This window comes from Nocardia nova NBRC 15556, assembly GCF_001613005.1.
Lineage (GTDB): Bacteria > Actinomycetota > Actinomycetes > Mycobacteriales > Mycobacteriaceae > Nocardia > Nocardia nova.
Map to the genome: position 1 here is coordinate 1 of NZ_BDBN01000007.1, position 218,752 is coordinate 218,752.

General features: G+C 64.4%; 164 protein-coding genes and 5 pseudogenes. 83 read left to right on the forward strand and 86 right to left on the reverse strand.

What is annotated here, in order from left to right; all coding sequences use genetic code 11:
• Positions 1-217: 217 nt before the first annotated feature.
• The gene (locus NN2_RS36920; protein WP_156511199.1) at positions 218-583 is read right to left on the reverse strand and encodes a hypothetical protein; all 366 of its coding nucleotides are present in this window, start codon (positions 581-583) and stop codon (positions 218-220) included.
• Positions 570-1,058, reverse strand: coding sequence for a Zn-ribbon domain-containing OB-fold protein (locus NN2_RS04090; RefSeq protein ID WP_245658538.1), 489 nt, complete (start codon positions 1,056-1,058; stop codon positions 570-572). The genes NN2_RS36920 and NN2_RS04090 overlap by 14 nt, the downstream gene beginning before the upstream one ends.
• Positions 1,059-1,263: 205 nt before the next feature.
• Between NN2_RS04090 and NN2_RS39160 the strand changes: the two are divergent.
• Positions 1,264-1,443, forward strand: a pseudogene (locus NN2_RS39160) (hypothetical protein); the annotation flags it as partial.
• Positions 1,444-1,596: 153 nt separating this feature from the next.
• On the opposite strand, the gene NN2_RS04095 reads toward NN2_RS39160, so the two are convergent.
• Positions 1,597-2,742, reverse strand: coding sequence for a thiolase family protein (locus NN2_RS04095; RefSeq protein WP_063010498.1), 1,146 nt, complete (start codon positions 2,740-2,742; stop codon positions 1,597-1,599).
• Positions 2,743-2,964: 222 nt separating this feature from the next.
• On the opposite strand from NN2_RS04095, the gene NN2_RS36025 reads away from it, so the two are divergent.
• The 5 genes from NN2_RS36025 (at position 2,965) to NN2_RS04115 (ending at position 10,518) form a co-directional block, all read left to right on the forward strand.
• A complete protein-coding gene (locus tag NN2_RS36025; protein ID WP_082856711.1) occupies positions 2,965-4,038 on the forward strand; it encodes an SDR family NAD(P)-dependent oxidoreductase in 1,074 nt (357 codons plus the stop codon).
• 98 nt (positions 4,039-4,136) lie between these two features.
• Positions 4,137-4,775, forward strand: coding sequence for a TetR family transcriptional regulator (locus tag NN2_RS04100; protein ID WP_063010500.1), 639 nt, complete (start codon positions 4,137-4,139; stop codon positions 4,773-4,775).
• Positions 4,776-5,323: 548 nt separating this feature from the next.
• The gene (locus NN2_RS04105; RefSeq protein WP_063010502.1) at positions 5,324-5,746 is read left to right on the forward strand and encodes a MaoC/PaaZ C-terminal domain-containing protein; all 423 of its coding nucleotides are present in this window, start codon (positions 5,324-5,326) and stop codon (positions 5,744-5,746) included.
• A 53-nt stretch (positions 5,747-5,799) separates the two neighbouring features.
• On the forward strand, positions 5,800-7,059 hold the full coding sequence (locus NN2_RS04110; protein ID WP_245658540.1) for an epoxide hydrolase family protein: 1,260 nt from the start codon (positions 5,800-5,802) through the stop codon (positions 7,057-7,059).
• A gap of 228 nt (positions 7,060-7,287) precedes the next feature.
• Positions 7,288-10,518 carry a protein kinase domain-containing protein gene (locus tag NN2_RS04115; protein ID WP_063010506.1) on the forward strand — a complete coding sequence of 1,077 codons (3,231 nt, stop codon included), beginning with the start codon at positions 7,288-7,290 and terminating at the stop codon, positions 10,516-10,518.
• A gap of 1,024 nt (positions 10,519-11,542) precedes the next feature.
• Here NN2_RS04115 and NN2_RS04125 read toward each other — a convergent pair.
• The 4 genes from NN2_RS04125 to NN2_RS04135 form a co-directional block, all read right to left on the reverse strand.
• Positions 11,543-12,238 (reverse strand): DUF8020 domain-containing protein, encoded by a 696-nt coding sequence (locus NN2_RS04125; RefSeq protein WP_063010510.1) that lies wholly within the window; start codon positions 12,236-12,238, stop codon positions 11,543-11,545.
• Positions 12,239-12,524: 286 nt separating this feature from the next.
• Positions 12,525-13,634, reverse strand: a complete 1,110-nt coding sequence (locus tag NN2_RS36030; RefSeq protein ID WP_082856713.1) for a lactonase family protein — start codon at positions 13,632-13,634, stop codon at positions 12,525-12,527.
• A gap of 8 nt (positions 13,635-13,642) precedes the next feature.
• A complete protein-coding gene (locus NN2_RS36035; protein ID WP_082856714.1) occupies positions 13,643-14,524 on the reverse strand; it encodes an LLM class flavin-dependent oxidoreductase in 882 nt (293 codons plus the stop codon).
• A gap of 72 nt (positions 14,525-14,596) precedes the next feature.
• On the reverse strand, positions 14,597-16,318 hold the full coding sequence (locus NN2_RS04135; RefSeq protein ID WP_063910658.1) for an N-acyl-D-amino-acid deacylase family protein: 1,722 nt from the start codon (positions 16,316-16,318) through the stop codon (positions 14,597-14,599).
• A 95-nt stretch (positions 16,319-16,413) separates the two neighbouring features.
• Here NN2_RS04135 and NN2_RS04140 point away from each other — a divergent pair, with 95 nt between their 5' ends.
• Positions 16,414-16,731, forward strand: coding sequence for a 2Fe-2S iron-sulfur cluster-binding protein (locus tag NN2_RS04140; RefSeq protein ID WP_063010516.1), 318 nt, complete (start codon positions 16,414-16,416; stop codon positions 16,729-16,731).
• Positions 16,732-17,505: 774 nt separating this feature from the next.
• Here NN2_RS04140 and NN2_RS04145 read toward each other — a convergent pair.
• From NN2_RS04145 to NN2_RS04200, 13 genes are all read right to left on the reverse strand, one after another.
• A complete protein-coding gene (locus tag NN2_RS04145) occupies positions 17,506-18,549 on the reverse strand; it encodes a phosphotransferase family protein (protein WP_396925510.1) in 1,044 nt (347 codons plus the stop codon).
• 187 nt (positions 18,550-18,736) lie between these two features.
• Positions 18,737-20,035: an MFS transporter gene (locus NN2_RS04150; RefSeq protein WP_245658542.1), complete on the reverse strand. Its 1,299-nt coding sequence runs from the start codon at positions 20,033-20,035 to the stop codon at positions 18,737-18,739.
• 151 nt (positions 20,036-20,186) lie between these two features.
• On the reverse strand, positions 20,187-21,746 hold the full coding sequence (locus NN2_RS04155; RefSeq protein WP_063010520.1) for a class I adenylate-forming enzyme family protein: 1,560 nt from the start codon (positions 21,744-21,746) through the stop codon (positions 20,187-20,189).
• 90 nt (positions 21,747-21,836) lie between these two features.
• Positions 21,837-23,030: an acyl-CoA dehydrogenase family protein gene (locus NN2_RS04160; RefSeq protein WP_063010522.1), complete on the reverse strand. Its 1,194-nt coding sequence runs from the start codon at positions 23,028-23,030 to the stop codon at positions 21,837-21,839.
• 2 nt (positions 23,031-23,032) lie between these two features.
• Positions 23,033-24,067: a Rieske 2Fe-2S domain-containing protein gene (locus tag NN2_RS04165; RefSeq protein ID WP_082856715.1), complete on the reverse strand. Its 1,035-nt coding sequence runs from the start codon at positions 24,065-24,067 to the stop codon at positions 23,033-23,035.
• Between the two features lie 811 nt (positions 24,068-24,878).
• Positions 24,879-26,675, reverse strand: a complete 1,797-nt coding sequence (locus NN2_RS04170; protein WP_063010527.1) for an acyl-CoA dehydrogenase — start codon at positions 26,673-26,675, stop codon at positions 24,879-24,881.
• Between the two features lie 25 nt (positions 26,676-26,700).
• The gene (locus NN2_RS04175; protein WP_063010529.1) at positions 26,701-27,432 is read right to left on the reverse strand and encodes an SDR family oxidoreductase; all 732 of its coding nucleotides are present in this window, start codon (positions 27,430-27,432) and stop codon (positions 26,701-26,703) included.
• A gap of 78 nt (positions 27,433-27,510) precedes the next feature.
• Positions 27,511-28,206 (reverse strand): SDR family NAD(P)-dependent oxidoreductase, encoded by a 696-nt coding sequence (locus NN2_RS04180; protein WP_063010531.1) that lies wholly within the window; start codon positions 28,204-28,206, stop codon positions 27,511-27,513.
• Positions 28,207-28,258: 52 nt separating this feature from the next.
• A complete protein-coding gene (locus tag NN2_RS36040) occupies positions 28,259-29,020 on the reverse strand; it encodes an SDR family NAD(P)-dependent oxidoreductase (RefSeq protein WP_082856716.1) in 762 nt (253 codons plus the stop codon).
• 336 nt (positions 29,021-29,356) lie between these two features.
• The gene (locus NN2_RS04185) at positions 29,357-30,133 is read right to left on the reverse strand and encodes an SDR family NAD(P)-dependent oxidoreductase (protein ID WP_063010533.1); all 777 of its coding nucleotides are present in this window, start codon (positions 30,131-30,133) and stop codon (positions 29,357-29,359) included.
• Positions 30,134-30,194: 61 nt separating this feature from the next.
• Positions 30,195-31,079, reverse strand: coding sequence for a TIGR03620 family F420-dependent LLM class oxidoreductase (locus tag NN2_RS04190; RefSeq protein WP_063010535.1), 885 nt, complete (start codon positions 31,077-31,079; stop codon positions 30,195-30,197).
• The gene (locus tag NN2_RS04195) at positions 31,079-31,564 is read right to left on the reverse strand and encodes a hotdog family protein (protein ID WP_156511200.1); all 486 of its coding nucleotides are present in this window, start codon (positions 31,562-31,564) and stop codon (positions 31,079-31,081) included. The genes NN2_RS04190 and NN2_RS04195 overlap by 1 nt, the downstream gene beginning before the upstream one ends.
• Before the next feature lie 9 nt (positions 31,565-31,573).
• Complete coding sequence (locus NN2_RS04200) at positions 31,574-32,059, reverse strand: FAS1-like dehydratase domain-containing protein (protein ID WP_063010538.1); 486 nt, start codon at positions 32,057-32,059, stop codon at positions 31,574-31,576.
• Between the two features lie 204 nt (positions 32,060-32,263).
• Between NN2_RS04200 and NN2_RS04205 the strand changes: the two genes are divergently transcribed.
• A complete protein-coding gene (locus tag NN2_RS04205; RefSeq protein WP_063010540.1) occupies positions 32,264-32,878 on the forward strand; it encodes a carboxymuconolactone decarboxylase family protein in 615 nt (204 codons plus the stop codon).
• A gap of 31 nt (positions 32,879-32,909) precedes the next feature.
• Positions 32,910-33,254, forward strand: coding sequence for a hypothetical protein (locus tag NN2_RS04210; RefSeq protein WP_063010542.1), 345 nt, complete (start codon positions 32,910-32,912; stop codon positions 33,252-33,254).
• Between the two features lie 77 nt (positions 33,255-33,331).
• On the opposite strand, the gene NN2_RS04215 is transcribed toward NN2_RS04210, so the two are convergent.
• Positions 33,332-34,168: an enoyl-CoA hydratase-related protein gene (locus tag NN2_RS04215; RefSeq protein WP_063010544.1), complete on the reverse strand. Its 837-nt coding sequence runs from the start codon at positions 34,166-34,168 to the stop codon at positions 33,332-33,334.
• A gap of 125 nt (positions 34,169-34,293) precedes the next feature.
• Between NN2_RS04215 and NN2_RS04220 the strand changes: the two genes are divergently transcribed.
• From NN2_RS04220 to hxlA, 3 genes are all read left to right on the forward strand, one after another.
• A complete protein-coding gene (locus NN2_RS04220; protein WP_082856717.1) occupies positions 34,294-35,625 on the forward strand; it encodes an NAD(P)/FAD-dependent oxidoreductase in 1,332 nt (443 codons plus the stop codon).
• An 80-nt stretch (positions 35,626-35,705) separates the two neighbouring features.
• Positions 35,706-36,287: a 6-phospho-3-hexuloisomerase gene (hxlB, locus tag NN2_RS04225; protein WP_063010546.1), complete on the forward strand. Its 582-nt coding sequence runs from the start codon at positions 35,706-35,708 to the stop codon at positions 36,285-36,287.
• Between the two features lie 50 nt (positions 36,288-36,337).
• Positions 36,338-36,967 carry a 3-hexulose-6-phosphate synthase gene (hxlA, locus tag NN2_RS04230; protein ID WP_063010548.1) on the forward strand — a complete coding sequence of 210 codons (630 nt, stop codon included), beginning with the start codon at positions 36,338-36,340 and terminating at the stop codon, positions 36,965-36,967.
• A 247-nt stretch (positions 36,968-37,214) separates the two neighbouring features.
• On the opposite strand, the gene NN2_RS36045 is transcribed toward hxlA, so the two are convergent.
• Both NN2_RS36045 and NN2_RS04235 read right to left on the reverse strand, forming a co-directional pair.
• Positions 37,215-37,766 carry a flavin reductase family protein gene (locus NN2_RS36045; RefSeq protein ID WP_082856718.1) on the reverse strand — a complete coding sequence of 184 codons (552 nt, stop codon included), beginning with the start codon at positions 37,764-37,766 and terminating at the stop codon, positions 37,215-37,217.
• The gene (locus tag NN2_RS04235; RefSeq protein ID WP_063910661.1) at positions 37,766-38,296 is read right to left on the reverse strand and encodes an NAD(P)H-dependent oxidoreductase; all 531 of its coding nucleotides are present in this window, start codon (positions 38,294-38,296) and stop codon (positions 37,766-37,768) included. The genes NN2_RS36045 and NN2_RS04235 overlap by 1 nt, the downstream gene beginning before the upstream one ends.
• Before the next feature lie 475 nt (positions 38,297-38,771).
• Here NN2_RS04235 and NN2_RS39045 point away from each other — a divergent pair, with 475 nt between their 5' ends.
• Both NN2_RS39045 and gap read left to right on the forward strand, forming a co-directional pair.
• Positions 38,772-39,326 carry a TetR/AcrR family transcriptional regulator gene (locus tag NN2_RS39045; RefSeq protein WP_369689953.1) on the forward strand — a complete coding sequence of 185 codons (555 nt, stop codon included), beginning with the start codon at positions 38,772-38,774 and terminating at the stop codon, positions 39,324-39,326.
• Positions 39,327-39,377: 51 nt separating this feature from the next.
• Entirely contained in the window at positions 39,378-40,373 is a 996-nt protein-coding gene (gap, locus tag NN2_RS04245; RefSeq protein WP_063010554.1) for a type I glyceraldehyde-3-phosphate dehydrogenase, read from the forward strand.
• A gap of 241 nt (positions 40,374-40,614) precedes the next feature.
• Here gap and NN2_RS04250 read toward each other — a convergent pair whose 3' ends face one another.
• Positions 40,615-41,250 (reverse strand): TetR/AcrR family transcriptional regulator, encoded by a 636-nt coding sequence (locus tag NN2_RS04250; protein ID WP_063910662.1) that lies wholly within the window; start codon positions 41,248-41,250, stop codon positions 40,615-40,617.
• A gap of 457 nt (positions 41,251-41,707) precedes the next feature.
• On the opposite strand from NN2_RS04250, the gene NN2_RS04255 reads away from it, so the two are divergent.
• From NN2_RS04255 to NN2_RS36055, 3 genes are read left to right on the forward strand one after another with little or no spacing between them, the layout of a single operon-like run.
• Positions 41,708-42,937, forward strand: coding sequence for an LLM class flavin-dependent oxidoreductase (locus tag NN2_RS04255; protein ID WP_082856721.1), 1,230 nt, complete (start codon positions 41,708-41,710; stop codon positions 42,935-42,937).
• A gap of 33 nt (positions 42,938-42,970) precedes the next feature.
• Positions 42,971-44,014: an aldo/keto reductase gene (locus NN2_RS04260; protein ID WP_063010560.1), complete on the forward strand. Its 1,044-nt coding sequence runs from the start codon at positions 42,971-42,973 to the stop codon at positions 44,012-44,014.
• Positions 43,953-45,098, forward strand: a complete 1,146-nt coding sequence (locus NN2_RS36055) for a lactonase family protein (protein WP_156511201.1) — start codon at positions 43,953-43,955, stop codon at positions 45,096-45,098. The genes NN2_RS04260 and NN2_RS36055 overlap by 62 nt, the downstream gene beginning before the upstream one ends.
• A gap of 888 nt (positions 45,099-45,986) precedes the next feature.
• Here NN2_RS36055 and NN2_RS04265 read toward each other — a convergent pair.
• The 3 genes from NN2_RS04265 to NN2_RS04275 all read right to left on the reverse strand — a co-directional run bounded on the left by NN2_RS04265 (position 45,987) and on the right by NN2_RS04275 (position 48,513).
• Entirely contained in the window at positions 45,987-46,544 is a 558-nt protein-coding gene (locus tag NN2_RS04265) for an isochorismatase family protein (protein WP_063010562.1), read from the reverse strand.
• Between the two features lie 51 nt (positions 46,545-46,595).
• The gene (locus NN2_RS04270) at positions 46,596-48,002 is read right to left on the reverse strand and encodes an MFS transporter (RefSeq protein ID WP_218021988.1); all 1,407 of its coding nucleotides are present in this window, start codon (positions 48,000-48,002) and stop codon (positions 46,596-46,598) included.
• A 76-nt stretch (positions 48,003-48,078) separates the two neighbouring features.
• A complete protein-coding gene (locus NN2_RS04275) occupies positions 48,079-48,513 on the reverse strand; it encodes a MarR family winged helix-turn-helix transcriptional regulator (protein ID WP_063010782.1) in 435 nt (144 codons plus the stop codon).
• Between the two features lie 1,626 nt (positions 48,514-50,139).
• Between NN2_RS04275 and NN2_RS04280 the strand changes: the two genes are divergently transcribed.
• The 4 genes from NN2_RS04280 to NN2_RS04295 all read left to right on the forward strand — a co-directional run bounded on the left by NN2_RS04280 (position 50,140) and on the right by NN2_RS04295 (position 55,465).
• Positions 50,140-52,104: a potassium transporter Kup gene (locus NN2_RS04280; protein ID WP_082856723.1), complete on the forward strand. Its 1,965-nt coding sequence runs from the start codon at positions 50,140-50,142 to the stop codon at positions 52,102-52,104.
• Between the two features lie 291 nt (positions 52,105-52,395).
• Positions 52,396-53,079: an MspA family porin gene (locus NN2_RS04285; RefSeq protein ID WP_063010566.1), complete on the forward strand. Its 684-nt coding sequence runs from the start codon at positions 52,396-52,398 to the stop codon at positions 53,077-53,079.
• Positions 53,080-53,230: 151 nt separating this feature from the next.
• Positions 53,231-54,475, forward strand: coding sequence for a COG4705 family protein (locus NN2_RS04290; protein WP_063010568.1), 1,245 nt, complete (start codon positions 53,231-53,233; stop codon positions 54,473-54,475).
• Positions 54,476-54,601: 126 nt separating this feature from the next.
• Positions 54,602-55,465 (forward strand): isocitrate lyase/PEP mutase family protein, encoded by an 864-nt coding sequence (locus tag NN2_RS04295; protein WP_063010570.1) that lies wholly within the window; start codon positions 54,602-54,604, stop codon positions 55,463-55,465.
• A gap of 143 nt (positions 55,466-55,608) precedes the next feature.
• Here NN2_RS04295 and NN2_RS04300 read toward each other — a convergent pair whose 3' ends face one another.
• A complete protein-coding gene (locus NN2_RS04300) occupies positions 55,609-56,991 on the reverse strand; it encodes a sensor histidine kinase (RefSeq protein WP_063010572.1) in 1,383 nt (460 codons plus the stop codon).
• 202 nt (positions 56,992-57,193) lie between these two features.
• Between NN2_RS04300 and NN2_RS04305 the strand changes: the two genes are divergently transcribed.
• The 3 genes from NN2_RS04305 to NN2_RS04315 all read left to right on the forward strand — a co-directional run bounded on the left by NN2_RS04305 (position 57,194) and on the right by NN2_RS04315 (position 59,478).
• Positions 57,194-57,841: a DedA family protein gene (locus NN2_RS04305; RefSeq protein ID WP_063010574.1), complete on the forward strand. Its 648-nt coding sequence runs from the start codon at positions 57,194-57,196 to the stop codon at positions 57,839-57,841.
• Between the two features lie 59 nt (positions 57,842-57,900).
• Positions 57,901-58,512, forward strand: coding sequence for a GPP34 family phosphoprotein (locus NN2_RS04310; RefSeq protein ID WP_063010575.1), 612 nt, complete (start codon positions 57,901-57,903; stop codon positions 58,510-58,512).
• Between the two features lie 81 nt (positions 58,513-58,593).
• Positions 58,594-59,478, forward strand: a complete 885-nt coding sequence (locus NN2_RS04315; protein ID WP_082856741.1) for a COG4705 family protein — start codon at positions 58,594-58,596, stop codon at positions 59,476-59,478.
• A 56-nt stretch (positions 59,479-59,534) separates the two neighbouring features.
• Here NN2_RS04315 and NN2_RS04320 read toward each other — a convergent pair whose 3' ends face one another.
• Positions 59,535-60,206: a response regulator transcription factor gene (locus tag NN2_RS04320; protein ID WP_063010577.1), complete on the reverse strand. Its 672-nt coding sequence runs from the start codon at positions 60,204-60,206 to the stop codon at positions 59,535-59,537.
• Between the two features lie 3 nt (positions 60,207-60,209).
• The gene (locus NN2_RS04325) at positions 60,210-61,139 is read right to left on the reverse strand and encodes a phosphatase PAP2 family protein (RefSeq protein WP_156511202.1); all 930 of its coding nucleotides are present in this window, start codon (positions 61,137-61,139) and stop codon (positions 60,210-60,212) included.
• A gap of 258 nt (positions 61,140-61,397) precedes the next feature.
• On the opposite strand from NN2_RS04325, the gene NN2_RS04330 reads away from it, so the two are divergent.
• Positions 61,398-62,147: an ABC transporter permease gene (locus tag NN2_RS04330; RefSeq protein ID WP_063010786.1), complete on the forward strand. Its 750-nt coding sequence runs from the start codon at positions 61,398-61,400 to the stop codon at positions 62,145-62,147.
• Positions 62,148-62,415: 268 nt separating this feature from the next.
• On the opposite strand, the gene NN2_RS04335 is transcribed toward NN2_RS04330, so the two are convergent.
• Complete coding sequence (locus tag NN2_RS04335; RefSeq protein WP_245658548.1) at positions 62,416-63,381, reverse strand: NADP-dependent oxidoreductase; 966 nt, start codon at positions 63,379-63,381, stop codon at positions 62,416-62,418.
• A 99-nt stretch (positions 63,382-63,480) separates the two neighbouring features.
• Here NN2_RS04335 and NN2_RS04340 point away from each other — a divergent pair, with 99 nt between their 5' ends.
• Positions 63,481-64,050 carry a TetR/AcrR family transcriptional regulator gene (locus NN2_RS04340; RefSeq protein ID WP_063010583.1) on the forward strand — a complete coding sequence of 190 codons (570 nt, stop codon included), beginning with the start codon at positions 63,481-63,483 and terminating at the stop codon, positions 64,048-64,050.
• A 117-nt stretch (positions 64,051-64,167) separates the two neighbouring features.
• Entirely contained in the window at positions 64,168-64,686 is a 519-nt protein-coding gene (locus NN2_RS04345; protein ID WP_169812371.1) for a DUF3558 family protein, read from the forward strand.
• Positions 64,687-64,781: 95 nt separating this feature from the next.
• On the opposite strand, the gene NN2_RS04350 is transcribed toward NN2_RS04345, so the two are convergent.
• The 20 genes and pseudogenes from NN2_RS04350 to NN2_RS04440 form a co-directional block, all read right to left on the reverse strand.
• Positions 64,782-65,303 (reverse strand): nucleotidyltransferase domain-containing protein, encoded by a 522-nt coding sequence (locus NN2_RS04350; RefSeq protein ID WP_156511203.1) that lies wholly within the window; start codon positions 65,301-65,303, stop codon positions 64,782-64,784.
• 498 nt (positions 65,304-65,801) lie between these two features.
• Positions 65,802-66,185, reverse strand: a complete 384-nt coding sequence (locus NN2_RS04355) for a hypothetical protein (protein ID WP_156511204.1) — start codon at positions 66,183-66,185, stop codon at positions 65,802-65,804.
• An 83-nt stretch (positions 66,186-66,268) separates the two neighbouring features.
• Positions 66,269-67,492, reverse strand: coding sequence for a cytochrome P450 family protein (locus NN2_RS04360; RefSeq protein WP_063010591.1), 1,224 nt, complete (start codon positions 67,490-67,492; stop codon positions 66,269-66,271).
• A 45-nt stretch (positions 67,493-67,537) separates the two neighbouring features.
• On the reverse strand, positions 67,538-68,542 hold the full coding sequence (locus NN2_RS04365) for a ParB/RepB/Spo0J family partition protein (RefSeq protein ID WP_218021989.1): 1,005 nt from the start codon (positions 68,540-68,542) through the stop codon (positions 67,538-67,540).
• A gap of 457 nt (positions 68,543-68,999) precedes the next feature.
• Positions 69,000-69,758: a TauD/TfdA dioxygenase family protein gene (locus NN2_RS04370; RefSeq protein ID WP_082856726.1), complete on the reverse strand. Its 759-nt coding sequence runs from the start codon at positions 69,756-69,758 to the stop codon at positions 69,000-69,002.
• 40 nt (positions 69,759-69,798) lie between these two features.
• Positions 69,799-70,920 carry an acyl-CoA dehydrogenase family protein gene (locus NN2_RS04375; protein ID WP_063010597.1) on the reverse strand — a complete coding sequence of 374 codons (1,122 nt, stop codon included), beginning with the start codon at positions 70,918-70,920 and terminating at the stop codon, positions 69,799-69,801.
• On the reverse strand, positions 70,917-72,044 hold the full coding sequence (locus NN2_RS04380) for a zinc-binding dehydrogenase (protein WP_063010788.1): 1,128 nt from the start codon (positions 72,042-72,044) through the stop codon (positions 70,917-70,919). Before NN2_RS04380 ends, NN2_RS04375 begins: the two co-directional genes overlap by 4 nt.
• A complete protein-coding gene (locus tag NN2_RS04385) occupies positions 72,044-72,904 on the reverse strand; it encodes a phytanoyl-CoA dioxygenase family protein (protein ID WP_156511205.1) in 861 nt (286 codons plus the stop codon). Before NN2_RS04385 ends, NN2_RS04380 begins: the two co-directional genes overlap by 1 nt.
• Positions 72,864-73,103, reverse strand: coding sequence for an acyl carrier protein (locus tag NN2_RS04390; RefSeq protein WP_063010605.1), 240 nt, complete (start codon positions 73,101-73,103; stop codon positions 72,864-72,866). Before NN2_RS04390 ends, NN2_RS04385 begins: the two co-directional genes overlap by 41 nt.
• Positions 73,100-76,906 carry a non-ribosomal peptide synthetase gene (locus NN2_RS04395; protein ID WP_169812372.1) on the reverse strand — a complete coding sequence of 1,269 codons (3,807 nt, stop codon included), beginning with the start codon at positions 76,904-76,906 and terminating at the stop codon, positions 73,100-73,102. Before NN2_RS04395 ends, NN2_RS04390 begins: the two co-directional genes overlap by 4 nt.
• 5 nt (positions 76,907-76,911) lie before the next feature.
• Entirely contained in the window at positions 76,912-78,972 is a 2,061-nt protein-coding gene (locus tag NN2_RS04400; protein WP_396925606.1) for a condensation domain-containing protein, read from the reverse strand.
• A 12-nt stretch (positions 78,973-78,984) separates the two neighbouring features.
• A pseudogene (locus NN2_RS39165) lies at positions 78,985-79,962 on the reverse strand (AMP-binding protein); the annotation flags it as partial.
• 26 nt (positions 79,963-79,988) lie between these two features.
• The gene (locus NN2_RS04405) at positions 79,989-81,473 is read right to left on the reverse strand and encodes a class I adenylate-forming enzyme family protein (RefSeq protein WP_063010611.1); all 1,485 of its coding nucleotides are present in this window, start codon (positions 81,471-81,473) and stop codon (positions 79,989-79,991) included.
• 17 nt (positions 81,474-81,490) lie between these two features.
• On the reverse strand, positions 81,491-82,273 hold the full coding sequence (locus NN2_RS04410) for an enoyl-CoA hydratase/isomerase family protein (RefSeq protein ID WP_063910665.1): 783 nt from the start codon (positions 82,271-82,273) through the stop codon (positions 81,491-81,493).
• A gap of 155 nt (positions 82,274-82,428) precedes the next feature.
• Positions 82,429-83,823, reverse strand: coding sequence for an asparagine synthase-related protein (locus NN2_RS04415; RefSeq protein ID WP_063010615.1), 1,395 nt, complete (start codon positions 83,821-83,823; stop codon positions 82,429-82,431).
• A 43-nt stretch (positions 83,824-83,866) separates the two neighbouring features.
• Complete coding sequence (locus NN2_RS04420) at positions 83,867-84,631, reverse strand: TauD/TfdA family dioxygenase (protein WP_169812373.1); 765 nt, start codon at positions 84,629-84,631, stop codon at positions 83,867-83,869.
• A 52-nt stretch (positions 84,632-84,683) separates the two neighbouring features.
• The gene (locus tag NN2_RS04425) at positions 84,684-86,807 is read right to left on the reverse strand and encodes an acetate--CoA ligase family protein (protein WP_063010619.1); all 2,124 of its coding nucleotides are present in this window, start codon (positions 86,805-86,807) and stop codon (positions 84,684-84,686) included.
• The gene (locus NN2_RS04430) at positions 86,804-87,583 is read right to left on the reverse strand and encodes an arylamine N-acetyltransferase family protein (RefSeq protein ID WP_063010621.1); all 780 of its coding nucleotides are present in this window, start codon (positions 87,581-87,583) and stop codon (positions 86,804-86,806) included. Before NN2_RS04430 ends, NN2_RS04425 begins: the two co-directional genes overlap by 4 nt.
• A 45-nt stretch (positions 87,584-87,628) precedes the next feature.
• Positions 87,629-88,483 carry an acyl-CoA thioesterase domain-containing protein gene (locus NN2_RS04435; protein WP_063010623.1) on the reverse strand — a complete coding sequence of 285 codons (855 nt, stop codon included), beginning with the start codon at positions 88,481-88,483 and terminating at the stop codon, positions 87,629-87,631.
• Positions 88,484-88,682: 199 nt separating this feature from the next.
• Positions 88,683-89,546, reverse strand: a complete 864-nt coding sequence (locus NN2_RS04440; RefSeq protein WP_063010625.1) for an alpha/beta fold hydrolase — start codon at positions 89,544-89,546, stop codon at positions 88,683-88,685.
• Between the two features lie 404 nt (positions 89,547-89,950).
• On the opposite strand from NN2_RS04440, the gene NN2_RS04445 reads away from it, so the two are divergent.
• Both NN2_RS04445 and NN2_RS36060 read left to right on the forward strand, forming a co-directional pair.
• A complete protein-coding gene (locus NN2_RS04445; protein WP_063010627.1) occupies positions 89,951-90,646 on the forward strand; it encodes an SGNH/GDSL hydrolase family protein in 696 nt (231 codons plus the stop codon).
• Positions 90,647-90,838: 192 nt separating this feature from the next.
• Positions 90,839-91,597: a helix-turn-helix transcriptional regulator gene (locus NN2_RS36060; protein WP_169812374.1), complete on the forward strand. Its 759-nt coding sequence runs from the start codon at positions 90,839-90,841 to the stop codon at positions 91,595-91,597.
• On the opposite strand, the gene NN2_RS04455 is transcribed toward NN2_RS36060, so the two are convergent.
• Both NN2_RS04455 and NN2_RS04460 read right to left on the reverse strand, forming a co-directional pair.
• On the reverse strand, positions 91,591-92,379 hold the full coding sequence (locus NN2_RS04455) for an alpha/beta fold hydrolase (protein WP_063910671.1): 789 nt from the start codon (positions 92,377-92,379) through the stop codon (positions 91,591-91,593). The genes NN2_RS36060 and NN2_RS04455 overlap by 7 nt on opposite strands.
• Positions 92,380-92,510: 131 nt before the next feature.
• Positions 92,511-92,753, reverse strand: a complete 243-nt coding sequence (locus NN2_RS04460; protein WP_369689952.1) for a YkvA family protein — start codon at positions 92,751-92,753, stop codon at positions 92,511-92,513.
• A gap of 1,105 nt (positions 92,754-93,858) precedes the next feature.
• Between NN2_RS04460 and NN2_RS04465 the strand changes: the two genes are divergently transcribed.
• The 4 genes from NN2_RS04465 (at position 93,859) to mobF (ending at position 100,784) form a co-directional block, all read left to right on the forward strand.
• On the forward strand, positions 93,859-94,284 hold the full coding sequence (locus NN2_RS04465) for a hypothetical protein (protein WP_156511207.1): 426 nt from the start codon (positions 93,859-93,861) through the stop codon (positions 94,282-94,284).
• A 5-nt stretch (positions 94,285-94,289) separates the two neighbouring features.
• The gene (locus NN2_RS04470; protein ID WP_063010635.1) at positions 94,290-95,327 is read left to right on the forward strand and encodes a tyrosine-type recombinase/integrase; all 1,038 of its coding nucleotides are present in this window, start codon (positions 94,290-94,292) and stop codon (positions 95,325-95,327) included.
• A 50-nt stretch (positions 95,328-95,377) separates the two neighbouring features.
• Positions 95,378-96,172 carry a DUF2637 domain-containing protein gene (locus NN2_RS04475; protein WP_063010637.1) on the forward strand — a complete coding sequence of 265 codons (795 nt, stop codon included), beginning with the start codon at positions 95,378-95,380 and terminating at the stop codon, positions 96,170-96,172.
• A gap of 475 nt (positions 96,173-96,647) precedes the next feature.
• Positions 96,648-100,784 carry a MobF family relaxase gene (gene mobF, locus NN2_RS38905; protein ID WP_063010639.1) on the forward strand — a complete coding sequence of 1,379 codons (4,137 nt, stop codon included), beginning with the start codon at positions 96,648-96,650 and terminating at the stop codon, positions 100,782-100,784.
• Positions 100,785-101,168: 384 nt separating this feature from the next.
• On the opposite strand, the gene NN2_RS04485 is transcribed toward mobF, so the two are convergent.
• The 7 genes from NN2_RS04485 to NN2_RS04515 all read right to left on the reverse strand — a co-directional run bounded on the left by NN2_RS04485 (position 101,169) and on the right by NN2_RS04515 (position 108,506).
• Positions 101,169-104,918, reverse strand: a complete 3,750-nt coding sequence (locus tag NN2_RS04485; RefSeq protein WP_063010642.1) for a P-loop domain-containing protein — start codon at positions 104,916-104,918, stop codon at positions 101,169-101,171.
• The gene (locus NN2_RS04490; RefSeq protein WP_063010643.1) at positions 104,905-105,393 is read right to left on the reverse strand and encodes a hypothetical protein; all 489 of its coding nucleotides are present in this window, start codon (positions 105,391-105,393) and stop codon (positions 104,905-104,907) included. The genes NN2_RS04485 and NN2_RS04490 overlap by 14 nt, the downstream gene beginning before the upstream one ends.
• Positions 105,394-105,450: 57 nt before the next feature.
• Complete coding sequence (locus NN2_RS04495) at positions 105,451-105,999, reverse strand: hypothetical protein (RefSeq protein WP_063010645.1); 549 nt, start codon at positions 105,997-105,999, stop codon at positions 105,451-105,453.
• A gap of 116 nt (positions 106,000-106,115) precedes the next feature.
• On the reverse strand, positions 106,116-106,712 hold the full coding sequence (locus NN2_RS04500) for a hypothetical protein (protein ID WP_063010647.1): 597 nt from the start codon (positions 106,710-106,712) through the stop codon (positions 106,116-106,118).
• A 582-nt stretch (positions 106,713-107,294) separates the two neighbouring features.
• Complete coding sequence (locus NN2_RS04505) at positions 107,295-107,726, reverse strand: DoxX family protein (RefSeq protein ID WP_063010649.1); 432 nt, start codon at positions 107,724-107,726, stop codon at positions 107,295-107,297.
• Between the two features lie 381 nt (positions 107,727-108,107).
• Positions 108,108-108,314, reverse strand: coding sequence for a hypothetical protein (locus NN2_RS04510; RefSeq protein ID WP_063010651.1), 207 nt, complete (start codon positions 108,312-108,314; stop codon positions 108,108-108,110).
• Between the two features lie 3 nt (positions 108,315-108,317).
• A complete protein-coding gene (locus tag NN2_RS04515; RefSeq protein WP_063010653.1) occupies positions 108,318-108,506 on the reverse strand; it encodes a hypothetical protein in 189 nt (62 codons plus the stop codon).
• Positions 108,507-108,710: 204 nt separating this feature from the next.
• On the opposite strand from NN2_RS04515, the gene NN2_RS04520 reads away from it, so the two are divergent.
• A complete protein-coding gene (locus NN2_RS04520) occupies positions 108,711-109,178 on the forward strand; it encodes an NUDIX hydrolase (protein ID WP_063010655.1) in 468 nt (155 codons plus the stop codon).
• Positions 109,179-109,219: 41 nt separating this feature from the next.
• Positions 109,220-110,110, forward strand: a complete 891-nt coding sequence (locus tag NN2_RS04525; RefSeq protein WP_063010657.1) for a carbohydrate kinase family protein — start codon at positions 109,220-109,222, stop codon at positions 110,108-110,110.
• A gap of 58 nt (positions 110,111-110,168) precedes the next feature.
• Here NN2_RS04525 and NN2_RS04530 read toward each other — a convergent pair whose 3' ends face one another.
• Genes NN2_RS04530 through NN2_RS04540 form a run of 3 tightly spaced genes read right to left on the reverse strand, consistent with a single transcriptional unit; the run spans position 110,169 to position 112,643 of the window.
• Positions 110,169-110,813 (reverse strand): hypothetical protein, encoded by a 645-nt coding sequence (locus NN2_RS04530; RefSeq protein ID WP_063010659.1) that lies wholly within the window; start codon positions 110,811-110,813, stop codon positions 110,169-110,171.
• A gap of 4 nt (positions 110,814-110,817) precedes the next feature.
• Positions 110,818-111,963, reverse strand: a complete 1,146-nt coding sequence (locus NN2_RS04535; protein ID WP_063010661.1) for a radical SAM protein — start codon at positions 111,961-111,963, stop codon at positions 110,818-110,820.
• A complete protein-coding gene (locus tag NN2_RS04540) occupies positions 111,960-112,643 on the reverse strand; it encodes a hypothetical protein (protein WP_082856734.1) in 684 nt (227 codons plus the stop codon). Before NN2_RS04540 ends, NN2_RS04535 begins: the two co-directional genes overlap by 4 nt.
• 348 nt (positions 112,644-112,991) lie before the next feature.
• On the opposite strand from NN2_RS04540, the gene NN2_RS04545 reads away from it, so the two are divergent.
• Entirely contained in the window at positions 112,992-114,272 is a 1,281-nt protein-coding gene (locus tag NN2_RS04545) for a helix-turn-helix domain-containing protein (protein WP_063010665.1), read from the forward strand.
• On the opposite strand, the gene NN2_RS04550 is transcribed toward NN2_RS04545, so the two are convergent.
• On the reverse strand, positions 114,261-115,193 hold the full coding sequence (locus NN2_RS04550) for an alpha/beta hydrolase (RefSeq protein ID WP_245658550.1): 933 nt from the start codon (positions 115,191-115,193) through the stop codon (positions 114,261-114,263). The genes NN2_RS04545 and NN2_RS04550 overlap by 12 nt on opposite strands.
• 813 nt (positions 115,194-116,006) lie before the next feature.
• On the opposite strand from NN2_RS04550, the gene NN2_RS04555 reads away from it, so the two are divergent.
• The 11 genes and pseudogenes from NN2_RS04555 (at position 116,007) to NN2_RS04605 (ending at position 153,965) form a co-directional block, all read left to right on the forward strand.
• Positions 116,007-116,999 carry a tyrosine-type recombinase/integrase gene (locus NN2_RS04555; protein WP_245658552.1) on the forward strand — a complete coding sequence of 331 codons (993 nt, stop codon included), beginning with the start codon at positions 116,007-116,009 and terminating at the stop codon, positions 116,997-116,999.
• 347 nt (positions 117,000-117,346) lie between these two features.
• Complete coding sequence (gene mads2, locus NN2_RS04560) at positions 117,347-119,677, forward strand: methylation-associated defense system DNA methyltransferase MAD2 (RefSeq protein ID WP_218021990.1); 2,331 nt, start codon at positions 117,347-117,349, stop codon at positions 119,675-119,677.
• Positions 119,674-121,074, forward strand: coding sequence for a methylation-associated defense system restriction endonuclease subunit S MAD5 (gene mads5 / locus NN2_RS04565; protein ID WP_063910666.1), 1,401 nt, complete (start codon positions 119,674-119,676; stop codon positions 121,072-121,074). The genes mads2 and mads5 overlap by 4 nt, the downstream gene beginning before the upstream one ends.
• Positions 121,075-121,076: 2 nt before the next feature.
• Complete coding sequence (gene mads6 / locus NN2_RS04570) at positions 121,077-125,195, forward strand: methylation-associated defense system protein kinase MAD6 (RefSeq protein WP_063010673.1); 4,119 nt, start codon at positions 121,077-121,079, stop codon at positions 125,193-125,195.
• Positions 125,150-126,739 (forward strand): methylation-associated defense system protein MAD7, encoded by a 1,590-nt coding sequence (mads7, locus tag NN2_RS04575; RefSeq protein ID WP_063010675.1) that lies wholly within the window; start codon positions 125,150-125,152, stop codon positions 126,737-126,739. Before mads6 ends, mads7 begins: the two co-directional genes overlap by 46 nt.
• Positions 126,736-132,117: a methylation-associated defense system ATP-binding protein MAD8 gene (gene mads8, locus NN2_RS04580; RefSeq protein WP_063910667.1), complete on the forward strand. Its 5,382-nt coding sequence runs from the start codon at positions 126,736-126,738 to the stop codon at positions 132,115-132,117. The genes mads7 and mads8 overlap by 4 nt, the downstream gene beginning before the upstream one ends.
• Positions 132,118-132,200: 83 nt before the next feature.
• Entirely contained in the window at positions 132,201-133,796 is a 1,596-nt protein-coding gene (locus NN2_RS04585; RefSeq protein WP_063010679.1) for a hypothetical protein, read from the forward strand.
• A gap of 855 nt (positions 133,797-134,651) precedes the next feature.
• Positions 134,652-134,894 (forward strand): annotated as a pseudogene (locus tag NN2_RS04590) (amphi-Trp domain-containing protein); the annotation flags it as partial.
• Positions 134,895-136,389: 1,495 nt separating this feature from the next.
• Positions 136,390-137,151 (forward strand): class I SAM-dependent methyltransferase, encoded by a 762-nt coding sequence (locus NN2_RS36070; RefSeq protein ID WP_082856743.1) that lies wholly within the window; start codon positions 136,390-136,392, stop codon positions 137,149-137,151.
• A 97-nt stretch (positions 137,152-137,248) separates the two neighbouring features.
• Entirely contained in the window at positions 137,249-153,142 is a 15,894-nt protein-coding gene (locus NN2_RS04600) for a non-ribosomal peptide synthetase (RefSeq protein ID WP_156511208.1), read from the forward strand.
• 31 nt (positions 153,143-153,173) lie between these two features.
• The gene (locus NN2_RS04605) at positions 153,174-153,965 is read left to right on the forward strand and encodes an alpha/beta hydrolase family protein (protein ID WP_063010687.1); all 792 of its coding nucleotides are present in this window, start codon (positions 153,174-153,176) and stop codon (positions 153,963-153,965) included.
• Between the two features lie 78 nt (positions 153,966-154,043).
• Here the strand turns inward: NN2_RS04605 and NN2_RS04610 are convergent, their stop codons facing one another.
• Both NN2_RS04610 and NN2_RS04615 read right to left on the reverse strand, forming a co-directional pair.
• The gene (locus tag NN2_RS04610; protein ID WP_245658554.1) at positions 154,044-155,135 is read right to left on the reverse strand and encodes an NAD(P)H-dependent amine dehydrogenase family protein; all 1,092 of its coding nucleotides are present in this window, start codon (positions 155,133-155,135) and stop codon (positions 154,044-154,046) included.
• 768 nt (positions 155,136-155,903) lie between these two features.
• Positions 155,904-156,860, reverse strand: coding sequence for an alpha/beta hydrolase (locus tag NN2_RS04615; RefSeq protein WP_063010689.1), 957 nt, complete (start codon positions 156,858-156,860; stop codon positions 155,904-155,906).
• Positions 156,861-157,008: 148 nt separating this feature from the next.
• Here NN2_RS04615 and NN2_RS04620 point away from each other — a divergent pair, with 148 nt between their 5' ends.
• The 7 genes from NN2_RS04620 to NN2_RS04650 all read left to right on the forward strand — a co-directional run bounded on the left by NN2_RS04620 (position 157,009) and on the right by NN2_RS04650 (position 165,444).
• Positions 157,009-157,620, forward strand: a complete 612-nt coding sequence (locus NN2_RS04620) for a hypothetical protein (protein WP_063010691.1) — start codon at positions 157,009-157,011, stop codon at positions 157,618-157,620.
• The gene (locus NN2_RS04625; protein ID WP_063010693.1) at positions 157,610-158,977 is read left to right on the forward strand and encodes a type I glutamate--ammonia ligase; all 1,368 of its coding nucleotides are present in this window, start codon (positions 157,610-157,612) and stop codon (positions 158,975-158,977) included. Before NN2_RS04620 ends, NN2_RS04625 begins: the two co-directional genes overlap by 11 nt.
• On the forward strand, positions 158,974-160,458 hold the full coding sequence (locus NN2_RS04630; protein ID WP_063010695.1) for an aldehyde dehydrogenase family protein: 1,485 nt from the start codon (positions 158,974-158,976) through the stop codon (positions 160,456-160,458). The genes NN2_RS04625 and NN2_RS04630 overlap by 4 nt, the downstream gene beginning before the upstream one ends.
• An 82-nt stretch (positions 160,459-160,540) precedes the next feature.
• Positions 160,541-161,647, forward strand: a complete 1,107-nt coding sequence (locus NN2_RS04635; RefSeq protein ID WP_063010697.1) for a Zn-dependent alcohol dehydrogenase — start codon at positions 160,541-160,543, stop codon at positions 161,645-161,647.
• A complete protein-coding gene (locus NN2_RS04640; RefSeq protein WP_063010699.1) occupies positions 161,644-162,399 on the forward strand; it encodes a gamma-glutamyl-gamma-aminobutyrate hydrolase family protein in 756 nt (251 codons plus the stop codon). The genes NN2_RS04635 and NN2_RS04640 overlap by 4 nt, the downstream gene beginning before the upstream one ends.
• Positions 162,396-163,844 carry a flavin-containing monooxygenase gene (locus NN2_RS04645; RefSeq protein WP_063010701.1) on the forward strand — a complete coding sequence of 483 codons (1,449 nt, stop codon included), beginning with the start codon at positions 162,396-162,398 and terminating at the stop codon, positions 163,842-163,844. Before NN2_RS04640 ends, NN2_RS04645 begins: the two co-directional genes overlap by 4 nt.
• The gene (locus tag NN2_RS04650; protein WP_063010703.1) at positions 163,837-165,444 is read left to right on the forward strand and encodes an AMP-binding protein; all 1,608 of its coding nucleotides are present in this window, start codon (positions 163,837-163,839) and stop codon (positions 165,442-165,444) included. The genes NN2_RS04645 and NN2_RS04650 overlap by 8 nt, the downstream gene beginning before the upstream one ends.
• 254 nt (positions 165,445-165,698) lie before the next feature.
• Here NN2_RS04650 and NN2_RS04655 read toward each other — a convergent pair whose 3' ends face one another.
• Positions 165,699-166,274, reverse strand: coding sequence for a TetR/AcrR family transcriptional regulator (locus NN2_RS04655; RefSeq protein WP_063010705.1), 576 nt, complete (start codon positions 166,272-166,274; stop codon positions 165,699-165,701).
• A gap of 247 nt (positions 166,275-166,521) precedes the next feature.
• Between NN2_RS04655 and NN2_RS04660 the strand changes: the two genes are divergently transcribed.
• The 7 genes and pseudogenes from NN2_RS04660 to NN2_RS39170 all read left to right on the forward strand — a co-directional run bounded on the left by NN2_RS04660 (position 166,522) and on the right by NN2_RS39170 (position 177,038).
• Positions 166,522-167,385, forward strand: a complete 864-nt coding sequence (locus NN2_RS04660) for a phytanoyl-CoA dioxygenase family protein (RefSeq protein ID WP_063010707.1) — start codon at positions 166,522-166,524, stop codon at positions 167,383-167,385.
• Between the two features lie 96 nt (positions 167,386-167,481).
• Positions 167,482-168,753 carry an aspartate aminotransferase family protein gene (locus NN2_RS04665; RefSeq protein ID WP_063010709.1) on the forward strand — a complete coding sequence of 424 codons (1,272 nt, stop codon included), beginning with the start codon at positions 167,482-167,484 and terminating at the stop codon, positions 168,751-168,753.
• A 120-nt stretch (positions 168,754-168,873) separates the two neighbouring features.
• Positions 168,874-169,632 carry a hypothetical protein gene (locus tag NN2_RS04670; RefSeq protein ID WP_245658555.1) on the forward strand — a complete coding sequence of 253 codons (759 nt, stop codon included), beginning with the start codon at positions 168,874-168,876 and terminating at the stop codon, positions 169,630-169,632.
• An 89-nt stretch (positions 169,633-169,721) separates the two neighbouring features.
• The gene (locus NN2_RS04675; protein ID WP_063010713.1) at positions 169,722-171,026 is read left to right on the forward strand and encodes an MFS transporter; all 1,305 of its coding nucleotides are present in this window, start codon (positions 169,722-169,724) and stop codon (positions 171,024-171,026) included.
• Positions 171,027-171,074: 48 nt separating this feature from the next.
• Positions 171,075-171,797, forward strand: coding sequence for a DUF8020 domain-containing protein (locus NN2_RS04680; RefSeq protein WP_063010715.1), 723 nt, complete (start codon positions 171,075-171,077; stop codon positions 171,795-171,797).
• A 103-nt stretch (positions 171,798-171,900) separates the two neighbouring features.
• Positions 171,901-173,727 (forward strand): acyl-CoA dehydrogenase, encoded by a 1,827-nt coding sequence (locus NN2_RS04685; protein WP_063010717.1) that lies wholly within the window; start codon positions 171,901-171,903, stop codon positions 173,725-173,727.
• A 78-nt stretch (positions 173,728-173,805) separates the two neighbouring features.
• Positions 173,806-177,038 (forward strand): annotated as a pseudogene (locus NN2_RS39170) (protein kinase domain-containing protein).
• A gap of 32 nt (positions 177,039-177,070) precedes the next feature.
• Here the strand turns inward: NN2_RS39170 and NN2_RS04695 are convergent.
• A complete protein-coding gene (locus NN2_RS04695) occupies positions 177,071-178,306 on the reverse strand; it encodes a PucR family transcriptional regulator (protein WP_063010719.1) in 1,236 nt (411 codons plus the stop codon).
• Positions 178,307-178,423: 117 nt separating this feature from the next.
• Between NN2_RS04695 and NN2_RS04700 the strand changes: the two genes are divergently transcribed.
• Complete coding sequence (locus NN2_RS04700; protein ID WP_063010794.1) at positions 178,424-179,911, forward strand: long-chain-fatty-acid--CoA ligase; 1,488 nt, start codon at positions 178,424-178,426, stop codon at positions 179,909-179,911.
• A 51-nt stretch (positions 179,912-179,962) separates the two neighbouring features.
• Here the strand turns inward: NN2_RS04700 and NN2_RS04705 are convergent, their stop codons facing one another.
• Positions 179,963-181,090 carry an NADH:flavin oxidoreductase gene (locus NN2_RS04705; protein ID WP_063010721.1) on the reverse strand — a complete coding sequence of 376 codons (1,128 nt, stop codon included), beginning with the start codon at positions 181,088-181,090 and terminating at the stop codon, positions 179,963-179,965.
• 112 nt (positions 181,091-181,202) lie between these two features.
• On the opposite strand from NN2_RS04705, the gene NN2_RS04710 reads away from it, so the two are divergent.
• Positions 181,203-181,628 (forward strand): MarR family winged helix-turn-helix transcriptional regulator, encoded by a 426-nt coding sequence (locus NN2_RS04710; protein WP_063010723.1) that lies wholly within the window; start codon positions 181,203-181,205, stop codon positions 181,626-181,628.
• 219 nt (positions 181,629-181,847) lie between these two features.
• Here the strand turns inward: NN2_RS04710 and NN2_RS04715 are convergent, their stop codons facing one another.
• Positions 181,848-182,564 (reverse strand): DUF8020 domain-containing protein, encoded by a 717-nt coding sequence (locus NN2_RS04715; protein WP_146098629.1) that lies wholly within the window; start codon positions 182,562-182,564, stop codon positions 181,848-181,850.
• A 360-nt stretch (positions 182,565-182,924) separates the two neighbouring features.
• Positions 182,925-183,170 carry a hypothetical protein gene (locus NN2_RS36925; RefSeq protein ID WP_156511209.1) on the reverse strand — a complete coding sequence of 82 codons (246 nt, stop codon included), beginning with the start codon at positions 183,168-183,170 and terminating at the stop codon, positions 182,925-182,927.
• Between the two features lie 75 nt (positions 183,171-183,245).
• Here NN2_RS36925 and NN2_RS04725 point away from each other — a divergent pair, with 75 nt between their 5' ends.
• The 3 genes from NN2_RS04725 to tsaA all read left to right on the forward strand — a co-directional run bounded on the left by NN2_RS04725 (position 183,246) and on the right by tsaA (position 185,450).
• Positions 183,246-183,725 carry a hypothetical protein gene (locus tag NN2_RS04725; protein ID WP_146098631.1) on the forward strand — a complete coding sequence of 160 codons (480 nt, stop codon included), beginning with the start codon at positions 183,246-183,248 and terminating at the stop codon, positions 183,723-183,725.
• Positions 183,726-183,999: 274 nt separating this feature from the next.
• Positions 184,000-184,959 carry an AraC family transcriptional regulator gene (locus NN2_RS04730; protein ID WP_063010731.1) on the forward strand — a complete coding sequence of 320 codons (960 nt, stop codon included), beginning with the start codon at positions 184,000-184,002 and terminating at the stop codon, positions 184,957-184,959.
• 77 nt (positions 184,960-185,036) lie between these two features.
• On the forward strand, positions 185,037-185,450 hold the full coding sequence (gene tsaA / locus NN2_RS04735) for a tRNA (N6-threonylcarbamoyladenosine(37)-N6)-methyltransferase TrmO (protein WP_063010733.1): 414 nt from the start codon (positions 185,037-185,039) through the stop codon (positions 185,448-185,450).
• Between the two features lie 19 nt (positions 185,451-185,469).
• Here the strand turns inward: tsaA and NN2_RS04740 are convergent, their stop codons facing one another.
• Positions 185,470-186,831: an NAD(P)/FAD-dependent oxidoreductase gene (locus tag NN2_RS04740; protein WP_063010735.1), complete on the reverse strand. Its 1,362-nt coding sequence runs from the start codon at positions 186,829-186,831 to the stop codon at positions 185,470-185,472.
• A gap of 130 nt (positions 186,832-186,961) precedes the next feature.
• A complete protein-coding gene (locus tag NN2_RS04745; protein ID WP_156511210.1) occupies positions 186,962-187,612 on the reverse strand; it encodes a TetR/AcrR family transcriptional regulator in 651 nt (216 codons plus the stop codon).
• Between the two features lie 203 nt (positions 187,613-187,815).
• On the opposite strand from NN2_RS04745, the gene NN2_RS39175 reads away from it, so the two are divergent.
• Positions 187,816-187,890 carry a 50S ribosomal protein bL37 gene (locus NN2_RS39175; protein WP_369801531.1) on the forward strand — a complete coding sequence of 25 codons (75 nt, stop codon included), beginning with the start codon at positions 187,816-187,818 and terminating at the stop codon, positions 187,888-187,890.
• A gap of 105 nt (positions 187,891-187,995) precedes the next feature.
• On the opposite strand, the gene rsrA is transcribed toward NN2_RS39175, so the two are convergent.
• Positions 187,996-188,262, reverse strand: a complete 267-nt coding sequence (gene rsrA / locus NN2_RS04750) for a mycothiol system anti-sigma-R factor (RefSeq protein WP_030515050.1) — start codon at positions 188,260-188,262, stop codon at positions 187,996-187,998.
• 44 nt (positions 188,263-188,306) lie between these two features.
• Positions 188,307-188,921 (reverse strand): sigma-70 family RNA polymerase sigma factor, encoded by a 615-nt coding sequence (locus NN2_RS04755; protein ID WP_036504644.1) that lies wholly within the window; start codon positions 188,919-188,921, stop codon positions 188,307-188,309.
• Between the two features lie 471 nt (positions 188,922-189,392).
• On the opposite strand from NN2_RS04755, the gene ybaK reads away from it, so the two are divergent.
• The 4 genes and pseudogenes from ybaK to NN2_RS04775 all read left to right on the forward strand — a co-directional run bounded on the left by ybaK (position 189,393) and on the right by NN2_RS04775 (position 192,748).
• Positions 189,393-189,890 (forward strand): Cys-tRNA(Pro) deacylase, encoded by a 498-nt coding sequence (ybaK, locus tag NN2_RS04760; RefSeq protein WP_082856737.1) that lies wholly within the window; start codon positions 189,393-189,395, stop codon positions 189,888-189,890.
• A 140-nt stretch (positions 189,891-190,030) separates the two neighbouring features.
• The gene (locus NN2_RS04765) at positions 190,031-190,531 is read left to right on the forward strand and encodes a MarR family winged helix-turn-helix transcriptional regulator (RefSeq protein ID WP_063010740.1); all 501 of its coding nucleotides are present in this window, start codon (positions 190,031-190,033) and stop codon (positions 190,529-190,531) included.
• A 77-nt stretch (positions 190,532-190,608) separates the two neighbouring features.
• A pseudogene (locus NN2_RS04770) lies at positions 190,609-192,302 on the forward strand (MDR family MFS transporter).
• A gap of 140 nt (positions 192,303-192,442) precedes the next feature.
• Positions 192,443-192,748, forward strand: a complete 306-nt coding sequence (locus tag NN2_RS04775) for a hypothetical protein (RefSeq protein WP_063010742.1) — start codon at positions 192,443-192,445, stop codon at positions 192,746-192,748.
• 28 nt (positions 192,749-192,776) lie between these two features.
• Here NN2_RS04775 and NN2_RS04780 read toward each other — a convergent pair whose 3' ends face one another.
• Positions 192,777-193,628 carry an SOS response-associated peptidase gene (locus NN2_RS04780; RefSeq protein WP_063010744.1) on the reverse strand — a complete coding sequence of 284 codons (852 nt, stop codon included), beginning with the start codon at positions 193,626-193,628 and terminating at the stop codon, positions 192,777-192,779.
• A 146-nt stretch (positions 193,629-193,774) separates the two neighbouring features.
• Between NN2_RS04780 and NN2_RS04785 the strand changes: the two genes are divergently transcribed.
• From NN2_RS04785 to NN2_RS04800, 4 genes are all read left to right on the forward strand, one after another.
• Positions 193,775-195,310: an aldehyde dehydrogenase family protein gene (locus NN2_RS04785; protein WP_063010746.1), complete on the forward strand. Its 1,536-nt coding sequence runs from the start codon at positions 193,775-193,777 to the stop codon at positions 195,308-195,310.
• 183 nt (positions 195,311-195,493) lie between these two features.
• A complete protein-coding gene (gene aroA / locus NN2_RS04790) occupies positions 195,494-196,813 on the forward strand; it encodes a 3-phosphoshikimate 1-carboxyvinyltransferase (RefSeq protein ID WP_063010748.1) in 1,320 nt (439 codons plus the stop codon).
• Positions 196,810-197,811, forward strand: coding sequence for a ribosome small subunit-dependent GTPase A (gene rsgA / locus NN2_RS04795; RefSeq protein WP_063010750.1), 1,002 nt, complete (start codon positions 196,810-196,812; stop codon positions 197,809-197,811). The genes aroA and rsgA overlap by 4 nt, the downstream gene beginning before the upstream one ends.
• Before the next feature lie 87 nt (positions 197,812-197,898).
• Positions 197,899-198,477 (forward strand): Uma2 family endonuclease, encoded by a 579-nt coding sequence (locus tag NN2_RS04800; protein WP_063010752.1) that lies wholly within the window; start codon positions 197,899-197,901, stop codon positions 198,475-198,477.
• Here the strand turns inward: NN2_RS04800 and NN2_RS04805 are convergent, their stop codons facing one another.
• Complete coding sequence (locus NN2_RS04805) at positions 198,478-199,164, reverse strand: winged helix-turn-helix transcriptional regulator (RefSeq protein WP_063010754.1); 687 nt, start codon at positions 199,162-199,164, stop codon at positions 198,478-198,480.
• 81 nt (positions 199,165-199,245) lie between these two features.
• Between NN2_RS04805 and NN2_RS04810 the strand changes: the two genes are divergently transcribed.
• Positions 199,246-200,076: a class I SAM-dependent methyltransferase gene (locus tag NN2_RS04810; RefSeq protein ID WP_063010756.1), complete on the forward strand. Its 831-nt coding sequence runs from the start codon at positions 199,246-199,248 to the stop codon at positions 200,074-200,076.
• 77 nt (positions 200,077-200,153) lie between these two features.
• Here NN2_RS04810 and NN2_RS04815 read toward each other — a convergent pair whose 3' ends face one another.
• Positions 200,154-200,669: a DUF4254 domain-containing protein gene (locus tag NN2_RS04815; protein WP_156511211.1), complete on the reverse strand. Its 516-nt coding sequence runs from the start codon at positions 200,667-200,669 to the stop codon at positions 200,154-200,156.
• 251 nt (positions 200,670-200,920) lie between these two features.
• Positions 200,921-201,865, reverse strand: a complete 945-nt coding sequence (locus NN2_RS04820) for an NADP-dependent oxidoreductase (protein ID WP_245658556.1) — start codon at positions 201,863-201,865, stop codon at positions 200,921-200,923.
• A gap of 77 nt (positions 201,866-201,942) precedes the next feature.
• Here NN2_RS04820 and NN2_RS04825 point away from each other — a divergent pair, with 77 nt between their 5' ends.
• Positions 201,943-202,350 carry a winged helix-turn-helix transcriptional regulator gene (locus NN2_RS04825; RefSeq protein WP_063010762.1) on the forward strand — a complete coding sequence of 136 codons (408 nt, stop codon included), beginning with the start codon at positions 201,943-201,945 and terminating at the stop codon, positions 202,348-202,350.
• A 30-nt stretch (positions 202,351-202,380) separates the two neighbouring features.
• Here NN2_RS04825 and secA read toward each other — a convergent pair whose 3' ends face one another.
• Both secA and NN2_RS04835 read right to left on the reverse strand, forming a co-directional pair.
• Positions 202,381-205,218 (reverse strand): preprotein translocase subunit SecA, encoded by a 2,838-nt coding sequence (gene secA, locus NN2_RS04830; RefSeq protein ID WP_063010764.1) that lies wholly within the window; start codon positions 205,216-205,218, stop codon positions 202,381-202,383.
• Between the two features lie 252 nt (positions 205,219-205,470).
• Entirely contained in the window at positions 205,471-206,031 is a 561-nt protein-coding gene (locus NN2_RS04835) for an Rv3235 family protein (RefSeq protein ID WP_156511212.1), read from the reverse strand.
• A 171-nt stretch (positions 206,032-206,202) separates the two neighbouring features.
• On the opposite strand from NN2_RS04835, the gene NN2_RS04840 reads away from it, so the two are divergent.
• The 6 genes from NN2_RS04840 to bluB all read left to right on the forward strand — a co-directional run bounded on the left by NN2_RS04840 (position 206,203) and on the right by bluB (position 213,185).
• A complete protein-coding gene (locus NN2_RS04840; protein ID WP_063010768.1) occupies positions 206,203-207,621 on the forward strand; it encodes a WS/DGAT/MGAT family O-acyltransferase in 1,419 nt (472 codons plus the stop codon).
• Positions 207,608-208,216 (forward strand): DUF6912 family protein, encoded by a 609-nt coding sequence (locus NN2_RS04845; protein ID WP_393533227.1) that lies wholly within the window; start codon positions 207,608-207,610, stop codon positions 208,214-208,216. Before NN2_RS04840 ends, NN2_RS04845 begins: the two co-directional genes overlap by 14 nt.
• 84 nt (positions 208,217-208,300) lie before the next feature.
• Entirely contained in the window at positions 208,301-209,470 is a 1,170-nt protein-coding gene (locus tag NN2_RS04850) for a ferredoxin reductase (protein WP_063010796.1), read from the forward strand.
• Between the two features lie 244 nt (positions 209,471-209,714).
• Complete coding sequence (locus NN2_RS04855) at positions 209,715-211,115, forward strand: fatty acid desaturase family protein (RefSeq protein ID WP_063010770.1); 1,401 nt, start codon at positions 209,715-209,717, stop codon at positions 211,113-211,115.
• A gap of 96 nt (positions 211,116-211,211) precedes the next feature.
• Positions 211,212-212,468, forward strand: coding sequence for a fatty acid desaturase family protein (locus NN2_RS04860; RefSeq protein ID WP_063010772.1), 1,257 nt, complete (start codon positions 211,212-211,214; stop codon positions 212,466-212,468).
• A gap of 87 nt (positions 212,469-212,555) precedes the next feature.
• On the forward strand, positions 212,556-213,185 hold the full coding sequence (gene bluB, locus NN2_RS04865; RefSeq protein WP_030515028.1) for a 5,6-dimethylbenzimidazole synthase: 630 nt from the start codon (positions 212,556-212,558) through the stop codon (positions 213,183-213,185).
• Between the two features lie 8 nt (positions 213,186-213,193).
• On the opposite strand, the gene NN2_RS04870 is transcribed toward bluB, so the two are convergent.
• The 5 genes from NN2_RS04870 to NN2_RS37635 form a co-directional block, all read right to left on the reverse strand.
• Entirely contained in the window at positions 213,194-214,486 is a 1,293-nt protein-coding gene (locus NN2_RS04870) for an acetyl-CoA C-acyltransferase (RefSeq protein WP_063010774.1), read from the reverse strand.
• A gap of 117 nt (positions 214,487-214,603) precedes the next feature.
• Positions 214,604-215,263 carry a ribosome hibernation-promoting factor, HPF/YfiA family gene (gene hpf, locus NN2_RS04875; protein WP_369829573.1) on the reverse strand — a complete coding sequence of 220 codons (660 nt, stop codon included), beginning with the start codon at positions 215,261-215,263 and terminating at the stop codon, positions 214,604-214,606.
• Between the two features lie 334 nt (positions 215,264-215,597).
• On the reverse strand, positions 215,598-216,242 hold the full coding sequence (locus NN2_RS04880; protein ID WP_104364032.1) for a ComF family protein: 645 nt from the start codon (positions 216,240-216,242) through the stop codon (positions 215,598-215,600).
• A 504-nt stretch (positions 216,243-216,746) separates the two neighbouring features.
• Positions 216,747-218,558, reverse strand: a complete 1,812-nt coding sequence (gene lpqB, locus NN2_RS04890) for an MtrAB system accessory lipoprotein LpqB (protein WP_063010778.1) — start codon at positions 218,556-218,558, stop codon at positions 216,747-216,749.
• Positions 218,555-218,752 (reverse strand): hypothetical protein (locus NN2_RS37635; protein ID WP_439955842.1); only part of this gene is annotated, 198 nt, incomplete at its 5' end. The genes NN2_RS37635 and lpqB, both read right to left, overlap by 4 nt.

Below are 218,752 nucleotides of genomic sequence, written 5' to 3' on the forward strand. Positions count from 1 at the left end.
TGCCCTGTCCCGCCGGTTCGGCGAACTGATCATCCACGCCGAAGCAGCTACCTTTCCCGCCCTTCCAGCTCCAAGCAGCCGCCGAAACGAGGGTTCCCAACGGATCCTTTCCGGCTGCGACGACTGAGTGGTATGGATGACGTACGCGATCACACAGGCGGCGCCCACTGCCCTACCACGAAACAAGCGGGTCCGTATCGTCCCCCGGGACCGGGCGCTACGAGATTCCGTCGATATCCGCAGAGCAGGGAAAAGAGCCGCTACCACGACTGGGATTCCATGCATGGTCCAATGTTGCCAGGAGATGACGCTTCAGTCCTCTCACGTCACTGTTGTCCGTGCGGCGCGGAGTCAACGCCGCGTTCAACACCTGCAGAAACCGCCGTTTGGTGACGCCGAAACGCACGAGCAACTCACCTGAGTCTGCACCGCCGAACGGCGCCCATTGAATGGCGAACATGATCACCGACCTCGCATCAGGATCGATCCATCCTCCTCGCTCCAGAAGTCGACATTGCTGCAGCGAAATCCGGACCCATGCATGGCCATATCGCTCCGCTATATGCGGTTCACCGCCGCGCATGATCTCCCCATTCAGAGCCGGCGGGAGTCACCGGTTCCCGCTGACACCGCCTGTGTTGGGGATCGATACACACCACAAACACCGGATAGCTGTCGTCCGGGGGATATGGCTGGAAGTGCACACGCACCGGACGATCCGGAACCAGCGGCACGTCGCCCTCCAGGGAGGTGTAGACCCACGGCCCCTCGTCGAGTTCCACGATCGCGATCGTGGACGGCGCCAATACCCCGTGCGCGTCGGCTCGATCCACTACCCGCCACGAAACGACCGAACCGTTTCCCGACGACGGCACCCATTCGAGGTCGTCGGACGCACACGAGGAACACCCGGCGGTCAGCGGCGCGAACAACTTGTCACATTTCGCGCATCGCCGGATCAACAAAATACGCTCCGCGACCACTGTGCTGCCATGAGACTTGTAGTGAAGGTTGGGTATAGACATCGAGCCCTCCGCGCAATGTTGCAGATAGAACACACGACAGCGTCATCACGGGCGAGCACCACCACGACGGTCGAACTACCCCCCGACATACCTATTTCTCGTACGCCTACTTCTGGCTGAGCCATACCCCACCCGCGACACAGCCTTGCCGACTGCGAAACCAGTCGCATTGACTGGGCACACCTTCTGACTTGGGCCACTCGAATCTCGACCTCACACGTCATTGCTCCCTACGTCCGCCGCGCTCGTCAGCCGTTTCGGCGGGATCATCGAGGTCGGGGCGCTGGGTACCTTGGCCGGCCAGCTGCTGGTCACCGCTCCGGCTGCAATCCTGGCGGCTATTCAGTATCTGAGGACCGTCAACCAGCCTTCCCGACGCCGAAGTAAGGTTCGCCGACGAGCCGCTGCGTCGAGTTGATTCTCTCGCCGCACAACATATCCGGGGCCACGAAACCAACCCACGCAGCGGTCCAACACCACACCGACCGCTCGCCGCTCGACCCGTGGGTGAAGACTCGACTCCCAGCGCGATGATCCAAACGTCACAGCACGCGTGTACCGCTACTTACCGTCAGAGAAGTTCGAGGATAGTGGCGTTTGCTTGTCCCCCACCTTCACACATGGTCTGCAATCCGTATCGAATTCCGTTGTCACGCATGTGATGTAGGAGCGTTGTCATCAGTCGCGCGCCGGAGCCACCGAGGGGATGGCCCAGCGCTATTGCACCGCCGTTCGGATTGAGTATCTTATGGTCGGCGCCGAGTTCGGCAAGCCAGGCGAGCGGAACGGGAGCGAATGCCTCGTTGACCTCGTATGCGCCGATTTCGTCAAGCTTCAGCCCAGACTTTTCCAGAGCTTTGCGCGTCGCTGGAATCGGCGCGGTCAGCATGACAACCGGATCGGCGCCTGCGAGGACCGCCGTGTGCACCCGGGCGATCGGGCTCAAACCGAGCTCTGCTGCCTTTTCCGACGTAGTCATCAGCAGCGCAGCCGAACCGTCGGAAATCTGCGACGAATTGCCCGCGTGAACGACACCATCATCCTTGAACACCGGCTTCAGAGTGGCAAGTTTCTCCACCGTCCCGCCGACGCGGATACCCTCGTCGCGTTCCACGACCTTTCCGGCGATTGTGGCGACGGCAGCGATTTGAGCGTCGAATCGACCGTCAGCGCGTGCGACGGCAGCCTTCTCGTGGCTACTCAGTGAAAACTCGTCCAGCTGAGTGCGCGAGAACCCCCACCGCTCGGCGATCATCTCCGCTCCCAAGCCCTGGCTCGGGAAGTCCTCACCGTAGCGATTCCTGTACTGCGCGCCGAGTGGATCGCCGGCGCCGACGGCCGATCCCATCGGTACTCGCGACATGGACTCGACACCACCAGCGACGGCAATGTCATATTGTCCCGCGATCAAGCCTGCAGCGGCGAAGTGCACCGACTGCTGCGACGAACCACATTGCCGGTCGACGGTCACGCCAGTGACGGTCTCCGGCCAGCCGGCTGCCAGGACAGCGCTACGGCCGATGTCGAAGGTTTGATCGCCGACTTGGCTGACACATCCCCAGATAACATCGTCGACCAACCCTGGATCGATCCCGCTGCGATCTGCCAACGCCCGCAACACATGTGCCGACAAATCGACGGGGTGGATATCCGCGAGTGCACCTCCCCTCCTTCCGAGCGGTGTCCGGACTGCTTCCACTATCACTGCGTCGCGCACAGGGCTATCTCCTTCATGGGTCGATGAGGCTTCTCGGTTCGGATACCAAAGTGACGGAGCAACACCCAGCCGAGCTGCACCAACGCGTGCCTGAGCGCGGCGCGCCCCCGGGCCGTTTCCAATCACTGTTTGATTATAGTCGATGCCAGCGCCCAAGCACCGCCTGGGAGAATTCAGCCGGTCGACCACGAGCAGGAGAGTCGTCAACTTCCGCGTTGCCACATGTTCGGCACGCAGGCCGATCCATCCACCTCCGATAGCCCTACCGGCCGATATGCCCCACCGCGTAGCCGTATCCAGAACGAACGCAATACGATTCGCACGCACAGCCAGCCTGCATGGCTGCGATCTGACACACACCGAGAGAAAAACCAACCACTGTTCTATTACACTTGCGGGCATGGGAGTCAGACACACATCGAACTCTTGGCTCGGAAACTGGCAGGCGGCGCGGTGACCGTGCTACACACCGCAGCCTCTGCGCTCGTCACAGGCGGCGGAACGGGGATCGGCCGTCACATCGCCGAACGGCTCGTTCGAGATGGATATCAGGTCACGATCGTGGGCCGACGCGAGGGTCCTCTGCGCTCGACTCAAGCCGCGTTGGGCGACAGCGTGTCGATTGCCATCGCAAACGTGACAAGCGAGTCCGAAGTGGCGCTCGCGGTCCAGCAAGCCGATGCCCGCGCACCGCTGAAAGTTGCGATCCTCGCGGCGGGCACCGGCAGCGCCTACTCCGAAGTCACATCCACGCCGCTTCGCGCATGGCGACGTGTACTTGCGACCAATCTCGATGGCGCGTTCATCACACTACGGAGCAGCGCCATCACGATCGCCAAGAACGGCGGGGGGTCGATTGTAGCTGTGTCATCGATAGCAGCCGTGAAACCCCACCCAGGGATGTCGCCCTATGCGGTCAGCAAAGCCGGGCTCGAGGCGCTGATCACCAACGGGGCGAACGAACTTGGACGAGACGGCGTGCGAGTCAATGCCATACGGGCCGGCGTTGTCGAATCGGACATGACATCAGGGCTCTACCGTGATGACGCCTTCGCGGTGAGACAACTCGACGAAACGCCACTAGGGCGTTTAGGTAGCGCAGTGGACCTTGCCGAAGCGGTCTCGTTCCTCGTCAGTCCGCAGGCTTCTTGGGTCACAGGGGTGTGCTTGCCTGTAGACGGAGGAAATCACCTGCGCGGTATGATCGCGACTGGGCAACCGGGATTGGCCAGAGGAATTGAGGACGCTGCCGCTCGCTTGACCAGAGATACGGACGGAGGGTCATTGCTTGCCTGATGCCCCCTGGTCGGCAGCCGATGCAGCCATTCCATTCTAAAGTCGTCACTGTCGTGCCAAGCCGCCGTAAGAAGGAGACCCCAGCGGGACGCCCCAAAGTGCCCCTCATCTCGAAGCGCGCCACACTCGAGGCCGCGCTTCGAATCATCGATGAGGAAGGCCTCGAGGAGTTGAGCATTCGTCGACTCGGACGCGAACTCGACATCAACTCAGCGTCGCTGTATCACCATTTCCGCAACAAGGAAGATATTCTCCTCGGATCCGCTCAGTTAGCGCTCAAAGAAGCACGCCTTCTCGACTCTCCCGATGCCAGCTGGAGGGAGTGGTTCATCGATCAGGCCCGCCTCTACCGTCAAGCGCTTCTCGACCACCCGGCCCTGGTGACCGTAATCTTGAAGCAGCATCCCCATCGAATTGCGCTGGAATTCTACGACAAGGCTGTACGCATCCTCGTTCAGAGCGGAGTGCCTCGACCCGCGATCATCCCACTCATTGAAAGCATGGAATCGTTCACCTTCGGCTCGGTGCTCTATACCACCGCCGCGCAAAACGACACCGAAGAACTCGACGAATCGTTCACGGCACTCAAGGAGGCACGTCGCGCCGCCGCGGCGCATGTCGATGACGAGCAGTTGTGGGAATGCGTGGCCCGCTCGATTACGGATGCAGTGCTCGCGGCCGGCTGGACACGAATCGCGAACAAGGAAGACGTCCAGCTCCCCAGCCGAAGACCGTAGTCGGCCATGCTTCCACCGGCCCTGTCGATTGTCGAACCGGATAGGCTCCAGGACAACATCCCACCAGTAGTTCTACACGTGGAACCCGATCAGCGACGGGTTGAACACACGCTCGAATGCGCGGAGACCCGCTCAGAATTTCTACCTCGCAGGCCGACAACAAGTCGGCAATTTGGGTCGAACTTCCGTTACAGGGGCTTTCGAGGTCATAGAACCCGCTCGTAGCGTCTCGAGCAACGAGCGGCTGCGTCCAGCATCGGGCGCTGCGCCATGCTGCCTTCCGAATGCCAACTCCCTCGCTGGCAATCGAATTAAGCGGTCCCCCTCGTCGCATGAACGGCTGTGCGCACGGCTGCCGCCTCCCGGCTCCGGCGTCGATTCGACACACTTGCCAAACCAAACTATGATTGATTAATCTCGGTTCGAGCGTTCGGCGTTGTCATCGTCGTCCAGCCGACCAGCATGAGTTATACGCGGCAACGCGGTAGGCACCATCACGCACTGCGCCTACAACGTCTCGGAAAGCCCGCCTCACCACAGGGAGTTCGATGCCCGACTACACGACATTCGAGGTCGGCAGCAGCCGCACCCTGGAAGTCATCACGGACCTGCCCCGCAGTCAGATCGTGATGTACGCTGGAGCGTCCGGCGACTTCAACCCGGTTCACACGGATGAGGTATACGTCACCCGAGTAGCTGGCCATCCAACTGTATTCGCACACGGAATGCTCACTATGGGCGCTACCGGCAAGGTCCTTACCGACTGGGTCGGTAACGGTCGCCTCACAAGCTTCGGTGTCCGATTTGTCAACCTCGTTCGCCCTGGAGACACCTTGACAGCGACTGCGACTGTCGAGAAGTTGCGCGTGAACGAGACAGGCCGACACGTAGCCGACTTCACAGTGGTAACAACCAATCAAGACGGCCTTACGGTCGTGACTGGTCAAGCAACGGCCGAGATCCACACGTAGTTCCGAACGGATGGCCGACGGCGGTGAGACAGGCCGAGGGTTCAGTCACATGGATGCATATTCGCCGCCTCGAACACCCTTTTCTCATCGTAGATTGTGGTGGGTGTGGGCGAAATATCCGGCTGAAGGGCAGAAAGGCGCTGATTATGCGAGACAACGAGTTTCGCCCTGAGCCGTATGTGTCGCGCACAACGCAGGCGGACCTCACCGATCTTCGCCGCCGCTTACGTGCTACCCGGTGGCCACCGGTCGGGGATGACGCCGGCTGGGCGCTGGGTACGGACCCCGCCTATCTGCGCGAACTCGTCGATTACTGGGCAGAAGATTTCGACTGGACCGCCCAGGAGTCGAAATTCGCGGCCCTGCCCAGGTTTCGAGTCGAACTGTCCGGAGTACGTATCCACTTTGTACATCTGCGAGCCGCCGTGTCCTCGGCTCCTGCTCTGCCGATCATTCTGACTCACGGTTGGCCGGATTCGTTCTGGCGGTACATGAAAGCGCTTCCTCTGCTGGTAGATCCGCGCTCGCATGGCGCCGCATTGACGGATGCTTTCGATGTTGTTGTTCCCGACCTACCAGGTTTCGGTTACTCGGATCGGCCCGTGGGTCCTGCGCTCAGTTCACTCGAAGTCGCCGGCCTTTGGGCGCAGCTCATGACTTGCCTAGGTTACGAGCAGTTCGGTGCGGTAGGTGGGGACGTTGGCTCGCAAGTCAGCCGTTACCTGGCGCTCGACTATCCGGACCGGGTCGTCGCCGTCCACCGCATGGATGCCGGCCTACCAGTCCACGTCTCCGACCCCGCTTCTCTGACGAGTGAGGAACGGCAATGGCTCGACGAGGTCGCAGCTTGGGAAAAGTCCGAAGGAGCCTACGGTGCGGTGCACCGCACAAAACCCAATACAGTAGCGGTCGCTCTAGAAGATTCACCCGCCGGTCTCGCTTCGTGGATGGTTGAGAAGTTCCGAGCCTGGAGCGACTGCGGCGGCGATGTCGAACGGTCCTTCACCAAGGACGAGCTGCTTACCAACATCACGCTCTACTGGCTGACCCGAACGATCGGCTCATCGATGCGCATGTACCGGGCCAACGCCGACATACCGCTCACGCAGAAACAGCGCCGGGTCGATGTGCCAAGCGGGTTTTCCCTTTTTCGTGGAGACATTCTTCGACCACCCAGATCGTGGCTCGACCGTACAGCAAACGTCGTAAGCGTGAGCGAACCTGCCCGCGGCGGCCATTTCGCACCGTTCGAGGAGCCCGAACTCTACGTCCAGGAACTCCGCGAGTTCTTCCGCCCGTACCGGGTCGGTTGAGGGCAAGCGCAGACGCGAGCATGCGGGCCAGCCGTGGACAAGCCAGGCCTATGCCGCGATATGGCCGAATCCGGGTCCGGCAGTGCCATCTCATAGGGCATCGGCTCCGGCGCTGGAGAGCGCTCGCGTCTCGCGCGTGACATCCGCAATCGCGGGCAACATGGTCTCGGAAAGACGGTGCTCGGGATATTCTGGCTCTCATGAGCTCAGTAGGTCGACGAGTAGGCAATGGTCGAGACCAATCCGTCTGAAACCCAACCTGATGGCGACCTCGCCGTGGTCGCTGAGTTGAAGGCTGCCGGTTTCGCTAACGCGGAGGAGATCGGACGCGGCGGTTTCGGCAAGGTATATCGCTGTACTCAACTTGCAGTGGATCGCACTGTGGCAGTCAAGGTGCTGACCGGCGAACTCGAGCACAATCGGGAGCGTTTCGTTCGCGAGCAGCAGGCGATGGGACGCCTGACGGGGCATCCGAACATCGTCGACGTGCTCGGTGTTGGTACCACATCAAACAACCGTCCATACCTGGTTATGCCGTACTTGCACCGGGGGTCCCTCGATGAGCTCATACGCCGCGAAGGGCCGCTGGCGCTTCCAGATGTGCTGCGATTGGGCATCAAGATAGCCGGTGCCCTGGAAACCGCACATCGCGCCAACATCCTGCACCGCGACATCAAGCCGGGAAATATCCTTATCACCGACTACGGCGATCCGGCGCTGACCGACTTCGGCATCGCGCACATTGCCGGTGGCTTCGAAACGACGACCGGCACAATCCTCGGATCGCCGGCATTCACTGCACCGGAGCTACTCGGAGGGGCTTCCCCTAGTCGAGCTTCCGACGTGTATGGGCTCGGGGCAACGTTGTTCTGTGCACTCACCGGTCATGCGGCCTTCGAGCGCCGCAGCGGCGAACAATTGATCGCACAATTCGTGCGAATCAGCGAACAATCTCTACCTGACCTCCGCGAGCGCGGGCTCCCAAATGACCTCACCGTAGTCATCGAATCGGCGATGTCGCGCGACCCAGAGAATCGTCCCTCTGCCGAACAGTTGGGCGAGCGGCTTCGGCAGGTCGAACGCAATCATGGCATCCATGTGGAAGACATGGCGTTACAGGAACGGCCAGGAACACGACGCCCAGTGATCGACGCGTCGATTCCTCCGGAAAAGGCCGGCAATCTTCCCCTCGAGCTGACCAGCTTCGTCGACAGGCGCATCCACCTCGCGGAGGTCAAGAACCTGCTGGTAGCGTCCCGCCTGGTGACGTTGACCGGAGTCGGCGGCGTGGGCAAGTCTCGGCTCGCGCTGAGAGTCGCTCAAAAGGTCAGCAGTGATTTCACCGACGGCGCTTGGTTTGTCGAGCTGGGTAATCTAGCGGATCCGGAGTTGGTACCTGATGTTGTCGCAGCCACCCTCGGTATCCGAAGTCAAGGCAACAGAACGGTTCCCGAGCAGCTGGCCGAACTACTGTCCTCGCGTGAAATGCTGCTGCTCTTGGACAATTGTGAGCATCTCCTGGGATCTATCACAACGTTGACCAGCTTGCTGCTCAGAACCTGTCCGCGGCTACGAATCGTGGCGACCAGCCGCGAGACACTCGGCGTCGGCGGCGAATCGGTGTTCTCTGTTCCGCCGTTGGGGATTCCAGATTCGAACAGCGCACCGTCGCAGCGTGCAACCTCCCGCTCCGACGCGGTGGCATTGTTCGCCGAACGAGCTGCCGCAGTCGTGCCAGGCTTTTCTATCAGCGATGCCACCGGCGCCAGCGTAGCTCAGATATGCATCCGCCTGGATGGGTTGCCGCTTGCCATCGAGTTGGCCGCTGTTCGCTTACGAACGATGTCACCCGAGCAAATTCTGTCTCGACTGGATGATCGCTACGCGTTGCTGACACGTGGCAGTCGTAGCTCTCCGAGAAGACAGCAGACCCTGCAATGGTGTATAGGCTGGAGCTACGATTTGTGCACCGAGAACGAGCAACAGCTGTGGAGACAGCTGTCGGTGTTCTCGGGTGGTCTCGAACTCGATGCTGCGGAGTACTTTTGTAATACAACCGTCCCGGAAACGGAATTGTTGGACACTTTGTCGGCACTGGTCGACAAGTCGATTTTGATCCGCCAGGACGTCGCCTCGACCGTTCGTTTCCGGATGCTCGAGACCGTCCAGCAGTATGGAAGGGAGCAAGCCGAAGAACGTGGCGAGTATCCAAACCTCGCACGGCGACATCGAGATTGGTGCGCACAGCTGGCGCGACGAGCAGAGGCGGAGTGGGTTGGGCCCCGCCAACTGGAGTGGGCCGATCGACTCGATCGGGAAATGCCGAATATCCGCGAGGCGCTCGAATTCGACCTGTCTGAGCCCGGCAGCCACGTGTTGCCATTTGTCAACGCTCTCTACCTCTTCTGGACATTACGTGGACGGCTCGGCGAAGCCCGTCGATGGTGCGAGCGCGCGCTCGCCCACACCGATGACATCCAGACCGTCGACCGGGCGAAGACGCTGTACGGAGCCAGCGTCATAGCGGCAGAGCGGGGCGAGCTCGTATCCAGTCCATATATCGCGCAACTGCGAGGGATGACCGAACATGCGACCGACATGCGTATTCGGGCGCTGCTCCAACATAGCGAGGGCATCAAGGCACTGGGCGAGGAGAACAGCGATCTGGCCTGGGCCGCCGGCGCATTGGCCGACGCGGTCGACGTGTATAAAACATACGACGAAGTGAAGTTTCTCCTGGATGCGCAGATCGTGCTCGGATGGGCTCACGCACTTCAGGGCGACACCTCCCGAGCCGTCGTGTCCCTCGAGAAGGCACTCACTATTACCGAAACTCTCGGAGAATCTTCGCAGCGATCGTGGGCGATATGGGCAATGGGATTCGCTACATGGCAAGAAGGCGATGCAATTCGGGCAGAGCAACTTCTGATGGAAGGCCTCCGCATAGCTCGAGTGGTCAACGACCCCCTCGTCGGTGCCCGCTGCCTCGAAACGCTGGCCTGGATCGGTGACGAAGGGAACCGGCGCCGCCGCGCGGCTGTTTTGATGGGTGGCGCGGCTTCACTCTGTCGTGTTGCCGGCAGCACGACCTTCATGTTTCGTCGACTGCAGCGATATCACGAAAGGTGCGAGAAATCGTGCCGACGCGCCCTCGGAGACAGGAACTTCGAAGCTGCCCACCAGGAGGGGGCGACGAGGAGTTTCGAGTCGCTGGTGGCCTTGGCATTAGGCGAGGCACGTTCCAACGCACCGCTCCCCCACCCTATAGCACGCTTGACAAAAAGGGAGCGCCAAATTGCCGAGCTGGTCGCTCGTGGGCTGACCAATAGAGCCATCGCCGCACGGTTGGTGATCTCCCCACGTACCGCCGAGGGACACGTGGAGCATATTCTCACCAAGCTTGGATTCACATCGCGCGCACAGGTCGCGGCGTGGATCTCCGAACAGACCAGCCCCTGAGATTCAGTCGCTCGGCATCGGTTTCCCATTGCCGTCAGGGGCCGAGAAACAGCCGCTCGTTCGGCAAACGAGCTGCCGGCATCCTGTCCCCTTCCGCGTGTTGAATGAATTCGATTGTGCACCAACGCCTACGCTCCCAGTCACGGACCACGTAGTGTGCAGCAACAGCGGTGGCCCGATAGTCGAAAGCCATACCGCGCAACCAGATTCGTAGGTGTACATCGGCGCAAGCCGGAGAACCCCTCTCTCCAAAGGGGGTCAGCAGTGGACTGCCGACGCCGCCGCCCCCTTCACGCCCTATCCCGATGCCAGAGTCTCCGCCTTCGCACCCGGCGCGCAGCACTGGGGTGCTATCGGACATCACAGCTGGAATTCTCCCGGGCAGCTTATCAACGTTCATCTCATTCCTCAGGCTGCAGGCTTTTGCACTTGTTGCTCACCAGCCTGCTTTTCGCCAGCAGGATCAGCGACCGGCGAACTACCTACTTACCTACCTATGTCATCCATAGGTGACGGAAGACTCGTCTCCAGAAGCAGCCGCCACCCACCGTGCCGGACAACATGTGCAGGAGTCACACCACTGTTCTCGCCGGCCGCCAACCGCCCCGCCGACAACCCCATCGGGCGAGCGTCTCGCTTCGCCTGTTTAGGGTTGGTTACGTGTCGGAATCGGCCGTCATCTTCGTGATAGCGGTCGTGCCCGACCAACCGCAGGTCAACCCGCAGAGCCCCTCTGTGGTCACGAGTGCTCTGCCATCGGTGTAGAAAGTCGTCACCAGGAATGCGTGCGCCATATAGCCACATCGAGGGCAGCTCCCGAAGTGATTGAGCACCTCCCTCCGTCGCGTCTCCACGACGAGCGAAGTTCCCATCGTCAGATCACTCGAGCAATGCTGTGTCAACTGTTTCATGGTCACACTCATGTTGGGCACGGTGTTGGGCCGCTGCATGGGTTGGTTTCGTGGCCGCAGATATGTTGTGCGGCGAGAGAATTCAACCCGGTGCAGCGGCTCGTGGGCGAACGTTACTTCGGCGCCGGGAAGGGCTGGTTGACGGTCGTCAGATACTGAATAGCCGCCAGGATCGCGACCGGAGCGGTGACCAGCAGCTGGCCGGCCAAAGTCCCCAGAGCGCCGACCGCGACGATCCCGCCGAGACATCCGACGACCGCGGCGGGTACGAACGCACCGAACAAGCCCACGATCGCCGCCGCCGCAACGGTCGCACCGGCAATTCCGCCCAGCACACACCCAACTGCGCCACCGGCAACGCCGCCCACCAGCGTGCCGATGGTCGCACCCGCGCCGATGGTCGAGGTCATACGGTTCCAAGCAGCCACCTCACGGTCATAAGGTGTCTTGAACGGCGCCTGATCCTCGAACGGCAAAGCGGCGGGCCGATACACCGCATGAGCGATGTCGAACCGCGGCGTCAAAGTCGCCCGACGATCCACGATGTCAGCAGTGATCGGGAAAACGAAATCGTCTACCCGAAACGACAGATCGGCACCCGCCACGACCGTGCCATCAGCGGCCTTGATTTTGAACACACCATTTTCGACATCCATCGAACCGGCATCAGTGGATATCACAGTCGATTCCCGATTCGTCGACGCGGTGTAATTCACTACACCACTTCCAGCAGGCTCCGCCCCAGCCACCCCGGTAACAACTCCCACACTCGCAACCACAAGCGCAGAGACAGCGACGATGCTCCTCATTTCCTTACCTTTCTGATACCAACCGGGCGGGCTGCGGGCGCAGCTCACCAACTCGGAAACTCGAACGAGAACCGAGACGATAAATAGACAGACTTCATCCAGAGCCGATGCAGACCTCGACGTCATGGTCCGCTACGGGCAGAAGTTCTGACGTTATTTATGAACTTGAAGTCGAAACAATTTTGAGTTACTCCGAAAATTTCGGATTACCTATTACAGCTATCCGAGCTCTTCAGCGCGGGGCAAATAGCGCGACCACTTTCGACAAATTGCGAAGAGTGCACCGCTACTCCGGGACAAAGACGAAAGAGCTTGGTGAGGGCACTTCCACTGGCTGACCGACAGGTTTGAGGCGACGTTTGTCATCGACAGAAAAGACCGCAACATTGTTGGAGGCCCAATTTCCAACGAACAGGTGGCGCCCTGTTGGACTGGCCCTTACCGCGCGCGGATCCCTGCCTCCGCACGCCTCATAATGAAGAAGTTTCACCCGACCGGTAGCGTCGACATCCAGAACCGCAATGCGATCCGCTCTGCGAAGGCCCACGAACAACGTGCGCCGGTCGGGATGGAGATGCAGTTCGGAAGGAAGACATTTATCTTTTTCGCCTGACGGCGGTGCGAGCACGCAGCTGCTCAAGATCCTCAGTGGGACGCCTCGGCGAGCTTCGAGTACGTACAGCGTTGCATCACCTTCGCCGACCACGTATGCGATGTTCCCCCGCGGGTGAAACTCGATATGGCGTGGCGCAGCACCCTCAGGAAAGTGAACCCTGGAGATCACCTCTCCGATCGAGCCGTCCCGTGGATCAACTGCGTAGGAGACAACCGCGTCGGAGGCGACGTCCGTGACGACAAGGGCACGACCGTCTGCTGTAATTCGAACTTGATGATGCTTAGGGCCCGCACCGCGGTAGTTGAACCGCTCGCCCTTGTCTATCCTTGCTCCTGCCGCGCCAGGGACGGCAACTTTCATGTCGAGAATTCCACCCTCGGCGTCGAGTGTGCATGAGGTCAGCACGCCGTCACCCAAGTGCCCGACATAAACCGCAGCGCCGCTAGGGTGCACGCTCGTCGCCACTGCCAGTGTCCCCAGCGAGTTCTGTGCCGTCCGCCGTTTCAGCCGGCCGTCCGCGCAGATCTCGAACGTCACAAGTTTTCCCGGTCGGGAGAACTCCGCGGCGTAGAGGACCGGCAGCCTGGGGTGTAGAGCCAGATACTGTGGGCTTGCCAGGTTGTCACTGGCAAGGCCAACATCCCGAAGTGCGCCTGTGTCATCGTCGAAAATGAGGTGTTCGATTCCCCGAGACGAAATCGTCGTATCTGATTCTGGCCGCGGAAAATGCAACCAGAGGTCCTCGGTGAAGCAGCCTATGTATAGATGCCAGTTCGTCATCTGTTCACCTAGTCCTCGAAAGCGGCAGTTGATGGCGCCGTGAAATGCGGTACCACGGATTCCGCGAAGAGCGCGAGGTCGTCGAGCCGGAACGGGGCCAGCATCCGGAGGATCACTCTGTCTGCACCGGCTTCTGCGTAACGGCCGATGGTGTCGATGACCTGCTCGACGGAACCGGCCAAAACGGGTCCCTCAGCGTTGCGACCAAGCTCGAATCCGACATTGACGGCAGTGACAATCGCCGCCGGATCTTCGGCCATTTCCATCACCAGCGCGAATTTGCGTCTGAACTCCTCGGGAGTGACCGATGAGCAGTTCCACCCGTCGTTCACCGCGGCCACCAGCGGCAAGCCGTGCTTCTCCCCTGAGGCGCCGACCCAGATTCGTGGCCTCGGCTGTATCGGCCGGGTTCCGCAACGGGCATCTTTCAGGCGATAGAACTCGCCGTCGTAGTCGACCGCGTTCTCCGTCCACAATAATCGGACAATTTCGATAGCTTCTCGAAGCCGTCTCAGGCGGACGGCAGGAGCTTCGAATGAAAAACCGAAGGCATCGTACTCATCTCGGTTCCAGCCGGCGCCCAACCCTAATTCCACCCGTCCCCCGCTCAGCTGGTCAATAGTCGCAGCAGCCCTGGCGAGTAGTCCTGGATGGCGAAAGCCCACTGAGTAGACGAGAGAGCCCACCCGCACGTTATCTGTTGTGAGCGCAAGAGCAGTATGACAAGCGATGGAATCGAGGGAGCCGGCGTCGACCGGATGGACCGCGGGATGCAGATGATCCCAGATACTCACCCAGTCGAAGCCCAGATCCTCAGCGGACCTCCAGGCGTTCTGGAGGTCCGCTACCGTGCATTTCTCCAAGGCAGTGTGGACCCCGAAGCTAGTCATGGCTTTTCCTACCGACGTCCAGGCGCCTCGACGCGGCCAATACGGCAAGCGCCCCGTACGGAAATGCAGGGTTTAGATTCGGCATGGCTTCTTCCCCGGCAGCCAGTCGCCCGGAAGGTTGCCCGTCGCTTTACCGTCGATCTGGGTGAGAATCCCGTTGACCGCGGTGACGCGATAACCACCCGCCGGCCTGCGGTACCGCTTGGCCCCACCGGGGAAGTCCAATACTGCCTCGGGCCTCCCGAATGTGAGCGCATCGAGTTCGAACACCGTCAGATCACCACGTTTGCCGACTTCGAGGCGGCCGATGTCTGAAAACCCGTACAAATCGGCGGGACGGGAAGTCATCTCCGCAACCGCCCGTTCCAATTCGAGATCATGCCTTTCCCGTACATAGCGGGTCAGCAGGAGAGTGGTGTCACCAGTGTTGCAGTGTGAAATAATATGTGCGCCAGCGTCACTCGCGGAAACGACTGTAGCGGGATCGTTCAGGAATGCCCCGATCCTCTGATGATTGGCGTTTCCTGTGGTGTAAGCAAGGCCGGGGTGCAAGTCGTTGAGTTGGAGCCAATCTGCCAGCGCGTCCGAAGGATGGCCGCCATGATTCTGGGCCCAGGACCCGAGTGACTCGCCGAGGAACTTTTCCAGCTCGGGCCGCTCAACCGTTTCGATGCGGACTCGATCCAGGTCGTGATGAGGGAACGTAGTCTTCGGAATACGGTCCCAGTCTTCGGCGGCGCGCTTCCGCCATACCGGGTCCGCCAGCATACGGCTTTGCGTCGCTTCGTCAGGCGCCTGCAAGAGTTCATTCCAAGCCGGAACGCTGATGAATCCCATTCCCCCCTGCCAATTCGCCATGAACTCCTGCGGATGCGGCGAAATCGTTGGATAGGCCCGCAGGCCGTCGGCTTGGAGTCGATGCGCCAGATCGAGATAGCCCTCGATGATCGACGGATCTTTATCCCAGTCGATGAAGCCGTTCCAGGTCATAGCCACATCTGCGGCTCCACACAACCGCGCGAGTCGCTCCAGCTGGTCCATGGAAACAGGGTGATCCATCATCTGCGAGAGGACCTCGAAGTGTCCGCGATGGGCACCTGTCACGTTCAGCAACGCGGCCAGTTCGGCGTCGTCGGCCATAGCGCTGGGCACGAGCCGACCGTCGGCACCGCGGTCGAAATAGGACGTGGAGAAGCCCGAAGCTCCCGCGCGAAGTGCGTCATCGAGCAGAACAGCCATGCGCCGCGTCTCGTCTGGTGTCGACGGGCGTTCCCAAGCCTCGTCGCCGATCACGAAGAGCCGCAATGCCGACAGTCCGACGAGCCCGGCAACATTCACACCGAAGCCACGCGACCCCATCGAAGCGATGTACTCGGGGTAGGACTCCCAATCCCACGGGATGTGATCGGAGAAGCCGAGCTCTGGAATTTCCTCGATCACCGCAAATGTCTCGCTCAGCGATGCCCGATCGCTCTGACGGACCGGCGCCAAGGAGAGGGAACAGTTACCGAACAGAACGGTCGTCACGCCGTGCTGTGGCATCGGATCGCAGCTCGGGTCCCAGAACAATGACGGGTCATAGTGGGTATGGCCGTCAATGAACCCTGGGGTTACCAACGCTCCACTGGCATCCACCTCCTGCTCGCCGTCATGAGCTAGACCGAGGCCGATTTCAGCCACGATCCCGTTCTTGACGCGCACGTCCGCACGACGCTGCGGAGCGCCGGTGCCGTCGATAAGGGTGCCTCCGCGGACGAGCAGATTGCCCCGGTTGTCCGGCTTGTCAGCTTGCATTGCTTTCACCTCGCGCTTTACGTACCTTGCTGTCACGGCCACGATAATCCAACACTGATAGAATATCTACAGTCTCGAGCGCTAGGAGCACAAACATGCCAAAACTCCACATAACGACGCGTGACGGCGACGTCCGGATCGTGGACGGCCAGTCGGGTATGTCCACCATGGAGGTGATCCGCGATGCGGGTGTCGGCGAACTGATGGCGCTTTGCGGAGGTGAGCTCTGCTGCGCCACGTGCCATGTGTACGTCGATACTGCGTTTGCAGCCCAGCTACCACCCATGAGTGAGGAGGAGGACGAGCTGCTGGAGACTTCGGACAACCGCCGAATCACCTCACGGTTGTCGTGCCAACTGCCGTTCACCGATGACCTGGACGATCTGCGAGTGACGATCGCACCTGAGGACTGAAGAGCCGCGCCCCGAGCTGAATAGCGACCTTGAGCCCAGAGATACGTCGCTCGCACGGAACGCCATCAGTCGAAGACGCCACATCAATCCGGGCGACTCCGCCGGGGTGAAGCACGACCGTTCGTAAGTCGACCGCCAGCACAAAAGTTCTTCGGCCGTAGCTACGGTGCTTCAACAGTTGCTACTTATTCGGCGCCCTTCAGGGAACCTCTTGAGGTCTCGTCGCCTGTCATCGCTTATGCACCATGATGGCGGGCGGCGAGGACCTTCTTCGCCACGAGCGGGAATAGCCTAGGCCGAGGCCGGCAGCGGCAACCAACTACCGGCACATTGAGTCCTATTTCGGCCCAACGCATCTTGGTCGTTTGAAGCTCCCCTCGACAGTCATGCCGACTCGATTCTGGCCCGAATTCTGAGCCATGCCTGCCGTCCAATCGGCGCTTGGTTGAGGTGGCCGATCCAGCCCTCAGACGGAGGCCGCCGAATGGCTGGTGCTTGCACAGTCGGTGACGATCGCCTCGCGCGGCTGCGGGCCGGTTCGGCCGCGAGCGCGCTGCTGTCGGCCACGGCGGTGGACCTCTCATCGAGCTGCAGTCCGAACCGCCGGCCACGCCCGATCTGCACGTCAAAATCCGGCATACAGCGCTGTGCGATTGCACCTATCCACAGACTGCGGGTCGGCCGGCTACTGGCCGGCGCCGACCCGCTTCCATATACCCCCGTCGACCTGCGGCCAATGTGAGCAGGCTCGGCCGGGCGACGTCCTAGGTGTGGCTAAATCCCTGCCGAAGTGGCGATTTCCCGAGCCTTGGCGACGATCGCATCGATCCGCGCGACGGTCGGGGTTCCGGCCGCCGCCTTGTTCTGCGGAGTGTCGGCGGCTCGTCGCATCACCCCCTCGGCGATGACGGCGACCTTCCACAATCCCAGCACGTGCCAGAAGCTCAACGCCTGGGCATCGCGTCCGGTTGCGTCGAGATAGATGCGCGCCATCTCGGTCCGGTCCGGGAAGCCGGACAGCGCCGAAGCCGGGAAATCGCCACCGGTCTCCTCACCGGGCTCGTGCCAGTAGGCAAGCAGGCTTCCCATGTCGGCGAGCGGATCGCCCAGGGTAGACAATTCCCAGTCCAGTGCCGCAACTACCTGTCCGGATTCCCGGGAGGTGATGACGTTGCGCAGATGGAAGTCGCCGTGCACCAGCGTCGTCTCGTACTGTGGCGGAATCGCTGCGGTCAGTCGCCGGGTCAGATCGTCCAGTTCGGGCAGATCTCGCGTCCTGGACTGCTCCCACTGCCGCGACCAGCGGTTCAGCTGACGCTGCGCATACGGTTTGCGGCTTGCCAGATCCGCCAGCCCCACCGCGTCCAGATCTACCGCGTGTATTCGGGCCAGGGTGCGGGGCAGTGATTCGGCGATCGCGCGACGCCGCTGTGGCGAGAGCGCCTCCGCCACGGCCATTGTGTCCACCACCTCACCGTCGACGAACTCCATCAGCACCAGCGGCGCTTCGCAGATCGCGGTGTCGGTGCTCACGGCCACGACGGCGGGGACCGGAACGCCGGTGCCGGCGAGTGCGGACATGATCCGCGCCTCGCGCACGACGTCGTGCGCCGATGCCAGCAGCTGACCCAGCGGCGGTCGGCGCAGCACCCAGCGATGCCCGGCATCATCGCGCACCAGATAGGTCAGATTGGACTGGCCGAGACCGATTCTGCTGAAAGACAGCGGTCCGTTGAGGCCGAGATCCAGGCCCGCAAGCCAGAAGCCGACCGCCGCCGTATCGATTCCGGTAATCTCGGTCCCGCCGGGCGCAATCACAGGGACCTCCGCAGCGTGCCAGGGCGGCCCAGCCGCTGACCAGCTCCAGTCACCACGAGTTCAACGCCGATCCAGCGCGCGGTATTTTCGAAGGCATCATCCGAGGTCCGCTCCGCGCGCGGTGGGGCCTCCCTGTGCCGGTCGCCGGAATCGCGACCGGCACGGGATACAAAGCGTTGTTCGGTGATCACAGCTTGCTGTGCCTTCCCGCGGCGAGCGAGCGAGGCAAGGAGACGATAGCCGCCAATCCTACAACGGAGCCCGCGATAACCCAGTAGGCCGGAGCCAGTCTCGAACCTGTCAAGAGAACTAGTTGGGCAGCAATGTACGGGCCGAATCCGCCCGCGAGTGTTACCCCGACGTTGTATCCCAGCGCCATCCCACTGGTTCGCACGTTCGTCGGAAACAGGTCCGCGAAAATCGCCCAGGCCGGCGCGGTCTGCGCGCCCGCGATCTGCATAAAGAGGCTGTACAGGATCGCCACGCCTACAATGCTATCCACACGCGCCAGTCCAAACATTAACGGATAGGCCAGAACGATGTAGGCGATCGTCGATACCAGCAGCATTCGCCGCCCACCGACCCTGTCGGCCAAGATACCGTAAAGGGGGATTGTGAGTGCTTCCAGCGCAATCGCGATGGCGGTCACCCAGTAGACGTCGTTACGCGGGAAACTGCGCTCACTGATCAGAAATACCGACAGGTAGATAAGCCCGACGTAGCCGGGAGCGGACAGTCCGATCTGGATACCTATCACACGGATAACGGATTTCGGATGACGCTGCAGCACGTCACGGAACGGGCGTGAGGTGAGCTGAGCCTTCTCCTTCTCACGGACGAATTCGGGAGAATCGTGCATCGATTGACGCAACCACAAGCACACCAACGCCAGCGGAAAGCAGAGCAGAAACGGAATTCGCCAACCCCACGATGCCATGCTGTCAGGGCTCACGATCACACTGAGAATCCCCGTGACGACGGCCGAAAGGACGTAACCCCAGCTACCGCCGCTCCCGATGAAGGAACTGAAGAAGGTCCGGCGTGCAGAGGGCGAGGATTCGACCGCGTAAGCAGTTGCACCCATTGCTTGGCCAGCCGCGGACAATCCCTGAACGAAACGTACGAGCACAAGAAGGACTGGAGCTAAGATGCCGACAGTCCCGTACCCTGGAAGCACGCCGATCGCCGCAGACGCGAGCCCCATCACCACGACGGTGAGGACCAGCATTGTGCGTCGTCCTCGGCGGTCGGCGAAACGGCCGATTAGAATCCCACCGAGTGGGCGTGCTAAATTCGAAACACCAAGTGCGCCAAGAGCAGCGACCGTAGACACCGCAGGATCGTGAGATGGGAAGAACACCGGCGCCAGGAACACCGCGAGGAGCCCGTACAGGCTGAACTCGTAATACTCGATGACGGTTCCGAGGCCACCGGCTATGGCCGCTCGGCGCCCCGAAGCTGTTGTAGCGATCGGAACGTTGTCCATGCTGTCATCTGAAATGGGCGTTTGTAGAGGTTCTGAAGTTGACATATCCATGCCTTGAGTAGTACGTAAATAGTGGTTGAGGCGATTGTCGCCTCGTCAGTCGCTAGGCGCGCCCGATAATGGAAGGAAAGGCGCGCCTAGCGATACTGTTTCAGCGCAACGGAGCACCTAGTGAAGCCGGCTCCGAATACTCCTCCGCAAGGTGCCACTTCAGAATTTTTCCGGACATGTTTCTAGGTAGAGGAGACGGCCGGAATACCACGTAACGAGGCAGCTTGTAATCCGCGAGTTGAGACTTGCAATAGCTGCGGATCTCTATTGGCTCGAGATGCGCATCCTCCGATAGGTGAATAATTGCAGCCGCAGTTTCCCCCCATTTCTCGTCGTCGACGCCGATGACGGCGCACTCGACGACGCCTGGGATTCGAGCGAGCACTTCTTCGATCTCGGCCGGGTAAACGTTCAATCCACCCGAGATGAACATATCCTTGCTCCGTCCAGCTATATAGAGATATCCATCTCGATCCAAGTACCCGAGATCGCCGGTCTTCAGCCACCCGTCGATGAGAGTTGCTGTTGTTGCACTCGGGTCCGCCCAGTAGCCGAGCATCACTTCCGGCCCTTTGACCATGACCTCACCCACCTCACCGGTCGGCATATCGACCAACGGCTCGGCGACAGGGTCGACGACACGAATACGATTGTGAATCCCCGCACGGCCCACCGATTGTGGATGCTCGCGGGCATCGTCAAAACTCTGCCATGTCGTGGAACTCGCACCTTCAGTCAGGCCATACGCGTTCCGGACCGGAATTCCGGCTGCCCACATCCTCTGTAGGAAGGCCTCGCTGACCGCCGCGCCGCCGGTAAGACAGGTACGCAGTGATGACAGGTCGAATCGCGCGAAGTCGGGGTCGCTGAGCATTCCTTCCCATATCACTGGCACAGCGGTGAAATGGGAAATTTTGTGACGCTGAATGGCTTCCAGCGAACGCCGTGCATCACTCACTGTATCGAGGACGGTAAGGCCCCCACCCACATAAGCGACCGCCCACAGCATCACCAGCGTTCCTGTGAATGCGAGCGGCGCAGGCAAATAGAGCCGGTCGTTTTGCCCGAGGTCGTCGGCCAGGTTTCGATAATGAGCCGTCGCGAGCACGTTGCCGTGCGTAAGCATCGCGCCCTTGGGATTTCCAGTGGTACCGCTCGTATAGCAAATGAACGCTACGTCATCCGAGGCAATCGGCGTGTCCAGATCGGTCACGTCCTCGGAATAGAGTGAACTGAGCACCTCACCGAAGCCCGGTTCAAACCCGACCCGCCGGATGTCGGCTCCCTCCGGCTCGCCGGCCACCGCTTCCGCGGCAACAGCGACGTGGGCGGGGGCGGAGATAACCAGGCTGCATCCCGAATTCCGGATGATGTAGTCCAGTTCCTTGGCTGTCAACCGGAAGTTCAGCGGCACGGTGATGGCACCGAGCTTGAAACCCGCGATAACAATCTCGAGGTACTCACGACAATTCGGTGCGAGCAGACCGATACGGTCGCCCTTGGCAATCCCGCGAGCCCTCAACCCGTTGGCGAGCCGCGAGGTGCGCTCATCCAACTCGGCCCACGTCGTGGCATTATCTCCCTCGATGATCGCATCGCTCGTTGGGATCGCACGACCCCAGAACCGGACGAAATCCGCAAGACTTTCACGGCTACTCATGTGCTCAATCCATCATCACGCCGACCCGCACCAGTGCGGGCTCACCAACAAAGGCCAATCGTCGCTGCCAGACATTTGTCCGACCTGGGCTCACGCCACAAACGGACGCGGAACATTCCCCGCATCTTCTTTGAGGAGTTCGCGAGCCAGGAAGGCCCGGTGAACCTCGTTCGCCCCTTCGGTGATGCGGAAAAGGCGAATCGTGCGCATCATTCGTTCGATCGGGTACTTGTCCGTGTAACCGATCCCACCGAGGATCTGCAGGGCACGGTCCAGGACTTCCCAGGCCATCTCGGTACCCATGATCTTCACCATCGCAGACTCCATGCGACACCGGTCGCCGGCGTCAAGCTTGCGAGCAGTATCATGCGTCAGTGCTCGAACAGCGCTGACCTGCATCGCCGAGTCAGCCAGCATAAATTGCACTGCCTGCCGAGATGCGAGCGGCTCGCCGAACGTGTGCCGTTCGTTCGCGTATGCTGTGGCGATCTCCAGGGCACGTGCCGCTGGCCCCAGCATCCCGGCGCCGTAGTACAGTGTCCGAATCCGACCGAACCACTTCTGCCCCAGGATGAAGCCCTCGCCGACGTTTCCGAGCTGATCATCGTCGGGAACGAAACAGTCGGTCAGCCGGATCCAGGTGGCTACCTTTCCAGACATTGTCTGGGTGTCTCCCTCGATGGTGAGACCAGGGTTGTCTACGTTCACAATGAACGCAGTGATGCCTCCGCGGGATCGCTTTTCCGGGTCGGTGACGGCGAAGACAATTCCGAAACGTGCCAGGAAGAACTCGCTCATCATTCCCTTGACGCCATTCAGGACCCAACCACCGTCCACCCGCTTCGCTGTGGTGGTCATCATCCCACCCGGGTCGGATCCGGCGGTGGGTTCGCTCATGGCAATGAAGTATCCACAGCCTTCCTCCGTCACTGCGCGCGCATACAGGTCGCGCTGACGTTCGGTCCCGTGCGAGAGGATCGGTGCTGGCGGGTTGCCGCCGAAGATGCCCGCGCCGTAGTAGCCACCACTGACGCCACTGACGGTGGTGCGCATGATCTCTTCGAGGAGCACGGCGTTCTCGAGCACGCCGAGGCCCTGGCCGCCGTACTCCTGTGGCGCGGAAAGACCCCAGAATCCCCCGGATCGAGCTTCTCCCTGCAACTCCTTGAGAAGTGGCTCGTCGGGCAGACCCTCAACAGGGAGGGTGCGCTCGAGCGGAATCAACCGATGCTCGACGAAGTCGTGCAGTGCCTTCCGGCGCTCTTCAAGTTCGCCTGGATTCACGATCAGTTCTCACTTCCCGAGCGCACCGGGCGCTCTACGTTTGCCCCGGCCGAGGACAACTCGGGGTAAAATTGCCTCTTCCACTTCATGAACGTTTTGAACGGCGCTATCTCTTCGGCGACCAGATGCGCCTGCGCGCCCGCTCGGCGGTGCGTCCAAATCACCATGTCGTTTTCAACCTGACGGCATGCCATCTTGAACCTGGCAAGCTGTTCGCCGGTGGGTTTATCGGAACCCGACGAATTGCGCGGCAGGATCATCGTCATCATGACGTCGCACGTGTCGGCATCAACAGGTGTTTGCGCCTGAATCAGCGAGGCGCCGTCGGAGAACCGGGCAAGTATCAACCCGAGACCCCAATTCGTAACCTCGGTCACCGCGTCCACAACCTCGCCGCCGCCCTCCGGACTGTAAATCTTCATCGGCATCGAGAACCGGACGTGGAAGCGATGATCCACTGGTTCCAGTTTCAGGATGGAACCGATCTCGGGCGTCTCGTGCACGAACTTGAAATGACTCATGTCGACCGTATTCTCGGTAACGAAGTCAATGTGCATCGAAAGGTCCGCGTAGCGGCGGGAAGTATCCTCGCCGACCGGGCAGTATGTCGATTCCCCCATACCCGGCAACTCGGCAACGCCGGGAGGGTCGAATGTCGGATCGCTGCCATCGGGACTGTGCCACGCCAGGATGATCGAACCCCCCAGCTCGACGACGTGCCACATCCGCAGCCCCTTCGACTGGCTGATTCGGGAGCTGTAGGGAATGTGAACGTTGCAGCCCGAGCGGTCGAATTGCCATCCGTGATAGGGACAGGCCAATCTCTCTCCCACGGCACGGCCGCCGTGTCCGATGTGCGCGTTCATATGTGAGCAATACGCACCGAAGAGGCCGACCTCGCCGGACTCATATCGACACAAGACGAGATCCTCGCCGAAGAAGCGAAGCGGTCGCACATCGCCATGGGCGAGTTCGTACGACCATCCGATCTGGAACCATCCGGCAGGAAAAGCTCTTTCAGTTCCTTGAAGTTGCATGGTCTCCCTTTACTGGAGTTATGTCATCGCTCCCACAGTGAGGGACCTGGGCCCTTGGGATCTGACGTCCGGATCCTTGCCTCGCGGTCGGGGTAGCGCTTAGCCGACTATAATCCAACAGTGATTGGAAAGCTATATCCGATTCGAACCGATCTTGCTCCGCGCCGAGGCCCCCGAGCCGCTGAGTGGGAACACCCGCTACTGGGTGCCGCCACCCCGGAGCGCACTGATTGCGTCCCGCGCCCGCATCCGGCAAGCTGCGTGTTTCCTGTCGACGCGCCAGGCCGACAACTGGATAAGAGGCGCACTCAGCTCAGCCGAGACGTTCGGCAAGACTCAGTAGAAAAGCGCCATGGAGCCGATCTCGACCAGGCGGGACACCGCGGGCAAGGCCCAGACAACCCTCGCAAGTCGTTGTGAAAGAGCCGTCGTCCAAGCGCATAGCCTCGCACCGTTCGGTGACAACACCGTTGCCGGCGTTCGGCGGGATCGCCCTGCCCGGACGACGCGGTATCCGTGACCGGATGCCGTTTAGGCCGTAACGCTGCCGGCGGTCGGCCTGCGAGTGATCACCTGACCCGGGCAAGACGCCGCACCCGGACACTAGGAGTGGAGCGCGAAGATTTGACCAGCCTCGACCACATCGGCGCAAACTGCCATGTAACTCGCATCGGTGTCGACCGCCAGGCCATCGCTATCAGCACCGGACGGCTCCACGACGCAGAGCGCGACGAGTCAGGTGGCGCCGCGATATCGACTCCGGCATCAACCGCGGCCCACCCTCCGTTGCACATCGATATCCGGCGGCAGGTCAGAACCAATCGGGCTTCATGTCGAGAGTGGTCCGGTCGAGATTTGCCAGCAAATCCAATTGCGGCGCTACTCTTGGTAGTTCACAGCGGAAGAAATAGCGAGCCGCATAACGCTTCCCATCGTAGAAGTCTCCCACTTTGGCTTCGACTGCGGTCAGCTGTTCGAGCCACATCCACGCAATTACCGAGTGCCCTACCACTTCCAAGTACACCGACGAGTTCGCCAGCGCTGTAGCCGCGTCGCCCGACGACCACAAGGTTGCCGTGACGTCGATGATGCGATCCCACACCTGCTCCAACTCGGCTGCATACCCGGCCGTGTCACCACCGATCGCTCGGGCCTTTTCGGTCGTCGCATCAACTTTGGATTTGAGGAGCGCGAGCGCCGCACCACCTTGCATAGTTACCTTACGGCCCAGCAGGTCGAGTCCTTGAATTCCGTTCGTGCCCTCATGGATTCGATTCAGTCGGTTGTCCCGATAGTGCTGCTCCACATCGTAATCCCGGGTGTATCCATAACCTCCGTGGACCTGGATCGCGAGGTCGTTGGCTTCGAGACACCATTGGGATGGCCAACTTTTCACTATCGGTGTCAGAATGTCCAGAAGCAGCGTCGCCTCCGCTGCCGCGCGCGTGTCGGAAGTCGTATCCTGTTCGTCCACCAGGCGACAGCAGTAAAGGCCGAGCGCGAAAGCTCCCTCCACATAAGCCTTTTGAGCCAGCAGCATCCGTCGGACATCGACGTGCTCGATCAAGGCCACAGATGGTGAGGACGGGTCCTTCACACCGACCGGCCGACCCTGCGTACGCACCTTCGCATACTCGAGCGACTTCAAATAGCCTACGTAACCGAGCGAGGTCGCGAGAAAACCGACGCCGATCCTCGCTTCGTTCATCATATGAAACATGTACGACAAACCGGCGTTTTCCTGCCCGACGAGGAAGCCGACCGCGCCTGCTTGACCGCCTGGAGAACGCGTGCCGTCGCCGAATGCCAGCAGGGTATTCGTGGTGCCGCGGTTACCCATTTTGTGGTTTAGCCCCACTAGGGTGACGTCGTTTCGTTCGCCGAGGGTACCGTCGGCAGCCAGAAGATATTTCGGCACGATGAACAACGAGATACCTTTGACACCGGGGCCGGCCCCCGGCGTCTTCGCCAGGACCAGATGCACGATATTCTCGCTGAGTTCGTGGTCGCCACCGGAAATCCACATCTTGGTCCCGGTGATGCGATAAGTCTCATCCTGTTGTGGCGCAGCACGGGTGCTGATGTCTGCCAACGAAGATCCTGCTTGCGGTTCCGACAGGCACATCGTGCCGAAGAATCGCCCCTCCAACATGGGACGCAGATAGTCGTCGATTTGTTTCGGAGTGCCGAACTTCGAGATCAGGTTGGCGTTGGCGACGGTCAAGAACGGATACGCGGCAGTTCCGGCGTTCGCAGCTTGAAACCAGGCCATCGCGGCACGCGCCACAGTAGTCGGCAATTGTGCGCCACCGAGACTCTCGTCGAACTGTCCGGCAATCAACCCCGCAGATGAGTACACCTCCAAGGCCCGCTTTACCTCCGGAATCAGCTCCACACTCCCGTCCGAACGCATGACGGGCTCGGCCGCGTCGGCCATCTTGTTGTGTGTGGCGAAGTATTCGTGGGCGATGTCGGCACTGAGAGCCAGTACTGCGTCGAAGGTGTCGCGCCCGTGTTCGGCGAAACGCTTGCGGGAGGTCAGCGACACGACATCGAGCCACTCGTAGAGCAGGAACTCGATATCGCGTCTGGAGAGCACATCGGTCATGAAGGTATCCGTTCTCGAAATAGCGTCAGATGGAGAGTCCGCCATCAACCGGGAGGACGACACCAGTGATGTAGCCCGCCTCTTCGGAAGCGAGGAAGCAGATCGCGTCCGCCATCTCCGCCGGGTCCGCGAACCGCGGGATCGGGCCAGTGAGATCGGTGACACTCTCCGTGGGTATCGACGCGGTCATCCGGGTTGCCGCGTTCGGCGAGATCGCATTGACGGTGACGCCGAAGGCCGCCAGCTCCTTTGCCGCCGTCTTCGTGAAGCCGATGATCCCGGCTTTCGCAGTGCCGTAGTTCGCTTGGCCGCGGTTGCCATGCAATCCGGTGTAGGAGGTGACATTGACGACGCGTCCGAACTTCTGCTTCCGAAAGACCGGAACGCAGGCCCTGGTGAAGCGGAAGGTACCGCCGGCGTGCACATTCAGCACGCTGTTCCAGTCCTCGTCGGTCAGCTTCCACAGCACTCTGTCCCGCAGGATGCCGGCGTTGTTGACCAGGACGTCCACGCGCCCGCTTCGGTCGATGACGCTAGCAACGACTCGCTCGACATCAGCGCTGTCTCCGACGTCTGCGGGGATGCCGATCCCGCCGACTTCGAGGGCGGACTTGTCGAGTTCGGACTTATCGAAGTCGACCATGAACACCGTCGCCCCGGCCTCGACGAAGCGGCGTGCGAGAGCCAGGCCTATCCCGCGGGCGGCGCCAGTGACGATGACACTACGGCCGGTGAAGTCGAAAGTAATATTACCCATCAGAATTCCTTGTCTTGGGGGGCGGTGTGCCGGACCTTTTCCAGCTTCGACCGTCACGCGGGCTGGGCCATACGTTCTTCATCGACTTACGCCCGGCACCGGGACCTTGGCTCCGGTTATTGCCGAGGAGTCATCGCCGAGCAGGAATGCGATCACATCGGCGATGTCGGAAGGCGAAATCCACCCCGCGCGGGACGAATCGGGCTGACTTTCTCGGTTTCCCGGCGTATCGATCATTGTGGGCTGCACAGCATTGACGCGGATTCCCGCATCTGCGTATTCCACCGCCATCGCGCTGACCATTGCCCATACTGCCGCTTTCGACGTGACATATCCGATTGCACCGGGAAAAGGGTCGAATGCGGCTTTCGACGAGACCGCGACAACAGACCCGCCGCCCGCATCGATCAGGTACGGAATGGTTGCCTGCATCGTGAGGTAGAGGGGGCGCAGATTGAGCCGCATCAGATTGTCGAAGGAGTCGATGGATGTCTCATGCATCCGGCCACCCATGTCGAACCCGCCGACCAGGTTCGCTACCGCGGTAAGGGGAGCATCCGCGCGACCAGCCGCCGAACGGGCGACTTCGGCCACACTGTCGGGGTCGAAGAGATCAGCTCGAATGAGTTCGAGACCATCATGCTTCCCGAGTCGCTCAAGTTCGTCTTTGACGATCCAGGGAACGACTACTCGCCACCCATCGGCCAGTAGCTTCGTGGCGACCACTGAGCCGAGACCGCCTGTCCCGCCGGTTACCAGTGCGGTACGATTCATTCTTCATCCTATCGTCGGCGTTGCCGTTCACGTGGCGGGAAGCCAGATCTGCTCAAGTAATGGAAATGCCGCCGTCGACGATAATGATTTGTCCGGTGACATACGCTCCCGCGTCGGAAACAAGCCATACAAGCGTAGCCGCCAGTTCAGCAGGTTCCCCAGTACGACCGAGAATCATTCTCGATGTCATTTTTTCGCGACCATGGTCATCATATTGATCAGTCATTTCCGTCGCGAACAATCCTGGTGCAATCGCGTTTACGCGAATTCCTTTACGCGTCCCCCATTGCTGCGCCAGATCTCGTGTGAGTCCGAACAGGCCAGCTTTACTGGCGCTATAGGCAGCCTGGGGAAGCCCTGCGGTGGTGAGTCCGAGAATGCTGGAAATATTGACGATCGAGCTTCCCGGGCGCATCACACGGCCGCACGCCTGGGCTGCCCAGTACGAGCCGTTCAAATTGATGTCGATCACAGAACGGAATTCGAGTGGCGTCTCGCGAGTAGCCGGTACTGCGGCGCCGACGCCAGCGTTATTGACCAGTATGTCGACTCTGCCGAACTCTGCCATTGTCAACTCGACCAGGTCGGAACACTGGTCTGGATCGGATATGTCGGTTTCCACGGTCAGGGCACGGCGGCCGGCAGCACGGACCAGGGCCGCCGTCTTTGCGAGCTTATCGGGGCGACGGGCAGCGAGCACCAGGTCTGCGCCTGCCTCGGCGAGCGCTATGGCAAATGACACGCCCAGCCCCGATGAGGCTCCGGTCACGATCGCCGTTCGGCCTTCCAGTCGAAAGGACTCGAGCACACTCATGAGATAACTCCTGAAGGTTCAGAACCAGGGGGGTTTCGCCGACCTTTGCCGGCGCCGGCCTGAAGACGCGGACACGGCCGACCGCATACCGGTCAAGGCCGACGAGCGATAAGCCGACCGCACGCCACCCCTTCTACCGCTAACGCCCAATACGCCTGGCCGATAAGCGGCCAGACGGCGCAGCGGCACGACGCAACTATAATCTAACACCGATTGGATAGCTACCTCGACACACGTTCCACATAAGACGCCCAAGGCTGGGCGCCCTGCCGGGTCGGCCGACTCGGCCGACCCGGTTCGAACCGAGATGCGCGCACCGGAAACTACATGCTTACCTCACTTCGGCGGCATCCGGATACCGCCGTCAACGCGGACGACCTCTCCGTTCATGTATGAGTTGGTCAGCAGCTCTACCACCATGGACGCCAACTCGCCCGGGTCCCCGAGACGGCGAGGGTAGAGCACACTTTCACCGAGCTTGGCCTTGAACGCCTCGGCTTCCGGTCCGGAGCCGTAAATCGGCGTCTCCACCAAACCTGGCGCAACCGTATTGTTCCGAATACCTGCAGCTGCCAGATCACGGGCGACAGTCAGCGTCATGCCGACGATCCCGCCTTTGGACGCCGAATAGGCGGCCTGCCCGATCTGACCGTCGAACGCGGCCACGCTGGCCATGGAGACGATCGCGCCCCGCTCGCCGGACGCGGTCGGTTCCGCGCGGCTCATGGCTGTCGCCGCCAGCCGAATAGCATCGAAACTACCGACCAGATTGATTGCAACGACTCTCTTGAACAATTCGAGATCATGGGCCGAGGCAAACTCTCCGTCGCGGCCGATAGTCCGCTGGGCAGAGCCGATTCCGGCCGAGTTCACCAGAACCCGAAGCGGCCCGAATTCGACGGCCTTTTCGACGGCCGCCGCGATCTCTTCCGTCCTCGTCACGTCGGTGCGGATGAAGGCTCCGCCGATCTCCTTTGCCAGCGCTTCACCGCTGTCAGCCTGGAGATCTGCGACAACGACTCTGGCTCCCAGAGCCGCGACCTTCCTCGCCGTCGCAGCCCCGATGCCCGATGCCCCACCCGTGATAATTGCACTTGCTCCATTGATATCCACACTCGCACTGTACAATCAATCACCGTTGGATTAAACCCCGGATTGGAAGGATCGGTATCGACTAGAGCAACACCGGCGCCAGCTTCCGCCACTCGGTCATCGGAATCTGTCTGTCGCCGCGCAGCACCTGCACAGCTACATGATCGGCGCCAGCGTCGAAGTGCTGCTGCACGCGCTCCGCAATCTTGTCGACATCGCCCCACGCAACGAGTGCGTCAACCAAACGGTCCGACGCAGCTTTCGGGTCCGCCCAGTCATCGTCTGCGAACCCGAGACGGCGGAGATTCTCCAAGTACCCTGGCGCCCTCAGGTAGTAGCTGATCGCAGATCGGCCGATAGCCCTGGCAACCACTGGATCCGATTCGATGAGCACCATCTGTTCCGGCGCCAACAAAGCCTCAGTGCCGAGGATTTCCCGACTGCGCCGCGTGTGCTCGGGGGTCGTCAAATAGGGATGAGCCCCATCCGCGCTATCGGCCGATAGTTGAACCATCTTGGGCCCCAGCGCCCCCAACACCCTCGGCGGCACACGTTCGGGACCGACCGCGTGAAAGGGTGCCCGGTCCATCGCATCCAAATAGGACCGCATGTAACTCAGCGGTCGGCTGTGATCGTGTCCCCGAAGATTCGCGACCAATGCCGGGCTACTCACACCCAGGCCGAGCAAGAACCTGTCGGGATATGCTTCGGCGAGGGTCTTTTGCGCAGCCGCCGTTGTCATGGCATCTCGGGCGTAGATATTGGCGATCCCGGTAGCCACGGTGAGATGCGAAGTTGCCGCCAGCAACAGCCCTGCCATCACGAACGGGTCGCGACCAACCGCCTCGTTGAGCCACAATGTGCGGTAGCCCAGTCCCTCGAGTTCACGCGCGGCCACCTGCGCGTCCGCCGTTGGATGACCGTCGAACGCCACCGTCCAAATCCCCACACGTCCAAGCTGTTTCATCAATTCATGTCCTTATCGTTGTCGGCCGACGATGTCGTTTCGGTCGAATTCGAATCATCGGGATCGCGCACTGATCCGAACTCCGCCGTTGCCTTCCCGATGACCACGGGCAGGCCTTGCTGGTTCGAAGTCATCAGGGAAAACTCAACGAGCGGCCCACCGATACGTCCGATGCGCACCGCCGCTACCGCCGCCGTCGTCGTCAGAATCTCGCCGCGCTGGGCAGGACTTACGAACCTGACACCGAACTCGGTCAGGCGCCCGCCCCCAATCCAGTCCGTCAGCACCCGGCCCGGCGCCCCGATATTCACAAGCCGGTGCGCCGGCATCTTCGGTGCACCAGCACTTTCCGCCACGCGGATCTCGCCGGGTTCGCTTGTATCCTGCACTCCCAACTTTTCCGCAGACGTAGGGGCCTGCGCGCATGAACCGTCGTAGACGAATGTCTCTGTGCGCCTGTCGCCTACACGGAATCGCATGCCCATCGGAGGCACCTACTCCGCCGCTGCCGAATCCGGCGGGACCGGCAGGACATGGACGGTGCGGGCGACAGTGACGAGCTCGCCGGTGCCAGCCGAGCGATACTCCACCAACCGCTCTTGAAATCTGAGGATGCCGCCGCGTCCCGACCTCTTCTCCCACGAACGGCCTTCGCGCTCGAAGACGTCCAATGTCTCGCCGGCCAACAGCGAACGGTGATACTCGAAGTGCTGTTCGGCATGCAACCAGCCGGTGTCGGGCGGTTCGGCACCACTGGGCTCCCCCGAGGAGCCGAACCACACCTCTCCTTTGCGCGGACGCAGCGCGAACTCGGGATCGAACTGAGCGGAAGCCATACAGAACGTCGGCGGAGCCAGGACTCCCCCCAACTCGACTACTGCTTGCGATCCAGGGTCCGAGTACACGGGATTGTCGTCCCCGATCGCGCGCGCGAACAACAGGATCTGTGATGCGTCCACCGGAAACCTGTAACTAGGCATCTTCCCTCCATAGTGAGCGGGTCGTAGCCTCAACGACTGCTGAGCACTTTGCGGCACGAACCCTTGCCTGTCGCAGCCCTTCGGGAATATCCGATCGAGTGTTGAGACCCAGGGGCGCCGTGTGCTAAACCTTAATCAACCAATGTTTGGTTTGACAACAGTCGGCCGTCGAGAGACCCGGCACAGACGATCGGGAGGTCAGGTATGTCCGGCGACCAGGGTCTCGAGCCGGGGACACGTAGGTTCGGCGATCTCCCCGCGGTGGCGATGGACTCGGTACAGCGCAACGTCAACGATCGGCTGGTCGAGTATCTGCACCCCGAAAAGGCTGGAACGGGTGCAACAATCGGCGGACCGATGTCGGCCTTGTTGCGCAGCCCGAACCTCGCAGAAGCCGTCGGCAAGATGGTGCCAATCATGTTCGACGGCCTTTCGATTCCTCGGACGGCGATGGAGCTCGCCGTTCTGCTGACAGCAAGGCACTGGAACTGTCATTTCGAGTTCGACGTCCACCGCCGCCATGCGGTAACAGCCGGACTGAGCCCGGAGACCATCGAATACATCGCACACGGTCACTACCCGCGACTGTCGGACGAGCTCGAAGCCACGTACACATTTGTCATGCAACTTCTTCGCGATGGCGACGTCGAAGACGATGCCTTCGCCTCCGTTACGCGTCTATGGGAAGAGCAAGGAGCGGTAGAGCTGATCGCCACCGTGGGCTTCTATTCGATGCTGGCCATGGTCCTGAACGTGGACCGCTACCCGCCGGCCGGACTTTCCCTGCCCCACCTTGCGTCTGGGCCGGGAAGCCACTGAATGAAAAGCTGGAAGCAAGGAAGTGATACCGATGGCCGAACTCGCCGTATCGGGCGCCACCAAGCCTGAGAAGGGATCGTACGTACGAGCCACCCTGACCGATGTGTTTCGGTGCCCGGCGCGGTCGGATTTCATCGAACTGTGTTTCGCCACTGAAGCCGGACGATGGAAATGGTGCTTTCCCGACCCTGGTGAACGCAAGAAGCAAGCTGGAAACGACACCATGGTTCTCGTGGTGGGACCCTACGGAACGCAGGCTCACCTGGTCGTGGACGGCGGAATCGGGCCCGCGCTACCCAGTTCCGAGGCGATGCCACTGATCCTGGGTGGTTGCCGAGCTTTCGTCTCCCGCAAGCTGGTCGAAGGTGAGCGCTGAACCGGCACCTGGCGCCAAACAGGGCGGCCGCTCGGCTCGGCTCGCAATGCAGGAACCGAGCCGAGCGGCCGGAACAGCTAGAAGATCGACGAGATATCGGTTGGGGTGTCTTCGAATCGAGGGGCACGTTTCTCGAGGAATGCGACGATCCCCTCGCGACCATCGTTGGACGCACCACGATCGAACAACGCCTTGGACTCGACCAGATGGGCCACCTCTGGATCATGCTCCCCCAGCATCCGCCATAACATCTGCCTGGTCATAGCGACCGATACCGCCGATGTACCCTCGACCAACTTTTCTGCCACAGAGATAGCACGCTCCACTACCTGCGCTGCTGGTACCACCTCACTCACCAGCCCGCGATCCAACGCCTCGGCGGCAGCGACCATCCTGCCGCCTATCATCCATTCGAGAGCGGTTGAGATCCCGACTGTCCGAGGAAGAAACCATGTCGAACACCCTTCCGGCACCAGACCGCGGCGGGTGAACACGAAACCGAATACTGCTGTCTCCGATGCGATTCTGACATCCGCGGGAAGAATCATTGTCGCACCGATGCCGACTGCCGGACCGTTCACTGCCACGACGACCGGCTTCCTCGACCGATAGATTCGCAGGCTAACTCGTCCCCCCTCGTCCACAGGCGTGGCGTCGGCAGCATTGCGGTCGACCACAAATGTGTCACGACCGGCTTCGAGATCGGCACCCGCACAGAACATTCGGCCCGCACCGGTGAGCACGATCGCCGACACAGCATCGTCGGCGTCGCATTCATCCAATGCCGCCAAAAGCCTTTCACACATCTCGGCGGTAAAGGCGTTGAGCCGGTCCGCCCTGTTCAGGCATACGACAGCGACCACCCCTCGCCGTTCCACCCGGACAACTTCCCCAATTTCGTTCGCGGCCAACATGACCCACCTTCGTCCGATCGATTCGAGTGCGCAGATCCGCCGCAGCAGCCGTGGCTCTTTACGAATCCGCCTTCGACCGCTAGATTAATCCAACAGTGATTGGATATCTAGGGAGAGAACGACTCATGCCGAAGGCAGAGGACCGCGTGAGCACGCACCCAACAGCACCGTCGATCCGATACGACGTGGTAGTCGTCGGCGGCGGCCACGGCGGAGCCAACATAGCCGCCACACTCCGTCAGCACGCCTTCGTCGGTTCAATCGCCTTGATCGGTGACGAACCCGAACTGCCCTACGAACGCCCGCCCCTCTCCAAGGATTATCTGTCCGGGGACCTTCCCCTGGAACGAATGCTCATTCGCCCGAAAGCCTTCTGGCACGAACACGACATCGATGTCATCACTGGTACCCGGGTGCTTACCGTGGAGGCCGACGAACATCGACTGCAATGCGACGATGGCTCGAAAATCGGCTATCGCCACATGGTCTGGGCCGGAGGAGGCAGACCTCGGACTCTGAGCTGTCCCGGCCACGATCTGGCAGGAATCCATACCATCCGGACAACCGCGGACATCGATCGCATACGCGCGGAATTGCAATCGACTACCAGGGTCGTCGTCGTCGGCGGCGGTTATATCGGACTCGAAACGGCAGCAGTGCTGAGCCGGGCCGGGAAATATGTGACCGTTGTCGAAGCACAGAACCGCGTACTCGCCCGCGTTGCCGGCGAACCGCTCGCCCACTTCTACGAGGTCGCGCATCAGGCCCACGGTGTCGACCTCCGGCTCAGCGCGAGCGTCGACCGCATCGAGGGCGACGGGCGAGTGAACGGGGTTCGCCTGTCCAGCGGTGAACTACTGCCTTGTGACCTTCTCATTGTCGGGATCGGAATCATCCCCGCAGTCGAGCCGTTGCTGGCCGCAGGCGCCGAAGGAGACAACGGTGTCATCGTGGACGAGAAGTGCCGTACTTCGCTCCCGGACGTATTCGCGATCGGTGATTGCGCGGCCCATCACAACCGCTACGCCGAAGGCGCGCTGATTCGGCTGGAGTCGGTACAGAATGCCGTCGACCAGGCAACAACCGTCGCGAAGGTCCTAACTGGCAAGAACGTCGTCTACGACGCAGTGCCTTGGTTCTGGTCCAAACAGTACGACCTTCGCCTTCAAACGGTCGGCCTGTCCCGCGGACACGACGAGACTGTGGTGCGTGGGGACCCGGCTACGAGAAAATTCTCCGTGGTCTATCGACGGCACGGTCGTGTCATAGCGCTCGATTGCGTGAACTCGGTAAAGGATTTCGTCGAAGGCAAGCGGTTGGTCCAAGAGGGCTCCATGGCAGACGTGGCATTGCTCGCTGATCCAACCAAATCTCTCAAGTTAGTACCCAGACGATCGGATGGTCCGCCGCAGGCAGGCCCGGCCGGCCATCCTCAACCGGTGCAGCCACGACGGTGACGATGACCCACTTTCCCGCTGATCGTCGCCTGTGGGCGACAACCAGCCACGGTCTCCCGACTAATCATTGAAGGACAAACATGACCGTCATCGCTGACAACACTCACTCACAGTTCGACGAGGCGCGCCGCATTGTTCTCGATGAGAACGCGCGACTTCTCAATTCAGTAGCATCCGAACGATGGGACCGGGCCGGTTCTCTCATTACGTCCGCACGGCGCGTCTTCGTAATTGGCAACGGACGCAGCGGGCTCGCCGCACGGATGGCCGCCATGCGGCTAATGCACCTCGGGCTGCGCGTCCACGTTGTCGGGGAGGTCACCGCGCCCGCGATCGGTCCGGGAGACGTCTTGGTCGCGGTCTCCGGGTCTGGCACCACCGCCTCCGTTGTGGACGCCGCCAACACCGCCAACGATGTAGGTGCGATCGTCATCGCCGTTACCACCTCCGCCGGATCGCCTCTTGGCGAGCGCGCCGACGAAACTCTCATTCTCGCTGCCGCCGACAAGCAGGACCATAGCGGTGCCGTCACCGCTCAATATTCAGGAAGCCTGTTCGAACAGTCCGTGCTTCTTGCCTTCGATGCCCTGTTTCAGTCGCTGTGGGCACACACGAATCAGAGCGCCCAGCTGCTGTGGGAGCGCCACGCCAACATCGGCTGACCCAGTAACCAACCAAAACCGAAAACCCAAAGAGAAGATCCAGGAGAACAATGACGAAGCTACAGGTAGCCGTCGATCTGCTCACCACCGCCGATGCACTGGCACTGACCAACAAAGTCGCGCCACACGTCGACATCATCGAGCTCGGAACTCCGCTGATCAAGAGTGCCGGTCTCGGCGTGATCAGCGCGATCAAGGCCGCGCATCCCGACAAGGAGGTGCTCGCTGATCTCAAAACCGCAGACGCGGGCTTCCTGGAGGCCGACCTGGCCTTCGCCGCGGGCGCTGATCTGGTCACCGTCCTCGGAACCGCTGGTGACGCCACCATCAAAGGTGCGGTCGAGGCTGGGCAGAAGCACGGCAAGAAAGTCGTCGCGGATCTGATCGGCGTGGACAACCGCATCGAGCGTGCCCGCGAAGTCGCCGAACTCGGAGTGGCGTTCGTCGAGCTCCACGCAGGCCTCGACGAGCAAGCTCAGCCCGGCTACACCATTCAAACCCTCCTCGACGACGGCAAAGTCGCTGGCGTCCCGTTCTCAATCGCGGGCGGCGTCAAGATCGACACTGTGGCTGCTGTCCGTGACGCCGGCGCCGACGTCGCTGTCGCCGGTGGCGCCATTTACGGCGCCGCCGATCCAGCCGCGGCAGCGAAGGAACTGAAGGAGATGATCGCCGGGTAATAGAAAGTCATTTACACCAGAATTTGCGCAGGAGTTGCCTGACCACCGATGTTGGTCAGGCAACTCGCGCTTCCGTCCACCGTCCGTCCGATGGGCATCATGCGTGCGCTCATTGTCGATGGCTACTGCCTAATCGCCTACACCGAAGCGATGAGAGCCGGAGGGCTTCCAAGCAAATCGCATGATTCGACAGCATACGAGTGATCTGTACATCCAAATCGCTCTCCAAGAAAGTTCGTTCACGTGCTCATTTTCCGCCTGTACGGTTATTCAGGCGAGGAAATGACCCATTCTGGAATATCAGTGGTGGAGCGCCTCGAACGTGCCCGACGGAGTGAATTTTGAACACGACGACCGTATGGTCGCCGGTTGGCCACTCATAGACGATTTCACAATCCATCCACGTGGTGGCCCCTCCAAGGAACAGAGACCCATATTCGGTCGTTGTTGTCAGCACATCGGCGAATCTATTTCCCGTCTTCGAACTCATCTGCCGGCACAATTGGCTCTGTTCCTCGGCGAGCACCGAGATCCCAACTCGTTTCGCGGAACGCAGGGCCGGCCAGGTCGAAGAGTCGTTCTTGACGGAGAAGAGCGTCATCGGAGGCTCGTAGGATGTGCCAATGGACAGTGAGCTGGCGACAAGGCCACGTGGGTGTCCGTCAACCAGCGCACAGATAGCCACAACAGCAGCCGGGAATCCGCTGAATACTGTACGTACCTCATCCGAATTGGCAAGGGCCGGCTCCATCGCGTGGACATGGATGCCGAATCGGATCTGAGGGTCGAGGTTTGTCATCAGACGGCCTCTTCGGAAGACCTGATACCGGAGGCGCTGTGTCGGATCATTTTCAGCGAAATCAAGTTATCTTGAACCCATTGATCAATGATATCACGCATGCGATCCATTCGGGCGGTCTCGAAATAGAATGCGCGGGTCGGAACGATCGCCCCAAGCTCGATGAGCAACGTCCGCAAATGCGCGTCCGGCGCCATGGCGTGGCTTTTGTCGCCGCCGGTCATAACCGGGATCGCAGGAATATTTCGCAGCCCAAGCGCAGGATATCGATCCAGAAAACTTTTCAGGAGTCCGGTGTATGTCGCCTTGTACGTTGGCGACCCAACGATCAAAAGATCACTACGAGCCACCCGCTCGGTGAGCCGCGCCATACGATCGGAAGGCCAGTCGAAAATATGCGCTGTATGCTCGGCGAGATCGAAACATGCGATGTCGTCATATTCTCCCGCAATCGTCGTGGCGAGGGCACGACACAAGGCTAGAGTTCGAGATTTAGCTTTCGGGTTCCCGACGAGCACATGAATCTTCATATTGACCTCCCGAGCTACGGTGGGATCGACTCAGGAACACCGAAGCGCCGGACATACGCCCACACATCGCCTGCAGAATGCTCGCGGCCTGATCGACTCGACTTTTCGCCGAGTTCTTGTGTCTCGGACGGGAATGCGCCGTCTCACGAACGCCTTGGAACATGATGCCTCGGATTTGCGGGGTGGTCAAGATCTCACCGTGTAGCCAGGCTGCCGACGCGGTGGCCTCGAACGCGCTTCTGCGAGTTGGTCGATGAAGAGCGAGAGGCGGCCGATTGCTCTGTCCCGCAGAGATTTCGAGTCTTCACCACCACGGCCGAATCTCCGTGAACGGGAGGTGGCTGCAGCTGTGAAGCCGCATGCCGCAGCCGACCCGCCTCGGTCCCCGCGAGTTCGCGAAGGAGCGCGCGAGATCGCTGTACATACTAGTTGTTACACTCTCTCTATGAGTTCCCGAGACCGGTTAACAGAAGCAATGGCCGACCTACTGTGGGAGCGTGGCTACGCGGCGACAAGTCCACGAGACGTATTAGCCCGAGCCGACGTCGGCCAAGGCAGCATGTATCACCACTTCACCGGAAAGCGCGATCTGGCCGTACACGCATTGCAGGCCGTAACAGCTGAGGTCACAGCAGAATCCGAGTTGCTCGATGGCGAAGGAACGCCCCTCGAGCGAATGGTGCGCTACCTGACCCGACCGAGGGAAGCCACTCGTGGCTGCCGGGTCGGCCGCATGACACAGGACCCAGACGTCGTCGAAGATGCCGAACTCATATCTCTCGTTGCCGGCGCGTTCGACATCATCATCGAACGTTGGCGGCGTGTAATCGTAGAGGCCATCGCCGCCCACGAACTTCCCGAGTCCCTCGTCCCTGGCGATCTGGCACACGCCTTGGTCGCGGTCATTCAAGGCGGTTACGTACTCTCTCGCGCCCAGGGCACCAAAGAGCCGATGGACAGTGCAATTCGAGGTGCGCTCGCCCTTCTTGACGCCAGGCACAGGGGCAGGTCCAAGGACGAAGCTCAATAACACCCACCGTATTTCTCAAGCCCTCGATCGAAACCCGAGAGGAATCCCGTCATGACCGTTCGTGTTGGTATAAATGGCTTCGGCCGGATAGGCCGCAGCTTTCTTCGTGCGGCGTTGCGCAGTGACGCCGATATCGAGGTTGTCGCCGTGAACGATATCACCGCGCCCACCACTCTCGCCGCGCTCCTGGAATGGGACTCGGTGTCGGGGCATCTCGACGGGGTACGTGTCGACGGAGACAGAATCGGCATCGGCGATCGGACCTTCAGAGTCTCGGCGGAGCGCGACCCGGCCCTCATCCCATGGGCAGCCGCGGGAGTGGATGTGGTCATCGAATCCACAGGTCTGTTCACCGATATCGACAGCGCCCGTCTGCATTTGACCGCAGGAGCGCGCAAAGTCATCATCTCCGCACCCGCGAAGGGGGATATCCAAGCGATCGTCCTCGGTGTGAACAACGACGCTCTCGACACGAGTGCTGATATATTCTCGAACGGATCGTGCACTACTAATTGCCTCGCGCCGATGGCAAAGGTGCTCCACGAAAACTTCGGCATCGAATCCGGACTGATGACCACAGTTCATGCTTACACAAGTGACCAAAGGCTCCTCGACGCTCCGCACAGCGATCTCAGGCGCGCACGAGCCGCCAACCTTTCCACCATTCCCACGTCCTCAGGCGCTGCACGAACAATCGGCAAGATCATTCCCGAACTCGACGGCAAACTGACCGGACTTTCCCTGCGTGTTCCAGTCCCAGTGGGATCGGTCACAGACCTTACCGCAGTGTTGTCGCGACGAGTGAGCATCGAAGAGGTCAACGCGTCATTCCGTAGTGCCGCCGCGGATCCGGCACTTTCGCGCTATCTCCAGTACTCCGAAGCCCCGCTGGTCTCCTCAGACATTATCGGGAACCCCCACTCCGCGGTCTTCGATGCGCCCCTCACGGAGGCCATTGGCAATCAGGTGAAAATCTTCGCCTGGTACGACAATGAGTGGGGCTTCTCCAACCGCCTTGTCGAACTGTCACAACTCATCGCGCCATAACGGGACAGTGAGGGCCACTCGCCGGCCGTCTACCTCGCCAACAAGAGACCCAGTGGACAGGCGAAGATCCTGGGTATCGGTCTGACCCTCATCACATCTGAGCTTTCACGCAGCGGCACTGAAGCGAGGTGCCGGTCGTAACCCCCGACGAGCCACTGCACCGAGCACTCATCGCTGCAGTGGCTCGTCGGCTATCCTCCATCGCCCCTCTCGTGCTCGACTTACTGGCAACGAGCACACGCTACGCCGGGCGGCATCGTGAACCGAATGACCTCATTCCAGCCTCGGCGAAACTGAACACCTCGTCAATCATCGGCTCCAAGGGGTCACCCCGCTGAATCGAATCGGCTGCAAAGTAGTGTATCTCACGCAATCCGCCCATTATCGAAATTGCAGCCAGCTTAGGAGCCAGCGCACCCGGCGGCAGCGAATAGCTCCGGCCCAAGTGGGACGAAATCAATTCTTCGAAGTCCGCGAAGCTGGCAGTAGCATACCCCTGCAAATCCGCGCTGTTTCTGATAACTTGCGCCCGCAAACGACGGCGGTTCCAAAATTGTTCCTCCCCTTCGTTTGCGATCGCCGCCACAGTGCTTTCAAAATACCAGGAACGAACAATCTCAAAGACAGTCTTACGGCCAACATAACTTTCGAGATCACTTTTTAGCGACTCCAACGTCCACAGATCCATCGCGAAAAGCAAATCATGCTTTGCGGGAAAATGGTGCGTGAGGGTACGTGGCGCTACATCGGCGAGCTCAGCGATTTCCTTCAACGTCGTATTGCCATAACCATGTTCTACGAATAGTTCCAGGGCGGCTTCTTGGATCGCCATCGTCGTCGCACGACGTTTCCTAGCCTGTCGGGAACGGTCTGCCATTGAGCAACCATATCTTGGGCATCCCTCGGTAGACGTGGCATGGCGAGTGCGTCGCACATCCACGCGAAAGGGGCTCATGCCCGACTAGGGCGGACGCCCGCGTTCTCCCACGCGCAGCCCGGCCATCGGCCATGGGGGGTGGCGCGCGTGCCACAGGCACCGCCGACGGCCAGCGCGCGCCCCGCCCGCTCGATCAACCAGGTATGTCAAGGTTTCCGATCGAAACTATTGACTAACGTTGCATATTTGCTAACGTAGCAACATCTCGGCGCGGCGAGCCTCTGATGACGCCGACAGAGCCCAGTCGGCGAAACAACCGACGTCACACTGACGAAGCGCCCGAGTACGTGATCCGCTGCAGAAACAGCAAGGCCGAACGAATCCGAGCTCCAATGCCCTGTGTCCGGAGCATGAAGGCAGAACAGGTAGTTGCGCCTCCCCCGACGGAAAGAAGAGCATGACCACACCACTAGTTTTTACACTCCTCCCGTCACCTCCGATCGACTACGGAACCGGAACCCGCGATTCCATCACGGATATCGTCGCACTCGCGAAACGGGCAGAGGAATCCGGATTTGATGGGTTCTTCCTGGCGGATTCACTCGACTACGAACCCGGATTTTCGACTCGCACGAAGTTCGAACCCGTATCTTTGGCGGCAGCAATACTCTCGGCGGTCGAGCGCATAAGCGCTATTATCACCATCTCCACCACCTTCAACCACCCATACCATGTTGCGAGGTCCCTTACTTCTCTCGCTCATATCGGGGCGGGCAGAATCGGTGTCAACCTCGTGACTTCTTTCGGCGGCGAGCAGAACTTCGGTCTGACCCAGCTACCCGCGCCCGACGAACGTTACTCTCGAGCGGAGGAATTTATTGAAGTTGTCCGTCAGCTCTGGTGGAGCTGGGGGCCGACGGGCGAGAGTCCGGCGCCGATCGATTACGCCAGCGAGCACCTGCGAGTCAAAGGGCCGTTGAGCATCAGACCTTACCTCGACGAACTGCTGATTGCCCAGTCGGGACAATCGCCCGCAGGAATAGAACTGGCCGCGAAGGCTGCAAAATTTGTTTTCACGGCGGCGCAAGCCGATCATCTCCAGGAACGATATTTCAAGATGCTGACCGAACAAGCATCCAGAATACGTAACGACGGCATGCGCCCCGCGGTCCTCATGGGACTGGCGCCGATTATCGGCGAAACTCGTGAGCAGGCTTGGGAGTATGTGCAGTCTATGTGGGGGGCACAGACCTACGAGTCACAGCTGGCAAAGATCGAGGCCGTGTTGGGGATCGACCTGTCGCGTGTCGATCCCCAAGCCCCCTTTCCAAGACATCGGTTGTTACCAATCGAGGAGGTCGTAAGACGCCCGGGTCGCGCCGCTTCGATTTACGAAGTCGTCGAAAAGAATGACCTCACGCTTGCCGAATTGGTCCGCATAGAAACGAGGCACAATGGACACCGCACGGTCGTTGGCACCGCACAGCAGGTCGCCGATGAGATCACGCGAATCGCTGGCCTGGGTACGCTCGACGGGTTCATCATCCTGCTGCCCAAACGCTCAGATTTGATAGACCCGATCTTTGAAGAACTCGTCCCTCGGCTGAAAGATCGCGGAATTTTCGTCCCGGCAACAGATGCGAAAACTACGCTTGGAAGATTTGATCGCCGTGCCACTCGGCTGTGACGACCACGAACAACTGGAGGGCGACAAACCATCATGGTCAATAATTATCGGGTGCTAGGCCGAACCGGTGTACGAGTAAGTCGATTGACTCTAGGAACGATGAACTTTGGATCCTACGGCCGAGTATCACCGGCTGAGGGTACGGAGTTGATACTTCGCGCCATCGACGCCGGCATCAACGTAATCGACACTGCGGATATTTATTCACATACCGAGGCAGAGGAAATCATCGGGCATGCACTGAAAGCCAGTGGGAAGCGGGATGACATAGTTCTAGCCACCAAGTTCAATCGCCCCTTGGACAAAGATCCAAACCATGGCGGCAACTCACGCCGTTGGATAAAGCTTGCGGTTGAGGCCAGCTTGCGACGTCTACAGACCGACTACTTGGACATCTACTACGCACACCGGCCCGATGAAGACACCGCACTGGAAGAGACAGTCGATACACTGGTTGACTTGGTACGAGAAGGAAAAATTCGCTATTACGGCACCAGCACTTTTCCACCCAGTCAAATTGTAGAAGCGCAGTGGCTTGGGAGCTCGCGCGGCATTCGGGCAGCCGTAGAACAGCCACCGTACTCGATTCTAGTCCGGCACTGCGAAAGGGACCTCCTGCCAACTGCCCTACGCCACGGCCTCGGCACTTTCGTTTGGAGCCCACTTGCCGGCGGATGGCTTTCCGGAAACTACCGCCAAGCGAGGAAGGATTCCCAGTGGCAGCGGTGGCAAAATCCTCTACGTCACGATCCTGAATTGGAGGTCAACAAAGCCAAAGCCGAAGCCGTCGCGCGACTGCAGGCAGTGGCTGACGACGCGGGGCTGACGCTACTGCAGATGGCCATCGGATTCGCACTGGAACATCCTGCTGTGACGTCGGCAATCATCGGCCCTCGGACCGCCGATCACCTGCAGTCCTATCTCGACGCCGCAGACATCGTACTCGGCGACGATGTACTCGACGCCATCGATCGGATTGTGCCTCCGGGAACAACCTTGAGCCCTGGGGATCTCGGTGACATCCCGTCTGCCGTTCTGCATCAAACCGCCCGTCGCCGTCGAGATCGAAAGGGTTGATCTGATGTCACTGTGGAATCTCTACGTCGGAGGCCTGACAGAAGATGTCTGGCACTATCACCCCCGGCCACCGGAGGACGCCACGATACCCGCCAGGGGAATCGAGACTTTTATTTACGATGATTCTGTCGGCTCCGTGGTCCATCAAGAGACGACAGCAGGAGATCTATTCAGCCCTCAGCATCTAATTGAACACCCGAACCTCCCGGTGATCTACGCTGCAGAGTTCGCACGGCCCGGACGACTGATCTCCTTCATGATTCATCCGAATGGCCATTTGGAGCGACAATCAACGACACAGACTAACGGAAATCTTGCAATATGCGCGGCAATCCACCCGAATGGCACTCGTGCCTACGTCGGGCATTTGGGCGATGGTGCGATCGCAACGATCCCTCTCGACCGTTCCGGGCGAATCGACGAAGACGCGGCATTCAGCACTATTAGGAATGGTAGTGGCACAAAGATCCATCACCTGGTCGTTACACCCTCCGGCGATGCGTTGATCGCCACGGACTTCGGCCGTGACGAGATTACCTGTTATTCGCTGGATAGCGCGGGCGAAATTAGAACGAGCTTCAAGACAAAGGTTCGGTTTCCGGACGATTGCTCTCCCCGGCAGATCGATCTCCACCCTTCCGGAAAATACGCGTACGTTGTCGGCATCGGCGACTCTCACCTGTACGTTCTGGAGTGCACAAACTTCCATCCGCGTCGAATAGTCGGCAAACATTCCGTTACCGCGCCAGCGCTGATGGATTCAAGTTCGGTCGCCGAGACGAGTTTACACGCCGACGGCAGGCGCCTATTTGTGGGAATACGCGGCGCAGACAGGATTGCCGTATTCCACCTCAGCGCATCAGGATTCGTGGAAAATAAGTATGAAGTATCGAGCTTCGGGAAATCGCCGCGTTCGGTCAAGGTAGACCCATCGGGCAAGTTCTTGTTCGTAGCTAATTGGCATTCAAACCAAGTCAGAATCTTCGACGGCGCCGGCGGAGGCGCGGTTTTGACATCGAAACAGGCAGTTGAAATCCCTTCCCCAAGTTCGTTCGCGTTCTCGAAGAGAAGGCTCCACAACTGACGGCGCATGCGCAATAACCGCTCCTCTGCTCTCAGTGCGCCGTTGTCGTCCGTGCTTCCCCGCGTGGATCGCAACGGTCCGGACAACATCGCCGGCCTTGCTCGTTGGGACCAGGTGACCCCCACAGACGATGGGGCGGCGGTCGCCGCGCTCGAGTCGCGGGGGTGGTTCATCGAGCGGCGCCCGGACCCGGACGATGGTTGCCGATTTGTCCTATCGCTGACTCCGGCCGGCGTTGGCAGCTGCCGGAATCCCGCACACATCGGCGGCGAACGCGATATCGCCAGGAGCAGACCAGAAATCGGGTGGGCCCCTCCATAGCCGGAACTGCATGTGTGACGCTAGAACGCTCAGTCGGGGCCACCACGATGATCGGTGCCGAACTGCTTGCTCGCATGGCCCACTCGAGGGTGCCGGCGAAGCGGCCGATCCGGATACTAAAAGCCGCGATGAACTTCAGCGCGGCCACGTACAGCCAGTAGTCCCGGCCTCGCCTATTGCTGCCGCGTGTCGTCAGCACGAATTCAGCCAGTCCTAGCCAGCTGACCACGGCCTTGGGTTTCGGTGGAAAGCGCCGCCCGGTGGGCATGAGTCAATGCGGTTGGGCCACCCGCCAGATCTACGACCTGCGGCTCGAGCGCTAGTTCGATCTTGATGACGCTAGCCCGAGCTCGCTGAACTGCTTGTATCGGTTCAGCACTTTGAGGGCGGTGGCGCGTGAGACGCGCGTCTCCGCCGCGTGACGTGCGCGATCGGACGGGTGCGGCAGTGCTCGACGAGCCGTTTTCGCCCTTCCGGAGTCAGGGGCGCGTTGCGGCGGTGGGTCGTGTTGCGGAGAGAATCTCGATCGCGGTCCCGGTCCCGCGAGCGCTGTCATGCGATCTTCAGTCAGGCGCCCAGCGCGGTGACGATGTCGGCGATCGTGCCTGTCTCGGCGATGCGGGGAAAGGTGTGAGCGAGGGCGTGATCGTGGGCGGTTTTGTCGAGGTCGGTGATGCCGTCGGTGGCGATGGCGACGTGGAGTCCGTGGTCGTAAGCGGCGCGGGCGGTGGATTCGACGGCTTGGCTGGTTGAGACGCCGGTCAGCACGATCTGGGTGATCCCGCGTTCTTCCATGTCGCCGATCAGGCCGGTTCGGCCGAGGGCTCCCCAGCTGCTCTTCGTGACGATGTGGTCGCTCGCGTCGGCGCGTAGCTCGGGCAGGAGCTGCGTGTACTCGTCGGGCAGGGTGATGCCGGCGGGGTCGCCGGCATCGGTGCGCCCGGGTGCGGTGCCGGTGACCCGGACGAGGATGACGGGGCGCGAGTGGGCGCGGAACGCGTCGGCGAGGTCGGCTACACGGGCAGCGACGGCCGGCACCGGCTCGATGGTCGGGGCCGCGGCCGCGGCGGTCTGAAGGTCGAGGACGACGAGGGCGGCGGTGTCGTCGATGGTGGTGATGGGCATGGCTCTCTCCTTGCTTGCGGTGTGCGGGGTCAGGACTTCGATAGTGGCGGTTCAGATTGTGGGGGCGGCGGTGCGGCCGAGGGCGCGGTCGAGGATCGAGATGCCGAGGAGTACGAGGCTGCAGCCGACCATGATCCACGCGATGGTCACGACCCCGGTGTCGGTCACGGAGGTGCGGTAGACGATCCCGGTGACGGCGGAGGAGGCGATGGACCCGAGGTAGCCGAAAGAGCGCATCAGCCCCGACGCCGTGCCGAGCTGCTCGGCCGTCACCTGGCTGTAGAGGGCGAGCTGGTTGTTGCTGGCTGCGCCTTGGGCGAAGCCGAGCAGGCCCGTAACGACCAGTGTGACCGCCAGCCACGCGGGCGTCGGCAGGAAGAGGGCGCTGATCGCGGCGGCGATGCAGGCGACGGCCGCAGCGATGATCGGCCCGCGCACGAGATTGCGGCGCGAAAACGGCACGATGACGACGCCCGAGACCACGGTCATCGGAATGAGGAGCAGCCCTGCTCCGACGGCCGTCATCCCCTGCGACGCCTCGAGCCACTGCGTGACGCCGTAGAGGACCACGTAGCCGCACAGCATGACGAGCCCGAAGCGGATGAGGGTGCGGGTGAGGGCGGCGTTGCGCCCGAGGAGCCGCACGTCAAAAAACGGGGACTTGGCGCGCAGCTCCCACCAGATCTCGAGCGCCCAGGCCACGGCCGTGGCGGCCAGCAGCGCCCAGTTCGGCGTGGGCAGGCCGGAGAGGCAGAGCAGCAGGCTCGTCATCGCCAGCGCGAATCCGACGATCCCGGTCAGGTCCAGATCGGAGGCGATCCGGCGGGCGGTTCGCCGTTCGGTGGCGTGGTCGCGGGGCACCCACATCCCAGTGGCGATGAGCGCGATGAGCGCGACCGGCACGTTGATGAGGAACACGGACCGCCAGGCGAGAAACTGCACGAGCACGCCACCGATCGGGAGCCCGAGCGAGGCGGTGGCGACGCCGGCGATCATGAGACCGCCCAGCACTGCGCCCGGCGGCTTGGCGAGCCCCGCCGCGCGAGCGCGTCGGCGGATCAGGACCATCGCGGTCGGGTAGGCGCACGAGGTGCCGAGGCCGATCAGCACCCGGCTGATGATCAACGCCGGCAGCCCCGGCGCGAGACCGCCGACCATCCCACCGGCCAGGACCAAGAGGATGCCGGCGAGGAAGACGCGCCGCGGCCCGAACACCTCGGCCGCCTTTCCCGCGGTGGGCTGCGCGATCGCGCTGGCGAGATAGAGGGCGGACACCAACGCGGCCGTCTGGCCGATCGAGACATGCACACCGGCCGCGATCGGCACCAACGCCGTGGCGATCAGCGAGCTATTGATCGGGTTCAGAGCCGAACCGATGTACAGGGGTGTGGTAAACCGCCAGTTGAACGGCTTGCTCGGCGCCTCGGCCGAGGCCGTCATGGAATCGGAATCAGACATAGATACTCCCGGGCGCCCGGCGGGCGTGCGCGGAACGGGCCGGTGAGGCGCCCCCGCTATGAAGGAAAGAAGTGGGTCAGAGGTACTGCGCGACGCGCTCGATCAACGACGCCGCGTCGTGGATGAGCCGGATCTCCTCCGGACTGAGGTGCTCGCGCAGAGCAGCTGCGATGTTTTTGGTCGCGGCGTCGCGGATGTCGTGCAGCCGGCTCACACCGGCCGGAGTCAGCGAGAGCAGAAACCGGCGACCGTCGCCAGGGTCCGGGCGCCGCTCGATGCATCCCCGCGCCTCGAGCGCGGCGACCGTCGACCCCATCGTCTGCGGAGTCACCTGATCCCACCGGGCAAGACCCGCGATGCTGTCCGGACCGTTGCGCTCCAGGCGGGAAAGTACCGACGACTCCGGCGCGCTGAGATCATCGGTGCGGCTATTACGCATGCGCCGTTTCACCTGGCTCACGGCCCGACGCAACTCAGCCGCAGTCGCCTCCACGTCGATCTCATCCGCCATCTTCAGAAGGCTATACTTGCAAGATAAATCTTGCAAGTATAGCCTTCCTAAATGTGTCCAATGGTCGAAGCGCAGGCGTTAAGACGATGCAGAGCGTCAACAACCTCCTGGCCAGCAACGGCTAGCTGAACGCGACCGGGCGGCGCAAGGTCTTCGACGATGCCCCAACCGGGTTAGTGCCCACGAGATGGCGCGGCTACCTCGACCAGGCCCGAAAGACGCAGCGCCACCGGCATCAGCCGCCCGTGCACTTGTGACGCAAGGGGCGTAGATCTTCTGCGCCATGTCTCCGGCATCAGACCGAGAAGCTGTCAGCGTTCGAGCCCCGGATGGCATGCCCGCAGTCGGGTTGATTCCCTCCATCTCAGGCTCCGGGGAGTACGTCTCAACTGTCGTACCATGGTTTGCATTTCGTTGGGTCCAGACCTAGATTCTGCATCGACTCGCCGGGATCCACAGGCCCAAATTTCGGCGAGGCTCAAGAACCCAATGCGCATAGTTGGCCACACGGAAGCGTGAGCCGTCGAGAAAAACACCCCAGGTGATAAATCTCCAAGCGGAGAATTCGCCTACCCAGCTGACCAGTACGAGCCGTCGTTCACGACAGTAGACCGTGCTGGGCTACCTGCTTGAGGAATCACCAGATCTCAATCAGCGCGGCAAATTTCAGCGCAGCCGTATAAGATGACTAGACTTCAATCTATTGCAGCGGCATCCCGCAGTCAGCATTGAAACGGAAACGGGAATTACCTATATTAGATGTCATCGAACACATGGTTTAGGTAAATCTGCCGCAGCAAGGAATACGAGTCCCCCCTCGCGCACCGCTCAACCACTCATTCAAGGCAAGTTTGCCGGAAGAGTGTGTCTCGGAGACCTCTCGCACACAGATCTCCGGCAAATCTGCCTGGCGTGCGTGCCTCGGGGTTCGAGCCCCACTCGAACACCGGAGCGACCTCAAGCACAGCTTCCGGACCGCTCGAATTTCGAGCGTATGCCGGAATCGACTTCCGACTACGACACCCCTCGAATGCCCCTGCTCCGTAGACGATCCCGCCTCCATGATCGCCCGCACAGGCCGCCCGAGCAGCTGATCCGTGGTCCGCTGAACCGCCCCGCTCCGAGCGGGCTGCCTCGGTTGATAACGCGGTGGTGGCAGTTACCTGGCAGGTTTGGCGCCGCGGTGCCGGGTGGGCGGTCGAGTTCGGCATGAAAGGTCTTCATCAGGGCGTGAGTGGCAGCGAGGCGGGCATTGGCTTGGGCGAGTTTGTGGTTGGCGGCTGCGAGGCGTGCCCAGAACCTCATGCATGCACTCGCCCAGCCGATCGCGATGGGAGCACTGGCCGCCACTCAGATCGGTGTACCCGTCGCAGCCGTCACGGTCGGACCCAACTGCGCGTGCTGCAGCCCGGCGAAGGCGCGGCGATGATGCTGGGCGCGCTCGTGACGATCGCCGCGAACAGTCCGACTGAGTCGCTCAGCAACCGGCCCCGCCCTGCACCCGTCTCGCTTGCCCGACCGTCTTGTCTTGACCGGCAACCGTGCAAGTGCGCGCTCTTCTCCTGCGGAGGAGGCGGTGCGTTGTATCGTCCGACTGGCGTGGCACCCACGACGTGGAGGAGCAGCATGGCAGGGGCGAAGGGCACCATCGGAGGCGGCCCCGCGTTCGAGGTGGAGCCGGGCCAGCCGCCGCACCAGCGCGATTCGGTGCGCTGGGCTGTGGTGGTCGGCGCGCTGGGGGTGGTGTTCGGCGATATCGGGACGAGCCCGATCTACACCCTGCAAACCGTATTCGATCCGGGCGACCCCCATCCTGTTCCGGTGAACGCCGACAACGTGTTCGGTGTGGTGTCGCTGGTGTTCTGGTCGGTGATGATCATCGTCACCGTCACCTATGTCCTGCTCGCGATGCGCGCCGACAACGACGGCGAGGGGGGCATCATGGCACTGATCACTCTGCTTCGCCGGTGGAGTTCACCGCGCGGCCGAAAGACGGCCATAGGCCTGGCCGCGCTCGGAATCTTCGGCGCCTCACTGTTTTTCGGTGACAGCATGATCACCCCGGCGATCTCGGTGCTGTCGTCGGTCGAGGGCATCAAGGTCGTCGAGCCGGCCTTGAAAGACCTTGTCATCCCGGTGACGGTCGTGATCATCGTGGCGCTGTTCGTGGTGCAACGTCGCGGCACCGCCACGGTCGGACGAATGTTCGGCCCCATCATGGTGCTGTGGTTCCTCACCATCGGCACCTGCGGCATCGGCGGCATCGCGCACAATCCCCGCATCCTGCAGGCGCTGTCGCCCACGTACGCGCTGGGCTTTCTGGCCGGACACTTCGGCACCGCGTTCTTCGCGCTCGCCGCGATCGTGCTCGCGGTGACCGGCGCCGAGGCGCTCTACGCGGACATGGGACACTTCGGCCGCCGCTCCATCACCCGCGCTTGGCTGATCCTCGTCTTTCCCGCCTGCACACTCAGCTACCTCGGCCAAGGCGCACTCATCCTCGACAACGCCCGCAACATCAGCAGCCCCTTCTTCCTGTTGGCACCGGGCTGGGCACGACTGCCACTGGTGCTGCTGGCCACCGCCGCCACGGTCATCGCCTCACAAGCGGTGATCACCGGCGCGTATTCCGTCGCCTCCCAGGCCGCGCAACTGGGCTACCTGCCGCGGCTGCGCATCGCCCACACCTCCGAATCCACGATCGGCCAGATCTACGTCCCATGGATCAACTGGTTGCTGATGGTCTCGGTACTCACCCTCGTCTTCGCCTTCCGCAGCTCGACGGCACTGGCCTTCGCCTTCGGCATGGCCGTGACCGGAACCATCACCATCACCACCCTGCTGTTCTTCTACGTCGCGCGAACCCGCTGGCACATCCCCCGCTGGATCCTCGCCGCCGGCGCCCTGCCACTGCTGACCGTCGATCTGCTGTTCGTCGCAGCCAATCTCACCAAGTTCGCGCACGGCGCCTGGCTGCCGCTGCTGATCGGCCTCACCGCATTCACAGTCATGACAACCTGGCAACGCGGCCGCCGGATCGTGACCGCCGAACGAATCCGGCGGGAAGGATCGCTGCGGAAATTCGTCGACGAACTCGCCGAAGGCACACCCGCCACGACGCACGTTCCCGGCACCGCCATCTTCCTCAACCGCGGCAAGGAAACAGCACCACTGGCCTTGCGCGCCAACGTCGAACACAACCACGTGCGCCACCACCACATCGTGATCCTGTCCATCCACACCGAACCCGTCCCCCGCATCCCCGACACCGAGCGCATCGCAACCGACCCGCTGGGACCACCCGACGACGGCATCACCCACGTCACCGCCCGCTACGGCTACATGGAAACCCCCGACGTTCCTCGCGCACTCACCCTCGTCGACGAACGAGACACCGAGGGCCCTCTCGACCTCGACCGCGCCTCCTACTTCCTGTCCACCATCGAACTCCGCCGCGGCACCGCCCCCACCATGGCCTCGTGGCGCAAACGCCTGTTCATCGCCACCTCCTACATCACCGCCGACGCCGCCGACTACTTCGGCCTCCCCCGCGATCGCACCATCATCATGGGCTCGCAAATCGAGGTGTAGACCGACGCGAATCCACAAGTCGCATAAGCAATCTGATATTGTTCGCGGCCGCGGCTCAGAATATCGTCGGTCGTCAGCGTCGAAGTCCGAATCTCCCACCGAAGCATGCAAGATGGACACGATGCGTGGGACGTCGGAGGCGCTTTCAGCGTTTGCAGTACAGCGTCGATACCCGCGGCGCGGCGGTGCTGCCCGAAACGGTCTCATCGCTAAGCTCATCGGCGGGTAACTGCTTTTCGGATCTGCTGCCTATACGCACCTGGTGCATGTCGTCGAGAACAGGATCTCGGTATGCGACTACCTCTGCTCGTCGCGGTCGGCACGGTCGCGGTCAGCGTGGCCGTGCTGGCTTTGGGGCCGGGCCGGGCTGAACTCGGCCGCGCCCAGCAACCTGGAGCGGGCATCTCCGGTGGAGGAGTCCAGTTGACGGCCTCGGTCGACCACATCGGGGTCAATCCACCCGGCAACCGGACTCCGAACTATCTGATGACCTTCTCGCACGCGACCCAGGTGTCCGGCGATTACTCGATCTCTGTCGACGGTGGCTCGATCACATCCGGCCAAGCCGTGGCGGGATTTCTACTCGGGTGCGGAATCAGCGTGGCCGGCGGTGTCAGCGTCGGCATCTCACCGAACCAGGGACTCAACCTCAGCATTTCCCCGTCGGCGAACGCTCCGAGTATGTCGGGTAGCGCGCCGAGCTTCAGCCTGGGGCCCAGTTTCGCTGGATCGCTGGGTTTGTCTGAGAGCCTGTCGGGTGCCTTGTCACCTGGAGAGGTGGCCACAGTGAACACGACGACCGCCACCCTGGACAACACAACGACCTTCCCCTACCACATCACATTCAACAACGCAGCACTGAACGTCTCACAGTGTGCCTCCGCGGTGTCGGCCGTACCGTTCGTCACCACATCGGCATCGACCCCCCAGGGATTGGCCCAGACCACCGCATACGGCGCCGAGTTCACCTTCTGAAGTACATCCACGGGCGATAGCCGTATCGGCCATCGGTACACATAAGCGCCTGGGCGCGTTCTGGTCGAGGGCTCCTCGACTGCTGAGCGGCGGGAGTCGCCCGACAGCGGCTTTCAGCGTCGTCACAGGATGCCGACACTACGGTCGCCGCATGACCGGTACACAACCGCATGACCGCGGGGCGCGTTCGATATTGAGCAAGGTTCCAGAAGTCACGGTGTGGTTCTGGATCATCAAGATCTTGTGCACCACGGTCGGTGAAAGCTTCGCCGACTGGATCAACATGACACTCGGCGTGGGTCTTTCAGCGACTGCAGTGCTGTTCACTGGGGTGCTGACGGTAGTGCTGACATGGCAGCTACGGCTGAATCGTTATGTGCCGCTTGCGTATTGGTTGACCGTGGTCGTGGTGAGCGTGGCCGGAACTCTATACACCGATATTCTCACCGACAGCCTGCCCGTGCCGCTGGCGGTGAGCACAACCGTGATGGCGGTTGTCCTGGCGGTGGTGTTCGGGATCTGGTTCGTGCGTGAACGTACGCTGTCGATCCACAGCATCGTCACGCTGCCGCGTGAGCTGTTCTACTGGCTGGCGGTGCTGGTCACCTTCGCTTTGGGTACGGCCGCCGGAGACTGGACCCTCGAGGCGACCGGGTGGGGGCCGGGCACCTCGGTGTTGCTGCCCGCAATCCTGATCGCAGCGGTCGCGCTGGGCTGGCGGCTCGGCGCGAACGCTGTCCTGTCGTTCTGGCTGGCCTACATTCTGACCCGCCCGCTGGGCGCCAACCTCGGTGACTGGCTCGCCTCCCCGACCGACCAGCACGGTCTCGGCGTCGGGACGGCGTGGACCAGCATCATCTTCCTGGCCGCAATCATGGCCACCATCGTCTACCTCACCATCACCCGAAGCGATGTGATCGACGCCGGTCCGTCCCCAGCGCCGGCCACCACGGCGCGACGCGAGCGGATCATGCTCGGTTTCTACCTGGTCGTGGCAGTTCTCGCCGGTGCGGTGGTCACATGGGCGAGCGCACAGCCCCACACCGCCCAAGCGGCCGCCTCCGACGAGGACGCCGCACCACCAGCAGCCGCACCAGCCGACCCCGCCCAGGTGCGCCGGCATTTCCCACCCGCTGACATCGACAAATTCGGAGTCATCGCCCACGACACACTGAACCTGGTACAGGCCGGCAGGCAGACCGATGCGAAGGCGCGCGTGAAAGACCTCGAAACAGCGTGGGATCAAGACCAGGACGTATTGCAGCCGATGGATGCGTCATCCTGGAAGAATCTCGACACCCGCATCGACGCGGTCCTCTCGGCGATACGCGCACCGCACCCAGACAGCGCAGCCGAGGTGCAGGCGCTGAATTCACTCATCACTGCACTGGAGTGACATCCCAGCGATTCCGGTGAAGCCCGGTAGCTCAGCGAAATCACAGCGACACGCGCGCAGGCTGGTGGGGCATCTGAAGGTATCGGACGTCGGGGACGATCTTCCTGACAGATAAGAGATGACACGATGAACTACGGAACGGCCCTTCGCCGGGAGGTACGGGAATCGGGGGTGACGCCGCTGATCGGCGTCTACGACATGTATTCGGCATCGCTTGCGGCACAACAGTTCAGCGGGATGTTCGTCTCGGGTTTCGGTTTCGCCGCCTCCTATTACGGGATGCCCGATATCGGGCTGATCGCCTGGTCGGACATGGTCGCATTCGTTCAACGACTACGACTGGCGTTTCCGGACCAGCATCTGCTCGTCGATATCGATGACGGCTACGGCGACCCCGAGGTGGCCGCCCAAGTCGCGGCAAACCTGGAACGAGTCGGGGCCTCGGGCGTGATTCTGGAGGATCAGAAGCGGCCGCGCCGCTGCGGCCACGCCGCCGGAAAACAAGTACTGCCGCTCGATGAGTACCTCACCAAACTCGACGCAGTACTTCAGGTGCGCACCGACCTGCTGGTGGTGGCGCGAACCGATGCGGTCGAGGAATGCGAGATGCTGCACCGAGCAGAGGCCCTGGCCGACACCGATGCCGACGTCGTGCTGGTCGACGGCGTCCGCTCAGCAGACCTCATCAGCAAGGCGCGTGCGCGGGTGGGCGCAAAACCGTTGCTGTTCAACCAAATAGCAGGCGGCGTGTCACCCCGGCTGTCGCTGTCCGAACTCGGCGAACTCGGCGTGAACGTCGCCATCTACTCCACGCCGTGCCTGTTCGCCGCCCACACCGCCATAGCGCAGACACTGCGCAATCTGCACGCCAACGACGGCCGACTCGACGACGACGGTGTCGGTGTCGCCGCATCCACCCGATTATTGGAACGCAATATGATCGCTCACCAACACGGCGACCAATTGATGCTGCTGGGCAACCAGAACTGAACCGGCCGCCTCATCTGCCACCGGGCCAGCCCGGTACGGACCTGAGCCCATCGGTCAACGATGACCCGCATTGCGGTGGTGATCTGGGTGCTCGTCATGGATGTGACTTTCGGGCAGTTGCCGAAATGGTGCTGTTCGCGCGATCAGTCATCGGGGGCCAGGGGGAGGCTGACGACGACGCGTGCCCCGCCATGGGGTGACCCACCGATGGTGACTGTGCCGTGGTGGGCGGCAACGATTTCGGCGACGATCGCCAACCCGAGCCCGGTGCCGCCGCTGTCCCGGCCACGATCGTCCTGCAGGCGGACGAACCGCTCGAAGACACGTTCACGTTCCGCGACCGGGATACCCGGTCCGTCGTCGTCGACAACCAGTTCCGCGCGCGTGGCTGTCTGCCTAGTGTGCAATTCGACGACCGAGCGGGAGTGAATAAATGCATTGCCGAGAAGGTTTCGCGCTACCCGCGTCAGCGACCGCGCGTCGCCGCGGAGTCTGACCGGGCGCAGGTCCGTGGTCACTCTCAGGTCATCGCGGCCCCGCACCGCCCCGAGTGCGATGGCGGCGACATCGTCCAGGTCGACGTCGGTGGCGTGGACGGTGAGACCGTTTTCGTCGGCCGCGGCCAGCGTCAGCAGGTCGTCGATGAGGTAGCGCATGCGTTCGGCCTCCGGGAGGAGCGTGTCGGCGGCGAGATCGGTGTCGAACGCGTGGGGATGGTCGCGGGCCAACTCCAGCCCCCCCAGCACGGTAGCCAGTGGGCTGCGCAGTTCGTGGGAGGCATCGGAGAGGAACCGGCGCTGGGCGCGGTGGCCGGCTTCGATGCGGCCGAGCATTTCGTTCATGGTGACAGCCAGCCGGGCGACCTCGTCGCGCGCGGCCGGCACGGGCACCCGTTCGGCCAGTTCGGTGCTGCCGATCCCCGCGACCCGGGACCGGATCGCCTCCACCGACCGCAGCGACCGACCAACCAGCGCATAGGTTGCCCCGGCAGCGACCACCACCACGACCGGGGCGCCGACGGCCAATGCGATCGCCACCTCCGCCATCGTGTCTTCCACCGATTCGATGTCGGCCGCCACCACCACCGTGACCGGCCCGGCCGGGGACTCGACCGGGCGTGCCGATAGCCGTAGATCGGAATCTCCACCCACCGACTGTCCGACAACGGTCTGCGCGTTCGGCGCCAGAGGCGCAGAGTCGCCGCCGGAGGATCGAAGGATCCGCCCGGACGGGTCGGTGATTTCGACGATCTCGACGTATCCGTTCGGTGCGAGCAGCGCCGGGTTCAGCGCCGCGGGTGCCGTAGTGCGCAGTTGCGCACTGATGTCATCGAGCCGAGCGGTGGCAGCAGCGTCCACGGTGCCGATCAGCGATCGATACAGCAGCCACAACATGATCCCGGCACCGAACCCGAGCACCACGGTGATGACCGCGGTGGTGACCAATGCCGAGCGAAGCCGCAAACCCCACCGCGACGGCGGCCACAACGGTTCCAAGCGCTCGCTGACCCCCAGTGGCCGCCGCATACCGACTCCGTCCGTCTTCGCTACACCGTGACCACATTGTGGGCGATCGACGCCCATGCTCGGCCATCGCTCTCAGCGTCATCACAGCCGGGCTCTGCCACTGTGGCCTCGACACCGCACCCGGTGTCGTCGATCGCCACGCCCGGTTCGTCCGTGATGGCGCGCCTCGACCGAACAGTCCCCGCAGAAAGCCCACCGTCGAATGCAACATGTGATCCTCACCTACGGACTTGTCGCCATCGTGGTGCTGATGGCGGCCGAATCGGCGTGTATCCCGATCCCATCGGAGGTGACGATGCTGCTCGGCGGTGCGCTGGCCGCCGGGGCGGTCGGGGATGCGCACCCCAATCTCGTCGCTGTGATCGTGGCCGGCACGCTCGGCAACGTGGCGGGCAGCTACCTCGCCTGGCTGGTCGGCCGCTGGGGTGGCCGCCCTGCCCTGCATCGGTGGGGCCGATACGTGCTGCTACGCACCGAAGAGGTCGATCGCGCGCAGGAGTGGTTCGACCGGCACGGGGGCGCGGCCGTATTCTGGGCCCGACTGCTACCCGGGATTCGCACATTCATCTCGCTGCCCGCCGGGATCGCCGAGATGCCCGGAACGCGGTTCGGGATCTACACCGTGGCCGGCTGCCTGCCGTGGACCGCGGCCCTCGCGATCGGCGGCTACTTCGCAGGCGCGAACTGGCAACATGTCGAAGACGTACTGCGCGGCCCGAGCTATGCCGTCGCGGCAGTCGTCGGTCTCGCGATCGTGACGACCGCGGTGTTGTATCTGCGACGGCGCTCACGCCGGCAAGCCGGTTCTGCCAGCTCCGTCGACGCCCAGCCGGACAGAACCAGCCGATGAGATCATCGGCGCCACGGCCTCTCAGCGATTCCACAGCCGCCTCGCGCCAGGGTGACGGCATGACCCCGATTACCCACGACCTGTTGTGGCTGCTACTCGACGACGACACCGGTCGGCTCGTGATCGACAGGCGTACCACCGGCCACGCATTAGCCGTCGCCGCTTCCGCCGAGAACCTTTGGCGCGCAACACAACCGCACCCGCGGACCGCGTCACCGCGGAGACTTCGCGAGAAGACACTGCTCGCACTCCACGCCACCCACCGAGTGCTCCCCCGCCGCACCAGATTCGGCGGCGTGATCTCCCGAACGACCTGGCCCACTACGGATCTGCTCGGCAAGCAGGAGCTGCGCCGCCCACTGCAGCGCGCACTGTTCGACACCCAACCCGCCGATGACGCGACCCGTGCGTTGATCGCGATCCTGCACGGCGTCGACGCCCTGGCCATCCAATGCCCGCGATGGTCACACCGCGAAACCAACTATTGGGCACGGCGATTCATCGCACAGCACGCCGACTGCACCCACCTCGCCGAATCGCTGGCACACGTCGAACGCGAGGCACTCGCCGACGCCCTCAGCTTCGGAACTCGCCCGTTGTTCGCCAACCCGCCGTTCGGGTCCGCGACTGGCATATCTGCGCAGAGACCTTCCGCTCCGACACCGGAGTGAGGGTTTCACAGCGTCCTCTCAGCAGCTGTGGTGCAGAATGCGCGACCGTATGCCCGCCTCGACGAAGGAAACGCCACGTCCATGACAGCGCAGACCGACAACGCGTTCACCCACTACAAACTGCCGCAGATCACGGTCATGTTCTGGGTCCTCAAGATCGCTGCTACCACCCTGGGCGAAACCGGTGGCGACATGATCTCGCAGACCTTGAAGCTCGGATACGTCGCGGCCACGGTGTTGTTCCTGGCGATCTTCGTGGTCAGCCTGCTCGCGCAACTGCGGGCCCGCCGCTTCCATCCCGCCCTGTATTGGACCGTGATCGCCGCGACCAGCACCGCGGGCACCACCATGTCGGACCTGATCAACCGCGGACCGGGTCACGACACCTCCACCGACGGCGGGCTCGGCTACGGCGCCGGCGCGGCCATACTCATCGCCGGACTCGCGATCGTGTTCATCATCTGGAAATTCAGCGGCCAAACCTACGACGTCACCAACATCACCACCTTCCGCGGTGAACTGCTGTACTGGGCGGCGATTCTGCTGTCGAACACCCTCGGAACCTCGACCGGCGATTTCCTGTCCGACAGCTCCGGCCTGGGCTACTGGGGCAGCGCCCTGCTGATCGGCGCGGTCATGGCCGCCATCCTGGCCGCGCACTACTTCACGAAAATCCCCGGCCCACTGCTGTTCTGGATCGCGTTCATCCTCACCCGCCCCCTCGGCGCCACCGGTGGCGACCTGTTGTCCAAACCCCGCACCTCCGGCGGGCTGGGCCTGGGGACCTACGGCACCTCCGCGGTCCTGCTCGCGATCCTGGTCCTGGGTATCGCCTTCACCCACTGGCAGCAACGCCGCGACCGGTCGGTCAACGAATTCGAACCGGTCCTCACCGCGGACGGTATACACACCCCGACAACCGGCCCGGAGCCGGTCGCCGAGCCGACAACGCACCAGCACCGATGATTGCGTTCGAGGTGGCGGGAGGCGGTTTCCGCGGGCTCGAGGACGGGCCCGCGGGGCTACTCTTCCCGAATGCGGTAGCCGACACCGCGGACGGTTTCGATGCTGCTGCGGCCGAACGGTGTGTCGATTTTGCGGCGTAGGTAACCGATGTAGATTTCGACGACGTTGGTGTCGCCGTCGTAGTGGGTGTCCCACACCGAACGCAGGATGTCGGTCTTGCTGACGACATGACCGGGATGGCGCATCAGATATTCGAGAACGGCGAATTCGCGTGGCGTGAGCTCGATGTGCTGCTCCCCACGATGCACACGGTGGCGGCCGGGATCCAACGACAGATCGCCGACGGTGATCACCGGCGGCCGTTCGGTGTTGCCCCGCCGTTGCAGCGCGCGCAGCCGGGCGGTCAACACGATGTGGGAGAACGGTTTGGTCAGGTAATCGTCGGCCCCCATGTCGAAGGCATCGACCATGTCGTAGTCGCCGTCCTTGGCCGACAGCATCAACACCGGTGTCCAGATGCGACGTCTCCGCAGTTCCCGCACGACCTCGTAGCCGTTGAGACCGGGCAGCATGATGTCGAGCACGATCACATCGAACCCCTCGTTCACGGCGAGATCGAGGCCCTCCACACCGTCATGGGCGACTGCCACGACGAACCCCTCCGCCCGCAATCTCCGACGTAAGGTTTCGGCCAGCGATATCTCGTCGTCGACCACGAGAACACGCACGACTCAGTTCCTTCCCTCGGCCCCTGCGCTTCCGGCGGACAGAGAAAGCTCACCCTGAACGGACTTCCGTTCAGCAGGGGCACCGTCGCGTTGCCGATCCGGCGCCGCGGTGGCCACGGTGCCTGCCGGCCGCCGCCACTGCCCACCAGCGGTCGTGGGAGACAACCAGACCAGCACTGTCGTCGCCGCCAGTGTGACACCCGTGCCGAGGACCGCGCCTCCGACCACATCGGTGAGCCAATGAACGCCCAGATACAACCGTGTGGCCGCGACCACGGCCACGATCACCGCGGCCGCGACACTCGCAAGCGCCGTGCGGCCACGCCCGGGCCGGGCCAGCACATAGAGGACCAGAACGGCACCGGCCAACGCCGTGGTGGCGGTGGTGTGACCGGACGGGAACGAGAAATCCGATTCGGCGGTCAAGTGCAGAACAGCCGGCGGTCGGGCCCGACCGACCACATCCTTGGTCACCGTGCTCACCACAGCCGCGAAACCGACTGTGCCGACGATGAATACAGCCGGAACAGCACTGCGTCTGCGCCAGGCGAATACCCCGGAAACAACGACCGCCACCGCAGCCACACCGACCGGACTACCGAGATCGGTGATCGCGCGCGCCAGCGCCGTCGCGGTGCCATTGCGGTGCTCGACGAACCACCGCAACGTACCCGCATCGGCACCGGTCACCCAACCAGACGCCGCGACCTGCACTCCCAGGACCACGAACAGCGCCGCAACCACCAACGCCCGCAAGGCCGACCACCCCACTCCTCCCCCCGACACCGACGAATCACCGCCCCGGCCGAACAGGATCGATACAACAAAGACCACCGTTCCAACAGCGGCCGCACCGATCGCGACTTCCATGCTCGACGATTCGGTGCTGATTTCCTCCACCACCCCGTGGACGACATCGATAATCGCAGACACATGCCCAGTGTCGCGAAACAACGCTGTGGAAACGCTGAGCGCCGCACAACCTGCCCCAGGCCTGCTGTATCGGGCTTTCGCCCGCCGCGCGGCTGAACGTACCCCGACAGCCTGGGCCCTCTACCCGGAGATACAGCGGGTACCGCCCAAGTTCCCGCTTCTGCAGGTAGCTGTCGGCCAGAGATGCTCTCGCCACCCCGACGACAAGCGACACCGCCCGTTGCGAGGCGAGCTCGACATCACACCGGCGGCAGAATGATCACGGTGAGCGTCGCGTCGCCCGGTGTGGGTTTGGCAGTGTTGTGCCTGGTGCTGGTTACGACGTCGGCAGCGGTGTACCGGCTCGCATATCTCGGCTCGACGCTGATTGTGCCCGGTGCAGCGGTTCGCGCGATCGTGCAACTGAGTGTGGTCGCGCTGGTGCTCGCCGCAGCCCTGCGCCATCTGTGGTCCTCGTTTCTGGTTCTGGGCGTGATGTTCGCGGCCGCGGTGTTCACCTCCGCTCGCCGAGCACGAGCCGGGCGCTCCGGAGCATGGCTGGCCGCAGCCCTGGCGACCGGATGGGCTGCCGTCCTCCCGGTGATGATCCTCAGCGGTGTCGTCCCCGTCGTAGGGCCCGCGGTCGTCCCTGTCGGTGGCATCATCCTCGGCGGCGCCATGACCGCGACCTCGCTGGCGGCACGCCGCGCGCTGGACGCCGTTCACGACCGGCGCGGGGAGATCGAGGCGGCCATGAGCCTGGGTTTCACCGACCGCCACGCCCGTCTGGAAATCATCCGATCCACCGCGGCCGACGCGCTGCTGCCCGGCGTCGACCAAACCCGCACCGTCGGACTGGTCACGCTGCCCGGCGCGTTCGTCGGGGTCCTCATCGCCAGCGGATCCGCGGCCCGCGCGGCCGCGGTTCAGATCCTCGTGCTCCTCGGCCTGCTCCTCGCACAATCCTGCGCGGTCGCGGTCACCATCGAACTGGTCGCCCACGGCCGAATCCGACGACCCTCACGCTGAGTTGCGTCAACCTCTCGGCAGGATCCAGCCCGGTACACGGTAAACGCCCGACAGGCGACATCTCAGCCACCAGTGACGTTCGCGGACACCGGACCGTCGCGTGCCGCGCAACAGTTTCACGACACCCCACGCTGAAGGGTCCGAGCGTCAATGGCTGTAGATCGTGCCGATGGCCGCGGTGGTGGGCTCCTGACTGCCGATAGTGCCGAAGGTCGAATCCAACCGCTCCGGATCGCAGTCGGTCGGCAGACCCGCAGCCGCGCGCGATCTAGAGGTCGATGACCACCTTGCCCCGAACGTGCCCTCCGGCCTGTAGTTCGGCCGCGCGGCGGATCTGCTCGATCGGGAAGCTCGCCGCGATCGGCACCCGCAGTCGCCCGGCCGCGACCAAGCCGACCAACTCCTCCACCGCACCGGCGGCGGCGTTGGCGCCGTTGGCTGAGGTGACGCCGTCGACTTGCGCGGCGATAAGGCTGATTCGGCTGTCGGGGACGCCGAGTTCCCTTGCGGCGTGCACGGTTTCAGTTCCGTGGAGATCGATCGCGGCGGTGACACCGCCGGGTGCGAGGGCGCGGACCCGGTCGGCCAGGCCGTCGCCGTAGGTGACCGGTTCGGCTCCGAGATCCCTCAGGAAATCGGCCGATGTCGCCGATCCAGTCCCGATCACCCGCGCTCCCGCCAGCCGGGCCAGCTGGACGGCGAACACCCCGACCCCGCCTCCCGCGCCGCCGATCAGCACCGTGTCTCCCGGGCCGGGCGCGACCACGGCGAGAGCCGCCGACGCCGTGCGGCCGGCGATCAACAGGGTGGCGGCGATGCGGTCGTCGACCTCGTCCGGGGTGTGGTGGGCCTCGTTCGCCGCGGTCGCTCCGGTCGCGTCGACCACCACGAAGCCGGCGACCGCGCGCGAGAGGGCACCCCCGAACACCCGGTCGCCGGGCGCGAAGCCGCTCACCCCCTCGCCGACCTGGTCGACCACTCCCGCGTAATCGGTCCCGAATCCCGCCGGAAGCCTCAAACCGAACCGGGCGGCAGTGTCCGCGTCGACGATCATCTTCCAATCCATCGGGTTCAGGCCGGCCGCGGTGACCCGCACGCGAACCTGCCCCGGACCGGTCGGCGGAGCCGGAATCTCACGGACTTCCAGGACTTCGGGGCCGCCGAACGACTCGAGCTGGACCGCCCTGCCCGTCAGCCGTCGATCGCTGTGTTCGTGCATGTATGCCTCTCTCATCGGGCCGAGGGAAGGTCTCGTCCGGACCGAAGAACGCACTGAAACGGACTATGCTCCGCTTACATGAACGACCGTACCATAAACGGAGCGTGATCCGCTTTGAGTGAATCGGAGACGCGCACGCCCCGCGCGGACGCAACCCGTAACCGTGACCAGTTGCTCGCGGTGGCGACCCGCATGTTCGCCTCGGGTGAGTCCGACGCGTCGCTCCGTGCGATCGCGCGCGAGGCCGGCGTCGGCATCGGCACGCTCTACCGGCACTTCCCGACCCGCGAGTCGCTGGTCGACGCGGTCTACCGCGGTCAGGTCGTGCGGCTGACGACCGGAGCCCGCGAACTGCTCGGTTACCGGCCCCCGGCCGCGGCGATGCGGCAGTGGATGGACTTGTTCGGGGACTGGGTCGCGACCAAGAACGGGATGCTCGACACATTGCTGGCGATGATCGAGTCGGGTGAGATCGCCCACGCGCAGACCCGAACCGAGCTGCTGGAGGCCATCACCATCATCCTCGACGCCGGGCACGCGGCGGGTGATCTTCGCCGCGACGTCACCGCCGAAGACATCGCCGCCTTCCTCGTCGGCATCTTCACCGTCGCTCCTCGACCCGACCATGAACCCACCGCCGATCGCCTACTCGACATCCTGATGGACGGCCTCCGGCCGACCTGAGCCCCGGACCTAGACAACCGACGCGGAGTGCCCGACACCCATCACGGCGCTAAGGATCTGTATGGATCCTTACCCGCACCTTGCGGCGGCGCCACAGATGGCGGCATGGTGCGCCGTATGCGAAGGATCGGGCCGTTCGCCGCCGCACTGATTGCCATGATGATCTGCGTGACGGCCGGATGCTCGAGCCACACACAGCAGAATGCCGCCGTGCGGCCCTCGGTCGATCCCAACCTGCTGGCCGGATGCGGCCCGCTGTCGGATCCGGTCATCGCCGCCACACTGCGCGTGCCCGCCGTGGAACCCGAGGGCGGCTCCACCATATGCGGGTGGCGCGCCGCCTACCCCGGCGCCGGCACGGCCGAGCTCACCTACGCGTGGCTGCGCGACGACACCCTCGCCCGCGACGTCGAGGTGGCCAACCAGCAGGGGTATCAGGTCGAGAAGGTGGTGATCAAACGCTTCGGCGGTATGTACTGGCGCACTCCCCGTGACCCCGGCAGCTGCGCGGTCACCGCCGCCGACACCGGCACTGTCACGTGGTGGGTCAACAATCGTGACCACACCGCCCGGCCCGATCCCTGCGCCGCGGCGATGAACCTGATGCAGGCCACCCTCTCGATCGACGGTGTCTGACAGGTCGACATGTCGATCGGATTTGTGACTCGCAGCGATAGGTGGCGGTGTCCTCGTGCGGTTGGATCGCGTTGGTGGTCGGCGTGCCTGGGTGATCAGCTGGGACCCTCGGCCCTGAATCCGTCGAAGAGGCGGCCGCCGAATGCGTTGAGTGCCTGCGTGACGATGTCAGCCATCGGTTCGATGGCACCGAGCGCAACTGACCGCACCCCGTGCGCCAGCGTCTGCGAGTAGTCCGTGCTGGTCTCTCGATCGAGGGAGCACAGCTCGCGGTGCAGCCATTTGCCACTGCCTGTCCAATGGCCGTGCCCGGTGAGTAGCAGGTCGGCGGTGGCTCGCCACAGGTTGACCGCGATCAGCAGGCGTTCGTTGTCGTCGTGGGAACCCGCGAGATCATCGAGTAGATCGGTGATTCCGTAACGAGCGGCTTGCATTTCCGCAGCGGTGAGCGGTTCCGGACCAGCGGCCAGTTGTGCTGCGCATCTTGCCCGCAGAGGTTCACCGCTGCCGTCGTTGTCGAGCAGGATGTGGCTCTGACCGATCAGCCGCAGGGTTGCCGGCCGCCTCGCCTTTCGCTCTATGGCGAGGAAATGCTCCATCGACGTTTCGGTTTGCACGAACAGCACTACCGGCCACTGGTGATAGATCAGCGACTCCCGGTAGGGCGCTGGTGGGCCCGCAAGCAGTACGGTGATGTCCAGATCCGATGTCGCCGTGGCGATCCCGAGCGCGGTGCTGCCACCCAGCCAAGCCGCCCGTGCCTGAGGGAACCACTCAACTCCATCGAACGCGTTAGTACACGCTCACCGGGGCCTCGGGTACAACTCGCGAGCCTGCTGGGTAACGCCACTGTTCCCCTGGTGTCCGGGCCCGTGTGGGCCACGAGACCCGAAAGGCAACACACCAGATATGCTCGTTCACAACGGCTTTCGACGCCGCAATCGCGGAGACGTGATCGGACCTACCGGTGCCGGTACTCTGCTGGTTTCCCTCCTGACAGTGGGAACAGCGTCTAGGACCCATAAGGCATCTCCGGCGGCATCACCGTGACCAGTCAGTGCCTCGCTGATCGGGCCGCAGAGGCACAACGCCTGACCGAATTCGAGAGTGCATCACTATCGACGCGCATTCTCTGCCATGGATGTGGACCAGAAGTCGATGATCTTGGCCGCTTGCTCCTGTGTGATAAGGCCTTGCTCGACCGCCGTGGCAGCGACACGCACGACCATCGACTGCTCGGGCCAGTTCCTGGCATCGAAGCCTGGCGTCTCGACCGGTTCGATTCCGACGTGACCATATTCCAAGACTTCGCCGGGCACTGAGGCGATGAGCGGCTCGCCCGACGACGATTCCACCGACAGCACGCTCACATCCACGTAATCCGTACGCACCTCCAATACCAGTGCATGACGTCCATGCAAGCAATGCGCATTTACACACGGGCCGCCGATGGTTACGCGGTCGCCGATTTCCAGCGGCCAACCGTGTCGATCCAGCACGATGTCTCCTTCTGCAATGAGAGTGAGCGGGCGGGTCGGCCGAACTCAGCCGACACTCGTCCGTCAGTCAAGGGGTTCGGCGCCTAGCGCCCATCGATGTAGCGGCCCGGCCGAACCGGCAGTTCGACAAGCGCACGGGTGATTACGCTGGATTGCCAGCACAGGTCGCCAGCCGGAACCGCCAGGTCCAGTTCCGGGAAGACAGCCAGCAGGCGGGCCACAGCGATGGACACCTCGGTTCTGGCCAGAGCCGCACCGACACATCGGTGGACTCCGTACCCGAAGGCGATGTGCCGGTTGTCCATTCGAGACACATCGAACCGATGCGGCCGGTCGAACTGTTCCGCATCGCGATCGGCTGCCGCCAACGACACGAGCACGATCTGGCCGCTGTCGATACGCTGGGACCCCAGAATCACTTGCGCTGTCGTGAAGCGGTAGGTCGCCATATGGACCGATCCCTCGAACCGCAATACCTCGTCGATGAACGGTCTGATCAGATAGTCGTCACGACGAAGATCCTCGAACAGCCCACGATCCCCGAGCAGGATACGAACGGCGTTGCCGATCATCCCGGCCGTCGTTTCCTGACTGCCGAGCAGCAGCGCGTTGACCATCGCGACGAGTTCGGACTCACTCAGGTGCCCCCCGTCGTCGGTCGCGGCGATCAGCTCGGCCAGCAGATCGGTGGCTTGTGCCCCGCTGCGGCGATTCTCCACCAGATCAGCCACATAACGCTGAAACTCCGCTGCCGCGGCGTACTTTTCGTCCACGCCAGCTGTTGACAGCTGGACGGTGAGCCAGGTCTGGAAGATCGTCCTGTCAGCGACCGGAACGCCGAGCAGTTGGCTGATCACCGAGATTGCCAGCGGTAGCGCGTAGGCCTCGATGAGATCGACTTCCGGCCGGCCCGCCATATCGGCGAGCAGTGCGTCCGCGATTTCGGCGACGCGGGGCGCGAGGTCTCGCACGGCGTTGCCGGACAATGCCTTCATTACAATGTTGCGCAGCCGTGTGTGCCTGGGCGGGTCTGCGTAGAGCATGTGGTCATTCACACGAGGGTCCAAGCGCAGGACCACGTTGCCGTTTCGCTGCGCCGTCTCTCCCGCCGGACCGTAAAGGTCCTTGCTCATCGTCGGATCCAACAGGACCTGCTTGGCCAGGTCGTAGTCGGTTATGAGCCACACGCGCATTCCGCTGGGAAACTCAACATGCTGTACCGGACCACGCCGATTCAGCTCGGCGTAGGTCGGGTAGGGGTTCTGAAAGAAGTCTTCGCCCAGTTTGTAGGGCGCATCGACCGTCACGATATTGCCTTTCGTCGCCTCGACCGTAGTTGGCGAGGCGGTCAGTTACGCCACTGTCGACTGATCGCGATCGGCCAGCTCGTCTGCGAATTTGTGCCAGCTCGAGGCACATTCACGCGCCACCTTGGAGACAAGATCGACACAGTGCGGTGGCACACTTGTCACCAGCTGCTCGCGGGCTTGAGCCTCCATCAACGGCCAGCTCAGCAATCGCAGCAGAACGCGTCCCGACTCGGTGAGCCGCAGGGACGGATCCTTCTGCAGTGTTCTGAGCAGGTCTCCCGCCGGCTCGGCGCCTGGACCGACGGCGCCCGAGGACTTGCGCGCGGTGCGTTTCACCTTGGCGGGGATCGGATCTTCGCCGCGTTCGATGCGAGCGCGGACGTCACGAACCGTCGCAGGGGAAACACCTGCTGCGGATGCGATCTCACGAAGTGAAGCGTCCGGTCGTTCCGCGAGAAGCCGACTCGCGGCGCGACGCCCCTCGCCGCTGTCGATCGGACGGACCTTACCATCTCGGCCGATTCGGCCCTGCTCCTGCGGCAGCGCGTCGTTCGTACATCGGCGCAGTGCCGCAATGGCTTTCGCCGACAAACCGGTACACACCGCCAACGCCCGATCCGACCAGTTCGGATGCGATTCGAGCAGCCGCCGCGCGGCCGCCGATCGATCGGCCACCGACAGCGGAAGGCCGTGAGACACGTTGGCTCGCACCGCGATTGCGAACGCATCCGAAACGGAGCCGTCGAAAAACGTGACTTCGATCCGGTGGTCACCGCGGAGTTCCGCAGCACGTAGGCGATGCATCCCATCGATCACACGCATCGTCTGACGGTGAACGATGATCGGAGGGAGCGGCACGTCCAGCGCGGCCAGCATTTTGATGTGTTCCGAATCCTCACCGCCAAGTCGAGGGGTATCCGCATGGCGGAGCTGTGCGATGTCAACTTCGATGGCATGCGCGAGCGTCACCCCCTCGCCCTCTCGCATGTCATCGCTATTACTAAATCTATCGATTTGACTCGCGATTCTGCGACCGATTTCACTCATAGCTCTAATTGTCCCCAATCCCCTTCATTCGACAATGAGCATGCAAGCCCAGGGAACAACCGACACCGTCGGGCAATGACCAGAAAATAAGTTAGCGTCAATGCAATCTCGAAATATCACCGAGCGAAACAATCGATTTCTTTCACCTTCTACTGTGAAGAAGACTGCTCCGTCGGCGATCCATTTCCTTCCCACCCCTACCACCCGGTCATGCGTTCGACTGCGTCGGTCGCGAACAAAGTCTAGAACATGTTCTACTAGTCCGTCCACATCGAGTGACACGATGCGGATTTCGGAGACTTCCCGTTACAGACACAAAGTACGTTGCACTGCAGGAAGTTTGGCGGATGGCCCGACATCAGCAGCCGCCGGCGCGGGCCCGTCACGCCACAACGAGTGAAACATGTTAACCAGAACTTCACCCGGCGGTGCCGTCGATTTGTCCGAAATGCGTTAGTCATGCCACCGATATGCGTTCCAGTTTTCTGGGCTCCTGCTCTGAATACGCTGCACGCGCGTGCAGCACCCGCCTGTTGTCGAGCACCAGGACCTGACCGACCTGCCATCGGTGGCGGTACACCACCTCCGGCCGGTTCAGCAGATCTGCCATTCTGGCGAATAGGGCAGTACTCTCCGCCGCGGTGTATCCGACCACGGCCGCGCCGAAATTCCGGTCTGGGTCCTCGGGGTAGCTAACACCGACGTACAGCGTGTCAGCACCGGTCACCGGATCGACCCGGATCGGGCACTCCACGGGGTTACCGGCCCCATCGGCAACGTAGAAGCCGGACACGTTCGACCAGTACTCGATCTCGATACTTCGCAGCTCGTCGACGAGTGCGGCCGGCGCCACATCGAAGAACGCCTCGCTCCGCGCGATCAGGGTCTCGCCGCCCCGGATAGGCGCCTCGAGGCATTCCATCCCGATGAAGCTCACGTCGGTCGCGTTCAAGATGGCGTCGGCATGCATCGGGATCGCGCCGGTGCGGAACTGCGAGTTCTCGGTACCGGCGCGTTCCTGCATGGTGAGTCTCGTCCCGAACTGGTACGGCACCGGTTCTCCGAGTGGAGCCATGATCTGTTCGAGCGAGAGCTGGTCACCGGAAACAGGTTCCATGATCGCGAACCCGAACCGCCGCAAGCATTCTCGATACGCATCGGGATCCCGCCTGGTGCAGCGGGCTTGCGCCGCGAGCTGTCCACCCCCGACTGTCATGTTCACTTGTCCTTCCTGTCCGCCGAACGGCACGCCGGGCTCACGCCGGCGATGTCAGATGGTGAGTTGTGTAGGCCACTGCGGCGGGTCCGAACTGGAGCGCGGCATGCGCGCCTGCCGTGTGGATGTCGCGCCACAGGCGCTGCAGCGGCTGAGATGTGCTGTGCCCGTTCGAACCCGATGTTCGCATGAGACGGTCCACGGCGTCGACGAGTAACTCTGCGGCGAACGCACAGTCACGGGTGTTCCGGACAACCTCGGTATCCGTCACGACCGGCGCGGTGTCGACGACCTCGATGATCCGATCCAGAATCAGCTCCGCCGCGTCGATCTCACTGGAACTGCGGCCGTAGACACCACTCAGATGTGCGCGTGCCGAGCCATCCGACGTGTGCAGTTTCGCTGCCGCGAAGCGCTCCCAATGCGCCAGCGCACCCCGCGCCGCGCCCAGCATGGGCAGGCAGAACACCAGGACGTTCACGGCGAGCATCGGCACAGCCCGTCCGTCGGAACCGACCGGAGGTTGCCGGACTTCGGTGATATCGGTGAACGGGAAACTCATCCACACCGGTACGAAGACCTGATCGATGCGGACCGTGTGGCTGCCGGTTGCCCGCATGCCGATGTCGTCCCAGGTGGATTCGACAGTCATCGCCGTGCGCGAGACGACGAAGATCCGCGTGACGGCGTCCCCGGCGACGCGCGCGGCAAGCAACGCCCAGTCGGCATATTCGGCCGTTGTGACCAACGGCCATGTTCCCGACAGCAGCCAGCCTCCGGTCACGGGCTCGGCCGTGCCCCGGGGCGCGAACCCGCCCACCACGAACGCATCCGGCCCGGTACTCCACACCTGGCGTTGTCCTTCGGGTGGAAGGTATCCAGCGGTACGTGCCATCAGCCCGGCCAGTACCGAACACCAGGCCGTAGCTGGACATTCGGCTCCGATGATCGACACCGCGGCCTTCAGGTCCGCGAACCCGCCCTCGGCCCCACCGAACCGGCGGGGCACGAAGTGGCGCGTGAAGCCGCTGGCCACCAGAGAACCGAGCACCTCGGGATGAGGACTTCTCCGCGCCTCCGCCGTGACCGCGTGGCGACCCGCGAGGGCAGCGACATGTTGGGCATTGTCCAGCAACGAGCTGCCGCCCACGACGGTCGTCACCGGCGCTCCCTGATCGGATCCTGTTCGGCGACACCGCAATCGAGCACGGCCTTCATCACCGATCCCGTCGTCTGGGCTGTTAATGCCTCGTCGATCTGACCGAGTCCGAACAGCGTGACCAGAGACGTCAGATCGAAACGCTCGGTGAGCATCGGCAGCAGCCGGAGGTACTCGACCAGGTGCGCTCCAGAGAAGGCCCACGAACCGAAGATGTCGAGCTGGCGATACACGATCTGATGCGGATTGAACGCGGCATCACCGGCATCGGTGTACTGGCCGACGATCAGCATCGCCCCTCCGCGCCTGGCATAGTCGATCCCTTCGCGGACGGCCGTGGGCACACCGGTGCACTCGATCACGAGATCCGCTCCCCCACCGCACAACCTCCGGACCTCGTCGGCGGCCGCGGCGCGGTCACCGGCATCGACGACATCGACATGGTGGTCGCCGATGCCCGCACGGGCCGCGAGTTCGAGGCGCCGTGCGGGCCCACCGGCGAGCACTACCGTCTCGGCACCCGAACACTGGGCGATTGCCGCCGCGGCAAGCCCCACCGGGCCGCTGCCTTGCACGACGACAACCTCACCCACACGGACCGGACGACGATCGAACAGGGCATGGACCATGGTGGGCCCCGCGCACGCGAACGCCATGGCGGCCAACGGGTCCACGGTATCCGGGACCTTGACGATCGTGGTCCCGTCCCGCAAGACGATGTGGTCGGCCCAGGATCCGAACAAGCCGGGAGCCACGCTGACCGGGCGATTGACACCGCAGGTCTGCCGTTGCGCGCACAGTGTCGGCTCGCGCAGGTCCCGGCAGGCCCGGCATCGCCCACACGAGATCGACGACGCCCACATCACGATGTCGCCGACGGTGAGTGCCGCGCCGTCGGAATCCGTTCCGGCGTGTGAACCCAGCTCGTGAATCCGGCCGAGTCCCTCGTGTCCGAGCACCAGCGGTGTCGGTATCGGCAGATGTCCGCGCTGCAGGTGGACGTCGGTGCCACAGATTCCCCCGTAGTCGCACGCGACGACGATGTCGGTCGGTCCGGCCTGCGGACGCGGGAACTCACGGACTACCGGGAGCGTCCCGAACTCTTCGAGCACAACGGCTTTCGACATCACCGTGCCACCTCCATTGTGTCGGCCGCCAGGGCACCGGTATCGCGCCCGACAATGTATTCAGGGCGCTGCGTCGTCGGCAGGTTGAGCCTGTGGTTGTAGGTGATGATCAGCAATCTCCGATCCAAGGGAGACATGTTCGTCGGCGAGGAGTGCACGATCTCCGGATGGAAGAAGACGACCGAGCCCGCCGGCGCCTGAACGCTGCGGATCCCGCGCTCGGCGATCAGCCCGGTCAGTTCGCGGGGTCCGAGTGCGATGTCCGCCGGGTCGAAATGCTGCCCGGGTGCTTCGCCGTCGCGGCGGAGTCCCGGTGTCAGTCCAGCTCGATGCGAGCCCGGGATGAAGTAGAGCGGGCCATTGTATTCGGTCGAATCATCCAGCAGGACAGCCGCATTCACCAATGTGGGCGCCGGTAGCCGATCCGCGATCTTCCAGGCCGGATAGTCCTGATGCCAATCCACCTTGTTGTTGCCGAGGCCCGACTTGACGTTGATTTTGAATTGGTAGACATAGACCTCGTCGCACTTCAACAACTGGTGTACCGGGCCCAGTAGCGTTGCCGAGCGCACCAGTGTGGCGAACGTGCGGTGGCGCAGGTGAGCCGCGTATACGGCGCCGCCTGTCACGGCCCCTTCCTCGGCTACCACGTGAGGTCCGTCGATGCGTAGATCCTCGGAGTATCCGCCGTTCAATTCCGCCACCTCAGCGGCGTCGAACACATCGGACAACACCAGGAATCCGTTGTCCTCGTACTGTTTCAGCTGTTCTCTGGTGAGTTCCATCATTCCCCTCATGATCGCGGCGCGGCGAAAATGTTCATCCGACACGGCTGGTGATTTCTGCCTCGAGCCGGGCAATGGTCACCGGCCGGGTAAAGAATCCTGAGGAATCGAATTCGATATCGAAGCGATTCTCGAGCGAGGACAGTACGCGAACCAAATTCACGGAATTCATTCCTGCGCCGATGAGATCGGATTCGAGATCAGCTCCCGAGAGGTGACATCCCCGGGCACCGAGTTCCTCGATGATGACCGCCACTACATCTGTCTTGTTCATTGAAGTCCGCTTTCGATGTGCCTCTGGATATGTCGCGAGTTGTCGTCGGTGAATACGTCGAAATGGTCACCGGTGAGATCTACACTCGTCACCGCGTCCGCCCACGCGCGCCAGGCGCCGCGGGCCGGCTCCGCCGGTCGCACACTCGCCCGGCACTCGACGACGGCAGCGGTCGTGCGACGCGGCTCCCACCGGCGCAGCAGCCGCATGTTCTGGCGATATACCGCGAACCTGTCGGCCAGCACGGGCTCGTCGGCCACCGTCTCCTCCGCGATGTCGATTCCACCCGCTTGGCGGATGTCCTCGGTGAACCCCGCGAGCAGCGTCGAATCGTCGTCGGAGGCGCTCCGGGCGGTATCGGTGGCAGGGGTGTCGATCAGCACGACGCGACTCACCGTCCCTGGCGGCAGTTGCGCCGCTGCCTCGAATGCCAGCGCGCCGCCGAACGACCAGCCGACCAGGACACAAGGGATTTCCTGCCGCCCGAGATCTACCGGTAAGGCGCGTGTGCACGCGGTAGCCAGATCGGCCAGCGTGAGTGCGCCCGAGGAGCCGAGCGGCCGGTCCATGCCGATGATGTGGATATCGATGTCTCGTGGCAGCCTCCGCACCAGGTCGGAGTAGCAGGACACTCCGCCGCCGACAGGGGGGAAGAAGATCACCCGGCCGCGTGGATCGGCGACCACACGAGGCGTGAGCACCCAGACCTCGCGCGCACCGCTACCGTTCTGCGCCTCGCGGCACATCCGCCCCAGGCCATGCACTGTGGGATCGGTAAGAAACTTCCCGAAAGCCACCTCATAGCCCAGAGCGCTGCGCAGCAGCGACAGCAACCGGATCGCTTCGAAAGAGTTGCCGCCCGCGTCGAAGAAGTTCTCGCCACCTGCGGGTTTCCCCAGGACGCGGGTCCAGCAACCCGCTACCTCTTGCGTGTGGACATCCGCCGGGCCCGGCTCGGCGTCAGCGATGGCCTTTGCCGCCGGCGCCAGCGCGACCAGACGCGCGCGATCGACTTTTCCGTTGCCGGTCAGCGGGATCCGATCCAATGCCACCACGCTGCGCGGAACCATATAGGAAGGCAAATCATTACGCAGTTCCGACACCAGTTGTTCGGCCCATTGCGCGGGTGCGGTGGCGGACAAGGTCACGAAAGCGAGCACGCCCTGCCCGTCACCTGAGACGGCCGTGGCGACATCGTGCACGTAATCCTTCGCCGCGACCAGCGATTCGATCTCCCCGAGTTCCACCCGGTGTCCGCCGATTTTCACCTGACTGTCGGTACGCCCCAGGAACTCGACCACGCCGTCGCCGTCGCGCCGGCCACGATCGCCAGTGCGATACATCCAGCCATAGCGGGGATGATCGACGAAGGCTCGCGATGTCTTCTCGTCGTCGTTCACATAACCGTCGGCAACTCCGGCGCCGGCGATGTGGATCTCACCGATGTGCCACGGTTCGCATTCGTCACCGTGCTCGTCCAGAACGAGAACGTGCTGGCGCGGCAACGCCTTTCCGTACGGGATCGACCTGCCCCGGCAGTCGTCTGGAACGACTCGATGACCGATCGACCAGATCGATCCTTCGGTCGCGCCGCCCAGGCTGATCACCTCGGCCTCGGGCGCAAGCTCGGTGAGCGCGTTCGGCAGCGTCAGCGGAATCCAGTCGCCACTGAGCAGGAACGCGCGGAGGCAGGCATGGCTACCGCCCTCTTCGGCCAGCAGGGTGGCCAGGGCCGGGGCGGAATTCCATACTGTCACTCCATGTTCCACGATGATGTCGACCCAGGCCGCGGGATCCTTCGCGGTCTTCTCCGACAACAGAACCAGGGTGGCGCCGGTCAGAAGTGGGCCGAATATGTCGTAGACCGAGAGATCGAATCCGATGGACGACACCCCCAGCACGGCGTCGTTCGGCGACATTCCCAGCATGTCGTTGACCGCGTCCACGGTGTTGAGCACCGCGTCATGCCGGATAACCACGCCCTTGGGTTCACCGGTCGATCCCGATGTGAAGATCACGTAGGCGACCGGGCCGCAGTCACGGCGGACGATCGGTGTGCTGCAGCCCTGCGGCGCGACCTGTATCGGAGTGACCCCTCGATCACGCCACCGGCCGTCGACTGCGTGGTCACCGGCAGTGACGGCGAACCCAATCTCGGCCTGTGTGGTGATCCGGCTCAACCGTCCGTCCGGCACCGCGACATCGAGTGGAACATAGACACACCCCGCCAGCAGAGCACCCAAAATCGCGATCACCTGTCCCCGACCGCGCGGCACATGAATCGCGACCCGGTCGCCAACGCTCGCGCCACAGTTGATCAACTGCGACGCAACCTCCGATGCCGCCAGCGCCAGCATTCGATAGCTGAGGACACCCGCCTCGTCTCGAAGTGCGGGGGCATCGGGTGTCCGCGCTACGGTGTCCAACACGCGATCGGCCAGCGACGAGGCTGCCCCGATCGGATGTGCTGCCTCGCAGGTGCCTGCCGATACCTGCTCGCGGACAGCGTCCCAGGACGCAGAACCCGCGGACAGGTCCTCGACCAGCCGTTCGTACCGATCGACGAACGACTCGACGAATCCGGTATCGAATGCGTCAGTGCGCCAATCGAATCCCAGCCGGATGGTGCCATCGGAGTCCAGGATGACCTGGTGATCCAGCAGAACCTGCGGAACCCGCAATTGAACGCTGTCCCAGTCCCGGCGAAGACCACGTCCGGCCTCAGCGGCGCTGTCGACCTCGACCGCGGTGAACGCAAACGGATAGGCCAGACGCCGCTGCGCGGTCCCGGAATCGGCAAGCCGGGCGATCTCAGGGCCACTGAGCGAACTGTGCAAAGACTGCTCGAGAAAGCCGCTCTGGATCTCCTTGGCGAACGCGACAAATGATCGCCCAGCCCGCGACGGGACGGGAAGGGGCATCGTGGCACCGAAATTTCCCAGCGCATCGTCCGCGTCGAACCGATGCCGTTGCGACTGCAGAACGGTGATCGTATGTGCGGCACCGCCTCCCACCGCTGAGAGAAGTCCGCAGTACACCGACAGGTAGACCATCGGCACCGTGAGCCCGTGGTGTCGCGCCCGCACGGCGACAGCGTTCGCCTCGTCCGGCCGTATCCGAACCAGACGGTGGCTCATTCGGCGCGTAGATTGCCGCCAGCCCGGGCGAAGCGGCACCTCGGCAGCCGGGGGCAGATCCGACACCCGGCGATGCCAGTACCGCACATCGCGCCGCGTCGGTTCCTCCGCGCCGTATGCGGCCGACCGCGGGTCCGTGCCAGCGGAGTCCGGGGAAACCAGGCCTTCGAGAAAGCGGCTCAACGACGCACCATCCATCAGCCACATGGCATATACGACGTGCAGTCGCGCGCGGCCCGGCCCGTTCACCACGGCAACACGGATCTGGGGCCAAGAATCGAAATCGAAGCCATCGGAACGAAATTCGTCCGCGATCGCCGCATCGACGGAGTCGAAGCCGTCCGCCGGCGTGTTCCGGATCTCCACGCCGATTCGCGCATCCGGCTCGGCGGGCGTGGGGGTGAGGTCGGTTCCGATCCGGGTCCGTAACGCCGGGTCTGCGGCGACCATGGCGTCGAGCCCCGCCTGGATGTGTTCGACGCGGGCGGGCTCGATGTCGCAGGCCAGGTAGTACCGCGCCGGACTGCGGAGCTCCAATCCTTCCTGGTCGCCCACGAGATAGGCCCGTTGCATCGGACCGAGCCGGATATTCGGTGACAGCTCGGGGGTGAATACGCCGCGAGGGAATGCGACCGAGCCTCTGCTCGCGCCGGACACGGTGGTCACCGGCATCAACTCCTTGAAAGGTTATGGAAGTGCGACGCCGCCGGTGCTTGCGTGGCGGCCGATGTCACGTCGGCCCAGCCGCTCCGAACGGTTCGCAATAGGAGGGAATGGATTCGATCCACCAAGTCGGCCCCCTGTCCGGCGAGACCCAGGCGGTAGTAGTAGCTGAGGACCATCTCCGGTCCGGAGGTCTGCAGCTCTCCCTGGAGTTGGTAGCGCAGCGACCTTCCCAGAGCTCTCGGAGTCCAGGCGCCGAGGTCGCGAGGCCGCAGGCCGCGACCGGCGGGGCGCTGGTTGAACAGAACGGTTGACAGGGGGTAGCCATCGGACTCGCCCAGGCCCAGTTCGGTGACTCGTTGGTCGAATTCCCATTCACTGTTGGCCGTGCCCGAGGCGATCTGCTCGGCGAAGGCGACGGCGTTGCCGGGTAGGGAACCGGTGCCAGCCCCCCGGACGACCAGTTGGGTCATGAACATCCCAACCGCGGCGGAGCCCGCCGTCCCCCGAATTTGGCTGGGAACGACCATCGTCAGCCGATCCAGATCGAAAGTCCGGGCAACGGCGATCTCAAAGGCAGCCATCACCACGGCGAACGAGGAGATTCCCAGCGTGTGTGCGAGATCGTGCACCACACGCGAGCAGACAGCGCCCAGAGGCAGCGAGTGCAATAGCCCTTGGTTCGCGTCGGCGTTCGCGCTTTCGGGGAGCCGGACCTCTCGCACGCCGCGCAGCAGCGTCCGCCAATATTCCGCCGCTCGCGGCGGGTCGTCGGGCCGCACGGTCGCGAGACAGTACTCGCGGTAACTGCCAGGGTGCCGAGCCAGGTCGCCGGCGCGATCCGACAGCAGGGCATGCAACTCCGTGGCGAGCACATCCATGCCGAGGCCGTCCACGAAAAGGTGATGGGCGACCAGCACGATCGAACAGTCCCTGGCAGCGCTCACGAGGCCGATGCGCAACGGCGGCGGAGCTGTGGGGTCGATCAGAGCCGATACGAGTTCCGTTCGCAGAGCCTGAACGCCAGCGGCGAACGCGTTCGTACCCGCAGTGTCCGCGATGTCGGCGACCACCGTGATGGGCAGAAGATCGCCTGCGTCAGTGAAGGTCTGCTCCTGCCAATCCTCGGTCAAGGCGAGTCCGAGCGCATCGTGTCGCGCGAGCAGCCGCCCGACAGCCCGGTCGAGTTCCCGTCGTGTGATGCTCCGCTCCAGCTTGATTTCGCGGGAAAGGTTGCACCAGTTGGCGTTACCTTCGCGCATACACACCCACATGAACGCCCGCTGGCGCGTCGACAGCGGAAAGGCGGCACGTAAATCCGTGTACGCCTCAGCACTTTCCGCGCCGGTGTCATCGCCGGTGTTGGCCGCCAAAACTTCGACCGCGCCGATGAGCGTGGCAGCGTCGCGAAAACCGAAACACTGTTGAACCGACAGCGCTGTACCGTAGACCCGGTTGAGGGCGGTGACGGCGTCGAGCATTTCCAGCGAGGAGATGCCCGCGTCCGCGAATCCGGCCGTCACGGAGTCGAGATGAAGCAGTTCGAGCACGGTCTGCGGTACCCCCGCGGAAGTCGCTTCCCCGCACTGTGATTCGTCGACCTCATTGCTCAGTGACTCCAGCAGTGCCCGCCGGTCGACTTTGCCGCTGCGCAGCAACGGAAGCACGGTGCGGAAGTGAAGTACCGGCCGCGGAAGCCGCAGCGTGGCGATCAGCGAATGCGCGTTGCCAGTGACCCGATGGCGTTCGTGCTCCGGCGAGGCCAGTTCGATGAACGCTTGCGGGCCGCCCCTGTCCACCACCACACATCGACGTACAGCGGGCATCGCCTCGAGCGCATCGGCGAACCCACGATAGGAGACTCGCTTGCCGCCGAATTTGATGTCGTCCCGGGTCCGCCCTGTGATCACCCAGTCACCTGTGCCGATGCGGAAGCCGGAATCTCCTGTCCGCAACGGGTTGTCGACCGCGACAACGGTGTGCACGCCCGGACGAGCGGCTACCGGGGCGGCCAGCACTCCCAGCGCGGGCGATTGCGACCACAACAGTATTTCCCCCTCACCGGACATCGATACCTCGACACCAGGGCGCGGAATGCCCACAGGAATGGCGGAATCGCCTGCGCGGATGAATGTTTGCACATTGCGCCGGTACAGCTGCGCCAGCGTCGCCTCCGTCTGCCCGTACAGGTTCACGATTTCGGCATGGGGCGCGATGTCCGACCAACGACCGGCCACCTGCCGGCCGAGTACTTCTCCGGCGAAGAAGATCAGCCGGACCCGATCGAGTGTCCCGGCCGCGAGTGCGGGCTCGGCAGCCAGCCGCGCGGCGATCGAGGGCACCAGGAACAGGACGGTAGGACGAGTTGCACTCACGTGCCGCGCCAGGGCCGGCATGTCCAGCTGGACGTCGACCGGCGGCAGAATCACGGTCCCGGCGCTGCGGAGGATGCTCAGGATTTCGCGCAGGGACGGATCGAAATTCACGCGGGTGAGGGCGGCACATCGGTCGCTGGCCACGAGTGCAAACTCCCGCTGGAACCAGTCCAGGAAACTCGACAGCCCCGCACGGCTGCCCACGATCGCCTTCGGCTCACCGGTCGATCCCGAGGTCGGGATCACATAGCCGGTGTCGGGATCATCGAATTTCCGGCGCTGCCTCGTGGACCCGTCACCGGCCGAGGCCACCACCACCGTACCGAGGGCCGCATCGAGTACGAATTCCGCTACGCCCGAGTCGATTCCACGCAGGTGCTCCACCGGGGTAGCGTCGTTGCTGATCACCACGTCGGGACGGATTCGCGAGGCCATCCAATGGGATTGCCCCGCCGACAATCCCGCATCGACCGGGACGGGTACCGCACCAGCTCGCCACACGGCCAAGAGCGCAACCACGTAGCCCGGACTCGCAGGCCCGACCACGAACGCGGGCGAACCGGTTTCGCACACCGCCGACAGACTTTCCGCCAGTGCCGCCACGGCCTCGTCGAGCTGCGCGTAGGTCAGGTGGAGCCCGCACCATTCCAGGGCCACGTCACCACCTTGGCGCGAACCGCCCATCGCATCCCATGCCGTCTGCACCGTGGTCACCGCGCACCCCGTCCCGCGGCCGCGGTTCCGTCGGTGAGCAGTCTCTTCACGGCGTCGTAGTCGATTTTGCCGATCGGAGTTCGTGGAATCGATTCCACGACTCGGTAAAGCTGCGGTGCCTGATACGGCAGCAACGCCGACGACGTATTCCGCCGGATGTCGGCGATATCCCACCGAGACTCGGTCACCACAAGCGCGGCGACCTGCTCATCGTCACCGTCCGGGATTCCCGCGACGGCACAATCGACGACACCGGGGCAACGGCGCAATACAGATTCCACATCGACCGGCGCGACCTTGTTACCGGAGACGTTGATGAAGCTCGACAATCGCCCCCGCACGAACCAGCCGCCGGGCCGGGCCTCGACCAGATCGCGGGTCCGCAGCCAGCCGTTCACGAACATGGCCGCCGTGGCCGGCTCGTCGCGGTAGTAGCCACGCGCCAGTGACGGTGCGCGCACGTACAACTCGCACAGTTCCACCTCGCCGGCACGGACCGCCGACGGCTCCAGGCGCCACTCGATCCCCTTCATCGGTGTACCAACGGTTCCGCCCCCGGCGCACGCGGAGTCGTAGGTGATCGCGCCGATCTCCGACAGTCCGTACACCTGACGCAAAGACAGCCCGAACCGGGAACGTACAAGGTCCTGTGTCTCCGCACTGATCGGCGCACTTCCGGTGATTGCGATCCTCAGCGTCGCGAGTTGGGCGGGTTCGACTCCTCGAGTAGCCGCGAGCATGTGATACATCACCGGCAACCCGCTGATGAACGTCACCGAGTGCTCCTCGATCATCCGCGCCAGGCCGCGTCCGGTGAGGTGTGCGCCGCGCGCGAAGACCACCGTGGCCCCGCTCAACAATGCCGGCAAAGTGAGGATGTCGATTCCGTGGCAGTGCCACAAAGGCAGGGCACACAACACGACATCTGTCTGTCCCAGCGCCATCTCCGCGGACCACGATCGAACCCGGGCTGCGATGGCCCGCTGGCTCAGGACGATGCCCTTCGGCTCACCGGTCGATCCCGAGGTGCAATGGATCACGAAGTCGTCCGCGGCGTAATCCGACACCCGGCCCGTGGCCTCCGTCCGGTTCCCGGGCTCGACTACGATCGAACCCGGACGGCTCGCCCGATCCGACACCAGCGCGTCGATGTCGAATTTCGTTACCCTGTGCGCTTTTTCACTCTCGCTGAGCCTGGAGTCGAGCAAGACGACAATCTTCTTCAGTTTCGCGGCCGCGAAATAGACCGACACGAGGGTGAAGGGATCGTCCACGGCGAGACCGAGCACGCGAGCACCCGCCGCGTCGATTCGAAGTTGTTCGGCGACGGTGTCCGCGGCAGTTACCAGCTGTGCGTACGACGACCGCGCACCGTCGTAGCCGACCACCGCCACGGCCGCCGGCGACTTTGCGGCGAGCTCCCGCACTGCGGAGTACAGACAGTCGTGCTCGGTGACTTCGCTTTCGGTGACTTCGACCATCGCGATGATGCCCGCTCCTATGAAGTGGCGCTGATCGTCTCGTCGGCAGCCAGGCCGAGCACATTGTTGAAGTGTTTGTGCATTGCCTTGGCCCGGAACGCATGCCGGTGCACTGCCTTCGAGGCCTCACGGGTGTCTTCGAGTGCGGAACGCAGGCGGTCGGTGAGGACCTGCTTCGTCGCCGAGAAGCCCTCGCGCGGGTATCGGCCGAGCCGGACTGCCCGCTCCACCGCACGATCGACCAGGAAGTCCGGTTCGCAGATCTCGTCCACCATCCGCAGACTCAGGGCCGTGTCCGCCGCGATCGGCCGGCACGACATGACGATGTGCCGCGACACGTCGTAGCCCACCGTCGTTGCGAAGATCGTGGCGCCGACCGACGCCCCGATTCCGTGTTCGAGCTCCGGCATGAACATGTCGGCGCGCGTCGACATGATCCGCCAGTCGAACATCATGGCCAGCTGGAATCCGAGGCCGACGGCGTGGTGGTCGATGGCGGCGACCGTCGGCTTCGCCACGTCGAGGGTCGCCAAATACAGATTCGTGCACCAGTCGATCAAGTCGTCGACCGCGTCATCGGTAGCCACCTCTCGGACCTCGTTGAAGTCACCTCCGGCGCTGAAACAGCGGTTCCGGCCACCGGTGACGACGATGGCCGACACGGTGTCGTCCGCGTCGGCTTCCCGCAGGGCCGCCTTGATGGTCTCCGCGAACTCACGACCGACCGGATTTGTCGGCTTCTCATGGTCCAGCGTGACGATTCGCACACCGTCGACGTCGTCGATCATCACTTTCGACATGGTCGTATTCCCTTCATCACAAGAAAAATGGCCGCATCCGAGGAATTCGGATATTCGGAGATTTGAAAGTCGGGCCCGCACCGAGACCGCAGTGGAATCGATTTCGCATGGCAACAACCCGCTCGGCATCCAGTCTGTCAAATCCGGACCAGATGTCAATGGGTCCTATTTGCTTGCAGCACAACAGGATTGAACGAGTTACGATAGTCTTCGACCGCCGCATCCAGACACTTGTCATAGTCGACGTGCCCTCCTGGTGAATCGATGAGGGCATTCACCATTTCGACCTCCAATTGGGCGTAGAAGTGCTCCACGTCAACGGAATCGACACCGATGCGTCGGGCGATGACATCGTCGAGATTGCGCTCCACACCGCTGCCGTGATGCAGCGCCCGCTTGGGACGCCAGGCGATCCCCTGTGGCAGAAGATCTTCCGCGGCGGCGCGCACGTGCCCCTTTTCCCGGTTCCCGTACCGCATCGACTCCGGCGCGGTATCCAGGGCCGCCTGCACCACATCGGTTGTCCAGAACATATGAGTCTGCGAATAGCCGTGTGCGGCGGCCGCGATGCCGGAGAACTCCCCCGCGCACGCCGCATCCGCCAGTCGGCCCGCGACTGCGGCAGCGATGTCGTCCACTTCGTGAGAGTCCACGCGCAGACCCGAATTGATCAGATCGGCTCCGTAACCGGTCAGCACGACTCCCGGGGCGATACGTCCCTGCCGGTAGACACTGACCAAACCGACAGCGCCGGCGGCGGTTTCGCGGGACGGCCGGCCAAGCATTCGAATCGTCTCCGGCAGCGCCGCGAACAGCTCGTCCTCCGACAGTTCGATCCGCTCGAGCGCAACGCCGAGGAACTCCGCCAGTTCGCCCGCTTCGTTGTACTCGTTCCCGAATCGGGTGCCCAAGGTCGCGAGCCCGCCGAGCACTCCTTCCTGTTTCGCCAGTGCGGCAACCAGACCCGAGTCGACCCCGCCGGACACGACGACGGTTGCCGGTTCACCGACGGCGGCCACCGCGGCGCGCAGCACCCGGATCTGCCGTCGTCCCGCCTCAACGGGGCTCTCGCGGAGCCGAGCGGCGGGTTGCCACGTGTGGCGGGTCCGCGACGAGAGACCGAACACGGTCTCGCCGGGCCGGCGGCCGAAGACCACATCCAGGCCGCCTCCGATCTGGCGAATCTCACGCCGAACATCCCCGACCTGTGCTCGGCGATCGGATCGTCGGCCTGCCTCGGAGATCACACGCGCGATGATCGCCAGAGGGTCGGTGCCGACCAGGAAGCGTTGTCCGCCCGGCTCTTCCCAGTAGTAGACGGCGGTCGAGTTCTGCCTGCTGGTCCGCACGACCAGCTGCTCCCTGGTCCATTCGATCGAGTTGCATCCGCCGGGGTCGACGCGTGCCAGTCCCGATTCGTGGCCGAATGCCTCCACGACAACCCGGCCGGCCGTCGGTGATTCCGGAACGCCGTCGACATCGACCGTGATTCCTTCGTGCCCGGATCCGATCCCGATCAGTATCGAAGGGTGGTAACCCGTGAGTGTCATATCTTCTCCGCTCCCGTCTTCTCCGCTCCCGCCGATCCCGGCATCATCCGACCGACAGGCGAATCAGCTTGCGCGCCTGCCCCGGGAAGGGCGCGCGCCCGTGGACGACGCGCCGATTGTCGAGCACCATCACCTCGCCGACGGTCCACCGATGTGCGTAGAGGACCTCAGGAAGGCGCAGCGCCGCGTCCAGCCTGCAAAGCAGGTCAGCGTTCTGCGCCTGCGAATAGCCCGGAACCACGACATCGTGTGTGCGCATGGGATCCTCGGGATCGGACAGACCGACGACGATCGTCGTCTCACCGGTTTCGGGGTCTATGCGAAGCGGCGCCTCGCGCGGATGATCGCCCTCCGGCCGGTCCCGGTAATAGTCGGCGACACGGTTCCGGTACTCGAAAACGATGTCGCGCATCTCCTCGAGGAGATCGCGCGGCGCGTGCTCGAGGAACATCGCGGAGCTGGCGATCAGGGTTTCGCCGCCGACCGCGGGAGCGATGGCACATTTCATTCCGATGTAGCGAACGGGCGGGCCGGCGTTGAGCAGCGCATCGGTGTGCAGCGGCATACCAGCCGTACTGAACTGCAGATTCTTCGAATTCTCCTGAGGTTCGATGGCGAGTTTGGTGCCGTAGTTGTACTCGACCGGTTCCCCCAAGGGGGCCATGACGGTCTCCAGATCGAGGTCGTCGCCGCCCGGCGTCAGAACCGCGAAGCCGTAGCTGTCGATCCTGTCTCGAAGTTGATCGTGCTCGGCTGGGGCGCACACCGCTCGGCGAGCGATGAGCTGCATTTTTGTTTCGCTATCCATTTCCATCCATAGTCGAGTCGAAAAGAATTGCGGTGTGTGTCGGAGCGGGGGCTCAGCTTCGCGGTTCGAGCACCGCGAAACCGTCCGCCGCGCAGATATCTTTCGGATGCACGATCAGCGGATTGAGGTCGAGCGCACCGATCTCCGGGTAGTGCGTGCCGATGGCCCCGAGCGCCAGCAGGATGCCGGCCAGCAGTTCGCGGTGCGTATCGGTCAATCCCCGACTGCCACCGACCAATCGGCCGCCCGCCAACGATCGGATCGCATGATCCGCAGCGTCGCGGGAGAACGGAACGCGCAGCAGTTCGGTCGTGGCGATGACCTCTGCCGAGACCCCGCCGAGTCCGATGGAGACCACCGCGCCGAACGTCGGATCTCGGTGGAACCCGGCAATGAGTTCGTGGCTTCCCCCGGTGAGCATTTCCTGCACCAGCACACCACCAAATTCCGTGTTCGGCGCGTGCTGTCGTAGCGAGTCGTGTATCTCGTCGAAGGCCGCCGATACGGCCGCTGCGTCGGGCAGCGCCAATCGGACACCGTCGATATCGGATTTGTGGGCGATGCCATCCGCGACCAGCTTGAGCACCACTGGATATCCGAGCTGTTGTGCGGCGGCCAGGGCCTCGGATCGGGTGCGCGCGAGCAGATCGTGAGTCGTCGCGATTCCATAACGGCGGACGAGCTGCTTGGTCCTGTCTTCGCCGAGGGTGCCCGCCTGCCGGTCTGCGGGCGTGATCTCGAAGCTGTCGCGGGTGATCGGTTCGGCAGCAACCTTTTCCGCCGAATCCGGCCGCACCCGGTTACGGTCGGCGAGAGCAGCCAGGGCGAGACCGATCTGCGCCGCGTCGGTGTAGGCCGGCACATCGGCCTGCCCGAGCTCGCCGGGTATCAGGGTCGACAGTACGGCCACAGGTTTGGGGCTCCGGCCCGCTGTGTCGATCAGCCAGTCCAGGTCGGCACCGGGCCAGGCGACCGTCACGGCCATGTCGACGTCGTCGGAATCCATCAACGTGCGGAACGCGTCCACGTAGCAGGACGGATCGGCGGCCATATTCGCCGTTGTATCAATCGGATTCGATGTTGCCCCGTAGAACGGGAGGGGCATTCGATTCCGGATCCGGGCCTGCACCCCGGGTGAGAGTTCAGGCAGGGTCAGCCCCGCGCTCTCGATCGCATCCGCGAGCAGGACTCCTGTCCCCCCGGAGGGGGTGAGAACGCCGACCCTCCGGCCGTTACTCCGCTTGCCGGTCTGAAACATCCGACCGATATCGAGGAGCTCCGTCACAGAGCTGACGCACCGCACCCCGAACTGGGTGCACACGGCCTCCAGCACCCGGGCGGATCCGCTGATCGACGCTGTGTGACTCAGCACCGCCCGGGTGGCTCCGGCCGTCCGGCCGCCGTGCAGAAGAACGATCGGTTTATCGAGTTCGGCGGCCACGCGAGCCGCCTCGAGAAACCTCTCCGGAGCCCGGATGGACTCGCAGAAGACGAGAATCGTGCGCACTTCCGCGCGGCCCGCCAGGTACAGGATCGTATCCGAAACGTCCACATCGGCCTCGTTCCCGGTGCTGGCCAACCAGCCGAATCGGACACCGGCGCCCGCCGCCTGCGCGGCGATGTGCGACAGCAGGCCACCGCTCTGCGAGACGATGGCTACCGGGCCCGGTTCCGCCGGAAGTAGCCGGGTGTCGAAGGCGAAAGTGGCGTGCACGCGATCGAATGGGTTGACGAACCCGATGCAATTGGGGCCGAGCACTCTGATGCCGAAATCTGCTGCCACCGTGAGGAGTTGATTCTGCCACTCTCGGCCTTGCGGCCCTGCTTCGGCGAATCCGGACGAAACGATCAATGCGGCTCGGGCACCGCCGGCGGCGGCCTCGGCGAGGGCGGGCACCACACTGTCGGCGCCTACGGCGATCACGGCCAGATCGACGTCGGCGGGGACGGCGCCCATGCTCCCGTAGGCCGGGACGCCGCCGAGTTCGGGGGCACTCGGATGAATGGGGAAAACCGGCGAAACACGTTCCGCGCGAAGGAGATTGTGCAGTATCTGCGATCCGGCGTTTCCCCGACGCAGGGCACGGCCATGGTTGCTGGACGCCCCGATCACCGCCACGTTGCGCGGACAGAACAGGGCGGTCAGATCGGATTCCTCGAAGTACTCCCGGGTCATGACAGTGCGGCAGTGGGCAGCGGAAGTTCGTCGAACGGCAGGCCGAACGCGTCCTTGTAGAGCGCCAGCACCTGCCAGGCCTCGGTGAGCTCCGTGCGACGGACACCGGAGGCATCGGATTCGATCAGCGTGTGCTGGTCGAGCATGGTGATGCGACCCGATTCGGTGAGGATCGAGCACATCAGTTTCTGCGAAGCAGGCACATCCGGAGCACTGGTGGCCCACCATCCCGCTGGGAACGCGGAGAAACGCAGGCGGCGCTTCTCCAGCCGGTACTGCGGGTAGCCGTTGCGAAGCAGATCGATCGTGCCGTCCGGATTGTCGCAGATCTGGAACTCACCCTCGGGATCTGTCTGTGGTGTGCGAACGTCGAAACGAAGCGGGAAACGACTGCCACGCAGAAATCCCAGGTCCACCAGATAGGGCTCGGGCGTGCGCACGACCAGTACGAAATGCGCGAGGGATGGCAGGACCGTATCCCGGTCGAAGGCACGGCCTGCCATCACGTGAATATCGTCGAACCCGATGTGACGCAGCAGTACTTCGAAAGCGCTGTTCAGCTCGGCGCAGGCACCACCGCGACCGCGGTCGACGATCTTGGGGAATACGTCGGCACCGAGATCGATAGGCGTTTTCAGATGAAAGTCGATGTTCTCGAAGGGAATTGCGATCAGGTGTCGCTCGTGCAGATATCTCAGCGTGTCGACGTCGGGCCGCAGGGGGCCGTCGGCGCCGATTCTTCGCAGGTACGCGCGAAGGTAGTCGTCGCGGTGCATTGCTCTTCCTCTCGGGACAGTGGGCGGACGCGCGAGTTCGCCGGATCACGTGCCGGAATTACCGACCAGCTTCGCGTTGTGCGCGTCCAGACCACCGGTGGTGACACGATGCGACGAGTTCGCGAGGGCCGTGACCACGCAGGTGCCGAAGGTGCCAATAGAGTCGAACAGCGTCGCCGTGCCGACTCCGATGCCCTCCGAGCTGACATGGTTGTCGGCTTCGATGCCCATCGCTGTTCCCTCAGGCATCCGCGAGAGCGCGATCGTCAGGTCGGCATTGATGAATGCGATGCCGTCGCTGCTCCAGTTCGTCACGAAGCTGGCGGCCTCCCCGACAATAGCCGCCGCGACGAACGGTGTCAGCTCATCGCCCCGCACAGCAGACATCCCGTTGGCCCACATACGCTTTCGTGTCACTCCGGCGTGCTGACGAATGTCCCGCGACCAGCCGGTCGGATGTCCGTCGCTACCGAAAATCGGTCCTCGGGCACCGGCCCGATCGCCCGGGATCACGGGCGGCGGGACGTCAGGGCGACGATTCGGCGACCAGACCGCCGGCGTGGTGTCCTCGGAGCGCCTCAGGAAGACACAACTCGCTCGCGCCACAGTTACTTCGTCGCAGCGGACTTCCGCGTCGGCAACTCGGATCCGGCGGCCTTCTCGGACCGACCGGGTGGGAACTGTGAGTGGCTTCATCGGAATCGGCTTGAGCAAATCGACAGTGAGCCTCGCGGGACGAAATTCCGGAGCTCCGCAATTTACTTCCAGCTGCCTAGCAACAAGGGCTGCCAGGGCTTGACCGGCAACCGTGTCCGCACTCCAGGGACTTTGCGCCATTACTGTAGGGGTAAATTCCGATTCACCAGCCACGGAGAAATATGCAGGAGCATTCGACGACATGGATCGAATAATAGGAGCGGTTATCCGATTTTTCTATAAAGACCATCGATCGACGGCCACCCACGACATCGGAAGTGTTCAACTGCCCCACGGAGGCAGTTGAACACCGATCCTGTCAGCGATAACGTCGCTCATGAAGGCGCGCCGAATACGTTTCGTCCACCCGCCCAGCACCTGCAGCCACAGACGCCACCCCCACTTACGAGCCAGTTCTCTGAAGAAATTCCAGAGTGACACCTTCGAAGTCGTTCTTAGCTTCAACCATCACCCAATGGCCGCACCGTGGGAAAACATGTACTTCCGCTTTGGGAATAAGCCGCATGGGCACCAACATCATGTCCGGAGGACTTTGCCGATCATCGATTCCCCAGGTCAGCAATGTCGGGCAAGCCACTTTGTGCATCATCGACCAGTACGGAGGATACTGCGACTTTTCTTGCATCTGCCGCTGAGCCTCGAATGCCTTCGACCCGTACATTGCGGCCAACGAAGCGTGGGAATCGGGGTCAGCGGCAGTCTGCCAGCGGTCCTCGATGAGATCGTCGGTCACCAGGGACGGGTCGTATGCCATGCACTTCAGCCATCGAATCAGCCGATCCTTACTCGGCGAGTCGGCGAAGTCTTGCAGCAATCGTGTCCCTTCGCTGGGGCTAGCGCTGAAAATATTCGGACCGACACCGCCTATCGATACCAGATTCCGCACTCGCTGCGGAGCGCTGATGGCGAGATTTACCGCCACTACCCCGCCCATCGAGTTGCCGATGAACGACGCCGACTCGATCCCCAAGGCGTCCATGAACCCCTGCAGCGCAGCGCCGGCCGCCAAGACCGGATGCTTCCCCTCAACAGGATCACTGATGCCGAAGCCGGGAAACTCCAAAATGTAGCAGTGGTAGTGCTTCGCGAAGAAGTCCAGATTTCCGCTGAAGTTCTTCCATCCACTCACGCCGATCCCTGACCCATGCAGCAGGATCAGCGGCTCGCCGGCACCAGCCTCGTGGTAGTACAGCGCGCCTTGCCCCGTGTCGAGTTGCTTCAGCGTTTCATCGTACGTGTAGTCCATACCCCAAGACTAGAACACGTTCCACCTCGACCCCAGCCTCGCAACCAAGAATCACCGCCGGCGCCGCGCAACGAAACCGGTTGCGCCCCTGCCGGTTCGCCTGTGAACCAACCTCGCATCACAGTCATCCGACGTGCAACTGAGCTCCATCCGCAGTTGCACATTCGAGGCCAGCCGAGGAAGCACCACAACCGACATCTCGGTTGATCAGTCTGCGCCAGTCCTTATTTGCAACCTTATTGAGCTCATCTACTATCGCCCCCGACGCTCACAACTGAATACCTTCCGAAATACCAGCCAGCAGAATTCGGGTACTGATGCCGACCACAAAACGCCGATACTCCGAGTACTCAGCTACAGTTCATGAATATAAAAATTCGAAGCACAACCCCGCCACGAACACAATGAGCCGTCTCCTCAGCTCAGAATCCGCCTATACCGAAACAACCGATCCTCTCTGCCTCCCCATCGAACAATCCTCGGCCTTTTTGGCCGGTGCACCCTGGCGTCGCTTCGCAGTGATCGGCGACTCGCTTGCACTGGGAACCGGCGATTCCGTGGCGGGCTACCTGCCGATGACATGGGCCGACCGCGTGGTCACCGCACTCGAGCCGGTGGTCCCCCACCTTGCCTGTCTCAATACTGGGACAGAGGGCGCAACCAGCCGCGATGTGCGCGACCATCAACTGCAGACCGTCGCGGCGTTCGACCCTGATCTCGTCCACATCGTGTGCGGCGGAAACGACATGTGGAGTGAGCGCGTCGATTTCACGGAGGTCGAATGGAACCTCGGAATCATATTCGGGAAGTTTCGGTTGGCGGGCGCACAATTGCTAACCTTCGCCGTACACGATTGTGTCACCGAAAACGGCGATCGCAAGCTCCGGGCTCGCTTCCATCGCTATAACCAGATCCTTCGAAGGGTTGCCTCCCGCCAGGGAGCGTCCGTGATCGACTTGTGGCAGCACCCGCTACAGAGCCGGCCGAATTGGTTGAGCACGGATCGGATTCATCCGACGCACAGCAGTCAGGCGATTATCGCCGCCGAGGTCGTCCGCACATTACAACGGTTGATCGCCGCGGGCCCGCCGGTGAAATGAGGGCGTTCGACCGAGCTCTCCCCTCCGAAGTGGGCTCGGTCGGACGCCTCTGCTGCTATGCCACCAGCCCTGCGGACATCACGGCAATGCACAGCTCGCCCCTCGTTCATGTCACCCCCTGGCCAGTAGTACTACTCGGCAGTGGTACTACTGGGACAGCAAGCCAGACATGTGGACGGTACGGAGGGGCGCGTGAACGACCTGGAGCTTCCCAGCCTGGGCGGATTCCTGCGAGCCCTCCGCAAGCGGCCCACCGCAGCGGCGCCGACGGGGCTGACCCGACAGCAACTAGCCACTGCGGTACACACCAGCGTCGGTTACATCGCCAAGATCGAACAGGGCGACGCGGTGAGCCCAAGCACTGGCGTTCTGGACGCGCTCAGCGCCGCTCTAGAACTGGGAGCCGATGACCGCGTCCACCTGTATCGACTTGCGGGACACCAAATGCCGTCGCCGACCCACGATCCAACTACGAATCCCGCGCCGCAGAGAACCATCGACGCGCTCGCGCCACATCCGGTAGTGGTGGTGAACGATCTGTTCGACATCCTGGCATGGAACAGCGCGTTCGAGCCCGTCTTTCCTGGGGCGCGCGCCTCCGGAAACATCCTACGTTGGATATTCACCGATCCTTATGCGCGCCTTGTACTCGAGGAGTGGGAGCACGAAGCGGGCTCGGCTGCCGGCACTCTTCGACATTACGCGGCGCATCCGCGCGATCCCCGTGCACTACGGATCCTGGTGGAGGAATTGATCGAGCAGCCGGACTTTCGCCGGCTGTGGAGTTCTGGCCGGATCACCGTCCGCCGATCGGATCCCACTGTGCGCCTGCGGAACCCGTGTACCGGCGCTGTGCATTCTGTAATACTTCAGCAACTCCGGTCCGTCGACAGCGATCCCGCACCGCGGATATTGGTGGGCTTACTGACCGACGTCGCCGCGGCTCAGTAGATTTCGTCGAGGAAGCTGAGGAGTATCGCGTTCACTTCGTCTGGGTGGGTGATATTCGCGGCATGAGTAGCACCGGCGATGCTGTGCAGCGTCGCAGGGCCACCGAGTGCCTCGGCGAGCGCTGACATCTCCTCCTCGCTGAATGCCTGGTCGCTCACTCCGCGAATAAGGGTTGCCGGACATCCTATGCTGCCCAGCATTTCGGTGATCGTTTCACGGTTGATCAGACAATCGGCAGCGAGACGAAGCCGGGTTCGATCGGCGCTCAGCCACTTATCGAGCCACGGTTGCTGGTCGTCTCGCGTGCCGCCGATCATCACCGACGCCATCGTCCTGGCCAGGGGGCCCAGTGCAGTCGTTCCCATCCAGGTATCCATGACCTCGCGGTAGCCGGCCTGCTGTTTCGGAGTGTAAGCCTGAGCGGAAGTACCTATCAGGATCAACCCGTCGACTCTTCTGGGCTGCAACAAACTCATCCGCAGTGCCGTGAAGCCGCCCTGCGACATACCTCCAACAACGGCACGGTCCAGACCGAGTTCATCAAGCACGACCCACGCATCCCGCGCGAGATCCCAATAGCTGAACGGTGTTCCGTCGTCCTGAGTCAGGCCATGACCCCGCGCATCGATCGCTACGACTCGATACCTCGGAGCAAGAGCGGCGGCCTGCGCATCGAACATCTGCCGATCCAGAAAGAAGCCATGTCCGAGCAGCACAACCGGCTTCGCGCCGCCCGTGTCGCTGTAATGGATCTTCGTTCCTGCCGAGGTTACGTATGGCACAACAACAACGCCTTCCTCCCGCGAATCCGCACCCCAACCTAGCAGTAACACGTTCTAACGCGGTCAGCGTCGGTCGCCGCCCTCATCCAACGTGGACTGTGCACAGTATCCGCTCAAAGGGGCAATGATTTTCAGATGACCAACCAGGAACTGGCGACAGCCGCCATCGGACACGTCCCCATCAAGTCCCGGTGCGCCGGGCGAGTGCCTCGAATCCGTCGTCCGCGCCCGGGCCAGTGCGCACGGACTGTGGCGCTAACGGCGCGCCGGACGACGCTACGCAGCACTGCCGTGGTGATGATCGCATCGTCGGCGTAGCCGATGATCGGGATGAAGTCCGGTATCAGGTCCAGTGGTAAGGCGAGGTTGGCCAAGGCCAGCCACAGTCGGATCCGGACGCCGCGGGGCAGAGAGTTGTCGGCGGCGACCTGCGTATGTTGTGCCGCCAGTCATCACCGGTACGCTCGTTGACTCCGACCTCGCGAGCCGCGGCCGCCATCGACCATCCCGAAGCGCTCGGTTCGTCGAAACGCCGCTCGGCATCTGGTTTGCCTCGAACCATGCGTTCTGCACTGACCAGGCCGAGCACGACCAGCACTCGGCGGGCCGTCGAGTGCGTCCCCAACGACTCAGCGGCTTGTTTCACCACCATCCCGGCATCGACCAGCCCGAGCAGCTGCTTACCGAACTGGTCCAGATCCTCCGAAACGACACGGTCGCCGCAACCTCTCAATCGAGAGTGTTGCGATGACCGTTGGCGGCGTTTCGACTTGTCCCCGCAGGACAGGACCCAGAAGACCGCGACACCGGCGCGGCCGCAGTACCGGTTCGACCGGCCGCACGCCCATCTCAAGCACCGGGAGTAAATGCCGCAACTGCCGTACCATGGTTTGCATTTCGTTTAGTCTGGGCCTAAATTCCGAATCGCCTCGCCGGGATCCACATGCCCAAGTCTCGGCGGGGCTCAAGCACCGAATGCGCATAGTTGGCCACACGGAAGCAGTGATCCGTCGAGCAAAAACCCCCAGGTAAACCGCCAGCGGAGAGTTCGCCTACCAGGCTCGCCAGTACGAGCCGTCGTTCACGAGAAAAGACCGGGTGGGCCACCTGCTTGAGGAATCACCCGATCTCACTCAGCATGGAGAATTTCAGCGCAGCCCAATAAGACGACTAGACTTCAACCTATTGCAGCGGTATCACACGGTTAGCATTGAAACGGAAACGGGAATTATCTATATTAGATGTCATCGAACACATGGTTTAGGTAAATCTGCCGCAGCGAGGAATACGAGTCCCCCCTCGCGCACGATTTCGTGTCACTGGTGACACATTCGGCGTCCGCGTGTGTGAGCGCACTCAACCACGCGAAGGACGACCAGTGACAACAGTCTGTGACCTGATCACTTCGGTAGCACGAATGCGATATTTGCGTGCGTTCGTGCGACCCTCATCGCCCCGCGGCGTGCGGGGGTGGCGCGCGTGATCGCACCGGTGATCCCACCGCAGACGCCCTTGCAGCAACTGATCCACGGCGCCCACACGCTCCCGGCGCTCCCTGCTCCCGCGCCGGATGCCGACCTCGTCGCCGGAATGTCCACGCTCGGGCGAGGCGGGCGGATCGTGGATCGCAAGGTCTTCGCCGCGCTCGGATGGGACACCCGCGACCGGCTGGCTCTGCGCCGCGCCGAGCACGGAATCCTCGTCGCCTCCGCCGACCCCGAGGGCCCGATCCTGATGCGCGACGGGACCATTCATATCCCCCTACGGCAACGGCGCCGGGTGCAGCTGGTCATCGGCGACCGCGTCCTCCTTCTCGGCAGACGCACCGGCGGGCGATTGGCGATCGTCGCGCCCGCCGCGATGGAGACGTTGTTCGCTCCCGGCCTGGCACTGCTGGAGCGCTGACACCGATGACCACCAACACACCACCCGCGGCATCGGCGGAGGCGGTCGCGGCCGCGCGAGTCCTGCTGGCGCAGATGGGGATCAGCCCCGCCGATCTCGTCGGCACCACCGCGCTGGTGCCGACCTTCGCCGAGGTGGTCCCGCAGGTGCGGGCCACGCTGCACCCCGGCACGATGCGCACCTACGACGCGCATCTGCGGCGGCTGGAAACACAATGGGCGACACGGCGCCTGGACGAGCCGACCCAAGCCGACCTCGAGCACATGGCCCGAGCCGTCCAACAGCGCGCCCGCGCCAACCGCGCCTCACGCGGCGGAGGCAGCGCGGTCGAGCATTTCGTCAGCGCGGTGCGCTGCGTGTACCGCTACGCCGAGAGCACAGGCTGGATCCGCCCCAGCGACAACCCGGCCCGCAAGGTCGCCAAGCCCACACGAAAACCCTCGCAGCGCTACGCGATTCCGTCGGGGCAGCTGGCCGAGATCTGCGCGGTGGCCGCCGAGACCGGCAACGACGGGGAACTGGACTCACTGATCCTGCGCCTGCACATCGAGACCGCGTGCCGGCGCAGCGGCGCATTAGCTCTGCGACCGCACGACCTCGACGCCGACCAATGCCTGGTGTGGCTGCGAGAGAAAGACGGCCCCGACCGCTGGCAACCGGTCTCCCCCACCCTCATGCACCACCTGCGCGCGCACGCCGTCGCTCGCAACGCGCCAGTGTCGGGGCAGCTGCTGCGCTACCGCACCGGCCAACCCATCACCTCGCGGCGCTACGACCACATCTGGGCGCGCATCGGCGAAGAACTGCCGTGGGTGGCCGTGCAGGGCGTGACCATGCACTGGCTTCGGCACACGACCCTGACATGGGTGGAGCGCACCTTCGGCTACGCCGTGGCCCGCGCTTACGCCGGTCACCACGGCAAGACCGCTGGCACGACGGCCACCTACGTCAAAGCCAACCTGCTCGAAGTCTCCGCCGCCCTCGCCGTACTCACCGGCGAGCCCCACCCGTTGGCCACGGCCGAAGGACCCACGGCCACATGAACACTGCCGCGTGCACACCGGATCCCCGCTCGCCGCAAGGACCACACCACATGCCCGCCCCCGGCACCGTCGTGCGCACGCCCACCTCGCCGAGCGGTCCGGACCGTGCGCACGGTCACGACCGTGCGCACGCCTTCTTCTGGTGCGTGCTCGTCGCATCGGCGACGGTGAGCGTGACCGGCAACGCCGTGCACGCCGTTCTTCACGCCTCTGCTCCGTCGATCGCCGGTGCGGTCGCGGTCGTGCCGCCGATCGCGTTGCTGACCGCTGTGCACGGTGTCACCGTGCTGCAGCGAAAGCAGGTGCGCAGCACCGCCGCTCACCGGCTCGCGGTCGTGCTGACCGTCCTCATCGCGGCCGGAGCGTTCTGGCTGTCGTTCACCGCGTTGCGCTCCCTCGCCGAACTGGCCGGCATCCCGCACAATCAGGCATGGCTGTGGCCGCTGATCATCGAAGGCTCGATGACCCAAGCCACCGTCGCCCTCATCTCGATCACACAACCACCCCACGACACCAGCACCACCACAGAAGCCACAGCGTCCACCGGGCCGACGACAGTTCTTGACACATTGCCGGAATCGTCGGGCACCCCGGTCGACGAGGACGCCGTGCGCACGACGGACGGGACCATTGCGGGCACAACTTCATGGAGCGAAATCGCGGCGGTCATCTGCGCACGCGACCCGTCCCGCCGCCGAGACCCAGACGACGTCGCACACATCCTGGCGTTGCACTACGCCGAAGGACTCACAGCCACCGAGATCGCCGAGCGAACCCATCGCAGCCGATCGACCGTCAGCAGAATCCTCACCCGAGCCCAGGCGATCGACTCATCCACGCCATGATCTTCGATCCGCGACAAACAAACCCGCCGACAGTGAATACAGGACGCCGTTGTCGATGCGCCGTCGTCGTGGGGCCGGGTAAGAGAGGCCAGACAACGCCGAGCCTGGCGCTACGGCGCGCGACACTCGACGCGACGACCAACGCCCGCGCTTATCCACGCCTCGACGCCGGGCCGCTTGCGGCAACGAGAGGCCCGTGGCAATTCATCCGCAATCCCCACCATCACTCTCCCCATCACCCCCTTCACCACATCATCACACCCCCATACATTCACACCCACATTCCACTCACACACATAACCCCCAACCTCCCTCTCCCTCATAACCCCTCACCCCATAATCCACACACCACACGCAGACCTCCTGCACTCCGGCTGAGAGTTTCCTTACGACGTGGCGAAACGGCGAGAATTGATACAAACTACCTCCCTTCCAGCCCTCGCGATCCGAATGTCGTTGGGTGTCTGATGGATACGTGACAGCGACGCTGCACAAGATCCTCGCCGGCACCAGCTACCTGTACTACCAGCGCCAGGTAGCCGCCGCCGATGCCACCGACCTCGGCACATCCAGCCTCGCCGACTACTACTCCACCCGCGGCGAAGCACCCGGAACCTGGCGCGGCACCGCCCTTACCGCCCTCGACATCTCACCCGGCGAACAGGTCACCGAAGACCAGATGCGATGCCTGTTCGGGGACGGCCGACACCCCAACGCCACCGCCATCGAATACCAGATCCTCACCGAAGCGATCGAAAAGGGCGCCAAACCCAAAGACGCTCTCCATGCGGCCAGACAAGCCAGCCGCCTCGGCAAAGCCTTCCCGGCCCGCCACGGCGACAACACCTTCCGCACCCGCTGCGCCCAGGCCTACCGGCAACACAACCTCGCCCACGGACTCGACGCCAACGCCGCCATCGACGAAGACACCCGCGCCCGCATCCGGACCGACATCGCGACAGCGATGTTCGTCGACAACTACGACCGCGTACCCCTCGACGATCGCGAACTGTCCGGGTTCGTCGCCCGCATCTCCCGCCCCCAATCGGCAGCGGTCGCCGGGTTCGACATCACCTTCTCCCCCGTCAAAAGCGTCTCCACACTGTGGGCCATCGCCCCCAAACCCATCGCCGACGCCATCCAGGCCGCCCACGATGCCGCGGTCGATGACGCCATCTCGTGGCTGGAAGACAACGCCACCTACACCCGTTTGGGTACCCGCGGTGTGCGGCAAGTCGACGTCGAAGGCCTCATCGCCGCACGCTTCACCCACCGCGAATCACGCTCCGGCGACCCCGACCTGCACACCCACATGCTCATCGCCAACCGAGTACGCACCCTCGACGGCAAATGGCGGACTCTTGATGCCACCCACATCTATCGGAACCTGGTGGTCGTCAGCGAGATCTACAACACCCGCCTTGAGCACCACCTCGAAACCAGCCTCGGCATCCAATTCACCGAACGACCCGCACCCACCCCGAACAAGCGACCCATCCGCGAAATCGTCGGCATCCCAATCGAGTTGATCCGCCACTGGTCACGCCGCGACGCCGCCATCACCCACCGGCTCGGCTCCCTCGCGGTGTCGTTTCAACAGCAGCTCGGGCGCGAACCGACCCCTAAAGAACTATTCGCCCTCGCCGAGCGCGCCACCCTCGAAACCCGCCCCGCCAAACACCTCTCGCGCTCCTACGCTCAGCAACGCCACGACTGGCACCACGACGCAGCAACACTTCTCGGCGGCACGAATGCGGTCGAGGACACCGTCTCCTCGGTGCTCAAGCGCCCCGAATACTCTCGTCCGACGATCGATGAGGCGTGGATTTCCTGCACCGCAGACCACGTCGTCGACGTCGTTTCCGGCCAGCGTTCGGTGTGGCAACACCACCACATTCGCGCGGAAGCCGAACGCCAAGCGCGCGGTTGTATCCATCCGAAGCAGTGGCCGAACGTGGTGGACACCGTAGTCCGCGAAGCACTATCGCCCACACGATCGCTCGCCCGCGGCGACCCGGACATCACCGCCGAACCCGTTCTCCAGCATCCACCGACAATCTTTCAGCGTCGCGACGGAACCAGTGTCTACACCGTTCCCGGCAGCCAGACCTACACCTCCGCGCGCCGCCTCGGCACCGAACAACGCCTCCTCGACCTCTCCATACAACCCGGCGCACGCACCCTCCCCGCCGATGTGGTCGCCTCGGCCATCGACTCCTACAACATCAATCCCGCCAATCGCGGCAAGCCGTTGAATCCCGGGCAGGTCGCAGTCGTCACCGAATTCGCGTCCTCACCCCTGCGCATCGCGGTCGCGAACGCGCCCGCCGGCACCGGCAAAACAACCGCCATGCGCGTGCTCGTCAACGCCTGGCACGCCTCCGGCGGCACGGTTCTCGGCCTCGCCCCCACCGCCGCCGCAGCCGCGGTACTCGCCGAAAACACCGGCGTCCGGGTCGAAACCGTCGACCGGGTTCTGCACATTCTCGACCGGCACACCCTTGCCCGGCAGACGCTGGCCGACTCTCCATATCCGCCGCAGTTGCCGGAATGGCTGCAGGAGATCGACGCCCGCACGTTGGTCGTCGTCGACGAGCACGTCAAACTCGGCGACGACAAACGACTACGCCTGTTCGAATTCCTCACCACCCGCGACGCCACCATCCGCTGCCTCGGCGACACCGCACAACTACCCTCCATCGAACCCTGTGGCACCGCCACAGACCTCACCGCCAGCAACTCGGTCACCATGACCGACGTGGTCCGCTTCGCCGACCCCCACGAAGCCGCCGCCAGCCTCGCCCTGCGCGAGGGCGACCCCACCGGTCTGGGCTACTACCTCGACCACCAGCGCATCCACTCCGGCACCCCGGCCGCCATCGCGGACAAGACTTATATGGCATGGTTCGCCGACCGCCACGCCGGACGAGACACCCTCATGCTCGCCCCCACCCACGACCTCGTCACCGAACTCAACACCCGCGCCCGCACCGACCGCCTCACCCGCACCCTCGCACCGGACGGACCGGAAGTCGTTGTCGCTGAGGGGCAGTGCGCATCGGTCGGGGACATCATCTGCACCCGACGCAACAATCCGCGCCTGGGTCTCGGCGACAGCGACTGGGTGCGCAACGGCTACCGATGGACGATCACCGCCGTCCACCCTGACGGCGGTCTCACCGCCACACACCTGCGCACCGGTCGACAACCCGGCGCCACGGCCCATTTGCCCGCCGATTATGTCGCCGAACATGTGCGGCTCGGCTACGCGATGACCATCGACTCCGCCCAAGGCATGACCGTCGACACCTGCCACGTCGCGCTCACCGGCAACGAATCCCGCAACCAGCTCTACGTCGCCATGACCCGCGGCATCCACACCAACCACGCCTACATCCCCACCACCACCGACGGCAACGAACACTCTCACTGGACCGAACCCGCCATCCTTCCCCGCACCAGCACCGAGACCCTGCAACGCATCCTCGCCCGCGACGCCACCCACACCAGCGCCCACGCCGACCTCCGCGACCCCCTCAATCCCCACAGACGGCTCGGCCGCGCCATCGACACCTACCACGACGCCATCGGCCTGGCCGTCGAAAACACCCTCGGCCAAGACGCTCTCGACCGCCTCGATCGAGCCGCCGAAAAGCTGCTGCCGGGCCTCACCGACGCGCCCGCCTACCCAGTCCTGCGCCAGCATCTCACCACCCTCGCCATCACCGGACACAACCCGGTCCGCGCCCTCCAACAGGCCGCCAGCGAACGAGAACTGTGCACCGCCCATGACGCTGCCGCTGTCCTCGACTGGCGCCTCGACACCACCGGCATCCACTCCATCGGCACTGGGCCACTGCCCTGGTCCCGTGCAATCCCTGCCGAGCTCCCCGACGACGAGGCAACTCAACAGCTCCACGCTCGGAGCCGAGTTATCACCACACTTGCTGCTCAAATCAATGTGGATGCCCAGGTGTGGACACCTGTGACGGCACCCCAATGGGCGCGGCCACTGCTCGAAAACCGCGATCTCACAGCACAACTCGCGATGTGGCGAGCCGCCCATCACGTCCCCGACACCGACCTCCGCCCCACCGGGCCCCGCCGCTACCCGTCAGCAGAACGCCACCACCAACAGCATCTCGACACCCGCATCGTCGACACCCTCGGCGACCTGCACACCGCCACCCACACCTGGTCCGCGCTCGCCAAACGCATCGACACCCGGCTCACCACCGACCCCTGGTGGCCCGTCCTCGCCCAGCACCTCGACACCGCCGCCCACGCCGGCCACGACATCGAAACCCTCCTCACCACCGCCGCCAACCAACGCCCGCTGCCCGACGACATGCCCGCCGCCGCGCTCTGGTACCGGCTCAACCTCCCGTCACACAGCCCCACTACTAACGATGCGCAGCTCTCAGTCGGCAGCGGACCCGACAACGGCGACCTGTCCGCAGGATCCGCCATCGACGCGGCAGTGAACTCCGCCCTGCCATACGACACCGTCGACCTCGACTACGGAACCGCGCTCAACGGTGACGATCGAGGCCATGAGTCCTCACTGGTCGCCGAGTCGGCTCCTCTGCCAACCACCGACCTCGGCCTGTAGCGCGCGCTCCCTCGCACATTTCGGCATCGGCATGTTGCCTTGCCTCGACCTCAGACAGGATCCAACTGACCGCAGGATCAACGCCGTAGACGCTGCGGCCGCGCACGACCGCACGCTAATGCCGATTCGCCCCGGTCATAGGATAAAACACGTTGGCGCGTCCAATGCGATCGGCAAGGTCGAATAGAGAGCGCTCTGGAGAAGAACCGGCCAACGAGCCGGCAGGATTAGAAACCGTCCGAGATTTTTCAAGTCCGCAATGCGGTCGCAACTGTCTGCACGCTGGGCAGACGCGAGTAAGCAGTCTGCGGAGAGAACGTGTTCCGGATTGCGCGGGTCCGTGGTGCCATGCAGGCCTTTGCGTGGATCGCTTTGTCGACCAGCTTAGTACGGCGGACTAGCGCGCTCTCGCGCCTCGGTAATTAGATCGGACACAAGAGACTTCAGGACAGATTGATCAACAACTGGCAATGCCGTTATTGGGTGCTGCCATCCGGACATCGACCAGGCAAGAGCGAGGCGGCGCTTGTTTGATCGCCTCACCCCGTCACCTCCATCATCCCTACCCGCCGTCTGCGCGACACTGATCAGCGCTTTAGCCTGCAGATAGGAATTGGTGATGGTGAGGGCGATGATCTCGGCCCGGTCGGGGCAGATAGTCGCCACCGTTTGAGCGGCTCTTCTGAGTGTTTTATCTCGCACGTCCTGGTTGGTGATAGTGCGGGCGAGGGCCTCGGCCTGGTCGATAAGTCGAGCAGCGCGGCCGACGTCGGTAGCAGCAACGGCATGGGCAATTTTAATAAGCGCTCCGGCTTGCCTGCTCTGGTTCGTGATAGTGCAGGCGATGGTCTGCGCGCGTTCCGGGGCGGCGTCAGCCAATACTTTGGCTATCTCGGTGAGCACTTCGGCCCGCCGGTCGAGGTTGGTAAGGGTACGGGCGATCACCACGGCGTGGTCTATGAGTCGGGCGGCTCGATCGGGTTCGGAGTCGACCACGACCTCGGCGATTTTGGTGAGCGCTTCGGCTCTCCGGTGCTGGTTGGTGATGGTATAGGCGATGGTCTCGGCTCGGTCAGGGTCTGTTCCAGCGACGACCTCGGCGATTCGTGCGAGCGCCTCGGCCCGCCGATTCGTCTTAGTGATGGTGTAGGCGATGGTCTCGGCTCGGTCAGGGTCTGTTCCAGCGACGACCTCGGCGATTCCTGCGAGCGCCTCGGCCCGCCGGAGCGGGTCCGTGACGGCGTTGGCTAGGGTTTCGGCGCGGTCGGGTTCAGCCCTGGCTACCGTGCGGGCGATTTTGGTGAGCGCTTCGGCTCTCCGGTGCTGGTTAGTGATGGTCTGGGCGATGGCCTCGGCTCGGTCGGGGTCTGTGCTAGCGACCACGTGGACGATTCCGGTGAGGGCCTCGGCTACCTGGCGTGGATTGGTGATGGTGCGGGCGAGGGTCTGGGCGCGGTCGATGAGTCGGGTCGCTCGGTCGGCATCAGTACGCGCCACGGCGGCGGCGATCCTGGTGAGCGCTACGGTCTGCCTGATTGGGTTGGCGATGGTGTAGGCGAGGGCCTCGGCACGGTCAGGGTCACAGCTAGCCACGACCTCGACGATCCGGACAAGCGACTCGGCCTGCCGATCCGTGTCGGTGATGGCGCGAGCGAGGGTCTCGGCGCGGTCGATGAGTCGGGTCGCTCGGTCGGCATCAGTACGCGCCACAGCGGCGGCGATCCTGGTGAGCGCTACGGTCTGCCTGATTGGGTTGGCGATGGTGTAGGCGAGGGCCTCGGCACGGTCAGGGTCACAGCTAGCCACGACCTCGACGATCCGGACAAGCGCTACAGCCCGCAGGTCCGGCTTGGTGATGGCGCGGGCAACGGTCTCGCCGCGGTCGGGGTCTGCAACGGCAACGACCGCGGCAATCGGGGGGAGCGTTTCGGCCTGCCGATCTGTGTTGGTAATGGTGTGCGCAAGGGTCTCAGCGCGGTCGATAAGCTGGATGGCTCGGTCGGGATCGATGTTCGCTACTGCCTGGGCGATTCTAGTGAGCGCCACAGTGCGTTGGTACAGCTTAGTGATTGTGTGGGCGATGGTCTCCGCACGTTCGAGGTCGGTGCACGCCACCGTCTGAGCGACCCTGGTGAGCGCCGCCGCTTGCCGTTCCGGGTCAGTGATGGTGCGGGCGATAGCCTCGGCACGGTCAGGGCCGGTGAGGGCCGCCACCTCGGCGATCCGGGTAAAAGTATCGGCCTTCACACGCAGGTTAGAGATGGTGTGGGCGATGGTCTCGGCGCGGTCGATGAGCCGAGCGGCTCGGTCGGCCTCGGTAGCAGCTACCGCCTTGCTGATGCTGGCGAGCGTTTCGGCCTGGAGGCGCGGGTTGATGATGGTGCGGGCGATGGTCTCGGCGAGATCGATGAGCCGAGCCGCGCTCGCGACGTCGGAACCAGCTACAACTTCGGCGATTCTGATCAGCGCTACGGTCCGCTGGTATGGGTCGGTGATGGTCCGGGCGAGGTTCTCCGCACGTTCCAGATTGGTCGCGGCTAAAACCTCGGCGATGCTAGTGAGTTTCTCGGCCTGGGTGTTTGGGTTGGTGATGGTGCGGGCGATGGTCTCGGCAAGGTCGATAAGCCGAGCCGCGCTCGCGACGTCGGAACCAGCCACAACTTCGGCGATCCTAGCGAGTGCTTCTGCCTGACGGCTGGGTGACGGGAGGCAATGGGCGAGGGCTTCCGCGCGATCGCCTTGACCAAGAAATGCCAACACCGTTAGTAATTCGAGAGGGACGTTGTTGTTGCGGTTATGGATGCTGTCGCGGTGGCGGGCCAGACGTGCGGTGCTCAGCAGGTCAGGGGTTTGTTGGTCACAGATGCGTTGTTGAATAGTCCGAATCTCAGCGAGCGCAGTCTCGTCGCCTCCGGTGTGCGCGCGCATCCGGTCGTGTCGGGTGGTGTCGAGCGCCGAAGCAATCATCAACGGCAAGTCGTGGTGTTTGTCCAGAACCGGGAAATACCGACGCAACAGGAAATCCGGTGTACAGGCAGGCCAGCCGAGGTCACGATACCGGTCGGCCCATGAACGCAGCCGGTCCAGGCATCCACCGATGTAGGCGGTACCGAGTTGCTCCTCCGCTGCGCGTTGCAGGGTCTCGTGAGCCAGCACATACACCGGATCCGCTGCAGCATCGGAACCACGCTGAGTTCGGCCGGTGGCGCGCAAGCTGCGCCCGGCTACCGCATGCAGCGGCTCCTGGATTTGGAACGGCGCCATGCCGGTGAGGTCGGTGAGCTCGGAAGCGGTCAGACCATTGGCGGTGGTGATCATCGCGAGCAGATCACGGTGCTCGTCTGGTCCAAGCAGCAGCGCACTCAGCTCGGCAACGGCCCTTGTCCGGATATCGGCAGCGAACGGCGACGAGGTCAGCAGGTACGGCGCGGTGTGTGCCAGGGCATGGCCGTGCGGGATCGGCAGGGTGGGACCGTGGCGGCTGGCGACCACGATCCGCAGGTTCGGATCCGGGCGTGCCGGCAGCAAGGTCACGATCGGTGGTTTGCCAGTGTCCTCGTCCAATCCGTCCACCACCAGCACCAACTGGCGCCCCGCTGCGGCTTCACGGTGGGCGGCGAGGGTGAGCAGTTCATTGCGCAACCCGTCACGGTTGCTAGTGGCAGCTGCGATCAAGGCGCGATGATCCGGCAACAGCATCGCCAGTTGATCCAAGATCGCGGCGGTGAACGCATCGTGATTGTTCTGATCGGCGAGGCGGTCAGTGATGAAAAACCCGACCACCGTTACCCGCGGCGGCGGGAAGAGCATGAACGACGACAGCAACGCCGACTTTCCCGCCCACGGCTCGGCCTTGATCCACATATACGGCCGTTCACCACCGCAGAACCTGGCGATTTCCTCAAGCTCCCGCTCCCGGTCCCGCAATCCGTCTATCGGGGCGAGAAACTCACGAACCTGCGACAGATACAACGATTTGCCGGTGAGCAGTCCTGCATTGGGCACCACACCAATTTGGAAATTGTTTACAGTGTTCCGGATCGACAGATCACGGCCAGCTTTAACGCGGTCGAGGTCGTAGACCGGCGCACCGCGCCAGCGCTCCTGCTCGCCACGGATGTCAGGCACCGCCATGGCCAGTGTCGATGTCCTCGAAGGACATGTCGCCACCAGAACGCACCCTGCGCGCCCTGACTCCCGCACCCGACCCACGCACACCCTTGACCCGCAGCGCCTTTCCTGCCCTCACGTTCTGCAGATCCACCCCGACCAGCGGCTCCTGAGCAGCTCCAGGGACGGACTGCCCACGCTGCAACCACAACGACGCAGCGAACACACCCCCAGTCAGCGCTGCGACAGCCACCCACGTCCACACCGAATGGTCACCTCCGGTCGCATAGTTCACCGCGACCGCCAGAGCTGTAGTCATCACAGCCGTCACCGCGGTAGGTGCCACCACGCGCGACAATGTCTGCCTTGATGCCACACCGACCTCCCACCAGAAACCAGCCGACACCAGATCCTCCCAGACCCACGTCCGAAAAACCAGGCAACACCACCCGGCCACCCAACCGGCGTAGTCGATTTCGAGCGTTGCAAAATACGACATCCGCTCATGCCGCGTGGCGCGCGGCAGGTCAAAAGGACCATTTCTAATGCGCAGTCATCACGTAGCGGCGACCAGCGCGCTGACTCCACTCCATGACGGCGGCCTGGTCGAGGCATGGTACCGCCAGCACTGCCGCCCGTCCGGCGTGGCGGTGGCCGAATCGAATGCGCCACTTGCGATTCCGCCGACAACCCGCTGCTGGCGGGCTACTGGGCCGAGGAGTTGGCCGCGACCGGCACGGTACCGGAGTTGACGCAGCGCCAAGCGATGCAGCTCAGTCAGCAACGTCAGCACATCACGGCTGGACATTCGTTCCAGACGGAACTCTTCAATCACGAGGTCCGCGAACAGATTCACGAACTCCGTGGTCGAGATATCGGCGAGGTCGAGTTGCTTCTTGCTCAAGTGAGCGACGACCAGCTCCGACAAATCCCGGTCGAACAACTCGTACACCTGGGACAGTTCGACCCGATCGAACCGGTCCTGCATCCAGGAGGCGGCAGCGGCGGGCGTCAGGTTGTCGGGTTCGACCGGGCTGGACAGTTCTGCGCACGCGTCCAGCTCACCCCCTGGCGGGGTGCGGGATTCGGGGACCGCGAGTCGCATGACGCCATGTCAACCTGACGAATTCGCCGGGGTGGTGGTAATACTCGGTACGCTTCCGATTCGTCCCGCACGAGCTACAGGGTCGAGGCCGGCGCCCCGATGTGGGCGCCGGGCTTCTAGAAGCGGGTCCAGGCCGCGGAATCGACTGCGCGCACGATGTCGCCCAGATCGTCGAGGATCTGAGTCACCGTCGCGGGCGAAAGTTCGGCCTGATGACTTGGGAAGCGGGGGAACGCCGGGTCCGTGCCGTACTTCTCGCGCAGCTCTTTGGTCCGGAGCTCGCCGCGCTGGTGAGCCAGGATATGCCGGAGCCTGCGTATTTCCTTCGTTCGCTCCGTCTCGATCGTGAGCCCGAACTCGGTCGCGAAATACTTGGTCATCGAATCCCAGAACGGCGACTTGCCGTCCTTCATCTTCCAATCGTGGCCCAGCTCGGACCCGACTTTCTCCAGGTAGACCTCGAAAGCTGTGACCGCGTCGCGCACGACCGCCGCTTCGAGCATCCAGTGATAGTCGATGGGCTGAATCTTCACTTCGCGGTCGAAGATGTCGATAACTTCGTCGTACCCGTCGGGATCGCCCGGGCGCTCACCGATCTCCTTCCACAGCGCATCGAACCGCTCGTTCATCACCGTCGTAGTCAGCTCAAGAAAGACCCGCGAATCGTGGTCGATCGCCCGCCACTCGCCGAAGGCACGGGTGGTGTCCCACATCGACTTCTCGTTCCAAGGACTTCTCTTTGTCACTGCCGAAGCGTAGGGCCCGTCAGCTTGCGGCGCGACCAGTTTTCGCTACCTCCGAACGGCATTGAGGAGCGCCCCGCGGCGCGCCGTTCGCTGGTGTGCGTCCAAACCTGGGATCCCTGCGCTATGCCTCGCTCGCCCGGCTGCCCCTCCCGCATGCCCGCTGCTCAGCGAGGACTTTCTGGTTCGCATTTATCCGCGCTGACTTGAGTCAGGACAAGTGAGCGCTCATGCCGCATATCGGTCGAACAGGGAGCGAGATCGACTGAACATCCTTTATCGGCTCCCGTGACGGTGCCGGACGGGCGATAAGAGGACTTGCCCGTGCACGGCACGGGCTCGCGCGTCGGGCTGGGACACCATACCGCCCGCCGCGAAACCAAAACTGTCATCACATTATTCGGAGAGTCGCGGGGTGGGCGGCCCGATCCGGGGACGCCCGCCCCGCGACTCTGATGCGACAGCCCGACCAACCCGAGCGGACCGTCCCCGTAACGCACAACGCGGCTACCGGCGGCTGGGTGCCGCCGGTAGCCGAGCGTTATGCGCGGGTCATCGCTTGATCAGCGCGCCCAAAGCGGTGATCGAGGCCCGGCGTTCGTAGGCGATCCAGGCGAAGATCGCGGTGAGCGCCAGTGGGAAGGGGGCCAATTCCGGGGTGTCGGCCAGGAAGGCGTTGAAGCCGGCGGCGAGGAAGGTGACGATCGCCAGGCCGATCGCGGCGGCCGCGGTCAGCCGGGGCACCATGAGTCCGATGCCGCCCGCGACCTCGGCGAGACCGATGAAGACCAGCAGCGCCAACGGGATCGAGAAGGCGGTGGCGTTGTTTTCCATCAGGGTCTGCGGGATGACGAGCTTCGGGCCGCCGGAGGCGATGATGAAGAACAGGCCGAGCACGATCTGCAGGGTCCACAGGACGCGGTTACGGATCTTGCCGGGGTGGACGGTGGTGGTGGTGGTCTGGGTGGCGGTGAGGGCGGTCATTTCTGTTCCTTCTGGGTCGGTCGCGCCGGGTTGGTGGCGCGTTCACCAGTACGGACGGGGGCGATCCGGAAAACTCATCGCCACGGTGGAGAGAATCTTCACCCCGCCGTCGCGATCGGATGTGCGCTGCGTTTCCGGCCAGAGCCGCCCTCGGATCCAAACTGATCCCGATCAGGCCGCACGGAAATACCGCTTATCGGGCAGGTCCCGGCTTCAGCGCCTGGAGATCGTTGCTGTACTCAATCCTGCCCCATGACGTGCCTTTCACAGTGGGGTCCCCAGGACCGCGCGTCGGCCCGCGCGGCGGCCAAGCTCTCAGAATCCCTCAGTGCGAACGTATTCGGATTCCACCTGCATCCGGAAGTAAGCAACGGAAGCCGTCTACAGATCATCGTCGTCCAACAGCAACAGGTAGGCCGCCTCGGAGTGCACGAGGCATTCGTCCGGGTGATGGAAGCGGTGGATATGCCGAAGCTCGCGGGCGCGCTCGACCGTCAACTCCATCAAGTGCACCTGGCACATGAACTCCGCCAGCCTTCCGTCGGCATGGACAAAGGTCCTGTAGCGCAGCGGTTCTGACATCGACATGGTTCAGTCCCACAATCGCGCGCACGGCAGTACCGGAAGGTCTGCGGTCACGTAGTCGTCGACTGTGACGACGACACCGGCGGATCCCTGAGCGAGGTTGCAGGCGACGCTCTGCGCCTGCTCCGCGGATGCCTGGTAATCCAGCGTCAACGCGCCGGATTCGATGCGAATATGCCGAATCCGCCGTCCCATCGTGCCTGCCTCCCTTGCGATTCGGGTGGTGTGAACCTGGCGAAAGCTTGAAATCGGCAATGGCCGACGACTATGCCGCGCCCGGCCGGGCGGCTATGCGTTCGGCGCATATTCCGTCGCCACCGCCCGCGTTAGGCTGCGTGCGCACAGCAGTCATTCCGCACGAAAAGCCCAGCTCAACGAGCATGAATAGGAAACCAATTCATGACAGACGTAGTCGCCCGGGCCGCACACGGCTCAGGTTTCCATCGGCACAAGGTCACCGGGGACGTTCACCTGGTGCTGCGCCGCAACAACGAAATCCTGTTCGGCCGGCGCACGAACACCGGCTTCGAGGACGGAGCCTGGCACCTGCCCTCCGGTCACCTCGAAGCAGACGAATCGGTGATCGAAGCGCTGATCCGTGAGGCACAGGAAGAAGTCGGGCTCACCGTCAAGGCCGAGGACGTCCATTTCGCCCACGTCATGCACAACTCCTCATCCGGTGGTCGAATGGCGTTCTTCTTCTCGGTGCGGTCATGGGAGCGGCAGCCGGAGAACATGGAGCCAGATAAATGCGCTGAGCTGCAATGGTTCTCAGCAACCGAGCTACCCGAGTACATGATCGACTACTGCCGAGTGGCCATGGGCCACATCGCCAGCGGGCGTTCGTTCTCGACCTACGGTTGGTAGCGGTGCGCAATCCGTCCGGCCCGGTTGTATGCGTGAGTTGTGTGGCGCTCACCGAACTGTGGACAGTGCCGCGGTTTCCGCGCGTCAACTACGGCACGGCTATCAGCAGCATCGAATGGTCCATCGCAGCGGACGGACCGATGGTAGCGGCGGCGCTTGTCGGCATGGGAGCGCCAGTTCGCCTGCTTACCAACGATATCGGCGATGACGAGCACGGTCGCTTCGTGCGGCGGTGGCTGGCGGAGCGCGATATCAGGACCTTGACCGTGCGACCGGACGCAACGACGCCTCGGATCGTGGTGGCTGCCGATGACGCTCACACGCGGACGTGGTTCGCGCATCTGCCCAACGTCGTATCCGGCCTCGAGCAGATCGACCTCACGCCGGTCACGGCGGCCTCGTTCCTGTACGTGGACAGCTACGAAATAATCGAGGGTGCTGTCCTTCGCGCGATCCCCGCCGCTCGGAGAGCCGAACTCCCGATATTGCTGAACCTCGGTGGCTCACCGCTTGCCGAGCCCACCGCCGCGGCCATTGCCGGCTATCCGCACCTCCTGGTGCAGACCAACGTCGACGACTCGGACCATCTCGAAGCCGTAGCCGTCGCGACGGCGTTACTCGAGAGAACCAGCGCGAAGTGGGCAGTCGTTACAGCCGGTGCGTTCGGTGCCGTCGCTGTCAGCCGATCGAAAGAACTTGCCGTGCCGTCGTTTCCGGTGAACGTGCGGCATACACACTGCGCGGGGGCGGCCTTCTCAGCCGGGTTGCTCTACGGTCTACGAGAAAGGTGGTCGATGCTGCACAGCCTCAGACTGGGATGTGCCAGTGGGGCGCTGCGATGTGCACGACACCACAGCGCACCACTGCCGAGCCTCACGGAGTTGCTGGCGGTCATCGACCGAACCGAACCACCCGCATCGGAAGATTCCTAGCCGCCGATGAAGCGGGCGGTCCTTGCTGCGGTCGCGGGGTGGCGGCATCTGCCCGCGACTAGATCAGATTCCACTCTCTGAGCCATCCGCTCACCTCTGCGAACCGCGTTCGGCTCATCTGCTTCGCCTTGGCCTGTTCCTCGGGTTCGTCCTTGGCGCCGAACTGCCACCACGCTTGGTCGGTGTGCCGGTCCATGACCAGGAATTTGTCTTTTACCGCGGGCCCGCGCACCACCAAACTGACGGTGAACGGCTCAGCGAGCACCGCATGCACCATCGAGTGGTGCAGCGCGTAGCTGGTGCCTACCGGCTCCTCGCGGACGTGCAGCACCGGCAGCTTTCTCGGTTCCACCTGCTCGTCCAACTCGGCGTTGCCGAACAGATAGTGCCGGTAATGTCCGCGCAGGATCTTGCTGGCGTAGCTCCAGCGGTGGTTGTGCGGCCGGTCGAAATAGCCCGGCAGAAACACGTGCAGCCGCACCCGCACCCCGGGATCGTCGGCGCTGGCCAGCACGATTTTGTCCAGGATGTCGTAGTGCTCGCACAGCTGCATCAGCTCAGGCCGATTCGGCAGATCGAGCAGCCGGTCCCTCAGCAGGCTAGGCTGTCCCGCCAGCTCGTCCAGCGCGGCGCGGCATGCCCGCTCCACTTCGTCGATGTCGTTCCAGTCGATCCGGCACAGTTCTGCGATCACGCGGTCCATCGGTCTACTCCTCGGGCTTGGCGCTGGATTTCCACAGTCGGCACACCGGCACGATGTCTTCGTAAGCCGCGCACGACGACTGGCCCATAACCACCTTTTCCGCAGGACAGCCGCCCATACAGCCGCTGACTTTGCAGCCCTCACAGGAACTGTCGGCGAGCACGCCTGTGAACAGATCGAATTCGTTCGCCCCGGAATTGAGCTCGACTCGACCGTTCACCATTCGAGCGAAGTAGAGATCGGTGTCGAACAGGTACGAACAGACGTAGCACCGGCCGTCCGGAAAGATCGAAATTCGATCCAACGTCCGACCGATGCAGCCCTGGTAGCCTTCGTCGGCGTACCGCTGCATCTGATCCCGTCGGGCATACGTCGGCTGGTACCAGACGCGCGTGTTGTACTGCGGGGCAATCACATTGAGGCTGTCGCAGAAGTCCACCCATTCCGGTGGCAACATCGCTAGCTCCGGGTTGCCGTGCCCGGTGCCTATTGTGGAAAACACGTGGAACTTCACCAGGCTGACGCCCAGCACGTCAGCAATGTTCAACAGCTGCAAGACATCTCGCTCATTGGCTTTGTTGACGGTACAGATGATCCGGGTGTCGAAGCTCCGCTCACACAGCTCCCGCGTGGTCTCCATCGCCTCATCGAAAGTGCCCTCGCCCCGCACCGCATCGTGGGTCTCCCGGCTGCCACCATCCAGGCTGACCTGCACATAAGCGAAGTCATTCGAAGTCAGCTGACGAAAGCGCCGAAGCGCCGGTTTCTGGGCGTTGGTCGTGGTGATGACGTGCTCGTAGCCGAGTTGGCGGCTGAGCCGGATCACCTCGCAGTAATGCGGGTGCAGCGTCGGCTCTCCACCGAGAATGGTCAGTTTGCTCCCGCCGAGCCGGCGCCGTGTGGTGAGCGTGTCGACGATTCTGGGCAGCGGCATCTTCAGCGCCCGATCCAGCCGATCACCCATATAGCAGTGCTCGCAACGCAGCTGGCACGCCTCGGTGATGTAGAGGTAGACGTTCCGGAAACGTCCATAGGCCACCCGATCGATCTTCTGCGATTGGGGAACATGTCCGCCCCGCGGCATCCGGGCGTGGCCGTAACCGTCGAGGCTCGTCCGCCGTGACGGCATGGGCAGATCTGTGCTTGTCATGACACTCGGCTCCGTGAAATAAGCAGGGGAGCAATCAGATCGGCTGCCCCATGGATGGTGTTCGTTGTCTCGCACTCGGTGACAGCGATGCCCGAGGCCGTAAAGCCGACGCGGATGCCCTCAACTGCCTGCTGGTAGCGCTTCAGGCGCGATCTGAAAAGCCCCGGCGAGTCGCCCCTCCGCGGATGAAGGAGACCCCCACAGCGGCCGCACCGCCAGGGGTCTTCGCCACTGGGGACTGCGGGTAATCGCGGATCGTGGATCGGATCGCGCTCACACCGGTGACACACCTTCCGGCTACGCGCCCGCTGCCGAAGGGTCCGAACATCTGCCAGCACCTCGATCGGCTCGATATGCGGAGGCGGTTCCAACATCCACAGCGTGGCCAGCAATTGCCGCACCTGAGTGCCGGAGCCGGGGAAGTTGTCCAGCAACACCGTGTGAACATCCGGATCCGCATCCACCGCAGCGAAATAATCATCGAGTGCCTCCGCCACCGTAGCCCCATCGATCCAACCGAGACGCCGACTATCCGACGCGGTGGCGGCCAGCACCTGCTGTGGCACGTGTTCTCGAAGGCGAAATACTCGGCGTCCGGGCGATCGTCCCAGCTGTAATGTCAGCGTGGTTTTACCCGCGGCCGGTGGGCCGAAGAGCGGAACTACCAGGGATAACGTCACGCCAACCCCTCTCCTGGCGGCCAGTTTCAAAGACGACTCAAGAGTTGGCTGCGCCGCACGAGATGACCACACCACTGGGGTATACGCGGTATGCGCCGAACGTATGGCGGGTAGGTGTTGGCCCTGTTACAGTCGCGCGACCAGGGCAAACGGGTGGGGTCACGGCACCCAGAACAATCCGGAGTAGCCATGAATCGGGGATCTGACCAACGGCGCTACTGCGCTCGTTGCGGCGGCAGGCTCAACAGCTACAACGCGCAGATGCTCTGTGGCGCTTGCGAACTCGTTGCCCGCGACGAGCTACACCGGCCACCTGCCGTGCCACCCGGGTTTTGGCAGACCGATCAGATGCGCGATGCACTGAGCACCTGGCACATGGGCCGAGTGATCTTTGCCTACAGGACTCATCCGTACCACGGTCGGCAATTGCCGCAGGAATTGGTCGCCGGATGGCTCGGACTCACACAGGCCCAGCTCAGCCGGATCGAAAAGGGCGACGCACCGGAACAGCTTTCCAAATTGATCCGCTGGTCGCAGTGCCTCGGTATACCGAGCGAGCTCCTGTGGTTCAAGGTGCCGCAGATCGACGATATCGATGCCAGCGATGCATCCGAAACATACACTGCTGCAAGCCATGACACTGTCGACCTGGCTCGATGGCTGGCGTCGAATGGTGCGAGTGCTCCTCCTTCGAAGCATGCCGACGAACTCGAGCGCGTCGGCCGAGCTCTCGAAGACGCACGCCGCTACTTCGACGGGACCATCGTCGACTTCTTTCGTGCCCAACTCGAGCGCTGCAAGCGTGACGACGGCGCTCTCGGGCCGGCAGCCGCCCTGCCGCTGGTGCTCGGTGTGATCGGCGCCATCCAGCGGCACGGTAAAGACGTTCCCTCGGACATTCGCCGACGACTCCTCGCGGTTGGCGCTGACGGAGCCGAATTCGCCGGCTGGCTGTACCGCGACCTCCACGACCCGTTGACCGCGCAGCTACTGTACGACCGCGCGATGGAGTGGGCGCAGGCCGCGGGCAGCTTGCCCATGCAGGGCTACATATTGCTCAAGAAATCCCAGATGGCGTATGAAACCCGCGACACTGCAACGCTTCTGACGCTGGCCCAAGCGGCAAAAGAAGGCCCATGGCAGCTGCCGGCATACGTCCAGGCAGAAGTAGTGCAGCAAGAGGCCCTGGGGTTGGCAATGACCGGCGAGCCAGCGAGAGTCGTGCAAATCAACCTCGGCCGAGCCCAGGAACTGCTGAGCGGTGCAGGTGATCGGCGAGACCACGAACTCGTGAGTTACTTCAGCCAGGACACACTGCTCCTACGCTCGGCTTGCTGCTACACCGAAGCCGGCAAACCGCAGACTGCGAGCCAACTCTTCGGCCAGGTGCTTTTGAATAGCTCCCTTTCCCGGCGCGATGTCGGCTTCTTCGGCGCTCGCCGAGCCAAGGCTCTGGCGCTCTCCGGCGAGCCCGACGAAGCCGCGACAGTGGCCGCGCAATCGGTTGCTGTGGCACGCGAAACGCACTCGGAGCGAACAATGAATGTCATCGTCGATGTCGTACGCACGCTCGACCCGTGGAGACACCGCCCCCAGGTTCGACAACTTCGCGAACTGTTACTGCCGTGATGCGGAATTTGTTGTGAGCCAACGCGTAACGACGTCGATGACCTCGGCTTGGTATTCCTGGCTCTTCGGGTTCAGGTACTGCGGATCATCATGAACCGCGAACCCGTGCTGCGATCCTTCGATCTCGACCAACTCGACGGGCGCAGTGAATTTGGAGGCGGCCTCGCGGGAGCCGCTGATCGGCACCAGGGTGTCGGCGTTTCCGTGAACGATCAAAGTCGGCGTCTTGATTTCGCCCAGGACTTCGTTCGGCTTGAGCCAGAAGACTTCGTTCAGCAGCGGCCTACCGTGCTTCAGGGTCGGCGTGAATTGAACGGCGCCAGTCTCATTCAGCTCTGCAGCTCGTTCATCGCTGATGACGTCGTTCGTCCAGTAATCACGGCTGTCGATCGTCCGCCACTTGTAGTCGAACTGCGGATTCAGCAGCACCAACCGATCGATATCCTCTGGCCGCTTCGCCGCGTAGTAGGCGCAGACTCCGCCACCGAAGCTGGCACCCAATAGACCAACCTCCCTCGCGCCCACAACGTCGCGCAGATACGCAAGATTCACCCTGATGTCGTTGAGAATGGTTGCAAGGGTCAGCTCTTCCTGTCGTCCTTGGCTTTCGCCGTGACCACGGAGATCGAACCGTAGCGACGTCACCCCGCCTTCTGCGAGACCGTCAGCGAGGCGAGTGAAGAATCCGCCCTCGTCCCGTGTGACACCGCCGCCGTGCACCATCACGACGGCACGCCCAGTCGTGTGGTCGGGGGCGACGAGGGTGCCCGCCAGGTGTAGGCCGTCGAGACTACGGACCTTGATGGTGGTGCTCGTCAGTGCCACGAAGCCAGTCAACCAGAGCCTCGCCATCCCTGCAGTACGGCGCAACCACGTCGCCACACACCAGATCGAACTGCTTTCGTACCCGGCCTCGGTCACCTCTGCGGCCGGTACCGCCCGAGCACGCAGCCGCACGTCCACGCCCTTGGTCGCCGACAGGCCTGCGGCGTTGCGACGTAGTCATCCCGACCGACGACGCCGGTAGCGGAGCACCTCCCCCGACCGGAAGATGAGCTGACTTTGGTCGCGTCGGCTGTGAGGGCGCTGGCACGACGTACGCACTACCTCATCCGAAGATCAAGATTCGGCGTACTACTTTCATTGCCAACGCAAAGGTGTCACTCTTGATTAGAAGCTGGCGCCCGCGAGGACTCGATCACTGGAACCTGAATCGAGGCTTATCGTGGCGCATACTGCAAGTTCTGGCCGCGGGCACCGACTGGCCGGTCTCGACATTTCGGCCACCCAAACGGATAACGCCACCCGCCAAGCTCAAGGGTTACCTCTCCCGTCCTTGAGGCAATCACCCGCCGCTCATCGGCTGGGGCCGTATATCGCGGTGTCGAAAGTCAGCCCCGGCGGAAGGCTGGCCATTGCGGGCCCCGTTCGTCATCTGAAATGGGCACCAGGGCAGCGGCTCTCGACACGACTGAATGACGATTGCATCGAGATTCGAACGGCAAGCGATGAAGAAGGCGCCCTTCGAATAGATCGAAACCTCCACCTCTACCTGCCCGCGTCACTACGACACGCGGCCGACATCCGGTCCGGCGACACAGTGCTCGCCGCCGTGCTCACCCCTGCCCGCCTCAGGATCTACCCATCGATAAAGCTCCGAGCGTTGCTGTTTCCATCTACAGAGCACAAACGAGCGCAGCGATGAAGGAAACCGATGTCGAGGCGGCTCGAATCGTGCTGCAACGCCTGGGCGTTCGACCCGAGGACCTCATCAACGGCGACGCAACTTCGACTGCCACGCCCACCTTCGGCGAGTACATTCCGCGACTCCGCACCGCTGTACCGGCCGGAACCTCCCGGGCCTACGCGAGTTACTGGAGGCGCATCGAAACCCTATGGCACGACCGACGGCTCGATGAGCCGACCTCCTCGGAACTCAAACAACTGGTCGAGACCGCCAGGACCCAGGCGATCGTGCGCCGCAACTCCCGAGGCGGCCGCTCCGCTGCCGAGCACATGGTCGCCGCCATCCGCTGCCTGTACCGCCACGCCCACGACGATGGCTACCTCGCCTTCACCAACAGTCCAGCAACAACATTGACCAAACCGCGACGGGGACCGAGTCCTCGCGGTGCCCTCACCGACGAACAACTCTCACAAATTGTCCGGATCGCCGAAACCACCGGCAACGACCCCGAACTCGACGCCCTCATCCTGCGTCTGCACATCGAAACAGCATGCCGCCGCGGAGGCGCACTCGCCCTGCGCCCTAAAGACGTCGACCGCGACCAATGCCTGCTCTGGCTGCGCGAAAAGGACCAATCCGACCGCTGGCAACCCATCTCCCCCACCCTCACCAACGCACTACTCGCCCACGCCACCCGCGGAATCGATCCCGACGGCCAACTACTGCGCTACCGCAACGGCAAACCAATCACCGGCCGACGCTACGACCACCTCTGGAACCGCATCGGACGCCACCTCCCTTGGGTGCGCACACAACAGATCACCGCCCACTGGCTGCGCCACACCACCCTCACATGGGTCGAACGCAACTCCGGCTACGCCATCGCCCGCGCCTACGCCGGCCACTCAAGGGAAGCCGGGAAAGTCGGTACAACAATGACCTACGTGCGCGCGACACTCTCCGAAACTGCTTCGGCTCTATCAGCATTGACCGGCGAACCACACCCGCTCGTCTCCAATGGACAGACGTCCGAAAGTTGAGGGTTGCTCAAGCGTGGTTAAGCTCTCAACGGATTGCGCCGGAGCCAAACGAGTGCTATAGCGACGTTTGAGCATGTCCTCGATCACAGCGGTGTTGACCAGACTGATCTCCCGCGTCCGTACGCTGTCCACACGGTGTCGCGTATCGCTGGGTTCGTACAATGCCCTCCGGGGCACCGCTCCCTCCGAACACGGTCAGCTCGACCTCTCTGACACCGCGGAGTAAACGCGGGCGCACGGCTTTGATTCGCCACCGTGCAACCCGGCGGATACAACCATGCCATCGCTCTGCTCGATGACCTATGCCAACGGGCCCGGCGGGACCGGCTCGGCGCCCGACGCTACGAGTGGAGCCACGGGATCCGGGCACGCCTCGCCCACAAGGCATCGCTCCTGGAACGTATGACGACGGCCGAACTCTGATCACAGAACTGAATCCCCGGGATGTTCTGCTACCGGCAACCTCCGACCCTGTGACTCGGCGGTTTGTCGGCTCGACCGACTATCGTCATGGGGATCTCGATGCGCGGCGCCGTCCGCTAGTCGAGGCCGATTCGAACGAGAGGGAGATCGACACCGTGAGGATGGGACAGACCAGCTTGGAGTTCGACGAGCTCGCCGAGACCGAGAACCCGAGCGTTTCCCCTGACTCGCTGGGCGAAGACGACATCATCGACTACATCAGCAACCGCGTGGTGAAGCTGCGCGGCAACGAAGAGGTCCGGCAGCGGATCGCCCGCGCGCTGTTCCACGAGTACGGGATCGCGGTCGAGGATATGGAGCGTGACTTCAAGATTCCGGTGCAGATCCAGGGTGCCCGGAAGGTGTCCAAGAAGGCCGATATCGCGATCTTCAAGCCCGGCTCCGTCCATTCGCTGGAGAACTTGCAGCGGGTGGTGATCTGCAAGCCCCTGCCCAAACCAAGCAAGACGGTCACCAAGATCCGCACCCACGAACAGGCCAAACAGGATATTCAGGACCTCGAGGTGCTGCTGGGAACCGAGGCCAACGCCCCGAACCTGGAATACGGGATGTGGACCAACGGACTCGACTTCTTCTTCCTCCGCAAGGAGACGGGGCGTTTCGGGGCGACGTTCGAGCCACGCGCCGACTGGCCAGTCGCCCCCGAGTCGCTGGGGAGCCGGTCGGTCGGATCGGCTGCCCGGCTGCGCCGCGGCGAACACGCCATGCTCAAGACCGCCTTCCAGCGCTGTCACAACTACGTGCACGGCAATGAGGGCATGTCGAAGGAGACGGCGTTCTGGCAGTTCCTGTATCTGATGTTCGCCAAGATCCATGACGAACGGACCAGCCAGCGGACCGGTCGACCACGCAAGTTCTATGCCATGCCCAACGAACCGTTCACCGCCGACGGACGCAAGGCGATCGCACAGCGGATCAAGGAGTTGTTCACCGAGGTCAAGGGCTACGCCCATTTCGACAATCGCGACGAGATCACCTTGTCTCCAGCCGCGTTGGCGTTCATCGTGGGCGAACTGTCCTCCTACGACCTGACCTCGACCGACCTGGACGTGAAAGGCCTTGCATACCAGGAGTTGGTGGGCAAGAACCTGCGCGGTGACCGCGGGCAGTACTTCACTCCGTCGGGCGCAGTGGACCTCATGGTAGAGATTCTCAATCCGCAGGAGCATCAGCGAGTCCTGGATCCGGCGTGCGGCACCGGCGGATTCCTCCGCGGTACGATGCGCCATCTGCTGCACCAGTGGAAGGTGGAGGACGGCACGCTGGGCTTGCCCGATACGCCGGAGCAGATCGCGCGGCTCGCGAAGTTCGCCCGCACGAACCTGTTCGGCGCGGACTTCGATCAGAGTTTGGTGCGCGCCACCGTCATGAGCATCATGATGCTGACCGACGAGTCGGCCGGCGATTTCTTCGACAACGTCTTCTTCATGGATTCGCTGATGTTCCCCGACGGGGATAAACCGGGCAATCACAAGGCTCTGGAGCGGATCGAGCCAAACAGCATCGATGTCCTGATGACCAATCCGCCGTTCGGAACGGAGATCAAGGTCGAGGAGGCGAAGACGCTGGACCGCTACCGCGACGGCGTCGCGCAATCCTGGACTCGCGACCGCGAGACCGGTGCGCTGGTGCCCGGCCGCGGTCCGGTCACCGCGATGGCACCGGAGCAACTGTTCATCGAGCAGGCCGTCAAATGGGTATGCCCCGGCGGCAAGATTGGTATCGTCCTGCCGAACGGCATCCTGTCCAATCCTGGTCCCGCCGATGAGGCGACCCGGCGCTGGATCCTCGACAACTGCTGGGTCCTGGCCAGTATCGAACTGCCCGTCGAAACGTTTATCGTCGAAGCGGACGTCAACATCCAGACCTCACTGCTGTTCCTCAAGAAGAAGACCGATCAGGAACGGATGAATTCCACGCTGGGTGGTCCGGCGAACGACTATCCGGTGTTCATGGCCATCGCGGAGCGGATCGGCAAGGATCGCCGCGGAAATGACATATACAAGCGCGGACCGGACGGCAAAGATATCCTGGTCGTTCACGAGGAATTCGATCGGGTCCGCATCAACGGCGAGGATAAGATTCGCCGACTGGTCCGAAAAATCAAGGAACCGGACAATGATCTTCCCGTAATAGCCAGGAAGTATCGGGAATTTCGGGACAAGTACCCCGAGCCGGGAATGGCAACGCGATGAAACTCGTCGATTTCGATAATCCCGTCCGTTCAGATTGGCTCACCGAGCAGGGTTCACGACTGGATTGCAAGCCGTACATTTCTGAAACGTATGCCGCGCAGATGACAATGAAGCGACTGCCACATACCATGCGGCTCAGCGAGTTGACGGACAGAATATTTCGGCCAGGAATATTTAGGCGAGAGTGGACGAACGACCCACAGCAGGGTATGCGATTCCTCTCCAGCGTCGATATTCTCGAGGCCGATATCTCGAATCTCCCAATGCTCACCAGCAGCTCTAGCCGCAAGGTCGCCGACCTCACCCTGCAACCGGGATGGATCCTCATTACCCGCTCCGGAATGAATGCAGGACGGGTTACCCAATCCAGGCCGGAAATGGCAGGAGCCGCATGTAGCGAACATGTCCTGCGTGTAATTCCGTCCGCAAATATTCCCGCAGGATATCTGTACATTTTCCTCTCCAGCCGCTACGGCACAGCGATGATCAGGGGAGGGGTGCACGGAACCAGTATCAAGCACATCGAGCCGCCGCATCTGGTCGATATTCCCGTGCCCAGGCTGGGCGACGAGATCGAGGAACGGATTAACCTCCTGATACAGGAGGCAGCGAGCCAACGATCGCAGTACCAGACACTGATCTCAGCCGCCACCAACGAGTTGTTCGCCAGCCTCGGCATGACCGACATGGCCGATCACGAATGGCATAGGGCACGCGACACAGGCTTCGTTGTTTCCGGATTGAGTCCCGCATCGTTGCGTGCGCTCAACTTCGCCCCCAGAGCGCTTAGCATGATAGATCGACTGCGAGAACAGCCACACCGCACCCTCGGGGATATCTGCACTGGCGGAAGGTTGCGAACCGGCGCTCGGTTCAAACGATTCGAAGCCGACCCCGCCAACGGTGTGCGACTGGTCGGGCAGCGGCAGGCCTTTTGGATGAGGCCTGAAGGCCGATGGATCGACCCAAAGCTGGCACCCAGCGACATCCTCCAAGAGGAAGAGACCGTCCTCGTCGCCGCTCACGGAACGCTCGGAGAAAACGAGGTCTATGGCAGGGCGATATTTGTCACTGGCCGCTCCGCGAAGGACGCCTATAGTCAGGACTTCTTGCGCATTCACCCAGGCCCCTCCGGCCCGGCAGGCGCCTACCTCTTCGCCTTCCTCCGCTCGAACACCGCCTTCCGCATCCTGCGCTCCATGAGCGTCGGCGGCAAGCAGCAGGAGTACCACCCGACGCTCCTGCGCAATTTGCCAATCCCCCTGTGCTCCAACGAAGATCAATATAGGATCACCGAGATCGTCCGGCGCGCGTACCGGCATCGGGATGAGGCGGGCGCGCTGGAAGATCAGGCGATGGCATTGCTGGAGCACGCGATTCGAGAGGCAGCGGGATAGCAGTGGCGGAGATCGTCGGCGGGGGGCCGCCGGTCAACGACGCGGAACGCGCCGTCATCGGCCATCTGCGCGACCATGGCCCGGCCGACTGGTGGGTCCTGCACAATGTCGAGATCCCGGTACACGGCGGCCGGTACGAGATCGATGTGATCGTGGTGACTGGTCACGCAGTGTGTCTGATCGATGTCAAGGGCACCGCCGGCCGGATCGAGGTCGTCGGCACCGACTGGTATCCGCAGGGCCGGGACAAGTTCGGCTCACCTGTGTCGAAGCTGAACGGGCATGCCCGGGCCTTCAAAGGGCATCTGGAACGGTTGAATTCCGGCTTGAGCCGGGTCTATGTGGATGCCATGGTGGTACTTTCCGCACCCAGTGCAGTGCTGGTGGATCGCAATCCCGCACCGAATGCCGATGCCGCCAGCGTGGCGTCACTGAGCACTCTGATCCCGATGCTGCAGGATGTTTCGAGGGTCCGCCGGGGGAGGCTCCGCGATCTCACCGCGGTGAGATCGGATCTCGTTGCGGCCCTGACAGGTAGTGTCCAGCGTCCGACCGGGCCACGGCGGTTCCGTCACTGGGTGGCACAGGAGCGACTCGGCGGCACCGACGAAGTCACCGAATACCGTGCCGTCAACGCCACACTGGCCAGGTCGACCAGCACCGTGCTGCTGCGTGTCTACCGGGTAGATCCATTCCAGCCCACGGATCGGCGTGAAGCCGAGAAACTGGCAATCTCCAACGCCTACAGCATGCTGACCCGGATGCCGCCGCACGAATGCATCGTCGGCCGGCACGACTTCTTCCCTACCGATGATGAGGACGAGTATGTGCTGGTCCTCGACGACCCGCGCGGCAAGGTTCTGCAGTTGTGCCTCAACGACATCCGCGAACCGCTCGCTGCGGACGTCAAGGTGCGAGTGTTCGCGGATATCCTGGCCGGGTTGGCGTGGGCGCACCAGCATCGGGTGCTGCATCGTGCCCTGTCGCCCACCTCGGTCCTGGTGAAGAGTAACGGCCGCGCCACTATCACCGGGTTCGACTATGCGCGGCCAGAGGAGCCCCGCCCCTTCACCGTCCTACCCCGGCTACAGAATGTGCTCGACGCGGCCTATGTCGCACCGGAATGCCAGGGTCGGGCACAACAGATGAGCCGCGCGTCAGATGTATACGCGGCGGGTGTCATCGCCTACCAGTTGTTCACCGCTGAACTACCTTTCACGACAACGGTCGAGCAGTTCGAGAAAGGCAGCGTGCTGCCGACACGGGTCCTGGCGAATGCCGGAGTTTCCGCGGACCTCGCGGATTTGATGCAGCGCCTCTGTGCGCTGGCGCCCTCGAACCGACCGACCGCTGCGCAGGCCCTGGACGAACTCGGGCGGATACTGGGCGGGCGCAAACGGGGGCGACGGCAGATCCCGCCGGTGGCCGAGCGCTCCGATAGCACCTCGGATTTCCGGAACCTGACAGAGGGAGATCAGCTCACCACCCAGCACACGATCCGCCGCAAGCTGGGTGCCGGCACATTCGGCGTGGTGTATCAGGCCTATGACAACCTGGCCGGTACCGATCGAGTCGTCAAGATCATCGACAGAGACCCTGAGTCCGCCGCGGAACGATTGCGGCAGGAGTACCAGATACTGCTTCGGCTGCCCTCGCATCCGAACGTCGTGAAGGTCGACAGCGCCGGATATCTCGACAACGGCACCGTTCCCTACCTGGTGTTCGAATATCTCGACGGCCGCGATCTGCGTGATCTTCTCGGCGACGGGCCGTTGAACCCTGCCGACGCGCTACGGGTGGGCCGTGACCTCGCCGCAGGGCTGGCCTTCCTGCACGACAGCGGCGTGTACCACTGCGATATCAAGCCCAGCAATGTGCTTCGCACCGATCACGGCTGCAAGATCCTCGACTTCAACGTTGCGGTCACATCCGAATCCAGCATGTCCCGCACCGGCGGCAATCATCGGTATCGGCCCCCGGACAACGCCGATGGCGCACAGTTGGACGCCACCCGGCTGATAGACCGGGATGTCTACGGCGCGGGCCTCATCCTGTACGAAACTCTCACCGGTCATTGGCCTTTCGATTCCCACAGCCGTCCGGTCCTCGCGGAGTTGCCGTACGATCCGCGCCGGTTCGATGGGCTTGCCGATTTGTCCGACGAATTCGTCGCCGTGGTGCGCAAAGCAATCATGCCGTTACGTGGTGACCGGTTCGCCAGCGCCGAGGAATTCCGCACCGCCTTGGAGTCGATTGGGGCCATCCGTCGACCACGGTCGGCACCCATTCCCGATCGGCTGCTACGCATCCCAACCGAACCCGAGGGCACCAATCCTTTTGTGGCTCACTTGCAAACGCTGTACAGCCAGAGCAGAACCAGCAATGCCGGAACCCGAGGACAGGATCCGCGTCACCTGTATGTGGCCACACTGCTCGATACCCGGCTTACCGAGGACGTCCTGGCGGGCACATATCGGCTGGTCATCATCACCGGGAACGCGGGTGACGGAAAAACAGCCTTCCTCGAGGAGCTCACCGCCCGGGCAATCAGGGAATTCGGCGGAAAACGCGGTCCCCAACGATCCAACGGCGCGGAGGTCGATCTCCCGAACGGCTGGCGGCTACGCACCAATCACGACGGCAGCCAGGACGAAGGTTCACGTGACAACGACGAGGTGCTCCTCGACTTCTTCGCGCCCTACGCCGACGACGGCGAACCCTACGATCGGGAAACCCGGCTGATCGCCATAAACGAGGGCCGACTGGTCGATTTCTGCACGACCCACGCGGATCAGTTCACAGCGTTCGCCCGCGCCGTCGGCGACGGTCTCGACGGGCAGTCACCCGAGGGCGGAATCGCGGTGATCAACCTCAATCGCCGCAGCCTGGTGGCTCGCGACAACGATGAACCGTCGATCTTCCAGCGCATCTTGACCGCCTTCACCGCGGAAAAGCACTGGGCGGCATGCACTTCCTGCGAACTGTCGACGACATGCTACGCACGCCACAACGCTGCCACACTCGGTCACCCCACTGCCGGGGCGAAAGTCGCCGGGCGTCTGGAGGAGTTGTACACCCTCACCCATCTGCGCGGCCATCTGCACATGACGTTGCGCGATATTCGCTCCGCGCTAGCGTTCACCCTCACCTCGGGCCGCAATTGCACCCAAATCAGAGACTTATATCGGTCCGGCGATGCCGATCAAATCCTCGACGGCTTCTACTTCACCAGCTGGACCGGTCCCGGATCCGAGGACCGGCTGCTGATCCAGCTACGTCAGCTCGACGTGGCCAAGGTCCCCGAACCCGCCCTGGATCGCAAACTGGACTATGTCGGACCGGACGCCGGCCAGGCACTGATGGATATCGACGGGCGTGACAACCCGGATCTGGAGTATTTGAACGCGCTGTTCAGGCAGCTGACGCGGGCACCCAAGCCAGGTCCGGCGCAAACCGCACCGCACGCGCGATACCTTGCGGCCGCCCGACGGCGGTTCTACTTCGAATGCGTCGACGAGCATCGAGCTCGCGGACTGCTCCCCTATCACTCGGCGTCGGCATTTCTCGAGTTACTCACCTCACCCGCTCGCGCCGAGGCGTATCTGCCCGACATCATCGAGGCCGTCAACCGCGGCGAGGGACTGCCGGATCCGCGGCGACTCGGCGATGATCTCGCCCTGCAAGTCCGGCACATCCCAGGCGGGACCATCCGCAGTTACCGGCTCTTCTCCCGCGACAACCTGACGCTGTCACTCACCGGATCGAACCAGCGGAATTACGTGGAGACCCAGTTCGACGGGCTAATACTGCAGCACCGTGCGGACAACAGCCACGTGGCCCGGCTCCGCATCACACTCGATCTGTTCGAGCTGTTGTTTCGGCTGCGTCGCGGGTTTCTGCCCGGGGTGGCGGACGAGCAAGGTGTCCTGCTGGGTTTGACCATCTTCAAGAACGAGCTGGCGGCCGCACCATATCAGGAAATACTGCTGACTTCAGGCGGAGAGGATCTCCACCAGATCGAACGCACCCGGGACGGACGTCTGCGGATGCGCCGCCCGACGGAGGAGGTGAACCAATGGCGCTCGTCCGGTCCGACCGCGAGTTCCGTCACACTGCGGTGAGCTACCTCGACTACAAAACCGTCGAAATGGACCGGGTACTCACCGGATTCCTGGCTCGGCTGTGGTGGCGAGGCAAGGGCAGTGTGATCTTCCGGTCCGACGATCTGACCCTCGACGTATATGCCGACACGATCACCGGGGATCCGAGCCGGTTCACCGGATTCGATCCCGATGTCACCCGACGCTGGCTGGAAACCCATCTCCTCGACGTAATCAACCGCGGGAAACGGACCCAGGCGATCGCTGGATTGCGGCCCTTGCACGGGTTCACCTACCGCCTGCGCAATGCCCGCCGGTCCCGCGCCTACGGTGCCGACGAGCAGCTGTATGCCATGCTCACGAGTCAGCCTCACACCGGCAGCACCAGCGCGCTGACATTCTTGAGGGAATTCTTCTTCACAGGATCCGAAGCGGCGGTCGGCTCGAACTCCGACGGCCGCATCGATGTCGAGACTCAGGCGCTGATCAGCCTCACCGAAGCGACGACCGACAAACTCACCGACCGGGCCGGGCCGGGTGACACCAATTTCCATCCGCCGCTCGTTCCAGGGACGTCCGCTCTGCTGGCCGAGGACACATTGCGGCTGCTTTATCACAAGGACCTCATTCCACGCTCAGTCCTCGTGGAGTACTTGAAGATACTGTTCGCCTTCCACTTGGCTCTCTACCACCTGCGGTGCACCAAACTGCTTCCGGCGCTGATCGCCGGTAAGCCCGAACCGCCGTCCACCGGAATCTTCCTGGATGTCGCAGGCATTGCCGGCACACCGATCGCACGGCTCGCCGAACGCAGCGCTGGCCTGTGGTACGGCCGGTTCCCAGACTTCATCCGCGCCACCTTCGTCATCCGCAAGCTGGACGACTTCGCGCAAACTCTGGTCCGACGCAATAAGATTCGTCGACCTGCCGATGGCATGTTCGCGATCGGGGATCTGCTGGCGCTGCTCGGCAAGGACTACGAGGACGCGCGCGAGCAGTTCGCCGGTGCCCGGATCAGCCGTATTCTCGACACCGACACCGACACCGTCGGCGACGACCCGACCGAGCAGATCAGGCAGCTCGGACTCGACGAATTCAACACCTACATCGAGATGATCACCACCTACCGGGTGGGCTTCCATCTCAAATATCTTCGCGAGTGCGTGGATTCGCTGCTGCTCAAGAATCGGCCAGGTTCGATGATCGCGCAGCCCAGACAGCAACAGCGGCGGTTCATTTTGGACAGTCGCCTGCTCGAAGTGCTGCTCCAGATCTCTCTGCTCCGCCCGGATGCGACCGGATTCCGCACCACCCCGCTGCGCGTGGATGAGTTTCTCACCGTCCTTCGCGATCGCTACGGCTTGTATATCGACGCCTTGCCACCTGATGACGGATTCGATCGCATCACCATCACCGATCAGGCGGCGCTGCGCGACAACACCAGTGCATTCATCGCGCGCCTACGCGAGATCGGGTTCTACTCCGATCTCTCCGACGCATATTTAACCCAGACCATCACACCGCGCTACATTGTCGGCGCCTCGACCGGATCAGGACTTCCATGAGCGAAGGAATGCGCGAGATTCGGGACCGTGATGTCGATGAGGCACTTGAGGACGTCCTTGCTCCGCGACTCGCCCGTGTCCTGCTGTCCCGGTCCGCCGGGCATTGCTGCCGGATCAGCGGCATCGCGGCTGGACCAGCCGGTCGCCTCTGCCTGCGCGTTCGGTCGGCATGTGGTGATCGCGCCCAGGCGTGGGTGCTCGGCTCGAGTCCCGGAATGCCCGAGGACGTCACAGTCAGCAGCACGAAGCTGATCGAACTGCGCAATCCCGACGAGGGCCGATTGCGGGCGCCGCTGCTGGTCTTCGTTCCGCCCGGCACCAAAGCGAGTGCGGAGGACTCCTTCGATATCGCCACCTTCGAGGAAATACACCTCGGCGACGTCTATCGAGTCCTGGAATTGCGTCTCCTCGAAGGGATTTCCGGCGAGCTCCGCCACGGAGTCGACGAATTGCTCAGCCTGCTGGCCGAACACGAGTGGCCCTTCGCAGACTCCTACGCGCGGGCCCGGTACCTGCTCGCCGTGACGCTCAACGACTCGGACCGGGACGTCGCCGGAGCCGCTGTCTTCGAACTCGGGCTCATCCCCGATTTCGAGCTATTCCGCGACGTGTCCGCAATCCGCGCCCGAGCCTCGCGAAACATCCAGCAGATGAGTCGGCTGGTCACCTCGGATCGACCCGCCCGGCAGCGTGTCCTCGAACTCGGGCTCACAGAGCCCGGATTCCGGAACAGATTCGCCGAGTTTCTCGCTCGGCAGGGCACCGAAAATCCCATGGCATGGACCCGGCGCATCGTCGTGGACCGCGACAACTGGTCACTGGCGTTTCATCGGTGGCCGCTGCGCGACGAGCGGCCACGCGACGATCGGGTGACCGTCCGGGTTCGCGGTGTGGATCTGCCGATGGTCGGCAGCTCACCCGACCATGCTCACCATCCGGTGCTGTCCACGATCGTCGGGCAACGATTCCTGGTCGGCGGCTCCGAGGGAGCGAACCAGCTCAGCGCCGAGTTCGACGTCGACCCCGACCCGAGAGATATTGCGGGACTGGAGAAATTTGTCGTCCAGCTGGTGTCCGAGACCAGCGGGCCCACCGGGGTGTCCGCGTCGGTGCGGGTGAGCAAGACCGTGCGACGTGTCTACACGCCACGACTGAAGAAGTTGCGCGCCGCAGAGCTGGAGGACGGCTGGCACTATGTGCGAGTGCTGCCGGTCGACCACGACGGCGTGCCGTTTCCGCTGTCACCGGACCGCGACGGCGATCGTAGTCTCAATGAGAGCGACCGGTTCTTCGTCCTCACCGACCAGAACATTGAGGATCAGTCGCCCCGGCCGAAAATCACCAAAGCTCCCGGGGTAACCCATGCGGTGCGGGCACGGCGCTTTCAGGCCCTCACCGAAAGGTCATCACGGCCACAGCCGACGCTCGCTGACGTCGCGTGGAAGGACGGTTACGCCGCAGTACACGCCTCGCTCGGATCGAACTTCCCCATTGAGATTCCCCTCGCCCCGGTACTCGCCGAACTGGAGCGCAGCATCCTGTCCGCCCCACAGCAGCCCGGCCGATGGTGGTTGCCCATCCGCACTGATGTCGCGGGTCCCGCCAGCGCGATTGCTCATCAACACCGATCGTTCGATGGTGAGGCGGGCCGTCGATTCGTCGCAGCACGCACCGAGCTGTTCATGGTGGTGCGCGGCGATACCGACATGGTCGTCGAGGGACGGGATGTCGGTGCCATGCGGGATCTTGTCGTCGAGTACGCCGAGGCCTACCGCGAACTGCTGGACTGGCTGCTGTTCCAGGCCGAGCGCGACGACGCTACCGCGCCGGCGCGACTGGCCGAATTGAACGAGCTTCTGCAGATCGACAGCGTCAGCGTCGATTACCGCGACTCGTTCGGCGGCAGAACGGAACTGACGCTGATTGCACCCACGCATCCGCTGCGGATGCTGTGGCTGACAACCTGGGCGACGCTCGGCGACCAGTGGATCACCGATTGCGGGAGTGTGGATACCAACATCACGCAGTCGACGGCGACCGCACACGCCGCCCTGAGCCCGGTTGGATTCCCCTTCGCGGTCCCCCGCGAAGGCGGGCGTATCGCCGTTGCGCATGGCGAACTGACCCCGTACTGGGGCGTGTACTTCCCGACCAACGTCAGCGACCCGCAAGCCTTACTCAGCACGATCTCGACGGCCCTCGGGCTCCCGCTGCGCAGGACGACGGAGGAACAGGTTTCTGGCGGTGCCCTTGCCGACCGTGTGGAACGATATCTGCGGCTCCACCCGTACGTCGGCACCGTGGTGATCAATGCGGTCAACGCGGGTGCGGCCGAGCCGCTCGCCGATATGCTGCTCCAGCTCCAGCACCGCGCGGCACTGCGGGAAATGAACTACGAACTGAGGCTTTTCACCGCACGCGCCGAGTCACCGGTGGAGGGATCCGCACTGGCCGCATTACTGCGGGGTGAATGGCGGGACACGGCCGACGCCGAGGCATACCGCGAGCAGCGCACCGTCGGATCAACCCCGAAACTGCTCGTCGCGGTTCGACCGGTGTCGGAATTCCGCTCTGCCACAACCGAATACAGCGCCCATCTTACGTTCCTGTTCGACGCCTTCAGCAATGAGGAGTTCAGCGCCACGGTGGCCGGTGTACCCGGGATGAGCCCGGTACACGGACTGGTGCAGGACATCGGTATCACCTATTCCGAGGACGAGAACGTCGCTACCTGGCTGAAGCGGCCGCAGCACGGGACCGCGCATCGACTCAGCGGTGCCGAAGAGCTGACGGATCTGCTGTCCACACTGCCGGAGACCATCTCGCACTCCACCTGTGCCGTGGCGACCGGTCAGGCCGGTACCCGCATGGTGCCCACCGTGACGCTCAGCCTCGACATCGCGGACAACACCCTGCTCCATCAGGCACACCAAACCAGCGACTGGGTGATCACGATCGACCGAACGCTCGGAATCGAATACTTCGACAACCCATACAGCCGCCGGCGCAGCGACTACATCATCGACTTCGAAGGGGATCTCAGCGATGGGCTCGGCCACCACATGGTCATCAGCTCGCGCTCGATGGACGAGCTGTGTGCGCTGCTGGAGCCTGTGGCTGCCCAGCACGATCTGTCCGTCGATCCACGCCACACCAGAGCGTTCTTCGACCAACTGCGTCTCCTGTCGGGCCGGCTCGCCTTCAAGATCGCCTCAACGGCAGCAACTCAGCGCACCGAAGTGCTGGGCCTGGCACTGGCCCGGCTGTACCTGGACTACCAAGGTGTTCTCGCGAACCAGATTCTCGTCCCGCTCGACTCACATCTCGAGCTCTATCGCGAAGCACGCGCCACCGATGACATCGGCGAATCGGTTGGTCTGCAACGCACCGACCTCGCCCTGTTCAGCTTGGATGCCCGGCGCTGGAGGATCACCTGCCGACTGGTGGAAGTCAAGTGCTACAGCACGGTGACGGTCGCGACCTACGACGAGCTCAAAACGAAGATCGCTGGCCAGCTCGAACGCAGCACCGAGATCATCGCACAGCATTTCGACCCTCATCTGACCCAACCCGACCGACCCGGCCGCGCAGTCCGAAACGCCACCCTGGCACACCTGCTCCGCTTCTATCTTGATCGAGCCGTACGCCACGACGTCATCGGCGCCAGACCCGCCGCAGAGGCACGCTGGATGCTCGATCGCCTGGACCGAGAACCGGCCTACCGGCTCGAATTCACCCGGACCGGCCTGATCTTCGATCTGTCAGGAGCGGACGTGTCGACCGAGATGGACGGCAGCGTCGAATATCACCTGGTCGGGCGTGATATCGCCAAGGAACTCATCGACGCCATTCCGACCGTGCCAGCCGGACCTGTCGACGCAGGTACCGAACCATCGCTTTCAACGTTGCGGAAACTCGACCTCACCGTGCCACGCTTCGCCGAGGCTCAATTCCGGGAACCTGCCCGCGACCACGACATCACCGATATGCCTTCCCCCGATCCGCAAACGGATCCGGCATCCACAATCGATTCTGGCCACGACGATCTTCCCCAGGATGCCCCCCGCGAAGCGACCGAGGCTGTTTCTCTGGAAACCGCAGATTATGGCGAACCGGCGGGCAACCCACCGCCCGATCGGCCTGCGGACACTGAGGTGGGCGAATATTCAAAAAATGAGCCTCCCAACATCGTGCTGGGCTCGATGAAACCTTCTCCGCAATACGGCGTCCTCGGAGAAGTCGCAGGCAAGACCATCGCGCTCGACTTGAACGAAACGCACACCATCAGTCTTTTCGGAATTCAGGGCGGAGGCAAGAGCTACACCCTCGGCACCATCATCGAAGCCGCATCGCTACCTCATGCTCCGATCAACCAACTGCCGCACCCATTGGCGACCATCGTCTTCCACTACAGCCCGACCCTGGATTATGCACCTGAATTCACCAGTATGATCCGCCCCAATGACGATGTCGATCAAGCAACTCTGCTGCGAACACGGTACGGAGTCGACCCTGCCGCTTTGCCAGATGTTGTCATGCTGGTGCCACACGACCAGCTGGATGTTAGGCGAGCCGAGTATCCAGACCTCCAAGTGCTGCCGCTGAAGTTCGGCTCCGGCGAATTACGGGCTGAGCACTGGCGATTCCTAATGGGCGCGATCGGCAACCAGTCGACCTATATTCGGCAACTGCAACGGATCATGAAGGCCAACCGCCGAAACCTGCGCCTCGATGTGATCCGCGACGGCATCGAGGAATCTTCGCTGTCCGACAATCTCAAACAACTAGCGCAGCAGCGGCTCGACCTCGCTGCCGAGTACATCGACGACACGGCGCAGGTCAAGACACTCATCCGGCCCGGCCGGGTTATCATCGTCGACCTCCGCGACGAGTTCATCGAGAAGGACGAGGCACTCGGTCTCTTCGTCGTCCTCATGCAGTTGTTCGCCGAAGCTCAAGCGAATGAACAGCGGTGCAACAAACTGGTCGTTTTCGACGAAGCACACAAATACATCGACAGCCCAGATCTGGTAGCCGGACTTGTGGAAAGTGTGCGGGAAATGCGACATAAGGGGATGAGCGTGCTGGTCGCAAGCCAAGACCCACCGTCCGTGCCAATCTCACTGATCGAGCTGTCCAATCATGTCATCCTGCACAAATTTACCTCGCCCGCGTGGCTCAAACACCTGCAGAAAGCGAACGCCTCACTCAGCGATCTGACCCCGGCCAAAATGGCCAACCTCACTCAGGGTGAAGCGTACATCTGGTCCAGCAAAGCAACAGATAACTCGATCACAAAAAGCGCTGTGAAAGTCCGATTGCGCCCACGTATGACCCGGCATGGCGGTGGCACCAAGACCGCAGTGGACAACCGATGAGCGACCCCACTCAAAAGGAATGGGCTACTGGCCTCAAGCGAAGAGGCGATGTAGCCCATTTAGCCCGTAAAGGGTAGCACGCTGTGGCCATCGTTGAACATCCGGATCAGCAAGGTGTCACCGCCCGGATCCTCGAGATCACCTCCACGCGGGCACCCTGGCACCGTCGGCTATGGCGCGGTGGGACCATCCAGATGCTGCGCGAACTGCTGTCCGAAAGCGCTACCCCTGGTGTCTCTGCGGCTGCGATCGACGACCTGAAGAAGTACGTCCTGCACGCACTGTCCTCCGATCCAGGCATTGAGGATCGGGGCAACACCGGTCGCGGCACTGCGGTGCGGGCAGCGATCGGCGCGATCAAACCCGGAGTCACGTGCGAAAGTCATGCCTGGGTCACTCTTCGGGAACATGCGGAGCGCATGGACCGCTCCTATCTGACCACCTGGGCCCGCGAGTTCGACCGTGGCAAACCTCTGGATGTCGAGAGTGCTGCCAGACGCATCGCTGCACACATCCTCGATGCGGGCTACCACAAGAACAGCCTCTACAGCTGGACCCACGCGGCCCAACGCAACGACAACACCGCCACGTTCGCAGAGTTCCTGTCCGAGGCAGATGACCGCTTGCGCCGCCCCGAACGGCACTACACGTTCTGTGTGCCGGTCACCACCAAACCGCGTTTCCCCGTCACCGAGTCCACTGCTCCAGGCTGGCTGACTGCCCCGGATACTGCAATATGGAAGCGAACCTATGCCGGGTCGGCGCCTCCGATCCGGCACCAGGGAGCGTTCCTGATCACTGTCACCGCCATGGACATCAACTCGGCGGCAGAACGTACCCGATCCCGGATCGCCGACCTTGAGACGAAGTTCCACTTTGGGCACCGACCGCTGCGTATCGCCTCGCAGATGTGGTCGAAGGACAAGGGCGACGCCTTTCCGACGCAGTCGACAAATCGGATGCTCGACGTGCACGCGTTCGAGAATCTGGGGTGCCTGCAAGACCTCGACATGCCCGGATACATCACCAGTGCGCTCGCTCTGGTGCATCCAGTGCGCACGGGTGCCGCACACATCGCTGTCATGAGCGGATGGTCGGCGATTGAATCACTGCTGATCGGCCCGGCCGATGAGGGGGATGTAGTCGCGGCCAGACGGTTTGCACTGATTATCGCGGCCAGCATGCCGCGGGCCGAGCTCACTGCCTTGGCCTGGGAATACGCTCGGACACACAACGGTGCACTCGCGGCAGAGCTTACCGGATACGAGCAGAACATCGATCGCGCACGCAGATTTCAGATCCACCTGCGCTCGGGCGCACCCGTGACCTTGAACCATGAGATCGACCAGTTGGCTCTTGACAGGTTGCAACCTCTGTTGATCAATCCACGGCGAGAAGTCTCCAGGATCGCGGATATCCTCAACCGGGAGTTCGTCCGCCTCTACCGCAAACGAAATCTGATCGTGCACGGCGGACACACCCACAGCACGAACCTCCATGCCGTCACCGAAATGATGTCACCGCTGATCGGTGCCGGAATCGACCGGATCGTGCATGCCGGGTTGAAATTTGGAATCCGGCCCATTCAGTTGTCCGCAACGGCCGAGGCGAAGTTGCACTATCTGATTCCAGCAACTGCCGACAACCCGGGAAACCTCCTGGACCTGCTGGAACCGTGAGGGTTAGACCTAGGTGGTTTGCCCACAATAAGCAACATCTAGCATCCGGCCAAATTCGAAGTCGACTTCGATCGCCAGCCGCCGCATCAAGGATCGGCAGGTCATCGCCGTTCCCGTGTTCGAAATGCCCTGCCTTGGGCACGATTTATATGTGAGCGGTCAATGGATTCTGTGCAAGCGCATCGCAATCGTCAGATCTGGTACTCCCTCACCCGCGATGACCAGTCGTTTTCCGCCGCCGATGTTTTGCGTGTCCTGCTGAGGGCGCGAACCTGCGACAACAGCCCGGGCCCGCCCGGGGCGTCCACCGGATAGCCTGGTGTCGGCCGCCCGCCACGTCTCGGGCCCTCTTACACGTGTTGGCCTCAGGCGGCTCTGAGCCGACGAACCTCCACCGCACATCCACACGAGATCTGCTACTGTCCAATCCGTTGGAAGCATCTCCGATAGATGCGCTCATGCACGCGACCGGTCCAGCCGTAGCGCAGCGGGGCGACGAAATCCCCCCTCGCGCACCGTTTCCGGTCATCGGTGACACCTCCGGACGTCCGTGTGTTCGAGCGCACTCACCCACGCAGTGGACGACCAAGGACGCCCCCTCTGTCACCTGGGCATTTTCCGCAGAGATGCCGGAGCCCAATGCCACCGTTGGAAATTCCGCACCCTGCATGCCGCGGAGGTGCACTCGTCCTGCGCGCTACAGACCTTCTCCGACTCTTGCCTGTTGCGGCTGCGCACAATGCCGACAACCTCGCCGAAACCGGCACAGTCAAGCTTCCCGGTTCGATCCGACGCCGCCCTCGCACCAGCTATTGTTCAGTTATCGATCCGTCCCGCATCGAGGCAGGAGTTGTCGTGCCGAAGCTGGAGATCAACAGGAAGTCCGAACTGTCGCGTGAAGAAGTGGCCGAGCGGCTCATCGCGATCGGGCAGGCGCTTGCCGGTGGCTCCGAGGTGAAGCTGGGATCCGGCGGGGACACGATCGACATCGTCGTCCCCGAGCGCGTCCATGTGGAGCTCGAAATCGAGGTCGACGGCGACGAGACCGAAATAGAAATCGAGATCAGCTGGCGTGACGAGGCTACCGGTGATTCGACGATTTGAACCCGGCATGCCTGCTGTTCGTGCTTGCTGAACAGGACGAAGCGTCGACGGGCAACGTTCTCGCCGAGGAGGACGACGGCGAGTTGCGGCAGGGAGCGCTATGAGCAAACTCGGACAGCGAGCCATCGTCTGCGGGGCGAGTATGACCGGGCTGCTCGCCGCCCGGGTGTTGTCGGACTTCTACGAGGTGGTCACGCTCGTCGAGCGGGATCCGCTGCCGGACGGTCCTGAGCAGCGGCGAGGTGTGCCCCAGGCACGGCATTTTCATGCTCTGCTGAGTAGGGGATCGAACGTCCTGGATCAGCTGTTTCCCGGCGTGCTCGACGAACTCGTCGCCGCAGGCGCGAAAGTCCTGCCCAATGAGCCATCGCGGGTATACGTCCGGTTGGGCCGGCATGAGCTCGATGTCGCGGACAAGTTTGCCGACCCGGCATCGCTGGTCGTCTATCAACCCAGCCGACCATTCTTGGATTCCCATGTCAGGCGGCGAGTCCGCGCCATCGAGAATGTGAGAATTCTGGACAGCCATGCTGTCGTCGAGCCCACAACCGACCGCGACCGTCGGGTTACGGGCGCCCGGGTGGTCAACCGCTACACGGGTGAGGAATCCGTGCTGGATGCCGACTTGGTGGTCGATGCGATGGGCCGCTCGGGGCATACGCCGGCGTTCCTCGGCAATCTCGGCTGCGAGCGACCGATCGAGCAGAGCTACCCGGTGCATCTGAACTATGCCAGCCAATTTCTGCGGGTCCCCGCAGGCACGATCGGCGAGAAACTGGGTTTCTCGGTCAGTCCGCTGCCCGAACGACCGGCCGGAGTGGTGGCTGTGGCCTACGAGGGCGACACCTGGATCCTGACCTTGTTCGGCGTAGGCGGGTACAAACTCCCCCGTGACCTGTCCGGCGTGATCGAATGTGCCGCGCAATTCGCGCCACCCACTCTGATCGACGCGCTGCGGTCCGCTGAGCCGCTCGGCGGGGTGTCTGCGCAGCATTACCCGGCCAGCACATGGCGACGCTATGACAAGATGCGTCGATTCCCCCCGGGGCTGCTGGTGATGGGCGATGCGATCTGCAGCTTCAACCCCGTATATATGCAGGGCATGACCATGGCCGCGCTGCAGGCCGTCGCGCTGCACGACTGCCTGGCCGATCGCGACGGAGATGTGAGCCGGCGATTCTTCAAAGCGACCGCCAAACAGATCGGCCCGGTGTGGCGGGGAAATCGGTTCACCGATTTCACCGTGTCCCAGGGAGGTGGTTGGCGTCGGGTGCCGAGACACTTGGTGAACTGGCCCATAGACAAGGCACAGGCCGCCGCCGCGAACGATCCGGCCGTCGCCGAAGCGGTCCTTCGAGTGATGCACTTCGTCGACCCGCCGGCCCGGCTCGCGCGGCCCTCGTTCCTGATGCGGCTGGTCGCAGCCAACCGCCGAGCCGGAATGGCCACATCCACCGATAACGGTTCCCGCAGCGCGGGGGTGAACGCTATGACCACGAAGACCTTCGACATCAACCGCATGCCGCGCGGCGGACCGGATGCGTCGTGGCTGGACCGGCGGTTGGAAACCGATCGTCTGGAGTACCTCGACCGCGACGACGTCGACGATCGGAAGCGCAAGATAATTCGTTCTCTGGACCGCGGCGAACGGTTTTTCGGGATACATCGCAAGCTCGCGCGCATCGTGCTCGACGAGGTCACCGACGTGCGCGAGCCCAAGATCCTGGAACTCGGCTCCGGCCACGGTGGGCTGTCGCGCGCGCTGCTGGAGATGCATCCCACCGCCGACGTCACGGTCACCGACATCGAACCCGCCTCTGTCGCTGCCATCGCCGCAGGTGATTTGGGCAGTCATCCGCGGGCCACTGTGCGCGAGATGGACGCGACCGCCATCGACTCGCCCGACGGGTACTACGACCTCGCCGTGTTCGTGCAGTCCCTGCACCATCTGCCACCACCGCTGGCTGCCCGGGTGTTCGCGGAAGGCACCCGCGCCGCCGCGAAACTGCTGATCATCGACTTGTCGCGTCCGCCTTCGTTACTGCACCTCGTCATGCTGGCGCCGGCGCTGCCGTTGGTGATCTTTCCGTACTGGCACGACGCGTTGATCAGCTCGTTGCGCGCCTACGGCCCGTCGGCGCTGCGCGCGATGGCCCGGTACGCCGACCCGGCGATCACCCTCGAGTTGCGCAGGCAGGCAGCCGTTCTCCCCGGAAGCCCGCAGATCGCGGTGGCCAGTTCTGCCAGATGAACATTCGATTGAACCGATCGGCATCGGCGCTCGTGACCACGGCTATGGGTGCACTGTGCGCCATCGCGATCACCGCTACAGCCGGCATGAGATCTGGTTGCCAGAATTCGACGCTTCGAAGACCTACACGGAATTCGCCATCATGCTCAACTACGGTGTCCATCCGGAGGTGCTGGGGTCCTTAACCGCCGCTCAGAGGTCGATATGGGCTGCCCAGCAACTCCGGCCCGAAGTCCCTTACAACGTTGCCGTTTTCCTGGCGATCGATCACGACGTCGACGCCGAGAGGCTCATGGTTGCGTGCGAATCGGCGGCAACGCGGTTCGGCACACCGTGCGCGCGGCTATCCCTCGACGACGGCGAACCGGTTTTCGTAGTCGATCGCTCGTTTCCGCGGACCATTCGCTGTATCGATCTGCGCGCCGAGCGCGACCCGGTATCCGCTGCGCGCGGCTGGATGGACAACGACTACCGCCGGCCGATCGATCTGGTCCGTGACCGCCTCACCGAGTTTGCGCTGCTGCGCATCACCGACGATCTGTCGTATTTCTACCTGCGCACACACCACGTTCTCTTGGACGGGTACGGCGCCCACACCATGGTCCGGCACATCGCGGCCGTCTATTCGGGAGCAGCGCCCGAGACCGGCGAAGTCGACTTCTCCGAATTCGACCTGATCCGCAACGCGGATCAGAAGTATCAGCAGTCTTCGCGCAGTCGTGCCGATGCCGAGTACTGGAAAAACGTCGTGCGTGAACCTTCGGACATCACCGACCTGGGCGGCACGCGCAGGCCGGTGGCACCACGCCACCCGTTGGTTCGCGAACTTGTGTACACGCATCGATTCGAGGAGAACCGGCCTGTCCGACTCGATGTCGCAAGGGTTGTCGCGACAGTAGCGGTTTTCATCGCGAAAACCACAGGACAGCAAGATGTTTCGTTGTCTCTGCCGGTGTCGGCACGCACGACTGCGGCACTGAAAAGATGTACGGGCATGGTCTCGAACATGGTGCCGCTGCTCATTCGAGTCCATGACTGCGACACCATCGGCGCACTGACCGATCGGGTAGGCGAGTCCCTAGTCGGCGCGCTGCGGCACCAACAATTCCGGCGCTGGCCGGACCTGATCGCCCAGGCAACCCGACCCGACATGAACATCGAATTCGGCCCGGCGATCAACATTCTCGACTTCGCCACCCCGTTGCATTTCGGTTCTTCCGAAGTGACGTACAACGTATTGACCACCTATCCCATACAAGACTGCGCAATCAACATCTATCCGCAATTGGGTGATGGCACGCCGCGAATTCAGTTCATGTGGAATCCGGATCGGTACGCCGCCGACGACATCGCCAGGCACATAACCCGTCTGGAAATGCTTTTCGACCGCCTCGTGGTGGCGGACTCGTCGGTGACGGTGGGAGAGGTGTCGTTGCTGGCCACCGGTGAGCGCGATCTGGTGCTGTCGGTGTGGTCCGGTGCCCGGGTGGCGGCGCCCGTCGGGTTGGCGCCGCAGTTGCTGGCGGCGGCGGTGGCGGCCGGCCCGGACGCGCCGGCAGTCGTCGACGGTGCCCGGGAGGTGTCGTATCGCGAGCTCGATCGGTGGTCGACGAGGGTAGCGCGGGTGCTGATCGAGGAGGGCGTGGGCCCGGAGCGCGCGGTGGGTGTGGCGATGGATCGCCGTGTGGAGTTGGTGGTGGCATGGTGGGCGGTGGTCAAGGCCGGCGGGGTGTATGTGCCGCTGGATCCCGCCCATCCGGCCGAGCGAATCACCACGGTGCTGGACGCGGTGGGGGCGGTGTGCGTCTTGACCTACGGTTCCGACACGGTAGCCGGGGCCGCGGCGCGTCCGATAGTGCGCATCGACGCTCCGGATGTGTCCGGGCGGTCCGCGGAGGCGATCACGGACGCCGATCGGCCGGCTGGGCTGAGGGTGGACAACACCGCGTATGCGATGTTCACCTCGGGATCCACCGGCGCCCCCAAGGGGGTCGCGGTCAGCCATGCCGGTCTGCTGGGGTTGGCCGCGGCGCAGCGGGCGGTGTTCGGGCTGGGCGCAGGTGCACGGATTTCGATGGTGGCCGCGCCGAGTTTCGATGCGTCGATCTTCGATATGTTGTGGGCAGCCGGGTCGGCCGCGGCGCTGGTGGTGGCACCACCGCACGTGTATGCCGGGGAGGCGTTGACCGCTTTCCTGCAGGACCAGCAGGTCAGCGCGGCGGTGTTCACCCCGACGGTGCTGTCTTCGCTGGATCGGGCCCGGCTGGACCGGGTGGGCACACTGGTCACGACCGGGGAGGCCTGCCCGGAGGAGTTGGTGGCCGCCTGGGCTCCGGGACGGCAGATGTTCAACGGCTACGGACCCACCGAGACCACCATCGGCGCCACCCTTGCGCCCCTGTCGTCGAGGCACCCGGTGAGCATCGGCACCCCGATTCCAGGGATATGCGCGCTCGTGCTCGACGCGCGGCTGAACCCGACCCCGGTCGGGGTGGTGGGCGAGCTGTATCTGGGCGGGCCCGCGCTGGCGCGCGGCTACGTGGGCCGGCCGGAGTTGACCTCGGAGCGGTTCGTGGCCAACCCCTACGGGGACGCCGGGACGCGTGTGTATCGCACCGGTGACCTGGTGCGCTGGACCTCCACCGGCACCCTGATGTACGTGGGCCGCGCCGACACCCAGATCAAGCTGCGCGGGCAACGCATCGAACTCGCCGAAATCGAGAACACGCTGCTGGCCTGCCCACAGGTCACCCAGGCCGCCGCGACCATGCACCGGAGCAGCACCGGCGCCCACCTCATCGCCTACGTCACCCTCGATCACACCGCCACCGATCACGATGCCGACATCGTCGGACAGTGGCGGCATATGAACAACGAACTGTACGGCGCCGAGGTGGCGTCGTCGGAGTTCGGCATGGATTTCCGGGGCTGGAACAGCAGCTACACCGATGATCCGATTCCGCTCGAGGAGATGCTGGAGTGGCGTGCGGCCACGGTGGATCGGATCCTCGCGCTGCGGCCGCGGCGGGTGTTGGAGATCGGTGCGGGCTCCGGACTGGTGTTGTCACAGATCGCTCCGCGGTGTGAGCGCTATGTTGCCACCGACGTGTCAGCGGTGGCGATCGACAATCTCGCGCACTCGCTCGAGCAGTTGCGGATCCCGTGGCGTGACCGAGTCCAGCTGCTGACCCGTCCGGCTCACGTCACCGAGGCATTGCCGCGGGGCTACTTCGACACGATCATTCTCAACTCGGTCGTCCAGTACTTCCCCAATAAGGATTATCTGACCGAGGTGAGCGATGCCGCTCTGGATCTGCTGGCCCCAGGTGGGGCGATGTTCATCGGCGACGTCCGTAATCACACCCTGCAGGCAGCGTTTCACACGGCGGTCGCGCTGGCCCGCACCGCCACCACCGACGCCGCCGAGATCCGCCGGCAAGTCCGGCTCGCCGTGCTCAGCGAACCCGAATTGCTGCTGGCCCCCGAGTTCTTCACCGGCTGGGCCGCCGGTCGTCCGTCGGTGGCCGGAATCGACATACAGGTCGAACGCGGATCGGCCGACAACGAACTCAACAGGTACCGGTACGACGTCATCGTCCACAAAACGCCCACTCCGGTCCGCTCACTGGCAACAGCACCCTCTTGGGCATGGACCCGATTCGCAGGGCTGCGCGGACTGCACACCGAGCTGATCTCCCGACATCCCGCCACCGTGCGCATTACCGGCATCCCCCGTACCGGACTGATCACCGATGTCCGCATCGAACGCGCCCTCGCAGACGGCTTACCCCTGGCCGACGCACTCGCCCGGGCCGCCGCGACTTCCGACACCACTACACCCGAACAGCTGCACCGCTTGGGCGAAACCACCGGATACCACGTTGCGGTCACCTGGGGCGCCCAGCCCGGCACCCTCGATGCCGTTTTCCTCACCCCCATCGACCCCGACCGCCGGCACGCCCCACCGCTGACCGAGGTCTACCTGCCCACCACCGGAGACCATCGAATCACCACCCACGCCAATAACCCCCACACCAACACCGAGATCAACGCCGTCCGGCAGCGGTTGAGCGCGTGGTTGCCCGAGTACATGGTGCCGGCGCAGATTGTGGTGCTCGACGAGTTCCCGCTGACCTCCTCGGGCAAAATCGACCGTAAGGCCTTGCCGGCACCGATATTTGCCGCGACGCCCTTCCGGGCGCCGCAGACTCGGGTCGAGAAAATCGTCGCGGAGGTGTTCGCGGAGGTATTGGGTCGGGACCGAGCGGGGCTCGATGACGATTTCTTCGCCCTGGGTGGAAACTCGTTGACTGCAACCCGGGTGAGCGCGCGGCTGCAGTTCGCGCTGGGCAGAGAAGTGCCGGTGCGGTATCTGTTCGACGCGTCCACGGTCGAGGGTCTCGCCGACTATCTGCACTCGCATGGTGGCGGGCCCGCTCGCTCGCCGCTGCAGGCCATGCCGCGCCCCGAGCGCGTTCCGTTGTCGTATGCCCAGCAACGATTGTGGTTCATCGACCAACTACAAGGCCCCTCCCCCGTCTACAACATGCCGATCGCTTTCCGGATCACCGGGGAACTGGATATCGAAGCACTGGACGCAGCCCTCGACGACGTACTCGCCCGCCACGAATCACTGCGCACCACATTCCCCGCCACCGACGGCGTGCCAATCCAACAAGTACTGCCGGCCCGACCCGGAATGTGGCGACGCGACGGCCCCGCAGTACTACCGCTGCCCGAACAAGACATCGACGACGCCTTGGCCGAACTGGCCGAATACCGATTCGACCTCTCGACCGAAATCCCCATCCGCGCCCACATCTACTCGATAGAACCCCAACAACACATCGTCGCAATCGTATTGCACCACATCGCATTCGACGGATGGTCACCACTCCCGATGTCCCGCGACGTCAGCCACGCATACCGAGCCCGCCGACACCGCCACGCACCGCATCGGGCACCGCTGCCAGTGCAATACATCGACTACACACTCTGGCAACGCACCTGGCTCGGTGAACTACACGACCCCCACAGCCCCATCACCACCGAACTCGAGTACTGGGAACACACCCTCGCCGGAATGCCCGAACACCTCGAACTCCCCACCGACCGACCCTACCCACCAACCACCGACCACCACGGCGCGAGCCTGAAAGTCGAATGGCCCGCGGAATTGCAACAGCAGATCAACCGAACAGCGCGCGAACACAACGCGACCGGCTTCATGGTGATCCAGGCCGCCATCGCGGTCCTCCTGTCCACAATCAGCGCCAGCCCCGATGTGGCAATCGGATTCGCGGTCGCCGGCCGCGACGACCCCGCCCTCGACGAATTGGTCGGCTTCTTCGTCAACACCCTCGTCCTCCGAGTCGACCTGACCGGCGATCCCACCTTCACCGAGTTACTGACTCAGGTCCGGACACGCAGCCTGGAAGCGTTCGAGCACCAACACGTGCCGTTCGAGGTACTTGTCGAACGCCTCAACCCCGCCAGATCACTGGTGCATCATCCTCTCGTCCAAGTGCTGCTGGCCTGGCAGAACTTCGCCGAGAACACCGAATCCACCGCCGGGTTGCAGCTCGAGGACCTCGACGTCACCTCGCTTCCGTTGGACACCCACACCGCCCGCATGGACCTAGCGTTTTCCCTCGGGGAACGCTTCACCGACACCGGCGACTCCGCCGGACTTACCGGCACAGTGGAATTCCGCACCGACATCTTCGACGCCACCACCATCGATACACTCATCCAACGGCTGGAACGAACACTGATCGCCATCACCCGCGACCCGGGGCGGTCATTGTCGTCGGTGGACCTGCTCGACGAATCCGAACACACCCGGCTGGACGAACTCGGCAACCGCGCCGTACTGCACACGCACACACACTCGGCGACGTCGGTTCCCGAGTTGTTCGCCGCGCAAGTGGCCCGCACGCCCAACGCAACAGCACTGAGCTGCGGCGAAGACTCCTGGACCTACCGGCAGCTCGAGCAAGCCGCGAACCGGCTGGCACACCTGCTCACCGACCACGGGGTGGGTCCCGGATGCGTGGTCGGACTTCTGATGCAACGCACAGCACAAGCGATCACCGCGATAGCGGCAGTGCTCGAAACCGGGGCCGCCTACCTGCCCATCGATCCCGAACATCCAAGGGCACGAATCGAATTCATGCTCACCGACGCCACGCCCGTGGCCGTGATCACCACCGCCGACCTGGCCGGACGACTCGACGGAATCGACATACCGATCATCGATGTCAACGACCCGACCCTGGAAAGTCAACCCAGCACCGCACTACCGGCGCCACGCCCGGACACGATCGCCTACCTCATCTACACCTCCGGCACCACCGGGATCCCCAAAGGCGTAGCGACTACCCACCACAACGTCACCCAACTACTGACAACTCTGAACACCGGCCCCACATCCGCGCCGGAACAGGTGTGGGCACAGTGTCATTCGCTGGCCTTCGACGTCTCGGTGTGGGAAATCTGGAGCCCGTTACTCCACGGCGGACGATTGGTCGTGATCCCCGACTCGATCACCCTCTCCCCCGGCGACTTCCACGACCTTCTTGCCGCGGAACACGTCACCGTGCTGACCCAAACACCTACCGCCGCAGCAATGCTCACGCCAGAAGGCCTGGAACCGCTGACATTGATACTCGGCGGCGAACACTGCCCGGCCCAAGTGATAGACCAATGGGCGCCCATACACACGGTCATCAACGGCTACGGACCGACCGAAACCACCATGTGCGTGTCCTTGACCGCGCCATTGGCGCCGGGTTCAGGGACACCACCGATCGGTTCACCCGTGCCGGGTGCGGCGTTGTTCGTCCTCGACCGCCGGCTACGGCCGGTGCCGGTTGGTGTGACAGGTGAGTTGTATGTGGCCGGTGAGGGAGTCAGCTGCGGCTATCGGCGTCGCAGCGCGCTGACCGCGACACGGTTCGTGGCTTGCCCATCCGCCGCGCCCGGGGCCCGGATGTATCGCACCGGAGACCTGGTCCGCTGGGGAAGCGACGGCCAACTCCACTACGTGGACCGTGCCGACGAGCAAGTCAAAATCCGCGGATACCGCATCGAATGCGGCGAAATCCGCACCGCCCTAACACAACTCGACGGCATCGAACAAGCAGCCGTCATCGCCCGCGAAGACCACCCCGGAGACAAACGCCTCGTCGCCTACATCACCGGCACCGCAAACCCCGCCACGATACGCACCCAACTCGCCGAACACCTTCCCACCTACATGATCCCGGCGGCGGTGATGGCGGTGGCGGCGCTACCGCTGACGGTCAACGGCAAGCTCGACATCCGCGCCCTCCCGGCACCGGAGTACACCGCCGGCGGGTATCGCGCCCCGAGCACCCCCGTCGAGGAAATCCTCACCACCCTCTACGCTCGGATACTCGGACTCGACCACATCGGGGTCGACGACTCGTTCTTCGATCTCGGCGGAGATTCACTGTCGGCCATGCGCTTGATCGCCGCGATCAACACCACGCTCGACACCGACCTCTCGGTGCGCACCGTATTCGACACACCCACTGTTGCCAGGCTGGCCCTCGGTATCGATGGTGCGGGTTCGAGCCGATCCCCACGACTGGTACCTGTCGAACGCCCCGAGCGCGTTCCGTTGTCGTATGCCCAGCAACGATTGTGGTTCATCGACCAACTACAGGAAGCCTCCCCCGTCTACAACATGCCCATCGCATTCCGGATCACCGGGGAACTGGACGTCGAAGCACTGGACGCAGCCCTCGACGACGTACTCGCCCGCCACGAATCACTGCGCACCACATTCCCCGCCACCGACGGCGTGCCAATCCAACAAGTACTGCCGGCCCGACCCGGAATGTGGCGACGCGACGGCCCCGCAGTACTACCGCTGCCCGAACAAGAAATCGACGACGCCTTGGCCGAACTGGCCGAATACCGATTCGACCTCTCGACCGAAATCCCCATCCGCGCCCACATCTACTCGATAGAACCCCAACAACACATCGTCGCAATCGTATTGCACCACATCGCATTCGACGGATGGTCACCACTCCCGATGTCCCGCGACGTCAGCGACGCATACCGAGCCCGCCGACACGGCCACGCACCGCATCGGGCACCGCTGCCAGTGCAATACATCGACTACACACTCTGGCAACGAACCTGGCTCGGTGAACTGCGGGACCCGCACAGTGCTATCGCTGTCGAGCTGGCGTTCTGGGAACAGGCCCTGGCCGGGATGTCCGAACACCTCGAGCTCCCCACCGACCGACCCTACCCACCGACCCCCGACCACCACGGCGCCGGCCTGAAAGTCGAATGGCCGGCGAGACTGCAGCAGCAGATCGACCGGACAGCGCGCGAACACAACGCGACCGGCTTCATGGTCATCCAGGCCGCCCTGACAGTGCTGTTGTCGAAGATCAGCGCCGACCCCGACGTAGCGGTCGGCTTTGCCGTCGCCGGTCGTGATGATCCCGCCCTCGACGAGTTGGTCGGCTTCTTCGTCAACACCCTCGTCCTCCGAGTCGACCTCACCGGGGATCCCACCTTCAACGAGCTACTCACCCAAGTCCGCACCCGCAGCCTGGAAGCGTTCGAACACCGGCACGTCCCGTTCGAGGTACTGGTGGAACGACTCAATCCGGCCAGATCATTGACACATCACCCGCTGATCCAGGTTCTGCTCGCATGGCAGAACTTCACCGGAAACAACGATCCAGCAGCCGGTTTGGCGCTGGAAGACCTCCAGGTCACCTCGCTTCCGTTGGATACTCACAGCGCCCGCATGGACATAGCGTTTTCGCTCGGCGAACGCTTCACCGATACCGGCGACCCCGCCGGACTCGGCGGAGCGGTGGAATTCCGCACCGACATCTTCGACACCACCACCATCGAAACACTCGTCGACCGGTTGGAACGAACACTGAACGCCGTCACCACCAACCCGGAACAACCACTGTCATCGATAGACCTGCTCGACGAGACCGAACACACCCGGCTGGACGAGATCGGCAACCGTACCGTATTGCGTACGCGCACACCATCGATGAAGTCGGTACCGGAACTGTTCGCCGAACAGGTCGCCCGCACCCCCAACGCAACAGCATTGAGCTGCGGCGATCGTTCATACAGTTACCGGCAACTGGACGAGGCGGCGAACCGGCTGGCGCATCTGCTCAGCGGCCACGGTGTGGGTCCCGGATGCGTGGTCGGGCTACTGATGCAACGCTCGGCACAAGCCATCACCGCCATCACCGCGGTACTCGAGACGGGGGCCGCCTACCTGCCCATCGATCCCGAACACCCAAGAGCACGAATCGAATTCATGATTGCCGACGCCACACCCGCGGCCGTCATCACCACCGCCGACCTGGCCGGACGACTCGACGGAATCGACATACCGATCATCGATGTCGACAACCCCGCAATCGACACCCAACCCAGAAGCCCACTACCGCCACCGCGCCCGGACACCATCGCCTACCTCATCTACACCTCCGGCACCACCGGGGTGCCCAAAGGCGTGGCCACCACCCACCGCAACATCACCCAACTACTGACGACCCTGGACACCGGCCCTACACCCGCCTCCGAACAGGTATGGGCGCAATGCCATTCGCTCGCCTTCGACATTTCGGTGTGGGAAATCTGGTCCCCGCTACTCCACGGCGGCCGACTGGTCGTCATACCCGACACGACCACCCTCTCCCCCACCGGCTTTCACGATGCGCTTGCCGCCGAACACGTCACGGTGTTGACCCAAACACCTACTGCGGCAGCAATGCTCACGCCACGAGACCTGGAACCGCTGACCCTGATACTCGGCGGTGAAACCTGCCCCGCCCGAGTGATAGACCAATGGGCGCCCGCACACACGGTGATCAACGGCTACGGACCCACCGAGACCACCATGTGCGTCACCCTCACTCCACCTTTGACACCCGGATCCGGAACTCCGCCGATCGGGGCACCAGTAGCCGGGGCAGCGTTGTTCGTCCTCGATAACCGACTACAGCGCGTGCCGATCGGCGTCACCGGCGAACTGTACGTCGCCGGCGCGGGAGTCGCCTGCGGATACTGGCGGCGCACCGCACTGACCGCGACGCGATTCACCGCCTGCCCATTCGGGCAGCCCGGGACACGCATGTACCGCACCGGCGACCTCGTCCGCTGGGGACACGACGGTCAGCTGCGATATGTGGCCCGCGCCGACGAGCAGGTCAAAATCCGCGGATATCGTATCGAGTGCGGCGAAGTCCGGGATGCCCTGACCGGATTGGACGGGGTGGAACAGGTGGCAGTGATCGCCCGCGAAGACAACCCCGGAGACAAGCGGCTGGTCGCCTACATCACCGGCACGGCAAACCCCACCGACATACGCACCCAACTCGCCGAACGACTTCCCGCCTACATGATCCCCGCGGCAGTCATGACACTGCCCGCACTACCACTGACCGTCAACGGCAAACTCGACACCCGTGCCCTCCCGGCACCCGAATACGCGGCGAGCGGGTATCGCGCCCCGAGCACCCCAGTCGAGGAAATACTCACCACTATCTACGCCCACACACTCGGACTCGACCACGTCGGCATCGACGACTCGTTCTTCGACCTCGGCGGAGACTCACTATCGGCGATGCGCCTGATCGCCGCGATCAACACCACACTCGACACAGACCTCTCGGTACGCACCGTCTTCGACACACCCACCGTTGCCCGGCTGGCCTCCGGGATCGGTCGCGCGGGTTCGAGCCGACTCCCACGACTGACACCCGTCGAACGGCCCCCGGTAATTCCGTTGTCGTATGCCCAGCAACGATTGTGGTTCATCGACCAACTGGAGGGCCCCTCCCCGCTCTACAACGTGGCGGCGGCGTTGCGGTTGAGCGGTGGGCTCGATGTCGAGGCGCTGCGTGCAGCGCTGGCCGATGTGGTGGGCCGGCATGAAAGCCTCCGCACGGTGTTCGGCACGGTCGAGGGGACGCCCCGGCAGGTGGTTATCCCCGTCGAGCGGGTCGATTTCGGGTGGGAGGTTGTCGATGCGACCGGGTGGTCGGGCACCCAGCTGGACGCGGCGGTCAACGCGGCGGCATGCTACCCGTTCGACTTGTCGGCCGAAATTCCCTTGCGGGCAAAGCTTTTCGAAGTTGCCGATCGAGAACACGTGCTGGTGATCGTGATGCACCATATCGCTGCTGACGGCTGGTCGCTGAGGCCGCTGGCCGCCGATTTGAGTGTGGCGTATGCCGACCGGTGCGCGGGCCGAGCGCCGGATCGGTCGCCGTTGGCGGTGCAATACATCGACTACACACTCTGGCAACGCACCCAACTCGGCGACCTACACGACCCCCACAGCCCCATCACCACCGAACTCGAGTACTGGGAACACACCCTCGCCGGAATGCCCGAACACCTCGAACTCCCCACCGACCGACCCTACCCACCAACTACCGACCACCACGGCGCCACCGTAGAAATCGACTGGCCCCCCGAACTACAACAACAAATCAGCCGGATCGCACGCCGGCACAACGCGACCAACTTCATGGTCATCCAAACCGCGCTGACAGTGCTGTTGTCGAAACTCAGCGCCAACTCCGATGTGGCAATCGGATTCGCGGTCGCCGGCCGCGACGACCCCGCCCTCGACGAATTGGTCGGCTTCTTCGTCAACACCCTGATACTGCGAGTCGACCTGACCGGGGATCCCACCCTCACCGAGCTACTCACCCAAGTCCGCACCCGCAGCCTCGAAGCCTTCGAACACCAACACGTGCCCTTCGAAGTCCTGGTCGAACGACTCAACCCAGCCAGATCACTGAGGCATCACCCCCTCATCCAAGTGCTGCTGGCCTGGCAGAACTTCACCGGAAACAACGACCCCGCAGCCGGCTTGATATTGGACGACCTCCAGATCAGCTCGCTCCCGGTGGATACCCACACCGCCCGCATGGACCTAGCGTTTTCCCTCGGCGAACGCTTCACCGACAACGGCGAACCGGCCGGACTCACCGGCGCAGCGGAATTCCGCACCGACATCTTCGACACCACCACCATCGAAACACTCATCCAACGGCTCGAACGAACACTGACCGAACTGACCCGCGACCCGGGACAACCACTGTCATCAGTGGACCTGCTCGACGAATCCGAACACACCCGGCTGGACGAAATCAGCAACCGCGCCGTATTGCGTACGCGCACATCATCCGCGATGTCCATTCCGGCATTGTTCGCCGCGCAAGTGGCCCGCACGCCCAACGCAACAGCACTCAGCTGCGGCGAAGACTCCTGGACCTACCGGCAACTCGAGCAAGCCGCGAACCGGCTGGCACACTTGCTCACCGACCACGGGGTGGGTCCCGGATGCGTGGTCGGACTGCTGATGCAACGCTCGGCACAAGCCATCACCGCCATCACCGCGGTACTCGAGACAGGGGCCGCCTACCTGCCCATCGATCCCGAACACCCAAGAGCACGAATCGAATTCATGCTCACCGACGCCACACCCGCGGCCGTCATCACCACCGCCGACCTGGCCGGACGACTCGACGGAATCGACATACCGATCATCGATGTCGACGACCCCGCAATCGACACCCAACCCAGAAGCTCACTACCGCCACCGCGCCCGGACACCATCGCCTACCTCATCTACACCTCCGGCACCACCGGGACCCCCAAAGGCGTAGCGACTACCCACCACAACGTCACCCAACTACTGACAACACTGAACACCAGCCCCACACCCGCGGCGAAACAAGTCTGGGCACAATGCCATTCGCTCGCCTTCGACGTCTCCGTATGGGAAATCTGGAGCCCGCTACTCCACGGCGGACGACTGGTCGTCATACCGGACTCGATCACCCTCTCCCCCAACGACTTCCACGACATCCTCGCTGCCGAACACGTCACGGTATTGACCCAAACACCCACCGCCGCAGCGATGCTCACGCCACACGACCTGGAACCTCTGACACTGATACTCGGCGGTGAAACCTGCTCCGCCCAGGTAGTAGACCGCTGGGCACCCGAACACACAGTCATCAACGGCTACGGACCCACCGAAACCACCATGTGCGTCACCCTCACCCCACCCTTGACACCTGAATCCGGAACACCACCGATCGGCTCACCGGTATCCACAGCAGCACTCTTCGTGCTGGATGAACGGCTACGGCCGGTTCCGGTGGGTGTGCCCGGCGAGTTGTATGTAGCCGGCGACGGAGTCAGCTGCGGGTATTGGCGCAGACCCACGTTGACCGCGACGCGGTTCGTGCCCTGCCCGTTCGGAGGAACCGGCACACGCATGTACCGCACCGGAGACCTGGTCCGCTGGGGAAGCGACGGCCAACTCCACTACGTGGACCGCGCCGACGAACAAGTCAAAATCCGCGGATACCGCATCGAATGCGGCGAAATCCGTACCGCCCTAACACAACTCGACGGCATCGAACAAGCAGCCGTCATCGCCCGCGAAGACCACCCCGGAGACAAACGCCTCGTCGCCTACATCACCGGCACCGCGAACCCCACCGACATACGCAACCGACTCACCCGACAACTCCCCACCTACATGATCCCCGCCGCAATCATGACTCTTCCCGCACTACCGCTGACCGTCAACGGCAAACTCGACACCCGCGCCCTACCGGCACCCGAATACACCACCGGCAAATACCGTGCCCCCACCAATCCCACAGAAGAAATCCTCACCACCATCTACGCCCACACACTCGGACTCGACCACGTCGGCATCGACGACTCGTTCTTCGACCTCGGCGGAGACAGCATTTCATCGATGCAGGTGGTGGCGCGGGCCCAAACGGCCGGTCTCGTGTTCAGGCCGCGCGATATCTTCGTCGAGCAGACCGTTGCACGCCTGGCCGAGGTGGCGGAGGTGGCCGGCAGTGCCGACGGCCCGATCGACGACGGTGTCGGGCAGGTGGTCGCGACCCCGATCATGCGCTGGCTGCACAGTGTTCACGGCCCGATCGAGCAGTTCAATCTGATGGCGTTACTGCAGGCGCCCGCGGAGGTCACCGAGACCGACGTGGTGGTGATGGTGCAGGCCTTGCTGGATCGGCATGCCATGCTGCGGCTCCGCGTCGACGACGACGGCGCCGGTGGGTGGTCGCTGCGGGTGTCCGAGGCGGGGTCGGTGGATGCGAGCGCTTGTCTGCAAGCGGTCGACGAGTTGTCCGATGAGGAGCTGACGAAGGCGCAATCTCGGTTGAATCCGGCCGCCGGGGTGATGCTCAGCGCGCTGTGGGTTGCGTCCACCCGCCAGTTGGTGCTGATAGTGAACCATCTGGCCGTCGACGTGGTCTCGTGGCGGATTCTGCTGGACGACCTCAACATCGCCTGGGCGCAACACCGTGCGGGGCAACAGGTCACGTTGCCGACAGCCGGGACGTCGTTCGCCCGGTGGGCATCGCTGCTGGCCGAGTACGCGCACCGCCCGGAAATCGCCGGGCAGGCGGCCGCTTGGAGGAAGGTGGCGGCGATCCCCGCCGCGATCCCGCCGGTGCAGCCCGAGGATACGTTCGCCACCGCCGAGCACATGGAGGTGTCACTGGACGCCGAAACCACCCGCACGATCCTCGGTGAGGTGCCGGCCGCGTTCGATGCCGGGGTACACGAGATCCTGCTGATCGCGTACGCCTTGGCGTGGACGGAGTTTTCGGGCAGCGGCAGCACGCCGATCGGCATCGACGTCGAGGGCCACGGGCGCGAGGAGGAGCTGGCCCCCGATGTCGACCTGTCGCGCACCGTGGGATGGTTCACGACCAAATACCCGGTGTCGCTGGCGGTGGGTGGGCTCTCGTGGGCGCAGGTAGCGGCTGGCGAGACAGCGCTGGGTGTGGTGATCCGTGACGCCGAGGAGCAACTTCGTGCGCTCCCGAACCCAGTGACCTACGGTCTGCTGCGCTACCTGAACACCGATGTCGACCTGGGCGGCTCCGACCCGCCGATCGGATTCAACTATCTGGGGCGCCTGGGCGTGCCGGTGCTCGACGCTTCGGCTGAGGATGATGTCTGGCGGCTCGGCTATTGGGGTTCGTTGTTCACCGACAACGGCAACGCCGGTCGCGCGATGCCACTGGCGCACACCGCGGCCGTCAATGCGGTCACCGTCGACAGCGACGGCGGCCCGCGCCTGCACGCCCAGTGGACATGGGCGCCATCCAAGCTCGATCGCGCGGCGATGACGGAGCTCAGCCGGCTGTGGTTCGAAGCCCTCGGTGGTATCTGCGCGTATGTGCGACACGGTGGGACCACGTCGACACCTTCCGATACCGCTCCCGCGCAGCAGAGTCAGCACGTCGATGCCGAGAAGAAGGCCGAGAACAAGCCCGGGAAAAAGCGTCTCAGCTACGCGGACTACCTTCACCTCGACGAGCTGCTCGGCGCTGTTCAGCCGTTGTTCGCGGGCGACGACCGTTTTGCTTGGAGCGACGAGAGGTACTTCCTGGTCGTCCACCAGACCTCCGAACTGTGGGTTTCGCAGATCCTGCTCGACCTCGAGCTCGCGCTGCAGTCCGCCCGTCTGGCGGAGTTCGACAACGCGGTCGATCGGTTGAAGCGTGCCAATGCCGTGCTCGAACTGATGCTGACGACAGAGAGCGCCCTACAGCATCTCGCGGTGGACGCCTTCCAGCAGTTCCGGCCTCGATTGCAGGGAGTGAGCGCGGCACAGTCGGACCAGTTGGCGACCTTGCTGGCCGGCGTTCGCCACGCTCCCGTGGCAGCTCTGCTGGAGATCGTGGCCGACCGGCACGACGACGACAGCACCCACCGCCGGCAGCGCCGCTATCTGGGCGCGCAGCTCGATGTGTTCATCGCCGGCCTCACGCGCTGGCGACTGAACCATCTGGACGTCGTCCGCCGCTTCATCGGCAACAGCCGGGGCACCGGGGGCACTGTCGGGCTCGGCTTCCTGATCGATCGCTTGCGTGATTCTTCGCGGCCGTCGTAGGACTCGCTGGTCGCTCTGAGAGAGGTGTGGAATGCCGACACGTGCGTTGGTGCGCTACGGCACCCACCCGAGCCAGCACGGCACGCTCGGCCTTCCCGACTGCCCCGGCCGCTGGCCCGTTGCCGTGGTCATCCATGGCGGATTCTGGCGAACGGCCTACGGTGCCGACCTGACCTCCGAGCCGGCCGAGGATCTGGCACGACACGGCTTCGCCGCCTGGAACATCGAATATCGGAGAGTGGGCGGCGACCCGGACCGCGGCGGCGGCGGTTGGCCGGCCACCTGTCTCGACGTTGCCGCCGCCGTCGACCGGCTCGCCACGATCGGCCGGACCCTGGAAGTCGGCAGTCTCGACCTGTCACGAGTCGTCGCGATCGGGCATTCGGCGGGAGGTCAGCTGGCCGGCTGGCTGGCCGGTCGAGGATCGCTGCCCGCCGATTCTCCCGGAGCCTCGCCCCTTGTGCCGCTGACCGGGTTCGTCAGCCAGGCAGGAGTTTTGGACCTCGAGCTCGCGCTGAAGGAGGACCTGGGCTCCGGAGCCATCCGAAACTTCCTGGGCGCCTGGGCCGACGACCCCGCGGCCCGGTCGCTGGCTTGTCCCAGCGCATTGCTTCCGATGGGCGTCCCCTCGATGTGCGTGCACGGCACCGCTGATGACGACGTGCCACTCAGCCAGTCGCAACGCTTCGTCGCCACAGCCCGACGGGCCGGGGACGACTCCCGGCTACTGGTGCTCCCCGGCACCGACCACTACGCACTCATCGACGTCACGTCCTCCGCGTGGGCGGCCTGCCGCGCGGCGGTCATGGATTTGGCGCGCTGAAGCTCGCCACCCCCTCGCAACCCGCCGAATGACCTGTGCCCGATGCCCTTCCATCCCGAAGCGGGGCGCGCCGGGTGCTCAGGACGTCCGCGTCGCGCGGGCGCCCTTGCTGGCGAGGGCGGAGACCGGGAGGTCGAGGATGGTGCGGAAGCCGGGCTCGGCCGCGACGACCGCGGACACAGCGTTGCAGGCCATGGCCACTGTCGACAGGAAACTCTCGTAGCCGCCCGGTGCGATCACCTCGATAGTCTGCTCGCGGCCGACGAGGGTGAGGGAATCACCGCGGGCCACATCGTCGTCGGGCTCGAAAATGCCGAAGTGCGTGGCGAATTCGATGACCGGCTCGCCGGCCCGAATTCCCCGCGCCCGATGGACGACGCCCGCGACGGTGCCGGCCGGGACGGCGACGTGCTCGCCCGCCCTGTCGGCGCCCGCGACGAGGTGACGCTCCACGGGGTCCACCTCGATGCTGTCGAGTTCCCACTCGAGGCCACGCGCCAGCGCGGCGATGCTCTGGTCGAATCCGACATGCCCCATCACCCGGCCCGACCGCTGCCGCGCGTCGAACTCGTCCGGGGTCAGCCCGAGGCCGAACTTCTGCAGAATGGCGCCGTAGCGACTCATATCCGCGGTCCGACGCACCGATACGCGCTGGACCTCGGTGGTGAGCCCGCTGAGCACCAGCGGCAGCGTGTCCATCAGCATGCCGGGGTTGCAGCCGGTGCCCAGTACGGAGACGCCGTGCTCCCGCGCGACCCGGTCGAGGCGAGCCACGATCTCGGGGTGGCTCAGGCTCGGCTCGCGAAGCTCCTCGCAGATGGAGACCACGTTCATCCCCCGCTCGAGGAGCGCCGTGATCGTGGGCTCGATTCCCTCCAGCCACGACGACGTGGCGACGACGGCCACATCGGCGCGCGGCAGCTCCGCGGCCGACGAGACGACCGGCACCGCGGGTGCGCGCGCGACCAGCGACACCAGATCGACGCCCGAGAGCGCCGGCCGGATATCCAGCGCCCCCACCAACACGCAATCCTCGCGGGGGACGAGGGATTCGACGATGGCGAGACCGGTAGCGCCGAGACCGACGACCACCACCTCCAGCCCGACCCGCTCAGCCCGCATCATGCGTTCGGCGAACTGCTCGTACGTGAGGGTTGCCAGAGCGCTCATGGCACTCCTTTCTGAGTTGGGTGTGAGGTCACGCATGCCCGTGCAGCTTCTCGAGCTCCTCGGCGGTCGTCTCGTGGTGGACGCGAGCAGGCCCAGAGCGCGAATCAGACGAATGATTCATTTGACTTTATCAGTTGATCAGACTTCGCCGAAGTGCAGCATTCGCTTCGAACGCGGCACGTTCCGAGGTGTTGACCCGTGTCATTTGCTTTGGCTACTCTCGATGATCATATGACTTAGTCGCATGAATATTCCGGCGTCCACGTCGGCATTCGTCCGGTTTCAAAGCAAGCGCGTCATGCGTGGCGAACCACCTTTTTGCCGCGCCTTCCGTGTGAGCGGTTGTTTCACGATCCTGCGAGCTGCGCTTTTCCGCCCGGCGTGCGTGGACGCAACGGCCATCGAGAACAGGAACAACGAGGGATATCGATATGGAAGACCCCAGCCGGACGGCCGGTGCAGCATCAACGCTGTCGACGCTCGTCGTAGGGCAACAAACGCGGGAAGTGCTCGACCACTTCGGCTCCTGCCCCGAATGTGGTTATGCCGCAAACGCATTCATGAATGTCACCTACTATGCCGACGGCAGGACCACCGTAACCACACGCGGAACGGGCGGGCTTCCCTGCGGTTGGACCGGACCCACCGAGGTCACCAAAATGACCGGACCCAGCGCCCGATCCCGAACAGCCGGATGATTCCGGGCGGGATCGGTGCGCTCATCGCTGGGCGGGAGCAGGTCTCGCCCGCGACCACGGGCGATGCGTCTCAGTGGGCGAAGTGCGTCCGGAGATGATGCGCCGCGTCGGCAACAGCGCGCCTGGCCTTGCCGATGAAAGCCACCTCGGTGAAGAAGCCGTGTGGGACACCGTCGTACTGGCGGACCTCCACCTCGGCGCCGGCGCGCGACGCCGTCGCGGCGAAATGCTCGTAATCCGACCTCAGCACGTCCACCTCGGCCGCCACCAGCAAAGTCGGCGGCAGCGCGTGCAGCGTATCGGACAGGATGGGCACAGCGCGCGGATCCGCTTCGCCGTCCGCGGCGTAGTTCGACCAGAACCACAGCGCGTCGGTTTTGCAGAGGACCGGCGCGTGCTCGAAGACCTCCCAGGACGGGCCCGTGTGGGCGTTGGATGTCGCGGGGTAGGCCAGGACGAGCGCTCTCGGCATGGCGCGGCGGGCTTCGGCCGCGGCCGTGCAGACCGAGAGCGCAAGGTTGCCACCGGCGCTGTCACCGGCCAGCGCGATGCGGGACGGGTCCACCCCGAGTGACTCGGCCTCTCGCCGCACCCACTCGTAGGTCCGGAGGCAATCGTCCGCGGCCGCGGGGAAGACGTGTTCGGGGGCGCGCCGGTACTCGACGGAGACGACGACGCACTCCGCCTCGACGCACAGCGACCTGCACACATCATCCGCGCCGTTCAACGTCCCCACGACGAACCCGCCGCCGTGGATGTAGATCGAAACCGGCAGTCCGAGCGCGGACGAAGGCCGGTAACAACGGACTCGGAGCGGATCGCCCGGCCCGTCGACGGTTCGCTCTTCGACGCTGTGCACGGGACGTATCGGCTGCCGAGCCGCGTCGACCGTATCGAAGATCGACCGCACGCCTTCCACCCCGTACCGGGCGTACGGAGGTGGGGGCGCCTGACTGAGCAGCGCTTGTGCGAACGCGCGCGCGTCCTCGTCGAGCAGGTCGAGCATCGCGGTGACGGACAGGCCCATTCGAGCTTCCTTCCAGGCCACCTACCACCTCGCTTCGGTGCGCGAAGCGGGTCGCGGGTATTGACAGGACACCCGATTAGATCACATGATTAAGTCACATGACCACAGCTGCAGAGAGGCAGACATGTCCGAATCAACGAGTCACGCGGTGACAGGCAATGTGGCGGTGATAGACCGCCCCACCCCGATGGTTCTGTCGGTGGCGCGGCGTCTTCGCGACGCGTTTGCCCGTGGTGCGACATTCACCGCGACCGACGACGTCAGGACGGTCCGCCTGTCTTCGACCACCGACGCCCAGAAGGCCTTCGTCACCTTCGCCGGCTCGGAGGTCACCGTCGCCGCCGACAGCGGCGCGGAGCCGGTCCTCACCTGGGATGTGCGGTGGCCCGATCCGGCGCCGGCCGAGGTGGAGGGCGAGGCGCTGGGCAGCTTCGCGAAAGAGGTCCAGGTGTTGCTGTCCGGACCCGACGTCGACTGGCGTTCGGCCGCGGAGACGTTCTGGGAGCGCGTGAGCGCGGTCCGGGGCATGCCGCCCGGCCTCAACCTCTACTGCTTCGATGCGAACGAATTCGCGTCCTTCGGCGACGCCGCGACCGGCTACACGTTCGTCGGTTCGTCGGCCGCCCTGTCACGCATGTTCGGTGGCCGTTCGCTGGTCATAGAAGAACTCGAGGGTGGTGAACTCGCGCTGCAGGGTTCTATGTCCGATCTCTCGGCGCTGATCGGCGCCAACCTGAAGGTGGTGTGCGGTGAGCTCTGACCGTTTCGAAGAATTGACCTCGGTGTCGCGCGTGCGCGTCGAGGCGACCAACCAGGACGGCGTCCTGATCGGCAAGACGCTCTCACCGGCGAAGTACCGCTCGTGCCGGGAGAAGGGCATCGCGCTGCCCGACTTGGCCCTGGGTCTGGACCTGAACAACAACTCCGCGCTCGGTTTCGGCTTCCCGGAGTGGCGGCGCAACGGCACGATGACCGACATCGAGCTCCGGCCCGACGAGAGCACGCTGGTCGAATGGAAGCCGGGCGTGGCTTCGGTGATCGGCGACCTCTGGACCCTGCAGGGTGAACCCATCGGGGCAGATCCCCGCCAGGCGCTCAAGCGCATCACGGCCGCGTACGCGGAGCGCGGTCTGAGCATCCTGGCCTGCGTCGAGATCGAAGCGACCGTCTTCCAGGAGTCCATCGATCAGGCGCGCGCCCAGCAGTACCAGAACCTCACGCCGCTCGGCGGCAACGCCGGAGCCGCGCTCGTGCACGCGAAGTCTCCCGATTACGTGGAGTACGTGGAGGCCGTCGTCGCCCGGTTCGACGAGATCGGAATTCCCTGGGAGGCATATTCCGACGAGGCCGCCAGCGGTCAGATCGAATTCAACATCGCCCCCGCCGATCCGGTGACCGCCGCGGACCGGTGGGCGCGCGCCCGCCAGGTCATGCGCGAGGTCGCCTACTCGCTGGGCCGGTCGATCACCTTCATGTCGAAGTGGTCCGCGGCGTACGGCCAAGGCGCCCACCTCAACGTCTCGGTCAGCGACGAGAACGGCAACATCTTCTTCGACGCGAACAAGCCCGGCGAGCCCAGCGAGCGCATGCGGCACTTCATCGGTGGCGTGATGGCGACGCTCGAGGCGTCGACCAGCTTCGCCCTGCCGACCATCACCTCCTACCGGCGGCTGATGGAGCTCGAAGGGCCGCCGACCACTCAGACGTGGGGCGTCGCGAACAAGTCCTGTGCCGTTCGCGCCGTGCCGGCCGACAACTCCGCCACCCGCCTGGAGTACCGCCTGCCGTCCGCCGACTCCAACATGTACTGCACGCTGGCCGCGTTCCTGGCCGGCGGCTTGCTGGGACTCGACGAGAAGTCGACGCCGCCCGCGCCGTTCGAGCAGATGGCCTGGGCGCTGGTGCCCGGTAGCGTGCCCGCGGTTCCGAAGAACCTCTACGACGCGGTCGCCGCGCTCGATGCCGACGATCAGCTGCGCCGGTATCTCGGTGACGAATTCGTCGACTACTGGGTCGGTCATCGCCGCTGGGAATGGCTGTCGTTCCACACCGAAGCCGAGCGTGACGACGCCCAGCTGTCGGTCTGGGAGTTCCTGCGCTACTTCGAACTCGCATGACCGGCGACGAACACCTGCGTGCCCTGGCCGCCGCCGTCCCCACTTCCTTCGGGATGTGGGAGGGCGGGGCGTGGACCGATGCGGCCGATGCCGAGACCCTCCCGCTGCGCGATCCGTGGACGGGCGAACAGTTCACCGCCGTGCCGTCGGCCGCCCCCGCAGATGTGGATCGCATCGTCAAGAACGCCCGTGCCGCGTTCGACAGCGGTGTGTGGTCGCGGATGGCGCCGACGGAACGTGGCCGCATCCTGATCGCCTGGGCCGACCTGATCGAACGTGATGCCGATCGACTCGCCGTGCTGATCTCCCGGGAGATGGGCAAGCCGGTCCACCAGGCCCGCGACTTCGAGGTCGCCTCCGCCGTGCGGAACCTCCGCTGGTACGGCGAGCTGGCGGACAAGCTGATGGACGACTCACCGCGGGGCCTCCAGGACGCCGTGGCGCTGGTGACGCGCGAGCCGCTGGGCGTCGTGGCAGCCATCACGCCGTGGAACTTCCCGATCAGCCTCGCCATGCTCAAGCTGGCGCCGGCGCTGACGGCCGGAAACAGCGTCGTCCTCAAGCCGGCGTTGCAGACCTCGGCCTCGTCACTGCGGCTGGCCGAGTTGAGCAGTCTCGCCGGGCTTCCCGACGGGGTGCTTCAGGTCGTTACCGGACGCGGCGCGACGGTCGGCACGGCACTGAGCCGGCACCACTCCGTGGCGTGTGTGACGTTCACCGGCTCGACCGAGGTCGGCCTGCGGCTGCTCGGCGACTCCGCGGTATCCAACGGCAAGCCGGTGTCTCTCGAGCTCGGCGGAAAGTCGCCGAACATCATCTTCGCCGACGCACCCGATCTCGAGCAGGCCGTTCGCACCGCGACATGGGCGTTCACCTTCAATACCGGGCAGATGTGCACCGCCGGGTCGCGGCTGTTCGTGGAGCAGTCGGTGTACGACGAGGTGGTCGCGGGCGTGTGTGATCACGTTTCGACGCTCACGATCGGCGATCCGCTCGACCCGGGTACCGTGCTCGGCCCACTGAGCAGCCGCAACCAATGCGACACCGTGCTCGAATTCGTCAAATCCGGTGTGCGCGAAGGAGCCACGCTGTTGACGGGCAGTGAGCAGGCCCTCGACGAGGAGCGCTCCCTGGTCACGCCGACGGTGTTCGTCGACACCAACCCGTCGATGCAGATCACCCGCGCGGAGATCTTCGGGCCGGTCGTGTGCATCCAGCCCTTCCGGGACGAGGACGAAGCGCTTCGGCTCGCCAATGACACCGATTTCGGGCTGGGCGCGTCGGTGTGGACCCGTGACGTCTCGCGAATCCACCGGATGGCCCGCGGACTCGACGCCGGGAACGTCTGGGTGAACTCGTACGAAGAAGGCGTGCCGTCGACTCCGTTCGCAGGCCGAAATTTGTCCGGCAACGGTGCCGACAAGGGCACCTACGGGCTGGAGAAGTACACCCAGCTGAAGACGACCTGGATCGCCCTGTAGGGCGCTCCCCCGTCGGCCGTCGGCGGTGCGGGTCGAAGCCACGAGCCTCGGCCCGCGCCCGCGGCCAGATCCGAGAGACCTGATGCCAACGAATATCACTGCCGCGGTGCTCAACTCGGCGCCGGGCGTGCTGGAACTGGAAACGCTCGTGCTGGACGAACCCGGCCCGGACGAGGTGCTCATCGACGTGCATTACGCGGGACTGTGCCGTTCGGACCTGCACGAGATCGAAGGCGTCTGGCCGGCGACCTGCCCGACCCTGCTCGGGCACGAGGCGTCCGGAGTGGTTCGGCGCGTGGGTGATCGGGTCAGCAACCTGCGCCCCGGCGACCATGTCGTGACGTGCCTGAGTATTTATTGCGGGGAATGCAGGTTCTGCCTGTCCGGCCGGATGACCCTGTGCCCCCGCCGCGGCTCCTTGGGGAGCCGGTCACGGCCGGTTCTGGTCAACGCCCGTGGCCGGTCGGTCCACCCGACCGCGCGGCTCGGCGCGTTCGCCGAAGCGATGGTGGTACACGAACATTCGGCAGTGCGCATCCCGGACACCATGCCCCTCGCCGCCGCCTCCGTGCTCGGCTGCGCGGTGGTGACCGGGTTGAGTTCGGTGTTCCGCAGCGCCCGGGTGGAGCCCGGGTCGACGGTCGCGGTCCTCGGCTGCGGAGGAGTGGGTATCGCGGCGATCCAAGGCGCTCGTCTCGCCGGTGCTCGCGAGATCATCGCCGTCGACGCCGTCGAGGCGCGGTTGACCGATGCCCTGAAGTTCGGCGCGACCGCGACCGTGCAGGCGGGGCAAGTCGACACGGTGGCGGCGGTGCGTGAACTGACCGACGGCGGTGTCGACTACTCGTTCGAGGCGGTCGGTTTCGCCGCCACGGTGGAGCAGGCCTTCGCCATGTTGGGACCGGGTGGCACCGCCACGGTCGTCGGCCTGGTGCCCGACAACCAGCCGGTATCGATTCGCGCCTCGGAGCTGTTCATGCTCGAGAAGCGGCTCCAGGGAGCGTTGATGGGCTCCAACCGATTCCCCGCCGACATTCCCGGCTATGTCCGGTACTACGAGCAAGGCCGGCTGAACCTCGACGACATGATCTCGGCGATCGTGAGCCTTGAGCAGATCAACGAGGGATTCGAACTCATGAAGAACGCCGGGGGCACCCGGGTGGTCGTACGCATCGGAGACAACTCGTGAAACCCCTCATCGCCATCACCGGCCGGCGGATCTCCGCCACAACCCTCGTGGGCGTCGACAGTCGTTGGGCAGCATGCCGGGCCGACATGTTCTGGACCGAGTTCGGCATGAAGATCGCCGAGGCCGGGGGCATTCCCGTCCTCCTCCCCTACGAGTCCGCGGGCCCCGAGGTCATGTCGCGCGTCGACGCACTGGTCCTGACCGGTGGCCAGGACGTCGACCCCGAACTCTGGGGTGGGCCGCCGCCCACACCCAACTCGACCGGCGGAGAAGTACTGACCATCGACCGACGCCGCGACGACTACGAGATCACCCTGGTGCGTCACGCCATCGCACGAGGCAAACCGGTACTGGGGATTTGTCGCGGCCAGCAGGTTCTCAACGTCGCCCTCGGCGGCACGCTGATTCCGGATCTGCCCGACCAGGGGATCGAGCACTATTCCCTCGCCGCCGTTCCCGACCGGCGCCCCGACCGCGAACACCCGGTCGACTTCGACGAAGGAACCCTCGCCGCGAAGCTCTACGGACCGCGCAGTGCGGTCAACTCGTGGCATCACCAATCGGTCGATCGCCCCGGCGAGGGCTTGGTGGTCTCCGGGCGGGCCCCCGACGGCGTGGTCGAGGCCATCGAGCTGCCCGGCCGGCCGGTTCTCGGCCTGCAGTGGCATCCCGAAGCCATCGTCGAACTCGACCCCTGCTTCCCCTGGCTTGTCGAGCAGGCATTGCCTCAACGTTTAGGAGATGGAAAGTGAACGGCCCGGCTGAGATCGACGTCGTCATCGTCGGCGCTGGTATTTCCGGAATCGCAGCAGCTGCCGAACTGCAGCGGAAATGTCCCGGCAAAAGTTTCGTGGTGCTGGAGATGCGCGAATCCCTGGGTGGCACCTGGGATCTGTTCACCTACCCGGGCATCCGCTCCGACAGCGACATGTTCACGTTGGGCTACGGCTTCAAGCCCTGGACCGAACGGGAGGCGATCGCTTCCGGCGGAGCGATCAAGAACTACCTGCAGGAGACCGCTGATCAGTTCGGCATCACCGAGAAGATCCGGTTCGGAACGCGTCTGGTCTCCGCGTCGTGGAGCAGCGCGGACGACACCTGGACCCTCGGGTTGCGCGACGCGGACGGCGACACACAGCTGCGCTGCCGGTTCCTCCACCTCGCCACCGGCTACTACAGCTACCGCGGCGGGTTCAATCCCGAACTCCCCGGCGAGGATTCGTTCGAAGGCCGGGTGGTCCACCCCCAGGAGTGGCCGGAGGATCTCGACTACCGGGACCGCAAGGTCGCGGTGATCGGGTCGGGGGCCACCGCCATCACGCTCGTTCCCAGCCTCGCGGGCGAGACCGCGAAGGTGACCATGGTCCAGCGGTCGCCCACCTACGTGGCCATCGCACCGGCCGTCGATCCCGAAGCCGAGCGGTTGCGGGAGGAGATGGGTCCCGAGGAGGCGTTCAGCCGGATCCGCCTGCGTAATCTGCACGCCCAGCAGGAGATCTACCACTACGCGCGGCAGCACCCGCAGGAATTCAAGAAGGCGATATTCGACGCCATCGACGAGGTCGTCGGCGTGGAGGTTCGCAAAGCCCATTTCACTCCCACGTACGAGCCATGGGATCAGCGCGTGTGCCTGGTGCCCGGCGCCGATCTGTTCCAGGCGATCCGCAACGGATCCGCGGACGTCGTGACCGGCCACATCGACCGGCTCACCCCGACCGGCGTGGCGATGCGGGACGGGACTCATGTGGACGCCGACATCATCGTGAAGGCGACGGGTCTGGACCTCGTTATGGGCGGGGAGGCGACATTCGACGTCGACGGTGAGGTCGTCGATTTCGGGCGCTGCTGGACCTACAAGGGCCTGGCGTTGTCCGGAGTGCCGAACCTGACCTACGCCTTCGGATTCGTGAATTCGTCGTGGACGCTCCGTATCGAAGCGGTCGACGACTTCTTGTGCCGCGTTCTCGCGCATATGGACGAAGTCGGCGCACACCGAGTCACGCCGACGCTCGCACCGGGCGACGACGCCATGCCGCGACTCCCCTATACCGCGGGCGTGACCTCCGGTTATATGCAGCGAGCTGCCCAGCGCATGCCGGCACAAGGCGACCACGAGCCCTGGCTCAATCCGCAGAACTACGCCGAGACCATGCGACTGCTGGAGTCGGTCGACGACGACGTTCTCCGCTATGTCTGATCCGAGAACGACCGCGGCGACGCACGCCTGGGCGGCGCTGACGCCCACGGCGTTCCTCGACCGCGCCGCGGCCGCACACGGATCCCGCATCGCGGTCGTCGACGGCGACCAGCGCTGGACCTACACCGAATTCCGGGATCGGTGCCGGCGGCTGGCGGGCGGGCTACGAGAGATCGCCGCGGGGCGGCCCGTGGCGGTGCTGGCGCCCAACACTCACGAACTTCTGGAAGCCCACTACGGCGTGCCCTGGGCGGGAGTTCCCCTGGTAGCACTCAACACTCGACTCGGCATCCGGGAATTGACCTACATCCTGGAGCATTCGGGTAGCGGTGTGATCGTGTGCGATGCCGGCTATGCGAACCTGGTCCGCGAGGTCTGCGCGGGCCTGGAGAAGCCCCCCGTGGTCATCGGTTCGGGAGGTGCCGACTCCGACTACGAGAATCTGATCGCGAACGCCACGCCCTTCCAGGAACAGATCACCGACGAAAGTTCGCTGCTGGCAATCAATTACACCTCCGGCACCACCGGAGCACCGAAGGGGGGCATGTACCACCATCGCGGTGCGTACCTGCAGTCGCTGGCCATGGCGAGTCACTTCGCGCTCGGCCCGCACTCCGTCCACCTGTGGACGTTGCCGATGTTCCATTGCAACGGCTGGTGTTTCACCTGGGCCGTCACGGCGGCCGGCGGCACGCATGTGTGCTTGCCCAAGGTCGAGCCCGCCGAAATGTGGCGGCTGATCCGGCAGGAGGGCGTCACCGGTCTGAACGGCGCTCCGGCCGTGCTCGACATGATCGCGCACTCCGACGATGCCTCGACGCTGTCGCGCGCGGTGTCGGTGGGCACCGGAGGTGCGCCGCCCGCACCGGCCGTGCTGCGCCGGATGACGCGCCTCGGATTCGACGTCACGCATCTCTACGGGCTGACCGAGAGTTTCGGCCCCGCGCTCATCTGTGAGCCGGTGCCGGAGTGGGAGGGTCTCGACGACGAGGCCGTGATCCGGCTGAAGGCGCGACAAGGGGTCGGCAATATCGTCTCCCTGCCGCCACGGGTGGTCGACGATGCCGGCCGCGACGTACCCGCCGATGGCAGCACAGTCGGTGAGATCGCGCTACGCGGCAACAACGTCATGCTCGGTTACCTCGACGACGAGGCCGCCACCCGGGAGGCCATTCCGGACGGCTGGTTCCGAACCGGCGATCTCGCGGTGCGCCATCCCGACGGGTATGTCGAACTTCGCGATCGGAGCAAGGACATCATCATCAGCGGGGGCGAGAACATCGCGAGCGTGGAGGTCGAGCACGTGCTGGCGGAGCACCCCGCGGTGCTCGAGGCGGCAGTCGTCGGAACCGCCGATCCCCGCTGGGGAGAGATCCCTGTCGCGTTCGTGCACCTCGCCCCGGGAGCCCATGCCACCGCCGAGGAACTCGTGGAGCATGTCAAAGGGAGCCTGGCGCGCTACAAGGCTCCTCGCGAGGTTCTCTTCGGTCCCCTTCCCAAGACGTCGACGGGCAAGACGCAGAAGTACCTGCTGAGAGCCCGAGCGGCCGAAACGCATTCCCCGGCAACGGAGGGTACGGGCGGCAACCGCGAGACCTGAACCCGTTCGGCCGGAACGTATTCGGCGACCGACTACGAAGCCCACCGCTGTCGAAACCAGGCCCCGGAGCTCGCACCCACGAGCGCCGGGGCTGGAAGACGTTGTCACCCAGACGATTCGACGAACTCACGTCCGACCGAGGGCCTTGGGGGTTGCCGAGCCCCATGGATCTACCCGACGACGGCAATGACCAGCCGACCGGATCCGAGCGTGTTCACACCGCCGAACGCCGCGCGATCCATCCGGCGCGACCCCTACCCCCGAATCCCGCTGCACATAGCCGGGATTCCCGCGCAGATCACATCCGCGTAGGCATCGGCGCGCGCCCGATCCCGATCCGAGGCCCACTGCAACACAAGCCCGTCGGTGGCACCGATCAGCACCGAGGCGAGATTCGCGATGGCCTCCGCGCGCGCGGACGGCCCGGCCGCGCGCTGCAGCACGTCGGTGACCGCCCGCAGGAAGACGTCGTAGGACTCCTTCGCGAGCGCCGGCCGATGACGGGTCATCCACATGTACAGGTCGACTTCCGCCAGCGCGTAGTCCGGATGGTCCATCAGCCAGCGCACCGAACGCCGGATGACTTCTTGCGCGGTCACTTCGAGCTCGGCCGGCTCGATGGCGGTGGACTGCTTGGTGATCTCGGCGGCGAGGTGCTCGAAGACGGCGAGGAAGAGGCCGTCCTTGTCCCGGAAGCAGTAGTGCAGTGAGGCCAGTGGCGCGTCGGCCGCTTCGGCGATCCGGCGTGTCGTCGCGCTCGCGACCCCGCGCTCGGCGATGACCCGGACTGCCGCATCGATGAACTGGATCGAACGATCCTCTGTCGACACGTGGGGCAACTGGTTCACCTCATTCGTTCGTCGGCGCACGTAGGCGCCCTGATTAATTGATCAAGTCAAGCGTACAGATCGCGGCGTCGGGCGAGCACGCGTGACCCTCGCGAAAGTGACGGCAAACACCCCTACTCCCCGATTATTCCGCTCACCTCTTGACATCGGGTGTGGTGCGCCCCACAATCGGATCAATCGATCAGATCAAATGACTAAGGCGTTTGATCTAACGTGGAAATGGAGAGTTATGACTACCGAAGCCAAGGCCGCTCTACGATCCGTCGCGGCGACGACCCCTCTCGCCGAGATCCTCGACATCGTCGCCAAGGACGGCGGCGTGATCATCGAGAACTTCCTGTCGGCGGACCAGATCGCGCGGTTCAACGCCGAGGTCGAGCAGCCCATGGCAGCGCTGGCTCCCGGCTCGACCCATGAGAACGCGATCGTCGCGGAGTTCCATGGGGCCAACACCAAGCGACTGACGAATCTGGTGACACACAGCAAGACCTTCCGCGAGGAGGTTCTCGAACAGGACCTGATCCACGACCTGTGCGATGCCACCTTCCTCGAGGAGTCCGGCACCTACTGGCTGACCACGGCGCAACTCATCGAGATCGGCCCCGGAAACCGGGCACAGTTCCTGCATCGCGACCTGGAGAACTGGTACCCGTTCATCGGCATGGGGCCGCAGGGCCCCGAGGTCGCCGTGAACTTCATGATCGCGTTCACCGACTTCACCGAGGAGAACGGCGCGACGCGGGTCATCCCGGGCAGCCACCTGTGGGACGACTTCCAGAATCGCGGCACTCCCGAAGACACCATTCCCGCGACCATGAAGGCGGGAGATGTGTTCTTCTACAGCGGGAAGACCGTCCACGGCGGCGGCGCGAATGTCACGACCGACCAGTACCGCCGTGGGCTGGCCTTCGCTCTCAACCCCGGCTTCCTGACCGGTGAAGAGGCGTACCCGTTCCTGATCGACATGGACATCGCGAGGCAGCTCTCGCCGCGTGTGCAGCGGTTGCTCGGTTTCCGTTCCCAGTACCCCACGGGATCGCCCGGTCTCTGGCAGGTGAACTACAGCGAGCTCGGCGACTACCTCCAGCTCTGATACGCCGGCCGGCCGGCACAATCCGTCGCCCGTGGCCTTCCGAAGAGCGATGAGCTCCTCTTTGGCGGGTCCGCTCGCAGCCATCCAAGGAGATGTATGGCAATCGAATCCTCCAGAACCGCGTTCGAGCGGACCCGCCGAAGCGTCGGCGGTGGCGTCAGCTCGGGGCTTCGCGCCGCGATGCGACCGGTTCCGCTCTTCGTCGAGAGTGCTCGCGGAGCCCATGTCTGGGACCTCGACGGCGATCGCTACGTCGACTACGTGATGGCGTGGGGACCGTTGGTCCACGGACACAGTCATCCCCACGTCCTCGACTCGGTGGCGCGAGTCATGACATCGATGCAGGTCGTGGGAATGGGCCATCGCCTCGAGTACGAAGCCGCGGAGGCGGTACTCGAATCGGTGCCCGGTGCTCAGCGTTTGGTGTGGACGAACTCGGGGACGGAGGCCGTGCAGGTCGCCTTGCGGCTGGCACGCGCAGCAACCGGCCGACACCGAATCGTCAAGTTCAGGAAGGCCTACCACGGCTGGCAGGACAGCGTGTACGCCGGCATGAGCGCGGACGACACCGGTGAGACCGCCGTCCCGGCCAGCCGCGGGCAAAGTCCCCACGCCTATGCCGACCTGATCATCAGCCAGTTCAACGACACCGCCGCCATCGCCGAACTGCTCGCTCGCGCCGAGGAGCGCCAGATCGCCGCTGTACTCATCGATCCGATCATGAGCAACGCCGGAGTCCAGGCGCCGGCACCCGGCTTCCTCGAAACTCTGCGCAGCCTGTGCGACCGGCATGGCGTCGTGTTGATCTTCGACGAGGTCATCGCCGGATTCCGGATCGCACGCGGTGGCACCGCCGAAAGGTTCGGCGTACGCCCGGATCTCTCGGTGTTCGGCAAAGCGATCGCCGGTGGATTCACGCAGAGTGCGGTCGTGGGACGCGCGGACATCATCGATCTGGTCGAGCAGGGAGTCACCCATGCCGGAACGTTCAACGGCAACCCCGTAGCCCTCGCGGCGGTGAAGGCCGCGATGGAGTTGTCCGCTACGCCAGGCGTATTCGACAAGCTGGAAGATCTGGGAGACGCCTTCGAGCAGGCGATCGCCGACGTGCTGTTCTCGACCGGCGCGCCCGCCAGTCTCCGGCGCGTCGGGTCGCTCGTGCAGTTCGTGCCGCGCGATCAGGCGACGAGCCTGCACGGCACGGAGGGGCTCTGGTCCGAAATCGCCGCCGGCATGCTCGAAGCGGGTGTCGTCTTCATGCCGTCCGGAAAGATCTTCCTCAGCACCGCACACACGCTCGCCGACATCCAGGAAACGGCCGCGCGCCTCGAGCGAGTCCTGCAGCAGGTCAGCGCCCGTTCCGCATAGCGAACACCACCGATCCGATCCCCCAGCCGCGACGCGGACGGGTCTATCGACCGGACGGGTGGTCGCTGTGCCGCCCGTTCACCACGCCCCGTCACCCGTTCCGCGTCACGACTCTGCTCGATGCGGTTGGGCAAGTGCGGCGTACCTACACCGAATTCTGTTGAATCGAAGGAATTCTCGATGAATACGCTCGCAATGGCGTTGCTTCTGGCCACCGATTTGTGGATGGCGGCAGCCGGCCTCTATTACGGGGTGCAAATCACTCGCCGCTACCGCAACTATCTGCTCGGTCTCGAGTGGCTGGTGATCGGGGTATCGGGGGCGAACGTTCTGTTCCTGGGCGCCACCGGGGTCGATCATTCGGGCGTGAGCTACCACCTGATGGTGTTCTTCGACGCGTTCTCGCGTTCGTTCGGCATGACGCTGGTGTTCGTTCTCGGCATGATGGCGGTGACCCGCGGGTACCGCGCCTCGCTCGCGGTCGAGGCCGCCGCCTTCGGGGCAGCGACCGTGGTCGGGCTGTGGCGAACGATCGACGTGCGGCCCGTCAGCCCGCCATGGTCGCTGTTCTACCTCGCGCTGAATCTCGCTGTGGCGGTGTTCATGGTGACGGTCGCCGGTCGGCTGTGGCGGATCGGTGAACGACGTTGCGCGGCTGGCGTTTTCATCGCGACCATCCTCGGGGCGATCGTCGCTTCGACCTATGACTTCGTCCATATTCCCGGCGACGACGCCGACCACACGTTGTTCTACATTCCGGCACTGGCGATCTGGGCGCTCATGGTCACGACCTACTACCACGGCTACCGGGCACTCGATGATCACAATCGGGCACTCGCCCGGAAGGCTGCGGTCACTGTTACCGCATCGCCGGAATAACGCACGCCGACATCCATCTACGGCTGCATGAGCATGCATCACCGCGCAAGGACGCGCACATTCTCGATTCACACAGTTCGGAAAACACTATGACAGCTCAAGATTCGCCCACGCCCGCGACCGACACAGAAACCGGTTCCACAGTCTCCACCGACGCTTCGCCCGCGGCCATCACCCTCAATCACGCCGGAAATGCATTCATCTGGACGTATGTCCTGGCGATCTTCGGTGTATGGACGGCCGTTCTGACCCCGACCATGATCACTTTAGCACTCCGGGTCGCGCAGGCCGTCCCGGCCCATACCTCCGTGGCCTATTCGGCGATCGCGGCCACGGGCGCTCTGATCTCGCTGCCCGCGGGCCCGTTCTTCGGGCGTCTGGCCGATATCACCATGTCGCGCTTCGGCCGACGACGGCCATGGCTGGTGGTCGCGGCCACCACCATTCTGGCGGGCAACGCCATCGTCGCCGTTTCCGGCTCCATCGCCGGACTTATCGTCGGATGGATCATCGTCTCGGTATCCGGCACCATCGGATTGACGGTGTTGTGGTCCATGCTCGCGGATTCCATTCCGCCGGAGCGTGCGGGTTTCGTCGCCGGTCTCGCCGGTGCGGCGCAGGGCGTGGGGCTCATCGCAGGGACCTTCATCGTCCGCATCACCCCGGGAATGACCGCACGCCTTCTCATTCCGGCAGCTCTCGGCGCCGGTCTCGTCCTGCTATTCGTCGCCATTCTCCGGGAAACCGACTTCGCGGGACATGTCCGGCCGGTCTTCAACGTCCGCGACTTTGCCCGGACTCTGTATTTCGATCCGAGAAAGGCACCCGATTTCGCCTGGTGCCTGGCCTCCATCTTCGGGATCACGGTCGGCGCCGCCGTCGTAGCGACCTTCCTGGTCTACTTTCTGCAGAACGCGTTGAAGCTCGACGAGGCTGCCCTGGTTCCCACCGTCTTCGAGGCGACGCTGATCATCAACGGTACGGCGTCGATCATCAGTCCCCTGGGCGGCCGCCTCGCCGACCGGATCGGCAGGCGCAAACCCTTGTTCGCCGCCGCGGGCCTGCTCGTCGCCGTCGGGTGCACCGTGATGGACGTCGTCGGCACCGTCCCCGAATTCCTCACCGGCTGTGTGTTCTTCGGCATCGGATACGGCCTGCTGCTCGGGCAGATGCTGGCCTTGGCGGCATCCACGATGACCTCGTGGGAGAACGCGGCCCGCGACCTCGGCCTGGTCGTGCTGACCCAGTCGGCGGCATTGATGGTCGCACCGCTCGTGGCCCCGGCACTCCTCGCCATCGACGGCCCGAACAACTACCGCCTGCTGTACGCGTTCGGTGCGGCCGCCGCCCTGCTCGCGGTGCCGGCGCTACTCGGCATCCGGCGCCGGTGCTGAGCCGACCGATCCTCGAAAGAACGATCCGCACAACAGAAATCGGATGACATGAAGATCACCAACCTGGTCGCGACCACCTGCCTCACCGCGCTCACCGTCAGCCTGACCACCGCGGTCGCCTGCGCCGACCCCGCACCCGCGAACCCGGCGACTCCCCCGAATTCGAGTATCCGCACCACCGTCCTTCCCGGTATCCACTACACCTCGAGCATCGTCGACGGATCGGTGCGGATCAGCACCGACGGCGGGTCACTCACCGTGCGCGGCAACCAGTTCCAGGTCCTGGACGCACAGGGCAACCTCGCCGCCGGGTTCCCGCTCACCTACCGCAAGGACGACAAGGACTGGCCCATCGCGGCACGGATCGACGGCAACACCGCGACGCTGTCACCCAGTACCGACCCCGCGTCGGCCCGGCCCGCCCCTCCGGTGGAGCTTCCGCGTCCGGTCGCGTCCGAAGCACAGTTCCAGAACGCGATGGCCACGGCCGCAACCGAATTCGGTTTGGCGATCAGCGTCGGCACCTTGATCGGCACACTCATCGGCCTCCCGCTGGGCTGCATCGCGGGTGCACTGACCGTGGGAACCATCACCTTCCCCGTCTTCTTCGCCGGTGCGCTCGGCGGATGCCTGGCCGGCGCCGCGGTCGGTGTCGCCTTGGGGTCCGCCGCCGGAATCATCCTGGTCGGCGTGCCCGTCGGCATTGCCGCCCTGATCGACTTCACCAACCAGGTCACCGCCCCCGACCCGGCGACCACACCCGCCTCATAACAGCAACAGACACAACCCGATTGCCGTTGCGGCCGCGCTCGCAGCGGCAATCGGATCATTCCTGCCCGCCCCGGCGGCGGGCCGATCGAGAGGTGACGGTCCGGTGGGCCACTACAAGAGCAACGTTCGTGATCTGGAGTTCAACCTGTTCGAGGTGTACGGCCTGGAGACCGTCCTCGATTCGAGGGCGTTCGCCGAACTGGACGGCGAGACCGCACGCACGATGCTGGCCGAGGCCGGCCGCCTGGCCGAAGGGCCGATGGCCGAGTCGTATGCCGAAACCGACCGCCACCCACCAATTTTCGACAGCGACTCGCACTCGGTACGGATTCCGGAGCCGTTCAAGCGGTCCGTTCGCGCATGGCAGGACGCGCAGTGGTGGCGGGTTGCCAAGAGCGAGGCGATCGGCGGCGTGCCCGCGCCGTCGATGCTCGGCTGGGCGATCAACGAACTGGTCCTCGGCGCCCAGCCCGCGGCCTACATGTACCTGAGCGGCCCGATGATGGCGGACGTCCTCGCCGGCATCGGCACCGAACAGCAGCGGCGATGGGCCGCGCAAGCGGTCGAGCGCAACTGGGGCGCGACGATGGTGCTGACCGAACCGGACGCCGGCTCCGACGTCGGAGCCGGCCGCACCACAGCGACCGAACAGCAGGACGGTTCCTGGCACCTCGAGGGCGTCAAGCGCTTCATCACCTCCGCCGACTCCGACGACCTGTTCGACAACATCATGCATCTGGTGCTGGCCCGCCCCGCCGGAGCCGGACCCGGCACCAAGGGGCTGAGCCTGTTCATCGTCCCCAAATTCCACTTCGACCACGACACCTGCGAGCCGGGCGAACGCAACGGTGTCTTCGTCACCAACGTCGAGCACAAAATGGGCCTGAAAGCCTCGGCCACGTGCGAGCTGACCTTCGGCGGGCACGGTATCCCCGCGGTCGGCTACCTGGTGGGCGGCGTCCACAACGGAATCGCCCAGATGTTCGAGGTCATCGAAGAAGCTCGGATGATGGTCGGCACCAAGGCCATCGCGACACTGTCCACCGGATACCTCAACGCACTCGACTACGCGAAAACCCGCGTGCAGGGCAGCGATCCGGCTCGGGCCGCCGACAAGGCGGCACCGAAGGTGACCATCATCCATCACCCCGATGTGCGCCGTTCGCTGATGATGCAGAAGGCCTACGCCGAGGGATTGCGATCGATCTACCTCTACACCGCCGGTCACCAGGATCCGGTGGTCGCCCGGCACATTTCCGGTGCCGACGACGATCTCGCCGCGCGGGTCAACGATCTGCTTCTGCCGATCGTCAAAGGTGTCGGCTCCGAACGCGCCTACCAGTACCTCACCGAATCCCTGCAAACCTTCGGCGGTTCCGGGTACCTCCAGGACTATCCCATCGAGCAGTACATCCGTGATGCCAAGATCGACTCCGTCTACGAAGGCACCACGGCGATCCAAGCTCAGGACTTCTTCTTCCGGAAAATCGCCCGCGACAACGGTATTGCGCTCGCGCACGTACTGGGGCAGGTCCGCGCCACCGCCGAGTCCGATGCCGACCGTGGCCGGTTGAAGAACGAGAAGGTTCTGCTCTCGCACGCCCTCGAGGACGTACAGGAGATCATCGGCAGGCTCACCACCCATCTGCTGGAAGCTGCCGTGGAGCCTCGCGAGGTGTACAAAATCGGCCTGAACGCCGTCCGGCTCCTTCTCGCCGTCGGCGATCTACTGGTGGCCTGGCGCCTCATCGTCGGCGCCGAAACAGCTCTCACCGCAATCGAAGCCGGGCAGAACACCGCGTTCTACGCCGGCAAGGTCGCAGTGGCCTCGTTTTTCGCCAACTCCGCGCTCCCCCATCTCACCGCCGAACTCGCGGTGGTCTCCGCGACGGACGCGACCGTGATGGACCTCGAGGAGGCCGGCTTCTGACCGGCGGCGGGCGGACGCCGGCAGGGGTGTCAGGGATATTCTGACTGGTACCTGCCGGCAGAAGTTGACGAGTAGTCGATGGTCGAGAGCGATCGGTTCAAGACACAGCGTGATGGTGGTGTCGACGTCGTCACGGAGTTGGGCTCTGCGGGTTTCACGGACGCCGAAGAGATCGGACGCGGCGCTTTCGGGCAGGTGTTCCGCTGCACCCAACCGGCGGTGGATCGCACGGTGGCGGTGAAAGTGCTGAGCGGCGAACTCGACGAGAATCGGGCGCGCTTCTTTCGCGAGCAGCGAGCGATGGGGCGGCTGACCGGGCATCCGAACATCGTCGACATGCTCGAAGTCGGCGTGACGGCGACCGGCCGCCCGTACCTGGTGATGCCCTATCACGCTCGCGGATCTCTCGACTCCCGCATCCGCCATGATGGTCCGCTGCCGCTGTCCGATGCGCTGCGGCTCGGGGTGAAGATCGCGGGCGCACTGGAAACCGCGCATCGCGCCGACATCGTGCACCGCGATGTCGAGCCGGGAAACATTCTGATCACCGACTACGGCGAGCCGGCGTTGACCGGCTTCGGTATCGCCCACATCGCCGGTGGCTTCGAGACCTCCACCGGCACGATCAGCGGATCCCCCGCCTTCACCGCACCGGAAGTACTGAGTGGGGCCGCGCCCGGCCGGGCATCGGATGTGTATGGGCTGGCAGCCACGCTCTTCTGTGCCTTGACCGGGCACGCCGCGTTCGAACGCCGCAGCGGTGAACAAGTCGTCGCGCAGCTCCAGCGCATCACCGGGCAGCCGGTTCCGGACCTGCGCGAGCACGGAATTCCCGACGATGTCAGCTCGATCATCGAAGCGGCGATGTCGCACGAACCGTCCGATCGCCCCACCGCGGAGCTACTGGGCGACCAACTGCGCCGGGTGGAACGAAGCCATGGATTCGCAGTCGCCGACATGCCGCCGCGGAGCGAAACGGGTACCGAGAAGCCGTCCGGGACCCGACCGCCGGATGTCGCGGAAAACGGTACCGGCAGCCTCCCGCTCGAATTGACCAGCTTCATCGATCGGCGCTCCGAGGTGACCACGCTCGAGAACCTGCTGACCGGGTCACGGTTGGTCACCCTGACCGGAACCGGCGGAGTGGGCAAATCCCGGCTCGCACTGCGGATCGCACACCAGCTCAGGCCGGATTTCAGCGACGGGGTGTGGCTGGCCGAGCTGGCCGGCCTGCGCGACGCCACCGCGGTTGTCGATGTCGTCGCCGCCACCCTCGGTCTGCGGAACTGGGGCCCGGAGCCCACGCTGGATGTCCTCGTCCGGTACCTGTCCTCCCGCGATCTGCTGTTGCTGCTCGACAATTGCGAACACGTGATCGACGCGGTGACGACACTGACGGAATCGCTGTGCGCGCCTGCCCGCATATCCGCATCCTGGCCACCAGCCGCGAGGCACTGAGTGCCGCGGGCGAATCGGTGTTCGCGGTGCCACCGCTGCAGGTTTCGGCTCCGGCGGGCAGGACGGCTCGCCGCACAGCGCGCGAGGACGCCGTCACGCTGTTCGCCGCACGAGGGGCAACGGCCGTCCCCGGATTCGATGTCACCGACCGCAACACCGACACCGTTGCCCGGATATGCGCCCGGTTGGACGGATTGCCACTGGCGATCGAACTCGCCGCGGCTCGGCTCCGGACCATGTCCCCCGAACAGATCCTGTCCCGACTCGACGATCGCTACGCGCTGCTCACCCGCGGGAGTCGAAGCGCCCCGAAACGCCAGCAGACCCTGCAGTACTGCATCGGCTGGAGCTACGACCTGTGCACCGGGTCCGAGCAACGCCTGTGGAACCAGCTGTCGATATTCGCGGGCGGGTTCGAACTCGATGCCGCCGAACAGGTCTGCGGCCCCGGCCTCAGCGACGCCGAACTACTCGACGCCGTGGCCGCGCTGGTGGACAAGTCGATTCTGATCCGCGAAGACACCGACGGAACCGTTCGCTTCCGCATGCTCGAAACCATCCAGGAGTACGGCAGAAGCAGGGCACGAGACGACGGTGAAGACGCCGAACTCGACCGCCGCCAACGGGATTGGTGCGAGCAACTGGTACTGGCAGCGGAAGGAGATTGGGTGGGCCCACGGCAGCTGCAGTGGGTCGCGCGACTGGAACGGGAACTGCCGAATCTGCGGAAGGCATTGACGTTCAGCGTGTCCGAGGGGGCCGAGAGCGCATTGCGGATGACCGCTGCTCTCTACCCCTTCTGGACGATAAGAGGGCGACTCACCGAGGGGCGCCGGTGGCTCGAGCACGCGTTGATCCATACCCCCCACATACAGACCGTCGACCGAGCCAGAGTGCTCTACCAAGCCGTCGAGACAGCCGCGATCCAAACCGACTTGCCGGCCGTCCACGACACAATCGCGCAACTCGAAAGTCTGGCCGGACACATCACCGACCCTCTCGTCACCGCCCTGCTCGCCCACGCCCGAGGATACGAGTGCCTGGCGAGCGGGGACCTGCCTCGTGCGAGCGCCCTACTGACCGATGCCGTCGAAATCTACGCCGACACCGGCGAATCGGGGCTACAACTCGACGCCCAGATCTCGCTCGGATGGTCGTACACACTGCAGAACGACACCGATCGCGCCCTCCCCTATTTCCGCAAAGCTCTCACCGCCGCCGAGTCGGCCGACGAGACCATGCGTCGAGCATGGGCACTGTGGGCCGCGGGATTCACATTGTGGCGACGGAACGAAACCGACGGCGCCACAAGCTATTTGCACGAGGGCATTCGCGCCGCGAGACTACTGGAGGACCCCCTCACCGCCGCGGCTTGCTCGGAAATCCTGGCCTGGCTGGCCGCCGACGCCCGCCATTACCGGCGCGCGGCGGTATTGATGGGTGCCGCCGACGCATTGAGCAGCGTCGCGGGCAGCTCCGCCTTCATGTTTCACGATCTGCTCGCCTACCGTGAAAACTCCGAACGGAGCAGCCGCACGGCGCTGGGATCACGAACCTTCGACACCGCCCGTCGAGAAGGCGCAGCGATGGACTTCGACACGGCGGTGTCCTTCGCCCTCGGCGAGGGATCCGAAACCGCCGGGGCGACAGCACATTCGGGCCGGCAACTGACCAAGCGAGAACGCCAAGTCGCCGACCTCGCCGCCCAGGGATGGACCAACAAGGCGATCGCCGCCGAGCTGGTTATTTCGCAACGCACCGCGGAAGGCCATGTCGAACATATCCTGACCAAACTGGGATTCACCTCGCGCGCCCAGATCGCCGCATGGGTCGCCGGGCAACCGCGGGTGTGAACAGACCACGTCAGCCGCTGCCCGTCGGCGGCTCACGGGTGATTCGTGTCCTCGTGGGGGTCGGGAGTCAGGCGAGCGCCCAGTTCGGGGAAGGTGCGTATCGCCTGCAACGCGGCCGCCAGCTCGGCGACGGTCGCCGGGTCGTCGAGTTCGCCGTCCAGACGCTCCTCGAGCCGGCGCATCCGATAGCGGACGGTGTTCTCGTGGCAGTACAGCACGCGCCCGGCCTCGGCGGCGGAGGAGCGAGCGTTCAGCCACGCCTCCGCCGTCGTGAGCAAGGTACTGCGATCGTCGTCGGCCATCGTGAGCACGCGACCCAGGACCCGCCTGACGAAACGGCGAGTCGTGTCGAGGTTGCCCATCACGAGTTCGGCCATGGGGGTGTCGGGTAGCTGCCGTACGCCGGTGGCATCGGGTTCGAACGTTTCCACCGCGATTTTCGCGAATCGCAGTGCGCGCGGTGTCCGGTCGAGCCGGCTGTACGGCGGACTCATCCCGACGCGAGCGGACGCGAATTTGGCTATCAGCGAACGAATTTCGTCGGTGCGGCGCCGGCCGCAGGACAGGATGACGATCTCGTGTTCCGGCCCCGCCCGCCACGCGGAGGCCACATCGAGTGCGCGCAGTCGCTCCTCGAGTCCGGGCAGCGCGGGCCGGCCGAGCTCGGGTGTCTCGGCGACGACGACGAGAAACGAACCGTCATAAGGCATATCGAGCAACTTCGCGATTTCCCAGGCGGTGTGGTTCTCGTCGGAAGGACCGTTCAGCAGAGCCGCCACCAGCGCCGAACGCCGCCGATCCGCGAGAATCATGGCCTCACCGACCGCGGCGCGGTAGGACTCGGTGAGCGCGGTCGAATAGTCGTCGGCCATGGCCCAGATGTCGGTGGCGACGTTGAGCAAGGCATCGAGCGAACACTGCCCCGAGGCACGGGCGGAATCGAGCAGTCGCTGCCAGAGAAACGCGGATCCGAGCCGGAAAGCGCGCAATACCTCGGGCAGTGGCGCCCCTTGTCCGGCACGCTCGCGGCCGGTCGAACGCGGTGCCCGAAGCTCCAGCGTCCGGCCGTGCGCCAGCCGATGCAGCATGTACTCGAGGTTCGATCGGGTCGACCGGCGCAGTTCCGCGCGCGGCACCACGCCCGGCTCACGGTAGATCTCGATCTCCTCGACGATGCGGTCGACCAGGTCGTCGGTCAGCTCGTCGAGCCGCCCGGTCAGGCCGTTCGCTATCGGCACGATCAAGGAATCGGGAACGCTGCGGGGCACGATGCGAGGCTACGGCCATGCGGGGCCGGCGAGAATATCGCGGGGCACAGATTTCCCGGCCGTCCACTGTCGCCCGCCATATGGGCCCGGGGCTGTCTGGTGCAGACGATTGTCGACGTGACCAATCTCGCCATCAACCTGAAGGACGCCGCCGGTCAGTTTCCGGACCGTGCCGCGGTCCGCCTCGACGATCAGCTCCTGACCTACGCCGCGTTCGACGATCTGAGCGCTCGCGTGGCCGGGCGGCTGCGTGACCTGGGCGCGCAGCCCGGTGACCGAGTCGCGATGATGCTGCCCAATGTCACTGCCTTCCCGGTCGTCTACTACGGCATTCTGCGGGCCGGCCTGATCGCGGTGCCGATGAATCCCCTCCTGAAGGAACGCGAAGTCCGGCATCACCTCGCCGACTCGGGCGCCCGGATCCTCTTCGCGTGGCATACCGCCGTCCCGGAGGCCACCGCCGGAGCGGCGCAGACGGAGGTGCGCGTTCTCACCGTCGCCGACGACGCTGCGACCGAGTTCGCATCGTGGCCGGACTCGCCGGAAGTAACGGTCCGCGACGACGAGGACACCGCGGTGCTGCTCTACACCTCGGGCACGACCGGCACCCCCAAAGGCGCGCAACTGACCCACGCCAACCTCCGGGCCAATGCCGCCGTCGCCGCACGCACATTGCTCACCGCCACCCCGGACGACGTGATCATGGGCTGCCTGCCCCTGTTCCACGCATTCGGGCAGACGTGCTGCCTCAACGTCGCCGTGCTCAGCGGAGCCACCATCACCCTGGTCCCACGCTTCGACCCGGAGCTGGTGCTGAAGGCGATCGAACGCGACGGCGTCACGATCTTCGAAGGCGTGCCGACGATGTACGTCGCCATGCTCGGCGCGGGCCCCGGCATCGCCGACACCGCGACGTTGCGGCTGTGCCTGTCCGGTGGCGCCGCGCTCCCGGTCGAGGTGCTGCGGGGATTCGAAGAGCGATTCGGCGTTCCCGTCCTCGAAGGGTACGGACTGTCGGAGACCTCGCCGGTCGCCTCGTTCAATCGTGTCGGCGCCGCGCGGCCCGGGTCGATCGGCACCCCGATCGAGGGCGTGCAGATGCGGGTCGTCGATGCCGACGGCAACGACGTCGCGCCCGGTGAGGCCGGCGAAATCGCCATCCGCGGCCACAATGTCATGAGCGGCTACTGGGATCGGCCCACGGCTACCGCCGAGGCGATCAGGGACGGCTGGTTCCACACCGGCGATATGGCGAAACAGGACGCGGACGGCTACTTCTACATCCTCGACCGCAAGAAGGACCTGATCATCCGGGGCGGTTTCAACGTCTACCCGCGCGAGATCGAAGAGGTCCTCTACGAACATCCGGCCGTCCTCGAGGCCGCGGTGCTCGGCGTGCCCCACGAGACCCACGGCGAGGAAGTAGCCGCCGTGGTCGCGCTCGTGCCGGGTGTCGAAGCGACCGCCGACGACGTGCGCGAGTACGTCAAGGCCCGCGTGGCGGCCTACAAGTATCCACGCCAGGTGTGGCTGGTCGATGCCCTGCCCAAGGGGCCGACAGGCAAGATCCTCAAACGCGAAATCGTTGTCCCGCAAGGATTGTGAGGACGAGCTCGCCGGCCCCGAGGCGAGGGAGACTCCCGGCTCGGTGTCGTCCTAGCTCAGGGTCTTCAGCGCGGCCGCATCGTAGGCCTTCAGTTCGTCGATCCGGCCGCCCAGCACCTTGGCAGCCCATTCCGGGTCCTGCAGCAGGGCCCGGCCGACGGCGACCAGGTCGAACTCGTCGCGTTCCAGGCGGTCGAGGAGGTTGTCGAGGCTGCCGAGTTCGGCGCCGCGGCCCGTGAAGGCGTGAAGGAAGTCGCCGTCGAGACCGACCGAGCCGACGGTGATGGTGGGTTTGCCGGTGAGCTTCTTGGTCCACCCGGCCAGGTTCAGGTCCGAACCCTCGAACTCCGGGAGCCAGTACCGGCGGGTGGAGGCATGGAAGGCATCGACACCAGCGGCGGCCAGCGGCGCCAGGATCGCGTCGAGCTCCTGCGGGGTCTCGGCGAGCCGCGCGTCGTAGGCCTCCTGCTTCCACTGCGAGAAGCGGAAGATCACCGGGAAGCCGGGCGACACGGCCGCGCGGACCGCGGCGATGATCTCGGTCGCGAACCTGGTGCGCGCCAAGGGATCCCCACCGTAGGCATCGGTACGGCGGTTCGTGCGCGCCCACAGGAACTGGTCGATCAGGTAGCCGTGGGCGCCGTGCAGTTCGACCCCGTCGAAACCGATGCGCTCGGCGGCCGCGGCAGCCTCGGCGAAGGCGGCGACGACGTCGTCGAGGTCGCGCTGGGTCATCGCCGCACCGGTCCCCTCGGTACCGTCGACGCGGATGCCGGAGGGACCCATGGCCGGGGCCTCGGGGTAGGGCTGTTCGCCGTGGTTGCGGACCATGCCGATGTGCCACAGTTGCGGCACGATCGTGCCGCCCGCCGCGTGCACGTCCGCGGCGACCTTCGCCCAGCCCGCCAACTGCTCGGCACCGTGGAACCGCGGTACCCGATCGCTCTGACCGGCCGACGCGTGGCCGACGTAGGTCCCCTCGGTAACGATCAGACCGACACCGGCGGCAGCCCGGCGCGCGTAGTAGGACCGCACGTCGTCGCCGGGAATGCCGCCCGGGGAGAACATGCGCGTCATCGGCGCCATCACGATGCGGTTGGGGATGGTCAGGCCGTTCAGGGACACGGGCCGGGACAGGATCTCCGCTGCGCGGGAGACGTCGGACGCGGTGACGGGCACAGGTTGCTCCTCGTAGAAACTTGACAACTTTGATGGTTGATAACCTCAAGCAATTTCCACGGTAGGGGTGAATAGTTGAGATGGTCAAGTTTCGGGACGTAGGATGAATTGCATGGCAGAGGTTCAGCACATCGATACAGCCCAGCTCATGGAGCTGCTCTCGGTGTCGCTGGGCGTCTACTACAGCGACTTCACGGCCGCCGCGGCGAGTGAGAACCTCACGGCGAGCCAGGGCAAGACCTTGACGGTGCTGCGCCGGGGTCCCGCCGCGATGCGCACCCTGGCCGAGATACTGGCGTGTGACGCGTCCAACGTCACCGGGATCATCGACCGGCTGGAGAAGCGGGGTCTCGTGCGGCGGGAGGCCAGCGCATCGGACCGTCGCGTGACGAATCTGGTCATCACCTCCGAGGGCGAGCGTGCCGTCGACGCGATCCGCGCGACGATGCACCGGACCCGGGAAGGCCTGAGCAGGCTCAGCGACGAGGACCGAGCCCACCTGTACACGCTCCTGGAACGGGCTTTCGTCCAGCCCTGACGCCCGACAAGGCCGGGGCTCGGCGTTCCAACCCGTTGCGCTGCAGTTACTTTGCCCGAGGGCGCGGGCTGGTCGACAGCCGTGAAAGCCGGACGTGGGCGTCATCGAACACTGTTCGACCAGTCCCGTTTCCGCGAGAAACGTGCCACCGCAGCGTTTTTCACCCCTGAGCGGGGTGTCGCGCCCGGTCCGTGGACGAAACGCGACACCCGCAGAGCGTTACTTCTGAGGGGCGGTGAGGGTGTTGTACATCTGGACCAGAGAGACCACCGCGGCGGGGCCGCCGATGGCGACCGTGCCGATCGCGGCACCGAGCGCCGCACCGGAGATGGCTCCAGCGATACAGCCTCCCGGTGCGCCGGCGAAGAACAGCGGCGGCATCAGCGCGGTGCCGACCACCGCACCGGCCACACAGCCGCCGGCGAGACCGATCGCGGTACCCAGGAGGACACCGAGGCCGGAGGCCAGGCCGACCTGGTTGGCGGCCACACCGAGCGCAGCGTTGAAGTCGTCCTGGGAGAAGATCGGTTTCGCCTCGGGCTGCGTCGAGGCGACGGCGTCGGCAGGGTTACGACTGGGGGTGAGCGTCGCGGTGCGGCCATCGGCATCGATCTGCGCGGCGATGGGCCAGTCCTTGTGATCGAGCCGATAGGTCAGCGGCATGCCGAAGGCGAGATTGCCGTTGCCGTCGAGCAATTCGAACTGGTTTCCGCGAGTGGTCAGGCGGCCCGCATCGGTGCGCAGCACTACCGACTGGTCGACCACGTTGGCGGTGTAGTGAATTCCGGGGGCGACGTCGGTGCTGATCGTCGCGTCGGGTTTACCGGCCGCCGGGTCGGACGGCGACGGCGTGTCGGCGTATGCGGTACCGGCGGAGACCGTCAGCGCGGCGATCGCGATCGCGGAGGTGGCGGCGAACTTCTTCATGGTCTTCATCAGTTGTCCTTCTTCGTGAGCACGAATGCCCACGAGTCGAAAAGTGGCGAGGGAAACGACAGTGGCGGACTATCTTTTCTGCCCGCGAGCAAAGGCCTGGCGGCGAGCAGGAAACAGCTACATGGCAATGACAGATCCCGGCCGATGATCCCGGAGGAAAACCGCCGTGCACATTCCCATCCGATAGCGCCGCATCACAATCGCAGCGATACAGATGATCAGATCGACCGCACCGAAGTAAAGTATCGAATAACCACTTGTGGGAATATTCGCCGCAGGCCACCGTCCATTGCCCGCGATACGAATCTGTCGGTACGAGAAAGGTCGGTTGCCCAGCGGTCGCGCCGAACCGATAACCGGTCAGGCCGCTACCACAACCGGCAATGGGAAAGGAGGGCCGCGACGAGAAATCGCGCCCCGCAGCAGAATCGCGCCCCGCTGATCAGCGGCGTACGGCACACCGGAGAGGGGGTCGTCGAGGGCAGGGCGGGGCGAAAACGTCGACAGCAGAGTCCACACGAGCTCGGCCACCGCGCGATACAACCGCTCGGCCGCCGCAATGAGCAGGGCACACAGCATCGTGGCGGCCGCGTGCGCGGCGAGCATGATCCATCCCCCGTCGCAGCCGCTGATCTCGGATGGATGCGAAGGTCGCGGCGGCTCCGTCGATGCCGATGCCGTGTGGCCGAGCAACTGCCCCAGGGCCAGCATCCCGAACAACCGCAACCGGCCGCGGCCGGCCGAGGAACCCACTGCCGCACCGACTACGCCACTGACCAGCAACACGAGCATAAGCGCAGCAGAATTCGGAGAGTCCCCTTCGATACCGTGCGCCGCGAAAGCCACTATTCCGCATGCGACGCCGGCCACGCCACCATAAATTCGATTACCCGGCCGCATCATTGCATAGACCTCGCGACCGCCCTGTCCGATGACAACGACGATGTGTCGGCAACACAGACGAGCGATATTTCATCGGCGACCTTCACCACAATCGGAACCAACCAGGCGGAACGCAAGCACTATAACCGCGAAGACGGAAAGATGAGAAATCCGAGCAGTCTCGACGGAATGCGTTTCCAGCTCAATCGGCGAAACGTTGATCCGGACGTGAAAGTGGCGTTGGTGCGATACGTCTGTTTTTTCCGATCTGTCCTGTAAATCCCTTTATCGGCAACCGCGGACCCCGACGGAAATGATCCTGCGGCTCTCGAGTCGCGCCGCGGGCACACCAGTCGGCAGCGAGTCTTGCCAGAATGCGCCGTGAACTTGCCAGAAATCGGAAGTGTTGGCGTCTAACGTTTTTCGTGCGCCCAGGGGTGGTCGCGGCGGGCACACTGATCGCGGATCCGCAAGCAGGAGGGGAGATCCGCGCTCAGGCCGGAGCTGTAGCTTGAAGCCGTTCTTCGGCCGGCCGCGCGAAAGGGAACTTCTCTTGGATTCGGAGTATCAGTGGGAGGAGGAATCGTCGGCATCCGCCGAGACACTCGCCGAGCGGATGGAGTACTGGCACCACTACCTGCGGAGTCGGCAAGGGTCGGTGGGATTGGCGTTCGGCGACGACGCCGACGACTTCACCTGGTCGACCACCGCGCAGCGAGTCGGCCGGATGCAGATCGTGCGCTTCGATTCCGATCCCGTGCACTACCGCCGCACCGGACGAGATGTGCGCAGCGACGGCGACGACAGCTACCGGTTGCTGCTACCGCTGCGCGGGGAATTCAAGTTCGCGCAGGGTTATTCCGCGGAAGTCGTCACTCCCGGAACATTGGCATTCTTCCAGTGGGGTGCGCCGCTGGTGATGCGTCAGGACGAGCCACTGCGAGCGCTGATCATGACCGTCCCGGAGACGTCGGTGGATCTCTCCCGCGCCAGGAACGCTCCCCTCGCACTCGACGGACGTCGGCCCTTGGTGCGATCGCTGGTGCGCCAGATCGGTGAGCTTCACGCCGGTCACGGAGACTGGACCGCAGTGGATTTCGCGGTCGCGTACTCCAGCGCCCTCGTGTTGCTCGACGGTGTGCTCAACCACGATCACACGCACGTCGCTGGGGGCGGAAAATACGCGAATCTGGCTGCCCGTGCACGCGAGATCATGGAAATACACTGCGGTGACAGCAGACTGACCCCGGACGCCGTCGCCGGCCTGTGCGGTTGCTCGCGCCGGACGCTGCACAGCGCCCTCACCGAGGCGACCGGTCTGGCCCCGGCGGCACTGCTGCGCACGATTCGTCTCGACCGCGCGCGGCAGCGCTTGTCGTCTCCCCTGCCGGTGGACATGGACACGGTCGCGCACCACACCGGGTTCACCACCACACGCCGGTTCCGCGAAGCCTTCCAGCGCCGGTACGGCCGGAGCCCGGAGCAGATGCGCGCCGAGCTGTACGGGTCGTAGCGGAGTCCCGCGGCGCAAGCCGTGTCGTCACCCGAAACCCTTGACCTGCAGCGGGGTTGAGGTATCACACTGGGGCGGTGACCGACTATCTGCTGCGCCCGATCGGATCCGTCGAATCCGAACTCACGGACCTCGCTACCGCACCGCGCCAGCCCGACGAAGGCGCCCCGCCGGCCTGGATCGTGCTCGACGACCGCTACGCCGAGGCGCTGGAGGGCCTCGAGCCCGGGATGGACCTCGTGCTGCTGACCTGGCTCGACCGCGCCGACCGGGACACCCTGACCCTCCATCCCCGGGGCGACACGAGCCGTCCGCTCAGCGGGGTGTTCAGCACGCGCGCACCACACCGCCCGAACCCGATCGGGCTGCACGAGGTCCGGATCCTCTCCATCTCCGGCGCCCGGATCCGCGTCGCTCACCTGGAAGCCTTCGACGGCACCCCGGTCCTCGACATCAAGCCCGTGCTCGCGGCGTCCGCGGCGAACCGGTGAGAGGAGATACGCCCTGCGGTCAGTCGTTGTCGCAGAGCGCTTTCAAGGTCCGCGGGACTTCCTCGGCCGGTAGATAGCATCCGGTCTGCTCGAAACCGCCGATCGTGTGGATGCTGTAGTCGCCGTAGCCGATACGGAGGAAGTCGTCGCCGCTGAGGCCGTGCACGGTCCAGTCGAAGGCCACCCGGGCCCGGGCGACGAGGGTGCGCAGCGCCATCAGGTGATAGCCGCGCGTGACGAATTGTGCTGGGATGCCGCGCAATCCGATCTTCAGCGGGCGCGCCACCGCATCGGCGCCGCCGAGGTCGACCACCAACCCGAGGTCCTGGTGCCGGTACGGCGTCGGCCGCTCGCCACGAAGCGCGGCCACCAGATTCTTGCCGAGGTGACGTCCCTGCCGCATGGCGTGCTGCGCGGTGGGAGCGCACACCGCGCCCGCACCGGCGGTCAGATCGGGTACCGCGGCCGCATCGCCGCAGGCCCATACACCGGTGAGCCCCGGCACGGTGAAATCGGCTGCCGCGACGATGCGGCCCTTCTCCGTCGCCGCACCGAGGTGTCCGGCGAGAGGGCTGGGGACCACACCGGCGGTCCACAGCACCGTCCGCGTCGGGATGAACCGGCCGTTGGTGAGCTGAACCCCGTGGGCGGTAACCTCTTTCGCCGACGTACCGGTGATGAGTTCGATGCCGCGTTCGGCCAGATTCCGTTTGGCCTGTTCCCCCAGTCGCTGCCCGAGTTCGGGCATGATCCGATCGCCGTGGGTGACCAGATGCCAGCGCACCATGCCGGATTCCAGCTTCGGGAAATACCGGCGCGCGGCGGCCCGGGTGACCTTGTTGAGCACCGCCGCGGTCTCGGTACCGGCGTAACCGGCGCCGATGGTGACGAAGTTCAGCCGCTCCCGGTCTTCCTCCTCGCCGCCGCGCACGGCGGCGACATCCAACTGCTGCAGGACGTGGTCACGCAGGAACATGGCCTCGGCGAGCGTCTTCATCCCGAATCCGTACTCGTCCAGTCCGGGCACATCGAGGACGCGAGTGATACTGCCCGGCACCAGCACCAGATGGTCGTAGTCGAGAGCGCTGTCGGCGCCGGCGGATCCGCGCACGACGACCTGCCGGGTATCCGGATGCACCCCGATCGCCATCCCCGGCACCACCTCGGTGCGGCGCAACACCCGCCGCAGCGACACCGTGATCGATCGCGGATTCAGCACACCCGAGGCGACCTGCGGCAGCAGCGGCAGATAGAGCAGCCCCGCATCCGGTGTCACGAGTTGGATGAACGCCTCGTCGGAGCTGAGATGACGTTCCAGGTAACGGGCACATTCGACGCCGGAGAAACCACCGCCGATGATCACGATCTTCGCGGGACTCACGAATTCACTCTACTGATCGCGACCGAAGACGCAGGCCGCGTTCGGCGGCCGGGCCGATGCGGTGGCAGCGGCGAAAGTCGAATCGGCCCAAGGCATCAGCGGCACCGGATAGTTGCCAGTGGTTCGCCCGCTATGCCGTGGCGTCCGGAACCGGGAACTGGCCGGGGTTGCGGGCCGAATGCTTCGGCGCCAATTGCACGCCGGCGAGTCCGGTCCAGCACAGACTGGCGGTCGTGGCGATGGCCTCGTGTTTGGGCAGGGGTTTGCCGGTGGCCACCCAGTCCCGCGCGCACGACTGAGCGATGGCGACCAGCTCGGCCGTGATCAGCCAGCCGTGCTCGGCGCGCGGTAGCGGATGCGGTGCCAGCGCCTGCGCGAGCGTGTCGATACAGATGGTGGCGGCCTGATGGGCGATGCGTTGCGCCGACGGTTCGTCGGCCACGGCGGCGCCGGCCAGCAGAGCCGCACTGCGTGGCCGGGTGTCGGCGAAGTCGAACACCGCTGCTACCGACGCCTCCACGATCGATCGCATGCCCTCGGCGGGTTCGAGTGCGGCGGTGAGCGTCTCCTCCAGTTCCTGCATCGCCTCGTGCAGAACGGCCAGATACAGTTCCAGCTTGCTCGAGAACGACTTGTACAGGACCGGCTTGCTGATCCCGGCCCGGCAGGCGATCTCCTCCATGCCCGCGGCCCGATACCCACACGCGGCGAACAAACCCCCCGCCGCGGCCAGGATCACCCGCCGACGCCGCTGCCTGGCCTGCGTCATCTGTCTGTCCACCTGGCACCTCCTCCGCTCACGGTACCGACGCCCGGGTCCGCCACAACCGCCGCCCGCACGATCGGCGGATTACCGCGTGCCGCATTCGGGTCGCTCACCGGCCGATTGCCGGGTGGGCGGCGGACGCATGTAACCTTTCCTCCCAGGAACTCGCACCTGAGGCGGGTTCACCCCAGCCTGGTGTGGTCAGAAGGGAGATACCGATGGGTAAGCGTGGGCGTAAGAAGCGCAGCCGCCGTAAGAATGCGGCCAACCACGGCAAGCGGCCCAACTCCTGAGCCGTTGCGCCGTGCGCCCCGGGACCGCCCAGCGGACTCGGTGCACTGCTGAAGACGACAATGCGGCACGCCATCACGGATGGCGTGCCGCATTCGCGTTTCCGGTCAGGACTCGCGTTCGACCCGGGTTTCGGTGACGGTGATCGACCGCCGGATGTCGAGAGTGAGCCGCTCGCGCAGCGATTCGGGGGCACGGTCCCCACCGCATTTGCGGCTCAGCAGGCGCTTGAGCTTCTCCTCCAGACCGTATGCCTCGATACACGGCGAGCAATGGTCCATGTGGTGCTGCAATCGCGCCCGCGTGGCATCGTCGCATTCACCGTCGAGAATCAGCCAGACGTCGGTGAGAACCGCCGAACAGTCCAGTTCCATCTCGTCCCCGGCGCCCCGATCCTCGTGCTCGTGCCCACTGGTGCTCACTGGGTTACCTCCTGACGCGCCCCGTTGCCCGTTCGGTTCCGGTCGAACCCCCGCTCGTGCGCGACATCGGCCAACAGCCCCTTGAGCTGTTTGCGCCCGCGGTGCAGCCGGGACATGACGGTGCCGATCGGAGTCCCCATGATGTCGGCAATCTCCTTGTAGGGGAAGCCCTCCACGTCGGCGTAGTACACCGCCATCCGGAATTCCTCCGGCAGCGACTGCAGTGCCGCCTTGATGTCGTCGTCGGGCAGCGCCTCCAGCGCCTCCATCTCCGCCGAGCGCAGACCGGTGGAGGTGTGCTCGGCCGTCGCGGCGAGCTGCCAGTCGGTGATCTCGTCGGTGGGGTACTGCGCGGGCTGGCGCTGCTTCTTGCGATACGAGTTGATGTAGGTGTTGGTCAGGATCCGATACAGCCAGGCCCGCAGGTTGGTGCCCTCCCGGAAGGACCGGAAACCCTGATAGGCCTTGGCGAAGGTCTCCTGCACCAGATCCTCGGCGTCGGCCGGGTTGCGGGTCATCCGCAGGGCCGCACCGTAGAGCTGATCCAGCAGCGGCAGCGCGTCCCGCTCGAAGCGCCGCGCGAGTTCGGCCTCGTCGGCCGTGGAACGCACGGTCGAATCGTCGTCGCTGTCCGCGTCCTCGGCGTCGCGAGCGTCGGAATCCTCGGACGTGAGGTCGTCGTCCACCGGGTCGTCGGGGATCTCGATATCCTCCGGTCGGGAACCGCCCGCGGTGTCACCGCGGGGGCGATCGGCCGCCAGTTCGTCGTCGCTCGTCACGGAAGTCCCTTCGGTCGCCGTAGCATCTGAATCTACCGCGCGCGAGGGTCGCCGATCGAACCCGGTGTCCGGGATCATGATGTCGATCAGCGGGTACGACAGCGAGTCGCCGGTCGTTACCGGGCGTTCGTCGACGAGGACGGTCACCGGCATCTCCTTCGAACTTTTCCGATCTCGAGCGGCTGCGAAGGCAGCTGCGCTGTGCTGGCGGAACAGTGCAACATGCGGGGCCTCCACTGTGTTCCCACGGCCGCGTCACACCCGGCGAAACGCGATTGCCGGGGATGAACCGGCGCCGCTAGGGTGGCCGGCATGGCCGCATCGACACCCGCGATCCGGGCGCTGACCCAGGCGAAGGTGCCCCATGCGGTGCATTCCTATCCCCACGATCCGCGCAACGATTCCTACGGCGACGAGGCCGTCACCGCCCTGTCGGAGCGGGTGGGTGTGACGGCCGCGCAGATCTTCAAGACGCTGATCATCGAACTGTCGACCGGCACCCCCGCGGTCGCGGTGCTTCCGGTTCCGCACTCGCTGGCGTTGAAGGCGGCGGCCGCGGCTCTGGGCGCGCCCAAGGCGGCCATGGCCGACAAGGCGAAGGCCCAGCGCGTCACCGGTTACGTGCTGGGCGGCGTGTCGCCGCTGGGGCAGAAGCGCGCACTCCCCACCGTGGTGGACGAATCCGCCCTGAGCTGGGATCGCATCCTCGTGAGCGCCGGGAAGCGCGGCCTCGAGATCGAACTCGCGCCCGCGGAGTTGATCCGGTTGACCGGCGCGGTCACAGCGCCTGTCATCGCCTGATTTCTCGCATTCGCCGAGATCCGACCACCCTCATCGGAAATATTTGTGTGTAACAACTAGTTGGTGTATACAAATAGTTGATTGATGCAAGTAGTTTTCGGCCCGGTATGCGGCCGATCGGGTGGAAACGGAGGTCCGACATGGACAGCGAGCAGGTGATCGATCAGATCGCCCAGCAGCTGATTCGCCTGGGGCGGATCCGGGAGCGGACCAACGCCCAGGTGGCAGCGGCATCGCACGGCGACATCGATCTCTCGGCCTACCGCATCATCTTCCGCCTGCTCTGCGACGGCCCGATGCGCTCCGGCGCGCTGGCCGAGGCGATGTACTCCGACGCGTCCACGATCAGCCGCCAGGTGGCGGCCTTGGTCAAGCGCGGCCTGTTGCGCCGCGAGGCCGATCCCAGCGACGGCCGCGCCAGCGTCCTGATCGTCACCGACGCCGGCAAGGAAATGGCCGCCCACCTGCGCGTGCGGCGCAACGAGATGATCGGGCGCATCCTGACCGACTGGAACGACCCCGACCGCGAGCTGTTCGCGGTCCTGCTGCACCGCTTCGTCGACGACTACGAAGCCGCGCGACCGGCGATACTCACCCTCCCCTCCCCCACGGAAGGCCCTGCGACGGAGAAGAATTCGTGACGACAACCACCACCCCGGCCGCGGCCGGCACCGCACCGAACGCCGCGGGTTTCACCCACCGGCAGGTGCTGGTGATCATGAGCGGCCTGATCCTCGGCATGCTGCTGGCCTCCCTGGACCAGACCACATCGTGTCCACGGCCATCCGCACCATTTCCGATGATCTCAGCGGCTATTCGCTGCAGGCGTGGGTCACCACCGCCTATCTCATCACCGCGACCCTCAGCACGCCGCTGTACGGGAAGCTGTCGGATATGTTCGGGCGCAAGCCCTTCTATCTGGCGGCGATCGCCATCTTCGTCGCCGGGTCGCTGCTGTGCACCATGGCCCAGTCGATGTACGAGCTGGCCGCCTTCCGCGCATTTCAGGGACTGGGCGCGGGCGGGCTGATGTCGCTGGCGCTGACCATCATGGGAGATATCGTCTCGCCGCGGGAGCGCGCCCGCTATCAGGGCTACTTCCTGGCCGTCTTCGGCACCTCGAGTGTCGTGGGGCCCGTGCTGGGCGGCCTGTTCGCAGGTCAGCCGGCCATTCTCGGCATCGACGGCTGGCGCTGGGTGTTCCTGGTGAACGTGCCGATCGGACTGCTCGCCTTCGCCGTGGTCACCAAGGTCCTGCAGTTGCCGCGCCGCCCGCATCCCGGGGTGCGGATCGACTGGTGGGGTGTGCTGATGCTCGCGGTGGGCATCGTTCCGCTGCTGGTGGTGGCCGAGCAGGGCCGGGAATGGGGCTGGGGCAGTCCGAATGCCATCGCCTGCTATCTGATCGGCGCGGCCGGCGTACTGGGCTTCATCGCGGTCGAGGCGAAACTCGGCGATCTGGCGCTGATTCCGCTGCGGATGTTCAAGAATTCGACGTTCGCCCTGGGCGTGGTCATCTCGTTCGTGGTGGGCGCCGGCATGTTCGGCGGGATCTCTTTGCTGCCGCAGTATCTGCAGGTGGTGCGCGGATCGAGTCCGACCGTCGCCGGCCTGCAGATGCTGCCCATGGTGCTCGGCATGATGACGGCCTCGGTGATCGCGGGCCAGACCATCTCCCGCACCGGCCGCTATCGCGTCTTCCCGCTGATCGGCGCCGGCCTGCTGACGCTCGGGCTGTTCCTGCTGCATCTGATCGGCGCCGACAGCCCGCTGTGGCTGGTGATGATCTTCATGGCGATCGCCGGACTCGGCCTCGGCAACCTCATGCAGCCGCTCACGCTGGCCTTGCAGAATGCCCTGCCGCCGAAGGATATGGGCGTGTCCACGGCCGCGGCCACCTTCTTCCGGCAGATCGGCGGCACCTTGGGCGTGGCGGTCTTCCTGTCCATTCTGTTCGCGCAGCTGACACCGCATATCAGCGACGAATTGCACAGCGCGGCAACACAACCCGCTTATCAGCAGGCGGTGATCGCCGGTGCGCACAGCGGCAATCCCGCCGATGCGGCGCTGTCGAAAGGTTTGCTGTCCCATGATGTCTCGGCGGCCGGACAGGTGATGAGCGACAGTTCGGTGATCCAGCAGTTGAATCCGACGCTGGCCCGCCCGTTCCAGGTCGGCTTCGCCGATTCGATGGACACCGTATTCCTCGCTGTCACCGCCATCGCCGGGATCGCGCTGTTGCTGGTGGTGTTCTGGAAGGAGGTGCCGCTGCGCACCGCGGGCGGATTACAGGCCAGTGCGGAGTCGACCGGGGTAGCCGAGGCCGCCGGAACCGTTGCGGCCCAGGCCCCAGCCGAGTCCGACGCCCAACCGCCGGCGACCCGCGCCGCGGAGGCACCGGCCCGGACCTGAGCCTCGGACACGCGGGCAGGACACGCAGTACTACGGGTGCGATTCACAGGAATCACCGGAATCGCACCCGCATCTGTGCGTTACTTGTCGGGCAGTTCGTTCTCCCCCCGATTCGTTCCGAACCGAGGATGTGATGCGAAATGACCCACCGTCCGCGCGTACGTAGCCTGCTCACCGCCACGGCAGCCGCCGCATTGCTCGCCCTGGGATCCGGTCTGCTCACCGCCGCACCCGCCGGCGCCGCGCCGAGTGTGCCGACCCCCGTCCACAATCCGGACTATCCCCTCGGCGGCGACGCCGAGCATCCGGGCGCGCCGGAGAAGGATCCCCGGGCGGAGAAGGCCGAGAAACTGGGCGGCAACACCACGACCGAACTCATCGAGTTGGGCGCGACCATCCTGAAATGCGGACTGAACATCGTGGCGCCGACCGTGAAATGTGAATAGCGGCAAGAAAACAGGCGCCGGGCCGGGTTCAGATCAGGCTGATCTGCCCGGCCTGTTCGCTGCCCGCACCCGGTACCGGCTCCAGCAGCTGCGGACCGTTGTTGCGCACCGAATTCACCAGCGGCGAGACCGGACGCGCGACGATGGACGAAATCACCTGCGCCTCAGGGGTTTCCAGTAATTCGTGTGGCGCCGGATGGTCGGGGTCGAGCCAGGCGTCCCAGTGTTCGCGCGGCATCATCAGCGGCATCCGATCGTGGATGCGGGTCAGATCGCCCACCGCGTCGGTGGTGAGGATCGTGCAGGACAGCAGCGGGGCCATATCCCGCTGCGCCGGATCCCGCCACACCGACCACAGGCCGGCCATGTACAGCCGGCGCCCCTCGGCATCCGACATGTAATACGGCTGCTTCACGGCCTTGCCGGAGCCGGTGGGGTGCGGTTCGGTGAGCCATTCGTACCAGCCGTCCATCGGAACCAGACAGCGACGCTTCTTCACCGAATCCCGGAACGAGGGCGCCGTGGCGGCGCGGTCGGCCCGGGCATTGAACAGCGGCTTGCCCTTGGCCGGAACTCCCGGTTCGGCGGCCTTCGTCCAGACCGGGATCAGCCCCCAGCGCATGCGGCGAATCCGCAGCGCCGGGTCGTCGTCGGGGTGGTTGTGGTCGTGACGGCGAACGACGGTGAGGATCTGATTCGTCGGGGCGACGTTGTAGTTGGCGCCGTTTCCGGATTTGCCGCCGGCACTCTTGTCACCAGCACCGGGCACCGATTTTCCTGCGGCGGCGTCACTCGGCGCACCGTCCGCGGTCTCGTCGAGGGCGTCGAGTTCGACCGCCAGCCTGGCGGGATTCGCCGTGGTCGCATATCTGCCGCACATATCTCCATGCTGCCATCCGGGACCGACAGAATCCGTAGGCTCGGCCATACCCGCACAACGAGACGAATCCAACTGAAGGCGATTGACATCACATCGCGAATGTGAGAACTTTTTGCCACCACTCTCTCATTAGGGGTCGCCGAACCATGTCCACCACCGAGTCCACCGCCGCCACCGCGTCGGCACAGGCAGCCGAATCCGCTCGGCCCACCGAGCTCTCCTCTCTCAATCCGGCCACGGGCGAGGTCATCGCCACCCACCCCATCGCCGACGACGATGCGGTGCGGGCGGCCGTCGCCAAGGCCCGCGCGGCCGCCGCGACCTGGGGCGGCCTCAGCTTCGCCGATCGCAAGCGGGCGCTACTGCGCTGGTCCAGCCGCCTCGTCGCCCGTGCCGACGAATTCTGCGATCTGATCCATGCCGAGAACGGCAAGCCGCGCGACGACGCATACCTGGAATTGATGCTGGCCCTCGAACACATCGCCTGGGCCGCCAAGAACGCCGAGAAGGTTCTCAAACCGAAGAAGGTGTCGCCCGGCGCCCTGATGTCGAATTTCGCGGCGTCGATCGAGCAGCGGCCGCTGGGTGTGGTCGGCGTGATCGGCCCGTGGAATTACCCCGTCTACACCCCCAACGGCTCGCTGGCCTACGCGCTGGCCGCCGGCAACACCGTGGTGTTCAAGCCGAGTGAATACTCCACCGCCATCGGCAATTTCGTCGGCCAGGCCTTCGTGGACGCCAACCCCGACCTGCCCGAGGGCGTGTTCGTCACGATCAACGGATTCGGCGCGACCGGCGCCGCGCTGGTGCGCGCGGGAGTCGACAAGATCGCCTTCACCGGCTCCACCGCGACCGGTAAGAAGATCATGGCCGCCGCGGCCGAAACGCTGACTCCGGTGCTGCTGGAATGCGGCGGTAAGGATGCGGTGATCGTCGCCGCGGACGCCGATATCGCCGCCGCGGCCGACGCCGTCGCCTACGGCGCGACCATGAACAGCGGCCAGACCTGCGCCGGCGTGGAACGCGTCTACGTCGACAAGTCGATTCGCGAGCCGTTCGTGGCCGAGGTGAAGAAGATCCTGTCGGACGTGCACGCCGGCTCCGACGCCAAGGCTTCCTACGGCCCGATGACCATGCCGTCGCAGGTCGACATCGTGCGCCGGCACATCGAATCGGCGCTGGCCAACGGCGGCACCGCGGTGCTGGGCGGCCCGGATTCGGTGCACGCGCCGTATATCGAGCCCGTGGTTCTGGTCGACGTGGACGAGAACTCGGATGCCGTGTGCGAAGAGACCTTCGGCCCGACCGTCACCATCCGCACCGTCGACACCATCGACGAGGCGGTCGACCTCGCGAACAACTCGAAGTACGGCCTGGGATCGGCGGTGTACTCGCGCAAGCACGGCCTCGAGATCGCCCGCCGGCTGCGCGCCGGAGCCACCTCGGTCAACTCGGTGCTCGGCTTCGCCGCCATCGCGTCGCTGCCCTTCGGCGGCGTCGGCGATTCCGGTATCGGCCGCATCCACGGTGCGCCCGGTCTGCTGGAGTTCACCAGCCCGCATTCGATCGCGGTGCAGCGCTTCGCGATTCCGGGTATGGCGCTGATGAGCTACAAGCGCACCGAGAGCACCATGAAGCTGCTGCGCAAGGTGGTTCCGCTGCTGCACGGACGCCACAAGTAGTCCGAATACGCACTGCCTCTCCCTCGGGCCCGCACCCAACGGTGCGGGCCCGATCGCATGGTCAGATCAGGCGCGGCAACCGGCGCGTTCCCGGATGAGGCGGCAATTGTCCGAATCCAGCAAATAAACGAGCATACGTCGGAGATCACAAAACCGCGCTCCCTGCACACGGGTTCAGCTCTCATGCGCGAAGATGGTCCGGTGAGTTTCTGGCCCGCGCCCCACATCGACCATGCCGTGCACGCGACCGTCACCCTGCCCGGGTCCAAATCGATCACCAACCGGGCATTGATTCTCGCCGCGCTCGCGGACCGCCCCTCGACGATCACCGGCGCCCTGCGCAGCCGGGACACCGAGCTGATGATCGCGGGCTTACGCGCGATGGGCACCGAAATCACCGGTGACGGCGACACCCTCGCCGTCACCCCGCCGACGCACCTGCACAACGCCACCGTCGATTGCGGACTGGCGGGCACCGTGATGCGGTTCCTGCCGCCGGTGGCCGCGCTGGCGCACGGCGATGTCGCGTTCTTCGGCGACGAGCAGGCGCAGCTGCGTCCGCTGCACACGATCCTCGACGCGCTGCGCAGTCTCGGCGTCGACATCGACGGCAACACCCTGCCGTTCGTCGTGCACGGCGCCGGGACGCTGCGCGGCGGGCGGGTCACCATCGACGCCTCCGGTTCCTCGCAGTTCGTCTCCGGGCTGCTGTTGTCGGCGGCGCGTTTCGACACCGGGATCACCGTGCACCACGAGGGCGCGCCACTGCCGTCCATGCCGCATATCGAGATGACGGTGCAGATGCTGCGGCAGGCCGGGGTCCGGGTGGAGGCACCCGCCGATCCGCGCAAGGAACAGGTCTGGACCATCGAACCCGGGCCGATCCACGCCGTCGACTGGGATGTCGAGCCGGATCTGTCCAACGCCACGCCGTTCCTGGCCGCGGCGGCGGTCACCGGCGGCGAGGTGACCATTCCGCACTGGCCGCAGCTGACCACACAGGCCGGTGACGTGATCCGCGAGATCCTGGTCCGGATGGGCGCCGAGGCGCGCCGTTACGACGGCAAACTCACCGTGCGCGGTCCGCAGTCCCTAGCCGGCATCGATATCGACCTGCACGACGTGGGCGAGCTGACGCCGACCGTCGCCGCGCTCGCCGCGCTGGCCGACTCCCCGTCGCGGCTGCGCGGCATCGCCCATCTGCGCGGACACGAAACCGATCGGCTGGCCGCGCTGACCACCGAGATCAACCGCCTCGGCGGCAACGTCACCGAAACCGAGGACGGGCTGAGCATCGAGCCGACCCCGCTGCAGGGCGGCCAGTGGCATTCCTACGCCGATCACCGAATGGCCACGGCGGGCGCGATTCTGGGCCTGCGCGTGCCCGGTGTGAGCATCGAGGACATCGGCACCACCGCCAAGACGCTGCCCGAATTCGTCACCCTGTGGGAATCGATGCTGGCGGGCGCCGGCGCCTTATCTGGTGAGGGAGCGGCCCACTGAGGCGGCGGGAGTACGACGAATCCGATGTCCGGGTCCGCCCGGGCAGGGGTTCGCGTCCCCGCACCAAGACCCGGCCGGAACATCGAGATGCGGTGTCGGCCATGGTGGTTTCGGTCGATCGGGGACGCTGGGGATGCGTGCTCGGCGACGATCCGGATCGCCGCGTGGTCGCGATGCGGGCGCGGGAACTGGGCCGCACCCCGATCGTGGTCGGCGATCAGGTGGATGTGGTCGGCGACCTGTCCGGCCGGCCCGATACGCTGGCGCGGATCGTGCGCGTCGCCGATCGCCGAACGGTGTTGCGCCGCACCGCCGATGACACCGACCCTTTCGAACGCATCGTGGTGTCGAACGCCGAACAGCTGTTCATCGTCGTGGCGCTGGCCGATCCGCCGCCTCGCACCGGCTTCGTCGAACGCGCCATGGTGGCCGCGTATGCCGGTGGGCTGCAACCGATTCTGTGCCTGACCAAACACGATCTGGCCGCCGATTCCGAATTCGCCGCCGAATTCGCCGATCTGGATCTGACCATCGTCTACGGCGGGCGTGACGATCCCCTGGAACCCGTTCGCGACCTCCTGCGGGATTCGCTGACCTGTCTGCTCGGCCACTCCGGCGTCGGCAAGTCGACGCTGGTGAATCGCCTTGTCCCCGAAGCGGAACGAGCCGTGGGCACGGTCTCCGGCGTCGGCAAGGGCCGCCACACCTCCACTCAGTCGGTGGCCCTGCCGCTGGAAGGCGGCGGCTGGGTCATCGACACCCCCGGCATCCGCTCCTTCGGCCTCGCCCACATCTCCCCCGACGACGTGATCGCCGCCTTCCCCGACCTGTCCGAGGCCATCGAGGACTGCCCCCGCGGCTGCACCCACCTCGGCCCACCCGCCGACCCGGAATGCGCGCTGGACGAACTGCCGGGCAAGGAGCGGCGGGTGGCGGCGATCCGGCTGTTGCTGACAGCGCTGAATTCCAACGATCCCTGGGTGGTCGGCGGCAGCTGAGCCCTCTGGGTCTGCAGGCGCGGGCAGGTGGCGCAGGAATGCGATACTTGGCATTGCACGAGACGTCCCGACGAGGAGGGAGGGCTGATGAGCGCGGAGCCGCTGCCTGCCTGGGTCGTCCCGCCGACCGGCGGTTATACCGCCGATGACCTGGACAAGCTGCCCGACCTCCCCCCGCACACCGAGCTGATCGACGGGAGTCTCGTCTTCGTGAGCCCGCAGATGAGATTCCATGCGCTGGTGATCGATCTGCTCGTGTCCGCGCTGCGATCGTCAGCGCCATCGGCCCTTCGGGTTCGAAGGGAAATGACGGTGACATTGGGCCCTCGGCAACGCCCGGAGCCAGACCTTATCGTCGTCCACGAATCGGCGGATCGTGGGGCTGACCAGACCACCTATCAGCCCGAGGATGTCGTCCTGGCGGTCGAAGTCGTTTCGCCGGATTCGATTGTGCGCGACCGCGAACGCAAACCGCAGTTGTATGCGCGCGCCGGGATTCCCCATTTTTGGCGTGTGGAAAACGACAACGGTCGCGCGGTGGTCTACATCTACGAACTGGACCCGGCCACCGGCCAATACACTCCCACCGGCATCCACCACGACCGGCTCGCACTGTCGGTGCCGTTCGAGCTGGACATCGACCTTACCGAGTATCAGCGGATGTGATCAGTCGGCGTGTTCCGGGCGCGGAGTCGCTGCCAGGCTCGCCTGCCCGATCCACTGCGGTACCTGCCGCCGAATCGACGCCGGGCCCACGATCTCGGTGGTTTCCTCCCGCAGCGCCGCTGCCCAGCTCCGGTCGCCGCGCCAGATCTCGGTGAGCTGCCGCAGCGTGCTGCGCACGGTTGCCGCGACCTCGAAACCGGGGTCGTAGTCGCAGACCGCCGCCGTCCCGCGCTCGACCACGAGCCACCAGTGCGCCTCCTTGCCGGGCACATCGGTGAACTCGACCTCCAGGACCGTGCGCTCCTCGGGCCACGCCCGGACCGGAATCGTGCGACGGATGTCCCACAGCAACAGGTGCGGATCCAGATCTCTGTCGCCGAGATCGCCGATCCAGCGCACCCCCCACGTCCCGAGCGCCTGGACGACGGTCGACAGTTCACGTCCGGCCTCGGTCAGGAGGTAGGCGGCCCGTCCGTCCGTACCGATCTCGCGACGCAGCACCCCCGACCGCTCCAGCGAGCGCAGACGCCGCGACAGCAGGGCGGGCGACATTTTCGGGTTGCCCCGCCGCAACTCGTTGAAATGCGTACTACCCAACAGTAATTCGCGGACGACCAGCAATGTCCATCGTTCGTCGAGGACATCCATTGCCTTGGCGATCGGGCAGAACTCCCCATAGCCGGACACACAACCAGTAGACCACTCGGCGCGCGCCGGGTACAGATGTTGAACTGGCCGGGGCCGCCCCGGCCGCCGGATGCTTGCGGTATGACAGCTATCCCTCACACCCAGCAACCATCCCCCGACATCACCGAACGCACCCACGCCCTCTGGGCTCTCGGCGACTACCCTCGCGTCGCGGACACCGTGATACCCGGCCTGGGCCGGCGCCTGGTCCGAGCCTGCGATATTCGTCCCGGCCTGCGCGTGCTCGACATCGCCGCCGGAGCGGGAAATGCGGCCATTCCGGCGGCCGAAGCCGGCGCGGACGTCGTCGCCAGTGACCTGACGCCGGAAATGTTCGAGGCCGGCAGGGCCGCGGCGGCCGCTCGCGGTGTCCATCTCACCTGGGAGGCCGCCGACGCCCAGGCGCTGCCGTACGCCGACGGCCGATTCGATGTCGCCATGTCCTGTGTGGGCATCATGTTCGCCCCGTCGCATCGGGCGGCCGCCGGCGAACTGCTCCGAGTGACCGCGCCGAATGCGACGATCGGGCTGATCAACTGGACGCCGGAAGGATTCATCGGCGAAATGTTCTCCATCGCCAAGCAGTTCGCACCGCCACCGCCGCCCGGAGCGCAATCGCCGCTGCTCTGGGGCACCGCCGACCATCTCCGGGACCTGTTCGGCGACCACGTCACCGATCTGCGGATACAGCGCGAATTCGCGACGGTGGAGTGTTTCGCCGACGGTGACCGGTTCCGCGACTTCTTCAAGGCCAACTACGGTCCCACGGTCGCTGTCTACCGGTCCCTGGCGGGCGACCCGGACCGCATCGCCGAGCTGGACCGCGCCCTCGCCGACCTGGCCGCTCGCCACGATCTCGGCGGCGGGCGGATGCGCTGGGAGTACCTCCTGGTCACCGGCCGGCGGGCGTGATCACCGGTCCGTGTCGCCGCGCGGCCGGATATTCGACGAAGCCGCCCGGTTGTGTGCGATCCGGCCGGCGTCTACGTCTACGCCGACGTCGGCAGCCGGCGCTCGCCGTGCGTGATCGCCGCGATCAGATCGTCGTAGCCGTTGACCAGTTCGGCCACCCGGAACCACGCAGCGTGCACGGCCAGATCGTCGGTGGCGGTCTCCAGCAGGTGCGCGGCACGGGCGTACGCCGCCATGAGCCGATCGATCACCGAACCGACGGTTTCGGTATGGATCGCGGTGCCGTGCCGATGCTGCGGGACGTGGGCTTCGATCCATCGATCGATCGCGCGCACGGTCTCGCGGCGCGACGCCTCGGCCGCGCGGCGATAGTCGGCATCGTGCGATTGGGCGGCACCGGTGTGCAGTTCCGCGAGGTGCCGCGCGAGCGGGTCCAGGTGATGTGCGGCGGGCCGCGAATCACGCACCGTTCGCAGCAGCATCTCGGCGGTGGGAAGATCCCCGACAACGTCGGCGCCGCCGCGCTCGAGCACCAGCAACGGCGACACCGTCGCCACCCGGGTGCCCTCGGGCCCCGGAACCTCACCGGTCATCGCGAGCACCGCCCCCGCGCTCGGAGGGGGATACCGCACCGGAGGCAGCCATCGCGGCCGTCTCGGTGACGCGGTGCGGCGAGAATTGCGACTTCGAGCACATCGGCAGCTCCTGGTCGGTCGTGTCGGCCCTCGACGAAGCCGACCGTATGCCCCGGATTAGCCGTTCGCCCCCCTGCTCGTTCCCGCTGTTGAGAAGTCACAGCCCTGATCGCCGCAGCGTGCTGACGGAGCACATAACCAGTGGTTGACTACGGCGTCAGCACCAGCCGCCCGCGCAATCCACCGGCAAACAACCGCTCATGCGCTTCGGCCGCGCGTTCGAGCGGAAGGACATCGGCGACCCGCAAGCCCAGGCCGAGCGCCGCGAGTTCGCCGAGCGCGGTTCCGTCCGCCCGGATCCACTCCTGGTGAATTCTCATGCCGCGCAAGGGAAGAGGGGGCTGTCCGCCGGCCACCCCGGCGTAGGCGCCACCGTTGCGGACGGCGGCCGTCGCGCGAACCCCCAGACCCGCGCCGTCCAGTGCGCCGTCGACACCGGCCGGAACCAGCGCCCGTATCTCCCCGGCGAGGTCGGCGCTCGCGCGAGACACGGTCCATTCGGCGCCGAGTCCGCGAACGAACGCCGCATCCTCATCGGCGACCTGCGCGACCACCCGCAGTCCGGCACGAACGCCCAGTTCGACCGCGAAGCCGCCCACCGCTCCGGCCGCGCCCGTCACCAGCAGGGTGTCACCGGCGCGAAGGTCGAGCAGCGCGAGCGCCTGGTGTGCGGTCAGCGCATTCAGCGGCAGGGTGGCCGCTTCCGTCGCATCCACACCCGACGGTGCCGGTGCGACCGCATCGGTATCGAGCACCAGATACTCGGCATACGCACCCAGCGACCGGTCGAGCAGATCACGTAATCCGACAACGCGTTGTCCCGCCGCGAATGTCGTCACCTCCGGCCCGACGCGGTCGACGATTCCCGCGGCGTCCCAGCCGATTCCGATGATTTCGCGCGGCGCCATCAGTCCCGCCTCGATCAGGGCGCCGCTGCGGGTCGCGATATCCACCGGATTGACCGCCGCCGCCTCCACCCGGATCCGCACCTGGCGCGGCCCGGGTTCGGGAATCGCCACCCGCACCACCTCGAGTGCCTCCGGGCCGCCCACGCGGCGAACGACCACTGCCCGCATGCTGTTTCTAGAAGTCATGCTGCTCAACTTATGGAGAGCTACTCTCCATAAGGAAGTACGCACTCGAAGGTGCGTATCCCACTCCGAGGAGAGCCGTGGCCACCCGAACCGCCGCCCAACGCCGCGCCCAGGCCGGCGTCGAATACGACGCGTACCTGGCGCAATGTCCCGCACGCCAACTACTCGACCGCATCGCCGACAAATGGGTGAGCCTGGCTGTCAATGCCCTCGCCGACGGCCCCCAGCGCTACAGCGACCTGCAACGCCGCCTCGCCAGCATCAGCCAGAAGATGCTCACCCAAACCCTGCGCAACCTCGAACGCGACGGCCTGGTCTGCCGCACCGTCACTCCCGCGGTCCCGGTTCGCGTCGACTACGAACTCACCCCACTCGGCCGCTCACTGCTACCGGTGATGCGCGCGGTCAAAGACTGGGCCGAGGAGAACATGGACCACGTCCACGCCGCCCGCGAACACTACGACCAGCAGACCGAAACCGCGTAGCGGCTTCTCGCCGGGTATCGTTCGCCGAAATTACCGGCGGCGCTTGGACTTCGGGGGCTTGGACTGCTTGGACCGGTCACGTTCCGCTTCGCGACGCTCGCGGCGGGTCATGCCGGTCGAGGGGGTGTCGCCGTATTCCTGAGCGGCACTGCGGACTTCGGCGTGGCCGCCCTCGTCCGGACCGGAGAAGCTGAGGCCGCGCGGGCCGGATTCGTCGATTCCCTTGGCGCGCAGAGCCGCCGGGGCGTTCTCGGCGGCGCCGTTGCCCTGGGGTACTGCCGGGGCGGGGTGGGTGGCGCCCACCGGGGAACGCAGGCCGGCACCGACCGCGGGCTGCGGTTCGGGAGCCTGCTGAACCTCCACCTGGAGGTTGAACAGGAAGCCGACCGACTCCTCCTTCAGGCCCTCGAGCATGGCGGCGAACATGTCGAAACCCTCGCGCTGGTATTCGACGAGCGGATCGCGCTGCGCCATCGCGCGCAGGCCGATGCCCTCCTTGAGGTAGTCCATCTCGTAGAGGTGTTCACGCCACTTGCGGTCCAGGACCGACAGCAGCACCTGGCGCTCCAGGTTGCGCATACTGCCCGCGCCGGCCAGATCGTCGATCTCCTTCTCACGCCGCGCGTAGGCGTCGTGCGCGTCGTCGAGAATGGCGTCGAGCAGCTCCTCGCGGCTCAGTTCGCCGATCTCACCGTCTTCGGTCTCACCGGTCAGATCCTGGTATTCGATGCCCACCGGGTACAGCGTCTTGAGGGCAGTCCACAGCTTGGCCAGATCCCAGTCCTCGACGTAGCCCTCGGCGGTGGCGCCGTTGACGTAGGCGGTGATCACGTCGGTGATCATCGACTGAACCTGGCCCTCCATATCCTCGCCGGCCAGGATGCGCTGGCGCTCGGCGTAGATGACGGTGCGCTGCTGGTTCATCACCTCGTCGTACTTCAGAACGTTCTTGCGGATTTCGAAGTTCTGCTGTTCGACCTGGGTCTGGGCGCTCTTGATCGCCCGCGAGACCATCTTGGCTTCGATCGGCACGTCGTCGGGCAGGTTGAGCCGGGTCATGATCGACTCCAGGGCCGCACCGTTGAAGCGCCGCATCAGCTCGTCGCCGAGCGAGAGGTAGAAGCGCGACTCGCCCGGGTCGCCCTGGCGGCCGGCACGACCGCGCAGCTGGTTGTCGATACGTCGCGACTCGTGCCGCTCGGTGCCCAGCACGTAGAGGCCGCCGGCGTCGCGCACCAGATCGGCGTCGTCTTCGACCTGCCGCTTGACCTGCTCCAGCGCGGGCAGCCAGTTGGCCTCGTAGTCGTCCGGCGTCTCGACCGGATCCAGGCCCTGCCGGCGCAGCAGCGTATCGGTGATGATGTCGGGGTTACCGCCGAGCACGATGTCGGTACCACGGCCGGCCATATTCGTCGCCACGGTGACCGCGCCCGGGCGGCCGGCCTCGGCGATGATCTGCGCTTCCTGTTCGTGGAACTTCGCGTTCAGCACGTTGTGCGGGATGCCGCGCTTGGTGAGCAGCTTCGACAGGTACTCCGACCGCTCCACCGAGGTGGTACCGATCAGCACCGGCTGGTTCTGCTCGTGCCGCTCGGCGATGTCGTCGGCGACCGCGGCGAATTTCGATTCCTCGGTCTTGTAGATCAGGTCCGCCTGATCCATGCGGATCATGGGCTTGTTGGTGGGGATCGGCACGACACCGAGGCCGTAGGTCTGGTGGAGCTCGGCCGCCTCGGTTTCGGCGGTACCGGTCATACCGGACAATTTGTCGTACAGACGGAAATAGTTCTGCAACGTGATGGTGGCCAGCGTCTGATTTTCCGGCTGGATCTCCACGCCCTCTTTGGCCTCGATGGCCTGGTGCATGCCCTCGTTGTAGCGACGGCCGACCAGAATGCGGCCGGTGAATTCGTCGACGATGATGACCTCGCCGTTGCGGACGATGTAATCCTTGTCGCGAACGTAGAGTTCCTTCGCCTTGATCGCGTTGTTCAGATAGCTGACCAGCGGCGAGTTGGCGGCCTCGTACAGATTGTCGATACCGAGCTGATCCTCGACGAATTCGACACCGGCCTCGTGCACGCCGATGGTGCGCTTCTTGATGTCGACCTCGTAGTGCACATCCTTCTTCAAAAGCGGTGCAATACGGGCGAATTCGGCATACCACTTACTCGACGCGTCGGCCGGGCCGGAAATGATCAGCGGCGTCCGGGCCTCGTCGATCAGAATCGAGTCGACCTCGTCGACCACGGCGAAGTTGTGCCCGCGCTGGACCAGATCGTCCAGCGAATGGGTCATGTTGTCGCGCAGATAATCGAAGCCGAATTCGTTGTTCGTGCCGTAGGTGATATCGGCGCCGTAGGCCGCACGCCGCTCGGCGGGGCTCATCCCGGACAGGATCGCGCCGACCTGCAGGCCGAGGAAACGGTGCACGCGGCCCATCCACTCGGAGTCACGGCGGGCCAGGTAGTCGTTGGTGGTGACGATGTGGACGCCGTCGCCGCTGATCGCGTTGAGATAGGCGGGCAGCACCGAGGTGAGTGTCTTACCTTCACCGGTTTTCATCTCGGCGACATTGCCGATGTGCAGGGCCGCGCCACCCATCACCTGCACCTTGTAATGCTTCTGATTCAGCACGCGCCAGGAGGCCTCGCGCGCGGTGGCGAAAGCCTCGAGCAGCAACTCGTCCAGAGATTCGCCGTCGATGTAGCGCTGTTTAAATTCGTCGGTCTTGGCCCGCAGTTCCGCGTCGGTGAGATCGGCGTACTCGTCTTCCAGACTGAGAACTTCGTCGGCCAGATGCGCGAGCCGCTTGACGGTGCGACCCTCACCAAAACGTAGCAACCTCGTCAGTGTCAGCGCAGGCACGGGTCTCGTCAGTCCTCTGGTCGATGTTGTCGTCTTGCAGTGCTACATCTTCGGCACACCGCACTACTCGCGGCATACCGAAGCCCCCGCCACATCGTATGGGCGAAATCCCCGGCGCGCGGATAAGCGGCATCGTCCATGGTAATGCGGCCTCCATCGTAGGCGCCGCCGCGTCGGAACATCCACGGACAGCCGCGGCCCATCGGGGCCCGGCAGTGATCGATCACACTTCGGCACGACACACGCCCGCGATCACCGCATGCGCAAGGCACTCATCCGCCAACGCCCGCGGCGCAGCACCAGCCGCGCGGCGACGGCGAAACGGCGCTGCCCCCGCTCGTATCCGCCGCACACCTCCGCAGCACTCGCGGTGACCTCGGCGAGCTTCACGGTGACGAGCACCGCCGTACCGAGGCGGCGCTCCGCGGCGGCGGTGCGGGCGAGCGTTTCGACGGCGGCCAGCACGGTCGGCTCCACCACCGGACGCAACTGCCCGAGCGGACGCCGCCCGTCGATGACCTCGAGCACCAGGCGCAGCGACCGCTCCGCGAACTGCGCTGCGGCCGTACCGATTTCGTCCCCGCCGCATATGTCGGGCGACACCGGCACACCCGCGCCGGACCCCGGCGAGCGGCCGTCGTGCGCGGACCGGCGCGGGGTCCGCAGTCGCGGCACGACGTGCGCGGCCGCCCCCCGATCGAGCGACTTTCCCGCAGTCGCGCCACCGGAACTCCTCGGATCCAACGGCGGTTCGAATACCGGCGCGCGGCGGGCGCGACGGGTGTATACCGGGCTTGCAGAAGACTCGAGCATTCGACACTCCCCCTGGTCGGCATGCTTGGGCACGGATCGAACCAGCATGCCATGCGCGGCGTCGACGACGGCGGAATTCCGACGCCGACGCGACAAGTCCCACACAGTCACGCGCGCAAGGTTTGTGTCACTCCACAATGGAGAGCGGCAACGGAGAGGAGCTCGGACAGCGTGATCACGAGACTGACGCCGCAGGACGCGTCGTTCTTCCGGCTCGAGTCGAGCAGCAATCCCATGCACATCGGCTCTCTCGCGATCGTGCGCGTCGCCCCCGAGGACCCCGGCGACGGATCTCCGTGCGTGGACTACCAGACGCTGCTGGACCTGGTCGACAGCCGGTTGTCGATGGTGCCCCGCTACCGCCGCAAGGTCCGTGAGGTCCCGTTCAAGGTGGGGCGCCCGGTCTGGGTCGAGGACAGCCGCTTCGACCTCACCTATCACGTGCGGCGATCGGCGCTGCCGGCTCCGGGCTCCGACGAGCAGCTCTACGAACTGGTCGGGCGGCTGTCGTCGCGACCGCTCGACCCGAGCCGGCCGCTGTGGGAGATGTATCTGATCGAAGGCCTGTCCGAGGACCGCTGCGCGATCTTCACCAAAACCCATTCGGCGCTGGTGGATGGTGAGACCGCGCTCGAGATCGGCCACGTCATCCTGGACTCGGGGCCCTCGCCGCGGGTGGTCGCACCCGATACCTGGGTGGCCCACCGTGAACCCGGCGACATGGAACTGCTGGGCATGTCACTGGCCGAAATAGCGACCCAGCCCGCGACGGCATGGGAAGTCGTCCGCGATGCCGGAGCCAACGCGTCGGCGGTGGTGGCGGCCGCGGGTAAGGCGGTCGACGCCGCGGTCGACCGGGTGCGCGCGGCCGGGCGGACGGCGCCCGACAGCCCCTTCAACACTTCGATCTCGCGGTGCCGCCGGTTCGACATCGCACGGACCGACCTCGAGGACTATCGCCGCATTCGAAGACACTTCGGCTGCTCCATCAACGACGCCATCCTGGCCGTGGTGACCGGCGCGCTGCGGATATTCCTGCAATCGCGCGGTGAGGTGCTGGTCGGATCGGCGGTGCTGCGCGCGGTGGTACCGATGTCGGTCTACGTCGACGGGTCACCCGACGACGTGAGCCCGGCCAGCGAGGTCTCCTCGTTCCTGATCGATCTGCCGGTGGGAGAGCAGAATCCGGTGATGCGGCTGTCGCACATCTCGCATGCCACGGCCGAGAATGCCCGGCATCGGCGCGCCGTGCGGGCGCGCACCCTGGTTCACATGGCCGGCTTCGCCCCGGCCAGCCTGCACGCGATGAGCGTGCGGGCGGCGAGTACGTTCGCAGAACACACATTCAACTTGGTGATCACCAACGCCCCGGGTCCGCAGCGGCCGATGTATATCGGCGGCGCACGGATGCTGGAGATGTATCCGGTATCGCCGTTGCTGCGCAATCAGGCGTCGAGCATCGGAATCACGTCCTACGACGGACGTGTGTTCTACGGTCTCAATGCCGACCGCGAGGCGATGGCCGATATCGCCGTACTGGCGGCGGCGGTGCGCGAATCCATGGAGGAGATGCTCGGTGCCTGCGTCTGATCAGGGCAAGCTACGCGTCTATGTCCCGGCCACCATCGCCATGCTCCGAGAGCTGGTGGCGCAGCGCGAAATTCGCGCGGTGAACGACACCGCCTTCGCGGTCACCCCCGCGTTGCGCGAGGCCTACGCCTCCGGCGACGACGAGGAACTGGCCGAGGTGGCGATGGGTGAGGCGGCGCGCGCATCGCTGCGGCTGCTCGCCGAGGAACGCGAATCCGCCCTGCTGCACGCCGACGACGGCGATGCCGAACCGGAGGACGGAACAGATCCGGACGCCGCCGAAGACACCGGATCGTCGTATTCGGCCCCCGTCTACCGCCGTGCCGTGATCGCCGCCGATGTGACGGGCACGACCCTGCGCCCGGATCTCGACGATGCGGTGGTCCGGCTGTCCGGGCCGATCACCTACAAGCGCATCGCCTCGGTGCACGTCGATCTGGCCGAGGCCGAACCTCAGGTCGCGAAGGCCGTCGACGTCGTCGACGCGGCCGACCTGGGCGATCCGGACGCGGAATTCGTGCTGGGCGACGCGGAGGATCACCAGCTGGCTTGGTACGCGGCACAGGAGTTGCCGTTCCTGCTCGACCTCCTCTGATCCGCCCGCTAACCTACGATGCCGTAACCTTGGCTCGAAGGGTGCGCCGCAGGCGCGTGATCACAGGAAATGAGCATTCGCACGATGGTGTCGAAATCGGTACAAGGCCTGCGGGCATGGCTCGAGGCCCCGGTCGCCGACGCGAAGATGGCCGGGCGGACGCGCCTGGACGCGCTGCGCGGCGCGGCGGCCCGCATCACCACCCCGCTGCTGCCCGATGACTATCTGCATCTGGTGAATCCGCTGTGGTCGGCGCGGGAACTGCGCGGACGGATCATCGAGGTCCGCAAGGAGACCGCCGATTCGGTGACCCTGGTGATCAAGCCGGGCTGGGGTTTCGATTTCACCTTCACCCCCGGTCAGTACATCGGCATCGGTGTCCTGGTCGAGGGGCGCTGGCACTGGCGGTCGTATTCGCTGACCTGCCCGCCGGACTGGACCCATCGCGACAACCGCGCCGAACGAGTGATCTCGATCGCGGTGAAGGCGATGCCGGAGGGCTTCCTGTCCAGCCACCTGGTCAACGGCGTGCCGCAGGGCACGGTGGTTCGCCTGGCCGCGCCGCAGGGCGGGTTCGTCCTGCCGGAGCCCCCGCCGGCGAAGGTGTTGTTCATCACCGCCGGCAGCGGCATCACCCCGGTGATGGCGATGCTGCGGACCATGGACCGCCGCGCCGCCGACCGCACCGACGGCGACGCGATGGACGACATCGTGCACATCCACTCCGCCCGGACCGCCGAGGACGTCATGTTCGGCGCGGAACTGCGGGCGCTGCACGACAAGCATCCCGGCTTCACCGCGCATATCCACCTCACCGGCGAGCAGGGCAAATTCGATCTGGCCGATCTCGACAGCCGGTTCCCGGACTGGCGCGAGCGCGAGACCTGGGCCTGCGGTCCGGCCGGTCTGCTCAACGATGTCGAGAAGCATTGGGCCGCAGCGGGTATCAGCGACAAGCTGCATGTCGAGCGGTTCGAGGTGGAACGTTCGGCGGTCGGCGAGGGCGGCACGGTCACCTTCGCCCGCACCGATCGCAGCGCCGAGGCCGACGGCGCCACCAGCCTGCTCGAGGCCGGTGAGGCCGCGGGCGTGCAGATGCCGTTCGGCTGCCGGATGGGTATCTGCCAGACCTGCGTGGTCACCCTGACCGACGGACATGTGCGCGATCTGCGCAACGGCGCCGAACACCAGGCCGGGGAGAAAATCCAGACCTGCATCTCGGCCGCGGCCGGCGACTGCACCCTGGACGTGTGAGTCGCGTTCCGGTGGTGTTCACCCGTTCGCCCCGCGGCGGCGCGAGCGATCACCACCGGTTACCGATACTCTGAAGAGGACAAGACCGAGACCTCCCACCGAAGCGCAGCGGAGCCCATGCCGCCGAAGCGCGGGGGAGGCAGTCCATCGAAGCGCAGCGGAGGCAATCCGATACCGGCCCGCCGACGTGATGCAGAGGCATTCATTCGACACCGCCGGAGCGAAGCGGAGGCATTGCAGGACCGTGGCCATCACCGACATCAAGGCGTATTCGCATCTGACGGCTGCCGATATCGACACATTGGGGCAGGAACTCGACACCATCCGCCGCACGGTCGAGCAATCGCTGGGTGAGCGCGACGCCGCCTACATCCGGCGCACCATCCGCGCCCAGCGCACGCTCGAGGCCGCCGGCCGCGCGGTCCTGTTCGCCGGACGCAACAAATGGGCCTGGGTCGCGGGCACCGCGATGTTGTCGGTGGCCAAGATCATCGAGAATATGGAGCTCGGGCACAACGTCAGCCACGGGCAATGGGACTGGATGAACGACCCGGAGATCCACTCCACCAGCTGGGAGTGGGATATGACCGGCACCTCCGGGCAGTGGAAACGGGCGCACAACTTCTCGCACCACACCTACACCAACATCGTCGGCATGGACGACGACGTGGGCTTCGGCATCCTGCGCATGACCCGCGACGAAGAGTGGAAGCCGATCAATCTCGCTCAGCCGGTGGCGAATCTGATCCTGGCCGCGCTCTTCGAGTGGGGTATCGCCCTGCACGATCTGAAGATCGAGAAACAGCAGACCGGAGTTCCGCGCAGCGACCTGCTGTCCGAACCCAACCGGCAGTTCCTGCGCAAGGCCGGCCGCCAGGTCGCCAAGGACTTCGTGGTCTTTCCGCTGCTGAGCGGTCCGGGCTGGAAGGCGACGCTGAAGGCCAACGCGACGGCCAACCTGATCCGCAATCTGTGGGCGTACGCGGTGATCTTCTGCGGGCATTTCCCGGACGGCGCCGAGAAATTCACCCAGGAGCAGTTCGCGGACGAAACCCGGGCGGAATGGTATCTGCGGCAGATGCTGGGCAGTGCCAACTTCCAGGCCGGCCCGGCGATGGCCTTCATGAGCGGCAATCTGTGCTATCAGATCGAGCATCACCTCTTTCCGGACATTCCGAGCAATCGGTATCCGGAGATCGCCGAACAGGTCCGCCAACTCTGCGACAAATACGACCTGCCGTACACCACGGGATCGCTGGGCAAACAATATGCCCTGGCGTTCCGCACGATTCACAAACTGGCGCTGCCCGACCGATTCCTGCGCCGGACCGCGGACGACGCCCCGGAGACGTCGTCGGAACGCAAATTCTCGCTGCTGACCCGCCCGTTGACGGCCGGTACCGAAGAGCCGCTGTCCGGCGTCGACCCGCTCACCGGAAGGCGGCAGGGATTGCGGTCGGCAATGGTGGAAGCCAAGGCCGCACTGCGCGAGAAGGCACGGCAGGAAAAGGAGGCGCTGCGCGAAGCCAAGCTCGCTCTGCAGGAGAAGGCTCGGGCCGAGAAGCAGATACTCCGGCGCCGCGGACTGCGGGGACGAGCGACCGTTCGCGTCCGGTTGCGGCAACAGCGAAGGCGACTAACCTAAGCCATATCGGTCACGATCACAATGCGGTATACGCCACAGTTGTAATCCGATCCGGAGACAACCTACGGGACCGTAACCTACGGTAGTGTAACCAGCATGGCGATCTCGGATGTCAAGGAATACGCCCACCTCACTCCAGAGGATGTAGAAGCGATCGGCGCGGAGCTGGATGCGATCCGTCGCGAAATCGAGGCCTCCCGAGGCGAGAACGACGCCCGCTACATCCGTAACGTGATCCGTTTGCAGCGCGCCCTGGAAATCGGGGGTCGCGCCACGCTGTTCGCCAGTTTCCTGCCGCCGGCCTGGCTGGCCGGCACGGCGATGTTGTCGGCCGCCAAGATCATCGAGAACATGGAGATCGGCCACAACGTCATGCACGGCCAGTGGGACTGGATGAACGATCCGGAAATCCACTCCTCCAACTGGGAGTGGGACAACGCCGGACCGTCGGAACACTGGAAGATCACGCACAACTACCTGCACCACAAGTACACCAACGTGCTGGGTATGGATGACGACATCGGCTACGGCCTGCTGCGCGTGACGCGCGATCAGCGGTGGACGCCGTTCTATCTCGGACAGCCGGTCTACAACCTGCTGCTGCAGATGTTCTTCGAATACGGCGTGGCCATCCAGCATTTGGAGCTGGGCAAGGTCGCGAAGAAGAAGTGGCCGGCCGATTCTCCGGAACGCCGGCAATTCGAGCAGGACCGCAAGGTCGTGCTGAAGAAGGTCGGCAAGCAGGCGGCCAAGGATTATGTGATCTTCCCGCTGCTGACCGGACCGGCCTTCCTGTCCACGCTGACGGCCAATATCACCGCCAATATCGTCCGCAATGTGTGGACCAACGCGGTGATCTTCTGCGGCCACTTCCCCGACGGTGCGGAGAAGTTCACCAAGGGCGATGTGGACAACGAAACGCAGGGCGAGTGGTACCTGCGCCAGATGCTGGGCAGCGCCAATATCACCGGCGGCGCGGTCATGCATTTCATGACCGGCAACCTCTCCCATCAGATCGAGCACCACCTGTTCCCGGACCTGCCGAGCAACCGGCTGCGGGCCATCTCGGTGCGCGTGCGGGAATTGTGCGACAAATACGACCTGCCCTACACCAGCGGCTCGCTGCCGGTGCAGTACGCGAAATCGTGGCGCACCATCATCAAGCTGTCGCTGCCCAACAAATATCTGCGCCGTGGCACCGACGACGCTCCCGAGACCAAGTCCGAGCGCGCATTCGGTGGCATCGGCACGGTCGACCCGGTGACCGGGCGCCGGCGCGGATTGCGCACCGCGCTGAAGGAAGGCAAGCGCCGGGTGGCGGAACGCCGGCAGACGGTCGGCTCGGCCGCCTAGCGATCACCGAACAGAAGGGGCTCTCCGGATTCGATATCCGGGGAGCCCCTTTCGTCTGCCCACGTCCGGGCCTGATTGACTGAACCGGTGTCAACGCAAGAATCCAGCATCTACGACGTGATCCGGCGGCGCCGCGATGTGCGTGCCGAATTCACCGGCGATCTCGTCGACGATGCGACCCTGCTCCGAATCCTCGACGCGGCCCATCGCGCACCCAGCGTCGGCAATTCGCAGCCGTGGGATTTCGTCGTCGTGCGTGACCCGGCGACATTGGCGCGCTTCGCCGCACACGTCGCCGAGAAGCGCGTCGAATTCCGCGATTCGCTGCCACCGGAGCGAGCCCGCACCTTCGAGCCGATCAAGATCGAAGGCATCACCGAGAGCGGCACCGGGATAGTCGTCACCCACGACGACAGTCGCGGCGGCCCGCAGATCCTCGGTCGCGCGACGGTCCCCGAAACCGGTTTGTACTCCACGGTTCTCGCGATCCAGAACCTGTGGCTGGCCGCGACCGCCGAAGGGGTGGGCGTCGGCTGGGTGAGTTTTTACGACGCACCCTTCCTCACCGACTTGATCGAGCTGCCCGCCGGCATTCGTCCCGTCGCGTGGCTGTGCATCGGCCCGGTGCACGAATTCCAGCACACGCCGGATCTGGAACGGTTCGGTTGGCGCGACCGGCGTCCACTCGACGACGCGATCCACTGGGAGCGGTACTAGCGCCCTGCCTACACCCGTTCGAGGACCGCGGACGCGCCATGCCCTCCCGCGGCGCAAATGCCCAGCAGCGCAGTGCTCTTCCCGGTGAGTGCCAGCTCGTTGGCCATGGTCGTCACCATGCGCGCACCGGTGGCGCCGAAGGGGTGGCCGATCGCGATCGAACCGCCGTGCACATTGAGGATGTCCGGGTCGATCTCGCCGACGGCACTGTCGCGGTCCAGCCGGGATTTGGCCCACGCGTCGCTGCCCAGGGCCGACACCACCGAGAGGGTCTGGGCGGCGAAGGCCTCGTGGATATCGACGACATCGATGTCCGACAGGGCCAGCCCTGCCTTGTCGAGCGCCCGCGGCATGGAGATGGCCGGACCGATCAGCACCTGATCGGACGGGTCGACGCTGACGAAACTCCAGGACCGGAAGGCCGCCAGCGGTTCGAAGCCCAGGGCGCGCGCCTTCTCCTCGCTCATCAGCAGCACCGCGGCCGCGCCGTCGGTGAGCGGGCTGGCGTTGCCCGCCGTCACCGTCCCGTCCCGCTCGAAGACCGGGGCGAGGGTCGCCAGCTTCTCGACACCGGTGTTCGCGCGCACGAGTCCGTCGCGAGTGACCGCCTTCCCGTCCGGCGTGGCGACCGCGAGTACCTCCCGGTCGAACCGGCCGGATTCGATCGCCGCCGCCGCGCGATGATGCGAGCGGGCGGCGAAGGCGTCCTGCTGCTCCCGGGTGATGCCGTTGATGCGGGCCATCTTCTCCGCCGACTCCCCCATCACCTCGCCGGTGGTGCGCTCGGCGATCTTCGGCCGGCGCGGCAGCAGATCCGTGAACGGCGCCAGCTGCGCCACCGCGGACAGATAGTCCTTCGGCTTCGGCTTACCCAGGGCCAGCGGCGCGGCCGCGTGCACCATCTTCTGCGGCAGCTTCACCTCGGCATTGCTGGTGGAATCGCTGCCGCCGGCGACCATGATGTCGTATTCCCCGCGTTCGATGGCGGCCGCCGCCGCGGTCACCGCCTGCAGTCCGGAGGCACACGCACGGGTGACCGTGTAGCCCTCGCAGCCGTGGTCGAGTCCCAGATCCAGGGCGATCTCCCGCGCGACGTTGGGCGCCGCACTCGGCAGGATCACCCCGCCCCACACCATCGCCTGCACCTGATTCTTGGGCAGTCCGGTCCGCTCGAGCAGCCCGCCCACCGCCAGGACACCCAGATCGATGGTGTCCATCCGCGTGTAGTCGGTGAAGGCGCGCAGGAACGGGGTACGAGCACCCGCGACGATGACGGCGCGGCGAGAACGCTTGGTGGCCATGCCTTTACAGTAGGACGAGCAAGATGCCGATACAAGATGTCACGGTAATCTCGCCGGCCCGGTGAACGACGAACGGCCGGGGCTCTCGGCCCCGGCCGTCCAGCTCCCGAAAACTCGTTACGTCAGCCTGATCAACCCATAGTCGAAGGCGTGGCGGCGGTAGACCACCGACGGTCGGTCGGTTTCGCGGTCGTGGAAGAGGAAGAAATCGTGGCCGACGAGTTCCATCTGATACAGCGCGTCGTCCACCGACATCGGAGTCGCGGAATGGACCTTGGTGCGCACGATATGCCCCGGCCCGGCGTACTCGCTCGATTCGGTGTCGGCGCGGTCGGCCGGCTCGGATCCGTCGGCGCCGGCGGGCAGGGTGTCCTCGACCAGCGCGGCCGTCGCCTCCGCGACGGAGACGGGTGTCTTCTCGCCGTAGTGCACCCGGCGGCGATCCTTGCTGCGCCGCAATCGGGCCTCGAGTTTGACCACCGCGGATTCCAGTGCGCCGTAGAAACTGTCGGCACAGGCTTCGGCCCGGACCACCGGGCCCTTGCCGCGCGCGGTGATTTCGACACGCTGACAATTCTTGCGCTGGCGGCGGTTTCGTTCATGGAACAGCTCGACATCGAAGAGGTATATCGACGGATCGAAACGTTCCAGACGGGAGAGTCGGTCCGCGACGTGAATGCGGAAATGATCGGGTACCTCGACGTTACGTCCCTTGACCACGACGTCCGCTTCGGGCGTCCGGGGCACATCCGAAATAGTCTGTTCGGCTCCGTTCAGTTCACCGGAACCCAGCTGGGTGCCCGTACCGGTCGAGGGATCTGCTTCTTTCACTGAAGGTCGTGAAGTCGTCACGCGTACCTCCCGGATCTGGCCGCACAACTCCATGTGCGGCGGGTTAGCAACCGCACCGAGCCGACCGGGGAGAGGTTGCGCGGGATTCGGAAAGGGCTTGCAGACTGCCACCCGTGGCCCGCCACTCATGCCGGAATGCTCGGTACGAAGTCGTCCGAGTCGCCACCTCCAAACTCTGGGTTCGGGTGTCAGATCGCTCTGTCAGCAACGCTATTACGCCAACGATCCGTCCGCCACTGTTCACGCAAATTTCTCCCACTCACGCGGCGCATGTCACCATTACGGCCCGCACGTTCAGCCCGGCCAGCGCCAGAACCCGCACCGATTCGGCAGCGGTCGCGCCCGTGGTGAGAACATCGTCTACCAGTACGATGTCGGCGGCCGCGAGGGTCCGCAGGGCCGACGTCGCACCGATGCGGCAGACGAGCCGGCCCGCCAGATTGTCCCGGCGCGCTCGCGCGCTCAGTCCGACGGAGTCGCGCACCTCACCGCGCGCCCACAGCACGGGTGCGAGATGGCAATCGGACAGCCAACCGGTCGCGACGCGCGCCGTCCGCAGGACCGGATCGCCCCCACGACGCCGGGCCGCGACCCGGCGGCTCGGCGCCGGAACCAGAATCAGCGGGCGGCCGGGAGCCCGCAGCAGGCCGATACCGCGGGCCAGGGCCCGGCCCAGCGGTGCGATCAGATCCCGGCGGCCCGATTCCTTGGCCGCCACCACGGCGCGCCGGGCCGGACCCGCGTATCCGCTCAACGCCCAGCACGGCACCCCCGGATCGGTGCGCGGCCATACCCGCATGGGCTCCGCGCTCAGTGTCGCGGCACATTCCCCGCACCATCCGATTCCGGCCGATCCACATCCCCCGCAGTACTGCGGCAGGACCAAATCCAGCAGCGTCCGCATCGGCCCAGTCTGGCCGAGGCCACCGACAGGTAGCGCTCGGGAAAGGTTCACTTGGCCCCGAACCGACGAACGGCCTGGGCATCCGGTTCCGGATTGTCCGGAACCGGATGCCCAGGCCGCGCGCTAGTTGCTGGACGGACCAGAGTTCCCGCCGTCAGTGTGTGCCGATGTGCAGCACCCACCCGCCTGACCCGTCGGGGTCACAAGTACCCTGCGCCGCCCCATTGAGCGCATTGAGGTCCTGCTCCAACGCCCTGGCGCAGTCATATTGCGCATATTCGCCCGTGAACACTGCCCCCTCCGGAGTGGGCAGGTCAGCGGCGTGCGCGACCCCGATACCGACAACAGCAACGGCAAGTGCAGATGTTGCGGCGACAGACAATATGCGGAACATTCGAATCCCTCCCTGAACAAACCCCCGAGCTCGACGAACTCGTCGGGCCGCAGCCGACATTACATCGAGATCCTTTGGAGCACAACGGATTTATAACGCGGATGGATTGTTCAGTCCGGCAGAACCGGCACCGTGTTCGCACCGAGCCCCGGCGTCTCACGCCAAAACCGGTCCGCCGACGGTCCTGTCGACTGCAGTTGCATTACCGCACGTGAATCGGCGGCGTAGAGAATACCGGGGGCAGCACTCACCACGCGGACAGGTGGAGTCAGGTTCTGACTGGACAGTGGCGTCAGCTCCGAACCATCGATGAAGACCGACTCCACCGGGTTCACGTCTCCTTCTCGTGCCAGAACGAGAGAATCAGGAGTGGACCAGTCGATGGATACGGCCGTTGTGCTCAGATCGACCGCCACCGGCCTGGGCGACACCAGTGCGAACTTGCCATCCGGATGCTGAATCACGACAGCGAGGTAAACCTTGCCTCCGGCGATGATCGCTGCACGCGTTCCGTCGCGAGAGATACTGAGATCGGTGATCGGGAGACGGGGCACCGGGTCGGTGCTGTTCGCCTCACCCGAAGTCAGCATCGACGTATCGATGTCCTGCATCGATACGTTGCCGGTGCCGCGATCGTGCGCAACTCGGATCACCCGAGTTCCGTCGACCACCGCCCACGCAGCCTCGCCATTGGAGGTCCATGACGGCCGCGTGATGGTCTCGCCCTGGACGACCGAGAATGTGGAAGCGCCGTCATAGCTGCCGATGATGAGGGTGTGCTTCGGCGCGGGCGCAGGCTCGCCGCTCTCGGCGACCGCGGCGATCAACTTTCCGTCTTCCGACAATCCGACCGACTGCAGATTTCGGGCGGCACCGAAGTATCCGGGCATACGGACGATCTGCCCCTTGGAGACATCCACGGCAACCAGCGATCCATCCCGCAACGCATGGAGGTTGGACCGATCTCCTGTGGGAGTTGTCGGGTTCATTGCACTGACGTCGTCCAACGACCAGCCCACGCCTGCGTACCGGTCGTCCAGCGGCTTGCCGTCGGCGAGTAACACGTAGGGGCCGGGGATATCCGCCCCTGCCAGTGTCAGTACCACCTGGGCTGCCAGCATCTCCTTACCGCGCGCATCAAGAGCCGAGGCACCGGCGAAATCTATGCGTACCCCGCCCAGCCCGACGCCGACGTTATCCGGTTCGCCGTTGGCTTTGGTGATGCCTTCGCGCACGCTGACAGGCGGGGCGAGCATATTGCGCACGGCCGGCGCCAGGGTCGGCTGTGGGCCCGCGGCGAGCAGTCCTACCAGCCGCTGCGTCAGTTGGTCCTTCGGGCTCGAGATCCAACGCAACTCGGGAACCATGGTGGTCCCGGGGCTGTTGGCGAAATACAGCGGATACCGACGATACGACTTGTAGAACGCGGAGCTGTCCACTACCACGCCCGGTTCCACCTGGCTGATGCGCCACTCGTCGCCGACCTTGCTCATCTCGATTCTGGTCTCGTACGTATTGTCCTGGGCGCGGAAGGACCCGTCTGCGGCAAGCTCACCCAGTTTTCGCGCTCGGATGCGGTAGGTCGCGGAGTCGTCCGACCTCGACTCCCGAAGGGTGTCGGGTTTGTCGACGATGACGGTGCGCGCACTGTCGTCCCAACCCTCCGCGGCCCCCGGCGTCAAGTACTGCCGCGCCGTTCGATGGTGGTCGGCCGGATCGGCGGTGGCGTCGAGGAAGTCGTGCAGCAACAGATCCGGGTCCCGCCCGGAGGTGGGCGGATGTGGGCCGGTCGACGTCGGCTGACGGTTGAGCGTTCCCAACGCCTGCGGCGCCGAGGAATCCGGCAGATTGGCGCAGCCGGCGAGGACCAGCACGCAGCTGAACAGCGCGGCGAGCAGCGTTGCCAGACGGGTGCGGTTCATGGGTTGATGTCCTCTTTGTCGACGAGTGCGGAGTCGTCCGAGCCGCCCGCGCTCTCACCCGCCGGCTTCGGCGAGGTCCGCTCGGCCCCCGGTTCACCGTCCGGCGATTCCGAGGCGTCCGCGTCCGGCGGCGTCGTCCGCGCCGACGGCTCGGCATCGGCATCCGCTTCGACGGTACCGGCAACGACCGCGTG

Excerpts from the sequence above, each read along its gene's own strand:
- NN2_RS04435 (WP_063010623.1), bottom strand. The coding sequence starts at position 88,483 with ATGTCGTCGAATGCTCCTGCATATTTCTCCGTGGCTGGTGAATCGGAA.
- NN2_RS04440 (WP_063010625.1), bottom strand. The coding sequence starts at position 89,546 with ATGGACTACACGTACGATGAAACGCTGAAGCAACTCGACACGGGGCAA.
- NN2_RS04430 (WP_063010621.1), bottom strand. The coding sequence starts at position 87,583 with ATGCACCGCGACGACTACCTTCGCGCGTACCTGCGAAGAATCGGCGCC.
- NN2_RS36035 (WP_082856714.1), bottom strand. The coding sequence starts at position 14,524 with ATGACTAGCTTCGGGGTCCACACTGCCTTGGAGAAATGCACGGTAGCG.
- NN2_RS04605 (WP_063010687.1), top strand. The coding sequence starts at position 153,174 with ATGCCGACACGTGCGTTGGTGCGCTACGGCACCCACCCGAGCCAGCAC.
- NN2_RS04170 (WP_063010527.1), bottom strand. The coding sequence starts at position 26,675 with ATGACCGATGTGCTCTCCAGACGCGATATCGAGTTCCTGCTCTACGAG.
- NN2_RS04135 (WP_063910658.1), bottom strand. The coding sequence starts at position 16,318 with ATGCAAGCTGACAAGCCGGACAACCGGGGCAATCTGCTCGTCCGCGGA.
- NN2_RS04305 (WP_063010574.1), top strand. The coding sequence starts at position 57,194 with ATGCAACATGTGATCCTCACCTACGGACTTGTCGCCATCGTGGTGCTG.
- NN2_RS04630 (WP_063010695.1), top strand. The coding sequence starts at position 158,974 with ATGACCGGCGACGAACACCTGCGTGCCCTGGCCGCCGCCGTCCCCACT.
- NN2_RS04215 (WP_063010544.1), bottom strand. The coding sequence starts at position 34,168 with ATGTTGGCCGCGAACGAAATTGGGGAAGTTGTCCGGGTGGAACGGCGA.
- NN2_RS04105 (WP_063010502.1), top strand. The coding sequence starts at position 5,324 with ATGCCCGACTACACGACATTCGAGGTCGGCAGCAGCCGCACCCTGGAA.
- NN2_RS04380 (WP_063010788.1), bottom strand. The coding sequence starts at position 72,044 with ATGTCGAAAGCCGTTGTGCTCGAAGAGTTCGGGACGCTCCCGGTAGTC.
- NN2_RS04715 (WP_146098629.1), bottom strand. The coding sequence starts at position 182,564 with ATGAAGACCATGAAGAAGTTCGCCGCCACCTCCGCGATCGCGATCGCC.
- mads5 (WP_063910666.1), top strand. The coding sequence starts at position 119,674 with ATGAAACTCGTCGATTTCGATAATCCCGTCCGTTCAGATTGGCTCACC.
- NN2_RS04680 (WP_063010715.1), top strand. The coding sequence starts at position 171,075 with ATGAAGATCACCAACCTGGTCGCGACCACCTGCCTCACCGCGCTCACC.
- NN2_RS04370 (WP_082856726.1), bottom strand. The coding sequence starts at position 69,758 with ATGACAGTCGGGGGTGGACAGCTCGCGGCGCAAGCCCGCTGCACCAGG.
- NN2_RS04425 (WP_063010619.1), bottom strand. The coding sequence starts at position 86,807 with ATGACCCGGGAGTACTTCGAGGAATCCGATCTGACCGCCCTGTTCTGT.
- NN2_RS04265 (WP_063010562.1), bottom strand. The coding sequence starts at position 46,544 with ATGCCCATCACCACCATCGACGACACCGCCGCCCTCGTCGTCCTCGAC.
- NN2_RS04235 (WP_063910661.1), bottom strand. The coding sequence starts at position 38,296 with ATGAAGATTCATGTGCTCGTCGGGAACCCGAAAGCTAAATCTCGAACT.
- NN2_RS04820 (WP_245658556.1), bottom strand. The coding sequence starts at position 201,865 with ATGACTTCTAGAAACAGCATGCGGGCAGTGGTCGTTCGCCGCGTGGGC.
- NN2_RS04310 (WP_063010575.1), top strand. The coding sequence starts at position 57,901 with ATGACCCCGATTACCCACGACCTGTTGTGGCTGCTACTCGACGACGAC.
- NN2_RS36030 (WP_082856713.1), bottom strand. The coding sequence starts at position 13,634 with ATGACGAACTGGCATCTATACATAGGCTGCTTCACCGAGGACCTCTGG.
- NN2_RS04285 (WP_063010566.1), top strand. The coding sequence starts at position 52,396 with ATGCGACTACCTCTGCTCGTCGCGGTCGGCACGGTCGCGGTCAGCGTG.
- aroA (WP_063010748.1), top strand. The coding sequence starts at position 195,494 with ATGCGCGAAGATGGTCCGGTGAGTTTCTGGCCCGCGCCCCACATCGAC.
- NN2_RS04400 (WP_396925606.1), bottom strand. The coding sequence starts at position 78,972 with ATGTCCGGTGAGGGGGAAATACTGTTGTGGTCGCAATCGCCCGCGCTG.
- NN2_RS36070 (WP_082856743.1), top strand. The coding sequence starts at position 136,390 with ATGACCACGAAGACCTTCGACATCAACCGCATGCCGCGCGGCGGACCG.
- NN2_RS04210 (WP_063010542.1), top strand. The coding sequence starts at position 32,910 with ATGGCCGAACTCGCCGTATCGGGCGCCACCAAGCCTGAGAAGGGATCG.
- NN2_RS04775 (WP_063010742.1), top strand. The coding sequence starts at position 192,443 with ATGACCCACCGTCCGCGCGTACGTAGCCTGCTCACCGCCACGGCAGCC.
- NN2_RS04335 (WP_245658548.1), bottom strand. The coding sequence starts at position 63,381 with ATGAGAGAGGCATACATGCACGAACACAGCGATCGACGGCTGACGGGC.
- NN2_RS04260 (WP_063010560.1), top strand. The coding sequence starts at position 42,971 with ATGGTCAATAATTATCGGGTGCTAGGCCGAACCGGTGTACGAGTAAGT.
- NN2_RS04850 (WP_063010796.1), top strand. The coding sequence starts at position 208,301 with ATGGTGTCGAAATCGGTACAAGGCCTGCGGGCATGGCTCGAGGCCCCG.
- NN2_RS04835 (WP_156511212.1), bottom strand. The coding sequence starts at position 206,031 with ATGCTCGAGTCTTCTGCAAGCCCGGTATACACCCGTCGCGCCCGCCGC.
- NN2_RS04295 (WP_063010570.1), top strand. The coding sequence starts at position 54,602 with ATGAACTACGGAACGGCCCTTCGCCGGGAGGTACGGGAATCGGGGGTG.
- NN2_RS04155 (WP_063010520.1), bottom strand. The coding sequence starts at position 21,746 with ATGAGTAGCCGTGAAAGTCTTGCGGATTTCGTCCGGTTCTGGGGTCGT.
- NN2_RS04485 (WP_063010642.1), bottom strand. The coding sequence starts at position 104,918 with ATGGCGGTGCCTGACATCCGTGGCGAGCAGGAGCGCTGGCGCGGTGCG.
- NN2_RS04660 (WP_063010707.1), top strand. The coding sequence starts at position 166,522 with ATGACTACCGAAGCCAAGGCCGCTCTACGATCCGTCGCGGCGACGACC.
- NN2_RS04255 (WP_082856721.1), top strand. The coding sequence starts at position 41,708 with ATGACCACACCACTAGTTTTTACACTCCTCCCGTCACCTCCGATCGAC.
- NN2_RS04615 (WP_063010689.1), bottom strand. The coding sequence starts at position 156,860 with ATGGGCCTGTCCGTCACCGCGATGCTCGACCTGCTCGACGAGGACGCG.
- NN2_RS04275 (WP_063010782.1), bottom strand. The coding sequence starts at position 48,513 with ATGGCGGATGAGATCGACGTGGAGGCGACTGCGGCTGAGTTGCGTCGG.
- NN2_RS04490 (WP_063010643.1), bottom strand. The coding sequence starts at position 105,393 with ATGTCGTATTTTGCAACGCTCGAAATCGACTACGCCGGTTGGGTGGCC.
- mads7 (WP_063010675.1), top strand. The coding sequence starts at position 125,150 with ATGGCGCTCGTCCGGTCCGACCGCGAGTTCCGTCACACTGCGGTGAGC.
- NN2_RS04870 (WP_063010774.1), bottom strand. The coding sequence starts at position 214,486 with ATGGCCACCAAGCGTTCTCGCCGCGCCGTCATCGTCGCGGGTGCTCGT.
- NN2_RS36920 (WP_156511199.1), bottom strand. The coding sequence starts at position 583 with ATGCGCGGCGGTGAACCGCATATAGCGGAGCGATATGGCCATGCATGG.
- NN2_RS04180 (WP_063010531.1), bottom strand. The coding sequence starts at position 28,206 with ATGAATCGTACCGCACTGGTAACCGGCGGGACAGGCGGTCTCGGCTCA.
- NN2_RS04675 (WP_063010713.1), top strand. The coding sequence starts at position 169,722 with ATGACAGCTCAAGATTCGCCCACGCCCGCGACCGACACAGAAACCGGT.
- NN2_RS04115 (WP_063010506.1), top strand. The coding sequence starts at position 7,288 with ATGGTCGAGACCAATCCGTCTGAAACCCAACCTGATGGCGACCTCGCC.
- NN2_RS04365 (WP_218021989.1), bottom strand. The coding sequence starts at position 68,542 with ATGAGTGAAATCGGTCGCAGAATCGCGAGTCAAATCGATAGATTTAGT.
- NN2_RS04175 (WP_063010529.1), bottom strand. The coding sequence starts at position 27,432 with ATGGGTAATATTACTTTCGACTTCACCGGCCGTAGTGTCATCGTCACT.
- NN2_RS04420 (WP_169812373.1), bottom strand. The coding sequence starts at position 84,631 with ATGGATAGCGAAACAAAAATGCAGCTCATCGCTCGCCGAGCGGTGTGC.
- NN2_RS04505 (WP_063010649.1), bottom strand. The coding sequence starts at position 107,726 with ATGACCGCCCTCACCGCCACCCAGACCACCACCACCACCGTCCACCCC.
- NN2_RS04785 (WP_063010746.1), top strand. The coding sequence starts at position 193,775 with ATGTCCACCACCGAGTCCACCGCCGCCACCGCGTCGGCACAGGCAGCC.
- hxlB (WP_063010546.1), top strand. The coding sequence starts at position 35,706 with ATGACCGTCATCGCTGACAACACTCACTCACAGTTCGACGAGGCGCGC.
- NN2_RS04290 (WP_063010568.1), top strand. The coding sequence starts at position 53,231 with ATGACCGGTACACAACCGCATGACCGCGGGGCGCGTTCGATATTGAGC.
- NN2_RS04470 (WP_063010635.1), top strand. The coding sequence starts at position 94,290 with ATGACCACCAACACACCACCCGCGGCATCGGCGGAGGCGGTCGCGGCC.
- NN2_RS04520 (WP_063010655.1), top strand. The coding sequence starts at position 108,711 with ATGACAGACGTAGTCGCCCGGGCCGCACACGGCTCAGGTTTCCATCGG.
- NN2_RS04445 (WP_063010627.1), top strand. The coding sequence starts at position 89,951 with ATGAGCCGTCTCCTCAGCTCAGAATCCGCCTATACCGAAACAACCGAT.
- hxlA (WP_063010548.1), top strand. The coding sequence starts at position 36,338 with ATGACGAAGCTACAGGTAGCCGTCGATCTGCTCACCACCGCCGATGCA.
- NN2_RS04815 (WP_156511211.1), bottom strand. The coding sequence starts at position 200,669 with ATGACCGGTGAGGTTCCGGGGCCCGAGGGCACCCGGGTGGCGACGGTG.
- NN2_RS04405 (WP_063010611.1), bottom strand. The coding sequence starts at position 81,473 with ATGGTCGAAGTCACCGAAAGCGAAGTCACCGAGCACGACTGTCTGTAC.
- NN2_RS04190 (WP_063010535.1), bottom strand. The coding sequence starts at position 31,079 with ATGAAACAGCTTGGACGTGTGGGGATTTGGACGGTGGCGTTCGACGGT.
- NN2_RS04475 (WP_063010637.1), top strand. The coding sequence starts at position 95,378 with ATGCCCGCCCCCGGCACCGTCGTGCGCACGCCCACCTCGCCGAGCGGT.
- NN2_RS04665 (WP_063010709.1), top strand. The coding sequence starts at position 167,482 with ATGGCAATCGAATCCTCCAGAACCGCGTTCGAGCGGACCCGCCGAAGC.
- NN2_RS36925 (WP_156511209.1), bottom strand. The coding sequence starts at position 183,170 with ATGCTCGCCGCGCACGCGGCCGCCACGATGCTGTGTGCCCTGCTCATT.
- NN2_RS04515 (WP_063010653.1), bottom strand. The coding sequence starts at position 108,506 with ATGGGACGGCGGATTCGGCATATTCGCATCGAATCCGGCGCGTTGACG.
- NN2_RS39045 (WP_369689953.1), top strand. The coding sequence starts at position 38,772 with ATGGCCGACCTACTGTGGGAGCGTGGCTACGCGGCGACAAGTCCACGA.
- NN2_RS04780 (WP_063010744.1), bottom strand. The coding sequence starts at position 193,628 with ATGTGCGGCAGATATGCGACCACGGCGAATCCCGCCAGGCTGGCGGTC.
- NN2_RS04300 (WP_063010572.1), bottom strand. The coding sequence starts at position 56,991 with ATGCGGCGGCCACTGGGGGTCAGCGAGCGCTTGGAACCGTTGTGGCCG.
- NN2_RS04250 (WP_063910662.1), bottom strand. The coding sequence starts at position 41,250 with ATGGCAGACCGTTCCCGACAGGCTAGGAAACGTCGTGCGACGACGATG.
- NN2_RS04345 (WP_169812371.1), top strand. The coding sequence starts at position 64,168 with ATGCGAAGGATCGGGCCGTTCGCCGCCGCACTGATTGCCATGATGATC.
- NN2_RS04610 (WP_245658554.1), bottom strand. The coding sequence starts at position 155,135 with ATGAGCGCTCTGGCAACCCTCACGTACGAGCAGTTCGCCGAACGCATG.
- NN2_RS36040 (WP_082856716.1), bottom strand. The coding sequence starts at position 29,020 with ATGAGTGTGCTCGAGTCCTTTCGACTGGAAGGCCGAACGGCGATCGTG.
- NN2_RS04880 (WP_104364032.1), bottom strand. The coding sequence starts at position 216,242 with ATGCGGACGCTGCTGGATTTGGTCCTGCCGCAGTACTGCGGGGGATGT.
- NN2_RS04765 (WP_063010740.1), top strand. The coding sequence starts at position 190,031 with ATGGACAGCGAGCAGGTGATCGATCAGATCGCCCAGCAGCTGATTCGC.
- NN2_RS04510 (WP_063010651.1), bottom strand. The coding sequence starts at position 108,314 with ATGTCGATGTCAGAACCGCTGCGCTACAGGACCTTTGTCCATGCCGAC.
- NN2_RS04200 (WP_063010538.1), bottom strand. The coding sequence starts at position 32,059 with ATGCCTAGTTACAGGTTTCCGGTGGACGCATCACAGATCCTGTTGTTC.
- NN2_RS04270 (WP_218021988.1), bottom strand. The coding sequence starts at position 48,002 with ATGTCTGATTCCGATTCCATGACGGCCTCGGCCGAGGCGCCGAGCAAG.
- NN2_RS04410 (WP_063910665.1), bottom strand. The coding sequence starts at position 82,273 with ATGTCGAAAGTGATGATCGACGACGTCGACGGTGTGCGAATCGTCACG.
- mads8 (WP_063910667.1), top strand. The coding sequence starts at position 126,736 with ATGAGCGAAGGAATGCGCGAGATTCGGGACCGTGATGTCGATGAGGCA.
- NN2_RS04125 (WP_063010510.1), bottom strand. The coding sequence starts at position 12,238 with ATGAGGAGCATCGTCGCTGTCTCTGCGCTTGTGGTTGCGAGTGTGGGA.
- NN2_RS04165 (WP_082856715.1), bottom strand. The coding sequence starts at position 24,067 with ATGCAACTTCAAGGAACTGAAAGAGCTTTTCCTGCCGGATGGTTCCAG.
- NN2_RS04810 (WP_063010756.1), top strand. The coding sequence starts at position 199,246 with ATGACAGCTATCCCTCACACCCAGCAACCATCCCCCGACATCACCGAA.
- NN2_RS04650 (WP_063010703.1), top strand. The coding sequence starts at position 163,837 with ATGTCTGATCCGAGAACGACCGCGGCGACGCACGCCTGGGCGGCGCTG.
- NN2_RS04670 (WP_245658555.1), top strand. The coding sequence starts at position 168,874 with ATGCGGTTGGGCAAGTGCGGCGTACCTACACCGAATTCTGTTGAATCG.
- NN2_RS04110 (WP_245658540.1), top strand. The coding sequence starts at position 5,800 with ATGCATATTCGCCGCCTCGAACACCCTTTTCTCATCGTAGATTGTGGT.
- NN2_RS04535 (WP_063010661.1), bottom strand. The coding sequence starts at position 111,963 with ATGACAAGCACAGATCTGCCCATGCCGTCACGGCGGACGAGCCTCGAC.
- lpqB (WP_063010778.1), bottom strand. The coding sequence starts at position 218,558 with ATGAACCGCACCCGTCTGGCAACGCTGCTCGCCGCGCTGTTCAGCTGC.
- NN2_RS04635 (WP_063010697.1), top strand. The coding sequence starts at position 160,541 with ATGCCAACGAATATCACTGCCGCGGTGCTCAACTCGGCGCCGGGCGTG.
- NN2_RS04205 (WP_063010540.1), top strand. The coding sequence starts at position 32,264 with ATGTCCGGCGACCAGGGTCTCGAGCCGGGGACACGTAGGTTCGGCGAT.
- NN2_RS04495 (WP_063010645.1), bottom strand. The coding sequence starts at position 105,999 with ATGCGACTCGCGGTCCCCGAATCCCGCACCCCGCCAGGGGGTGAGCTG.
- NN2_RS04280 (WP_082856723.1), top strand. The coding sequence starts at position 50,140 with ATGGCAGGGGCGAAGGGCACCATCGGAGGCGGCCCCGCGTTCGAGGTG.
- NN2_RS36045 (WP_082856718.1), bottom strand. The coding sequence starts at position 37,766 with ATGACAAACCTCGACCCTCAGATCCGATTCGGCATCCATGTCCACGCG.
- NN2_RS04530 (WP_063010659.1), bottom strand. The coding sequence starts at position 110,813 with ATGGACCGCGTGATCGCAGAACTGTGCCGGATCGACTGGAACGACATC.
- NN2_RS04800 (WP_063010752.1), top strand. The coding sequence starts at position 197,899 with ATGAGCGCGGAGCCGCTGCCTGCCTGGGTCGTCCCGCCGACCGGCGGT.
- NN2_RS04195 (WP_156511200.1), bottom strand. The coding sequence starts at position 31,564 with ATGGGCATGCGATTCCGTGTAGGCGACAGGCGCACAGAGACATTCGTC.
- NN2_RS04500 (WP_063010647.1), bottom strand. The coding sequence starts at position 106,712 with ATGTGGGACACCACCCGTGCCTTCGGCGAGTGGCGGGCGATCGACCAC.
- NN2_RS04710 (WP_063010723.1), top strand. The coding sequence starts at position 181,203 with ATGGCAGAGGTTCAGCACATCGATACAGCCCAGCTCATGGAGCTGCTC.
- NN2_RS04150 (WP_245658542.1), bottom strand. The coding sequence starts at position 20,035 with ATGGACAACGTTCCGATCGCTACAACAGCTTCGGGGCGCCGAGCGGCC.
- NN2_RS04545 (WP_063010665.1), top strand. The coding sequence starts at position 112,992 with ATGCGCGATGCACTGAGCACCTGGCACATGGGCCGAGTGATCTTTGCC.
- NN2_RS04860 (WP_063010772.1), top strand. The coding sequence starts at position 211,212 with ATGGCGATCTCGGATGTCAAGGAATACGCCCACCTCACTCCAGAGGAT.
- NN2_RS04315 (WP_082856741.1), top strand. The coding sequence starts at position 58,594 with ATGACAGCGCAGACCGACAACGCGTTCACCCACTACAAACTGCCGCAG.
- NN2_RS04140 (WP_063010516.1), top strand. The coding sequence starts at position 16,414 with ATGCCAAAACTCCACATAACGACGCGTGACGGCGACGTCCGGATCGTG.
- gap (WP_063010554.1), top strand. The coding sequence starts at position 39,378 with ATGACCGTTCGTGTTGGTATAAATGGCTTCGGCCGGATAGGCCGCAGC.
- NN2_RS04415 (WP_063010615.1), bottom strand. The coding sequence starts at position 83,823 with ATGACACTCACGGGTTACCACCCTTCGATACTGATCGGGATCGGATCC.
- NN2_RS36025 (WP_082856711.1), top strand. The coding sequence starts at position 2,965 with ATGTTCGGCACGCAGGCCGATCCATCCACCTCCGATAGCCCTACCGGC.
- NN2_RS04220 (WP_082856717.1), top strand. The coding sequence starts at position 34,294 with ATGCCGAAGGCAGAGGACCGCGTGAGCACGCACCCAACAGCACCGTCG.
- NN2_RS04390 (WP_063010605.1), bottom strand. The coding sequence starts at position 73,103 with ATGAACAAGACAGATGTAGTGGCGGTCATCATCGAGGAACTCGGTGCC.
- rsrA (WP_030515050.1), bottom strand. The coding sequence starts at position 188,262 with ATGGAACTGGACTGTTCGGCGGTTCTCACCGACGTCTGGCTGATTCTC.